We start from the raw sequence: 163,940 nt of genomic DNA, 5'->3' as shown, positions 1-163,940 counted from the left end.
CGCCGGGTGCTGGTCGGGTTCGACCGGGGCGGCTGGTCACCGACCCTGTTCGCCGACCTGCACGCGGCCGGGTTCGACACCTTGACCTGGCGCAAAGGCAGCATCGCCGACATCGACGAGCACCAGTTCACCGAGCACACCCACACCGACGAACACGGCCGCACCCACACCTGGGCACTGGCCGACACCCCCGTCGAGTTGCCCCTAACCGACGGGTCCCGCGCCGGTGAGGTGTTCGCGATGCGACAGATCAGCCTGCACGATCGCGCCCGAACCCGCCAGATGCACATCCTGACCACCCGCCGTGATCTGCCGGCCGCGCAGATCCGCTACCGGATGGGATCGCGCTGGCGTCAGGAGAACCACTACCGCTACGCCCGCATGCATTTCGGCCTCGACTCCCACGACAGCTACCGCGCCGCCCAGGACGACCCGGACCGGATGGTGCCCAACCCGGCCAAGAAGCTCGCCTACCAACAGGTCGAAAAAGCCAGGCGGGCACTGCATTTGGCCGAAACCACCCGGGATCGTGAACTGTTGACCGCGTCGACGCCGCCGCCGGGAACCACCACCGTGCTCACCAACGCGATGATCAACACCATCAACACCGACGCCCACACCGCCCACACCGCGCTCGACGCGGCACTGACCGCCCACCAGGGGATCCCCGCCCGGCTACCGCTCGCCCACATCCACCCCGGCCAACAGGTCCTCGACACCGAAACCAAACTGATCCACCACGCCATCCGCATCGCCGCGTTCAACACCGCACAATCGCTGGCCCGGGCGATCCTCACCGACACCGGCTACACCCGCGGCGACGACGAAGCCCACACCCTGATCCGCACCGCCCTGGCCGGCTCAGGCGACATCATCCCCGACCACGACACCAACACCCTGCACATCCGCCTCGACCCGCTACCCGCGCCCCGCCACACCGCCGCCATCGACGAACTCTGCCAAGCCCTCAACGACACCAACACGTCTACACCGTTCAACTTACAGACCCGCCATGCCATGTCCGGAGTCCTGGAGTCAGCAACAAGTCACTATTAGTCGGTTAAGAGGGGTTTGTGTGGTGGTCCCGCCACTTCTGGCGACGATGTCGGGTCCGTCCTCAGCGACGGTTCCCTCGGCATGTCTGCATGCTCGGCCCCAAGGCCCCTCTGGGGCTCTTCCGGGAAGTTTGTGGGTCATGGCTCTTCCGGGAAGTTTGTGGGTCATGGGATTCCTAAGGAGTCTCAGTCTTTTCCGGTGTGTCGGGAGTCGATTCACGTTCCGATTTCTTACTCTCCCCGTAGTGCCTATAGCTATAGCTGTAGTTATAGCTATAGGCACCACCGCCACGTGTTGGCATCATCGTGACCACGGCACCGAGCAGAGACGCGCCGACGCCTGCCAAATTACGTACCGCGTGCTCAACCTGTTCCCGCTTGGTTTGACCGAAGCGTGTCATGATGAGCGCGCCGTCGGCGTTCGCGGCGAGAAGGGCGCTGTCGGTCACCGCGAGCAGGGGCGCCGAGTCGACGATGACATAGTCATACTTTTCGCGTAATTCGCTCAACACGTTCTTGGCGGCCATCGACCCTAGGAGTTCACTGGGATTCGGCGGTGTCGCGCCCGAGGTAAGCACGGTCAATCTGGGAAAGTTCGTTTCTTGCAGCACCTCGGAGAGAGATGCCGCGCCGCTGAGTACCGTGCTGAATCCGGCTTGCCCCACAAGATTGAGATATTTGTCCAGGGAGGGGCGTCGCATATCCCCGTCGACGAGTACAACGTCGTGCTCGGCTTCGGCCAGCGCGAGCGCGATGTTTATCGCAGTGGTGGATTTGCCTTCATTCGGCACCGAGCTGGTGACGACGATTACCCGGGGCGGATTGTCTACCGATAAGAATTGCAGGTTGGTCCGAAGTTTGCGGAATGCTTCGGCGATTGCCGAGGTGTCGTTATCGAACGAGATAGCCGGCTGGTTTCGCCGCACTTTGTCGATTGGTACTGTGCCGACGATGCCGACGCCAGTGATCTCTTCGAGTGTCTCCCGGCTCTTGACGGTGTTGTCGAGGACCTCGCGAATTACGGCGAGACCGACGCCCAGCGACATACCCAGAGCTAGGCCTATCGCGATATTTCGAGCCGTCTTTGGAACCACCGGTTTGCTCGGAACCGAGGCGCGTTGTTCCACGACCACCCGGGCGTCGGGCGCCGCCCCAGGCTTGGGTGTCTCGAGTTCACCCACCATAACCACAAACTCATCGGACAACGCGTTGGCGATGTCGCGGGCGCGGACGGGTGACTCGTCCAAGACCGATACATCGATCAGAACGGTATCGAGTTTCGCCGTCGCCTTGACCCGCTTCTGCAGCGTGGCCGCATCCATGCTGACCCCCAGCTTATCGATAGTTCGTTGGGCCAAAGTCTGACCGGTGAGCAGCTGGGTGAAGGAAGCGACGCGTTCCTGAGACAGCCGATTACCCTGGTAGAGCTCTACCGCGGACGAGCCGGCTGACGTGGAGACGTACAGCCTCGTGGAGGCCTCATACAGCGGAGTTGTGAGAAGTGAGTACGCAATCGCCGCCAAAACCGCCACCAATGCCGTTACGGCGATGGTGATCCATCTCGCTCGCAGCAGCTTTGTAAAGTCCTGAAGATTCACCTCTACCCCTCCCTCGCCGACCGACCAACGGCCTGACACATCATCGTCGACTGTCGCCGAACGCCGGAGCTGCTACACGCCCCCCAGCCCGTCAATACAGCCCCCGGGTGTGGCTGCTTCCGCCCAACACGCATCCTCTCACTCCCAGCGCCGAGACGTTGACGCTACGGGGGCACAAAGAGCTGGCACGGCTGACGTGACCAGGGTGGCATCGGCGCCCGGGACTACGTTCATTCGCCGCGCGGCGCGTTCTCGTCCACGGGCGCTGGGCTGGCGGCGAAGCAGCAATCGATCCGATGCATCGCTTCTGCTTCGTAGCCAGCCAGTGAGGTCGCTCGATTTCACCTCGAGCACACTGGCACCGAGACTTTGGGAGTGAGTTCATCCGCCAACGGCTGAACTGGAACCCGCGCTTTGCCCGGAGCCGTGGGCTCGGAGAGCCGGAAAGTCACTTCAGCAGTCTTTCCGGGCGATATAGCCACTTGAGCTTCAAAGCTCGGATGGCTGCGCTCCGTCGCTCCAAAAACATGGATCTTTTTACCATTGACGACGGCACTGATTATTTGCGCGTCCTTGGTAGCGAGAAGACGGACGGATGTGAGCATGGCGCCCCTTGGGACATTCTCCGAGAGACCAGGAAAGAACCCCAATTTCCCTGCAACATATTCCGGCAGCGGCGACGGATCCGAGAGTGTGTTGGTCAACCGAACGGTGACGGTCGACATTCGTCTATCGCCGTCACAACCGTCGGCGACATACTCGATCTGCCGGTCCAAGTAGTAGTCCATCTTGTTGCCGCCGAGATTGTTGATGACGACTTCAGCGTATGGGGCCGGATCGTCGGGAATCACGTGGGCCAGCGGAGTTTCCTCCAGAAGTTCCTGGTCGGCGGGCGACGAACTCCAGACCGAGATTCGGCGCTCGCTGACCGCTCGACCCAATGCGTCGAACAACTTGCGCGGCGACTCCACCGGCCCGGTGACCTTCTTGACCACTTCAGTGGCTATACCCTGCAGATACTCTTTCCGCGCGGATTGGTCGGTGGGGAATCGGGTGTAGACGGTCGACTCGGTCAGCTCGACGACATTGTCCTTGGTCACCGTCTCGCCGTCCGGCATCGTCACGGGCCCGGTAGCGCCGAGGATGTAGCTCAGAGCGATAGGGTCGAGGGCGATAGCACCGTCGACATTCATTCCCGTCTGTTGTTCCCACATCGACTTCCAAATCTGTGCCGCATACGGGAAGTGGGAACTCTGATTGCTGTTACGGAAATCAGTCGTCGGTTCGGTGAACCCAAACTCTTCGTCGAATTCTGGGCCAAGAGACATCGGTGTGAATGCCTTGTTGAGTTCGGTGTTCGGTCCCAAACTGTCCACACTGGGCCTGCCGTTGTCGAACCGCAGGATCCCAAACCCCCCGAGCAGGCCACCGGTGCCTCGGGCTTCGGCGTTGGTTTGGAAACCCATGAAATAGGTGCGTGGGCCGTCGGCGCCCATCATCGACGGCGCCAGCCGCGCGGCCAAGGCGGTGTTGCCCAGCATTTGTGCGATATTGGCCGTCTGCACTTGTAGTTGTGATCGGGCTTCGCCGAGCGCGGCCAGATAGCGTGGATCCGAAATCGCTTGTGCCTCCGCGTTGAGGCGAGCCGCGCTAGCCGCGATCTTGCTGAGCGCAGGTTCTTCGTTGCGCAATGCCGCCACGTTCAGCCGGCCATTGGCGAGCAACTGATTTGGCGCGACGGTGGTGCCGGCATCCGCGGTGGGTTTCAAGACATCGGCGGTCAGGCCCAGCACCACGTCTGATATCTGTTGACCGGTTTTGAATGGGCGGCCCAACCATGGCACCAAGGAAGCGATGTTCCACGGCAGGGAGTGGGTTGCATCCCGAGCTGCCTGCGCATGCGATTGCGCATCAGCTGCAAATCCTGAAGCACCTGCTGTGTTTCCCTTCAGCAATGCATCTTTGGTCTGCTGTGCGCTGTTGCGTGCCTGTTCGAGGGCGGTCTTCGCTGCGTGCGCTTGGAATCCGAGCCAACAGCCGAACGCGATAACGATGACGAGGACCGCAAGCCCCGCCCAAGCAACATACCGGTGCCTGAGCCAGTGCCGCTCGTCGTTGTCGTTGTCGCCGGTCGAGGTCGTAGCGTCGTCGTTCGACTCGTCGCCGGACGGACGCCGTGAAAAGAGGCCCACTCAGTAATTTCCTCGTGCTCCGGTGCGGTCTGCGCTAGACGCTCGCAGACCGCAGCCACGATAGCTGGCCAATACGGAACAACTCGCCAGCTGCCCGGTTGGCATCTGGCGAGTTGTTCCGTGAATTGCGTTATACGCCGTGGAAGTATGGGCCGACCTGGAACGTCACGGCGATGTTATGGGAAACGGAGAGGATTCCGTCACCCAAGTCCGTAAAGCCGATGGCCTTGACAAATTGACCGGTACCCTCGACGACGACATAAAGGGCCGTGCCGACGAAGATGCCCGTGCCCCTGACCCAGGCCTGGGTTCCGCCGACTAGGCCTTCGACCAGATAGCACCCGACAGCACCCGGGTCGCAAGTGGTCGTCGTCGCGGACGCGGCAGCCTTGGGAACGACGACCGAATCGACGGTGCTCGAGACCGAGTTGCCGAGCCCTTCGGCGAAGACTGAGAGATTCGGCGCTGCGTGAGCGATCGCCGGCGTGATCGTGGCTGCGGTGGCGATCGCCAAAGCCGCAGTTCCCACCTGGAACTTGGTGGACATGGCCGAGAACTTGGCTCCGAGTGCTGTAGTCATCGAGACCCCCCTGAGGATATTTTTTTGCTGTTGAACCTGCGGTTCTTCGGTTCTTCCTGGGCATAGCCTGAGAATTGATAACAGACTCGCATACCACCCCGGCCTTGTCAATCCGAGAAACGGCGTGTTGCCAGGCATTTTGTTGCATGTGTGCCGAAGTCGAGGCTCCGCTACTCAGCTGACACTCTGCTGTAACCTGCTGGAATCAAAGAGCCGGTCAGCTCCCCGCCATGTCAGACGGCCGCAACCGAGAGTCGACCGCCCCTTCCGGGACCGAAAGCGCGCTAGCTGACCTCGGCAAATGTGGTCTTCAGCTCACCGACGATGTCGTCCCACAGCGCTTCAGGCAGATCGTGGGCCATACCGTCGAACAGGACGAGGCGCGCATTCGGGATTGCCGACGCGATCGAGCGGCCGCCCGACGGGCGCATCAGCTTGTCCGCTCGGCCATGGATCACGACAGTGGGCGCGCTGATCTGCTTGTCGTAGCGTTTCAGGCTGCCGCTGCCGAGAACCGCACCGAAATGCCGCGCAATGCCCTGGGGGTAGTGCGCCCGCTCGTAGGCCTCGATCGCCTCGGCGCGGAGCTTCTCTTCGGTTGCCGGATAGCCAGGGGAGCCGATGATCCTGCTGACCCGGATCGAGTTCTCGACGATGACCTCGCGCGGGGAGTTCGGCGGCGGGCCGGTGATCAACGACAGCAATGCCTTCGGCGCCGGCGGCGGCAGCAACGCGGAGTTGTTGGACGAGGAGATGATTCCCAGTGCGTTCGTGCGGTGGGCGTGCTGTGCGGCGAAGATCTGCGCGATCATCCCGCCCATCGATGCGCCGACGACGTGCGCGCGGTCGAGCCCGAGATGGTCGAGCAATGCCGCGGCGTCGTCTGCCATGTGTTCCAGGGTGTACACCGACTTGCTCGGCAGCCCGAAAAACGAACGCGCCAGGCTGGGCACCAGCGCACCGTCAGCGCGGCGGCCGTGCAGCTTCGACGACAACCCCACGTCGCGGTTGTCGTAGCGGATCACCCGATGGCCCTGATCGACCAGGCGTTCGACGAAACCGTTGCGCCACAACAGAAGTTGCGCGCCCAGGCCCATCACCAGCAGCACCGGCGGGTCGCCGGGGTTGCCGATGTCCTCGTAGTAGATCTCCAGGTCCTGGTCTCGTCCGTCCCCCGAGTCGCTGCGCTCCTGCCCCCGAGGAACCTTGGCGGTGCCGGTGCGGATCTCCAAGGTCCTAGACCTCGACGTCGCTCTGATGCTCGCGGCTGACCTCGACCATGAAGTTGGCGAAGTAGCCGGAAAACTGCGGGTCGCTCATCATCTGCCACTTGGGTGCCAGCAGCTTCATGTACCGCTCGACGTAGAGGAACTGCTTGCCGATCAGCACCAGCTCACGCGGCAGCTTGACGTCATAGGCATCGGCCAGTGTCGAGAGCTGCTTGCCGATCTCGGCATACGACATGTCGCCGAGCGTCTTGAGCGTCAAGGGCTCGGCGAACGCCTGGAGGTCCTTGGCGGCCTGTGCCTCCGGCTTGATGGTGCCCACCGCGCCGAGCAGCACCACGATCTTGCCTGCGGTCGCATGGTCCTTCTTGATCAGCAGCGCGTAGATCAGCTCGCGCAGCAGCCAGCGGGTGCGCGGGTCGATGCGGCCCATGATGCCGAAATCGAGGAACACGATGCGGCCGTCGTCGTCGACCAGCAGGTTGCCGGCATGCAGGTCGCCGTGGAACAGGCCGTGCCGCAGCCCGCCCTCGAAGGTGGAGAACAGCAGGGCCTTGACCAGCTCGGTGCCGTCGAAGCCCTGCTTGCGGATCTCCTTGACGTCGTCGATGCGCACGCCGCGCACCTGCTCCATCGTCAGCACCCGCTCGCTGGTGAACTCCCAGTGCACGAGCGGCACCCGGATGTTGCGGCCCAGCGGCGAACCATGCAGGCCCGACACCCAGGCCTCCATCGACCGCGCCTCGATGCGGAAGTCCAACTCCTCGGCCAGGTTGTCGGAGAAGTCAGCCACCACGTCCTGCGCGGAGAGCCGACGGCCTAGCTTGGCCAACTCGACGAGCAGGGCGAAACGTTTGAGGATCTGCAGGTCGGCCGCCACCCGGCGGCGGATGCCCGGTCGCTGGATCTTGACCACGACGTCCTCACCGCTGTGCAGGGTGGCGAAATGCACCTGAGCGATCGAGGCCGACGCGAACGGCTGCTCCTCGAACTCGGCGAACAGCTCGGTGGGCTCGGCGCCCAGCTCCTTCTTGAACAGCTCGTGGACCTCGGCGGTGTCGGCCGGCGGCACCGCGTCGAGCAGGCTGCGGAACTCCCGGGACAGCGGTTCGCCGAACGCCCCGGGGCTGGAGGCGATGATCTGGCCGAACTTGACGTAGGTGGGGCCCAGATCGGCGAAGGTCTGCGGGATCTCCCTGATGACCTTGTCCTGAAAACGGCCACGGCCGGTCAGCTTGGTCAGAACCCGGGCGCCGGTGCGGGTGAGCTGCCAGCCCGTCACGCCGATGCGGGCCGCTTCGACCGGCAACGGAACCCGGTCGAGCTTGGCCACCTCACGGTGTTTGGTGGAACTCATTCTTGCCAGTGTGCCAAACCGGCCCTCATTACCACCAATTTCGCAGTGCCGCAGCGACGCCGGTCACACCGGGGTGTAGACCCGACAGTTCTTGTCCTCGAGAAGCCCGGGTGTGTGTTCCGGGCGCGGATACGCAACGATGAGCGGTGTGGACGGGGCCGCGACGGTGTCTGCCAACCCATCGCTGCGCGCGGCCTCCGATGTCGCCGCGGCGCAGGGCGTCGACCCGCTCGTGGGGTTGTCCGCTGGGGAAGCCGAACGCCGGCTCGCCGCACATGGACCCAACGAACTGCGGGCCGCCCCGCCCGTTCCCCGATGGCGCAAGCTGCTCGAGCAGTTCCGCGACCCGCTGGTCTACCTGCTGATCGTGGCCGTCGTCATCTCACTGGCCGCCTGGATCGCCGAGGGCGCAACCGGGGTTCCGGTCGACGCCGTGGTGATCGCCGCGGTGCTGCTGGTCAACGCGGTGCTCGGCTATCTGCAGCAGGCCCGGGCCGAGAGCGCGGTCGCGGCCCTGCAGTCGATGACCGAGGCCACCTCGACGGTGTTGCGCGACGGGGCGCCGACGGTGGTGCCGTCGCGTGAGCTGGTCGTCGGCGATGTCCTGATGCTTGCCGAAGGAGACGCGGTGGGCGCCGACGGGCGGCTGCTGATGGCCACCGCGTTGAGGGTCGCCGAGGCCGCACTCACCGGTGAGAGTGAACCCGTCGGCAAGTCGGCGGAACCGCTGGACGAGGCCAAACCCTTGGCCGACCGCCGCAACATGGTCTTCCGCGGCACGGCCGTCACACAGGGCACCGGCCTGGCGGTGGTCACCGCCACCGGGATGGCCACCGAGATGGGCGCCATCGCCGAACTGCTGGAGGCCACCGAGACTGAACCCAGCCCGCTGCAGCGCGAACTGGCACAGGTCGGCCGCTACCTGGGGCTCGCGGTCGTCGCGATCGCGGTCGTCGTCATCGCCGTCACCCTCGCGCTCAGCGAGATCCGCACCCTCCACGACCTGGTGACGGTGCTGCTGCTCGGCGTCTCGCTGGCGGTGGCCGCCGTCCCCGAGGGCCTGCCCGCCATCGTCTCGGTGGTGCTCGCCATCGGCGTACAGCGCATGGCGTCGCGCAATGCGATCGTCAAGAGCCTGCACTCGGTGGAGACCCTCGGGTGCGCGACCGTGATCGCCTCCGACAAGACCGGGACGCTGACGCAGAACCAGATGACGATCACCCGGATCCGCACGGCTTCAGGGGAGGTCCAACTCGGCGGGGTCGGCTACCGGCCCGAAGGTGAGGCCCGCGCCGGCGACGCCGAACTCACCGACTCGCCGTTGGCCCGTGAAGCCAGTCTGGCGCTCGCGGTCGGGACGCTGGCCAACAACGCCCGCCTCGAGTTCACCGACGGTCACTGGGACATCCACGGCGACCCCACCGAGGCGGCCTTCCTGGTGGCCGCCCGCAAAGTGGCCGGAACCGTCGAGCGGACACGGCGCTTCAGCCGCTACGCCGAAGTGCCGTTCACCTCCGAACGCAAGATGATGAGCGCGCTCGTCGCCGACGAGGATGGGGACGGCGGCCTGCTGGTGGCCAAGGGCGCCCCAGACGTCCTGCTGCAGCGCTGTCGCGAGGTCCAGGTGGGTGACGAGATTGTGCCCCTTGACTCCGACCGTCGGGCGGCGGCCGTGGCCGACGTCGAGGAGTTGTCCGGTCAGGGGTTCCGAACCCTGGCGGTGGCGTACCGCCACATGGAGGCCGAGGGCCGGTCGCCGAGCCTCGGCGAGGCCGACGAGTGCGACCTCGTCTATGCCGGGATCGTCGGAATCATCGACCCGCCGCGGACAGGTGTGGTCGAGGCGGTCGCCGACGCACAGCGCGCCGGCGTCCGAGTGCTGATGATCACCGGCGATCATCCGGGCACCGCTCGCCGGATCGCCGAAGACCTCACCATCGTCGAGCCGGGCGCACCGGTGATGACGGGTCGCGAACTCGACACAGTGCCGCAGAGCGATCTCGCCGAGACCGTGGGCGCCGTGTCGGTGTACGCGCGGGTGGCGCCCCGCCACAAGCTGCAGATCGTCGAAGCTCTGCAGGCTCGCGGTGAAGTGGTCGCCATGACCGGCGACGGGGTCAACGACGCCCCTGCGCTCAAAGCTGCCGACATCGGAATCGCGATGGGCCGCAACGGAACTGCGGTGGCGCGGCAGGCCGCGAAGATGATCCTCGCCGATGACGACTTCACCACGATCGTCGCCGCGGTGCGACAGGGCCGGGTGATTTTCGACAACATCCGCAAGTTCATGCGGTACCTGTTGTCGTCCAACCTCGGTGAGGTTTTCACCGTCTTCTTCGGCGTTCTGCTGGCCGAGTCGATCGGCATGACCGGCGAGGGGCGGCCGGGGGTGGTGCTGCCGTTGCTGGCGACGCAGATCCTGTGGATCAACCTGGTCACCGATTCCGCGCCGGCACTGGCCATGGGCGTCGACCCGGAAATCGACGACGTCACCGCCCGGCCGCCGAGGCGGGTGACCGACCGACTCGTCGACGCCGGCATGTGGCGGGGCATCGTGTTCGTCGGGCTCGTCATGGCCGCCGTCACCCTGCTGTCGATGGACATGGTCCGCCCCGGCGGGCTGGTCGGCGGGGTCGGCACGCTCGAACAGGCGCGCACGGTGGGCTTCTGCACCCTGGTGTTCGCCCAGCTGTTCAACACACTGAACGCTCGATCGGCGGTCGCCAGCGCGTTTTCGCACATGTTCACCAACCGGTGGCTGTGGGCGTCGTTGCTCTTGGGTGTGGTGCTGCAGGTCGCCGTGGTCGAATTGCCGGCCCTGCAGAAGGCCTTCGGGACGGTGCCGCTGACGCCGGCGCAGTGGGCGATCGCTGCCGCGATGGCTTCGGTGGTCCTCGTCTGCGAGGAGGGGCGCAAGCTGGTGGTTCGCCTGGCTGGACGAAGAAGCGGGCCGTAGATGGGCCGCGTGCGTGTGACCTTCGCGGAGTCGACGGAGCTGTTCGTCGGCCCGCCCGACGTGCCGCTTCAGCTGGTTCGCGTCGGTTATGCCGACTCCTCCGGTGGTGTGATCCGGGTGGAGGGCGAGGGGCTCTCCGGTGAGGCGTCGGTCTCCGTTGGCGACGGTGTGGTGGAGGTCCCGGTTGCCGTGCAGCGCGCCGTGGTGGGGGAGCGCCGCGCCGCGCGGGCGGAGGGGTTCGCGTTCGAGTTCGCCGTGGCCGAGCCCGGCTGGACGATGTACATGATCAGCCACTTCCACTACGACCCGGTGTGGTGGAACACCCAGGGCGCCTACACCAGCGTGTGGCACGAGGAACCACCCGGCCGGGCCCGGCAGAACAACGGCTTCGCGCTGGTGGCCGCCCACCTCGAAATGGCGCGCCGCGACCCCGATTACAAGTTCGTGCTGGCCGAGGTCGACTACCTCAAGCCGTACTTCGATACCCACCCCGAAGACCGCGCCGACCTTCGGCGGTTCATCGCGCAGGGCCGCGTGGAGGTGATGGGCGGCACCTACAACGAGCCCAACACCAACCTGGTGGGCCCCGAGACGGTGATCCGGAACTTCGTGCACGGCATCGGGTTTCAGCGCGACGTCCTCGGTGCACACCCGGCGACCGCGTGGCAGCTCGACGTGTTCGGCCACGACCCGCAGTTCCCCGGCATGGCCGCCGACGCCGGGCTGACGTCGAGCTCGTGGGCGCGCGGCCCGCACCACCAGTGGGGGCCGATGGCCAGCCGGAATGGACAAGCCGGCGACCCGCGGCGCATGCAGTTCCACAGCGAGTTCGAGTGGATCGCACCGTCGGGGCTGGGGTTGTTGACCCACTACATGCCCGCCCACTACTCGGCCGGCTGGTGGATGGACTCCTCGGCGTCGTTGGAGGAGGCCGAGGCGGCCACGTTCGAATTGTTCACCGGGCTGAAATCGGTGGCGCTGACCCGCAATGTGCTGCTGCCGGTCGGCACCGACTACACCCCGCCGAACGCGTGGGTGACCGAGATCCACCGGGACTGGAACTCCCGCTACACCTGGCCGCGGTTCGTCTGCGCGCTGCCGAGTGAGTTCTTCGCCGCCGTGCGCGCCGAAGGTGTTGCGCCCTCGCCGCAGACCCGCGACATGAACCCGATCTACACCGGCAAGGACGTCTCCTACATCGACGCCAAGCAGGCCAACCACGCCGCGGAGGATGTGGTGCTGGGCGCCGAACGCTTCGCCGTGTTCGCCGCGCTGCTGACCGGGGCCCGCTATCCGGAAGCCGCGCTGGCCAAGGCGTGGGTGCAACTGGCCTTCGGCGCCCACCACGACGGCATCACCGGCTCGGAATCCGACCAGGTCTACCTCGACCTGCTCACCGGGTGGCGCGACGCCTGGGAACTGGGCGGTGGCGCGCGGGCCGCCGCCCTGGGCCTGCTGTCGAAGGCGGTGGCCCGGGCCGCCGGCGAGCTGGTGGTGTGGAACCCGTTGGCGCACAAGCGAACCGGCATCGTCACCGCGCGTCTGGACGCGCCGGTGGCCGGGGGAGTGGCGGTGGTCGACGCCGACGGTGCCGAACTGCCCGCCGTGGTGTCCGAGGACGGCCACCTGGTGAGCTGGCGGGCGGCCGACGTGCGGTCGCTGGGCTGGCGCACCTACCGGATGGTGCAAACCGCTGCTGATTCGGGCTGGAAGCCGTTGCACTGCAACGAGATTGCCAACGATTATCACCGGCTGCGGGTCGACCCGGCCCGCGGGGGCGGGGTGGTGTCGCTGGTCGACCTCGACGACGACGTCGAACTCATCGCGACCGGCGGGGTCGGCAACGAACTGGCGATCTACGAGGAATACCCCGCCCACCCGCAAGCCGGGGAAGGCCCGTGGCATCTGCTGCCCCAGGGGGCCGTCGAATGCTCCTCGGCGACCGCCGCCGACTCCGTGCAGGCTTACCGCAGCGCCCTGGGTGAGCGGATCGTCGTACGCGGCCACATCGGCGACATCCTGCGCTACACCCAAACCCTGACGCTGTGGCACGGCATCGACCGGGCGGACATCAGCATCACGATCGACGAGTTCACCGGGGCCGACCGGTTGGTGCGGCTGCGCTGGCCGTCCCCGGTGCCCGGCGCGCTGCCGGTCAGCGGGGTGGGCGACGCGGTCGTCGGCCGCGGATTCGGCCTGCTCCACGACCACAGCACCGGCGAGGACCGCGCGGTCGACTCCGCCGAACATCCCTGGACCCTGGACAACCCGGCGCACGGCTGGTTCGGCCTGTCCTCGGCGGTACGGATCCGGATCGGGTCGGATGTTCGGGCGGTCTCGGTGGCCGAAGTGGTGGTGCCCGCCGAGGGCACCCCCAGCGCCCGTGAGTTGATGGTGGCGTTGGTGCGCGCCGGCGTCACCGCCACCTGCAGCAGCGCGGTGCACCCGCGCTACGGGCATCTCGACGTCGACTCCAACCTGCCGGACGCGCGGTTTGCGCTGGGCGGGCCGGACGAAAACGCTTTCACCGCTGAGGTTCTCGAGGCCGCCGACCACACCTACACCGCGGAGCTGCACCGCCAGCTCGCCGCCACCGGGCAGGCCCGGGTCTGGGTTCCCGCTGCCCAGCCGCTGGCCGCTGTATGGCGACCCGACGCCGACCTGCGCGACCCGCTGGCCCTGCCGGTGTTGATCGTCGCCGGGCACTGGGCCGGCGGACTGACCGCTGCCGTCGCCGCCGTCGTCGACGACCTCGACGACGCCCAGATCGAGGTCACCCAGACCGCCCCCGCGGACTGCGGTGACTTCGAGCCGCGCACCGTCGCCCTGATCAACCGCGGCGTACCGGGATTCGCCGTCGAGCCCGACCACACCCTGCACAGCTCGCTGATGCGCTCGTGCACCGGCTGGCCCTCCGGGGTGTGGATCGACCCGCCGCAACGCAAGGCCCCCGACGGCTCCAACTTGCAGCTGCAGCACTGGACGCACACCTTCGACTTCGCGCTGGTGTCCGGCGACGGCGACTGGCGAGATTGCGAAATACCTTCGCGCAGCGCCGAATTCAACCACCCGATGGTGTGCGTGGTGGCTGACGGGGGAGTTGGCGCACTGCCGGCCGACGGCTCCCTGCTGACCGTCGACCCCGCAGGCGCGGTGGCACTCGGTGCCCTCAAAGTCGGCGGCAACCCGACCGCGATCGGCAGCTCCGCAGCCGTCGACCCCGAGGACGTCACCATCCGTCTCGTCGAAACCCGTGGCAGCACAACCGAGGTCACGCTGTGCTCCGAGGTGGGCACGGTGACCTCGGTGGTGTCCGCCGACCTGCTGGAGCGGGCCCGCGGCGACGAGCACGCACTGAGCCTGCGCGGCTACCAGATCGCCACCGTGCTGGCGCGCATGGACGTGCCAAGGGTGTTCGACGCCCACGGCGCCGCGCTGGCGCCCGACGCCGAGGACGCCCAACCGCTGTACGCGCGGTACTGGCTGCACCACCGCGGTCCCGCCCCGCTCGGTGGGCTGCCCGCCGTGGCGCACCTGCACCCCGAGACGGTCCTGGCCCAGCCGGGAGAACGGCTGACGCTGCGGCTCACCGCGGCCAGCGACTGCAGCGACGCCACGCTGAACGGCTCGGTGCGGCTGCGCTGCCCGCGCGGCTGGGCGGCCGAACCCGGCGAGCTGGCCTTCGAGCTGCCCGCGCGAGACCACCGCGAGGCCGACATCGAGCTGAGCGTGCCGGCCGACGCCGAACCCGGCGACTACCCGGTGCGCGCCCAGCTCAAGCTCGGCGGCGACGTGCCCCAGGCGTGGCGGCAGACCGTCGAGGACGTCTGCGTGGTGACCGTCGGCGCCGAGGCGCGCGGGGAACTGGTGCGGCTGGTGACCGAACCGGACGACGTCGTCGTCGCACCCGGGGACACCGCCCGGCTGACCGTCACCGTCGCCGGCGACGCCCGCGCCGACCTCGCCCTCGAAGCCCACCTGATCAGCCCGTGGGGCACCTGGGAGTGGATGGGCCCGGCCGCCGTCGGCGAAGTGCTGCGAGCCGGCGCCGCCGTCGAGGTGGGCTTCGACATCGCGCCGCCGCCGTGGCTGGCGCCCGGGCGGTGGTGGGCGTTGATCCGGATCGGCTGCGCGGGCCGGCTGCTGTACACCCCGGCCGTGACGGTGACGGTCCGATGAGCGTGGCGGCCACCGTAGCCGGAACGCCGGTCATGGCCACGCTCGTTGTGGACATCGGCGGCACCAAGATCGCCGCCGGACTCGTCGACCCCGACGGACAGCTGCTCTACGAAACCCGCCGGCCCACGCCGCACAGCGATGACGCCGAAAAGGTTTGGGCTGCAGCCGAATCCACCATCGTTGACGCGCTGGCCGCGGCGGGCGGGCGGGTCGACGGCGTCGGGATATCGTCAGCCGGCCCGATCCACCCGGCCGACGGAACCATCAGCCCGCTCAACATCTCGGCCTGGCGCGGCTTCCCGATCCGCGAGCGGGTCAGCGCTGCGGTCCCCGGGGTGCCGGTGCGCCTGGGTGGGGACGGCCTGTGCATGGCGCTCGGCGAGCACTGGCGCGGCGCCGGACAGGGCGCCGCATTCATGCTCGGCATGGTGGTCTCCACCGGCATCGGCGGCGGGCTGGTGCTCGACGGGACTGCGTACGGCGGCCGCACCGGGAACGCGGGGCACGTCGGGCACGTCATCGTCGACCCCAACGGCCCGCCGTGCTTTTGCGGTGCCCGCGGCTGCGTGGAGGCGATTGCCAGCGGTCCGCACCTGGCGGCCTGGGCCAGGGAGCAGGGCTGGGCGGGCGCGGACGCCAAGGAACTCGCCGACGCCGCATCGGGTGGAGACGAGATCGCGTTGCGGGCGTTTCGCCGGGGCGCGACGGCGATCGCCGCGATGATCGCCTCGGTGGCCGCGGTGTGCGACCTCGACCTGGTGGTCATCGGCGGGGGAGTCGCCAAGGCCGGCCCGGTGCTGTTCGACCCGCTGCGCGAGGCGCTGGGGACTTACGCCCGGCTGGACTTCATCGCCGGGCTGCAGGTGGTGCCCGCCGCGCTCGGCGAGGCCGGCCTGGTGGGCGCGGCCGCCCTGCTGCGCGAGCCCGGCGAGCAGACACAAACGCACCCGACACGCCGCGGATAACGGCACTTTTGCGTCTGCTCGCGGGAGAGCAATTAGGAGTTGCGCGGGGCGTCACGCTATTCTGGGCGGGTTCCACCGAAGACCGTCGGTCACCGAGCAATCGGTTGAAGGTCCGGACCTGTCCGGACGGCCCACGCAGGAGGACGAGGTCAGCCCGCAGTAGCACTGCGGTTTCTGTGCGCCCCGGCCCATCTGCGCCGGGGCGTTCGTGCGTTCTGGGTCTTCCGGCGGTGTAAACCACCACAAGGAGGCATGTATGGCCAAGGCTGACAAGGCCACCGCGGTTGCCGACATCGCCGAACAGTTCAAAGAGGCCACGGCCACCGTCGTCACCGAGTATCGCGGCCTGACCGTGGCCAACCTGGCCGAGCTGCGTCGCTCGCTGGGCGGCAGCGCCACCTACACCGTCGCCAAGAACACGCTCGTCAAGCGTGCCGCGGCGGAGGCCGGGATCGAAGGTCTCGACGAGCTGTTCGCCGGTCCGACCGCCATCGCGTTCGTCCAGGGTGAGCCCGTCGACGCCGCCAAGGCGATCAAGAAGTTCGCCAAGGACAACAAGGCCCTGATCATCAAGGGCGGCTACATGGACGGCCGCGCGCTGTCCCTGTCCGAAGTCGAGCGCATCGCCGACCTCGAGTCGCGCGAGGTGCTGCTGGCCAAGCTGGCCGGCGCGATGAAGGGCAACATGGCCAAGGCCGCTGGCCTGTTCAACGCTCCGGCGTCGCAGGTCGCCCGACTGGTCGCCGCTCTGCACGAGAAGAAGTCCGGCGAAGAATCCGCCGCCTGAGACACCACGCAAACACTGAAAGGAAACAACCATGGCAAAGCTCAGCACTGACGAACTGCTCGACGCCTTCAAGGAGATGACCCTCCTGGAGCTGTCGGATTTCGTGAAGAAGTTCGAAGAGGTCTTCGAGGTCACCGCGGCCGCTCCGGTTGCCGTTGCCGCCGCCGGCCCCGCCGGTGGTGCCCCCGCCGAGGCCGCCGAGGAGCAGTCGGAGTTCGACGTCATCCTCGAGGGTGCCGGTGAGAAGAAGATCGGCGTCATCAAGGTCGTCCGCGAGATCGTCTCCGGCCTGGGCCTCAAGGAGGCCAAGGACCTCGTCGACGGCGCTCCCAAGGCGCTGCTCGAGAAGGTCACCAAGGAGGCCGCCGAGGACGCCAAGGCCAAGCTCGAGGCCGCCGGCGCTTCGGTCACCGTCAAGTAGTTCTCGAACCACGAAATCCCCCGCGGGCCGGCACTGGCCGCGGGGGATTTTCGTATCTCAAACTCAATGCCCACAAATCGCCGTGCGCTAGAGTGACTCGAACCACAGGCCATCGAGTCAGTGGGCGCCGGTGTGGGCGAAAGGATTTCGCGTGGGCATTGCTATTCAGGTTGAGGGGCTCACGAAGTCGTTCGGATCCCAGCGAATCTGGGAGGACGTAACGCTGGACATCCCCGCCGGCGAAGTCAGCGTGCTGCTCGGCCCGTCCGGAACCGGTAAGTCGGTGTTCCTCAAGTCGCTGATCGGTCTGCTGCGCCCCGAGCGCGGCAAGATCATTGTCGACGGAACGGACATCATTCAGTGCTCGGCCAAGGAGCTCTACGAGATCCGCACGCTGTTCGGCGTCATGTTCCAGGACGGCGCGCTGTTCGGCTCGATGAGCCTGTTCGACAACACCGCCTTCCCGCTTCGTGAGCACACGAAGAAGAAGGAGAGCGAGATCCGCCAGATCGTCATGGAGAAGCTCGACCTGGTCGGCCTCGCCGGTGACGAGAACAAGTTCCCGGGCGAGATCTCCGGCGGTATGAAGAAGCGCGCCGGTCTGGCCCGCTCGCTGGTGCTCGACCCGCAGATCATCCTCTGCGACGAGCCCGACTCGGGTCTGGACCCCGTCCGCACCGCCTACCTGAGCCAGCTGCTCATCGACATCAACGCTCAGATCGACGCCACGATCCTGATCGTGACCCACAACATCAACATCGCCCGTACCGTGCCGGACAACATGGGCATGCTCTTCCGCAAGCGCCTGGTCATGTTCGGTCCCCGCGAGGTCCTGCTGACCAGCGACGAGCCGGCGGTCAAGCAGTTCCTCAACGGCCGCCGCATCGGCCCGATCGGCATGTCGGAGGAGAAGGACGAGTCGACGATGGCCGTAGAGCAGGCCCTGCTCGACGCCGGCCACCACGACGGTGGTGTGGAGGACATCGTGGGCGTGCCGCCGCAGATCGTCGCCACCCCCGGCATGCCGGACCGTCAGGCGGTCCACCGCCGTCAGGCCCGGGTGCGCCAGATCCTCAACACGCTGCCGCCCAAGGCGCAGCAGGCCATCCTCGACGACCTGGAAGGCACCCACAAGCTGCCGACCCCCACCTTCGTCGGCGAGCCGGCCCGCGCCGCCCACGCCGACGACGCCACCAGCTGAGTCCGTGGCGTAGAACCTCGGGATGACCGGCATTCAGCACCCGCCGATATGCACTTATCCACACCAAACACCGCGTTGACCCTTGACGGAAAGGCCCAAACCGGTCAGTCTGTTGTCCAGCATGTGTGCGTGGGGAGCTAGACCGCCAGCCAGCGCCAGCCTGCCCAGCATGCGGTTGTTGAGGAATGCGCCGTTCTGCGCTATTGTTGGACGTTGCGCTGGCTGCCTCCTGCCCACCTCAACCCGCACCTGACACCGTGGTCCACGTCTGAGCCAAGACACTCCAGCTCAGAGACCTATTCGTGTGCCGTGTGATCCGGGGAAAAGGCTGGGGCCTCGAGAAGGCCAGCCGAACCGACGCAGGATATCAGCGGCCAACGGACCCGGCAGCCTTTGCCATCCAGACCGTCGCATTAGGTGCTGGAAGGATGCATCTTGGCAGTCTCTAGCCAAAGCAAATCGACTACTACTTCTAACTCCGTTCCCGGAGCCCCGGCGCGGGTTTCCTTCGCCAAGCTGCGTGAACCTTTGGAGGTTCCCGGCCTGCTCGATGTGCAAACCGATTCCTTCAAGTGGTTGATCGGTGCCGACGAGTGGCGTCAGAAGGCCACCGCCCTGGGCGACCCCAGCCCGGTGGGCGGCCTCGAAGAGGTCCTTGCCGAGCTGTCGCCCGTCGAGGACTTCTCCGGCTCGATGTCGCTGAGTTTGTCCGACCCGCGTTTCGACGAGGTCAAGGCCCCGGTCGACGAGTGTAAAGACAAGGACATGACGTACGCGGCCCCGCTGTTCGTCACGGCCGAGTTCATCAACAACAACACCGGCGAGATCAAGAGCCAGACGGTGTTCATGGGTGACTTCCCGATGATGACCGAGAAGGGCACCTTCATCATCAACGGCACCGAGCGTGTCGTGGTCAGCCAGCTGGTCCGCTCGCCGGGTGTGTACTTCGACGAGGCCATCGACAAGTCCACCGAGAAGACGCTGCACAGCGTCAAGGTGATCCCCGGCCGCGGTGCGTGGCTGGAGTTCGACGTCGACAAGCGCGACACCGTCGGCGTCCGCATCGACCGCAAGCGCCGCCAGCCGGTCACCGTGCTGCTCAAGGCGCTCGGCTGGACCAACGAGCAGATCCGCGAGCGCTTCGGCTTCTCCGAGATCATGATGTCGACGCTGGAGAAGGACAACACCGCCGGCACCGACGAGGCGCTGCTGGACATCTACCGCAAGCTGCGTCCGGGTGAGCCCCCGACCAAGGAGTCCGCGCAGACCCTGCTGGAGAACCTGTTCTTCAAGGACAAGCGCTACGACCTGGCCCGCGTGGGCCGCTACAAGGTCAACAAGAAGCTGGGCCTCAACGCCGGCCAGCCGATCACCAGCTCGACGCTGACCGAAGAGGACATCGTCGCCACCATCGAGTACCTGGTGCGCCTGCACGAGGGTCAGGCCACGATGACCGCCCCCGGCGGCGTGGAGGTTCCCGTCGAGGTCGACGACATCGACCACTTCGGCAACCGTCGTCTGCGCACTGTGGGCGAGCTGATCCAGAACCAGATCCGGGTGGGCCTGTCCCGCATGGAGCGCGTCGTCCGTGAGCGGATGACCACCCAGGACGTCGAGGCGATCACGCCGCAGACCCTGATCAACATCCGTCCCGTCGTGGCGGCGATCAAGGAGTTCTTCGGCACCAGCCAGCTCTCGCAGTTCATGGACCAGAACAACCCGCTGTCGGGTCTGACCCACAAGCGCCGCCTGTCGGCGCTGGGCCCGGGTGGTCTGTCCCGTGAGCGCGCCGGCCTGGAGGTCCGCGACGTGCACCCCAGCCACTACGGCCGGATGTGCCCGATCGAGACCCCCGAGGGTCCGAACATCGGTCTGATCGGCTCGCTGTCGGTGTACGCGCGGGTCAACCCGTTCGGCTTCATCGAGACGCCGTACCGCAAGGTCGTCGACGGTGCCGTCACCGACGAGATCCACTACCTGACCGCCGACGAGGAGGACCGCCACGTTGTGGCGCAGGCCAACTCGCCGACCGACGCCGACGGCCGCTTCACCGAGGACAAGGTGCTGGTCCGCCGCAAGGGTGGCGAGGTCGAGTACGTCAGCGCCGTCGAGGTCGACTTCATGGACGTCTCGCCGCGCCAGATGGTGTCGGTCGCGACGGCGATGATCCCGTTCCTCGAGCACGACGACGCCAACCGTGCCCTGATGGGTGCCAACATGCAGCGCCAGGCGGTTCCGCTGGTGCGCAGCGAGGCACCGCTGGTGGGTACCGGCATGGAGCTGCGCGCCGCGATCGACGCCGGCGACGTCGTCGTGACCGACAAGGCCGGTGTGGTCGAGGAGGTCTCCGCCGACTACATCACCGTGATGGCCGACGACGGCACCCGGCACACCTACCGGATGCGCAAGTTCGCCCGGTCCAACCACGGCACCTGCGCCAACCAGCGGCCGATCGTGGACGCCGGGCAGCGAGTCGAGTCGGGCCAGGTGCTCGCCGATGGGCCGTGCACCGAGAACGGTGAGATGGCGCTGGGCAAGAACCTGCTCGTGGCCGTCATGCCGTGGGAGGGGCACAACTACGAGGACGCGATCATCCTGTCCAACCGCCTGGTTGAGGAGGACGTGCTCACCTCGATCCACATCGAGGAACACGAGATCGATGCCCGCGACACCAAGCTGGGCGCCGAGGAGATCACCCGGGACATCCCGAACGTCTCCGACGAGGTGCTGGCCGATCTCGACGAGCGCGGCATCATCCGCATCGGCGCCGAGGTCCGCGACGGCGACATCCTGGTCGGCAAGGTCACGCCCAAGGGCGAGACCGAGCTGACCCCCGAGGAGCGCCTGCTGCGCGCCATCTTCGGTGAGAAGGCCCGCGAGGTTCGCGACACGTCGCTGAAGGTGCCGCACGGTGAGTCCGGCAAGGTCATCGGCATCCGGGTGTTCTCCCGCGAGGACGACGACGAGCTGCCCGCCGGTGTCAACGAGCTGGTCCGCGTCTACGTGGCCCAGAAGCGCAAGATCTCCGACGGCGACAAGCTCGCCGGACGCCACGGCAACAAGGGCGTCATCGGCAAGATCCTGCCCATCGAGGACATGCCGTTCCTGCCGGACGGGACCCCCGTGGACATCATCCTGAACACCCACGGTGTGCCCCGACGGATGAACATCGGCCAGATCCTGGAGACCCACCTCGGGTGGGTGGCCAAGGCCGGCTGGAAGGTCGAGGGCGAGCCCGAGTGGGCGGCGAAGCTACCCGAGGACATGCTGGAGGCCCAGCCGGACACCATCGTCTCGACGCCGGTGTTCGACGGTGCCCGCGAGGAGGAGCTGCAGGGTCTGCTGAGCTCGACGCTGCCCAACCGCGACGGCGAGGTTCTGGTCAACGGTGACGGCAAGGCCGTGCTGTACGACGGCCGCAGCGGCGAACCGTTCCCGTACCCGGTGACGGTCGGCTACATGTACATCCTCAAGCTGCACCACCTGGTGGACGACAAGATCCACGCCCGCTCGACCGGCCCGTACTCGATGATCACCCAGCAGCCGCTGGGCGGTAAGGCGCAGTTCGGTGGTCAGCGGTTCGGTGAGATGGAGTGCTGGGCCATGCAGGCCTACGGCGCGGCGTACACGCTGCAGGAGCTCTTGACCATCAAGTCCGACGACACCGTCGGCCGGGTCAAGGTCTACGAGGCGATCGTCAAGGGCGAGAACATCCCCGAGCCGGGCATTCCGGAGTCGTTCAAGGTGCTGCTCAAGGAGCTGCAGTCGCTGTGCTTGAACGTCGAGGTGCTGTCTTCGGACGGCGCGGCGATCGAGATGCGTGACGGTGACGACGAGGACCTGGAGCGCGCTGCGGCGAACCTCGGAATCAACCTGTCCCGCAACGAATCCGCGTCCGTCGAGGACCTGGCCTGAGCGCGGGCGTTGCCCGCGTTCTGTAGTTAGTTTTCTAGTCCCGAAAGGGGAAAGGGAGTTACGTGCTAGACGTCAACTTCTTCGATGAACTCCGGATCGGTCTCGCGACCGCGGACGACATCCGTACCTGGTCCTTTGGCGAGGTCAAGAAGCCGGAGACCATCAACTACCGCACGCTGAAGCCGGAGAAGGACGGGCTGTTCTGCGAGAAGATCTTCGGACCGACTCGCGACTGGGAGTGCTACTGCGGCAAGTACAAGCGCGTCCGCTTCAAGGGCATCATCTGCGAGCGCTGCGGCGTCGAGGTCACTCGCGCCAAGGTGCGCCGCGAGCGGATGGGCCACATCGAGCTGGCCGCTCCCGTCACGCACATCTGGTACTTCAAGGGCGTTCCGTCGCGCCTCGGCTACCTGCTCGACTTGGCCCCGAAGGATCTCGAGAAGATCATCTACTTCGCGGCCTACGTGATCACCGCGGTCGACAACGAGATGCGCCACAACGAGCTCTCCACTCTCGAAGCCGAGATGGTGGTCGAGAAGAAGGCCGTCGCCGATCAGCGTGACGCCGACCTGGAGGCCCGCGCCCAGAAGCTCGAGGCCGACCTGGCCGAGCTGGAGGCCGAGGGCGCCAAGTCCGACGTGCGCCGCAAGGTGCGCGACGGCGGCGAGCGCGAGATGCGTCAGATGCGCGACCGGGCCCAGCGTGAGCTGGACCGGCTCGACGAGGTCTGGAGCACCTTCACCAAGCTGGCTCCCAAGCAGCTCATCGTCGACGAGAATCTCTACCGCGAGCTCGTCGACCGCTACGGCGAGTACTTCCAGGGCTCGATGGGCGCGGAGTCGATCAAGAAGCTCATCGAGAACTTCGACATCGACGCCGAGGCCGAATCGCTGCGCGAGGTCATCCGAAGTGGCAAGGGGCAGAAGAAACTTCGTGCCCTCAAGCGCCTGAAAGTCGTCGCCGCGTTCCAGCAGTCGGGCAACTCGCCGATGGGCATGGTGCTCGACGCGGTGCCGGTGATCCCGCCGGAGCTGCGCCCGATGGTTCAGCTCGACGGTGGCCGCTTCGCCACCAGCGACCTCAACGACCTGTACCGCCGCGTGATCAACCGCAACAACCGGCTCAAGAGGCTGATTGACCTCGGCGCGCCCGAGATCATCGTCAACAACGAGAAGCGGATGCTTCAGGAGTCGGTGGACGCGCTGTTCGACAACGGCCGTCGTGGCCGTCCGGTCACCGGACCGGGCAACCGCCCGCTGAAGTCGCTGTCCGATCTGCTCAAGGGCAAGCAGGGCCGGTTCCGCCAGAACCTGCTGGGCAAGCGCGTCGACTACTCGGGCCGTTCGGTCATCGTGGTCGGCCCGCAGCTCAAGCTGCACCAGTGCGGTCTGCCCAAGCTGATGGCGCTGGAGCTGTTCAAGCCGTTCGTGATGAAGCGCCTGGTCGACCAGAACCACGCGCAGAACATCAAGAGCGCCAAGCGGATGGTCGAGCGTCAGCGTCCGCAGGTGTGGGACGTGCTCGAAGAGGTCATCGCCGAGCACCCGGTTCTGCTGAACCGCGCGCCCACGCTGCACCGCCTCGGTATCCAGGCCTTCGAGCCGATGCTGGTGGAGGGCAAGGCCATTCAGCTGCACCCGCTGGTGTGCGAGGCGTTCAACGCCGACTTCGACGGCGACCAGATGGCGGTTCACCTGCCGCTGAGCGCCGAGGCGCAGGCCGAGGCCCGCGTGCTGATGCTGTCGTCGAACAACATCCTGTCGCCGGCGTCGGGCAAGCCGCTGGCCATGCCCCGTCTGGACATGGTCACCGGGCTGTACTTCCTGACCACGCATGTCGCCGGCAGCGCCGGCCAGTACGCGCCGGCCGGCACGGACGCCCCGGAGAGCGGTGTGTACAGCTCGCCGGCCGAGGCCATCATGGCGATGGACCGCGGTGTGCTCAGTGTCCGTGCTCAGATCAAGGTGCGCCTGACGCAGCTGCGTCCGCCGCACGAGGTCGAGAACGAGCTGTTCGGCGAGAACGGCTGGCGCCCGGGCAATGCCTGGATCGCGGAGACCACGCTGGGCCGGGTGCTCTTCAATGAGCTTCTGCCGCAGGGGTATCCGTTCGTCAACGAGCAGATGCACAAGAAGGTCCAGGCCCGGATCATCAACGATCTGGCCGAGCGCTACCCGATGATCGTGGTCGCGCAGACCGTCGACAAGCTCAAGGACGCGGGCTTCTACTGGGCCACCCGTTCGGGTGTCACCGTGTCGATGGCCGACGTCATCGTGCCGCCGGAGAAGCAGGAGATCCTCGAGCGTTACGAGGCCGAAGCCGACAGCATCGAGAAGAAGTACCAGCGCGGTGCCCTCAACCACCAGGAGCGCAACGACGCTTTGGTGGAGCTGTGGAAGGAAGCCACCGAAGAGGTCGGTAAGGCGCTGCGGGCGCACTACCCGAATGACAACCCGATCATCACGATCGTGGACTCCGGGGCGACGGGTAACTTCACCCAGACCCGCACGCTGGCCGGCATGAAGGGTCTGGTGACCAACCCGAAGGGTGAGTTCATCCCGCGGCCGATCAAGTCCTCGTTCCGTGAGGGCCTGACGGTGCTGGAGTACTTCATCAACACCCACGGCGCCCGAAAAGGCTTGGCGGACACCGCTCTTCGTACCGCCGACTCGGGCTACCTGACCCGTCGTCTGGTGGACGTCAGCCAGGACGTGATCGTGCGCGAGCACGACTGCGGCACCGAGCGTGGCATCCTCGTCGATTTGGCGGAGCGCCAGGCCGACGGCACCCTGCTGCGTGACCCGCACGTCGAGACCTCGGCATACGCCCGCACGCTGGCCGCCGACGCGGTCGACGAGCAGGGCAACGTCGTGGTCGTGGCCGGCCACGACCTGGGCGACCCGGCGATCGACGCGCTGCTCGGGGCCGGCATCTCGCAGGTCAAGGTCCGCTCGGTGCTCACCTGCGCCAGCGCATCCGGTGTGTGCGCGATGTGCTACGGCCGTTCGATGGCCACCGGCAAGCTGGTGGACATCGGCGAGGCGGTCGGCATCGTGGCCGCGCAGTCCATCGGTGAGCCCGGCACGCAGCTGACCATGCGTACCTTCCACCAGGGTGGTGTCACCGGTGGCGCCGACATCGTCGGTGGTCTGCCCCGTGTGCAGGAGCTGTTCGAGGCGCGCGTTCCACGGAACCGCGCACCGATCGCCGATGTCGCCGGGCGGGTGCAGCTGGAGGAGACCGACAAGTTCTACAAGATCACCATCGTTCCCGACGACGGGAGCGAGGAGGTCGTGTACGACAAGCTGTCCAAGCGTCAGCGTCTGCGCGTGTTCAAGCACGAGGACGGGACCGAGCGGCTGCTTGTCGACGGCGACCACGTCGAGGTGGGCCAGCAGCTCATGGAGGGCTCGGCCGACCCGCACGAGGTGCTGCGTGTCGAGGGCCCGCGCAAGGTGCAGATCCACCTGGTCAAAGAGGTCCAGGAGGTGTACCGGGCGCAGGGTGTGTCGATCCACGACAAGCACATCGAGGTCATCGTCCGGCAGATGCTGCGGCGCGTGACGATCATCGACTCGGGCGCAACGGAATTCCTGCCCGGCTCGCTGACCGAGCGCGGCGAGTTCGAGGCCGAGAACCGTCGGGTGGTGGCCGAGGGCGCCGAGCCCGCGGCCGGCCGTCCGGTGCTGATGGGTATCACCAAGGCGTCGTTGGCCACCGATTCGTGGCTGTCGGCGGCGTCGTTCCAGGAGACCACTCGAGTGCTGACCGATGCGGCGATCAACTGCCGCAGCGACAAGCTCCAGGGTCTGAAGGAGAACGTGATCATCGGCAAGCTGATCCCGGCCGGTACCGGTATCAACCGCTACCGCGACATCCAGGTGCAGCCGACCGAAGAGGCGCGGGCCGCCGCGTACACGATCCCGTCGTATGAGGATCAGTACTACAGCCCGGACTTCGGCCAGGCCACCGGTGCCGCGGTGCCGCTGGACGACTACGGCTACAGCGACTACCGCTAGCGCGAGCAGACGCAAAAGTCCCCGCACGCACGGCGTGTCGGGGACTTTTGCGTCTGCTCACCGGGTGTCCACAGCGGTGAATTGGCGGCGAGCAGACGCGCGTGGAGCATCGCGGGATGTTCATCGACGACGTGTTCGCCGCCAACGGTGGGCTGGCGACGACTGCTCAACTGCTGGCCGTGATGTCACGCAAGTCGATTGCCGGCCACGTGCGGGCCGGCGCGATGGTTCGGGTGTGGCACGGCGTGTACGCGCTGGAACAGCCAAGCGTGATCGGCCGGCTGGCGGGGCTGGAGCTCATGACCGGCAGGCCGGCTGTCGCATGCATGAGCACCGCCGCGAAGCTCTACGGTTTCGACACCGAAAACGACGACCGCATTCACGTGTTGGACCCCGGCATTCGCTTGCGCCCGACAGCGGGGCTGAGGGTGCATCAACGCACGGGTGCGCCGCTGCGCCGGATCGCCGGCCGCCTTGCGACCGCGCCGGCGTGGACCGCTGTGGAGACCGCGCGAGCGCTGCGACGTCCTCGAGCTGTCGCCACCCTGGACGCGGCACTGCGATGTGGCGCCTGCACCAAGGTTGAGTTGGAAGCCGCAGCGCGCGAGCAGAAGGGACGGCGCGGGATCGTCAACGTCCGAAACCTCCTGCCGCACGCGGATGGTCGGTCCGAGTCGGCGATGGAAAGCGAAGCGCGACTGGTGTTCATCGACGGTGGGCTGCCTCCGACCGAGATTCAGTACCAGATCGTTGATCACTATGGCGACCTCTGGCGGGCCGATTTCGCGTGGCCGGAGGCGATGGTCGCAGCCGAGTACGACAGCATGGAGTGGCACGCCAATCCGACGGCGTGGAAGCGCGATCACATCAAGACCAGCCGACTGCAGGAATGCGGATGGGAGTTGGTTCGCTTTGTCGTCGACGATGTGCGCCGACAGCCGGTCGAGCTTGTGCATCGGGTCGCGAGCCGGATCAACGCCGCACGACTTGTCAGCTGAGCAGACGCAAAAGTCCCCGCACGCACGGCGTGTCGGGGACTTTTGCGTCTGCTCGCCCGAGGACATGGCCACGCCTAAACTGGGGCGCGTGCTCATCGGTTCCCATGTCCGCTCCGACGACCCGCTATTGGGCGCGGCGGCCGACGACGCCGACGCGGTGCAGTTCTTCCTCGGCGACCCGCAGAGCTGGAAGAAGCCCACGCCGCGCGAGGACGCCGACGTGCTGCGCCGCTCGCCGATCCCGCTGTACGTGCATGCGCCGTATCTGATCAACGTGGCCTCGGCCAACAACCGGGTGCGCATCCCGAGCCGCAAGATCCTGCAGGACACCTGCGACGCCGCCGCCGAGATCGGCGCGACGGCGGTGATCGTGCACGGCGGGCACGCCGACGACAACGACATGGAGGCCGGCTTCGAGCGCTGGGTCAAGGCGCTGGCGCAGCTGGAGACCGACGTCCCGGTATACCTGGAGAACACCGCCGGCGGTGACCATGCGATGGCCCGCCTCTTCGACACCATCGCCCGGCTGTGGGAGCGCATCGGCGACACCGGCATCGGGTTCTGCCTGGACACCTGCCACGCCTGGGCCGCCGGCGAGGAGCTGCTCGACGCCGTCGAGCGCATCAAGGCCATCACCGGCCGTATCGACCTGGTGCACTGCAACGACTCCCGCGACGCCCAGGGCTCCGGCGCCGACCGGCACGCCAATTTCGGTGCGGGACAGATTGATCCGCAGCTTCTGGTCGCCGTGGTCACCGCAGCCGGCGCCCCGGTGATCTGTGAGACGGCCGACGAGGGCCGCAAGGACGACATCGCCTTCCTCCGCGACAACGTCCCCGGCTGACCGTGCGGGCCCGAGTCGTGACCGGCCACAAATGGTTCACCTCGGCGGCGATGAGCGACATCTTCCTGGTGCTGGCCCAGGCGCCGGGCGGCCTGAGCTGTTTCATGCTGCCAAGGGTCCTGCCCGACGGCACCCGCACACCGCTGGCCGCGGCTGCGCGCCGGAGCCCGGCGGCACCGACATCGCCCCGCATGCCGACCAGGCCTTCCCTTACTGCCGTCGTGGGGTTCACAGCGGCGGAAGCGGAGATGTGCTCACGCCACTAGCGCGGATTTCCACGCAGGAGATTCGACGCAACTTTTCAGCTGAATTCGAAGCGTAGGGTTCGGTTGTCCCACCAGGGGACTGGGGTGTCTTGGGGGAGGTCGGCTTTGCGGAGGACGGGGCTGTAGGCGCGGCGGTCGAGGCGGACGGTGATGGTGTCGGCGCTGGTGGTGATGGTGCCGGGGGTTTCGAGGAAGCGGCGTTGCAGCACGTCGGGGGTGACGGTGGCGTAGCCGGGTAGGCGGGCGCGGAGCGCGGCGATGAGGGCTTGGGCGAGCACGCAGAGCATGATGTCGAGGTCGACGTTGAGGTTGACCGCCGAGGACAGCGCGTCGGCGTGGAAGGCCTGGATGATCTCGGCGAGGCGTTGTTCGATGGTCATGCGCCGCGCGTAGTGAGTGATCAGGGTCTTGGCCGTGTGTTCGGCGGCCAGCCGGGCGGAGATCTCGTAGGTGGACAACCCTTCCCGGCGCAGCTCGATCACCCGCCCGCGCACGCGGTCCTTGGCCGGCGCCGACCCCGGCACCCGGCCCGGTTTGCGGGGCGGGGTGAACAGCGTCAGCTTCCCGTTGCGGTAGTCGCGCACCAGGTTGATCATCGCCCACCGGGTGTAACCGAACCGGTCCCCGGCCTCGGCGTGGGACAGCCCGTCGACGAAGAACGCGCGCAGCGCCTCATAGCGGCGGTGGTTCACCTGCTCCGGCGCGGTGAACGCCGACGCCTCATCGTGTTGTGCTGATTTCGCTGGCACAACCCTGTTCTACCAGTTCCACCTATTGGCGAAGCGAGCACGGCGGGGATCATCGAAAGTGTTGTGCTGCAGCAATTCTCGTGATAGATGGGTGGATCGCTTGACAGGAAATCCGAAGATCACGACACGATAACGATCTGATCAAATCGCAGTGCAGCAGCTATATCGGAGCAACATAACCGAGCGGAGACATGCCCGGATCACACAAATCCCCAGGTCAGCTGCCTGCACCCGCCGCGAGAGATTGCCCCGAATCAGCTACGCGGAAATCCGCGCTAGTGGTCCAGGTGTCGGCGGTGGCGATTACGCGCGGTCGCGCGGCCGGGAAACTGGTCCGCTTCTGAAGTCCTCGCGCCGAGGCGCGCGCTGGGAGGCGCGCGCTGGGCGATTCGCCCGTGTCTGTCGGCAACGTCCGTGTTCGAGGCGAGAATGGTCGCACGCGGGCGCGGGGTGCGGATACCGGCAGCCCGCGGTGGTGGCGTCGGCGGAGGCAAGGCCGGCTGATTACACTGCCAAAGCGCAGCGCGAAATCCGCTGCGTGCGGGAATTGAGGTGAGGTCATGATCGGCAGGACCGAGGTTGACGTCCGCGGCGCCCACGCCGGCGAGTATCCGCTGGGCCATACGACCCTACCGACGAAAGACATTGGTCGCCTGTTGCTGCGTTGCGCCGACCGGCCGGGGCTCGTCGCCGCGGTCAGCACGTTCCTGGCCGCCGCCGGGGCCAACATCGTCTCGCTGGATCAGCACTCGACGCGGCAAAGCGGCGGAACGTTCATGCAGCGCACCATTTTTCATCTTCCCGGGCTGAGCGCCGCGCGTGACACAATGGAGCGCGACTTCGCCGACCAGGTCGCGACACCGTTCGGCATGGACTTCCGCCTCAGCGAGGCCGCCAAGCCCAAACGAGTCGCCGTCATGGCATCCAAGGAAGACCACTGCCTGCTTGATTTGCTGTGGCGCAACCGGCGTGGGGAGTTGGACATGTCGGTGGCGATGGTGATCGCGAACCATCCCGACCTCGCCGACGACGTTCGCCCGTTCGGGGTGCCATTCCTCTATGTGCCGGCGCACAAGGACATTCGCGACGAAGCCGAGCGACGCCAGCTCGACCTGCTGCGGGGAAACGTCGACCTGGTGGTGTTGGCGCGCTACATGCAGATCTTGACTCCGGGTTTCATCGACCAGGTCGGCTGCCCGCTGATCAACATCCACCACTCCTTTCTGCCCGCGTTCATCGGTGCCGCACCGTATCGCCGGGCCAAGGAGCGCGGGGTCAAGCTGGTGGGTGCCACCGCACACTATGTGACCGAGAATCTCGACGAGGGCCCGATCATCGAGCAGGACGTGGTGCGAGTCGATCACCGCCACAGCGTGGACGATCTCGTCCGGCTGGGCGCCGATGTGGAGCGCGCGGTGCTGTCGCGGGCGGTGCTCTGGCATTGCGAAGATCGCGTGATCCGATACGGCAACCAGACCATCTGTTTCTGAATCCACCAGCGATCTGGCCTCGTGGGACGGGATCGCTGAGGCCGCTGAGTTGATGTCTCGGCTGTTCACTCGAGAATCTGTGCCCCGGTTGATCTTTCGGCTACGTCCTGTGCATTCAGGGCAAATTCGCGGGGGGATCGGCCGAGTACTATTCGGGCCCATGACGAATACACCAGAGGAACCACGCGGTCGCTTCCCAGCTTCGGCCGAAACGCCGATGCCGCGACAGGTGTTCCCCGAAGCGGTGCCGGTATCGCGCAATGTGTCCGGATGGGTGGCGGCAGCGGCGCTGCTGCTCGCGTTGGCCGCCACTGGTCTGGCCGTTTGGGCGCTGGTGAAACCGCCGTCCGAAGCTGCCGAGATGGTCGTCCAGCAGCCCGGCGATCCCAAGACGCGCGTGTGCGACGCTTTCGACACGGTGGCAAGCGCGGTGAAGCTGCAAACCCACGCAGACGCGGGTCGCGATCAGGCCGCCGTGCAGGCGGTGGCCGCCAACGCTCGGCTGGCGCTGCTGGGTGGCGGCATGTACTTGCAGGGCCGGCTCAGTCCGGACACGCCGCCGGAATTGGCCGATCCCGTTCGCTTATTTGCCAAGAACCTGCAGGAAATCGGGATCAATGCGCTGGCCGGGGCGCCGAACTCCGATCCGGTCCAGGCCGGCCGGCTGCGCGACGGTGAGGACCTCAGCGCAAAAATCGTGGGCTTGTGTCAGTAGTGGGCTGCACAGCGATCTGACGACGCGGCAGCCCGGCCACCCGTTCCAGGCAAACCCTGTTACGCATCTTGTGCGGGTCGTCAAAAAACTGTAACAGTGAAGAATGTCGGATACCCATATCGTCACCAACCAGGTCCCGCCCCTGGAGAACCACAACCCCGCGACCGCACCGGTCCTCGTTGAGGCCCTCATCCGGGAGGGCGGCCGGTGGGGCCTCGAGGAGGTCACCGACCTCGGCGCCCTTTCAGGCAGCGCCCAGGCCCAGCGCTGGGGAGAGCTGGCCGACCGCAACGTCCCGATCCTGCACACCCACGACCGCTACGGCCACCGCGTCGACGAGATCGAGTACGACCCCGCCTACCACGAGCTGATGCGCACTGCGATCGCCCACGGCCTGCACGCCGCCCCATGGGCTGACGACCGGCCCGGCGCCCACGTGGTCCGCGCGGCCAAGATGTCGGTCTGGACCTGCGAGCCCGGCCACGTCTGCCCGATCTCGATGACCTACGCCGTCGTCCCCGCCCTGCGGCACAACGCCGACCTCGCCAAGGTCTACGAGCCCCTGCTGACCAGCCGCGACTACGACCCCGAGCTGAAACCGGCCACCGCCAAGGCCGGCATCACCGCGGGGATGTCTATGACCGAGAAGCAGGGCGGGTCCGACGTCCGGGCCGGCACCACACAGGCCGTCCCCGCCGGCGACGGCAGCTACCGCCTGACCGGCCACAAGTGGTTCACCTCCGCGGCCATGAGCGACATCTTCCTGGTGCTCGCGCAGGCGCCGGGCGGGCTGTCGTGTTTCCTGCTCCCGCGCGTGCTTCCCGACGGCAGCCGCAACCGGATGTTCATCCAACGGCTCAAGGACAAGCTGGGCAACCACGCCAATGCCTCCAGCGAGATCGAGTACGACGGCGCTGTGGCGTGGCTGGTCGGCGAGGAGGGACGCGGCGTGCCCACCATCATCGAGATGGTCAACCTCACCCGCCTGGACTGCACACTGGGCAGCGCCACCAGCATGCGCAGCGGGCTGACCCGGGCCGTGCACCACGCCCAGCACCGAAAGGCGTTCGGCGCCTACCTGATCGACCAGCCGCTGATGCGCAACGTGCTCGCCGACCTCGCCGTCGAGGCCGAGGCGGCCACCATCGTCGCGATGCGGATGGCCGGCGCCACCGACGCCGCTGTCCGCGGCGACGAACGCGAGACGTTGCTGCGCCGCATCGGCCTGGCTGCCGCCAAGTACTGGGTGTGCAAACGCGCCACCCCGCATGCCGGCGAAGCCATGGAGTGTCTGGGCGGTAACGGCTATGCCGAGGAGTCCGGCATGCCGCGCCTCTACCGGGAGGCGCCGCTGATGGGTATCTGGGAGGGCTCGGGCAACGTCAGCGCATTGGATGCGTTGCGCGCCATGGCAACCCGGCCGGAGTGCGTCGGTGTGCTCTTCGACGAACTGGCCACCACCGCCGGCCAGGATGCACGCCTCGACTCGCACGTGGCCGAGTTGCGGGCGGAGCTGGAGAACCTCGACGCCATCGAGTACCGCGCGCGCAAGATCGCCGAGGACATCACCCTGGCCCTGCAGGGTTCGCTGCTGGTGCGCCACGGGCATCCCGCCGTCGCCGAGGCGTTCCTGGCCACCCGGCTGGGCGGCAACTGGGGCGGTGCGTTCGGAACCCTGCCGGCCGGGCTGGACCTCGCGCCGATCATCGAACGCTGCCTGGTGAAGGGATGACGGCCACCCAGTTCATCGCCGAGCAGACGCAAACGTCCCCGACACGCCGGTATTTTGGGGACGTTTGCGTCTGCTCGCGAGGGGAGATTTGGTGCGCTGACTCAGCCCTTGTTGAGGGTGTTGCCCGAGCCGAGGTTGTTGACCTTCGGCTCACCACTCTTATAGGTGACGGTGTTGTTAAGGCCGACGACGGAGAGTTCCTTGTCGATCTTGTCGAAGGTGATCTTGTTGTCCGCGCCGCCGATGTTCACCGACGCGCAGGACCCCGTGACCGTGAGGGTGTTGTTCGAGCCGCCGACGTTGAGCGACTTGCCGTCGGCGCAGTCGATCTCGGCCGTGGTGCCGAACGAGCCGTAGTTGATGGTGTTGCCCACTTCCACCTGGGCGCCGGACTTGCCGGCTGTGGCGGTCGGGGAGGTGGTGTCGCTGCTGTTGGATCCGCAGCCCGCCAGGGCGAGAGCGGCGAGCAGGCCGATGCCGGCGATCAACGTGGGGGAGTGCATCCGTATCCGTCCTTCGGTGTCAACCCGGAACCCGGTCCCAGCCGTAGACCGTGATGTCGTTGACGACGTTATCGGCGATCGCCGTGTTTGACGACCCCTGGGTGGTCACGGCCCGTACCGGTGATCCCCGCCGTCGGTGCGGCCACGTGGCGGACGGTTGGGGAACCGGCGCCGGCATTGGCGCGTTGACCTGCGGTAAGGCCCCGTGCACCGAGTTTGGAGGGGCGTGCCGAGCCTGGTATTGTGGAGGCTCGTGCCTGGCCGACAGGGGCGCAAGCGGGGACGCACGCGCGCACGCCGGGCCAATTCGCATGTCCAGTATGCATCGGATTCAACGGATGCGCGGTGTGTGCGACACGCCCGGTCGCGGGGTACGCGCCGGGGCGAAAACTGCAGTACAGAGACTTGGAAACGCCGAAAGACGACGAGAGACAGAAAGCCGGTACATGCCAACCATTCAGCAGCTGGTCCGCAAGGGTCGCCGCGACAAGATCGCCAAGGTGAAAACCGCGGCCCTCAAGGGCAGCCCGCAGCGCCGCGGCGTGTGCACCCGCGTGTACACCACCACCCCGAAGAAGCCGAACTCGGCGCTTCGCAAGGTCGCGCGCGTCAAGCTGACCAGCCAGGTCGAGGTCACCGCCTACATCCCGGGTGAGGGCCACAACCTGCAGGAGCACTCCATGGTGCTGGTGCGTGGTGGTCGTGTGAAGGACCTCCCCGGCGTTCGCTACAAGATCATCCGCGGCTCGCTCGACACCCAGGGCGTCAAGAACCGCAAGCAAGCGCGCAGCCGTTACGGCGCGAAGAAGGAGAAGAGCTGATGCCGCGCAAGGGCCCCGCTCCCAAGCGTCCTCTCGTCAACGACCCGGTCTACGGGTCCCAGCTGGTCACCCAGCTGGTCAACAAAGTCCTGCTCGACGGGAAGAAGTCGCTGGCTGAGCGCATTGTTTACGGTGCGCTCGAACAGGCCCGCGACAAGACCGGAACCGATCCGGTCGTCACCCTGAAGCGCGCACTGGACAACGTCAAGCCGGCCCTGGAGGTCCGCAGCCGTCGCGTCGGCGGCGCCACCTACCAGGTTCCGGTCGAGGTTCGTCCGGAGCGCTCGACCACGCTGGCCCTGCGCTGGCTGGTCAGCTTCTCCAAGGCACGCCGCGAAAAGACGATGGTCGAGCGGTTGGCGAACGAGATCCTCGACGCCAGCAACGGCCTGGGTGCCGCCGTCAAGCGACGCGAGGACACCCACAAGATGGCCGAGGCGAACCGGGCCTTCGCGCACTACCGCTGGTGACACCGGGCGCCCGGCCCTAGGGCTCGGACGTCTCGGTGCGCCGGGCGCACCTGACAGCATTCACGCAAGCGAAAGAGTGGGAAGACTTCTGTGGCACAGGACGTGCTGACCGACCTGAACAAGGTCCGCAACATCGGCATCATGGCTCACATCGACGCCGGTAAGACCACGACGACCGAGCGCATCCTCTACTACACCGGGATCAGCTACAAGATCGGCGAGGTCCACGACGGCGCCGCCACGATGGACTGGATGGAGCAGGAGCAGGAGCGGGGTATCACCATCACCTCGGCTGCGACCACCTGCTTCTGGAACGACAACCAGATCAACATCATCGACACCCCCGGCCACGTCGACTTCACCGTCGAGGTGGAGCGCAGCCTGCGCGTGCTCGACGGTGCCGTTGCCGTGTTCGACGGCAAAGAGGGTGTCGAGCCGCAGTCCGAGCAGGTCTGGCGGCAGGCCGACAAGTACGACGTCCCGCGCATCTGCTTCGTCAACAAGATGGACAAGATCGGCGCCGACTTCTACTTCTCGGTCAAGACGATGGAGGACCGCCTCGGCGCCCGCGTCATCCCGATCCAACTGCCGATCGGCTCCGAGGGTGACTTCGAGGGCGTCGTCGACCTGGTCGAGATGAAGGCCAAGGTGTGGCGCGGCGAGACCAAGCTCGGCGAGAAGTACGACGTCGTCGACATCCCGGACGACCTCAAGGAGAAGGCCGAGGAGTATCGCACCAAGCTGCTCGAGGCCGTCGCCGAGACCGACGAGGCCCTGCTGGAGAAGTATTTCGGCGGCGAGGCACTCACCATCGACGAGGTCAAGGGTGCGCTGCGCGAGCTGACCATCACCTCGCAGGCCTACCCGGTGTTGTGCGGCAGCGCGTTCAAGAACAAGGGCGTGCAGCCCATGCTGGACGCGGTCATCGACTACCTGCCCTCGCCGCTGGACGTGCCGCCGGCCGTCGGCCACGCGCCGGGCAAGGAGGACGTCGAGGTCATCCGCAAGCCGTCGGTCGACGAGCCGTTCTCGGCGCTGGCCTTCAAGGTGGCCACCCACCCGTTCTTCGGCAAGCTCACCTACGTCCGGGTGTACTCCGGCAAGGTCGACTCCGGCGCCCAGGTCGTCAACTCCACCAAGGGCAAGAAGGAGCGGCTGGGCAAGCTGTTCCAGATGCACTCCAACAAGGAGAACCCGGTCGAGACCGCGGCCGCCGGACACATCTACGCCGTGATCGGCCTGAAGGACACCACCACCGGCGACACGCTGTGCGACCCGAACAGCCAGGTCGTGCTGGAGTCGATGACCTTCCCGGATCCGGTCATCGAGGTGGCCATCGAGCCCAAGACCAAGAGCGACCAGGAGAAGCTGAGCCTGGCCATCCAGAAGCTCGCCGAGGAGGATCCGACCTTCAAGGTGCATCAGGACAACGAAACCGGCCAGACCGTGATCGGCGGCATGGGCGAGTTGCACCTGGACATCCTGGTGGACCGCATGCGCCGCGAATTCAAGGTCGAGGCCAACGTCGGCAAGCCGCAGGTGGCCTACAAGGAGACCATCAAGCGGGCGGTCGACAAGGTCGAGTTCACCCACAAGAAGCAGACGGGTGGCTCCGGCCAGTTCGCGAAGGTTCTCATCGCCCTCGAGCCCTTCACGGGCGAGGACGGCGCGACCTACGAGTTCGAGAACAAGGTCACCGGTGGCCGCATCCCGCGCGAGTACATCCCATCGGTGGACGCCGGTGCGCAGGACGCCATGCAGTACGGCGTGCTGGCCGGCTACCCGCTGGTGAACATGAAGGTGATCCTGCTCGACGGCGCGTACCACGACGTCGACTCCTCGGAGATGGCCTTCAAGATCGCCGGTTCGCAGGTGCTGAAAAAGGCTGCCGCACAGGCGCAACCGGTCATCCTCGAGCCCATCATGGCCGTCGAGGTCACCACGCCCGAGGACTATATGGGCGACGTGATCGGCGATTTGAACTCCCGCCGTGGTCAGATCCAGGCCATGGAGGAGCGGGGCGGTGCACGGGTCGTCAAGGCGCAGGTGCCGCTGTCGGAGATGTTCGGCTATGTCGGCGACCTTCGGTCGAAGACCCAGGGCCGGGCGAACTACTCCATGGTGTTCGACTCGTACGCCGAAGTTCCGGCGAACGTGTCGAAGGAGATCATCGCCAAGGCGACCGGGCAATAACCCCGGACGCGTTGGCGGACCACACAACTGAAATACAACAACCTGCTTCACAAGCACCAACACAGTCCAGGAGGACACACAAGTGGCGAAGGCGAAGTTCGAGCGGACGAAGCCGCACGTCAACATCGGGACCATCGGTCACGTTGACCACGGCAAGACCACGCTGACCGCAGCGATCACCAAGGTTCTGCACGACAAGTTCCCCGAGTTGAACGAGTCGCGTGCATTCGACCAGATCGACAACGCGCCCGAGGAGCGTCAGCGCGGTATCACCATCAACATCTCCCACGTGGAGTACCAGACCGAGAAGCGTCACTACGCGCACGTCGACGCCCCTGGTCACGCCGACTACATCAAGAACATGATCACCGGTGCCGCCCAGATGGACGGCGCGATCCTGGTGGTCGCCGCCACCGATGGCCCGATGCCGCAGACCCGTGAGCATGTGCTGCTGGCCCGTCAGGTTGGTGTGCCCTACATCCTGGTGGCGCTGAACAAGTCCGACATGGTCGACGACGAGGAACTCCTGGAGCTCGTCGAGATGGAGGTCCGCGAACTGCTGGCCGCCCAGGAGTTCGACGAGGACGCCCCGGTGATCCGGGTGTCGGCGCTGAAGGCCCTCGAGGGTGATCCGAAGTGGGTCAAGAGTGTCGAGGACCTGATGGACGCTGTCGACGAGTCGATCCCGGACCCGGTCCGCGATACCGAGAAGCCGTTCCTCATGCCCGTCGAGGACGTCTTCACCATCACCGGCCGCGGCACCGTGGTGACCGGTCGCGTCGAGCGTGGCGTGATCAACGTCAACGAAGAGGTCGAGATCGTCGGCATCCGCCCGGGCATCACCAAGACCACGGTCACCGGTGTGGAGATGTTCCGCAAGCTGCTCGACCAGGGTCAGGCCGGCGACAACGTCGGTCTGCTGGTGCGCGGTGTCAAGCGTGAGGACGTCGAGCGCGGCCAGGTCATCGTGAAGCCCGGCACCACCACCCCGCACACCGAGTTCGAGGGCAGCGTCTACATCCTGTCCAAGGACGAGGGCGGTCGGCACACGCCGTTCTTCAACAACTACCGCCCGCAGTTCTACTTCCGCACCACCGACGTGACCGGCGTTGTCACGCTTCCGGAGGGTACGGAGATGGTCATGCCCGGCGACAACACCGACATCTCGGTGAAGCTGATCCAGCCCGTCGCCATGGACGAGGGTCTGCGCTTCGCGATCCGCGAGGGCGGCCGCACCGTCGGCGCCGGCCGGGTTACCAAGATCGTCAAGTGATCTAGTCGGACGGTTAGACACGAGAGCGGCGTTCACCTTCGGGTGGGCGCCGCTCTCGTTTACTGCGATCCGACCGACTATGAGCCGGCCTCGGCCAGGACCCCCGCGAACTGATCAACAGCCCAGTCGATCTCTTCGGCGGTGATGACCAGCGGCGGGGCGAATCGCAGTGTCGAACCGTGGGTGTCCTTGACCAGGACACCGCGTGCGGCCAGCGCCAGGCTTATTTGCTTACCGCTGCCCAGCCGGGCGTCGATGTCCACCCCGGCCCACAGTCCCATGCCGCGCACGGCGATGACGCCGTGGCCGATCAGGGCGCGCAGCCGCGCATGCAGGTGAACGCCGAGTTCTGCTGAGCGGGACTGGAATTCGCCACGCTCGAGGATCTCGACCACCGTGGTGCCGATGGCGGTGGCCAGCGGGTTGCCGCCGAACGTCGAGCCGTGCTCGCCGGGGTTGAGCACACCGAGCACATCACGGTCGGCCACCACCGCCGATAGCGGCACCACGCCGCCGCCCAGGGCCTTGCCGAGCAGGTAGATGTCGGGCACCACGCCCCAGTGGTCGCAGGCGAAGGTATGCCCGGTGCGGGCCAGCCCGGATTGGATCTCGTCGGCGATCAGCAGCACGTTGTTCTGGGTGCACAGCTGGCGCAGCCGAGGCAGGTAGTCGTCGGGTGGCACGATGATGCCGGCCTCGCCCTGGATGGGCTCGACGAGTACCGCGACCGTGTGGTCGTCGATGGCGGCGGCGACAGCGTCGGCGTCCCCGAAGGGCACCGAACTGAATCCTGGTGTGAAGGGGCCGAATCCGCCGCGCGCGGTCTTGTCGGAGGAGAAGCTCACGATGCTGATCGTGCGGCCGTGGAAGTTGTTGTCCGCCACGATGATGTTGGCCATGCCCTCCGGAACGCCCTTGACGTCGGCGCCCCACTTGCGGGCCACCTTCAGACCGCTTTCGACCGCCTCGGCGCCGCTGTTCATCGGCAGCACCATGTCCTTGCCGCACAACCGGGCCAGCGCGGCGCAGAACGGCCCGAGCCGATCGGAGTGGAACGCCCGGCTGATCAGGGTCACCGCGTCGAGCTGACGGTGAGCGGTGGCGATGATCTCGTCGTTGTGGTGGCCGAAGTTGACCGCCGAATAGGCGGCCAGGCAGTCCAGGTAGCGGCGACCCTCGATATCGGTGATCCACGCGCCGCGCGCGCTGGTGGCGACGATCGGCAGCGGTGAGTAGTTGCGCGCCGCATAGGTGTCGTCGAGGGCGATCGCGGCCGCCGTCGCGGGTGGTAGCGCGCTTCGCGCTGTGTCGGCCATGGTCATGAAAACACCTCCAGTGTGCAGCATTTCACCGAGCCGCCACCCTTGAGCAGCTCGGACAGATCGACACCGATCGGATGGAAACCGGCGTGGTAGAGCTGTTCGGCGAAGCCGGTGGCCTGCGCCGGGTGCACCACGTGCTTGCCGTCGGACACCGCGTTGAGCCCCAGCACGTAGGCGTCGGTGCTCGACACCTCGATCGCGTCGGGGAACAGCTGCTGCAGCTGGGCCCGGGCGCGATCGGTGAATGCCGGCGGGTAGTAGGCGATGGTGGTGTCGTCGAGGACGGCGAGCGCGGTGTCGAGGTGGTAGAAGCGGGGGTCGACGAGTTCCAGCGAGATCACCGGCATCCCGGTGAGTGCAGCCACTTCGGCGTGCGCCCGCGGGTCGGTGCGAAATCCGGTGCCCGCCAAAATCATCGAACCGACGACCAGAAGATCGCCCTGCCCTTCGTTGACATGGAAGGTGCTGACGGGCGCATGGCCGCGGCGGTCCATCCAGGTGGCGTAGGCGACGGACTCCCCGTCGCGTTCGGCATGCTTGAATCGCGCGACGATGGCGGTCCCGTTGATGATGAGGCCGGCGTTGGCGGCATAGACCATGTCCGGCAGGCCGGGAACCGGGTCGACCAGATCGACGGTGTGTCCGAGGGTGCTGTAGGTAGCGCGCAGGGTCTCCCACTGGGCGACCGCGCGCTCGACGTCCACCGGGGTGGTGGTGTCCATCCACGGATTGATGGCGTACGCCACGGTGAAGAACGTCGGACGGGTCATCACGTAGTGGCGCGCACGCTGGCTGCGCGACGTCGAGACGGCAGCGACATCGGGGGATATCGTCATGAAATCAACGATATGGGGCGGCCGAGGCGCAATCAACCGACACTCGTTGCTTATTGACGCTCACTTTGTTGCGTCACAGCTAGTATGGCGATGATCTGTTGCGTGAACGGCTGGAAAGGCTTCTGGTGGACCGTCTGGACGACACCGACGAGCGCATTCTGGCCGAGCTGGCCGAGCATGCCCGCGCCACGTTCGCCGAGATCGGCGCCCGGGTGAACCTGTCGGCCCCGGCGGTCAAGCGCCGGGTGGACCGGATGCTCGACAACGGCGTCATCCGCGGCTTCACCACCGTCATCGACCGCAGCGCCCTGGGCTGGAACACCGAGGCCTACGTCCAGGTTTACTGCCACGGCACCATTGCGCCGGATCAGTTGCGGGCGGCCTGGATCGACATCCCGGAGGTGATCAGTGCCGCCACCGTCACCGGAACCGCCGATGCGATCCTGCACGTGCTGGCGCGCGACATGCGCCACCTGGAGGCCGCCCTGGAGCGCATCCGATCGGTCGCCGACATCGAACGAAGCGAGAGCATCGTCGTGCTGTCCAACCTGATCGACCGCTCGCCCTCCTGATCCCTGCGTCGACAGAGCCGCCGAGCGAGGGGCGTCAAGGTCGTCGAGTGTGCATCCAGGGCGACGATTCGGGCCGGATCCCGCCGCTGACGCACACTCAACGGCGTCGCTGCGGGGTGCGTCGGGTCAGCGAGCGTCCAAGCGGTCGAGGCCGTGGGCGACGGCGTCGAAAGCTTCACCGAGGGCCTCCGGCAGCGCCACCGACTCGTCACCGAGCCAGTACTCGTAGGCCGACAGCGCCACACCGAGCATGAGCCAGGCCACCGACCGGGGTACCAGGTCGGCCGGCTTGGCGCGGATGCGTCCGGCCACGAAGCCGGCGACCACGCCGCGCCAGCCCGCGTACATGGTCATCGAGTGCGCCTGCAGCTCGGCGGTCTGCAGGATCACCCGCATCCGCTGGCGGTGCCGCTCGGCCTCGGAGGGGTCAAAGGTGTTGAACGCCAGCAGTGCTGAGCGCAGTGCCGCGCTGATGGGAACGCTGGGATCCACCTGATCGAGCAGGTCGCGGAAGTTCTGCAGGTGCGAGTCGAAGTCGCCCCAGGTGATGGCGTTCTTCGACGGGTAGTAGCGGAACAGCGTGCGCCGCGCGATGCCGGATGCCTGCGCGACGTCGTCGACGCTGACTTCGCCGAAGCCACGGGTGGCGAAGAGGTCGAGTGCGACTTCGGTGATGTGGTCCTGGGTGGTGGAGCGCCGACGACCGGCCCGGGCCCTCGACTCACCCGCCATCGACCCGCCCCTTTCTTTTCGGCACCCGATGCCATATTCTTGCGATCTCGTTCGCAATTGTCGATAACCCAGGCAAGAGAAAAGGGGTGCTTTTCATGGAGTCGAGCCAGAACACCGAGGTGGAGACCGAGCTGGTGACCGAGACGCTCGTCGAAGAGGTCTCGATCGACGGGATGTGCGGGGTCTACTGACCGTGCCCGCCCACGCTGTGGGCGATCCGGCTGTGGCCGGGTCGCAGTTCGACCCGGCCCGCAGCTGGCGTCTGCACCCACAGGTAGCGGTGCGCCCGGAGCCGTTCGGCGCGCTGCTCTACCACTTCGGCACCCGCAAGCTGTCGTTCCTGAAGAACCGGACCGTCCTGGCCGTCGTCGAGTCGCTGTCCGATCACCCGGACGTGCGTTCGGCGCTGCGGGCCGCCGGTGTCGAGGCCCACGCCGAGCCGCCCTATCTGCAAGCGTTAGGCGTGCTGGTGGCCTCGAACATGTTGATTGACAAGGATTCCCAATGACTTCGGTGGCACCGGTACCCCGGTTGATCGAGCAGTTCGAACGTGGCCTGGACGCCCCGATCTGCCTGACCTGGGAGCTGACCTACGCCTGCAACCTGGCCTGCGTGCACTGCCTGTCCTCGTCGGGCAAGCGTGACCCGCGCGAGCTGTCGACCGACCAGTGCAAGGCCATCATCGACGAACTCGAGCGCATGCAGGTGTTCTACGTGAACATCGGCGGCGGGGAACCAACTGTGCGACCGGACTTCTGGGAGCTGGTGGACTACGCCACCGAACACCACGTCGGGGTCAAGTTCTCCACCAACGGCGTCCGCATCACCCCCGAGGTGGCGGCCCGGCTGGCCGCGAGTGACTACATCGACGTGCAGATCTCCCTCGACGGCGCCACGGCGGAGGTCAACGACGCCGTCCGCGGCGAGGGCTCGTTCGCCATGGCGGTGCGGGCGTTGGAGAACCTCGCGGCCGCCGGCTTCTCCGACGCCAAGATCTCCGTGGTGGTCACCCGCCACAACGTCGACCAGCTCGACGACTTCAAGGCACTGGCCGACCGCTACGGCGCCACGCTGCGCATCACCCGGCTGCGTCCCTCCGGCCGCGGCGCCGACGTCTGGGACGAACTTCATCCCACCGCCGAGCAGCAGGTGCAGCTGTACAACTGGCTGGTGGCCAACGGCGAGCGGGTGCTCACCGGCGACTCGTTCTTCCACCTCGCCGGCCTCGGCGCGCCCGGTGCGCTGGCCGGTCTGAACCTGTGCGGTGCCGGACGGGTGGTGTGCCTGATCGACCCGGTCGGTGACGTCTATGCCTGCCCGTTCGCCATCCACGACCGGTTCCTGGCCGGAAACATCGCATCGGACAATGGTTTTGACAACGTCTGGAAGAACGCCCCGCTGTTCCGTGAGTTGCGCGAGCCGCAGTCGGCCGGAGCGTGCGGCAGCTGCGGGCACTACGACAGCTGCCGCGGCGGCTGCATGGCGGCGAAGTTCTTCACCGGCCTTCCACTCGACGGCCCTGACCCGGAGTGCGTAGAAGGCTACGGAGCACCGGCGCTGGCCACCGATCGCGACAAGCCGCGTCCGAGTGCCGACCACTCGCGCGGCAAGCCCATCATGCTCACCCTTTCGGCGCGGCCTCCGGCCAAGCCCTGCAACGAAAGTCCGATTTAGTCATGGCACGTGACACCTGGTTCGAAACAGTCTCAATCGCACAGCAGCGCGCCAAGAAGCGCCTGCCCAAGTCCGCATATTCTGCGCTGCTGGCGGGCAGCGAGAAGGGGCTGACCGTCTCCGACAACGTCGAGGCGTTCGGCGAGTTGGGCTTCGCCCCGCACGTCGTCGGTGCCTGCGAGAAACGTGACCTCGCGACAACCGTGATGGGCCAAGAGGTTGCGATGCCCGTGCTGATCTCGCCGACCGGCGTGCAGGCCATCCACCCGGACGGCGAGGTGGCCGTGGCCCGCGCCGCCGCCGCCCGCGGCACCGCGATGGGGCTGTCCTCGTTCGCCAGCAAGCCGATCGAGGAAGTGATCGCCGCCAACCCGAAGACCTTCTTCCAGATCTACTGGCTGGGTGGCCGCGACGCCATCGCGGCGCGGGCCGAACGGGCCCGGGCGGCCGGCGCGGTCGGGTTGATCGTCACCACCGACTGGAGCTTCTCGCACGGCCGCGACTGGGGCAGTCCGAAGATCCCCGAGAAGATGGACCTGCGCACCATCGTGGAGATGATGCCGGAGGGCTTGACGCGGCCCAGCTGGCTCCTGGAGTGGGCCAAGACCCTGCGCCCGCCGGCGCTCCGAGCGCCCAACCAGGGCGCCAAGGGCGAGCCCGGCCCGGCGTTCTTCAACGTCTACGGCGAGTGGATGGGCACGCCGCCCCCCACCTGGGAGGACATCGCCTGGCTGCGGGAGCTGTGGGGCGGACCGTTCATGCTCAAGGGCGTGATGCGCATCGACGACGCCAAACGTGCTGTGGATGCCGGTGTTTCAGCGATCTCGGTGTCCAATCACGGCGGCAACAACCTGGACAGCACCCCGGCCTCGATTCGCGCATTGCCCGCGGTGGCCGAGGCGGTCGGCGACCAGGTCGAGGTGCTGCTCGACGGCGGTATCCGGCGCGGCAGCGACGTGGCCAAGGCGCTGGCCCTCGGGGCGCGTGCGGTGATGATCGGGCGGGCCTACCTGTGGGGCCTGGGAGCGGCGGGCCAGGCCGGTGTGGAGAACGTGCTCGACATCCTCTACGGCGGGCTGGACTCGGCGCTGCGCGGACTGGGCAAGGCCTCGGTCCACGACTTGACTCCAGAGGACGTCATCATGCCGCCGAACTTCGTGCGGGCGCTGGGCGTGCCGCCCGCCGGGGCCTGACTGCCTCTCGCCGAACGATCGGCGCACACCAGATGAATTCGGCCTACCATCGGCGGGTGGCTTGGCGCGGGTTGGGCGACTCGACATCGGGACAGCTCCGCGACACCTTGCCGACGATCCTGGTTCCGCTGGGTTCCACCGAGCAGCACGGGCCGCACCTGCCGCTGGACACCGACACCCGCATCGCCGGGGCGGTCGCCGCGGCAGCGGCCGGTGAACTGCAACGCGGGGGCGAGTATCTGGTGGCACCCCCCATCGCCTACGGCGCCTCCGGTGAGCACGAGGGCTTCCCAGGAACGGTCTCGATCGGGACCGAGGCGCTGAGGACCCTGCTGGTCGAGTACGGTCGCTCGGCGTGTCACTGGGCCCGCCGTCTCGTCTTCGTCAACGGCCACGGCGGCAACCTCGAGGCTCTGCGTGCTGCGGTGAGCCTGTTGCGTGTGGAAGGACGTGACGCCGCCTGGTGCCCCTGTGTGGCCGAGGACGCCGATGCCCACGCCGGCCACACCGAAACCTCGGTATTGCTACATCTTTCACCGGATGACGTCCGCACCGAGGCCTGGTGCAGCGGGAACCGCGAGCCACTGGCTAACCTGTTGCTCCAGATGCGGCACGGGGGAGTGGCCGCAGTGAGTGCGGTGGGTGTGCTGGGTGACCCGACGACGGCGACCGCGGCCGACGGCGCGCGAATCTTCGGCCGGATGGTCGACGCGTGTCACCGGCGCATCGATCGGTGGAGCCCGGACCGCGACGGGATGCTGAGATGACCTACCGGCTGGTGATGTCACTGCGTGGCATGCGCGCGGTGGTGGTCGAGTCGGGGAGCGGGCCTCATCTCCCACAGTGACGTTCTGATCGTCGGCGCGGGCAGCGCCGGATCCGTGCTGGCCGAACGGCTCTCGGCCGACCCTGCCTGCCGCGTGACGGTGGTGGAGGCGGGTCCGGGCCCGGCCGATCCCGGAGTGCGGACCCTGACCGCCGATGGCCTGCAACTGCCGATCGGGATCGCCAGCCCGCTGGTGCGCCGCTACCGCACCTTGCTGACCGGCGATGCCGTCCAGTCGACCGACATCGTTCGCGGCACCACCGTGGGCGGCTCCGGTGCGGTAAACGGGGGATACTTCTGCCGCGCGCTGCCCGCCGACTTCGACGGGCCCGGTCTGCCGGGCTGGTCGTGGTCGGAGGTCACCGGGCACTACCGCGCGATCGAGACCGATCTGGACTTTCCGCACCAGCACGATGGCGGTCCCATCCGGATTAGACGCACCAGCGAGTTCGCGGGCAGCACAGCCGCATTCGTCGACGCCGCCCGCGCGGCCGGATTCCGCTGGCTGCCCGACCTCAACGCTGAGCCGGTCGGGGACAACGCGCCACCAGGTGTGGGTGCGGTGCCGCTGAACATCGTCGACGGGATACGCAGCGGACCCGGGGCGGCCTTCCTGGAGCCCGCCATGAACCGCCCGAACCTCACGGTGCTCACCGCGACGAGGGTCGCCCGGGTTCGGATGAGCGGCACCCGGGCCGTCGGCGTCGAGGTCAGCGGACCCACCGGATCGGGCGAGTTGACGGCCGATCGGATCGTGCTCAGCGCCGGGGCCGTCGAATCGGCACACCTGCTGATGCTCTCCGGCATCGGGCCGGCGCCGGAGCTGCGCGCGTCGGGAATCGAGCCTGTCGTCGATCTGCCGGTGGGGCAACGCACCTGGGACCACCCCGAGTGGGTGATTCCGACCACCTGGACGGTTGCCTCCGGGCGGCCGGTGTTGGAGGCGCTGTTGGTGGACGGCACCATCGAGATCCGGCCTTACACAGGGGGATTCATCTCCATGGTGAGAGACGGAACGGCCGGCCGGCCGGATTGGGCGCACCTCGGCGTCGCGCTCATGCAGCCTCGGGGGCACGGCCGGGTATCGGTGGTGTCCGCCGACCCGACAGTGCCGCCGCGGATCGAACACCGCTACGACAGCGAGCCCGAGGATGTGGCCGCCCTGCGGCGGGGTTGCGATTTGGCGGCTGAGATCGTCGGGGCGACAACACAACTGGGTGAGCCGTCGTGGTCGACATCCCAGCACCTGTGCGCTACCGCCCCGATGGGTGCCGACCGCGACGAGCACGCGGTGGTCGATCCGCGGTGCCGGGTTCGTGGCGTCGAGCGGCTGTGGGTGGTGGACGGCTCGATCCTGCCGCGCATCACCAGCCGCGGTCCGCACGCGACCATCGCGATGATCGGGCATCGTGCCGCGGAGTTCGTGGTCTGAGGGCGCCGCCCCGCCGCGTAGGCTCGATTTCTGTGCCGCACCGACCGACTCGCCGTTTCGTCCGGGTGGCGACGGCGTTGCTGGCAAGCCTGCTGATCGCCGGCTGCGCCAGCGGTGACGGCCAGTCCCCGGTGCCGCCCCCCGCCCCAGCGGAGCGGTCCGCGGTGGTGCAGACGGCATCGGGTGCGGTCCGCGGTGTCCTCGCCCCGGGATACCGGGTCTTCGACGGCATTCCGTACGCGGCTGCGCCGGTGGGCCCGCTGCGCTGGCAGCCGCCCGCTTCACCGGTGCCGTGGCAGGGCGTGCGTGATGCCACCAGACCCGCCCTGCGCTGCCCGCAGGACACCAAGGTCGATCCCGACTACGGCCGCCCCACCGGAGAGGACTGCCTGAGCCTCAACGTCTGGACTCCTGACGGCGCCACCAAGGACAAACCCCGCGCGGTGATGGTCTGGATCCACGGCGGCGGGTTCCTCAACGGCAGCGCCGACATTTACGACGCGCGGTGGCTGGCCACCCAGGGCGACATCGTCGTCGTCACGGTGAACTACCGCCTCGGAACGCTGGGGTTCCTGGCGCACCCGGCACTGAGCCCCGACGGCGATGCCGGCAACTACGGACTGGCCGATCAGCAGGCGGCCCTGCGGTGGGTGCGCGACAACATCGCCGAGTTCGGCGGCGACCCGGACAAGGTGACCGTCGCCGGAGAGTCCGCCGGTGCGATGTCGGTGTGCGACCACCTCGTCGCGCCCGGCTCTTCGGGACTGTTCCGCGCCGCCATCCTGCAGAGCGGCCCGTGCCAGACACAGGCTGACCGCCCGACCGCGCAGCGCGTCAGCCTCGACTACGCCGCGAGCGTCGGCTGCGGCGACCCCGCCACGGCCGCGCAATGCCTGCGGGCGCTACCGGCCGACCGGCTGCTGCGTCCGCCGTTGTACGTCGGGTTCGACGCCGACATGCTCACCGGCCCGGTCAGCGGCACCGACCGGCTGCCCGAGGATCCGATGGCCGCGATCGGGCTCGACCGGGTCCCTCGCGTGCCCGTGCTGATCGGCACCAACGCCGACGAGTTCACCTTGTTCACCGCCATCAAGTTCCTGCAGAACCGCGGCCTGCCGCCCTACCCGAAGCTGCTCGCCGACACCTTCGGCGCCGACGCGGCTGCCGTCGAAGCGAACTACCCGCTGCAGCGCTACGGAGGCAGCACCGGCCTGGCCTACTCGGCGGCGGTGACCGACGGCGAATTCGCCTGTCCGGCAGATCGAATCGCCGCCGGCCTGGCCCACGGCGCGCCGGTGTACGCCTATGAGTTCAACGACCGGACCGCACCGGCACCCGATCCGTTCCGCGAGGTGCCGTTCCCGGTCGGCGCCGGCCACGGTCTCGAACTGCGCTACCTGTTCGACATCGGCGGGGCGCCGCCGCTCGATCCGGCCCAGCGCCAGCTGTCCGACCAGATGGTCGAGTACTGGAGCCAATTCGTGAAGAGCGGCGCGCCCGACGTCACCGCCGAGCCGCAGTGGCCACAGCTGGGGGCCGACGCGTCAACCGGCCCGCGCCTGTCATTGCAGACCGGCAAGCTGACCATCACCACCGACTTCGCCGCCCGCCACCAGTGCCCCTTCTGGGCCACCCGCTAGCCGTTGCAACCGCGGCGGCCGAGAACAACCGGGTGCTGAGCAGGCAGTGCACGGATTTGGATCGAGCTCCGGACTGATTTGGCTGGTGCCGCGATGTAGGGCATACTGTTCGGGTTGCCTTGAGCCGGGTTCGCACCCATAGGGAGCGCGCCGCCCAGGGCATACGACCGGCGCCCAAACGGGCGCGTCCGGTCCCAACCTCGGAGCACGACGGTTTTCACCGCGCCTGCGAGGCTGCGTGAGGGCGACACGCCCGACCGCGGGGGCCGGTGCACCAGGACAGGTAAAGAGCGGCGGCGACAGCCAGCGTGACGCCTTCGGGCGGCAGCGCTTGACCACCGTGTCCCCCTGCGGGGGGACCAAGCAGGAGTGAAGGTAGGAGAAGCGTGGCGGGACAAAAGATCCGCATCAGGCTCAAGGCCTACGACCATGAGGCCATCGATGCCTCTGCGCGCAAGATCGTGGAGACGGTCACCCGTACCGGCGCCAGCGTGGTCGGACCTGTGCCGCTGCCGACGGAAAAGAACGTGTACTGCGTCATCCGCTCCCCGCACAAGTACAAGGACTCGCGGGAGCACTTCGAGATGCGTACCCACAAGCGGCTCATCGACATCCTCGACCCGACGCCGAAGACGGTCGACGCGCTGATGCGCATCGACCTGCCGGCCAGCGTCGACGTGAACATCCAGTAGGAGTCGGCGAACAAAATGGCACGCAAAGGAATCTTGGGCACCAAACTGGGCATGACCCAGGTGTTCGACGAGAACAACCGCGTCGTTCCGGTCACGGTCGTCAAGGCCGGCCCGAACGTCGTGACCCGCATCCGCACGCCCGAGCGTGACGGCTACAGCGCGGTGCAGTTGGCCTACGGCGAGATCAGCCCGCGCAAGGTGAACAAGCCGGTGACCGGTCAGTACAACGCCGCCGGGGTCAACCCCCGCCGGCACCTGGCCGAGCTGCGTCTCGACGACGAGGCGGCGGCCGCCGAGTACGAGGTCGGCCAGGAGCTGACGGCGGACATCTTCGCCGACGGCACCTACGTCGACGTCACGGGCACCAGCAAGGGCAAGGGTTTCGCGGGCACCATGAAGCGTCACGGCTTCCGCGGCCAGGGCGCCAGCCACGGCGCCCAGGCGGTGCACCGCCGGCCCGGTTCGATCGGTGGCTGTTCCACCCCGGGCCGCGTCTTCAAGGGCACTCGCATGTCGGGCCGGATGGGCAACGACCGCATCACCACGCAGAACCTGTTGGTGCACAAGGTCGATGCCGAAAACGGCGTGCTGTTGATCAAGGGTGCGGTCCCCGGCCGCACCGGCGGCCTGGTGATGGTTCGCACCGCGGTCAAACGAGGTGAGAAGTAATGACTTTGAAGATCGACGTCCATACCCCGGACGGCAAGAAGGACGGCAGCGTCGAGCTGCCCGCCGCCCTGTTCGATGTGGAACCCAACATCGCGCTGATGCACCAGGTGGTCACCGCGCAGCTGGCCGCCAAGCGTCAGGGCACACACGCCACCAAGACCCGCGCGATGGTCTCCGGCGGCGGCAAGAAGCCGTACCGGCAGAAGGGCACCGGTCGCGCCCGTCAGGGTTCGACCCGCGCCCCGCAGTTCAGCGGCGGTGGCGTCGTCCACGGCCCGCAGCCGCGTGACTACAGCCAGCGCACCCCGAAGAAGATGATCGCCGCCGCGCTGCGCGGGGCATTGTCCGACCGGGCCCGCAACCAGCGGATCCACGCGGTGACCGAGTTGGTCGGCGGGCAGACCCCATCGACCAAGAGCGCCAAGGCGTTCCTGGGCTCACTGACCGACCGCCGCAAGGTGCTGATCGTGATCGGCCGCAGCGACGAGGTCGGCGCGAAGAGCGTGCGCAACCTGCCTGGTGTGCATGTGATCTCGCCCGACCAGCTCAACACCTACGACGTGCTCAACGCCGACGACGTGGTGTTCAGCGTGGAAGCGCTGGATGCCTACATCGGCTCGAACACCCAGACCGCCGAGGAGGTTTCGGCCTGATGGCGACAGTGACTGATCCCCGCGACATCATCTTGGCCCCGGTCATCTCCGAGAAGTCCTACGGGTTGATCGAGGACAACGTGTACACGTTCGTGGTGCACCCGAATTCGAACAAGACGCAGATCAAGATCGCCATCGAGAAGATCTTCAAGGTCAAGGTCGACTCGGTGAACACCGCCAACCGGCAGGGCAAGCGCAAGCGCACCCGCACCGGGCTCGGCAAGCGTAAGAGCACCAAGCGCGCGATCGTGACCCTGGCCCCCGGCAGCAAGCCGATCGACCTCTTCGGAGCACCGGCCTAGCCGGCACGAAAGAAACTCAGGAACGAGAACATGGGAATTCGCAAGTACAAGCCGACGACCCCCGGTCGCCGCGGTGCCAGCGTCTCCGATTTCGCCGAGATCACTCGCTCGACTCCGGAGAAGTCGCTGATCCGTCCGCTGCACGGCACCGGTGGCCGCAACGCGCACGGCCGGATCACCACCCGGCACAAGGGCGGTGGGCACAAGCGCGCCTACCGGGTGATCGACTTCCGGCGTAACGACAAGGACGGCGTCAACGCCAAGGTCGCCCACATCGAGTACGACCCGAACCGCACCGCGAACATCGCGCTGCTGCACTACCTGGACGGCGAGAAGCGTTACATCGTTGCGCCGCAGGGTCTTTCGCAGGGCGACATCGTGGAGTCGGGCGCCAACGCCGACATCAAGCCCGGTAACAACCTGCCGCTGCGCAACATCCCGGCCGGTACGGTCATCCACGCCGTCGAGCTGCGTCCCGGCGGCGGTGCCAAGCTGGCCCGCTCGGCCGGCTCGAGCATCCAGCTGCTGGGCAAGGAAGGCGCCCACGCCTCCCTGCGTATGCCGTCGGGTGAGATCCGCCGCGTCGACGTGCGCTGCCGCGCCACCGTGGGCGAGGTCGGCAACGCCGAGCAGGCCAACATCAACTGGGGCAAGGCCGGCCGCATGCGGTGGAAGGGCAAGCGTCCCACCGTTCGTGGTGTTGTGATGAACCCGGTCGACCACCCGCATGGTGGTGGTGAAGGCAAGACCTCCGGTGGTCGCCACCCGGTCAGCCCGTGGGGCAAGCCCGAGGGCCGCACCCGCAAGCCCAACAAGCCGAGCGACAAGCTCATCGTCCGCCGCCGGCGCACCGGCAAGAAGCGCTAGGCAGGGGAGTAGACAATGCCACGCAGCCTGAAGAAGGGTCCGTTCGTCGACGACCATCTGCTCAAGAAGGTCGACGTTCAGAACGAGAAGAACACCAAGCAGGTCATCAAGACCTGGTCGCGTCGTTCGACCATCATTCCTGACTTCATCGGTCATACCTTCGCCGTCCACGACGGTCGCAAGCACGTGCCGGTGTTCGTCACCGAAGCCATGGTCGGCCACAAGCTGGGCGAGTTCGCCCCGACGCGGACGTTCAAGGGTCACATCAAGGACGACCGGAAGAGCAAGAGGCGGTAATGACTACGACGACTGAGTATCCGTCGGCGACCGCCAAGGCGCGCTTCGTGCACGTCTCGGCCAGCAAGGCGCGCCGGGTCATCGACCTGGTGCGCGGCAAGTCGGTCGAAGAGGCCCTCGACATCCTGCGCTGGGCTCCCCAGGCGGCCAGCGAGCCGGTCGCCAAGGTGATCGCCAGCGCTGCGGCCAACGCGCAGAACAACGACGGGCTGGACCCGGCGACCCTGGTGGTCGCCACCGTCTACGCCGACGAGGGCCCGACCGCCAAGCGTATTCGCGCCCGCGCGCAGGGCCGTGCGTACCGGATCCGCAAGCGCACCAGCCACATCACCGTGATCGTCGAGAGTCGTCCCGAGCGCAAGGAGCGCTCGGCCGACTCGGCACGGTCGCGCCGCGCCGCGGGCAGCAAGGCTGCTGGAGCCGCCCGGGCGGCGACATCGGGTAGCGCGACGGCTCCGGCCAAGAAGGCCGCAACCAAGGCCCCGGCTGCCAAGGCCGACGAGACGAAGGAGGGCTCGGAGTAGTGGGCCAGAAAATCAATCCCCACGGCTTCCGGCTCGGTATCACCACCGACTGGAAGTCCCGGTGGTACGCCGACAAGCAGTACGCCGAGTACGTCAAGGAAGACGTGGCGATCCGGCGCTTGCTGGCCACCGGTCTGGAGCGCGCCGGCATCGCCGACGTGGAGATCGAGCGCACCCGTGACCGGGTTCGCGTTGATATCCACACCGCGCGGCCCGGCATCGTCATCGGCCGCCGCGGCACCGAGGCCGACCGCATCCGCGCCGACCTGGAGAAGCTGACCGGCAAGCAGGTGCAGCTGAACATCCTCGAGGTCAAAAACCCCGAGTCGCGGGCGCAGCTGGTCGCCCAGGGGGTGGCCGAGCAGCTGAGCAACCGCGTGGCGTTCCGTCGCGCGATGCGCAAGGCGATCCAGTCGGCCATGCGGCAGCCCAACGTCAAGGGCATCCGGGTGCAGTGCTCGGGCCGCCTCGGCGGCGCCGAGATGAGCCGCTCGGAGTTCTATCGCGAAGGCCGCGTGCCGCTGCACACCCTGCGCGCCGACATCGACTACGGGCTGTACGAGGCCAAGACCACGTTCGGCCGCATCGGCGTGAAGGTGTGGATCTACAAGGGCGACATCGTCGGTGGCAAGCGTGAGCTGACCGCCGCCGCACCGGCCGCCGACCGTCCGCGCCGTGAACGTCCGTCGGGTGCTGCCCGTCCGCGTCGTAGCGGTGCGTCGGGTACCACCGCGACGAGCACCGAAGCCGGCCGCGCGGCCAGCGAAGGCACCGCGGAGACCGCTGAATCCGCCGTCCCGGTGACGGCAGAGGCGCCGGCTGTCCAGCCGGCCGCCGAGAGTACGGAGAGCTGAATCATGTTGATTCCCCGTAAAGTCAAGCACCGCAAGCAACACCACCCCAAGCAGCGTGGTATTGCCAGCGGCGGCACCTCGGTGACGTTTGGTGACTACGGCATCCAGGCGCTGGAGCACGCCTATGTCACCAACCGGCAGATCGAGTCCGCTCGTATCGCCATCAACCGGCACATCAAGCGGGGCGGCAAGGTGTGGATCAACATCTTCCCGGACCGTCCGCTGACCAAGAAGCCCGCGGAAACCCGCATGGGTTCGGGCAAGGGCTCACCGGAGTGGTGGGTGTCCAACGTCAAGCCCGGCCGCGTGCTGTTCGAGCTGAGCTACCCCGACGAGAAGATCGCCAGGGAAGCCCTGACCCGCGCGATCCACAAGTTGCCGATCAAGGCACGCATCGTGACCCGAGAGGAGCAGTTCTGATGGCAGTGGGCGTCAGCGCCGGCGAACTGCGCGAACTGACCGACGACGAGTTGACCGAGAAGCTGCGGGAGTCGAAGGAAGAGCTGTTCAATCTGCGCTTCCAGATGGCCACCGGGCAGCTGGCCAACAATCGCCGGCTTCGCACGGTCCGGCAGGAGATCGCACGCATCTACACGGTGCTGCGCGAACGTGAACTGGGTCTGGCTTCCGGACCCGATGGTGAGGAATCGTGATGGCAGAGAACGCTTCAAAACCGGCCGGCCCCGCGCGCACCCCGGCCACCGAGAAGCCCCGCGGTCGGCGCAAGACCGTGATCGGCTACGTGGTCAGTGACAAGATGCAGAAGACCATCGTGGTCGAGCTCGAGTCGCGCGTGCAGCACCCCAAGTACGGCAAGATCATCCGCACGACCAAGAAGGTCAAGGCCCACGACGAGAACGGCGTCGCCGGTATCGGCGACCGGGTCTCGCTGATGGAGACCCGTCCGCTGTCGGCCACCAAGCGTTGGCGCCTCGTGGACATCCTCGAGAAGGCCAAGTAGCCGCGCGTTCGAAGAGCCCATCGCCCTGCCGGGGCGGTGGGCTTTTCCGTGTAAAAAGCGAATTCGACAATTCGGCGGTTCGTCGCTGCCTGAAGCGCTGCACTGCCTACGATTCAGGCGATGAACAGCAGAGTTTTTCACCGGTTGGGTGCGCTGGTCGGGGTCGTGGCGCTGCTGAGATGATGGCCACTGAGCTCGTCGAGTTGCCCGGCGGATCGTTCCGGATGGGATCGGTCGACTTCTACCCCGAGGAAGCGCCGGTGCATGCCGCGACGGTGCACGCGTTCGCGATCGAGCGCCATCCGGTGACCAACGCCCAGTTCGCCGAGTTCGTCGCCGCCACCGGCTACCTCACCGTCGCCGAGAAGCCGCTGGACCCGGCGCTGTACCCCGGCGTCGCCGAGGAGGATCTGCTGCCCGGCGCCCTGGTGTTCAAGCCCACGCCGGGCCCGGTCGATTTGCGCGACTGGCGGCAGTGGTGGGACTGGGCTCCTGGCGCCTGCTGGCGTCAGCCGTTCGGGGCCGGCAGCGACGTCACCGGCCGGGCGGACCACCCGGTGGTGCAGGTGGCCTATCCCGACGCCGCGGCCTACGCGGCCTGGGCCGGGCGGCGGCTGCCCACCGAGGCGGAGTTCGAGTACGCGGCGCGGGGCGGAAGCGACAGCACCTACTCCTGGGGAGACGAGCCGACCGTCGATGGCGCCCTGATGGCCAACATCTGGCAGGGCCACTTCCCCTATCGCAACGAGGGCGCGCTGGGCTGGGTGGGCACCTCGCCGGTGGGCACCTTCCCGGCCAACGGGTTCGGCCTGTTCGACATGATCGGCAACGTGTGGGAGTGGACCACCACGCGGTTCTCGGCCTACCACCTGCCGCAGCAGCAGAACTCCTGCTGCCCGCCGCCGGCGGACCCCGACCCTGCCGTCAGCCAGACCCTCAAGGGCGGCTCGTACCTGTGCGCGCCGGAGTACTGCCACCGCTACCGGCCCGCCGCGCGCTCGCCGCAGTCGCAGGACAGCTCCACCACGCACATCGGGTTCCGGTGCGTGGCCGACCTGGACTGAGTCCCGTCCGGGGCCCGCAGAGTGCCGCTGAGCACGGATTTGGAGCTTTTCGGCCCGTCGCCTAGTATTTAGGGGTTGCCTAGGGCAGACCTCGGCTGGCCGGACTCGAATCTTCACTCGAATTCAGGTTGGCCCTGCGTGCCCTTCGGTGACAAAGACCGCGCACGTCAAGTTCCTTTTGGCTTGTCCAGAGGGATTTTGCCGTGCACAGACTGACAGATCCGAGGAGATCTAGTGATTCAGCAGGAATCGCGGCTCAAGGTCGCCGACAACACGGGCGCCAAGGAGATCTTGTGCATCCGTGTGCTGGGTGGCTCGTCGCGGCGCTACGCCGGCATCGGCGACGTCATCGTGGCGACCGTGAAGGACGCCATCCCCGGCGGCAACGTGAAGCGCGGTGATGTGGTCAAGGCCGTCGTCGTGCGCACCGTCAAGGAGCGTCGTCGCGCCGACGGCAGCTACATCAAGTTCGACGAGAACGCCGCGGTCATCATCAAGGCCGACAACGACCCGCGCGGCACCCGCATCTTCGGCCCGGTCGGGCGCGAGCTGCGCGAGAAGCGCTTCATGAAGATCGTCTCCCTGGCTCCGGAGGTTTTGTAAATGAAGGTTCACAAAGGCGACACCGTGCTGGTCACCGCCGGTAAGGACAAGGGCGCCAAGGGCAAGGTCCTGCGGGCCTTCCCGGATCGCAACCGCGTCCTGGTCGAGGGTGTCAACCGCATCAAGAAGCACACCGCGCAGTCGGCCAACGAGCGCGGCGCCTCCTCGGGCGGCATCGTCACGCAGGAAGCGCCGATCCACGTCTCCAACGTGATGGTCGTGGACTCCGACGGCAAGCCGACCCGCATCGGTTACCGCGTCGACGAGGAGACCGGCAAGCGGGTCCGCATTTCGAAGCGCAACGGCAAGGATATTTGAGGGCGATGACGACTGTAGAAGACACTGCGAAGGTTCAGCCCCGGCTGAAGGCGCGGTACCGCGAGGAGATCAAGGACGCGCTGAACAAAGAGTTCAACTACGCCAACGTGATGCAGATCCCCGGCGTGGTCAAGGTCGTCGTCAACATGGGTGTCGGTGACGCCGCCCGCGACGCCAAGCTGATCAACGGCGCGGTCAACGACCTGGCGCTGATCACCGGCCAGAAGCCGGAGATCCGCAAGGCCCGCAAGTCCATCGCGCAGTTCAAGCTCCGCGAGGGCATGCCGATCGGCGCGCGGGTGACCCTGCGCGGTGACCGGATGTGGGAGTTCCTGGACCGCCTGGTCTCGATCGCGCTGCCGCGTATCCGCGACTTTCGCGGTCTGAGCCCCAAGCAGTTCGACGGCCACGGCAACTACACCTTCGGACTCGCCGAGCAGTCGGTGTTCCACGAGATCGACGTGGACTCCATCGACCGGCCCCGGGGCATGGACATCACCGTCGTCACTTCGGCGACCAACGACGACGAGGGTCGGGCGCTGTTGCGGGCGCTGGGCTTCCCGTTCAAGGAGAACTGAGCAATGGCAAAGAAGGCGCTGGTCATCAAGGCCAACAGGAAGCCGAAGTTCGCCGTGCGGGCCTACACCCGCTGCAATCGCTGCGGCCGTCCGCACGCCGTGTACCGCAAGTTCGGCCTGTGCCGGATCTGCCTGCGCGAGATGGCGCACGCCGGCGAACTGCCCGGTGTGCAGAAGTCCAGCTGGTAATCGGCTCTTCGACCCCGAAGACCCACAGACCCTTACAGAACAGGTGCGCAGCAGGCCCAGCAGGGAACCGCTGCGAGGAAGGTAGACAGGCCCAGTCATGACTATGACGGACCCGATCGCAGACTTCTTGACACGTCTGCGCAACGCCAATTCGGCGTATCACGACGAGGTGACCCTGCCGCACTCGAAGATCAAGGCCAACATCGCCGAGATCCTCAAGAGCGAGGGATACATCAGCGACTTCCGCACCGAGGATGCCCGGGTCGGTAAGGCGTTGGTCGTCAAGCTCAAGTACGGCCCCAACCGTGAGCGCAGCCTCGCCGGTCTGCGCCGGGTGTCCAAGCCCGGTCTGCGGGTCTACGCGAAATCCACCAATCTGCCGCGGGTGCTCGGCGGGCTGGGCGTGGCCATCATCTCCACGTCCTCGGGCCTGCTGACCGACCGCCAAGCAGCCCGACAGGGCGTGGGCGGCGAAGTCCTCGCGTACGTGTGGTGAGAGGTAACTAGACATGTCACGTATTGGAAAGCAGCCGGTACCGGTTCCCGCCGGTGTCGACATCACGATCGACGGGCAGAACCTGTCGGTCAAGGGCCCCAAGGGCGCGCTGGCGCTGGAGATCGCCGAGCCGATCACGGTGTCGCGCAACGACGATGGCGCGATCGTGGTGACCCGGCCGGACGACGAGCGGCGTAGCCGCTCGCTGCACGGTCTGTCCCGGACGCTGGTGTCCAACCTGGTGACCGGAGTGACCGAGGGTTACACCACCAAGATGGAGATCTTCGGCGTCGGCTACCGCGTGCAGCTCAAGGGCAACAACCTCGAGTTCGCGCTCGGGTACAGCCATCCGGTGGTCATCGAGGCCCCCGAGGGAATCACCTTCGCGGTGGAGACCCCCACCAAGTTCTCGATCTCCGGTATCGACAAGCAGAAGGTCGGCCAGATCTCGGCGAACATCCGTCGGCTGCGCCGCCCGGACCCGTACAAGGGCAAGGGCGTGCGCTACGAAGGTGAGCAGATCCGCCGCAAGGTCGGAAAGACAGGTAAGTAACCCATGGCTCAAGCACAGACCGCCACCGGCCACACGCCGGTTGGCACCAGCGTCTCGGCCGCCCGCCGGGTCTCCCGGCTGCGCCGGCACACCCGGTTGCGCAAGAAGGTCGTCGGCACCGCCGAGCGGCCCCGCCTCGTGGTCAACCGCTCCTCGCGGCACATCCACGTGCAGCTGGTCAACGACGACAACGGCACCACGCTGGCGGCGGCTTCGTCCATCGAGGCCGACGTCCGCGCCGTCGAGGGCGACAAGAAGGCCCGCAGCGTGCGGGTCGGCCAGCTGATCGCCGAGCGCGCCAAGGCTGCCGGCATCGAGGCCGTCGTGTTCGACCGCGGTGGCAACACCTACGGCGGGCGCGTCGCGGCGCTGGCCGACGCTGCCCGCGAGAACGGACTCAAATTCTGATGAAGACGGACAACGGAAGGACCGCATGATGGCGGACCAGACTTCGGAGGCCCCGGTGGTCGCCAACACCGGCGGCCCCAGCGCTGGCACCCGCACCGACGAGCAGCGCGGAGGGCGTGACGACCGGGGCGATCGCGGTGGCCGTGGTCGCCGTGACGACCGTGGTGGCCGTGGCGGTCGCGACAACGCCGAGAAGAGCAACTACCTGGAGCGGGTTGTCACGATCAACCGCGTGTCCAAGGTCGTCAAGGGTGGTCGCCGGTTCAGCTTCACCGCACTGGTCATCGTCGGTGACGGCCACGGCCTGGTCGGCGTCGGCTATGGCAAGGCCAAGGAGGTGCCCGCCGCGATTGCCAAGGGTGTCGAGGAAGCCCGCAAGAACTTCTTCCGCGTCCCGCTGATCGGCGGCACCATCACCCATCCGGTTCAGGGCGAGGCCGCCGCCGGTGTGGTCATGCTGCGTCCGGCCAGCCCAGGTACCGGTGTGATCGCCGGCGGCGCCTGCCGTGCCGTGCTCGAATGCGCTGGCGTGCATGACGTCCTGGCCAAGTCGCTGGGCAGCGACAACGCGATCAACGTGGTGCACGCCACCGTGACCGCGCTCAAGCTGCTGCAGCGTCCCGAAGAGGTGGCCGCCCGCCGCGGGCTGCCGATCGAAGACGTCGCGCCGGCCGGCATGCTGCGCGCACGTCGGGAAAGCGAAGCGCTCGCCGCTGCGGCAGCGCGTGAGGGAAGCGCATAACCATGGCAGAGCTGAAGATCACCCAGGTGCGAGGCACCGTCGGCACGCGCTGGAACCAGCGTGAGAGCCTGCGGTCGCTGGGCCTGAAGAAGATCCGTCAGTCGGTGGTCCGCGAGGACAACCCGCAGACCCGTGGACTGATCAAGGTCGTCCACCACCTCGTCGAGGTTGAGGAAGTCAAATGAGCGTCATCAAACTGCACGACCTGAAGCCGGCCCCCGGCTCCAAGACCGCCAAGACCCGCGTGGGTCGCGGCGAGGGCTCGAAGGGCAAGACCGCCGGCCGCGGCACCAAGGGCACCGGTGCCCGCAAGAACGTGCCGGTGGGCTTCGAGGGTGGCCAAATGCCGATCCACATGCGGCTGCCGAAGCTCAAGGGCTTCAAGAATCGGTTCCGCACCGAGTACGCCGTCGTGAACGTCGGCGACATCAGCCGGGCCTTCCCCGAGGGGGGCACCATCGGCATCGATGAGCTGGTCGCCCGCGGCCTGGTTCGCAAGAACGTGCTCGTCAAGGTCCTCGGCGACGGCAAGCTGACCGCTAAGGCTGACGTGACCGCGCACAAGTTCAGCGGCAGCGCCCGCGAGGCGATCACCGCCGCAGGCGGTTCGGTCACCGAACTCTAGATCGGACGCCGTGAAACGCCCTCGCCGGACGGCGGGGGCGTTTTCGTATGCCTGGTCGCTGGAAAGGGGACGATGTTGGCCCACGGTAGCCTCGAAGGCATGTTCGCCTTTCTGCCCGGAATTCCGGGTCCCGACGACGTTCGCGATGCGTTGCGCCGCCTCGACACTGCCCGCCACCACGGGGTGCCCGCCGGCGTCGTCCTCGAGTTCGACGTGCAGTCCGTTCCTCCGGAGACGGCGGGGTTCGACCCGCTGACCTTCATCACCGGGGGCGGGCGGCCACTGCTGCTTCGCGATGCCGTCGCCGCCATCCACCGCGCCACCGAGGACGATCGTGTCGCGGGATTGATTGCCAGGGTGCAGGTTTCGGCCGCGCCGGCCGCCCCAGTGCAGGAACTTCGCGAAGCGATCGCGGCATTCACCGAACGGAAGCCGTCGCTGGTGTGGGCCGAGACCTACCCGGGCACGCTGTCGTACTACCTGGCCTCGGCGTTCGGCGAGGTGTGGATGCAGCCGTCGGGAACCGTCGGGCTGGTCGGCTTCGCCACCAACGCGCTGTTCCTGCGCGACGCGCTGGACAAGGCCGGGATCCAAGCGCAGTTCGTCGCCCGCGGCGAGTACAAATCGGCGGCGAACCTGTTCACCCAGGACCACTACACCGAGGCGCACCGGGAAGCTGACTCACGGCTCATCGAAAGCCTGCACGCCCAGGTGTGGCAGGCCATCGCCGAGTCGCGCGGCATCGAGGTGTCCGCTGTCGACGAGTTGGCCAACCGCGCACCGCTGCTGCGCGACGACGCGGTGACCGGACACCTGGTCGATCGCATCGGCTTTCGCGACGAAGCCTACAGCCGCATCGCCGAACTCGTTGGTGTGGAAGGTGTTTCACCGGAGAACGGTGATGCCGACTCCGGCGACAACGCCCCGCCGCGGCTGTATCTGTCCCGCTACGCCCAGATCCGTAAGAGCGGGCCGCCGGTGCCGATGCCGTCGCTCCCGGGCCGCAAGAAGCCGGCGATCGCGGTGGTCACCGTCGCCGGCCCGATCGTGAGCGGCCGCGGTGGGCCCCAGCTTTCGCCGTTCGGGCGGTCCAGCGCGGGCGGGGACACCATCGCCGCCGCGCTGCGCCGGGCCGGCGCGGCCGACGACATCGCGGCGGTGGTGCTGCGCGTCGACAGTCCGGGCGGCTCGGTGACGGGCTCGGAGACGATCTGGCGCGAAGTGGCCCGGCTCCGGCACAAGGGCAAACCGGTGGTGGCGTCGATGGGTGCGGTGGCCGCCTCGGGCGGCTACTACGTGTCGATGGGGGCCGACGCCATCGTCGCCAACCCGGCAACCATCACCGGCTCCATCGGGGTGGTGACCGGCAAGCTGATCGCGCGCGAACTCAAGGAGCGCCTCGGGGTCGGCTCGGATTCGGTGCGCACCAACGACAATGCGGATGCATGGTCGGCCAACGCGCCGTTCACCGAAGAGCAGCAGGCCATGGTGGAAGCCGAGGCCGACCTGTTCTACACCGATTTCGTGCACCGGGTCGCCGAAGCGCGCTCGATGTCCGTCGAGGCGGTCGACGCGGTGGCGCGCGGGCGGGTGTGGACCGGTGCCGACGCGCACGCGCACGGTCTGGTCGACGAGCTCGGCGGCTTTCGCGCGGCCGTGGACCGCGCGAAGGCCCTTGCCGGCCTGGATCCGGATGCCGAGGTCGAACTGGTCAGCCTGCCCGGCTCGTCGCTGCGGGACTTCCTGCGTCCCAGGGCGTCATCGCAGCCCGCTGCGGCGTCACTACCCGAAGCGGTGGCATTGCTCGTCGGCCAGTCGATCAGGGGAGCGATCGACCACGGTGAGCGTGCGATCACCGGAACCAGCGTCCTGTGGTGGGGCGACAGCCGCTTCTGAGGCCGCGTGTGGGCACCGGGTCCGGTGAGGTCAGGAGTCCAACGCGGCGCTGACGTAGACGATCTCACCCAGCGGGTCGTAGCCCTGCCGATCAGGCACGGGAAGGCCGTTGCGCCGGAACAACTCTGGGCCCAGGACTCCTGACATAGGGCCTGTGTTCCGGTCGGTAATTTAGTGCTCTGATCTGCGGATTTCTCGGTGTGTCGGCGCACGACTTTGGCTTCTATGATTAATAATAGAAATAGCTATTTCGCGCGATTACGGGGGGTGGTGGACGATGACCGTGATGACCGTGCAGCCGCCCCTGCCGCTGGTGCCCGAGGATGCGCGCCCGGTCGGCACGGCCGCGGCGATCGTCGAGGACGATGACGGTGGCCGGGTGTTCGTGCACGGCAATCTGGTCTACGCGTGGGACGCCGGTGACGCCGCGGGGCGCCGGTTCGCGGCGGTGTCGCTGATGCGGATCAAGGCGGCCACCCAGCTGCAGGTCGCCGAGGCGTTCGCGGTGACACCGGCCACGGTGCGGCGCTGGGAGGCCCGGCTCACCGACGGCGGTATGGCCGGGCTGCTCGGCGAACGCAAGGGCCCCAAACGCAAGTCGAAACTGACCGCCGACACCGTCGCCGCGATCCGCCGGTTACGCGACGGTGGGGCGTCCTACCGCGCCATCGCCGCGGCGACCGGGGTGTCGGCGGGTAGCGTCCGCAACGCGCTCACCGACACCGACACCGACACCGACACCGACACCGACACCGACACCGACACCGACACCGACACCGAAGAGCCTGGCGCCTCAACGGGTTCGGATGCTCACCTGCTGTCGGAACCGCAGATCGCGGTCGAACCCGAGGTCGAGATCGAGGTGGAAGCCGAGGTCGAGATCGAGGTGGAAGCCGAGCAGGATTGCCCGGCAATGATGTCCGATGTGCCGGTCACCGACACTGGCGCTGCTGCTGCCAACACCGAGGTGCCGGTGTTGGCTGATCCGGTCGACCGCTGCGGGGAGCGCGCGTTGGCGCGGTTCGGGTTGATCCCGTACGCGCCACCGGTGTTCACGCCGTGCGGGCGGGCCCCGCTGGCCGGGGTGTTACTCGCGCTGCCCGCGCTGGCCGCGACGGGGCTGCTCGAGTGCGCGCACACCGTCTACGGCGGGTTGCCCAACGGGTTCTATTCGCTGGATGCGATGTTGTGCGAGGGGGTGTTCCGCGCCCTGTTGGGCGAGGCTCGCGCCGAGGGCGCCGCCCGGATCGACCCGCCCGCGTTGGGGCGGGTGTTGGGTTTGGACCGGGCCCCGGAGGTCAAGACGATCCGCCGCAAGATCGGGCTGCTCGCCGAAGCGGGTCGGGCCGGCGACTGGATCGCCGCGATGGCCGCCCGTCATGTCGAGGACCGGCCCGAGCAGGCGGCGGTGCTGTATGTCGACGGGCATGTCCGCGCCTATCAGGGCACCCGCAAGATCGCCAAAACCCATGTGCCGCGGTTGAAGTTCCCCGCCCCGGCGACGGTGGAAACCTGGGTGGCCGACGCCGCGGGGGATCCGCTGCTGGTGGTGATGGCCGAACCGGGCGCCTCGCTGGCCGCCGAGCTGCGCCGGTTGATCCCCGAGTTGCGCGCCATGGTCGGCGATGAGCGCCGGGTGCTGGTCGGGTTCGACCGCGGCGGCTGGTCACCGGCGTTGTTCGCCGACCTGCACGCGGCCGGGTTCGACACCTTGACCTGGCGCAAAGGCCCGATCGCCGACCTCGACGAGCACCAGTTCGCCGAGCACTCCCATATCGACGAACTCGGCCGCACCCACACCTGGGCGCTGGCCGACACCCCCGTCGAGTTGCCCATCACCGACGGGTCCCGCGCCGGTGAGGTGTTCGCGATGCGCCAGATCAGCCTGCACGATCGCGCCCGAACCCGCCAGATGCACATCCTGACCACCCGGCGCGACCTGCCGGCCGCGCAGATCCGCTACCGGATGGGATCGCGCTGGCGTCAGGAGAACCACTACCGCTACGCCCGCATGCATTTCGACCTCGACTCCCACGACAGCTACCGCGCCGGCCAGGACGACCCGGGCCGGATGGTGCCCAACCCGGCCAAGAAGCTCGCCTACCAGCAGGTCGAAAAGGCTAGGCGGGCATTGCATTTGGCCGAAACCACCCGGGATCGTGAACTGTTGACCGCGTCGACGCCGCCGCCGGGAACCACTACCGTGCTCACCAACGCGATGATCAACACCATCAACACCGACGCCCACACCGCCCACACCGCGCTCCAGGCGGCACAGGCCGCCCACCAGGCGATCCCCGCCCGGTTGCCGCTCGCCTACATCCACCCCGGCCAGCAGGTCCTCGACACCGAAACCAAGCTGATCCACCATGCCATCCGCATCGCCGCGTTCAACACCGCACAATCGCTGGCCCGGGCGATCCTCACCGACACCGGCTACACCCGCGGTGACGACGAAGCGCACACCCTGATCCGCACCGCACTGGCCGGCTCCGGCGACATCATCCCCGACCACGACACCAACACCCTGCACATCCGCCTCGACCCGCTACCCGCGCCCCGCCACACCGCCGCCATCGACGAACTCTGCCAAGCCCTCAACGACACCAACACCGTCTACCCCGGCACCGACCTGACCCTGCGCTACAGCATCAAATCCCACCGACGACCGCACACCAATTCTTGAGCCATGTCCGGAGTCCTGGGGCCGGGCACACCGGAGACCACCCAGCCCTTTGCGGTCAGGTAGTCCATGACGTGGCTGCGCGGCCCGGCGTAGACCAGGGACGGCATGTCCAGGTCCAGTCCGCGGTCGCGCAGGTTGGACGCCATCTCCCTGGCCTTGGCCGCGTCGAAATCCACGATGCCGGGCACGTATTCGGTGGCCACGGCGCTGCCCGGCGCAGACAGCGCGGTGATGGTGTCGAACAGTCGGTCCTGCGCATGGGGCGGCAAGTAGATCAGCAGACCCTCGGCCAGCCATGCGGTCGGGGCGGTCGGGTCGAAGCCCGTGGCTTTCAGCGCGGACGGCCAGTCCTCGCGCAGGTCGATGCCGACGGTGCGTCGTTGCGCGGTCGGCTGGGCGCCGAGATCGGCCAGTACCGCGGTCTTGAACTCGATGACCTTCGGCTGGTCGATTTCGTAGACCACGGTGCCCGACGGCCACGGCAACCGGTAGGCGCGCGAATCCAGGCCGGACGCCAGGATCACCGCCTGCCGGATTCCGCCTTCGGTGACGCGCACGAAGTACTCGTCGAAGAACTTGGTGCGCAAGGCCATTCCGTTGATCATGGCCTCCACCCGCTCGGGTGCGTCGTCACCGAACGGGGAGGCGTCGACCTTGCTGTCGATCATCGCGACGAAGAAATCGATGCCGACCGCTCGCACCAGCGGCTCGGCGAACGGATCGTCGATGAGGTGCCGCGGATCCTTGGTCGCCATCGCGCGACCGGTCGCCACCATGGTCGCGGTCGCCCCCACGCTGGACGCGAGGTCCCAGGTGTCGTTGTCGGTACGCGTCATTCGTCAGGCCCTCCGAAAGCCACCCCACCGATTATTAGCCAATATAACGAGCTATCGGCGATTGTACGCCGCCGATGCGACGGGGCGGCTATGGTCTCGCGTGGATTCCCGACCTGCCAGGGCCAACTGTTACTCTCGTAGACTGTTTGAGCGAGCGATGCTGCCGGCTGACGGCTGGTGGCGATCGGCGCGAGGCAGGATTACCCAAACGCTGGCCAGGCCAGCCCCAATGGCACGCTGTGACACCTTCGTCCGGCTGCCCAGGAGGAAGAGTGCTCTCGGCTTTCATCTCTTCACTCAGGACGGTCGACCTGAGGCGAAAGATTCTGTTCACGCTGGGCATCGTCATCCTCTATCGGGTCGGCGCCACACTGCCGTCCCCAGGGGTCAACTACAAGAACGTCCACCAGTGCATCGAGCAGGTGAGCGGTGGTAGCGCCGCACAGGTCTACTCGCTGATCAACCTATTCTCCGGCGGTGCGCTGCTGCAGCTGACGGTGTTCGCGGTGGGCGTCATGCCCTACATCACCGCGAGCATCATCGTTCAGCTGCTCGGCGTGGTGATTCCCCGCTTCGAGGAACTGCGCAAGGAGGGGCAGGCCGGTCAGGCCAAGATGACGCAGTACACGCGTTACCTGGCGATCGCGCTGGCCATCCTGCAGGCCACCAGCATCGTGGCGCTGGCCGCCAACGGCGGACTGCTGCAGGGCTGCACCCTGGACATCATCGCCGACCAGAGCATTTTCGCCCTGGTGATCATCGTGCTGGTGATGACCGCAGGCGCGGCCCTGGTCATGTGGATGGGCGAACTGGTCACCGAACGCGGCATCGGCAACGGCATGTCGCTGCTGATCTTCGCCGGCATCGCCGCGCGCATCCCGGCTGAGGGCAAGAGCATCCTGGACAGCCGCGGCGGCCTGGTCTTCGCCGCCGTCTGCGCCGCTGCGCTGCTCATCATCGTTGGCGTCGTGTTCGTCGAGCAGGGCCAACGCCGGATCCCCGTGCAGTACGCCAAGCGGATGGTGGGCCGCAAGATGTACGGCGGCACGTCGACCTACCTGCCGCTGAAGGTCAACCAGGCCGGCGTCATCCCGGTGATCTTCGCGTCGTCACTGATCTACGTCCCGCAACTGGTCACCCAGCTGATCCAGAGCGGCCGCAAGACGCCGAGCAACAACTGGTGGGACCGCTTCGTCGCGAACTACCTGACCAACCCGGCGGATCCGGTCTACATCGGCCTCTACTTCGCCCTGATCATCTTCTTCACCTACTTCTATGTCTCGATCACGTTCAACCCAGATGAACGCGCCGACGAGATGAAGAAGTTCGGTGGCTTCATCCCAGGCATCCGGCCGGGTAAGCCCACCGCGGACTACCTGCGCTACGTGCTGAGCAGGATCACCCTTCCGGGCTCGATCTACCTGGGTGTGATCGCCGTTCTGCCGAACATGTTCCTGCAGATCGGCAACAGCGGCGGCGTCCAGAACCTGCCCTTCGGCGGTACGGCGGTTCTGATCATGATCGGCGTCGGCTTGGATACCGTCAAACAGATTGAGAGCCAGCTGATGCAGCGCAACTACGAAGGGTTCCTCAAGTGAGAATCGTTTTGCTTGGACCGCCCGGCGCGGGCAAGGGAACACAGGCAGTCAAGCTGGCGGACAAGCTGGGAATCCCGCAGATCTCCACCGGCGATCTGTTCCGACACAACATCAGCACCGGCACCGAGCTCGGCCGGGAGGCCCAGAAGTACCTCGACGCCGGCGACCTGGTTCCGGCCACCCTGACCAACGCCCTGGTCGACGACCGGCTGGGCGACGCCGACGTCGCGGGCGGGTTCATCCTCGACGGCTTCCCTCGCTCGGTCGAGCAGGCCGAAGCGCTCGAGCAGATGCTGGCCCGCCGGGACCTCAAGCTCGACGCTGTCCTGGAGTTCCGGGTGCCCGAGGACGAGCTGGTCGAGCGGCTCAAGGGCCGCGGCCGCGCCGACGACACCGAAGAGGTCATCCGCAACCGGATGAAGGTCTACCGCGACGAGACCGCCCCGCTGCTGGACTACTACAGCGGCGAACTCAAGACGGTCGACGCCGTCGGCAGTCTTGACGAGGTGTTCGCCCGGGCGTTGCGCGCACTCGGCCGCTGAGCGCCCGTGGTCTCGCTGCCCCGTCTTCGCAGCCGCAAAACCGTGCCCGCCCGCACCCCGGGTGAGCTCGATGCGATGGCCGCTGCCGGTGCAGTGGTGGCCGCAGCGCTGCGAACGGTCCGCGCGGCCGCCGTTGCGGGGGTGTCCACCAAGGACTTCGACGACGCCGCCGAGACCGTCATCCGCGAGGCGGGTGGAGTCCCGTCCTTCCTCGGCTACCACGGCTATCCGGCCAGCATCTGCTCGTCGGTCAACGACCGTGTGGTGCACGGCATTCCCTCGGCCGACGAGAAGCTGGCGCCCGGGGACCTGGTGTCCGTCGACTGCGGAGCGATCATCGACGGCTGGCACGGCGATGCCGCGGTCACCTTCGGCATCGGCTCGCTGATCCCGATGGACGAGGCACTCTCGGCGGCCACCAAGCAGTCGATGGAGGCCGGTATCGCCGCGATGATCCCCGGCAACCGCCTCACCGACGTCTCGCACGCGATCGAACAAGGCGTCCGCGCCGCCGAGCGCACCCATGGCCGCCGCTTCGGCATCGTCGCCGGGTACGGCGGACACGGCATCGGCAGGCAGATGCACATGGACCCGTTCCTGCCCAACGAGGGCCAGCCCGGCCGCGGCCCCTTCCTGGTGGCCGGTTCGGTGCTGGCCATCGAGCCCATGCTGACGCTTGGCACCACCAAGACCCGGATCCTCGCCGACGAGTGGACCGTCGTGACCTCCGACGGCTCGCGGGCCGCGCACTGGGAGCACACGGTCGCGGTCACCGAGGACGGCCCGCGCATTCTCACGCTCTGACCTCGTCCGCGCGCGCTCTTGAACCAGACCGTCGCCGGTTACGTGTCTTCGCCGGAGGTGGGAGATGGACGATCCGGAGGCCGCGTTGATGCGGGTGCTCTACCGCGACCACGCGGCTGCGCTGTGGCGCTACGCCGTGCGCCTCACCGGTGACCCGGCTCGCGCCGAGGACGTGGTGCAGGAAACGCTGCTGCGGGCCTGGCAGCACCCCGAGGTCACCGACGACGCCGAACGCTCGGCGCGGGCGTGGCTGTTCACCGTGGCCCGCAACATGATCATCGACGAACGCCGCAGCGCGCGGTTCCGCAAGGAGAGCGACTCGCTGGACGCCCCCGGCGCGCCGGACCGCCCGGGTCCGGACGAGGTCAACGTCGCCCTGGACCGGCTGCTGCTCGGCGACGCGCTGGCCCAGCTGTCCGCCGACCACCGTGCGGTGATCCGTCGCTCCTACTATCTGGGCTGGACCACCACCCAGATCGCCGCCGATCTGCAGATCGCCGAGGGCACGGTGAAGTCCCGGCTGCACTACGCGGTGCGCGCCTTGCGGCTGACACTGCAGGAGATGGGGGTGACTCGATGACCGAGACCGACACCTATGCGCCCTGGGACGCTGCCTACGTCCTGGGATCGCTGTCCAGCAACGACCGCCGGGAGTACGAGGCCCACCTGAACGTCTGCCCATCGTGCCGCTCGGCGGTCGGCGAGCTCAGCGGGATGCCTGCGATGCTGGCGATGCTGTCGCCCGACGAGGTGGCCTCCATTGACGACCGCGGGCTCGAACCGCCGCCGATGCGCCCGGAGCTGCTCGACGAGATCCTGCACACCGTGCAGCGGCAGCGGCGGCGCTCCCGGTGGATCACCTGGACGGTATCGGCGGCAGCCGCGGCGGTCCTGGCGGTCGCGGCCCTGCTGGCGACCAACCCGGCGCAGTTCGGACTCACGCCGCTGCAGCTGCCCGGTACGTCGGCCTCGGCTCCGCTGTCCATGACGCCGGTGACTCCGTCGTCCTTCGAGGCGACGGTGGTGGTGACCGGCCAGGGCTGGGGGACGCAGGTCGAGATGACGTGCACCTACGGGGAGGAGCCGGGCTGGGGCGAGGGCGAGGAGAGCGGGGACGAGCTGGCGATGTACGCCGTCGGCCGCGACGGCGGCCGGGTTCTGCTGGCGACGTGGACGGCCCGCGCGGGGGCGACGGCTTCGCCGTCGGGCAGTACGTCGATGCCGCTCGACGAGATCGCCGCGGTGCAGGTGGTGTCCGTCGACACCGGGGATGTCCTGCTTCAGCGCCGCCTGTAAGCCGGCCGCGGTAGGGCAATATGGGCGGATGCCGCCCGACTCGGTCTCACCGGACAAACCGGATCCCATCGCGGCGGCGCGTACCAACTGGGAGCGCGCCGGGTGGGGTGACGTCGCCGAGGGCATGGTCGCGGTCACCTCGGTGATGCGGGCCCATCAGATCCTGCTGGCCCGGGTGGAGAACGCGCTACGCCCCTACGACCTGAGCTTTTCCCGCTTCGAGCTGCTGCGGCTGCTGGCGTTCAGCCGGACCGGTGCACTGCCGATCACCAAGGCCTCCGACCGGCTGCAGGTGCACGTCACCAGCGTCACCCACGCGATCCGCCGGCTGGAGGCCGACGGGCTGGTGCACCGGGTGCCACATCCGACCGATGGCCGCACCACGCTGGTGCAGATCACCGAGCTGGGCCGCTCGACGGTGGAGGACGCCACGGCGACGCTCAACGAGCAGGTGTTCGCCGACGTCGGGATGTCGGCGGCCGAAGCGAGCGCGCTGGTGTCCTCCATCGAGACCCTGCGCCACCACGCTGGCGACTTCTGACCGCGAGCAGACGCAAAAGCCCGCAAATCCTCGGCGTGTCGGGGTCTTTTGTGTCTGCTCGCGGGAGGAACTCAGCGCTCAGCGCAGGGTTTCGATGACCGCGCTGAAGTCCAGGTCGCCGTGGTTGGCGGCGAACTTGGCGTAGATCTCGGCGGCGTGCGTGCCCAGTGGCGCCGAGGCTCCGGTGGACGACACCGCGTCCATCGCCAGGCCGAGGTCCTTGTTCATCAGCGCGGCGGCGAAACCGGGCTTGAAGTCGTTGTTGGCCGGCGAGGTCGGAACCGGGCCGGGGACAGGGCAATTGGTGTGCACGGCCCAGCAGTTGCCGGTGGCTCCGGTGATCACGTCGAACAGTGACTGCGCCGACAGGCCGAGTTTCTCGGCCAGCACGAAGGCCTCACCGACGGCGATCTGCTGCACTGCGAGCACCATGTTATTGCACAGCTTGGCGGCCTGGCCCGCCCCGGAGGCTCCGCAGTGAATGACCTTGCTGGCCATGGGTTCCAGCACCGGACGGGCCCGGTCCAGGGCCTCGCTCTCACCGCCGACCATGAAGGCCAGCGTGCCCGCGGTCGCGCCCTTGATGCCGCCGGAGACCGGGGCGTCGAGCTGGGCCATCCCGGCAGTCGACGCTTGGGCGTGGACCTCGCGGGCGTCGTCGACAGAGATCGTGGACGTGTCGATGAACAGGGCGCCCGCCTTGGCGGCCGGAAGTGCCTCGGCGTAGCAGGCTTTCACGATCGCCCCGTTGGGCAGCGAGGTGATGACGACGTCCGCCTCGGCTACCGCGGCGGCGCCGGCATCGAACACCGACGCACCCTTCTCCTCGGCGGCCGCGCGCAATGCGGGCACCGGGTCGAAGCCGCGAACGGTGTAGCCGGCGGTGACCAGGTTGGCCGCCATCGGCCCGCCCATGTGGCCCAGGCCCAGAAACGCGATCGTCGTCATGCGTAGGCTCCTTTGCCTCATGCCGTTGCGCGTACCCGGGCGGCCTCGGCCGGATTGCGAGCACCGCTCGCGACGGCCCGCCCGATGACTACGCGCATGATTTCGTTGGTGCCCTCCAGGATTCGGTGCACCCGAAGGTCGCGGACGATTTTCTCCAGGCCGTACTCCCGCAGATATCCGTAGCCACCGTGCAGCTGCAACGCCTGGTCGGCTACGCCGTAACAGGCGTCGGTGACGTGCAGCTTTGCCATCGCGCACAACGCCACCTTGTCGGGTTCGTCGTTGTCCAGCGCGCTGGCCCCACGCCACAGCATCAGCCGGGAGGTCTCCAGCGCGGTGGCCATGTCGGCGAGGGTGAACCTGATGGTGGGCTCGTCGAGTAGTGCGCCGCCGAAGGCCTGCCGGTCGGCCAGGTAGCGTCCCGCCTTGTCGAAGGCGGCCTGCGCGCCGCCCAGTGAGCAGGCGGCGATGTTGAGCCGGCCGCCGTTGAGGCCGTTCATCGCGATGCCGAAACCGCCGCCTTCTCCTTCCGGACCGCCGAGCATCGCGTCGGCCGGCACCCGCATACCTTCCATGATGACCTGGGCGGTGGGCTGGGCGTTCCAGCCCATCTTCTCCTCGTTGGGGCCGAAACTCAGCCCCGGTGTGCCCTTTTCGACGATGAACGCCGAAATGCCGCGCGGTCCCTCGCCGCCGGTGCGCGCCATCACCACGTAGACGTCGGAGCTGCCCGCCCCGGAGATGAACTGCTTGACGCCGTCGAGCACGTAGTGCTCACCGTCCCGAACGGCCTTGGTGCGCAGCGCCGCCGCATCCGAGCCCGCACCCGGCTCGGTGAGGCAGTAACTGGCGATCGCCTCCATCGACGCCAGCCGCGGCACCCACGACTTGCGTTGGTCGGCGGTGCCGTAGGTGTCGATCATCCACGCGCACATGTTGTGGATCGAGATGAACGCCGCGATCGCTGGATCGGCGGTGGCCAGTTGCTCGAAGATCCGGACGGCGTCCAGCCGACGCAGGCCACTGCCGCCGACGTCCTCACCGCAGTAGACCGCGCCTATCCCCAGCTCGGCGGCCTCGCGCAGTGCATCGACGGGGAAGTGCTTGGAGTGGTCCCACTCCAAGGCATGCGGCGCAAGACGTTTGGCGGCGAACGCGGCCGCTGTCTCGACGATCACGCGTTCGTCGTCGTCCATACCCAGTAAGTTCATTTCATCGTCGGGATGACGAACTCGGCGCCGTCCTTGATACCCGACGGCCACCGCTCGGTGATCGTCTTGACCTTGGTGTAGAACTGGATCGCGGCCGGCCCGTGCTGGTTGAGGTCGCCGAAACCGGACCGCTTCCAGCCGCCGAAGGTGTGATACGCCACCGGAACCGGGATCGGCACGTTGACGCCGACCATGCCGACCTGCACGCGCGAGACGAAGTCGCGGGCGGTGTCGCCGTCGCGGGTGAATATCGCCACGCCGTTGCCGTACTCGTGCTCGTTGGGCAGCCGCAGGGCTTCCTCGTAATCCTTGACGCGCACGATGCATACCACCGGCCCGAAGATCTCGTCCTTGTAGATGGACATGTCGGTGGTGACGTGATCGAACAGGGTCGGGCCGATGAAGAAGCCGCCCTCGATGCTGTCGTCGCCGAATGTCAGTTCGTCGCTGCCCTTGTCGCGTCCGTCGACGACGATGTCGGCACCGGCGGCGACACCGGCGTCGATGTAGCCGCGCACCCGGTCGAGGGCGGCCTCATTGACCAGCGGCCCGTAGTCGGCCTTGGGGTCCAGGCTGTGGCCGACCCGGAGGTGTTCGACCCGTTCGGCGAGCCGGGCGCGAAGGCGGTTCGCGGTCTCGTCGCCCACAGCGACCGCGACGCTGATGGCCATGCAGCGCTCGCCGGCGCTGCCGTAACCGGCGCCGACGAGGGCGTCGATGGCCTGGTCCAGGTCGGCGTCGGGCATGACGATCATGTGGTTCTTGGCGCCGCCGAAGCACTGTGCGCGCTTGCCGTTGGCCGCGGCGGTGGCATAGATGTACTGCGCGATGTCGGAGCTGCCGACGAAGCCGTAGGCCTTGATGTCGGGATGGGCGAGCAGTGCGTCGACCGCTTCCTTGTCGCCCTGTACGACCTGGAATACGCCCGGCGGTAGGCCGGCTTCGAGGAACAGCTCGGCCAGCCGGAGCGGTACCGACGGGTCGCGCTCGGAGGGCTTGAGGATGAATGCGTTACCGCAGGCCAGTGCGGGGCCGGCCTTCCATAGCGGGATCATCGCCGGGAAGTTGAACGGGGTGATGCCGCAGACCACGCCGAGCGGCTGGCGGATCGAGTACACGTCGATGCCCGGGCCGGCGCCCTCGGTGAACTCGCCCTTCATCAGGTGCGGGATTCCGGTGGCGAACTCGATGACCTCGATGCCGCGCTGGATGTCACCGAGGGCGTCGGGGACGGTCTTGCCGTGCTCGATCGAGAGCAACTCGGCCAGCTCGTTGGCGTTGGCGTTGACCAACTCGATGAACTTCGTCAGGACGCGGGCCCGGCGCTGCGGGTTCCACGCGCCCCACTCCTTCTGGGCCACCACCGCCGAGGCCACCGCGGTGTCGACGTCGGCGGCCGAGGCCAGCAGCACCTTGGCCTGCACTTCCCCGGTGCTGGGGTTGAAGACGTCCGCGGTGCGCGTGCTGCTGAGGTTGCTGCGCTTGCCGTCGATGAAGTGCTGGATGGTTGTGCTCATGGACTGTCCCTTGGCTGACCCTGCGGCTGAATACTAGGACATCCTAGTAACCGATCGCGGCGGTGCGCAAGGGGTCACGGGCTGGGACTATCGCCGGGGCAATCCGTCGACGAACGCGCGGCAGTCGGCCCAGCTGGGCAGCAGGTCGGCGGCCGCCACCTCGGCCAGCGGTGCGGCGGCGGCGTCGCGCCCGGAGAGCACCAGCTGATCGGCCGGCAGCGGCCACTGGATGCCGATCGCCGGGTCGGTGGCGGCGATGGTGTGCTCGCGCCGCGGTGCGTACGGTGCCGAGCACAGGTACATCACGGTCGAATCATCTTGCAGCGCAAGGAAACCGTGCGCCAGTCCTTCGGAGAGGTAGACCGAACGGTGGTCGACATCGTCGAGCAGCACCGAATCCCACCGGCCGTAGGTGGGGGAGCCGACCCGGACGTCGACGACGACGTCGAACACCGATCCCTTCACACACGTCACGTACTTGGCCTGGCTGGGCGGCAGCTGGGCGAAGTGCAGGCCGCGCAGCACCCCGGCCGCCGACACCGAGCAGTTGGCCTGCCGCATGTCGAACGCGTGGCCGGTCATCTCGGCGAACGCGCCCTCGGTGAACCATTCGAAGAACATCCCGCGGTCGTCGCCATGCTGCGACGGAGTGATCTCCCAGGCGCCCGGCACCGACAGCTCACGAAAGCTCATGTCACTGACCGCGTTTCGCGTAACCCGCTTCGACCCGCTCCTTCAGCGGGGCCCACCACCACTCGTTGTCGCGATACCAGGCGATGGTGCTGCCCAGCCCGTCGGCGAAGTCGGTGTGCTTAGGTGCCCAGCCGAGTTCGTCACGCAGCGCGCCCGAGTCGATGGCGTACCGCAGGTCGTGGCCGGCCCGGTCGGTGACGTGGTCGAAGTCGTCGGGGTCGCGGTCCATCAGCTGCAGGATCATTCGCAGCACCGAGAGGTTGTCGCGCTCGCCGTCGGCACCGATCAGGTAGGTGCGGCCGATCTCGCCGCCGTCCAGGATTCGCCACACCGCGCTGTTGTGGTCTTCCACGTGGATCCAGTCGCGCACGTTGGCCCCGGCGCCGTAGAGCTTGGGCCGCCGCCCGGTGAGGATGTTGGTGATCTGTCGCGGGATGAACTTCTCGATGTGCTGGTAGGGCCCGTAGTTGTTGGAGCAGTTGGAGATCGTCGCGCGCACGCCGTAGGACCGCACCCAGGCCCGTACCAGCAGGTCGGCCGAGGCCTTGGTCGCCGAATACGGGCTCGAGGGGTTGTACGGGGTGGACTCGGTGAACCGCACGTCCTCGCCGAGCGGCAGGTCGCCGTACACCTCGTCGGTGGAGACGTGGTGCAGCCGAACCCCGTGCCGGCGAACCGCTTCCAGCACCGAGAAGGTGCCGATGACGTTGCTGCGCAGAAACGGTGCCGGGTCGGCCAGTGCGTTGTCGACGTGGGTTTCGGCCGCGAAGTGCGCCACCGCGTCGGACTCGGCGACCAGCCGTTCCACCAACTGTTCGTCGGCCAGGTCGCCCTCGACGAGCCGGATGTCGTCGGCCACCGGGGCCAGCGACTCGCGGCTACCGGCGTAGGTCAGCGCGTCGAGAACGGTGACCGAGACGTCAGGACGCTCACGGACCGTGCTGTGAACGAAGTTGGCACCGATGAATCCGGCGCCCCCCGTGACCAACAGCCGCATGCTGCCACCCTAACGGTAACGGGCGGCCGCCGCGCTCACTCGGTCGCGGTGAGCCCCAGCGGCCCGGCCAGTTCGGTGAGCGTGGGGATCAGCTTGTCCCAGCCGCCCAGCACCTGAATCGTCACGTGGTCGGCGCCGGAGTCGAGGTGCTCGGTCAGCCGCGCGGCGACCGCCTCGGGTGTTCCGTGCGCCACCACCGCGTCGATCAGCTTGTCGCTGCCGGGCTTGGCGACATCGGCGTCGGTGAAACCCAGCCGCTTCCAGTTGTTGACGTAGTTGCTCAGGTCCAGATAGAAGCCGACGCTCTGGCGGCCCAGCTCGCGGGCGGCATCGGCGTCCGTCGACAGCACCACTTTGTGTTCGGGCGCCAGGAACACCGACGCCCCCACCAGGTCGCGGGCCTGCGCGGTGTGCTCGGGTGTGGTCAGGTAGGGATGGGCGCCGGCGCTGCGCCGCGCCGACAGTTGCAGCACCTTGGGTCCCAGCGCGGCGATCACCCGGCGGCTGGTCGGCACGGTGTGGCGGTCCAGCTCGTCGAGATAACTCACCAGGGCCTCGTACGGCTTCTGGTACTGCTGGGTGTGCTCGGGATGGCCCACGCCGACGCCGAGCAGGAACCGGCCTGGATAGGCGTTCTCGATGCGGTGGTAGGACTCGGCCACCTCGTCGGCCGGGGCGCTCCAGATATTGACGATCCCGGTCGCGACGGACAGGTTCTCGGTGCGCTCCAGGATCGGCTCGACGAACTCCAGTGCGGCCGCGGGGGATCCGCCGACCCACACCGCGCCGTAGCCCAGCCGCTCGATCTCGACCGCCTGCTCGGGGGTCACCGCGCCGCCGGTCCACACCCCGAACCGGCCGAGGTCGGGCTTGAGCAGTGAAGGGTCGGTCATCTGATCCTTACCTTTCTTGACGGGCGTCTGGGGCCGTCGGCCTTAGGCTTCGAATCCCCAGGGGACGTCGGGTATGGCTTTCAACTGGTCGCTGCTGTTCGTGGCCGAAGGAGATTGGCCGCCTGTCCTTCAACCTCGGTCCGGTCGTGAACTATTCCGACGACAGCTCGGCGGGCGTGGGCGCCTCCGGTGCCGGTGCCACGAGTGGCGGATGCCGCGTTTTGGAGTAGCGCGGCGAAACGGGTATCGTAGACCAACGGTGCGGTTCCCGCGCCGACTCTTGCGTGCCCAGTCCTGGAGTTTCCTGTCACCGGCTCACGTTTTTGCAGTCGGGGCGAATGCTGCCCGACTGTGAGTGCCTGTCGCCGCAAGCGGCTGGTGCCCGCAGGACCAACAAAAGCAGGATGTGAGAGGTTATGGCCAAGAAAGACGGTGCCATCGAGGTCGAGGGCCGCGTGGTCGAGCCCCTGCCCAATGCGATGTTTCGCATTGAGCTGGAGAACGGTCACAAGGTGCTCGCTCACATCAGCGGCAAGATGCGGCAGCACTACATCCGCATCCTTCCCGAGGACCGGGTGGTGGTGGAGTTGTCTCCCTACGACCTGACCCGGGGTCGCATTGTGTACCGGTACAAGTAGGCCCGGCTCCGAGCCAGCATGACATCAAGACAACCGACGAGAACTAGAAGGATCAACGAGCCGTGAAGGTGAACCCGAGCGTCAAGGCGATCTGCGACAAGTGCAGGGTGATCCGCCGGCATGGGCGGGTCATGGTGATCTGCTCTGATCCGCGCCACAAGCAGCGGCAGGGCTAAGCCCACTGCCGCCCCTCAGCGGCGTCGCAGTAACCACAACTGAATGCAGACCTCCCAGTACCACTGAGCAGATTGGCTGCTCACCCACGCCCGGAACGGAGGCCGGGCCCCGACGCAGTCGGGAACGGACTGGGAACAGACCTCCGCTTAGAAGAAGGAACACAGCCCTGTGGCACGTCTAGTGGGCGTCGATCTTCCGCGCGACAAGCGCATGGAGATCGCGCTGACCTACATCTACGGCATCGGCCGTACCCGCTCCCAGGAAATCCTTGCCGCGACCGGTATCGACCGGGATCTGCGCACCAAGGACCTGACCGACGATCAGCTCACGCAGCTGCGTGACTACATCGAAGCCACCCTCAAGGTGGAGGGTGACCTGCGCCGCGAGGTGCAGGCCGACATCCGCCGCAAGATCGAGATCGGTTGCTACCAGGGCCTGCGGCATCGCCGCGGCCTGCCGGTGCGCGGCCAGCGGACCAAGACCAATGCGCGTACCCGCAAGGGCCCGAAGCGCACCATCGCCGGCAAGAAGAAGGCCAGGTAACCCCGGATGGCACAAGCAAAGAAGGGCGGCGCTGCCCCCAAGAAGGGGCAGAAGACCCGTCGTCGGGAAAAGAAGAACGTCCCGCACGGCGCCGCGCACATCAAGAGCACGTTCAACAACACGATCGTCTCGATCACCGATCCGCAGGGCAACGTCATCGCCTGGGCGTCGTCGGGTCACGTCGGCTTCAAGGGCTCGCGTAAGTCGACCCCGTTCGCCGCGCAGCTGGCCGCCGAGAACGCCGCCCGCAAGGCGCAGGAGCACGGCGTGAAGAAGGTCGACGTGTTCGTGAAGGGCCCGGGTTCGGGTCGCGAGACCGCCATCCGCTCGCTGCAGGCCGCAGGCCTCGAGGTGGGCGCGATTTCCGATGTCACCCCGCAGCCGCACAACGGCTGCCGTCCGCCCAAGCGGCGCCGGGTCTAGGGAGGAACTGACTCATGGCTCGTTACACCGGACCCGCCACCCGCAAGTCGCGCCGCCTCGGCGTCGACCTCGTTGGCGGTGATCAGTCGTTCGAGAAGCGCCCCTACCCGCCGGGCCAGCATGGCCGCGCGCGGATCAAGGAGAGCGAGTACCGCCAGCAGCTGCAGGAGAAGCAGAAGGCCCGCTTCACCTATGGCGTCATGGAGAAGCAGTTCCGCCGCTACTACGAAGAGGCGAACCGTTCGGCCGGCAAGACCGGTGAGAACCTGCTGCAGATCCTGGAGACCCGCCTGGACAACGTCGTCTACCGCGCCGGTCTGGCGCGTACCCGACGGATGGCGCGCCAGCTGGTCAGCCACGGCCACTTCACCGTCAACGGTGTCAAGGTGAACATCCCGAGTTACCGGGTGTCGCAGTACGACATCATCGACATCAGGGGCAAGTCGCTGAACACGCTGCCGTTCGAGCTGTCGCGTCAGACCGCCGGTGAGCGTCCGATCCCGGGCTGGCTGCAGGTCATCGGCGAGCGTCAGCGAATCCTCGTGCACCAGCTGCCCACCCGTGAGCAGATCCAGGTGCCGCTCGCCGAGCAGCTGATCGTCGAGTACTACTCGAAGTAAGAAGACGTCTGCCGCGGAATTCCCTGCGGCAGGACACCTAACGGCATCAAATAGCGGGTGCCGAGAAGGAGAAACGAAACACCATGCTGATTTCTCAGCGACCCACACTGGGCGAAGAGGCCATCGCCGAGAACCGGTCCCAGTTCGTCATCGAGCCGCTGGAGCCCGGTTTCGGCTACACCCTTGGCAATTCGCTGCGGCGTACGCTGCTGTCGTCGATTCCCGGCGCGGCCGTGACGAGCATCCGCATCGACGGTGTGCTGCACGAGTTCACCACCGTTCCCGGGGTGAAGGAAGACGTCACCGACATCATCCTGAACCTCAAGGGTCTGGTCGTGTCATCCGAGGAGGACGAGCCGGTCACCATGTACCTGCGCAAGCAGGGCCCGGGTGACGTCACCGCCGGTGACATCGTCCCGCCGGCCGGTGTGACGGTGCACAACCCCGACATGCACATCGCGACCCTGAACGACAAGGGCAAGCTCGAGGTCGAGCTGGTCGTCGAGCGTGGCCGCGGTTACGTGCCGGCCGTGCAGAACAAGGCCTCCGGTGCCGAGATCGGCCGTATCCCGGTCGATTCCATCTACTCGCCGGTGCTCAAGGTCACCTACAAGGTGGAGGCCACCCGCGTCGAGCAGCGCACGGACTTCGACAAGCTGATCCTCGACGTCGAGACCAAGAACTCGATCAGCCCGCGCGACGCCTTGGCGTCGGCCGGCAAGACCCTGGTCGAACTGTTCGGTCTGGCACGCGAACTCAACGTCGAGGCCGAGGGCATCGAGATCGGCCCCTCGCCCGCCGAGGCCGACCACATCGCGGCGTTCGGGCTGCCGATCGACGATCTGGATCTCACCGTCCGGTCGTACAACTGCCTCAAGCGCGAGGGTGTGCACACCGTCGGCGAGCTGGTCGCCCGCACGGAGTCCGATCTGCTGGACATCCGTAACTTCGGCCAGAAGTCGATCGACGAGGTGAAGATCAAGCTGCACCAGCTGGGACTGTCGCTCAAGGACAGCCCGGCCAGCTTCGATCCGTCCGAGGTCGCCGGCTACGACGTGGCCACCGGCACCTGGACCAGTGACTCCGGCTATGACCTGGATGCCGACCAGGACCAGGACTACGCCGAGACCGAACAGCTCTAAATCCCTTCCCGGTCTTACCTGATACGGAGATCGGCTCACCTAGGAGATTGCAATGCCCAAGCCCACCAAGGGCCCTCGCCTCGGCGGGTCGTCCTCGCACCAGAAGGCGATTCTGGCCAACCTGGCCACGTCGCTCTTCGAGCACGGCCGGATCAAGACGACCGAGCCCAAGGCCAGGGCGCTGCGGCCGTACGCCGAGAAGCTCATCACCCACGCCAAGAAGGGCGCGCTGCACAACCGGCGTGAGGTGATGAAGAAGATCCGCGACAAGGACGTGGTGCACACCTTGTTCGCCGAGATCGGCCCGTTCTTCGCCGACCGTAACGGCGGCTACACCCGAATCATCAAGGTGGAGGCACGCAAGGGCGACAACGCCCCGATGGCCGTCATCGAGCTGGTGCGGGAGAAGACGGTGACCTCGGAGGCAGACCGGGCCAGGCGTGCAGCCAAGAAGGTGTCGGTGGCGGCTGCTGCCGCGCCGCAGGCTGCGGTCGAGCCCGAGGCTGCGGTCGAGCCCGAGGTCGCGGCCGGTCCGGAGGCGGAGGACAGCGCCGAGGAGATCAAGGCCGAGGACGTCGCAGAGGAGCAGGCCGAGGGTTCGGACACTGACGAGTCCTGAGACTGTGACGACGAACGTGCCCGCCGCCGACTCCGGTGGCGGGCACGTTCGTCTGCGGCTCGACATCGCTTACGACGGAACCGATTTCACCGGCTGGGCGGTGCAGGACGGACATCGGACCGTCGCCGGTGTTCTGGACGAGGCCTTCTCGACCGTCTTCCGGGTGCCGGTCCGGTTGTTCGCCGCCGGCCGCACCGACAGCGGTGTCCACGCCAGCGGCCAGGTGGCCCACGTCGACGTCCCCGCCGAGGCGCTGGTCCAGGCCTATCCCCGTCACACCCGGCCGGGTGAAGCCGAATTTCTGCCGCTGGTGCGCCGGCTGGGCCGGTTCCTGCCCGCCGATGTCCGGGTGCGTGAGATCACCAGGGCGCCAGCCGGATTCGACGCCAGGTTCTCGGCCCTTCGCCGGCACTACGTCTATCGGTTGTCGTCGGCACCCTACGGGGTCGACCCCGATCTGGCGCGCTACGTGACAGCATGGCCGCGGCCGCTGGACATCGCGGCGATGACCGAGGCGTCACGAAATCTGCTGGGACTGCATGACTTCGCCGCGTTCTGCCGGCACCGGGCCGGGGCGACGACGATCCGCGACCTGCAGCGCCTGGAGTGGGTTCGTGACGGCGACATGATCACCGCCGTCGTCACCGCCGACGCGTTCTGCTGGTCGATGGTTCGCTCACTGGTCGGTGCGCTGCTGGCGGTGGGGGAGGGCCGACGCGAACCGGCTTGGTGCGCAACGCTGTTGGAGGCAGATCACCGCTCGAGCGCGTTCGCCGCGGCGCCGGCGCGCGGCCTCACGCTGGCGGGTGTCGACTATCCGCCCGACGGCCAGCTGGCCGCCCGGGTCGCGGTCACCCGCGACCTGCGCAGCATCTGATCAGAGCTTGCCCGCCACGAATCCGGCGGCCTGGTCGACCAACCCGGAGTCGATGTAGGCGGCCTGCAGATGGGCGTTCCAGTTGTCGCCCCAACTCTCCGGATCCATATTGTTGTTGCAGACCGGGTCGTCAGGGGTGCACAGGTCGATCGTCTTGTCGCCGTAGAGCGGGCTGACGTCGGACACCGGCCCGAACACCTTCCGCGTCCCGTTGCCGAACAGGGCGACCGCGGCTACGTGTTGGTCCATGCCCAGCGGCAGTGGGTTGTTGTAACCGAACACCGGTGAGGGCACGGCCAGCACCACGTCGGTGACGGCGGCGCCCAGTGAGTAGCCGCCGAGGACCAGCCGCGTGTTGGGGCAACTGGACGCCATGTACTGGATGTGCTTGCTCATGTCGTTGGCGCCGAGGTCGACCTGGTAGTCGGCGGGGTAGTTCACCGCGTAGAAGCCGACCTTCTTGGAGGTCTTGGCGCGCAACGCGTTGACGAACGCCTCGCCGAGGCGGCCCGTACCGGGGGGCTCCAGCCGGCCGCGGGCGAAGATCACTTCGACGTCCGGGCACGCGGCGGCCTGCGCCGCAGCAAGAATTCGAGACGATTCGTGCGGCGACATCGCCGGGGCGAGCAACATGGCGGCGGCAGCGGACATCACCCCTACCGCGCTGGTCACGAGCCGACCGATACGCATCCTGCCATGGTAGACGACCCGCGAGGGCGCTGCCGCCAGCAAATAAGTTAAGTGATCTACAAGAGTCCGGCGATGAAGCCGGCTGCCTGCCCCGGCAGCGGGGAGCTCTCGTAGTCGGTGTGCGCGAACGGGTTGCGGCCCGGCGAGCAGATCGGGTCACCGTAATTGCACAGGTCGATCCCCTTGCCCGCGAAGGGAGCACCCGCCACCGAGATCGGGTTGCCGAACTTGGTGGCGGGGTTGCCGAACACCGCCGCAGCGGCGACCTTGCTGGCGACGCTGGACGGCAGCGGAGGCGCCGAACCGATGTCGCCGACCTTGTTGCCCAGGGGCGGAATGCCGAGCAGCATGTCAACCACCGCCGCACCTTGGGAGTAGCCGCCGAGGACGAAGCGGGTCGACGGGCACGCCACGGCGGTGGCCAGAATGTGGTTGGTCGCGTCGGTGGCGCCGACGGCGGCCGCGCGGAAGTCGTAGGTGGCCGGATAGTTCACCCCGTAGGTCGCGATGTTGCGACCGCCCAACTGCGACTGCAGCGTGTCGGTCAGCGCCTGGCCGACACGTCCGATCCCGGGCGGCTCGCTGGTGCCACGGGCGAACACCACGTCGACGTCGGGACAGGGGGCGGCCGCGGCGCTCGGGACGGGGCAGCCGGCCAGTGGCGCGATCGCGGCGAACATCGCCGCGCCAGCAACGCCCAGTCTGCGGGCTGGTGTCATGGTCGGGTCGGACACGCTGAATGGACCCCCTCGGTGGTGAACGGTCGGCTAATAGTCACACACCGCGGCGGTGGCCGCCAAACATTTAGAGCAGGCTGGCGACGAACGCGGCGGCCTGGCCGGCCGTTCCGTCCGGTCCGTAGCTGCGGTGCGCGGGGACGTCATTGCCGTCCGAGCACACCGGGTCGCCGGGGTTGCACAGGTCGATGGCCTTGCCGCCGTAGACCGGGCTGGACGTCAGGGGCAGCCCCACCTTCGTGGTCGGGTTCCCGAAGACGGCGAGGCCGGCGACCCGGTCGGGCACGTTGGGCGGAAGCGGGTTGTTGAACCCGACCGCCGGGAACGGCACCGAAGTGATGACGTCGATGATCGCCGCACCTTGGGAGTAGCCGCCGAGCACCAGTTTGGTGTCCGGGCAGCTGTTGACCACGTCCTGGATGAACGCGCTGGCGTCGTTGGCGCCGTCGGCGGCGGCCAGGAAGTCGTAAGTAGCCGGATAGTTGACGGCATACACGCCGACCGAGCGGTTGCCGAGCCTGCCGCGCAGCGAATCGACGAAGGCCTGACCCACCCGTCCGAGGCCCGGCGGTTCGCCGGTTCCGCGGGCGAACACCACCTGGATGTCTTTGCAGGCGGCGGCGTTGGCGATCGGGAGCATCGCCGGGGTGAACAGCGCGGAACCGGCTACCACGACGGCGGCGAAGGCGGCCCGGAGGGAACGATTCGACACGGCGTTAGACGTCACATCGTGATGTTACAGATAGGAAGCGGGTTTCATTCCCGACGTTTGCTTGCGTGCCGCGCTCAGGTGCGGGCGCCCGCGGCGAGCTCTTCGATCGGTCCGGCATCAGGCCAGGTGGCAGCGGTCACCTCGGCGCTGCGGTCAGCTTGGCGGGCCAGTGTCAGCCCGGCCAGCACCACCACACCGCCGACCGCCTGGGTCACGGTGACGGCCTCGCCGAGCAGCACCCACGCCGAGAGCACCGCGAACAGCACCTCACCGAGGCCCACCAGCGACGCGAAGCTCGGTCGCAGCCGTGCCACGCCACTGATGCCCAGCGTGTAGGCGACCGCGGTGGCAACCACGGCCAGCATGATCACCGGCACCCACCACGGCACCGTCATCCCGGCCAGCACGGCGTCATTGGCGGTGAAGGTCAGCGGCATCACACCGGAAAGACCCAGCAGGGCCACGGCGACGGCGCCGACCACCAGGCCCCCGGCCGACAGTGTGATCGAGCTGAGCCCGCTGCCGTCGGCGCTGACCTCGTCGGACATCATGAAGTAGCAGACCGCGCAGATCGCGGCGGCCAGCCCCCATGCCACTCCGGCGGCGTCGACGCGGGCGGTGCCGCTGGAGATGTTGAGCACCAGCATGATGCCCGCGACCGCCAGGCCGACCCCGGCCAAGGTGGCGCCGCGCGGCCGGCGGCGGGTGGTGGCCCAGATCCAGCCGACCACCAGGATCGGCGCGGTGTACTCCAGCAGCAGCGCGACACCGACGGACAGGTGAGAGACGGCGTTGTAGTAGCAGAGCTGCGCGGCGGCGATGGGGACCAGGCCGTACGCGACGACGATGCGGGCGTGCTCGCGAGCCTCCCGAATCCAGTCGGGTTTGACTACGGTGGCGAAGATCGCCATGACCAGCGCGCCGCCGGCGAGGCGGGCGGTGACTGCGGCGGTCGGGGACCAACCGGCCCCCATCAGCGACTTGGCGAAGGGGCCGGACATGCCGAACGTGAACGCCGACCCGATCGCGAACAGCAGACCGAGCCGGAAGTGGTTCTCGCCACGAACCGTCGTCGACATGAGGCACCCCCGGCCTGTAATGAGTAAAATGACTATTGGTCATGACACTACGTTCCGAGGGGGTCATGAGTCAAATGCTTTTCAGTCATGACACCGAAGTCACGTTGCGTGCCGCGTGTGCGCTGGTCAACAGTGACCGAGCCGACGGCGAACAGATGGGCGACCAACCTGCCCTGGACGCCTACCTGAACAGCTGGGGCTGGACGGGGCGGCGTGACCACGACGAGGCCGAACTGGAGTCGGTCCACAAGCTGCGCAGGCGATTGGGGCGGATCTGGGCGGCCGCCGACGACGAGGTGCGCGCGGTCGGCCAGATCAACGCGCTGCTCGCCGACACCAAGGCCGCCCCGTGGCTGACCCGGCACCCCGAGATGCCGGAGTGGCATCTGCACCTGGCTTCGATCCACGATCCGCTGGCCCAGCGGATGGGTGCAGAGATGGCGATGTCGCTGGCCGATCTGGTGCGCTCCGGAGAGCTTCGCCGGCTGAAGATCTGCGCGGCACCGGACTGTGACGCGGTGCTGGTCGACCTGTCGCGCAACCGTTCCCGAATGTTCTGCGACGCCGGCAACTGCGGCAACCGCCAGCATGTCGCCGCATACCGCGAGCGGCGCTCCAAAGAGACCGGCGAGGCTGTTGATCGCTGAATTCGGCTATGCCGCAACTATTCTAACGTTGGGACATGGTGCGTCCCGGATCACCGCGACGTCAGTTCGGCGCGCATCGCTTCCTGATGCGCAGGATGGACTACGCGATCCTCGGGCGGGCGATGCCGGCTGGCGCCGACACCCTTCACGCGCATCGGCTCGCACTGCTGGCCGGGTGTGCCGGTGCGGTCGCGGTCGCGGTGGTGACGGTCGGTCTGGCCGTGCTGCGTCCGGTGGCCGGCGACGCCCCGCTGGTCATGTCACGCCAGTCCGGAGAGTTGTTCGTCCGGTCCGGTGACCGACTTCATCCGGTGGCCAACCTGGCCTCGGCCTACCTGATCCTGGGCCGTCCCGCCACGCCGCGACTCGTCGACGACGCCGGGCTCACCGGGATTCCACGCGGCCCCGTTCTCGGCATTCCGGGCGCGCCCCCGTCGGCCGGGGCAGCCATGTCGTCGACGGATCTGCGGTGGACCGTGTGCGACGACCGTGACGGTTCGACCACCATCACCGCCGCGACCGCCGATGATGTACCGGAACTTCCTGCGCGCCAGGGGGTTTTGGTGACAGCGGTCGACGGGTCGGTGTACCTGCTCTACGACGGCCGGCGGGCATCGGTCGATCCCGACGATCCAGCGGTCGCGCGGACGCTGCGTCTCGACATGGTGACACCGCGGCCGGTGTCCTCGACGTTGCTCAACGCCGTTCCCGAGGTGCCCGCGATCGCACCGCCACAGATCGCAGGCAACGCCGTAGCCGACAGTCTGCCGGTGGCCACGATGCCCGACGATTCGCCGACGCTTCTCGACCCGTCCGGCGAGGTGTGTGCGACGTGGCGGGCGGGACGCGTCACCATCGCGGTCGGTGAGGCCCGGCCGGCTGCCGTGAGGCTGGCGATCGGCGACGGGGGCGGGCCCAACGTCGACGCGATCCGGCTACCCGCGGGGCGCTGGGTCGACGTGACCGCCGGCGCACTGACCACGGACGGCGGAACATCCGGCCGGTATCTGATAACCGAGGCCGGAGTGCGTTTCCCCGTGCGGGATTCGGCCGCTGCCGCAGCGCTCGGGCTGGGACCGGCGCCGAGCCGGGTGCCCTGGGTGATTCTCGCCGCGTTGCCCTCAGGCCCCGAACTCAGCCGGGAGGCCGCCTCAGTTGCCGGGGACGTCGTCGCGGCCGCGTCGCCGTAGTCGTGCCGAGCCCGCCGCGACCAGACCCGCCAGACACAGTCCGGCTCCGGCCGCGACGACACCGGAGGCCGGGGCGGGCCGGCGTGGGGCCCCGGACACCGGAGGCGGTGTAGCCGGTCGGGGCGACGGTGGCTCGGCGGGTTGGTCGCTCAACGCGGCACGACCGTCGACGACACCGCTGCCGACCGCCGAGTCGCGACCGCGAGGCGGTCGGTGGGCGGTGGCCTCGATTCGCGCCATGACCTGACGGGCCGGCATCCGCGGGTAGCGTGCGCGCACCAGCGCCACCACACCGCTGACGACCGGCGCGGCGTAACTGGTGCCGGAGATCGGCATCGGACCGGAGGTCCCCGGCATGGTGGTGATGGTGTCGGCACCGTCACGGTCAAGGGACACAACGTCTTCCCCGTGGGCTGCGACGTCGACCCACGGCCCGTTGAGGCTGAACGGTGACGGGGTGCCGTCGGCGGCCACCGACGCGACGGTCAACACGTAGTCGTCGTACCAGGCGGGGCTGGCGATCACCGTCGGCTGCGCGGTGGTGTTCTGTGCCGGGCACTGTCCGCTTCCGCCCAGATTCCCCGCGGCCGCAACCACGACCGCATCCTTGACGTCCACCGCGTAGGACAGCGCGGCACCCAGGATCCGGTCGTCGAGCATCCCTTCGGTGCAGGCGACCGACGAGATGTTGATCACCGAGGCACCCATGTCGGCAGCGGTGCGCACGGCCATCGCCAGTGTCGTCACGTCACCGAAGCCCCGGCTAGACGGCTCCGACAGTGGCCCGAACGTGTTGCTGGACTGACGAATCGCGATGATCGTGGCCTCCGGGGCCACCCCGCTGAACCCGGTGCGGTCCGCCGGGTCGGGAGTCGCCGCGATGATGCCCGCGACGATGGTCCCGTGCCCGTCGCAATCCTGTCTGCCGTCACCTGTCGACACGTAGTCGCCGCCGGCGACCACACCGGGCAGCCGCCGATGTGGCTGCACCCCGGTGTCGATCACGGCGACCCGCTGGCCTGCGCCCCGGGTCAGACGCCACATCGCCGGAAGGTCAACGCCATTCAACTGACCCGAGCGGGGCTGGTTTCCGCCCGCGGGCAACCCTATGGTGCAGGGCTCCCGTTGTTCGGTGGGTTCGGGCGGGGCCGGCGGCGCTGGGGCGGGCAGCATCGTGTTGTCGACGGCGGGCGGTCCGACGGCGAACGCGGATGGTGCGCAGTGCGGTGCGACCAGAAGGACGGCGGCGGTCGCCGCGAGAATGCGGGGTGGCCGAACGTTCACAGCAGCGCCCGAATGGTCGAGAAGAGACCGGCCGCCGCGCATCCCAGCGGAACGACGGCAGCGCCGCTGGCGAACTCGACCGCCGCGACCACTCGATCGGCGGCGGGGGAGGTGCCGAGGTCGGTCGAGCCGAGCAGGATTGCCGCTGCTGCAGCGGCCATCAGCGGCCCGCACAGCCAGGGGGTGGTCCACGGTGCGGCGCGGACCACGGTGGCGAGCAGCGCCGACACCGCGACTGCTGATGAAAGCAGCAGTGCTGCAGCAGGATAACGGTCTGTGTACGTTCGTGCGCGCAGCAGTAGTGTCGCGGCCACCGCGGCGATGAAGCAGGCCGCTTCGGTTGGCCGCGCAGTGAGAACGGCGGTGACCGACGCGCCCAGCGCGGCGGCGGCGGCCGATGCCGCGACGAGCAGGGCCAGCATTCGGTGTGCGCTCCTCGCGCGGTCCTCGACGTCGTCGGGCCATGCCGAGGAGGACAGCCCGGCCAGTCGCGCGGCCAGCCGCGGTGAGATCGTCAGGACTGCCAGGGACGTCGTCGTCAGCATCGGACCGACACTGGTCGCGGGCAGCCACCCCAGTGCCGCGGCCAGAAAGGCCGCGGCCGCTGCCATCGTCGTGGCGGCCACCGGCAGCACGATCTCGGTCGCACACCCGGTACAGCGCCAGACGATGAGGGAGGTCGCCGAGACTGCCGACATCGCGAGCAGAACGCCCGGCAGGCCGGGCGCGGCGAGCAGCGCGGTAAGCCCTGCTAGCGCGGCGCCCGCCAGGCCGAGGGCCGCCGACATGGCGGGCTGCGTTTGCAACAGGATCGCCGCCATCAGCGCCGCGGCCGTCGCAGTGCCGGCCGCACCGAGATCGCCGGCCCGATAGTCGAAGAGCCCGTGCCCGAGCAGTACCGCCACCGCGGCAGCCGACCACAGCACCCCCACCATCGTCACGACCGAAAGTGCTGGTTTCGTGGGGGTGACCGCGTCGGCGACCGACGCGCCCAGGTCGAACCTCGGCGGGGGTGCCTCGTGGGTCCTCGCTGTCAGGATCAGCACCTCGCCGTCGTGTACGGCGCAGGCAGCCAGTGATCGGTCCGGCTCGAGGACCGTGCCGTCCACCCGGGCCAGACGGACGTCGCGCCCGCCGAGGTCGTCACCGACGACGTCGAGCACCGACGGCAGCACCTCGCAGAGCGGAAGCTGAGTTGGCACCGCAAGGTCGGTGTCGCGGTGTGCGGATCGGATCGTCACCCGGCAGGTGTCGGAACTGGCAACCATGAGCGGACCGTAGCCAGCGGGGCCGGATGGTGAACTCCGTTGTCCACAGGTGAATTGCCGTCGGCGGGCTCGGTGCCTACCGTCCGCTCATGGTCACGACTTCGGTGGACTTCGCGCGGGGTGAGCGGTTGCCCCCGCCGCCGTTTCCCACCGACGACGTCGCCGTCGACGCCCCGCCCGTCCCACCGCAGGGCGGCGGCGGGTCGTCGCGACTGGTGCCGCTTGTGGCGCTCGTGGCGATTGCGGGCACCGGTGCGCTGTTGTGGTTCTCGAGGTCGGGAAGCGGGCTGAGCCCGATGATGCTGACGTTGCCTGCGGTGACGATGATCTCGACGTTCGGCATGCTGCTGCAGGGCCGGAGCCGACGCGACACCGGCCGGCTGGACGAGCAGCGCCGGCGCTACCTCGACCACCTCGACTCGCTGAGCCGGGATCTGTTGGATGCCGCCGAGCGGCAACGGCTTTCAATGACGTGGGTTCATCCGGCGCCCACCGCGCTGTGGACGCTGGCAGGTGGGCCGCGGATGTGGGAACGATCGGTCGCCGACTCGGACTTCGGTCATGTGCGGGTGGGTCTGGCAACGCAACGGCTGTGCCGCGCCATCACCGTGCCGCCGGTCGCCCCGGTGGCCGACCTCGACCCCGTCACCGCCGACGCGCTGCGCCGCTTCGTGCACAGTCACGCCACCCTCGACGATGTCCCGACCGCGTTGGCGTTATGTGCGCTCCCCGCCGTCTCGGTCACCGGCCCGCTACTGGAGGTGCGCGCGCTGGTGCGGTCGATGCTCTGTCAGTTGGCGGTGTTGCACGACCCGGGTTCGATCCTGATCGCCGCAGTGGTCGGGCCCGGTCGTCGCGAGGACTGGGACTGGCTGAAGTGGCTGCCACACAACCGACATCCGTCGCGGGGCGCCCCGATGGTGTACGACGACGGGTCCGCGCTCGGTGACGTGACCGCCGAGGTGAGCCGGCGGCATGTCGTCCTCGTCATCGACGGTGCACCGCCGGAACCGCCCGCCGGCCCAGCGCCGGTCACCACCGTCGTCGTTGGAGAGGCGTTCGGGGACAGCGGTCTTCGGCTGCATCTCGAGGATGGACAGCTGGTCTGCGAAGGCGAGCGGTTCGCCCGCGCCGACAGCATGTCCCTGCCCGAAGCGCGGGTCTGCGCCCGCCGGCTGGCCCGCTACCGGGCCAGTCAGCCGGCCTCCGACGACATCGCCCGATGGTGCGCCCAAGCAGGTTTGGACGACGCCTGGACTCGGCGGTCCCCGCGCGACCGGCTGCGCGTCCCGCTGGGGTTCGCCGCCGACGGGGCCACGGTCGACCTCGACATCAAGGAAGCGGCCGACGGCGGCCATGGCCCGCATGGGCTGTGCGTCGGTGCGACCGGCTCGGGCAAGTCCGAACTGCTGAGAACCATCGTGCTGGGGATGGTCGCGCGGCATTCGCCGGAGGACCTCAACCTGGTGCTGATCGACTTCAAGGGCGGCGCGACCTTCCTCGGGCTGGCCGGCCTGCACCACATCGCGGCCATCATCACCAATCTGTCCGACGAGGCCCAGTTGGTGGCACGCGCCGGTGCTGCGCTCGCCGGCGAGATCCACCGCCGCCAGCAGTTGCTGCGCCGCGCCGGCAACGTCGTGAACCTCGGCGCCTACCGTCTGCTGCGCGGTGGCGACCACAACCTGCCCGCACTGCCGTCGTTGTTCGTCGTCGTCGACGAGTTCGCCGAACTGCTGCACCATCATCCGGATTTCGCCGAGGTGTTCGCGATGATCGGCAGGGTGGGCCGGTCGCTGGGAGTGCACCTACTGCTCGCCAGCCAACGACTCGACGAAGGGCGGCTGCGGGGCCTGGAGTCGCACCTGTCCTACCGCATCTGCCTGAAGACCTCGACGGCCGCGGAGTCGCGGGCGGTCCTGGGGGTGCCCGACGCCGCAGAGTTGCCCACCACCCCGGGCGCGGCGTATCTGTGCGGCGCCGACGGCCGTCTGCTCCGGTTTAGGGCCGCCTACCTCGGAGCCCCCGCGCCTGCCGCAGCCGCAGATCGTCCCGAGGAACGTCCCGCCGTGCGGTTGTTCACCTCGCTGCCCGCCACGATCGCCGTACCTCGTGGCGGCCACCAGAGCGTCGCGGACACCCTGGTCGACCGGTTCACCGGTCGGGGGCCGCGGGCTCACCAGGTCTGGCTGCCGCCGTTGCCGAGATCACCGCGGCTGTCCGAGTTGCCTGATACCGACCACGGCGAACTGCGCGCCCGGATCGGTCTCGTCGACCGCCCGTTCGACCAGAAGCGGGTGCCGTTGGTGGTCGAGACCGGCGGTGCCGGTGGCAACGTGGCGGTGGTCGGGTCACCGCAGAGCGGCAAGTCGCAGACGGTCCGCACCCTGATCACCGCACTGGCCTTCGGGCACGACGCGCGTCGAATCCAGTTCTACTGTCTGGATTTCGGCGGCGGAACCCTCGATGACGTGCGCGCACTGCCGCATGTCGGATCGGTGGCCACCCGCGCCGAGCGGGAACTCGTGCGCCGGATCGTCGGCCATGTCGACGCCGTCATGCGGTCTCGCGAGGCGGGCGTCACCGACGGGTACGGCGATGTCTTCCTGGTGGTCGACGGCTGGGCGGTGCTGCGAGAGGAGTTCGCCGATCTGGATCCGACGATCACCGGGCTGGCCTCGCAGGGTTTGTCGTTCGGCATCCACGTGATCCTCACCGCGGGCAGGTGGGCCGATCTGCGGCCGAGCCTGAAGGACCAGATCGGCACGCGGATCGAGTTGCGGCTCGGTGACCCAATCGATTCCGAGATGGACCGCAAGCAGGCGGCGCTCGTCCCGGTCGGCGCTCCGGGCCGGGGAGTCACCCGCGACGGTCACCACTTCACCATCGCCACCTCGAGCGCCTCCGACGTGGCGTGCCGGGGATCGTGGCGGGCGCCGGCGGTGCGGCTTCTCCCGGACATGGTCGACCACGCCTCGGTCCGCGATCAGGCGGACGGCGATCCCGGCGTTGTGCTCGGCATCGGCGAACCAGACCTGATGCCACTGGCCGTGGACTTCGGGCGTCAACCGCACCTGCTGGTCGTGGGTGATCCCGGATGTGGGAAGACCGCGACGCTGCGAACGCTGTGCCGCGAAATCGTCCGCCGCACAACACCGCAGAGCGGCCAGCTGTTCGTCGTCGACTATCGGCGCACGCTGCTGGGGATCGTCGATCCGGGGCATCTGCACGGTTACGCGTTCTCCCCGGCCGCTGTCACCGAGCACCTGTCTGCGCTGCACGATGCGCTGCGAAACCGGTTGCCCACCCCGGATGTCACCGTCGAGCAGTTTCGCGCCCGGTCGTGGTGGAGCGGGCCCGAGGTGTACATCGTGGTCGACGACTACGATCTTCTCGCATCCGGCTCCGGTGATGCCCTGGCCGCGCTGCTCGACGTACTGCCCCACGCGACGGACATCGGGCTGCACCTCATCGTCGCCCGCCGCTGCGCGGGATTGGCCCGCGCGATGTACGACCCGGTGCTGGCACACCTGCGCGACATCGGCTGCATGACCCTGGTGATGAGCGGGTCGGCCGAGGAGGGCGCGGTGATCGGAACACACCGCGCCACACCGCAACCGCCCGGGCGTGGGCTGCTGGTGACCCGGGACGCCGCGCGTCGAATCCAGGTCGGCTGGTGTCCGCCATGACGGTGCTCGAAGTCGGCCCGTCGACCGTGCGACGGCTTCCACCCACCGGGGGTGTCACCCCGGGAAGCGGGATGATCACGCAGGCGCTCGCCGGTATCGACGACACCACCGTGCTCCTCGACGAGCGGCCGGTCGCCGTCGATTCCCTCTGGCGGCACATAATCGCTTCGAGCACGATCTCTTCGAGCGCGGAAGGGCGGGCCGGGTCGCTGACCCTCCTGCACCCCTCGTGGTGGCCACCAGGGCGGGTCGCCCGCATCGTCGATGCCGCATCCGGCGTGGCCGCGGATGTTCAGGCCATCCCGAGGGCGGCCCTGCTGACCGCCCGGAATGATTCTGCGGCAACGGTTGTCGAGATCAACGACGACGCCGTCGCAATCTGTCCGGAATCCGGGACGCCCACGCTGCTTGCCCGGTCGGTCGGCGCCGACGCGATCGCCGCCAAGGTGGCCGCCCTCGGCGGCCCGGCCTCAGTCCTGATCGATGCGCCGCACGGGGTGCGCAATGCCCGGGAGTTCAGCGGCGCTATCCGAACGGCGTTGCGCCACCTCGGGGTGACGGCGTCCCCCGCGCACGTCGGGGACGAGGTGGCGTACTCGGCCACCGAACCGTCGTTGTCGGCGCGCCGTTCCTGGCTGCCCGCCCAGGTCGGCGCCGCGGCCGCCGTGGCGATCGTGATGTGCGGAGTCGGCGTGGCCACCACCCGGCCGTCCGCGGCGGTGTCGCCGGTCACCACGGCTGCGGTCAGCCTGGTGGAGGGTCGCGTCAGCATGCGTATCCCGGCCGGCTGGACGGTCACCCGGGTCACCGCCGGACCGGGTTCCCGACGCGTCGAAATCGGTTCTCCGGTGGATCATTCCACGGCACTACACCTGACCCAGTCCTATGCGCCACAGGAGACGCTGGGGGCCGCGGCAGAAGCGCTGCGCAGGGCGATTGCCAAGGAGGAGCCGGGCACCTTCGTGGACTTCGAACCCGCCGACCAACGGGCCGGCCGCGACGCGGTCACCTACCGCGAGATTCGCGCGGGCCGGGACATCCGGTGGTCGGTGGTTCTTGCGGGATCCACACGCATCAGCATCGGCTGCCAGAGCACCCCTGGCCGCCAGGACACCGTCGACGACGCGTGCGAGGAAGCAATCAGGTCCGCCCGCGAACTCGGGGGAACCGAAAGGAAGCCGTGAACGTCGAATCCATTGTAAGCGTGCCCAACTCAGCCGACAGGACAGTGCCGTGACGACTCTGAACACCGACTTCGACCTCATGCGCTCGGTCGCGGCGAGCGCCGACGCGCGCAATGACGAAATCCGGGCCCTCCTGGGAGGATTCATCGGGCGAATGCAATCGGTACCACCCAGTGTGTGGGGCGGCCAGGCGGCAGCGCGTTTCAAAGATGTTGTCGCGCAATGGAACGCCGAGTCGGTCCGGCTGTCGCAGGCGCTCACCGGCATCGCTGAAACGATCAGGAACAACGAACACACGCTTCGCGAGGCCGCTCACCAGCACGCCCAGCGCATCGCCGGCGTCACCACCGAACTGTAGAAAGGCACCACCGTGGACCCCATCCTGTCCTACGACTTCGCCGAGATCGACGCCGCCGTGCTTGCCGACATCCAGGCCACGTCGACGCGGCTCGGCGCGGCGCTCGACGATCTGGCTCGCCAGATTGCGCCACTGCACCAGGTATGGACCCGCGAGGCGGCCTCGGCCTTCCACGCCGAGCAGGCCCGCTGGCGGCAGGCGGCCACCGCCCTGCACGACATCCTCGTCCGGCTGGGCACTGCGGTCCGCGACGGCGCGGTCGACGTCGCCGAGGCCGACCGGCACGCGGCACGCTTGTGGGGCTGATCCGCGGCCCGCGTTGAACGGCCCGCGTTGAACGGCCCGCGTTGAACGGCCCGCGTTGAACGGCCCGCGTTGAACCCTGTGCGACCCCGGCGGAGGAGAGCCGCCGGGGTCGCACAGTCGACCGGGCACGCGCGTTTTGACCGGCATCTATCGCCGCAGGTAAGCTGCCTCGTTGGCGTGCGGTACGCCGCGGCGTTGTCCGCGGGGTAAGCCGGGATCTCGGGTCAGTGTTGGTCGCCGAGAGACAAAACCCCACCGTCTCGCCCCGACCGGCACCCGGGTCATACCGGGACTCACCCGAGAAGAGAAGAAGGTAGCGCTGTGCCTACGTACACGCCGAAGGCGGGTGACACCACACGTTCGTGGTACGTCATCGACGCCACCGACGTGGTGCTCGGCCGGCTCGCCGTTGCGGCAGCAACCCTGCTGCGCGGCAAGCACAAGCCGACATTCGCGCCGAATGTCGACGGTGGCGACTTCGTCATCGTCATCAACGCCGACAAGATCGCCGTCAGCGGCGACAAACTGAAGAGCAAGATGGCCTACCGCCACTCGGGTTACCCCGGCGGCCTGCGGTCCCGCTCGCTCGGCGACGAACTGCAGAAGCACGCCGATCGTGTGGTCGAGAAGGCGATCGTCGGCATGCTGCCGCACAACAAGCTGAGCCGCCAGATCCAGAAGAAGCTCAAGGTCTACGCTGGGCCGGATCATCCGCATGCCGCCCAGCAGCCGATTCCGTTCGAGATCAAGCAGGTGGACCAGTGAGCGAGACGACAGACGTGACGACTGAGGTCACCGAGGTCACCGAGGTGACCGAGGTTGTCGAGACCCCCGAGGTTCCCGAGACCCCTGAGGTTCCCGAGGTCACCGAGCAGGCCGCCCCGCGCGAGCCGGTGATCTTCGACCGTCCGATTCAGACCGTCGGCCGCCGCAAGGAGGCCGTCGTGCGCGTGCGGCTGGTTCCCGGCACCGGCAAGTTCCACCTCGACGGCCGCACCCTCGAGGGCTACTTCCCTAACAAGGTCCACCAGCAGCTGATCAAGGCCCCGCTGGTGACCGTCGACCGGGCGGACAGCTTCGACATCTACGCCCACCTCGACGGCGGCGGCCCCTCGGGCCAAGCCGGTGCGCTTCGCCTGGCGATCGCCCGTGCGCTGATCCTGGTGCAGCCGGAGGACCGGCCGGCGCTGAAGAAGGCCGGATTCCTCACGCGTGACCCGCGTGCCATCGAACGCAAGAAGTACGGCCTGAAGAAGGCCCGCAAGGCGCCGCAGTACAGCAAGCGCTGATCCGACGCATCGCGCTCTTTGTGTGCTGGATTTGCTGGCGGGCGTGTCTCGACAGAATGTCGGTTTAGCGTCGACATGGCCGATAACCTCGTCGGTTGGGGATTGCGCCGGTGTTTGTGAGAGGTTTGTCCGCATGGGTCGACTGTTCGGGACCGATGGCGTCCGTGGTGTCGCCAACCTTGAACTGACAGCCGAGCTGGCGCTGGCGCTCGGGGCCGCGGCGGCGCGGCGGCTCGCCTCCACGACACGGTCGGCCCGCCCCGTGGCGGTTATCGGCCGAGACCCGCGGGCCAGCGGCGAGATGCTCGAGGCCGCCGTGATCGCCGGTGTGACCAGTGAAGGCGTGGACGCCCTGCGCGTCGGCGTCCTACCCACCCCGGCGGTGGCCTACCTGACCGGCGCCTATGACGCCGGCTTCGGCGTGATGATCTCCGCGTCGCACAACCCGATGCCGGACAACGGCATCAAGATCTTCGGACCCGGCGGTCACAAGCTGGACGACGCCACCGAAGACCGCATCGAAGACCTCGTCGCCCAGGGTCCCGGCCTTCGCCCCGTCGGGGCCGAGATCGGCCGGACGCTGGATGCGCCCGACGCCATCGAGCGCTACCTCCAGCACGTCCGTGCCGCGGCCCCGGTGCGGCTCGACGGCCTGACCGTCGTCGTCGACTGCGCCAACGGAGCCGCCTCGGCCGCCGCACCGCGCGCCTACCGCGCCGCCGGCGCCCATGTCATCGCCATCAACGCCGAACCCAACGGGCTCAACATCAACGACGGCTGCGGCTCGACGCACCTCGAGCAGGTACAGGCCGCCGTCATCGCCCACGGAGCCGATCTGGGTCTGGCCCACGACGGTGACTCAGACCGTTGCCTGGCCGTGGACGCCTCGGGTCAGATCGTCGACGGCGACGCCATCATGGTGGTGCTGGCGCTGGCCATGCAAGAGTCCGGCGAGCTGGCGTCCAACACCCTGGTCGCCACCGTCATGAGCAACCTGGGTCTGCACCTGGCCATGCGCGAGGCCGGAATCACGGTGCGCACCACAGGCGTCGGTGACCGTTACGTTCTCGAGGAACTGCGCGCCGGTGAGTACTCCCTGGGTGGGGAGCAATCCGGACACATCGTCATGCCCTCGCTGGCCACAACCGGCGACGGCATCGTCACCGGGCTCCGGTTGATGTCGCGGATGGCGCAGGCCCGCTCCTCGCTGGCCGCGCTGGCGGCGCCGATGCAATCGCTGCCCCAGGTCCTGATCAACGTCGAGGTGGCGGACAAGGCCACCGTCGCAGAAGCGCCCGCGGTGCAGAGCGCGGTGCGCCAGGCCGAGGCTGAGCTCGGTGACACCGGCCGTATTCTGTTGCGGCCCTCGGGGACTGAGCAGATGGTGCGGGTCATGGTCGAGGCCGCGGACGAGGACACCGCTCGGCAACTGGCCGTCCGGGTGGCAGAGTCGGTCAGCGCCGAAGGCTGATTCCAGCCGGTTCGGAACCGGCGAGCCCCGCCCCGCGTCATATAGGGCATGGGCAATACCCGCGTGGACACCGCCGCTGTGCGGGCCGCAGCGCAGCGTTTCGACGCCGTCGCACAGATCCTCGACAGCGCACTGCGAAATCACCTGGGCGAACCGGCTTTCGGTGGGTCCAAGGCCGGTCGGGCGCACACCGCTCGGGGTGAGGCGGTGGGCATGGCTCTGCGTCGGATCGGCGCCGAGCTGGCCCAGTGGTCCCGCGCCGCTGAGGAGATCGGCGCCGCACTGCGGGCCGGCGCCGACCGATACGCCGACGCCGAATGGCGCGCGGCCGCGGTGCTGGGATGACGTTCGACGTCACGGGGCGTCTCGATCAGGGCCGGCCGTCGGTGTCGCATACCCAGATCTATGTGGCGGCCTGTCACACACTCGGCTATCAACACCAGGACCTGACCGCACACGCTGCGCAGGTCATCGAGTGGTACGGCGCCGAAGACGGGATGGACTTGGCCGCGTTGGACGCCGACTGCGCCAGACTGCGTGCCGCGGCCTCCGCCGCGGAGGAGGCGCTGCGGCTCACGCGGGAAGCCGGGGCGGCCCTCGCGGACGGGTGGGCGGGTGAGTCCGCCTCGGACGCAGTAGCTTTCGTGCAACGACATGGTGCGTCCGGCGCGGCGTTGGTGAACATGCTGCGTACCGCGGCTGATGGCTGCGCAGCGCTTCGTGACACGCTGTGGCGGCTGGTCGGAGACAAGGCGCACACCGCGGTGGTGATCGACGACCGGCGCGCCGAGGTCCGGGCGGCCTGGCTGACCGCGGCGCAGACGGTGATGAGCGGCGCCGCGGACCGCACCGAGGCCGTCGACGTCGTGGCCCATCAGATCACGCCGTACGTGGACGCCGACATCCGTAGCGACTGGGTTGGTGCGATGCGGGCCGCGACGACGTCGGTGGCGAACGCCTACGACGACGCGGTGCGCCGGCTGACCGGCGTTGCGACGGCATCGTTCGAGATCCCGGGACAACTCGGCCCACCGGCGCCACAGCCGGCACGGACCGCAGCGCCGGCGGTGCCGGTCCCGGCGGTGGTACCACCCGCTGTCACGGTGCCCGCGGCGGCGGCCGTCGAACCATCCGCTGCGCCACCGCCACCGCCGCCGCCGCTCGCAGCGGCAGATCCGGCGAATATGGCTGTGCCTCCGCCTGTTCCGCAGACCACACTGCCCGAGCCGGCGGGCATCGGGGGAGCGGCGCCAGCCGGCCTCCCCGCGGCAGGGGACCTCGGCGGCGGCTTGTCCGGCCTGGCCGGCCAGATCTCCGACGCGCTCGGCGGCCTGCTGAGTGGCCAGCCCGACCCAGTCGACGCACCGCCGACAGCCGATCAGGTCGACCAGGTCACGGATCCCCAGCCCGACGACGCCCAGCCCGCCACCGATGACCCGAAAGACGCGCAACCAGAGCCGGATTCGCCAGAACCCGAGGAAGCTGAACCGGCGACACCCGTCGAGGATGCCCCGGCCGACGACGCTCCCGCGCCGGAACCGCCACCGCCACCACCGCCGCCGGCAGACCCGCCGGCAGCGCCGCCGCCACCGTCAGCAGAGCCGGTCGTTGAACCGACGCCCTGTGAGATCGCCGCCGACGAGCTACCGCAGGTCGGACAGTGAACGATCAACGGATGCCGGTACCGGCATCACAGCGCCGCGTGCTGCGCCCGGCCGATCAGCAGCGAGCCGCCACGCCACCGGTGATCAGGGCAGCAGCTGCTGCAATTCCTCGACGTAGCTGACGTATTCGGCGCCGTCGGCGGTGACCGGGGTGGCCAGCAGGGTGGTGACGCCGGCCTCCGCGAACGCGGCAATGCGCTCCCTGACGTAGCCACGCGGGCCGATCAGCGAGACCTGGCGAACCAGTTCGTCGGGCACTGCGGCGACGGCCTCGGCCTTGCGCCCGGACAGGAACAGGTCCTGGATGTGGTCGGCCACCTCGCCGTACCCGTAACGGGTGGCCAGCCTGTGGTAGAAGTTCTGTCCCTTGGCGCCCATTCCGCCGATGTACAGGGCCAGATGGGGTTTGGTCCAGTTCAGCCGGTCCGCCACGTCGTCACCGACCGCCAAGGACACGCCCACCATGACGTCGAGTTCACCGAGCATCTTGTCGCGCTTGGCCTTTCCGGCCCGTAGCGCATCGCCCCAAACGTCGTCGGCCTTTTCCGGGTGGAAGAACACCGGCTGCCAGCCCTCGGCGATCTCGGCAGTCAGCTCGACGTTCTTGGGGCCCAGTGCAGCGATGTGGATCGGAATCCGTTCCCGCACCGGATGATTGATGAGCTGCAGCGGCTTTCCCAGGCCAGTGCCGCGGTCGGCGGGCAGCGGGATCTGGTAGCCCTTGCCCTGGTGCTGCACGCGCTCCCGGCGCCACACCTGGCGGCAGATGTCGACCACCTCGCGGGTGCGGCCCAGCGGGGCGTCGAAGGGCACGCCGTGAAAGCCCTCGACGACCTGTGGCCCCGAGGTGCCGATACCCAGGTTGAAGCGGCCGTCGGAGACGTAGTCCAGGCCCGCAGCGGTCATGGCGAGCAGGCTGGGGGTGCGGGTGTAGATCGGCACGACACCCGTGCCCAGTTCGATGGTCGAGGTCTTGGCTGCCAGGTAGCCGAGTTGGCTGACGGCGTCGAAGGAGTAGGCCTCGGCCACCAGGGCGATGTCCACGCCCACCTTCTCCAACACCACGATGTGCTCGACGGCCTCGCGGAAGCCAGCCGAATAATCCAGAAACACGCCGGTACGCATCACCGAGTTATATCACCAACCGGTTGGTTGGGGACGCGTGGGTGGTCGGCTACTTGAGGAGGGCGACGATCCGGTCCTCGGGCGTCACCGGTTCGGCCGCCGGATCGGGCTTCTCGGTGTTGGGCAGCACCACTTCGGGGTCGGCGAACTCCTGGTAGGCCTTGTCGCCGGTGAGGTGGAACAGCAGGAAGCCGGTGAGCAGCGCCCGCACCGTCTTCTGGGTGCGCCGGTCCGAACCGGGCACGCCCAGGACCCGGGTGAAGTGCCGCTTCTCGGCCAGCCCGGCCGACTTGCCCTTGCGGACGATGTGCAGGACGGCCCCGGGCCACGCCTCGGCGAGGTCCTGGGCGTCGGTCCGCAGCGACTGCGGGTCATCCGGCGAGCTGAGCACCAGGCCAGGAATCTTCAGGGCCGCTGCGGGCTGCTGAGCAGCAGGTTTGGTCACTGACGGGAACAATGCCGCGACCGCCTTGGGGGCCGTCTTCCCGGCCCCGGACATCCCGGCCGCGGCGAATACCGCCGCCGATCCGCCGAAACCGTGCCCGGCCACCCCCAGTTTGGTCGGGTGGACGCTGATCTTGCCCGGGCCCAGCCGCACCCCGGTGATGATGTCCAGCGTCGTGCCCAGGTCGAATGCCAGGTTCAGCACCGAGGGGGCGGGTCCGCGCTCGGTGTTGGGGGCCGCCGCGACGATGCCCCACGACGCCAGGTGCTGCAGGGTCTTCTCGTAACGATCGACCGATGTGAGCCAATCGTGCCCGAAGGCCACGCCGGGCAGATTGAAGCCGGAGGCAGGGGTGTAGACGGTGCCGGGAAGGCCGGCAAATGCCAGGTCACCGCGCAACACCTGATGCGGGCCGCGGCGGGTGAGCGCCGCGAAGAGCTTCCGGGTCCGGGCCACCCCATGACCGTAGCGGACGCCCCGGCCACCGGTGCTGCACTACCCTGGGTACACATGTGCGGAATCGTGGCCTACGTCGGGCATCGTCCTGCCCGAGACGTGGTGGTCGACGCACTGCGCCGGATGGAGTACCGCGGCTACGACTCCTCCGGCCTGGCTCTGCTCGACGGTGCGGGCGGTCTGATCGTGCGCCGGCGCGCGGGCCGGCTGACCAATCTCGAGGAGGCGCTGGCCGAGACCGACGCCGCCGCACTCGCCGGAACCGCAGGCCTGGGCCACACCCGGTGGGCCACCCACGGCCGGCCCACCGACCGCAACGCCCACCCGCATCGCGACGCCGCCGGCAAGTTCGCCGTCGTCCACAACGGGATCATCGAGAACTTCGCGACTCTGCGCCACGAGCTGGAAGCCGTCGGTGTGGAGTTCGCCAGCGACACCGACACCGAGGTGGCCGTCCACCTGGTCGCCCACGCGTACCACGAGGGGCCCACCGCAGGTGATTTCGTCGCGTCGGTGCTGTCGGTACTGCGCCGGCTGGAGGGCCACTTCACCCTGGTCTTCGGCAATGCCGACAACCCGGGCACGATCGTGGCTGCGCGCCGGTCCACCCCGCTGGTGGTCGGCATCGGCCAGGACGAGATGTTCGTCGGCTCCGATGTCGCGGCCTTCATCGAATACACCCGCGACGCCGTGGAGCTCGGCCAGGATCAGGCCGTCGTCATCACCGCCGACGGCTACCGGATCACCGACTTCGACGGCAACGACGACGCCGCCAACGCCCGGGTGTTCCACATCGACTGGGACCTGTCGGCCGCCGAGAAGGGCGGCTACGACTACTTCATGTTCAAGGAGATCGCCGAGCAGCCGGCGGCGGTCGCCGACACGCTGCTGGGCCATTTCGTTGACGGCCGCATCGTTCTCGACGAGCAGCGGCTGAGTGATCAGGAGCTGCGCGAGGTCGACAAGGTCTTCATCGTGGCCTGCGGCACCGCCTTCCACTCCGGGCTGCTGGCCAAATACGCCATCGAGCACTGGACCCGGCTGCCCGTCGAGGTCGAGCTGGCCAGCGAGTTCCGCTACCGCGACCCGGTGCTCGACCGCGGCACGCTGGTGATTGCGATCTCGCAGTCCGGCGAGACCGCCGACACCCTGGAAGCCGTCCGGCACGCCAAGGCCCAGAAGGCCAAGGTGCTGGCCATCTGCAACACCAACGGCAGCCAGATCCCGCGCGAGGCCGACGCCGTCCTGTACACCCGCGCCGGCCCCGAGATCGGGGTGGCGGCCACCAAGACGTTCCTGGCCCAGATCGCCGCCAACTACCTCGTCGGCCTGGCGCTGGCACAGGCCCGCGGCACCAAGTACCCCGACGAGGTCGAGCGTGAGTACGGCGAGCTGGAGTCGATGCCCGACCTGGTGGCCCGGGTACTCGAGCATCTCGACCCGATCATCAAACTGGGCCAGCAGTTCGCCCAGTCGACGACGGTGCTGTTCCTGGGCCGCCACGTCGGCTACCCGGTGGCCCTGGAGGGTGCGCTCAAGCTCAAGGAACTGGCCTACATGCACGCCGAGGGCTTCGCCGCCGGCGAGCTCAAGCACGGGCCGATCGCGCTCATCGACGAAGGTCTGCCGGTCATCGTGGTGATGCCCTCGCCCAAGAACGCCGCCACGCTGCACGCCAAGCTGCTGAGCAACATCCGCGAGATCCAGGCCCGCGGCGCGATCACCATCGTGATCGCCGAGGAGGGCGACGACACCGTGCGCCCCTACGCCGACCACATCTTCGAAATTCCCGCGGTGTCAACGCTTTTCCAGCCGCTGCTGTCCACGGTCCCGCTGCAGGTGTTCGCTGCCGCGGTGGCCCGGGCCCGCGGCTACGACGTCGACAAGCCGCGCAACCTGGCCAAGTCCGTCACCGTCGAATAGGCGACGGTCAGCCCAGTCGGCCGACGGCGGCCAGAATCTGTGCAACCTCGGTGCGGGTGGTGTAGTCGGGGTGGATGTCGCTCCATGCGATGACGCCCTCACGGTCGACCACCAAGACAGTCGGCATCGGCAGCTCGTAGCCGCCGTCGGCGTTGGCCTCCCGCAGATCGATACCGAGCTGCTGGGTCAGCGACCGCGACGCCTCCGACGGTGTGATGACGATGCCGAGCACGGAGGCGATCTGATTGCCGGGGTCGGATACCACGTCGAAGGTCAGTGCGTTGGCTTCCGCGGTCGACAACGAGCCGTCGGGCTTTTGCGGACTGATGGCGATCAGCGGGATACCCTGCTCGGCGAGTACCGGGACCAGCTGGTCCTGGTAGGCCTTCAGTGCCAGATTGCAGTACGGGCACCACGCGCCACGGTAGAAGACCACGACCGCCGGGCGGTTTACGCGCAGAGTGCCGATCCTGGTCGGATTCCCTCGTGCATCAAGCAGTTCAGGGTCGGGTAGCAGGGTTCCGGGCCGGGCTGCACCGGGCGCTACGCCCGCGTCGACCATTCGCTTCTGGTCGGCGGTGAACACCTCGATGGCCTCGGCGGGCAAATGGCCCGCCATACCCTCCTGCAGTTGGGCGACCTGGGTGGCGATCGTGTCGGGTTCGGTGGTGGACACGCTGACTCCCCTCGTTGGTTCATGGCCGATGGTGGCGAGTAAAAAATGGAGTGTCAATACCAAAAATTTAGCGTCGCCGAACGGCCTTGTCAGCCGCCTCGGTTAAGTGCGCACTGATCTGGGCGATCACGGTGTCCATCGCCGCCGTCAACGCAGCGGTGTCCCGGTTGACCTGACTGAGCAACAGCCCGCCCTGGGTGGCGGCGAGTAACGCCAGCGCCAGACGATCTGTGTCGGTGCCCGCGGTGAACTGACCGGCGGCAGCCATCGACGCCAGACCGTCGCGCAACATGCGGTCCCACGCGGCGAACCAGCGCGCCAGCTGGGCTCGGGCCAGGGCGTCTGTTTCCGACAGATCCGCGGCGAGCGAGCCCAGCGGGCATCCGCCGACACAGTTCTGAGCTGTGCGGATGCCAACCACGAGATCGCGCCAGCGCCACAGGTCATCGACGCATGTCAGCCGGTCCAGGCCCAAATGTTGGACGTCGAGCACCCGCTGGCCCTGCAGTTCGATGACGGCGGCCACCAGGGCGCCCTTGTCGGCGAAGTAGTGGTACAGCTGCGACGAGCTGATTCCGGCCGCGGCCTGAATGTCTTCGATCGTGGTCCGCGCCACGCCGCGTTCCTGCATCAGGTTGGCGGCCACCGCGACGATCCGATCGCGGGTCTGGATGCCCTTGGGAGTCAGCCTATGGCCGTTGACCGCCGCAGCCGTGGGGGTCAGATCTGGTTCAGTCACTCCAAAATGGTAGCGGGGTCATCCAGTTACGGCGGTCTGCTGATACAACACCAGCCGCCACGTGCCATCGACGCGCTGATACACCGACGACATCGCTCCGACGAACGGTTCTTCGGCACCGTCGCGTTCGGCGGTGCCGACATACACCAGCGCCGCGGTGTCGGGGCCGGCCGGGATGACTCGCGGGTCGGACAGGCCGAAGCGCTGCCACGGCGGTGCCTGACCGAGCGCGGCGGTGACCGCGGCCCGGTCCATCACCGTACCGTTGGCCAGCACCATCACCGCGTCGTCGGTCATCAACTCGCCGTAGAAGCGGTCGCCGGTGGACTCACACAACGCCCACCAGCCCGCGCGTTCGATGGCGAGAAGTTCAACGAGTAACTGCTGATCGGTCATGCGGGTGAATACCCGCGCCGAGTCGGCTGCTATCACCGCTGCAGCACGTAACCTTGGTGCCGATGCGGCACTACTACACCGCCGACGCGATCCGCGCCGCCGAGGCGCCCTTGTTGGCCAGCCTGCCCGATGGCGTGCTGATGCGTCGTGCCGCCTACGGTTTGGCCGCCGCGATCGCGCGGGAGTTGCGCAGCCGCACCGGTGCCATCGCGGGCCGTCAGGTCTGCGCCGTCGTCGGCTCCGGTGACAACGGCGGTGACGCGCTGTGGGCGGCGACCTTCCTGCGCCGCCGCGGCGCAACGGCCACCGCCGTGCTGCTCAACCCCGAGCACACCCACGCCAAGGCCCTCGCCGCATTCCGCGCCGCGGGCGGCCGGGTGGTGCAGGCGGTGCCGCCGGGTACCAATCTGGTGATCGACGGGGTTGTCGGCATCTCCGGCACCGGCCCGCTGCGCCCCGCGGCCGCCGACGTGTTCGCCGCGGTCGAGGCGAGCGGGATTCCGGTGGTGGCCGTCGACGTCCCCAGCGGCATCGACGTGCACACCGGTGCCGTCACCGGCCCGGCCGTGCGCGCCGCGCTGACCGTCACCTTCGGCGGGCTGAAACCCGTACACGCACTGGCCGACTGCGGCCGAGTCGAACTCGTCGACATCGGGCTGGACCTGCCCGCCACCGATGTGGTCGGCTTCCAGGCCGCCGACGTCAAGGCCCGCTGGCCGGTGCCGCGTGCGCATGACGACAAATTCACCCAGGGCGTCACCGGAATCCTGGCCGGTTCCTCGACCTATCCCGGCGCCGCGATCCTGTGCACCGGGGCCGCGGTGGCGGCAACCTCGGGGATGAAGCGCTACGCCGGATCCGCGGCGGCCGAGGTGGTGTCGCACTGGCCGGAGGTGGTTGCCGCACCCAGCGCGTCGGCCGCCGGGCGGGTGCAGGCCTGGGTGGTCGGGCCCGGCCTGGGCTCCGACGAAAACGCAGTGACCGCATTGACATTCGCGCTCAACACCGACCTGCCGGTGATCGTCGACGCCGACGCCCTGACGATCCTGGCGGCCCATCCACACCTGGTGTCCGGGCGTGACGCGCCGACCGTCGTGACGCCGCACGCCGGCGAGTTCGCCCGGCTGGCCGGCGCGCCGCCCGGACCGGACCGGATCGCCGCGACCCGGCGGCTGGCCGACGGGCTGGGCGCCACCGTCCTTCTCAAAGGCAACGTCACCGTCATCGCCGATCCGGACGGACCCGTCTACCTCAACCCTGCGGGAGGATCCTGGGCCGCCACCGCCGGGTCCGGGGATGTGCTGTCCGGCATGATCGGCGCACTGCTGGCCGCCGGGCTGCCGCCGATCGAGGCCGCGGCCGCCGCGGCCTTCGTGCACGCCCGCGCCGCCAACGCCTCGGCGGCCGATCCCGGCCCCGCATCCGTACCCACCTCGGCGTCGCGCATCCTGGCCCACATCCGTTCAGCCGTTGCAGCACTCTAGAGAGAGAAGGAAGCATGCCGCACGTCAAGTACCGCTCCCCGTCGATCGCGCCTGCCTACACGGGGCGGTTGTCCACCGACCCGATCCCGTCGTTGCGGTTACCCGACGAGTCGATGGAACCGGCTGCGGCCTACCGGTTCGTCCACGACGAGCTGATGCTCGACGGCAGTTCCCGGCTCAACCTCGCGACGTTCGTGACGACGTGGATGGACCCGGAGGCCGAGAAGCTGATGGCCGAGACGTTCGACAAGAACATGATCGACAAGGACGAGTATCCGGCGACTGCGGCGATCGAATCACGTTGTGTATCAATGGTTGCCGACCTTTTTCATGCCGAGAACCTGCGCGACGACGACTCCTCCAGCGCGGTCGGGGTGTCGACCATCGGCTCCTCGGAGGCGGTGATGCTCGGCGGCCTGGCGCTGAAGTGGAGATGGAAGCAGCGCGTCGGGGACGAGTGGAAGACCCGCACCCCCAACCTGGTGATGGGCGCCAACGTGCAGGTGGTGTGGGAGAAGTTCTGCCGCTACTTCGAGGTCGAGCCGCGCTACCTCCCGATGGCCGAGGACCGCTACGTCATCACCCCCGAGCAGGTGCTGGAGCACGTCGACGAAGACACCATCGGTGTGGTGGCCATCCTGGGCACGACCTACACCGGTGAACTCGAGCCCATCGCCGAGATCTGCGCCGCCCTGGACACTCTGGCGGCGGAGCAGGATCTCGACATCCCGGTGCACGTCGATGCGGCCAGCGGAGGGTTCGTGGTGCCGTTCCTGCACCCGGGCCTGGTGTGGGATTTCCGGTTACCGCGGGTGGCCTCGATCAACGTCAGCGGCCACAAGTACGGCCTGACCTACCCCGGCATCGGGTTCGTGGTGTGGCGCAACGCCGATCACCTGCCCGAGGAGCTGGTCTTCCGGGTCAACTACCTTGGCGGTGACATGCCGACGTTCACGCTGAACTTCTCCCGGCCGGGCAATCAGGTGGTGGGGCAGTACTACAACTTCCTTCGCCTTGGCCGCGCGGGCTATACCTATGTGATGCAATGCCTTTCGGGCACCGCGCGGTGGCTGTCCGATCGGCTGGCCAACTGCCAGCACTTCACGGTGATCTCCGACGGGTCGGCGATCCCGGTGGTGGCGTTCAAGCTGTCCGGCGACTTCGGCTACACCGAGTTCGACGTGTCCAACGCGCTGCGCTCCTACGGCTGGCAGGTGCCCGCCTACACCATGCCCGACGGGGCCGAGGACGTGTCGGTGCTACGAGTGGTGGTGCGCGAAGGCTTCTCCGCCGACCTGGCCCGCTCGCTGTGGGAAGACCTCAACGCGGTGCTGGGCCACCTGGATGCGATCAAGCCCGGCGGCCACTTCGACGAGCAGCACTTCGCGCACTAGTGTCCTGCGCCTGAAGTTCGTTACATAATTGTAATGGATATGGACCGGAGGGGTTCCGCGGCCTAGATCTCGCCGCCGACCCCAGATGGTCGATACCGGCATGAGCCATATCGGCTTTCGCTGCGTGAAACGCTAGGGGACCTGCCACCTCAGCGGGCAGCTTGTCGCCAGGTGTGCGAGCCGGGCCGCGACGATGAGTTTCTCCAAGCCAGGCGGCGATGCGGGCATGGGCGGCCCGGTTGGGTGGTTATCGGCCCGGTTCTGGGACAATTGGCGGCGGTGACATGGACATGCACACAACTTCGCTGACCCCATCGACGCGATCTCAGGTTTCCGGCGCAGGTGCGGAGGCACTCGTCGATCTCGGGGCGATCGTCGACAACGTGCGGGTTCTGCGCGAGCGCGCGGGATCCGCACAGGTGATGGCCGTCGTAAAAGCCGACGCCTACGGGCACGGCGCCCCGCAGGTGGCGCGCGCCGCGGTGGCGGCAGGCGCCGCCGAACTCGGCGTCGCCACCATCGACGAGGCGCTGGCGCTGCGGCGTTCGGGCATCACCGCCCCGGTGCTGTCCTGGCTGCACCCGCCGGGCACCGACTTCGCGCCCGCGCTGACCGCCGATGTGCAGATCGGGGTGTCGTCGGCTCGCCAGGTCGTCGACCTCCTCGACGCCGTCGAGCGCACCGGGCGCACCGCCGAGGTCACCGTCAAGGTGGACACCGGGCTCAACCGCAGCGGAGTGAGCCCGGCGGACTATCCCGCGGTGCTCACCGCGCTGCGGCGCGCCGCGGCCGCCGACGCTATCCGGATCCGCGGCATCATGTCGCACCTGGCCAGTGGTGACGTTCCGGACGATCCGCTCAACGACCTTCAGGCCCAGCGGTTCACCGACATGATCGCAGAGGCCCGCAGCCGCGGCATCGGGTTCGAGGTGGCCCACCTGTCGAACTCTCCATCGGCACTGACGCGTCCCGACCTGGGCTTCGACATGGTCCGCCCCGGTATCGCCGTCTACGGTCTCAGCCCGATCCCCGAGCAGGGTGACATGGGGCTGCGTCCGGCGATGACGCTGAAATGCACTGTGGCGATGGTGAAGCCGGTCAAGGCGGGCGAAGGAGTGTCCTACGGGCACACCTGGGTCGCCGAGGAGGACACCAACCTGGCGCTGCTGCCGATCGGTTACGCCGACGGCGTCTACCGCACCCTCGGCGGCCGCATCGACGTGCTGATCAACGGCCGGCTGCGCCGCAACGTGGGCCGCATCTGCATGGACCAGCTCGTGGTCAACCTGGGCCCGGGAACCCCCGACGTCGCCGAGGGTGACGAAGCGATCCTGTTCGGCCCCGGCACATCCGGTGAGTCCACCGCCCAGGACTGGGCCGACCTGCTCGGCACCATCCACTACGAGGTCCTCACCAGTCCGCGCGGCCGGGTCGTGCGGACCTACCGGGGGGTCGACGCCGGTGGCCGGTGACTCAGGAGCGGCGCCGAAACCCGAGCGCGCCAATGGGATCGACGAACGGCTCGCCCGCAGTGCCGAGAAGAGCGCCGCACGGCTGGCTCGCAAGGCCGACCACCCGGGCCTCGGCGTCGGCAAGAAGGCCGGACTGCTTGCCGGGGTGGCCGGCCTCAGTGCTGTCGGGACCGCCGCCGGAGTGTCGGCCGCCCGGGCGCTCCGGCACCGGAGCTTCATCCGGGACGCCTACGCCGGCGAGGATTTCGCGCTGCTGGAAGCCGACCGCGGATGTGTGGTGACCACCGCTGACGGCGTGCCCCTGGTTGTTCGCGAGGTCGGCCCCGTCACAGCGCCGCTGACCGTCGTCTTCGCCCACGGCTTCTGCCTGCGGATGGGATCGTTTCACTTCCAGCGCGCGGCGCTCGCCGAGAGGTGGGGCGATCAGGTACGGATGGTGTTCTACGACCAGCGCGGCCACGGCCAGTCCGGTGCGGCCCCGGTCGACACCTATACCGTCACGCAGCTGGGTCAGGATCTGGAAATCATTCTGCAGGTGATGGTTCCACGCGGACCGGTGGTTCTCATCGGCCATTCGATGGGCGGCATGACGGTGCTCTCGCATGCTCGCCAGTTCCCGCAGCACTACGGTCGTCGCATCGTCGGTGCGGCGCTGATCTCTTCGGCCGCGGAGGGTCTGTCGCGCTCACCGCTCGGTGAGATCCTGCAGAACCCGGCGCTGGAGGCGGTGCGCTTTGCCGCGCGGTACGCGCCCAGGATGGTGCACCGCACCCGCGGGGCCGCCCGCGCGGTGCTGCGGCCCATCCTGCGGACCGCCTCCTTCGGCGACGACAACGTGAGTCCCAGCGTTGTGGCGTTCTCCGAAGCCATGATTCACGACACACCCATCGCCACTCTGGTGGAGTTCCTGCATGCGCTGGAGGTGCACGACGAAAGCGCCGCCCTGCCGGTGCTGGCCCCTGTCCCCACGATGATCGCCTGCGGCGACCACGACGTGCTCACCCCGGTTAAGCACTCCGAGGAGATGGCCGCGGTCCTGCCCGACACCGAGCTGGTGATCGTTTCCGGTGCCGGCCATCTGGTGCAGCTCGAACGGCCCGACATCATCAACGACGCGCTGGTGCGTCTGGTCGAACGGGCGACACCGTCGAAGCTGGTCGCCTTCGCCCGCCGCCTGAAGGACCGGGCAGGTGGCTAGTACCCGGGCGAAGAGCGGCACCGTCGAGTTGCCGACACTCGACGACACCATTGCGTGGGGCGCGCGGCTGGGTGAGCAGTTGCGCGCCGGCGACGTCGTGGTGCTCTCCGGCCCACTCGGTGCCGGAAAGACCGCTCTGGCAAAGGGAATCGCGGTCGGCCTGGACGTCGAGGGCCCGATCAACTCACCGACTTTCGTGCTCGCCCGGGTACACCGTGCGCGCCGGCCCGGCCACCCGGCGATGGTCCACGCGGACTTCTACCGACTGCTCGACACCGACGGCGCTGACCTGCTGGGCGAACTGGACTCCCTGGACCTCGATGCCGATCTCGACGACGCGGTGGTGGTGGTCGAGTGGGGCGAGGGTCTTGCCGAGCGCCTCTCGCAGAACCACCTCGACATCGCACTGCACCGCAGCGCCGACAGCGACGTGCGCACAGCGACATGGCGGTGGCACCGCGGATGAAGCGCACCGTCCTGGCGATCGACACGGCCACCGCGGCGGTCACCGCGGCGGTGGTGGCCCATGACAGCCGGGCGCGCAATCATGTTCTAGCGCAACGGATCACCATCAACGGCCGCGCCCACGCCGAAATGCTCACGCCCAACGTGGTGGCCTCGATCGCCGGGGCGGGCCTGACCATGGGTGATCTGGATGCGGTCGTCGTGGGATGCGGTCCGGGACCGTTCACCGGCCTGCGGGTCGGGATGGCATCCGCCGCCGCCTACGGACATGCGCTGGGTGTGCCGGTGTACGGGGTGTGCACTCTGGACGCGATCGGCGTCGGGAGTCGCGGCGAGGTGCTGGTGGTGACCGACGCCCGGCGCCGCGAGGTGTACTGGGCGCGCTACCGCGACGGCGTGCGCATCGAGGGACCCGAGGTGAATGCGCCGGCCGACGTGCCGGTCGGCACGGCCGAGGCGGTGGCCGGATCACCGGATCATGCGGCCTGGTTCGACCTGCCACGCATCGATGTGGCGTACCCCACCCCGGTGGGTTTGGTTGCCGCCGTGGCCGATTGGCCCGCCGAGCCGGGCCCGCTGGTGCCGCTGTATCTGCGGCGCCCCGACGCCAGGACGCTGGCCGAGCGCGGGATAACGGTGCCGCGATGAACGTCGGCTACGGGCCGCTGCGCAAGACTGACGCCGCTCGCTGTGCGGAGTTGGAGATGATGCTGTTCGAGGGTGACGACCCCTGGCCGGAGTTTTCCTTCGTCCGTGAGCTGGCCGCCCCGCACAACCGCTACGTCGCGGCCCGGGTGGATGACAAACTCGTCGGTTATGCCGGCATCTCACGGCTGGGCCGGGTGCCGCCGTTCGAGTACGAGATCCACACCATCGGCGTCGATCCCGCCTATCAGGGCAAGGGGATCGGCCGGCGCATGATGACCGAACTGCTCGGCGAAGTTGGTCCGGGTTCGGTGGTCTACCTGGAGGTGCGCACCGACAACGAGCCGGCGATCGCGCTCTACACCAGCCTCGGTTTCGACAAGATCGGCGTGCGCAAGCGCTACTACCAGGTCAGCGGCGCCGATGCCTACACGATGCGGCGGGATGCGCAATGAAGGTTCTGGCCATCGAAAGTTCCTGTGATGAAACCGGAGTCGGTATCGCCAGTCTCGGTGCCGACGGGACGGTGACGCTGCTGGCCGACGAGGTCGCCTCCAGCGTCGACGAACACGCCCGCTACGGCGGGGTGGTCCCCGAGATCGCCTCGCGGGCCCACCTCGAAGCACTCGGCCCGACCATGCGGCGCGCGCTGGCCACGGCCGGCATCGACAAACCCGATGTCGTCGCCGCCACCATCGGACCGGGACTGGCCGGGGCGTTGCTCGTCGGTGTCGCCGCCGCAAAGGCCTACGCCGCGGCCTGGGATGTGCCGTTCTATGCCGTCAACCACCTCGGGGGGCACCTGGCCGCCGACGTCTACGACCACGGTCCGCTGCCCGAGAGTGTCGGCCTGCTGGTCTCAGGCGGGCACACCCACCTGCTGTACGTGCGTTCGCTGGGCGAGCCCATCGAGGAACTCGGCAGCACCGTCGACGACGCGGCGGGGGAGGCCTACGACAAGGTGGCCCGACTGCTGGGCCTCGGCTACCCCGGCGGCAAGGCCCTCGACGACCTGGCGCGCACCGGTGACCCGGCGGCCGTCGTGTTCCCGCGCGGCATGACCGGCCCGCGCGACGAGCGGTTCGCGTTCAGCTTCTCCGGGCTCAAGACGGCGGTCGCACGATACGTCGAGAGCCATCCGGACTACCACGCGGCAGATGTGGCGGCCGGATTCCAGGAGGCTGTCGCCGACGTGCTGACCGCCAAGGCGGTGCGGGCGGCCGTCGAGATGGAGGTGAGCACCCTGCTCATCGCCGGCGGCGTGGCGGCCAACACGCGCCTGCGCGAGTTGGCCGAAGAGCGTTGCGCCGCCGCCGGATTGACGCTACGAATCCCGCGGCCGCGGCTGTGCACCGACAATGGGGCGATGATGGCCTCCTTCGCCGCGCATCTGATCGCCGCCGGGGCGGCCCCCTCGCCGCTGGACGTGCCAACCGACCCGGGTCTGCCCGTCATCGCCGGGCAGGTGGCATGAGCGACTGATCGATGCCGGCGACTTCGACGGCGCGGGACGGCTGCTGGTGCGTGCCTCCTTCGGCGGCGCCCTTGAGTGTTAGCACTCTCACGTATAGAGTGCTAGGTGGCACGCGGACGATCCCCTGCGCCGGCACCCGCGACGACGGTGCAAAGGCTCGAATGTATGCCGAACACCTGGTTGAACGACAGGTCCGGGGAAAAGCCCCGGACCCGCACCCCTAACAGTGGAGGGCTCCATCGTGGCGAGCGTGAACATCAAGCCACTCGAGGACAAGATCCTCGTACAGGCCAACGAGGCCGAGACGACCACCGCGTCGGGTCTGGTCATCCCGGACACCGCCAAGGAGAAGCCGCAGGAAGGCACCGTCGTCGCCGTCGGCCCCGGCCGGTGGGACGAGGATGGCGAGAAGCGGATCCCGCTGGATGTCCACGAAGGCGACACCGTCATCTACAGCAAGTACGGCGGCACCGAGATCAAGTACGACGGCGAGGAGTACCTGATCCTGTCGGCCCGCGACGTGCTGGCGGTCGTCAACAAGTAGCACCCGTGAACCGCCCCGGAAATCCCGCGCTCGTCGCGGACGGTTTCCGGGGCGGACCGCGCTGAAGCGAGAGTCAGGCAATACATATGAGCAAACTGATTGAATTCGACGAAACCGCCCGCCGCGCAATGGAAGCCGGCGTGGACAAGCTCGCCGGTGCCGTCCGGGTCACACTGGGTCCGCGCGGCCGCCACGTGGTCCTCGCGAAAGCCTTCGGCGGTCCGACCGTCACCAACGACGGCGTGACCATCGCCCGTGAGATCGACCTCGAGGATCCGTTCGAGAACCTCGGCGCCCAATTGGTCAAGTCGGTGGCGACCAAGACCAACGACGTCGCCGGCGACGGCACCACCACCGCCACCGTGCTGGCGCAGGCGCTGATCAAGCACGGCCTGCGCAACGTCGCCGCAGGCGCCAACCCCATCGCGCTGGGATCAGGCATCGCCCGAGCGGCCGACGCCGTCTCCGAGGCGCTGCTGGCTGCGGCCACCCCGGTGTCGGGCAAGACCGGCATCGGCCAGGTCGCCACCGTTTCCTCGCGTGACGAGGAAGTCGGCGAGATGGTCGGCGAGGCCATGACCCGAGTCGGCGCCGACGGTGTGGTCACCGTCGAGGAGTCCTCGACGATGAACACCGAACTGGAGGTCACCGAGGGCATCGGCTTCGACAAGGGCTTCATCTCGGCCTACTTCGTCACCGACTTCGACTCGCAGGAAGCCATCCTGGAGGACGCGCTGGTGCTGTTGCACCGGGACAAGATCAGCTCGCTGCCCGACCTGCTGCCGCTGCTGGAGAAGGTGGCCCAGGCCGGCAAGCCGCTGCTGATCGTAGCCGAGGACGTCGAGGGCGAACCGCTGTCGACCCTGGTGGTCAACGCCATCCGCAAGACGCTGAAGGCCGTTGCGGTCAAGGCGCCGTTCTTCGGTGACCGCCGCAAGGCGTTCCTCGACGATCTGGCGGTCGTGACCGGCGGTCAGGTGGTCAACCCCGATGTCGGCCTGGCGCTGCGCGAGGTCGGCTTGGAGGTGCTGGGCACGGCGCGTCGCGTGGTGGTCAGCAAGGACGACACCGTCATCGTCGACGGCGGCGGCACGCACGAGGACATCGCCAACCGGGTCAAGCAGCTCAAGGGCGAGATCGAGGCCTCCGACTCCGACTGGGACCGCGAGAAGCTGCAGGAACGGCTGGCCAAGCTGGCCGGCGGCGTCGCCGTCATCAAGGTCGGTGCGGCCACCGAGACTGCGCTCAAGACGCGTAAGGCCTCGGTTGAGGACGCCGTGCACGCGGCCAAGGCGGCCGTCGAGGAGGGCATTGTCGCCGGCGGCGGCAGCGCCTTGGTGCAGGCGCGCAAGGCCCTCGAGCCGCTGCGCGCGTCGGTGTCGGGAGACGAGGCCCTCGGGGTCGACGTGTTCTCCTCGGCGCTGTCGGCCCCGCTGTTCTGGATCGCCACCAACGCCGGTCTCGATGGGGCTGTCGTGGTCAACAAGGTCAGTGGACTCCCGGCGGGGCACGGCTTCAACGCCGCGACGCTGACCTATGGTGACCTGATCGCCGACGGTGTCATCGACCCGGTCAAGGTGACCCGCTCGGCGGTGGTCAACGCCGCGTCGGTGGCACGGATGATCCTCACCACCGAGACCGCGATCGTCGAGAAGCCGGTCGATTTCGACGAGCACGCCGGCCACGGCCACGGCCATGGCCACGGGCACGCCCACTAGGTAGCAGTTGCGGCCTCGAATGTGGGGCTTATGCAGGTGATTTCGTCGAGTCTCCTGCATAAGCCCCACGTTCGGCATTCAGTGCTCGGGTGAGGTGCAGCTCAAGAAGGGACCATCGGCCCTATGGGGGCGCGACGTCGGAGCGCATCCTGATGGCGAGTCGCTCGAGGCTCGTTTCTGCACTCAATCCTTCAGGAGTGATCATGGCGGAGGGGACCGAGAAGAATTCGCCTGCCGAGCGTGCGTCCGACCTGGCGCAACGGGCAGCAGGCTTGTCTGACGAAGTGCTCAAATCGGTTGAATCCGGACAACGGAGCGCGATCGATGCCGTACGCAAATTCGTTGGCGCCGTGGAAGAGTCGTTGCCGGGGCATGACGACGATCACCCGTCGAGACGCGAGACCATCGTTGAGGCCGCGCTCGATATGGCCGACAAACTCGTCAAGACCCAGTTCGACTTCATCCGAAGCGTCGTCAGCAGCGCGAGTGAGACGCTGAAAAAGCAGGGTGGCGAGAAATCAGGTGCTGATGAGCCGTCGTGACAGCGGGCTCACCGAGCGTACCTGAGGCCTACACGGTCGCGACGAGGAGGTATGCCTCCAACACGTCTGCGTTACGCGGCGGCGGGGCTCGTTGCCTCGTTGGCCGCCTTCGTGTTTGCGTCCCCCGCCGGCGCCGACCCGGTGAACCCAATTCCCGGAGAAGGCTTCTTTCTCGTCGGGTCAGACATCTCGCCGGGCCTGTACAACACGGGCGGCACGGCCTCGACCTTCGGGGTCTGGATCAATTCGACGGTCAAGGCGTTCGAGTCGCACAACTGTCAACCGTGGACCCGGGTCACCTGAGCGTCGAGGCGGCTAGTTGACGATGCTGCGCTGGCGAACGCCAAACGCTGGGGAGTGCTGCACGTGATCTGGCGCCACGGATTCCGTGATGCTGGCGATCCAGCGCCTGCCGGTGCCGGTGACCGCGGTCATGCGCCCGCTCGACTGGGCAGGGCAATAAAAGTGGCCCATCCGAGTCCGGACGGGCCACTTTCAACGTTAGCTGACGGTCAGGCGGTGCGGCGGATCCCGCGCTTGAGCAACAGCTCGCGCTCGGACTCGGACAGCCCGCCCCAGATTCCGTAGGGCTCACCGACGGTCAGTGCGTGCGAACGGCACTGGGCGATCACCGGACAGCTCCGGCACATCTCCTTGGCGCGCATCTCCCGCTGTGCCCGGGCGCGGCCGCGTTCACCGTCGGGGTGGAAGAACATCGACGAGTCGACACCTCGGCAAAGGCCTTGGATTTGCCAATCCCAGACGTCTGCGTTTGGTCCGGGCAGCTGCTGCGGCTGTGGCATTGGAAAACCCCTCTCCCCGCGCATCTTTCGAACGCGTGAGTTGTGGAACCGGTCCGAGCACTGTCGCCGATGACTACTCGTGCCCACAAAATTAGGGGTGGCCTGTGAAGCGCGTCAATAGCCGCGCCCTGTGCGCAATCGCATAACTGCAGCTTGAGAATTTACGTCACGTTCATCATTGCGCCCCCCCGCCGCCGGCTGAGGTGCTATGCGATCCGGCGCCGACGTGAAACTTCCGTGATTTACCCAGGATGGCCTGGGCGTCGTCAGCGCTCGATTGCCTAGCGCGCAATAGGTCGTTGACACGGCCGTAACGTGACGACCACTAACTGTTAACTGACGAATTTGTTCGGCGGTGTTGATAGCGTCGCCGGACATATGGCGACCACCACGCTAACCGCTGCCGCGTTCGGCGGCGACCCGGGCCGCTGGCCGCTGCCCGCCGCACACACGCCCGAACAGCTGTGGCTGCGGGCGGTGGCCGCCGGCGGTCAGGGGCGCTACAGCAGCGCCCGCGTCGACCTCGCGGCGATGCGGCGGCTGCAGCCGTCCGGTGCGCGGGCGTCGTTAGCTCTGAGCACTGCGGCGTCCTTTCTGCGGCAACTGGGCGGTCACCGGCTGGCACGCGGCTGGGACGGGCGCGCATTGGCGTTGGCTCCGGCTCCCGGTGAGGCGATGGTCGACGCGCTCGTCGGTCTGGCGGCCGACGCACTGGGCATCGGCCGGCTGGCGGCCGCGGCCCGGTTGCTCGGTCTCGCCGCCGACGTCCTCGGCGACACCGACGCGCCGGCGCCCCGGCTGGCGATCCGGCAGGCGTGGGTCAGCGCCGAGCTGGCGATGGCCGGCGGCCAGGGGGAGAGCGCGCTGAACCATGCCCGGCGCGGGGTGGAACTCGCCGAGGCGGCGCTGCCGGAGCTGCGACGGCACCGGGTCAAAAGTGACGTGGTGCTAGCGGCCGCGCTGTGCAGCGCGGGGTCGCCGGGGCGCTCGCGGGAGGTTGCCGACGCCGCCCTGGCCGACACCCAGACCTACGGTCTTGTGCCCCTGCGGTGGGCGCTGGCATGTCTACTGTTCGATATCGGAAGTGCAACGCTTACATCACCGCAAGTCTCGGCGATCCGGGACGAATGCGCCGCGGCCATTACACGGCGCGGCGGGCAGTGGTGCCGCGGCTAGCGCCCGGTCGCCCGGATGGGCCGATATTGTCTAGCTGAATGGCTGCCAGGTAGCGCCCAGTTCGTAACGTTGGAGATATCGCCGTCGATGACAATTCCAGGAGAACGTCTCGACGCCGCCGTTGCGGAAGCTGTGGCCGGCAGTCGCGATGCGCTCCGGGAAGTGGTGGAGACCATCCGCCCCATCGTGGTCCGTTACATCCGGGCCCGCCTGGGGGCCACGGAGCGGGTAGGCCTCTCAGCCGATGACGTCGCACAGGAGGTTTGCTTGGCCGCCATTCAGGCGCTGCCGCGCTACCAGGATCAGGGTCGCCCCTTCCTGGCCTTCGTGTACGGCATCGCTGCGCACAAGGTCGCAGACGCTCACCGCGCCGCGGCCCGTAACCGATCCGATCCCACCGATGTGGTGCCGGAGCGGTACTCGCTGGACGCGGGTCCTGAACAGATGGCCATGCAGGCCGACACCTCGGCGCGGATGAACAAGCTGCTATCCGTGCTGCCCGACAAACAGCGCGACATCCTGATCCTGCGCATTGTCGTGGGCCTGTCCGCTGAGGAGACCGCCGACGCCGTCGGCAGCACACCGGGCGCGGTCCGGGTCGCGCAGCACCGCGCCCTGGCCAAACTCAAGTCCGAGATCACCGCGGCAGGTGGGCAGGACTATGCCTGACTTCGGACGCAACTCCCGTAACGACGAATCGTCGTTGGACGCCATCGTCCGCAGCGACCAGTTGATCGACGCGCTGGCCACCGGCGCTCCGGTGGCCCCGCAGGATCGCGCCGACGCCATGCTGGCTTCCATGCTCGGCGGGTGGCGCGACGAGATGCGCTGGCCGCCGGCCACCGGCTTGATCACCGAGCGGGACGCGGTCACCGCGCTGCGCGCGGGCGTGGCCGAGAAGCAGAAGCACACCACCGTGCGCGGCCGTCGCGGCCTGAGTCTCGTCGGCGCGGCCGCCGCAGGTGTGCTGGCGATCGGCGGGTTCGGCGCGGTCGTGGCCGGGGCGGGTCCCGGTGACGCGCTCTACGGCCTGCGCACGATGCTCTTCGGTGCACCCAAGCAGGTCCGCGATGACCAGATCGCGCTCGCCGCGCAGACCCAGCTGACCCAGGTGCAGGACCTCATCGCCAAGGGGGACTGGCAGCAGGCGCAGGACAAGCTGGTCGCGGTGAGCACCCAGGTGGACGGCCTCGCCGACCCACAGCAGAAGCAGCAGCTGCTCGATCAGTGGAATCAGTTGTCCGCCAAGGTCGTTCAGAAGGATCCGGAAGCGACGGTGCCGCCCGGCATCACCTACACGGTGCCGCCGTCGGCCACCGAGCTGGTTCCTGCCGTCGTCACCCCGAGCGAAGGTCCCGGCGTCCCACCAACGAGCGTGCCCGGTCTGCCGCCCATCACGATCTCCACGACTCCGTCGGACGGTTCGACGACGGTGCCAACCTCGCCCACTGAGCAGACGCAGCCGCCGACCACCACCACGGCGGCCCCGACCACGACGCAGGCCCCGTCGAGCACGTCTTCGGCGCCCACGACATCGTCGACGCCGACGCCCACCTCGACAACGGCGGCCACGACCACTACCGGCACTACGCCGACGAGCACCACTACGCCGACGAGCACCACTACGCCGACGAGCACCACTACGCCGACGAGCACCACTACGCCGACGAGCACCACTACGCCGACGAGCACCACTACGCCGACGAGCACCACTACGCCGACGAGCACCACTACGCCGACGAGCACCACCACGACCACCACGGCCGCGCCGGCCACCACCACCTCCAGTGCAGCGGCCTCGGCACCGCCGTCGGCGCCTGCGGTCGCATTCGTTCCGGCTCCCGCGCCCGCCACTGCGCCCACTGCCGTCGCGACCGTGCCGTCACCAGCGGAGGCGCCAACGGCGCCTCCGCAAATCGTGATCACCACCACAGCGATGCCGCTGCTACCGCGGCTCGGCGGAAACTGAGGTCAGCGATGCCCCTCGTAATCGGACGTCGCCTCGTTGAGTGAGGCGTCGGCGTATCCGCGGCAGTAGTCCCACGTCACGTAGGCATCCGGCTCCGGATCGTAGGCCGGCTCGTGCGGGCGCACGGTGCCGTCGACCAGAAGTTGAAGAAGGTTGGCGCGCAACATATCCCAGTCGTGGTAATGATCCTGCTGGCATTCGTCGCAGCACACCACCAGGCCACGCACCCCGCGGTGCGCCAGCAGCGCCTCGTAGACCGCGAGGTCGGCGAGATCGGCTTCGACCGCGGCGCGCTCCTGGGGGTCCAGCGGCTGACCAGGCTCCAGAGCATCAAGGGCAGCCGACGGATCGTAGGGGTCGTCGGCGAACGGGTCTGGCGGCAGGCCTGGTGGAAAGTGGTCGCGCACGCCTCCACACTAGCCAGCGACGCGGGTATCGCGCCAGGGAAGGCTACCTCGAACCGATAGGATGGTGTCCTCGTTCCGCCAGCTGATGGGGGCCTCACCGATGTCCACTGCCGAAGGCAGCACCGGCCGCATCGACGGTCTTTCCGCGGGTCTGGATGGCCTGATCGCCGACCCGGTATTCACCGGCGGTGACGACCCCAACAAGGTCGCCATGCTGGGTCTGACGTTCGACGATGTGCTGCTGTTGCCCGCGGCCTCGGATGTGGTGCCCGCGGCGGTCGACACCTCCAGTCAGCTGACCAGGAAGATCCGCCTGAAGGTGCCGCTGGTCAGCTCGGCGATGGACACCGTGACCGAGGCGCGGATGGCGATCGCCATGGCGCGCCAGGGCGGCATGGGCGTGCTGCACCGCAACCTGTCGATCGCCGAGCAGGCCGGGCAGGTCGAGATGGTCAAGCGCTCCGAGGCCGGGATGGTCACCGACCCGGTGACCTGCTCGCCGGAGAACACCCTGGCCGAGGTCGACGCCATGTGCGCCCGGTTCCGCATCTCCGGCCTGCCGGTCGTCGACGACTACGGCACGCTGGTCGGCATCATCACCAACCGCGACATGCGCTTCGAAGTCGACATGGGCAAGCCGGTCTCCGAGGTCATGACCAAGTCGCCGCTGATCACCGCTCAGGAGGGCGTCACCGCCGACGCCGCGCTGGGGCTGTTGCGACGCAACAAGATCGAGAAGCTTCCCATCGTCGACGGGCACGGCCGGCTCACCGGGCTGATCACCGTCAAGGACTTCGTCAAGACCGAGCAGCATCCCCTGGCCACCAAGGACAGCGACGGCCGGCTGCTGGTCGGTGCGGCCGTCGGTGTCGGCGACGACGCCTGGGACCGTGCCATGGCGCTGGCCGATGCGGGCGTCGACGTGCTGGTGGTCGACACCGCCCACGCCCACAACCGCCTGGTGCTCGAGATGGTCGGCAAGGTCAAGGCCGAGGTCGGCGATCGCGTCGAGGTGATCGGCGGCAACGTCGCCACCCGCAGCGCGGCCGCTGCGCTGGTCGAGGCCGGGGCCGACGCCGTCAAGGTCGGTGTCGGCCCCGGCTCGATCTGCACCACCCGCGTGGTCGCCGGGGTGGGCGCCCCTCAGATCACCGCGATTCTGGAGGCGACGGCGGCGTGCGCGCCGCACGGCGTGCCGGTGATCGCCGACGGCGGGCTGCAGTATTCCGGTGACATCGCCAAGGCGCTGGCGGCGGGCGCGTCCACGACGATGCTGGGGTCGCTGCTGGCCGGAACCGCCGAGGCCCCCGGCGAGCTGATCTTCGTCAGCGGCAAGCAGTTCAAGAGCTACCGCGGCATGGGGTCGCTGGGCGCCATGCAGGGCCGCGGCACCGCCAAGTCCTACTCGAAGGACCGATACTTCCAGGACGACGTCCTTTCCGAGGACAAGCTGGTGCCAGAAGGTATCGAAGGCCGGGTGCCGTTCCGCGGCCCGCTGGCCACCGTGATCCACCAGCTCACCGGCGGTCTGCGCGCCGCGATGGGCTACACGGGCGCGCACACCATCGAGGCCTTGCAGCGGGCGCAGTTCGTCCGGATCACCGCCTCGGGTCTGAAGGAAAGCCACCCGCACGACATCACCATGACTGTCGAAGCTCCCAACTACTACGCCCGCTAGGTGCCGATCAGTGCGTGACATGGTTGAAATCGGCATGGGCAGAACCGCCCGCCGTACCTATGAACTCGACGACATCAACATCGTGCCGTCCCGGCGCACCCGCTCGTCACAGGACGTCTCGACGGGCTGGCAGCTCGACGCCTACCGCTTCGAGATCCCCGTAGTGGCACATCCGACCGACGCGCTGGTGTCGCCGGAGTTCGCCATCGAGCTGGGTCGCCTCGGCGGGCTCGGTGTGCTCAACGGCGAGGGGCTGATCGGCCGGCACGCCGATGTCGGGGAGAAGATCGCCCAGGTCATCGAGGCGGCCGAGAAGGAGCAAGGACCCGCCCCCGGGTCGCTCCGCTCCTGCCCGCGGGCGCCCACCGCCGCGATCCGGCTGCTCCAACAGCTGCATGCCGCGCCGCTGGATCCCGAGCTGCTCGGTACGGCCGTCGCCCAGATCCGCGACGCCGGGGTCACCACGGCGGTGCGGGTCAGCCCGCAGAACGCCCAGCTGTTGACGCCGACGCTGGTGGCTGCGGGCATCGATCTGCTGGTCATCCAGGGCACGATCATCTCCGCCGAGCGGGTGGCCAGCGACGGTGAGCCGCTGAACCTCAAGACGTTCATCTCCGAGCTCGACGTACCGGTGGTCGCCGGCGGCGTTCTCGACCACCGCACCGCGCTGCATCTGATGCGCACCGGCGCCGCAGGCGTCATCGTCGGATACGGCTCCACCTCCGGGGTGACCACCAGCGACGAGGTGCTGGGCATCAGCGTGCCGATGGCCACCGCGATCGCCGACGCGGCCGCCGCCCGCCGCGAGTACCTCGACGAGACCGGCGGTCGCTACGTCCACGTGCTGGCCGACGGCGACATCCACACCTCCGGTGACCTGGCCAAGGCGATCGCCTGCGGCGCGGACGCGGTGGTGCTCGGCACGCCGCTGGCCTCGGCGGCGGAGTCGCTCGGCGACGGCTGGTTCTGGCCGTCGGCCGCCGCGCACCCGTCCCTGCCGCGTGGCGCGCTGTTGCAGGTGGCGGTGGGGGAGCGGCCGTCGCTGGACCGGGTGCTCAACGGCCCGTCCGACGACCCGTTCGGCTCGCTGAACCTCGTCGGCGGCCTGCGCCGGTCGATGGCCAAGGCCGGGTACTGCGACCTCAAGGAATTCCAGAAGGTCGGCCTGATCGTCGGCGCCTGAGTTCGGCCGCGATGAATGAGGCCTCCCTACTCGTGGGTAGGCTGGCCGAATGGAACCGGATTTCGATGTTCTCGTCATCGGTTCGGGCTTCGGCGGCAGCGTCAGCGCCCTGCGACTCACCGAGAAGGGCTACCAGGTCGGCGTGCTGGAGGCAGGCCGCCGGTTCGCCGACCACGAATTCGCCAAGACCTCCTGGCGGCTGCGGGAGTTCCTGTGGGCGCCGCGGCTGGGCTGCTACGGCATCCAGCGAATTCACCTGCTGCGCAACGTGATGATCCTGGCCGGCGCCGGCGTCGGCGGCGGATCGCTGAACTACGCCAACACCCTCTACGTTCCGCCGGACCCGTTCTTCAACGACCCGCAGTGGAAGAACATCACCGACTGGCGCGCCGAACTGATGCCGCACTACGACCAAGCCCAGCGGATGCTCGGCGTGGTCAAGAACCCGACCTTCACCGACGCCGACCGCATCATGAAGGAGGTGGCCGACGAGATGGGTGTCGGTGACACCTTCAGGCCTACTCCGGTCGGGGTGTTCTTCGGACCCGACGGCGAGACGACGCCGGGCAAGACGGTGCCCGATCCCTACTTCGGGGGTGTGGGCCCGGCCCGCACCGGCTGCATCGAATGCGGCGAATGCATGACCGGCTGCCGGCACGGCGCGAAGAACACTCTGGTCAAGAACTATCTTGGTCTCGCGGAAAAGGCTGGGGCGCAAGTCTTTCCGATGGCGACGGTGACTGGCTTCGAGCAGCGTCCCGACGGGACCTGGGAGATCCACAGCATGCGCACCGGGCGGTGGGCCCGCAAGAACACCCGGACGTTCACCGCGCGCCAGCTGATCTTGGCCGCAGGCACGTGGGGCACCCAGAACCTGCTGTTCAAGATGCGCGACACCGGCAAGCTGCCCAAGCTGTCCGACAAGCTCGGTGTGCTCACCCGCACCAACTCGGAGTCCATCGTCGGCGCCGCCCGGCGGGAGGCCCGTCCCGACCTGGACCTCACCCACGGTGTGGCGATCACGTCGTCGATCCATCCCACCCCCGACACCCACGTCGAGCCCTGCCGCTACGGCAAGGGCTCCAACGCGATGGGCCTGCTGCAGACGCTGATGACCGACGGGCCCGGCCCGGAAGGCAGCGACGTGCCGCGCTGGAAGCAGCTGTTCATCAACGCCGGCGGGGATCCGCGTGCCATGCTGCGCATGCTGTCCCCGCGGCGCTGGAGTGAGCGCACCATGATCTCGCTGGTGATGCAGCAGTTGGACAACTCGATCACCACCTACACCAAGAGGGGTGTGCTGGGGCTGCGCCGGATCACCAGCAAGCAGGGTCACGGCGAGCCGAATCCGACGTGGATCCCGGTCGGCAACGAGGTCACCCGCCGCATCGCCGAGAAGATCGACGGTGTGGCCGGTGGGACATGGGGCGAGCTGTTCAACATCCCGCTCACCGCGCACTTCCTCGGTGGCGCGGCGATCGGCGACAGCCCCGAGCACGGTGTCATCGACCCGTATCAGCGGGTGTACAACTATCCGACGCTGCATGTGATGGACGGCGCGGCGATCTCGGCCAACCTCGGTGTGAACCCGTCACTGTCGATCACCGCACAGGCCGAGCGCGCAACGTCGTTGTGGCCCAACCGGGGTGAGGACGACCAGCGGCCCGTGCAGGGCCAGGCCTACCAGCGGCTGGCACCGATCGCGCCGAAGAACCCGGTCGTCCCGGTCGACGCCCCCGGTGGGCTGCGCCATCTTCCGATCACGCCGGTCAACACGGCGGGTTAGCCGCCTACCGCCTCGCCACTAGACTGAGCCGGTGACATCGGAATCTCCTCGTCCCGTCTTGGTGGTCGACTTCGGCGCGCAGTACGCCCAGCTGATCGCCCGCCGCGTCCGGGAGGCCCGGGTGTTCTCCGAGGTTGTCCCGCACACCGCGACCGTCGAGGAGATCAAGGCCAAGGACCCGCAGGCGATCGTGCTCTCTGGCGGTCCGGCCAGCGTGTACGCCGACGGCGCTCCGCAACTCGATCCCGCCCTGTTCGACCTCGGTGTCCCGGTGTTCGGCATCTGCTACGGATTTCAGGCCATGGCCCAGGCGCTGGGCGGCTCCGTTGCTCGCACCGGCACCAGTGAGTACGGCCGCACCGAGATGGAAGTCCTTGGCGGGGAACTGCATTCGGGGCTTCCCGGCAAGCAGCCGGTGTGGATGAGCCACGGCGACGCGGTGACGTCCGCGCCGGCGGGCTTCGAGGTCGTCGCGACCAGTTCCGGTGCGCCCGTCGCAGCGTTCGAGGACCGCGCCCGCCGACTGGCCGGGGTGCAGTACCACCCCGAGGTGATGCACACCCCGCACGGCCAGCAGGTGCTCAGCCGGTTCCTGCACGACTTCGCGGGGATCGGCGCGGCCTGGACCCCGGCCAACATCGCCGAAACCCTGATCGAGCAGGTGCGCGAGCAGATCGGCGACGGTACGGCCATGTGCGGTCTGTCCGGCGGCGTGGACTCCGCGGTGGCCGCCGCTCTGGTGCAGCGCGCCATCGGTGACCGGTTGACCTGTGTGTTCGTCGACCACGGCCTGTTGCGTGCCGGCGAACGGGCCCAGGTGCAGCGCGATTTCGTGGCGGCCACCGGCGCCCGGCTGGTCACCGTGGATGCCGAAGGCCGTTTCCTGCAAGCACTTTCAGGCGTGCACGACCCGGAGGGCAAGCGCAAGATCATCGGCCGGGAGTTCATCCGCGCATTCGAAGGTGCGGTGCGCGACCTATTGGCCGAGGGCGACTCCGACGGCCACCCCATCGAGTTCCTGGTGCAGGGCACCCTGTATCCCGACGTCGTCGAGTCCGGCGGCGGTACCGGAACGGCGAACATCAAGAGTCACCACAACGTCGGCGGCCTGCCCGCCGACCTGAAGTTCAAGCTCGTCGAACCGCTGCGGCTGCTGTTCAAGGACGAGGTGCGTGCGGTCGGTCGCGAACTGGGCCTGCCCGAGGAAATCGTTGCGCGCCAACCCTTCCCGGGGCCAGGCTTGGGCATCCGGATCGTCGGTGAGGTGACGGCGGGCCGGCTGGACACGCTGCGGCGCGCCGACCTGATCGCCCGTGAGGAGCTGACCTCGGCCGGCCTGGACGGCCAGATCTGGCAGTGCCCGGTGGTGCTGCTGGCCGACATCCGCTCGGTGGGTGTGCAGGGCGACGGGCGCACCTACGGCCACCCGATCGTGCTGCGCCCGGTCTCCAGTGAGGACGCGATGACCGCGGACTGGACGCGGGTGCCCTACGAGGTGCTCGAGCGAATCTCGACGCGCATCACCAACGAGGTGCCCGAGGTGAACCGGGTGGTGCTCGATGTCACGAGCAAGCCACCCGGCACCATCGAGTGGGAATAGGCTCGTTACGTCCTTGAGGCAGCGGCGATTTCGGCGATCGCCTCGTCCAGCGCCTTGTCGAACTCCTCGTCGCTCTGCTGGGCGGTCAACCCCTCGGTCAACGCCCGCGAGAAGCTGGCGATGACACCGTGGTTGCGGGCCAGCCGCTCGCAGGCCTCCGCGCGGGTGTAGCCACCGGACAGTGCGAGCACCCGCATCACCTTCGGGTGGTCCACCAGATCGCGATAGAGGTCGTCGGTGTCGGGCAGCGTCAACTTGAGCATCACCTGCTGGTCGTCGCCGAGCGCGCCGAGGTGGTCGATGATCGCGGCTTTGAGCTGGTCTTCGGCCTCGCCCTTCTTGGGGCTGTGGATGTCGACCTCGGGTTCGATGATCGGCACCAGACCGGCGGCCAGGATCTGGCGGGCCACCTCGAACTGCTGGTCCACCACCGCATCGAGGCCGCCGCCGGGCAGCTTGATGACCGAGCGCATCTTGGTGCCGAAGATGCCCTTGTCCACGGCGCGGGCCAGCAGGTCGTCCAGGCCGGCGATGGGCTTCATCACCTGCCCGCCGTCCTCCTCGGCGGCAAGACCCTTGTCGACCTTGAGGATCGGCACGACCTTCTTGACGTTCCAGAGGTAGTCGGCGGTGGGGCGGCCCTCGATGTCGCGGTCCATGGTCATCTCGAACAGGATCGCGGCCAGGATCCGGTCGCCGTCGAAGCTCGGGCTGGTGATGATCCGGGTCCGCATCTGGTGAACCAGGTCGAACATCTGCTCGTCACCGGAGTACGCGTCCTCGGCGATGCCGTAGAGTTTCAGCGCCTTCGGTGTGCTGCCCCCGCTCTGGTCGAGCGCGGCGACGAAGCCAGCTCCGTTGGCGATCTTGTCGGCCTGCTCGGTATTCATGTGTTCCCCTTTCCCTGCGGTTCCGTCATTGGGTTTGCCGCTTGAATGCATGGTGCCAGCACGCCGATCGTCGGCTGGGTGGGGGCTGGCTGATCGCTTGACGCTGTCGGGGGGTTGGTGTTTACTCATAGAGTCGAACATACATTCGAACACAGTGGATGTCGATCGCAGCTGGAGGTGGGCGATGACGGCGGCGATTGCCCTGGAAAAGCGGCAGCTTGACCGTGCTGAGCAGCTACAACAGCTCCGTCGCCAGATGGCGGCGGTGTCCGGGAAGGTGGGTGGCACCCGCCCTGTCACCGAGCGGGACGACGAGCTTCTTCCGGCCTCGGAAACTTTGCTGCCGGTGCCAGAATCGCTGGCTGACGTGCTCCCGGCAGGGTTGCCCCGCGGCGCGGTGGCGGTGGCTTCCGGAGCCCTCTCGCTGCCGGTGAGCATGGCCGCCGCGGTGACGGCCGGCGGTGGCCATGTGGCCGTCGTCGGACTGCCGGATTTCGGTCTGCTGGCCGCCGCGGAGATGGGTGCCGACCTGAGCCGGCTCGCGGTGATCCCGGATCCGGGAACCGACCCCGTCGAGGTGGCCGCGGTGCTGATGGACGGGATGGACCTGGTGGTGGTCGGCTTGGCCGGCCGAACCGTGACCGCCACCCGGGCGCGGGCAGTGGTGGCCCGGGCCCGGCAGAAGGGCTGCACCGTGGTGGTCACTCGGGGGGAGTGGCAGGACGCCTCGATCCGGCTCGATGCCCGGGTGCGCGGCTACGAGATGACCGCTGGTCGCGCAGGTGTTCCGGTACCGGGTTGTGGCCGGATCAGCCGGGTGCAGTTGTCCGTGCGTGCGCGGGGGCGCGCCGTCCGGTCGAGGGTGGGCTGATGTGACCGCCCGGGTGCTGGCGATCTGGTGCATGGACTGGCCGGCCGTCGCCGCGGCCGTGGCGGCGGGGCTGCCGGCGACAGCCCCCGTCGCGGTCACCTTGGCCAACCGGGTGATCGCCTGTTCGGCGGCGGCACGCGCGACCGGTGTGCGTCGCGGGCTGCGCCGGCGCGAGTCGCAGGCGCGCTGTCCGCAGCTGCATGTGGTCACCGCCGACCCGGCCCGTGATGCCCGGTTCTTCGAAGGGGTGACGGCGGCGGTCGACGAGGTGGTGCCCCGTGCGGAGGTGCTGCGGCCGGGCCTGCTGGTGCTTTCGGTTCGCGGGGCCGCCCGCTACTTCGGCTCCGAGCAGGTGGCCGCCGAGCGGCTGGTGGACGCCGTCGCCGCGGCCGGCGCCGAATGCCAGGTGGGAGTCGCCGATCAGATGGCGACGGCCGTGTTCGCCGCCCGGGCCGGACGTGTGCTCGAGCCCGGTGCGGATGCGGCGTTCCTGTCGGGGCTGTCGATCCGGCAGCTGGCCACCGAACCGAGCCTGTCCGGTCCCGGTCGCGAAGAGCTGGCCGATCTGTTGTGGCGCATGGGTATTCGCACTCTGGGTCAGTTCGCCGAGCTGTCCCGTAGCGACGTCGCCTCCCGGTTCGGGGCCGACGCGGTGGCCGCCCATCGGTTCGCCCGCGCTGAGCCGGTGCGCGGACCGTCGGGCCGCGAGCCGCCGCCGGAACTCGACGCCGTGCTCACCTGCGATCCGCCGATCGACCGGGTCGACGCGGCGGCATTCGCGGGGCGGACGCTGGCCGCGAGCCTGCACTCCAGGCTGGGGTCGGCCGGGGTCGGCTGCACCCGGCTGGCCATCCACGCCGTCACCGCCAACGGCGGCGAGCTGACCCGGGTGTGGCGGTGCGCCGAGCCGTTGACCGAGGACGCCACCGCCGACCGGGTGCGCTGGCAGCTCGACGGCTGGCTCACTCGAGCCAGGCCCACCGACCGGCCGAGTGCCCCGGTGACGATGCTGCGGCTGCAGCCGGTGGAAGTTGTTTCCGCAGAGGCGCTTCAGCTGCCGCTGTGGGGCGGCGTCGGGGAGGAGGACCGGTTGCGGGCCCGGCGGGCACTGGTGCGGGTGCAGGGCCTGCTGGGGCAGGAGGCCGTGCAGCTGCCGGTCCTGTCCGGCGGTCGCGGGCCCGCCGAGCGCATCACCTTGACCCCGCTCGGCGACGAGTTGGTGCCCAGGGCCGACCCCGACCGGCCGTGGCCGGGGCGGCTGCCCGAGCCGGCGCCGACCGTGCTTCTCGACGATCCGGTGGAACTGCTTGACGCCCAGGGCAATCCGGTCCGGGTGACCTCGCGCGGGATCTTCAGCGCCGAGCCGGCCCGGCTGGACGGCCAGTACCGGGGTGAGCTGAGTTGGTGGGCCGGGCCGTGGCCGGTCGACGAACGGTGGTGGGACCAGGCCGAGCAATCCCGGGCAGGCCGCACGGCGCGCGTTCAGGTGTTGGTGGGCAACCGGTCCGATGAAGAACCGGGGACCGCGCTGCTGCTGTGTTATCGCCAGCGGCGGTGGTACCTCGAAGGGGTCTACGAATGAACCAGACGCCGCGCGAACGGGCCGACCCGCTCGATGAACCGGTCGAAGAAGGCTGCCGGGTCGACGTCGACCCCGATGTGCGCGTTGGGTTCCCGACCCCACCGCCGGCTCCAGTCGGCGATCGTCATACCGCGTGTCAGTGTCCCGGTCAGTTCGACGTCGACGGTGGTCGCCCGGGTCGCGACGATGCCGGGATCCAGTGCCACCGCCGCCGCCAGGGGGTCGTGCAGATGGGCCAGATAGCCCTCGCCCTGGTCGAAGTGGAACTCGAAGTAGAACCGCATCGCGTCCTCGAGTGCGCGGATCAGCGGGTTGTCGGCCACCGAACGGGTTCCCCTGGCGTCGAGCACACTCATCGCCACCGACGACGCCTCGGCTGCATTGGCCAGCCGGCTCAATATCGCCGGCGTCAGCGCGATGTTCTCGGTCAGGTTCAGCCCGCACACTGTCGGAAGCTGATGCGGTTCAATCGCTTTCGATTCCGCGGCCCGCCCCCACACGGCGAATACCTCGGCGGCGGCCTCAGGGTCGACGCTGATGTTCCACTCGGACACCGGCGTGGTGTTGCCGCGGTAATCGAACGATCCGCCCATGATGGCCAGCCGCCGCAACAGCGACGGCAGCTCAGGTTCGGCGCGGGCGGCCAGCGCGAGGTTGGTCAGCGGACCGGTCACCAGGCCGATCAGCTCACCGGGGTGGGCGTGCGCGGCGCGGACCCAGGCCTCGGCGGAGTCGTAGGACGTGAGTTTGCGGTCGTGGGCGGGTAGCTCGGCGTAACCCAGACCCGCAGGGCCATGGGTATCTTCGGCGGTTCGCATCGTGTCAGCCAGCGGCTGTTCGGCTCCCCGCGAGACCGGGATGTCACCGGCCCGGCATAGTTCGAGCAGCCCGAGGTTGTTGCGGCAGACCTGGTCGACGTCGACGTTGCCGCCCGTGGAGGCGACGCCCACCAACTCGGCGTCGGAACTGGCGATCAGATAGACCAGTGCCATCGCATCGTCGACGCCGGTGTCGACATCGGCGAAGACGGGCAGCGCCTCGTGATGGGCCATGTCAGCTCAGAACGAGCCGATGCCGTCCCAGTCTGCGAGCGTCCAGCCGATCACCGGATTGCCGGTGATCACCACCCGGCCGGTGTTGGGCAGCGGGTGGTCGGTCATCAGGCTGTCCTTGCCGTTGCGCACGTTCATCAGTGTCCACAGCATGATCGACGCGGCGCTGGAGAAGGCGACGGGCTTGGTGTCCCCGCTTTCGTAGATGCGCTGCACCGCGGAGGTGAACTTGCCATTGAACTCCCGCCCGCTGACCGATCCCGGGATGCTGAAGTTGGTGTCGCCTCGCATCCAGTCCATCGGCGCCACCATGTACGTCGCGCCGGCGCGGTCCATCTGCTCGCCGTTGAACCAGCCCGCGGATATCTCGTTGAGTCCTGGCAGCACGTTGACGGGTTCACCCAGCGCCATGGACATCGGTGCGGCAGTCTGCTGGGTGCGGACCATCTCCGAGGCGTAGATGCCGTCGTAGCCGTTGCCCTTCAGCCGGTTGGCCACCGCTGCCGCCTGCTGCTCCCCGGCAGCGGTCAGCGACGGTCCCGGGACCTCGGTGTTGATCACCCCGTCGGCATTGGACTGCGACTCCGCGTGCCGGATGAACGTCAGCGTGATAGTGCGTTCCTTGGGTGCGGGAGTACTGCACGAGGCGACGAGGAAGACCGCGAAGAGAGCGGCGATCACCGCGAGGATGGATCGGGTTCGCGACAGGTGCATGGGAATAGCGTGCCTTGTCGACGGCCTCGGCGGGTGAGATTTTCAGCAGTGCGACGAATGGACCGAGCGAGACACGATCTCTACGCTCTCGGTGCCGTAGCGCCGACGGTCAGCCGACCGCGCCGCCCACCAGGTGGCCGATGCCGAAGGTGATCAGCATGGCCAGCGCCCCGCCGATGACCACCCGCTGAATCGCGCGGGCGACGTTGGCTCCGCCCAGGCGGGCGCTGGCCCAGCCGGTGAACGCCAGGGCGGTGAGCACGGCGACGAACGTGATGGGTATGCGAACCGGTGGCGGCGGCAGCAGGATTGCCAGCAGCGGCAGGATCGCGCCCACGGTGAAGGCGATGGCCGAGGAGAACGCGGCCTGCCACGGATTGGTCAGCTCCTCGGGGTCGATGCCCAGCTCGGCGTCGATGTGCGCGGCGAACGCGTCGTGATCGGTCAGCTCCTGGGCCACGGTGCGGGCGGTGGCCGCCGACAGCCCCTTGGCCTCGTAGAGCGCGGTGAGCTCCTCGAACTCGGCGTCCGGCTGGGTGGTCAGTTCACCGCGTTCCTTCTTGAGCAGGGCCTTCTCGGTGTCGCGCTGGGTGCTCACCGAGACGTACTCGCCGACCGCCATCGACAGCGCACCGGCCGCCAGTCCGGCGATGCCCGCGGTGAAGATGGGGCCGCGGTCCATGGTGGCGGCTGCGACGCCGACGACGATTCCGGCGGTCGACACGATGCCGTCGTTGGCGCCGAGCACCCCGGCGCGAAGCCAGTTCAGCCGGCTACCGATGCCGCTGTGGTGTGGCTCGGCGGGATGCAGCTGCGGATCAGACGAATCGGGTGTCGCGGTCACGAGTGAATCGTAGGCCTTAGCCCGGCCAGCGCCGGAGGCAGCGGGCCCTGATGTACCACGCCGAGGCGCTGGGTGGCCCGGGTGAGGGCGACGTAGAGGTCGGCCGCGCCACGCGGTCCGTCGGCCAGGATCCGGTCCGGCTCCGCCACCAGGACAGCGTCGAACTCCAGGCCCTTGGTCTCCGACGGTGCCACCGCGCCGGGCACGTCCGGTGGCCCGATCACGATGCTGGTGCCGTCGCGGGCAGCCTCCTGCGCCACGAAGTCGTCGACGGCGGCGGACAGCTGGTCGGCGGTGACGCGCCGCGACCAGGGCCGAATGCCGCACGCGCGCACCGACTCCGGTGGCCGGACGCCGGGTGCGAACTCGGCGAGCAGCGACGCGGCGACCGCCATGATCTCGGCGGGGGTGCGGTAGTTCACCGACAGCGACCGATAGACCCAGCGGTCGGGCACGTACGGTTCCAGCATCGCGGCCCACGACGTCGCCCCGGCCGGCGAACGCCGTTGCGCCAGATCGCCGACCACAGTGAACGACCGGCTCGGGCAGCGGCGCATCAACACCCGCCAGTCCATCTCGGACAGTTCCTGTGCCTCGTCGACAACGACGTGGCGATACGTCCAGTCGCGGTCGGCGGCCGCGCGTTCGGCGAGTTCGCGGGTGTCACGCTCGAGGAATCGCTCCGCTAAGTCCTCGGCGCCGATCAAGTCCTGGGCAAGCAGATGGTCCTCGTCGTCCATCAGGTCCTCGCGGGCGATCATGTTCTCCAACACCCCTGCGGCATAACGGGTCTCGGCCCTGCGTACCCGTTCGCCGGCATCATCGTCGGGCTTGTCGCGGCCCAGCAGATCGACCAGTTCGTCGAGCAGCGGCACGTCCGACACCGTCCAGGCATCCCCGACTTCCCGCTGTAGCGCCGGGTCGGCACCGGCCGCATGCAGCCGCTCCGCCGAGGTGCACAACGTGGCCAGCAGCTCCTGCGGGGTCAGGATGGGCCAGAGCTGGTCGAGCGCGGCGACGAACCGGGGGTTGTCGTCGAGCTCGCTGAGCAGATCGGCCCGCACCTTCTCCCAGGCCTCGCGGTTGTCGCGGGTCAGCCAGCCGCGCCCGATCCGGGCGATGGCCCGCTCGGTCAGCACATAGGTGACGATCTCGCGGAACACCGCGCGGGCCGCGTTGTGCGGTAGCCCGCTGGAGCGGGCCTCATCGACGGCCCACTGGGCGGTGTCGGCCTCGATCCGCATCGTGACGTCGGCCAACGGGATCTCCAGCGGATGCTCGGGCAGGCGTTGACGGTCGGCGACCGCCGCCGCGAGCACATCGAGCATGGCCAGGGAGCCTTTGATCCGGGCGACGTCCGCGGTGTCCTCGGCGGTGACGTGCAGTCCGGGAACCAGGTCGCCGACTGTCATGAACACGACCTCCGACTCACCCAGCGACGGAAGCACGCGTCCGATGTGGTTCATGAACGCCTCGTTGGGGCCGACGACCAGCACACCGTGGCGTTCGATCCGGGCCCGCTGGGTGTAGAGCAGATAGGCGACGCGGTGCAGGGCCACCACGGTCTTGCCGGTACCCGGGCCGCCCTCGATCACCAGGACACCGGGGTGATCGAGCCGGATGATCTCGTCCTGTTCGGCCTGGATCGTCGCGACGATGTCGCGCATGCCGTCACCGCGGGACGCGTTGACCGCGGCGAGCAGAGCCGCGTCACTGCTGAACGGGTTGTCATCGACGGCGTCGGGGTCTGGGCGGCCGAAGACCTCGTCGGTGAAATCGACCAGGCGGCGTCCTCGGGAATGGAACTGACGGCGCCGGCGCATGCCCTCCGGGCTGGCCGCTGTGGCGATGTAGAACGCGCGTGCGGCCGGTGCCCGCCAGTCGAGCAGCAGCGGTTCGTGGTCGTTGTGCTCGTCGAAGATCCCGATGCGGCCGACGTAGAGCCGTTCCCCCGAGATGGCGTCCAACCGTCCGAAACACAGGCCATGGTCGGCCACGTCCAGCCGCGTCATCGACCGGGCCAGCGCCTGGACCTCGGCGTCCCTGGCCACCAGGGTCCCTCCGTCCTGGACGTCGATCGGCCCCCCGAGCGCGGCGCGGTACTGGGCCATGACCCGCATGCGCTTGGTGTCGAGCCGGTCGTAGAGCCCGGCCAGGTAGCCGCGCTCAGACTCCAGTTCGTGGTCGTGCGCGTGAGTCGACATGGCTCACTTCCCCCCTCGATTTCGTAGTTCGACCAGTGAGTTTGCGCCGACGGCCCGGTCTTGCCGCAAGCCCGCGGGTGCGTTGATGGTTTGACGGGGCAGAAGCTCTCAAGATACCCACCACCCTGTCTCTAGAACGTATGTTCGATTATGCTGCTGGCATGGACTGGCGTAACGGGCCTCTGAGCTGGGGCGAGATGGAGCGGGTGCTCAACAGCAAGCCGCGCCGGTCAGGCATGTCGCTGGGGGAGCCGCATGCCGACGGCGGCGACAGCCCGGCCTGGTCCCGCAGGCGTGAACCCTACGAGCCGACCGGCGAACGTCCACTGCGCTCGACCGTTCCCTACGCCGAACTGCACGCCCATTCGGCTTACAGCTTCCTCGACGGGGCAAGCACCCCGGAGGAACTTGTCGAGGAGGCCGTCCGGCTGGACCTGCGGGCCATCGCGCTCACCGACCACGACGGGCTCTACGGCGTGGTGCGGTTCGCTGAGGCCGCCAAGGAACTCGACATGCGCACCGTCTTCGGCGCCGAGCTGTCGCTGGGTAATACCGCGCGCACCGAGGTTCCCGACCCACCCGGGCCGCACCTGCTGGTGTTGGCCCGCGGGCCCGAGGGATACCGCCGGTTGTCCCGCCAGATCGCCCGGGCGCATCTGGCCGGCGGTGAGAAGGGCAAGCCGCGCTACGACTACGACAGCCTCACCGAGGCCGCCGGAGGGCACTGGCACATCCTGACGGGATGTCGCAAAGGACATGTACGCCAAGCACTTTCGAACGGAGGTCCGGAGGCCGCGGTCAAAGCGCTAGCCGATCTGGTCGATCGGTTCGGAAGTGACCGGGTCAGCATCGAACTCACTCACCATGGTGATCCGCTCGACGGCGAACGCAACGCCGCGCTGGCCGCGCTGGCCCCGAGGTTCGGGCTGACGGTCCTGGCCACCACCGCCGCGCATGTCGCCGAGCCTGAACGCGGCAGACTGGCCATGGCGATGGGCGCGATCCGCGCCCGTCAGTCACTGGAGGAGGCCGCCGGGTGGCTGGCGCCGCTGGGTGGCGCGCACCTGCGGTCGGGGGACGAGATGGCCCGGCTGTTCTTCCAGTATCCCGAAGTGCTCACCGCGGCAGCCGATCTCGGTGAGCAGTGTGCCTTCGAGCTTGCCCTGATCGCCCCGCAGCTGCCACCGTTCGACACACCCGACGGGCACACCGAGGGCAGCTGGCTGCGCGAGCTGACCATGCTCGGCGCGGCTGCGCGCTACGGCCCGCGCGCCTCCGCGCCGGAGGCGTACACCCAGATCGAGCGGGAACTCGACGTCATCGGCAAGCTGAAGTTCCCGGGCTACTTCCTGGTGGTGCACGACATCACCCAGTTCTGCCGGCGCAACGACATCCTGTGCCAGGGCCGGGGATCGGCGGCCAACTCGGCGGTCTGCTACGCGCTGGGGGTCACCGCCGTCGACCCGGTCGCCAACGGTCTGCTCTTCGAACGGTTCCTGTCCCTGGCCCGCGACGGACCACCCGACATCGACATCGACATCGAATCCGACCTGCGCGAGAAGGCCATCCAGTACGTCTACGACCGCTACGGCCGCGACTACGCCGCGCAGGTCGCCAACGTCATCACCTATCGCGGGCGCAGTGCGGTGCGCGACATGGCCCGCGCCCTCGGCTTTTCCCAGGGTCAGCAGGATGCCTGGAGCAAGCAGATCAGCCGCTGGAACACGCTGCGAGAGCAGCAATTGGACGGCGCGGCCGACTCACCGGACGTCGAGGACATTCCCGAGCCGGTGATCGACCTGGCGACGCAGATCAGGAACCTGCCCCGGCACATGGGCATCCACTCCGGGGGCATGGTGATCTGCGACCGTCCGATCGCCGACGTGTGCCCGGTGGAGTGGGCGCGCATGGAGAACCGCAGCGTGCTGCAGTGGGACAAAGACGATTGCGCGGCAATCGGTTTGGTGAAGTTCGACCTGCTCGGTCTCGGCATGCTCTCGGCGCTGCACTACGCCATCGACCTGCTCGCCGAGCACAAGGGCATCGAAGTCGACCTGGCCCGTCTCGACCTCTCCGAGCCCGCGGTCTACGAGATGCTGCAGAAGGCCGACTCCGTCGGAGTGTTCCAGGTGGAGTCCCGCGCACAGATGGCCACCCTGCCGCGGCTGAAGCCGCGGGTGTTCTACGACCTGGTGGTGGAGGTGGCGCTGATCCGGCCCGGGCCCATCCAGGGCGGTTCGGTACATCCCTACATCAAGCGACGCAACGGCCTGGAACCCGTCACCTACGACCATTCGTCGATGGAGCCGGCGCTGCGAAAGACGTTGGGGGTGCCGCTGTTCCAGGAACAACTCATGCAACTGGCGGTGGACTGTGCCGGCTTCTCGGCTGCCGAGGCCGACCAGCTGCGCCGGGCCATGGGGTCCAAGCGCTCCACCGAGAAGATGCGACGACTGCGTGACCGGTTCTATGCCGGCATGGCCCAGCGGCACGGCATCACCGGCGAGGTCGCCGACCGGATCTACGAGAAGCTGGAGGCATTCGCCAATTTCGGTTTCCCGGAGAGTCATTCGCTGAGCTTCGCCTCGCTGGTGTTCTACTCGTCCTGGTTCAAGCTGCACCATCCGGCGGCGTTCTGCGCGGCGCTGCTGCGCGCCCAGCCGATGGGGTTCTACTCGCCGCAGTCGCTGGTCGCCGACGCCCGTCGGCACGGTGTCACCGTGCACGGCCCCGACGTCAACGCCAGCCTGGCCCACGCCACGCTGGAGAACCACGGGCTCGAGGTGCGGCTGGGCTTGGGCGCGGTGCGCCACATCGGTGACGAGCTTGCCCAGCGGATCGTTGACGAGCGAACGGCAGACGGTCCGTATGCCTCACTGCTGGATCTGACTGGGCGCGTGCAGCTTTCGGTGCCACAGACCGAAGCACTGGCCACCGCCGGGGCGCTGGGCTGCTTCTCGATCACCCGACGCGAGGGCCTGTGGGCGGCCGGAGCGGCGGCCACCCAGCGGCCCGGCCGGCTGCCCGGGGTGGGGTCGTCGTCGCACGTTCCGGCGCTGCCCGGAATGACCGAGGTGGAACTGGCCGCCGCCGACGTCTGGGCCACCGGGGTCTCCCCGGACAGTTACCCGACGCAGTTCCTGCGCGAAGACCTCGATGCGATGGGCGTCGTCCCGGCCGACCAACTTCTCGACGTTCCCGACGGCAGCCGGGTGCTGATCGCCGGTGCGGTGACCCACCGGCAACGGCCGGCAACCGCACAGGGGGTGACGTTCATGAACATCGAGGACGAGACCGGAATGGTCAACGTGCTGTGCACACCGGGGGTGTGGAACCGGCACCGCAAGCTGGCGCAGACGGCGTCGGCCCTGCTGATCCGCGGCCAGGTGCAGAACGCCACCGGGGCGGTCACCGTGATCGCCGAGCGGATGGGCAGGCTCGGCATGCGGGCGGCCTCCCGAAGCCGCGACTTCCGCTAGGCCATCGCCTCGGTGAGGCCGAATTGTGCTGCGATGTCGGAGCCGAGCAGCTGACCCACTGGGACACCTGGCAACTCTCAGCGGCCACCGCTGAACCCGTGCTGCCGCCACGCCTCGTAGGCGGCCACGGCTGCGGCGTTGGACAGGTTCAGGGAACGTCGGCCGGGCAGCATCGGGATGCGCACCCGCCCGGTGATGTGCGGGTCGGCCAGCGTGGCGTCGTCCAGCCCGGTGGGTTCCGGGCCGAACATCAGCACGTCGCCGGGCCGGTATTCCACGTCGGCGAACGAACGCTGCGCGTGGGCGGTGAACGCGAAGACCCGGGCGCCCTCGAGCGCCGCCCAGGCCGCCGCCAGCGACGGGTGCACGGTCACCGAGGCGAGGTCGTGGTAGTCCAGACCGGCGCGGCGCAGTTTGGGCTCGGAGAGGTCGAAGCCCAGCGGCTCGACCAGGTGCAGCTCACATCCCGTGGCCGCCACCATGCGGATCGCGTTCCCCGTATTGGGCGCGATGCGCGGCGAATGGAACATCACCCTGAACACAACGCCCCATCCTCGATGACTTGCGGGTCGGGGATAATTCCACCATGGCCGAGACGAGTCTCTGGATGAAGAAGGTGTACCGGTGGCGCAGTGGACCGACCGTGAGTTCACCGGCTGTGACTTGCGCGACGAGGACCTGTCCGGACTGCAGACCGAGCGGGTGGTGTTCACCGAATGCGACTTCGGCGGCGCGAACCTGACCGAGTCGGTACACCTCGGAACCGCCTTCCGCAACTGTCGGTTCCTGCGGACGACGCTGTGGCACAGCACGTTCCGAAACTGCAGCATGCTGGGATCCAGCTTCGAGGACTGCCGGCTGCGACCGGCGGTGTTCGACGAGGTGGACTTCACCCTCGCCGTCCTCGGTGCTGCCGATCTGCGCGGGGTCGACCTGTCCGGCTGCCGGTTGCGCGAAGCCGGCCTGGTGCAGGCCGACCTGCGCAAGGCGGTGCTGCGCGGGGCGGACCTCACCGGCGCCCGCACCGACGGGCTGCGACTGGAACAGGCCGACCTGCGGGGTGCCCGGATCGATCCGACGTTGTGGACCACCGCGGCGTGCCGGGGCGCGAAGATCGACGTCGCCCAGGCGCTGGCCTACGCCGCGGCCCACGGTCTGGACGTCAGCGGGCAGTGATCTTTGCCCAAATCGACGTGGGCGTGCGAAAGTTCGAGAAGGCCGCATGCCCCGCGTTCCTCGCCGTCGTCACGCCCCCTTCAGCCGGATCTTCCACCGCACAAAGCTCAGGTAGCCCAGACTCAACAGCGAGAGTATTCCGATGTCGAACCACCAGATCGAACCGCGGTGCTCCCACCAATGGTCCTTCGGCGTCAGCGGACCGGGCACCAGCTTGATCAAATCCACCGTCGAGGCCGACGCGGCGAAACCCCAACGCGCCGGGGTGAACCAGGACAACTGGTCGAGCACGAGGCGATCCGTCACCGGGATCATGCCGCCGGAGAACACCAGCTGGCTCATGATCGCCACCACCAGCAGCGGCATGATCTGCTCGTTGGACCGGGCCGCCGCGGACAGCAGCAGGCCCAGCATCGCCGAGGCGACGGTGGTCGCGGCCATCCCGACGAAGAGTTCCAGGGTGGGGCTACCCAGCGCGGTCGCGCCCTGGGTCGGCGCGCCCTTGCCGGCGACGGTGATGGCCGTGGCGATCGACGACTGGGCGATCGCGAACACCGAGTACACGAAGACCTTGGCAAGCAGATAGGCCGTCGTGGACAGCCCCACCGCCTGCTCGCGGCGGAAGATCGCGCGCTCACCGATCAGGTCGCGGATGGTCAATGCGGTGCCCATGAAGATCGCGCCCACGTTGAGCAGCACCAGGATCTGGCCCGGCTCGTTGGGCGCGGACCCCATCGGGTCGGGGACACCGAGGCCGACGGTCCCGGGGACTGCCAGGGACAGCACGCCCATGATGAAAGGCAGCAGCGCCAGGAATGCGAAGTAGCCGCGGTCGGAGACGATCAGCCGGGTCTGGCGTCGCACAATCGTCGAGAACTGCCGCAACAGGCTGGTGTGAGTCGGCTCGCCGATGTCGGACGGTTTCTCCAGCGGCGGCGGCGGGGGCGTGGGCCCGGTCAGCGCCTGATAGCGCCGATATGCGCCGTCGGGGTCACTGGCGACATTGCTGAAGATGTCCGCCCAGTTTGTGGTCCCCATCGTGGGACCGATCTGGCTGGGCGGCCCGCGGAACGCGGTCCTGCCGCCGGGAGCCAGTAACAGTACCTGGTCGGACACGTCGAGGTAGGTCAGCGAGTGCGTGACCACCAGCACCACGCGGCCGGCGTCGGCCAGCTGGCGCAGCATCGTCATCACCTGACGGTCCAGGGCGGGGTCCAGACCCGAGGTGGGCTCGTCGAGGATCAGCAGCGACGGGCCGGTCAGCAGCTCGAGTGCCACCGAGGCGCGCTTGCGCTGGCCGCCGGACAGTTTGTCCACCCGGGTGTCGGCGTGCTGGGTCATCTCCAACTCGGCCAGCACCTGGGCGACCACCTGCTGGCGGTCCTCCTTGGTGGTGTCCGGCGGCAGCCGCAGCTCGGCGGCGTACATCAGCGCCTGGTCGACCGTCAGCTGGCCGTGCACCACGTCATCCTGCGGCACCATCCCGATCCGGGAGCGCAGCGAGGCGTACTCGGCGTGGATGTTGTGACCCTCGAACGCCACCGTGCCGCTGGTCGGGTGGGTGTAGCCGGCGATCAGCCGAGCCAGGGTGGACTTACCGGCCCCCGACGGGCCGATCACCGCGGTCAGCGTGCCCGGACGGGCCGAGAACGAGATGTTGTCCAGCAGCGTCTTGTCGTGCTCGATGGTCCACGTCACCGCCCGCACCTCGAGCCCGCCGGTCGCGGTGGCGGCCTCGGTCTCGGTGCGGCGCACCAGCGTGCCGCCGGCGAAGACGAGGTCGACGTTGCCAATGGTGACCACGTCACCTTCGTTCAGCAGGGCGGTGTCCACCCGGGTGCCGTTGACGAAGGTGCCGTTGATGCTGCGGTTGTCGGCGATCTCCGTCCCGCCGGGGGTGGGGATCAACGTGGCGTGATGGCGTGAGGCGAGGACGTCGGGGATGACGATGTCGTTGTCGGTGGCGCGGCCGATCGTCACGCCACCGGGCGGGGTCTCCGCCGGCGGACCCGGCCGCAGGATCTTCAGCATCGAGGTCGCGATGTTCGACGAACCGCCGGACCTGCTCTCGATCGGGCGCATCTGAGTCGGCGCGGCCGCGGGCGGCTGGTAGCTCGGTTGCGGTTGCGGTGGCGGCTGGTAGCTCGGCCACGACGGGCTCGACGGCGGCGCCGAGATGCGCACCGAGGACGTCTGCGGCGGACGACCCACCGAACCCTGGTGCCGGCCGACTCCGAAGTTGATGGTGGGCCCGTCGGGGTTGCCGACGTTGACCGTCGTCCCGTCGGTGATGTCGACCGACGTCATCCGGCGGCCGTTGACGAACATGCCGTTGAGCGACCCGTTGTCGATCGCCATCCACCGGCCGTGGTCGAAGCGCAACACCAAATGGGCACGCGAGATCAGCGGGTGCGCGATGCGCACGTCAGCACGAAGGTCGCGGCCAACCACGACGTCGTGCCCTGCGGCGAAGGTGCGCTCCGAGCCGTCGGACCGAACGGTCAGCGCGGGCGCGGCTGGTCGACTCATCGCCACAACTGTATCGGTCGCGACCCGGCTCGCCCGTCAGGCGGCAGCGCCGGCGGCGTCCGGTCTGTCAACGGAGGTGTCGCGGTCAATGGAAGAATGGTCAGCCGTGGTCGCTGACACCCTGGACGGCAAGCTCACCCGCGACGAGATCTTCGTCGATCTCGCCGAGCGCGTCGCGGCGCTGACCGCCGCCGGCCGCACCCCGGGGCTGGGCACCGTGCTGGTGGGCGACGACCCCGGGTCGCACGCGTACGTCCGCGGCAAGCACTCCGACTGCGCCAAGGTCGGCATCACCTCGATCCGCCGCGACCTGCCCGCCGACGTCAGCCAGGCCGAGCTCGACGAGACGCTCGACGAGCTCAACGCCAACCCGGAGTGCACGGGCTACATCGTGCAACTGCCGCTGCCTCATCACCTCGACGAGAACGCCGCGCTGGAGCGGGTGGACCCGGCCAAGGACGCCGACGGGCTGCACCCGACCAACCTCGGCCGCCTGGTGCTGGGCAAGGACGCCCCGCTGCCGTGCACGCCGCGCGGCATCGTGCATCTGCTGCGCCGCTATGACGTACCGATCGCCGGCGCGCACGTGGTGGTGATCGGCCGCGGTGTCACCGTGGGTCGCCCGCTGGGCCTGCTGCTTACCCGCCGCAGTGAGAATGCCACAGTTACGTTGTGCCACACCGGAACTCGCGATCTGCCCTCGCTGACCCGGCAGGCCGACATCATCGTCGCCGCCGTGGGTGTGCCGCACATGCTGACCGCCGACATGGTCCGTCCGGGCGCGGCGGTGGTCGACGTCGGTGTGAGCCGGGTGGACGGCAAGCTCACCGGCGACGTGCACCCCGACGTGTGGGAAGTGGCCGGGCACATCTCGCCCAACCCGGGTGGGGTGGGTCCGCTGACCCGGGCGTTCCTGCTCACCAACGTCGTCGAACTGGCCGAAGGGGCGCTGTGACCGCTCGGGCGCGGCGCCGGCTGCCGACCCGCGAAGAGGCGGTCGACTTCGTCCGCCGCGTGGTGCGCGCGCAGTGGCCGATCCTGAGCGTCTTCCTGATCTTCCTGCTGGCGTGTGTGCTGGTGGCCGTTGGCTTCTGGCGCCGGGGTTCGCTGCTGATCGGCATCGGGGTCGGGGTGGCCGCCGCCTACCGGCTGCTGCTGTCCGATGAGCGGGCCGGCCTGTTGGTGGTGCGCTCCCGGGGAGTCGACTTCGCCACGATGACCACCGTGTGTGTGGTGATGGTCTACATCGCCTCGACCATCGACCCGCTGGGCACCGGTTAGCCTAGCCGTCGAGGGTCGCGCGGATGCACACGGTGATGTAGGGCAACGCCAGTCCGCTGGAGTTGGCCAGCGCGGGATGGGTGGCCAGCAGCTCACGCACCTGATCGAGCGTACGGGTGCGGACCTCCGCCGGGGAGGTGATGCAGTAGCTCCGCGAGGCCACCAGGTCGATAAGTGCTTGCGGGGTAAGGTAATTCGTCCACTCGACGCGACGGCGTGCGAGATCGGCGAACGGCGCAGGCAGGCTCACCTGTTCGCTGAAGCGGTCGTTCTCGTGGCCGATGATGTTGCCCAAATCCTTGACCCAGCCCAGTCGTTCGTCGCGGGTGTTCCACACCAGCCCGAGTCGACCGCCGGGCCGCAGCACCCGCGCCACCTCGGCGACCGCGCGCTCCGGGTCGAACCAGTGCCAGGCTTGCGCCACCAGCACAGTGTCAACACTGTTGTCGGGCAACGGGATCTGCTCGGCGGTGCCCAGCAGCGCCGGCGTGTCCGGCAGTGCCGAGCTCAACAGTTCGAGCATCTCGGCGATCGGGTCGACGGCAACGACGTCGAGGCCGCGCTCCACGAGGCGGGTGGTCAGCTTGCCGGTCCCGGCACCCAGGTCGAGGACGTCACGCGTACCCGGCGGCAGCAGCCAGTCGATCGCCTCCGGCGGATACGACGGCCGGCCCCGCTCGTAGGCGGCGGCCTCTGACCCGAAGGACAGCGACCGATCCGGGCGTGACTCGGTCACAGCCGGCGCGCCCCGTCCCCGTCGGCCAGGTCGAGGGTCTGCTTGATCAGCTGGCCCACCGCCTCGGTTTCGACCAGGAAGCCGTCGTGGCCGTAGATCGACTCGACCACGGTGAGCCCGTTGCAGCCGGGCAGCAGATCAGCCAGCTCCTGCTGCAGCCGCAGCGGGTAGAGCCGGTCGGAGGTGATCCCGCCGACCACGGTCGGCACCGGGCAGGAGCGCAACGCGGCACTCACCCCGCCGCGTCCGCGGCCCACGTCGTGGTTGGACAGCGTCTCGGTCAGCGCCACGTAGCTGCCCGCGTCGAATCGCTTGACCAGCTTGGCGCCCTGGTACTCCAGGTAGTTCTGCACCGCGTAGCGGCCACCGGTCAGCGGGTCCTCATCGCCCTGGGTGCCGTTGCCGAAGCGGGTGTCCAGCTCGACCTCGCCGCGGTAGGTCAGATGCGCGAAGCGACGGGCCAGCTCCAGTCCCGTCTGCGGGCTGCGACCGGTGCCGTGGTAATCACCGCCCTGCCAATCGGGGTCGGACTTGATCGCCGCGATCTGGGTGCTCTGCGTCCCGATCTGGTCGGCCGTGGCGCGCGCGCCGACGGCAAGCACCAGCGCGGCACGCACCCGCTCGGGGTAGCCGATCATCCACTCCAGCGCGCGGGCGCCGCCCATCGAACCACCGATGACCGCGGCGACCTCGGTGATGCCCAGCGCGGCCAGCGCCGCGACGTCGGCGGCCATCTGGTCGCGCACCGTGATCAGCGGGAAGCGCGAGCCCCACGGCCTGCCGTCGCGGGCCAGCGAGCTGGGCCCGGTGGAGCCACGACAGCCGCCCAGCACGTTGGTGGCGACCGCGCACCAGCGGTTGGTGTCGATCGGGGCGCCCGGGCCGGCCACCCCGTCCCACCAGCCCGGCGTCGGATGTCCGGGCCCGGCGGGACCGGTGACATGTGAGTCGCCGGTGAGCGCGTGCAGGACGACGACCACGTTGTCGCGGTTGGGGGACAGCTCGCCCCACCGCTGCACCGCGATCGAGACGTCCTCGATCACCGCGCCGTTCTCCAGCGTCAGCGGGCCGATGTCGACGACGCCGACCTCACCTTCGGCCGGCAGCGTCACGGCGCGCTCATCTGTGGCAGTCACGTTCGGCTCCCTCAAAAGGCCGCCACGGCCCGAGGGTCCGAGGCGTCCGCGCCGGCCAGCGACTTGGCGGCGGCGAAACCGCGCTCCAGGTCGGCCAGGATGTCGTCGATTCCCTCGATCCCAACGGCCAGCCGGACCAGGCCCGGTGTCACGCCGGTGGCCAACTGCTCCTCGGCGGACAACTGCTGGTGGGTGGTCGACGCTGGGTGGATCACCAGCGAGCGCACGTCACCGATGTTGGCTACGTGGCTGTGCAGCTTCAAGGCGTTGACGAACGCCTTGCCCGCCTCGATGCCGCCAGCCAGCTCGAAGGCCAGCACCGCACCGGTTCCCTTGGGCGCCAGCTTCTTGGCCCGCTCGTGCCACGGCGAGCTGGGCAGGCCCGCGTAGTTCACCTTCACCACGTCCTCGCGGCCTTCGAGGTACTCGGCCACCTTCTGGGCGTTGGCGACGTGGCGTTCGATCCGCAGGCTCAGCGTCTCCAGACCCTGTGACACCAGGAAGGCGTTGAACGGCGAGGCCGCCGAACCGAGGTCGCGCAGCAGCTGGACTCGGGCCTTGAGCGCATAGGCCGGCGCGCCGAGGTCGGCGAACACGACGCCGTGGTAGCTGGGGTCCGGGGTGGTGAAGCCAGGGAAGCGGCCCGATGTCCAGTCGAAGTTGCCGCTGTCGACGATCACACCTGCGATCGCGGTGCCGTGGCCGCCGAGGTACTTGGTGGCCGAGTGCACGACGATGTCCGCCCCGTGGGCGATCGGCTGGATCAGGTACGGCGTCGCGATGGTGTTGTCGACGATCAGGGGCACCCCGTTGTCGTGGGCGACCTTGGCGACGCCGGGGATGTCCAGGATGTCGATCTGCGGGTTGGAGATGGTCTCGGCGAAGAACGCCTTGGTGTTCGGCCGGACGGCCTTCTGCCACGAGTCCAGATCGTCGGGGTCCTCGACGAACGTGGTCTCGATGCCCAGCTTGGGCAGGCTGTAGTGCAGCAGGTTGTAGGTGCCGCCGTAGAGCCGGGGGGAGGCCACGAGGTGATCGCCCGCGCTGGCCAGGTTGAGGATCGCGAAGGTTTCCGCGGCCTGACCGGAGGCCAGGAACAGCGCTGCGACACCGCCCTCCAGGGCGGCGACGCGCTGCTCGACCGTGTCCTGGGTGGGGTTCATGATCCGGGTGTAGATGTTGCCCGGCTCGGCCAGTCCGAACAGCGCGGCGGCGTGCTCGGTGTTGTCGAAGGTGTACGACGTGGTCTGGTAGATCGGCAGGGCCCGGGCGTGGGTGGTGCCGTCCGGGGTCTGCCCGGCGTGGATCTGCTTGGTCTCGAACGACCAGTTGGCGGTGAAATCCTCAGTGTCAGGGGTGCTCATGGGGAAATTGCTCCTCGGGGAGGGACGGTCGGGTCAGGACGGTGCGGCACAGCTCCGCCACGGAAACGACGAATGCCGGCGGCGATGGGTTCAGCGACAGTGGCTCATAACGGACCCATAGGTGTGCATCAGGTTTCCCTGTCTACTCCGGGGCCCGTTTTTGCGGACCCGCGCTTGCCGTGCAGCCGGTCGCGGCTGCTCAACCTGGTCATCACCCGGGGCACCCCACCGCGGTTGGAGGGTTGCCGGCCAGCAAGCCGGGGCTTGACGCTGGCGCTCATGACCGAACCAAAGACTATCGCACCCGGTTGACCGCTGGCCAGCCGGTTATCCGGGCCACAGGTGTGACGCAGACCTCTGCGCCGATGCGATGACCCCCTCACGTAGCGTCGGAAGCAACGCAATACTGATAGCCGTCTTGCCACAAGGACCGAACACGACGCCGGGAGAGCAGCACATGAGCGACGAGAATCAGACCATCATCTACACGCTCACCGACGAGGCGCCGCTGCTCGCGACGTACGCCTTCCTGCCGATCGTCCGGGCGTTCCTCGAGCCGGCCGGCGTCAACGTCAAGACCAGTGACATCTCGGTGGCCGCCCGCATCCTCGCGGAGTTCGCCGACTACCTCACCGAGGAGCAGCGGGTTCCGGACGACCTGGCCGAGCTTGGACAGCTCACGCAGCTGCCCGACACCAACATCATCAAGCTGCCCAACGTCAGCGCCTCGGTGCCCCAGCTGCTGGCCGCGATCAAGGAGTTGCAGGGCAAGGGCTTCAAGGTCCCCGACTATCCCGGCGACCCGAAGACCGATGCCGAGAAGGCCATCAAGGAGCGCTACGCCAAGATCCTCGGCAGCGCGGTGAATCCTGTTCTGCGCGAAGGCAATTCGGACCGTCGCGCGCCCAAGGCGGTCAAGGAGTACGCCCGCAAGCACCCGCACAGCATGGGCGAGTGGTCGATGGCGTCGCGCACCCACGTGGCGACGATGCGCGGCGGCGACTTCTACCACGGCGAGAAGTCGACGACCCTGGACAAAGCCCACGACGTGAAGATGGAGCTGGAGACCGCCGGCGGCAAGACTTTGGTGCTCAAGGAGAAGGTGTCGCTGGACGCCGGTGACGTCATCGACAGCATGTTCATGAGCAAGAAGGCGCTCTGCGACTTCTACGAAGCGCAGATGGAGGACGCCTACAAGACCGGCGTCATGTTCTCCCTGCACGTCAAGGCCACCATGATGAAGGTCAGCCACCCCATCGTGTTCGGGCATGCGGTCAAGATCTTCTACAAGGACGCCTTCGCCAAGCAGCAGAAGCTGTTCGACGAACTCGGGGTCAACGTCAACAACGGCCTGTCCGACCTCTACGGCAAGATCGAGTCTTTGCCGGCCTCGCAGCGCGACGAGATCATCGAAGACCTGCACAAGTGCCATGAGCACCGCCCCGAGCTGGCCATGGTGGACTCGGCCCGCGGCATCTCCAACTTCCACTCGCCGTCCGACGTCATCGTCGACGCGTCGATGCCGGCGATGATCCGGGCCGGCGGCAAGATGTACGGCGCCGACGGCAAGCTCAAGGACACCAAGGCGGTCAACCCGGAGTCGACGTTCTCCCGGATGTACCAGGAGATCATCAACTTCTGTAAGACCAACGGCCAGTTCGACCCGACCACCATGGGCACCGTGCCCAACGTCGGCCTGATGGCGCAGAAGGCCGAGGAGTACGGCAGCCACGACAAGACCTTCGAGATTCCCGAGGGCGGGGTCGCCAACATCGTCGACATCGAGACCGGTGAGGTGCTGCTGACGCAGAACGTCGACGCCGGCGACATCTGGCGGCTGTGCATCGCCAAGGACGCGCCGATCCAGGACTGGGTCAAGCTGGCCGTCACGCGGGCGCGCAACTCCGGTATGCCGGTGGTCTTCTGGCTCGACGACGAACGCCCGCACGAGAACGAGCTGCGCAAGCTGGTCGGGAAGTACCTGAAGGATCACGACACCGAGGGCCTGGACATCCAGATCATGCCGCAGGTGTGGGCGATGCGGTACACGCTGGAGCGCGTAGTCCGCGGGCGGGACACCATTGCCGCGACGGGCAACATCCTGCGCGACTACCTCACCGACCTGTTCCCGATCCTCGAGCTGGGCACCAGCGCCAAGATGTTGTCCATCGTTCCGCTTATGGCGGGCGGCGGTATGTACGAAACGGGTGCCGGCGGCTCGGCGCCCAAGCATGTCCATCAGCTGCTCGAGGAGAACCACCTGCGCTGGGATTCGCTCGGTGAGTTCCTGGCGCTCGGCGCCAGCCTGGAGGACCTGGGCAACAAGACCGGCACGCAACGCCCGAAGATCCTGGCCGACACCCTCGACTCGGCGATCGGCAAGCTGCTGGACAACAACAAGAGCCCGTCCCGCAAGACCGGGGAGCTCGACAACCGCGGCAGCCAGTTCTACCTGGCGCTGTACTGGGCGCAGGAGCTTGCCGCCCAGACCCAGGACCAGGAGTTGGCAGCGCATTTCGCGCCGCTGGCCAAGACCCTGGCCGAGAACGAGGACGCCATCGTCGCCGAGTTCAACGAGGTGCAGGGCGCCCATGCCGACATCGGCGGCTACTACTACCCGGACCCGAAGAAGACCACCGCGGTGATGCGGCCGAGCCAGACGTTCAACGCCACGCTGGAGGCCGCGCAGGGCTGAATACCGGCGGATGCGCTTCGGTGGTCCGACCACGCGCCGGTGACCGTCGAGTTCGGTCCCTAGGCGGGGCAGCCTTCCCGGTTGGGGCTCTCCAGCGCCTTGGGTGCGTCCTCGATCGCCTTGTGCACGACGTCGAACACCTGCGGATCCCACGTCAGCGCGGTCTTCCAGTCCAGCCCGGCCAGGTTGGCGACGTAGATGCTGTGCACGTCGTCGAAGGTGTAGCAGCGCCGCTGCGGCAGCACCGGATCGCTGATGCTCTTGGCCAGCGCGCTCTGCAGCGCCACGAATCCGTCATTGGGCCACACCGCCGGATTCACCTGTCCATCCTTGGTGAACTTCTTGCCGGCGATCAGCACCACCGGGATCTTGTCGAGCACCCCGGACTGGAATTCGTTCCAGCCGTCCTTGCCCATCAGGAACGCCTGGTTGACCTCGCGGCCCGAGCCGGCCATCAGCTGCCTCACCTCGTCGGCGAAGCCCTTCATCCCCGTCTCGCAGAACTTGTCGCCCAGGCAGTCGGTCAGCGGCATCAGCCCGTTGCCGTAATCCGACAGATAGGAGCCCTGCCACGGCGTGCCGATGGTGGTCAGCGAGCGGACCTTCACCGGCGAGTTCGTCGATGTCAACACCCGGACCGCCGCGCGCGAGTACAGCCCGCCCATCGAGTGCGCCACGAAGTCGACCTCGTTGACGCCCTTGTCGGTGTGCAGCCAGTCCAGGAATCGGGCCAGATGCTCGCCGGCGGTGTCGATACTGCCCGTCGAGTTCACCGTCATGTTCTCCGGCAGCGTCACCGGGCACATCCCGAACGGACCGAAGCCGGTCTGGTCGGTCACCTGCCCGCGTCCCGCCGTCGCCGGAGAGGTGTAGACGGCGTAGCCCTGCTTGAGCAGATATTCGCGCAGCGCGGTATCGCTGTTGCCCGCGGCCAGCCCCGTGGCGCACGCCTGATCGGGGGTGGTGAACGGACTCGTCGCATCCCCGCCGGAGACGATCACCACCGCCGTGGACGCCGCCCGCTTCTGCGGCTCACCCCCGCTTCCGCAGGCCCGTCAGGAGCAACGTCAATGACGACAGGAGGACCGCGAGGGTGCGCACGAGCAGGATGCTAGCCCGCCAAGGCGTCGTGACAGGATTGATCCATCATGAGCACCTCATCTCGTCGTGTCGTCTTCTCCGGGGTCCAGCCGACCTCCGACTCCCTGCACTTGGGCAACGCGCTGGGCGCGATCAAGCAGTGGGTCGATCTCCAGGACGACTACGACGCGTACTTCTGCGTGGTCGACCTGCATGCCATCACCGTGCCGCAGGATCCCGAGACGCTGCGTCAGCGCACCCTGGTCACCGCCGCGCAGTACCTCGCGCTGGGCATCGACCCGTCCCGGGCGACGATCTTCGTGCAGAGCCAGGTGCCTGCCCACGCCGAGTTGGCGTGGGTGCTCGGCTGCTTCACCGGCTTCGGGCAGGCCTCCCGGATGACGCAGTTCAAGGACAAGTCGCAGAAGCAGGGTGCTGAGGCCACCACGGTCGGGCTGTTCACCTACCCGGTGCTGATGGCCGCCGACGTGCTGCTCTACGACACCGACCTGGTGCCGGTCGGGGAGGATCAGCGCCAGCACCTCGAGCTGGCGCGCGACGTCGCACAGCGGTTCAACGTGCGCTTCCCGGACACGTTCGTCGTCCCCGAGCCGATGATCCCGAAGGTGACGGCCAAGATCTACGACCTGCAGGACCCTACCGCCAAGATGAGCAAGTCGGCGACCACCGACGCCGGCCTCATCGCGCTGCTCGACGACCCGAAGGTGTCGGCCAAGAAGATCCGCTCGGCGGTCACCGACAGCGAGCGCGAGATCCGCTACGACGTCGAGGCCAAGCCCGGGGTGTCCAACCTGCTGTCCATCCAGTCCGCGGTGACCGGCGTGGACATCGACACCCTGGTGGCCGGGTACGACGGTCGGGGTTACGGCGACCTGAAGAAGGACACCGCCGAGGCCGTGGTGGAGTACGTCACCCCGATCCAGCAGCGGGTGGACGAACTGATGTCCGACCCCGCCGAACTGCAGGCCGTTCTCGCAAAGGGCGCCCAGCGCGCCCGCGAGGTGTCTGCTAAGACCGTCGGACGCGTTTACGAGCGGTTAGGGTTTTTGCCGACGAGTCCGTGACCCTGCGGGAGGCTGGGATGACAGAACCGGCCAAACCGGGGATCCTGGACCGATTTCGGGCGCGCTACCACTGGTTCGACCACGTGATGCGCGCCGCAGGCCGCTACCAGAATTCCAAGGGCGACTTCTACGCCGCGGGCATCACCTACTACACGATCTTCGCGCTGTTCCCGCTGCTGATGGTCGGCTTCGCCGCGGCCGGCTTCGTCCTGGCAAGTCAGCCGCACCTGCTGGCCGACATCGAAAGCCGGATCAAGGCAACGTTTTCGGGGAGCCTCGGTCAGCAGCTGATCGGTCTGATGGACTCGGCGATCAACTCACGCACGTCGGTGGGCGTGATCGGTCTGGCGGCGGCGGCCTGGGCCGGGCTGGGCTGGATCGCGAACCTGCGCGAGGCGCTGAGCCAGATGTGGGACCAGCGCACCGATCCGAAGAACTTCGTGCGCACCAAGATCGCCGACCTGCTGGTCCTGTTGTCGACCTTTGTCGCGATCACGGTGACGCTGGTGTTGGGCGCGCTGGCCGATCCGTCGCTGATGGAGCGGATCCTGGAATGGGGCGGCGTGCCCCACGCCACCGGGTTGGGCGGGGTGCTTCGGGCGGCGTCGTTGTTGATGTCGTGGCTGGTGTCCTGGCTGCTGTTCACCTGGATGATCGCGCGGCTGCCGCGCGAGGCCATCAGTTTCCGCAGCAGTGTGCGCGCGGGGCTGCTGGCAGCGGTGGGCTTCGTGATCTTCAAACAGGTGGCGGGGATCTACCTGCGCTCGGTGGTGCACGGTCCGGCCGGGGCGACGTTCGGCCCGGTGCTGGGCTTGATGGTGTTCGCCTACATCACCGCACGGCTGCTGTTGTTCGCGACGGCATGGGCGGCGACGTCGGCCGAAAACCAGCGGCCCGAGCCGGTTCCCGCACCGGCTCCCGCGGTGATCAACCCGCGGGTGGGACCCGACGAGGGCCTGCGCACCCGTCAGTGGGTGGCCGCGATGGTGGTGGGAGCCTTTGGCGCCCTGGGTGTTTCGCGGCTGTGGCGCAGTAGCCGCTGAGCGGCGCTACCGGTTACGCACTGGCTTGCGGTTGATCGACCGCGCGCCCATGATCAACACGAACACGATGATCGTGCCGATCACCGCCACGCCGATCCGGACCGGCAGCGCGTCGGCGGCCGGAATCAGCGGCGAGGCATTCGCCTTGACGGCGTCCGCGTCGGGCTTGGGCGGCATCAGCGACGGGTCGGGGTCGATCAGATTGCCGATCTTGGTACCCGGCGGAGTGGCGAAACCGTAGTCCAGCAGATGCGCGGCCTGCTCCCACGGCGCGATCGGCTGACGCGTGCCCCGCATCAGCACCGCCACCAGCCGGCGGCCGTCCCGGTTGGCCGCGCCGACGAAGGTCTGCCCGGCATCGTCGGTGTAGCCCGTCTTGCCGCCCAGCGCGCCCGGGTAGTTGTACAGCAGCTGGTTGTCGTTCTCCAGCTGGTAGCCCGGATGGTCGCCGTCCTCACCCGGCTTGGCCGGATGCCCCGGGAAGTCATACTTCTGCGTGGCCACGATGCCGGCGAAAGTCGGGTTCTCCCAGGCATATCGGTAGAACAACCCGATGTCGTAGGCCGACGTGCTCATGCCCGGGCCGTCCAGGCCGGACGGGGTGGCCGCGCGGGTGTCGGCGCCACCGAGCTTGCGGGCTAGCACGTTGATCTTCTGCAGGGCGGTGTCCATGCCGCCCAGCTGCATCGCCAGGGCGTGCGCGGCGTCGTTGCCCGAGTGCATCAGGAGGCCGTGCAGCAGATCGTTGACGGTGTAGTGGCCGCCGACGTCGACCCCCACCCGCGTGCCTTCGGAGTTGGCGTCGTCCTGGGTGCCCTCGACCATCTTGTTCAGCGGCAGCTCGTTGATCGCCTGCATCGCGGTCAGCACCTTGATGATGCTGGCCGGGCGGTGGCGGGCGTGCGGGTCGCGCGCGGCGATGATGTCGCCGGTGTCCAGGTCCGCGACCACCCACGACTCGGCCGAGACGTCGTCAGGGACCGGGGGCGTGTTCGGCGCGACGATGACCCCGCAGCCCGACAGGGCGTCGCCGCCGACCGGCTTGGCCGGAACCGGAAGCGGCAGCGGCGGGTCCCCGGCCTGGGGTACCTCGGAGGAGTCGACGGCAGGCGGCGTCGACACCTTGTACGGGCAGGCGTTCGGGTCGGGTGCCGCGTTGGGCTCGGCCCACGCGATCGCGGGCGTGCCGACAACGCACATGGTCGCGGCCAGCGCGGCGGCACACCGCAGCAAGGTTCTTGAGGTCGCCATCGACTCGCAGAGTAGGGGATTTCCGGCCCGAAACCGCGGAGCCGCGCTGTGACTGGTGTGGTTGTTGATGCAATTGTTAGCTTGGTAGCCTTAAGTGATCCCACGCCTGTGTGAAGACCCGGCGCAGGATCTGCTCGATGTCGTCGAACAGGGCCTGGTCGCTGATCAGCGGCGGGGCCAGCTGCACTACCGAGTCGCCACGGTCATCGGCGCGGCAGTACAGGCCCGCCTCGAACAACTCGGTGGACAGGAAGCTGCGCAGCAGCCACTCGGACAGCTCGTCGTCGAGGATCTCCTTGGTGGCCTTGTCCTTGACCAGCTCGATGCCGTAGAAGAAGCCCTCGCCGCGGACATCGCCGACGATCGGCAGGTCGAGCAGCTTCTCCAGGGTGGCCCGGAACGCCGGTGCGGTCTTCTTGACGTGGTCGTTGAGGCCCTCACGCTCGAAGACGTCGAGGTTGGCCAGCGCGACCGCGGCGGAGACGGGATGCCCGCCCCAGGTGTAGCCGTGGGCGAAGGTGGTCAGGCCGTCGTTAAACGGCTCGAACAGCCGGTCGGAGGCGATCATCGCGCCGAGCGGGGCGTAACCCGACGTCAGACCCTTGGCGCAGGTGATGATGTCGGGCACGTAGCCGAAGTCGTTGCAGGCGAACATCGAACCGATCCGGCCGAACGCGCAGATCGTCTCGTCGGAGACCAGCAGCACGTCGTACTCGTCGCAGATCTCGCGGACCCGCTCGAAGTATCCCGGCGGCGGCGGGAAGCAACCGCCGGCGTTCTGCACCGGCTCGAGGAACACCGCGGCGACGGAGTCGGGGCCTTCCATCTCGATAGCCTCGGCGATCCGGTTGGCCGCCCACTGACCGAACTCCTTGATGTCGGTGTTGTGGCCTTCCGGCGCCCGGTACCAGTTGGTGTTGGGCACCCGGAAGCCGCCGGGGGTGATCGGCTCGAACGGCGCCTTGAACGTGGGCAGACCGGTGATGGCCAGCGCGCCGTGGGGTGTGCCGTGGTAGGCGATGCTGCGCGAGATCACCTTGTACTTGCCGGGCCTGCCGGTCAGCTTGTAGTACTGCTTGGCCAGCTTCCACGCCGACTCGACGGCGTCGCCGCCGCCGGTGGTGAAGAACACCCGGTTCAGGTCGCCCGGCGCGTACCCGGCCAGCCGCTCGGCCAACTCGATGGCCGGCGGGGTCGCGTACGACCACAGCGGGAAGAACTCCAGCGTCTCGGCCTGCTTCTTGGCGGCCTCCGCAATCTCCTCGCGGCCGTGGCCGACCTGGACGACGAACAGTCCAGACAGGCCGTCGATGTAGCGCTTGCCGTTGCTGTCGTAGATGTAGACGCCGTCACCGCGGGTGATGATCGGGGGAGTGTTGGCGGTGCCGCCGTGGCGGGCGAAATGACCCCACAGATGCCGATCGGCCTTGGCGCCGAGTTCGGCGGTGCGGTTCAGGCTGGCGGGCGTTGTCATCGGGTTCCCCAATTATATTGTTGTTTAACGAGTTTCAGGTAGACCAGCGTCTCGGTCGCAGTCACGCCGGGTACCGCGCGGATCTCGGTGTTGAGCAGCTCGAGCAACTCGGCGTCGTCCTCACACACAACTTCGACGATGGCGTCGAAGGTGCCCGCGGTGAGCACGACGTAGTCCACGGCATCGATCTGCGCCAGCTTCTCGGCGACCTTGGTGGTATCACCGGTGCAGCGGATGCCGATCATCGCCTGGCGGGCGAAACCGAGTTGCATCGGATCGGTCACCGCGACGATCTGCATCACCCCGGAGTCGACGAGTCGCTGTACACGCTGTCGCACCGCTGCCTCGGACAGGCCGACGGCCTTGCCGATTCCGGCGTACGATCGCCGACCATCCTGCTGAAGCTTCTCGATGATGGCCTTGGACATCTCGTCGAGTTGGAACGGGGCTGACGCTCCCGACCCGACGGCGCGGACGAGAAACCGACTGGCTGGTACTCCCGAATCGCGCATGCCCATGATTGTGCACGGAATCCGTTGTTATAAGCAACGGGATCGATGAAATTGGTCGTGTAGAGCCGCTCAGACTGCGGGAATGCGTAGTAATTGCGCCGGCCAGTCGCTAGGCCTGCGGCCCCTTGGTGAACTCCTCACCGGTTTCCGGGTTGACGGCCGTCTCACCCGGCGGCAGGTTCGAGAGGTCCGGCGCGATGACTGTCGGCATGTCACCGGAGTCGGGCAGACCGAACATCGGCTCGACGTTGGCCGGCGGCGCGAGCACCAGATCCGCGCTGGAGCGCCGGGACAGGGTGCCGCCGCGGAAATAGTCCGGAGACATCAGCCACCAGATGATCATCACCACGACGCCGAGAACCAGCGCGCCGATCCCGACGACCGCCACGGCGCCGTAACCGACGATCGTGACGTTGTTGCCGTTGTCGTCGGTGAGCCAGTCCGGCTTGGCGTACTGGATCAGCCCGTAGGCGAAGACCACGAGCAGAATCAGACCGCCCAGCAGGGGGACCAGGCCGCGCATCGTGAAGTCGCGGACGTTGTTGGTGAGGTCCTTGCGGTAGAACCACACGCACGCGAATCCGGTCAGGCCGTAGTAGAACGCGATCATCAGGCCGACCGAGCCGATCAATGCCGACAGCAGGTTGGGGCTGACCAGTGTGAACAACACGTAGAACCCGATCGACACCGCACCCATCGCGATCGTCGAGGTGGTGGGGGTGAGGTAGGTGCGGTGAATCTTGGCGAACGGCGTCGGCAGCGCCTTGTACACGCCCATCGACAGCGTGGTCCGCGCCGTGGGCAGGATGGTGGTCTGCGTGGACGCCGACGCCGAGGTCAGAATCGACGCGGCCAGCAGCATGATCCCGATCTTGCCGATCACGCTGTCCCCGAACAGGTCCGGGCCGATGGCGGCGAAGGCGTCGGCGGCGTTCTCCGGATTGCCCAGGCCGATGCCCTCGGTACCCGTGCCGGCGAAGGCGATGGCGGCGACGCTGACCAGTGCGTAGGTGGCCAGCAGCAGGAAGGTCGACATGACGGCCGCGCGGCCCGGAGTGGTGCCGGGGTCGTCGGCCTCCTCGTTGCAGGCGACCGCGGTGTCCCAGCCCCAGTAGATGAAGATCGCGGTGAGGATCGCCGGCGCGATGACGGTGCCGAAGTCCAGCCCGGCGGGCCAGAACCAGGACAGCGACGGGTGCACGGAGTACGTCTCGGCCTTGCCCGCGTAAACTTTGATCAGGGCGACGACCGAGAACGCGATCAGAATCACCAGCTCGATGCCGAGCAGGCCGTACTGGATGCGCGCCGACACCTCGATGCCGCGGTAACAGATGTAGGTCATCAGGATGATCCAGATGACGCCCGCCACCGTCGACCACAAGGTGCTGCTGGCGAGATCGGCCACCGACGTCCAGCCCAGGCCACCGACGAAGGTGAACGAGTAGGCGCCGGCGATCTGAGCCAGGTTGGCCATGACGATGACGTCGGCGGCGATGATGCCCCAGCCGCCCATCCAGCCCACCAGCGGACCGAAGGCGCGCGATGCCCAGGTGAACGTGGTGCCGCAGTCCGGCTCGGCCTCGTTCAGCTCCTGGTAGGCCACCGCGATCAGGTACATCGGGATGAAGGCCAGCAGCACGATGGCAGGCGCCTTGACGCCGGCCAGCAGCGAGCCGCCGCTGGCGACGATCAGGCCGAGGGTCGCAGCCAGCGAGTAGGCCGGGGCGGTGGAGGCCATCCCGACGACAACGCTGGACAACAGGCCCAGCGCGCCTCCCTTGAGTCCCTTGCTCTCGACGGTGTTGGACCCGGGGGCGGCGGGCTCGAGCTGCAGCTCACCTTTGGCCATGGCATCTCCTGCTTGAAGCCGGATGGACGGCCGGGGGCCGACCGCGTTAGACCGAGACGAGACTACGGTTTCAGTGGCAGATGCGCGCGGAAACTACGGAATTGTTTCCCTGTCGCTAGTTTAGCGATGGAATCAGTGGACTCTGGGGGCTTCTCTTCACGGATTCGTGTGTGAACGGGTCTGCTGGCTTCCGGTTGCGTCAGTCGGCCTCGGTCGGATCGGTCATCCAGGGGACCCGGCAGTTCTCACCCGAACCGAAGCCCTGCTCGGTGATGCCCAGCGCCGAGTTCATCCGGGCCCGCATGTTCTCCACGCCGATCTGATAGGTCAACTCCACCACGCCGTCCGCGCCAAAGCGGCGGCGCAGATCGTCGATCTGCTCGGTGGTGATGGTGTGCGGGTCGGTGGTCATGGCGTTGGCGTAGGCGATGGCGGCACGCTCGTCGTCGGTGTACAGCGGCGAGGTCGCGTAGTCGTCGATGTGCTCGAGCCGGCCGATGTCGAGGCCGTCGAGTCGCATCAGCATCGCGCCGAAGTCGACGCACCAGGAGCAGCCGACCGTACGGGCGGTCCAGAACACCGCCAGTTCGCGGACTCCCGCGGGCAGGATCGTCGAAGCCCGCTGGAGCATGGCCTCGTGGACGGCATTCGCGCGCAGCAGGCGTGGGTGATGGGCGTAGACGGCGATCGGTTCGGGGACTTCGCCGAAGCGACGCTTCGCGTAGCGGTACATCAGCCGGGTCAACAGTGGTGCACGCCGGGGATCGAGGGGTTCCAAGTGAGTGTTCATACCCTCCAGACTCCGCCGGTCCGGCTAATGTGACACGGCGAGCTCGAGAAAAAGGCCGAGAACGTCGCTGACCCGCTGGCCGAGATCGCCGAACACAAATCCTGGACAATCCGGTGTGGATAACGGCTTCGGCGAGCACATCGCCCGCGTCAGCGCGTGAACATCAACGCGCGCTTGACTTCCTGGATCGCCTTGGTCACCTCGATACCGCGCGGACAGGCGTCGGTGCAGTTGAACGTGGTACGGCAGCGCCACACGCCGTCGACGTCATTGAGGATCTCCAGCCGCTCGGCGGCACCCTCGTCACGGCTGTCGAAGATGAACCGGTGCGCGTTGACGATCGCGGCCGGCCCGAAATACGAACCCTCGTTCCAGAACACCGGGCAGCTGGTCGTGCAGCAGGCGCACAGGATGCACTTGGTGGTGTCGTCGTAGCGAGCCCGGTCGGTGGGGCTCTGAATGCGTTCGCGGGTGGGCGCGTTGCCGGTGGTGATCAGGTACGGCTTGACCGCGCGATAGGCGTCGAAGAACGGCTCCATATTCACCACGAGGTCCTTCTCCACGGGCAGCCCGCGGATCGGCTCGATGGTGATGGTCAGTGCTTTTTGCGGCCTTCCCGGCCTTCTTTTCGGCAACAGGTCGCGCATCAGCACCTTGCACGCCAGCCGGTTCACCCCGTTGATCCGCATCGCGTCCGAGCCGCAGACACCGTGCGCACACGACCGCCGGAACGTCAGCGTGCCGTCGAGGTAGCTCTTGACGTAGATGAGCAGGTTCAGCAGCCGGTCAGACGCCAGGCAGGGCACCCGGAAGCTCTGGAAACCGGCGGCATCCGGGTCGTCGGGGTTGAACCGGGCGATCTTCAGCGTCACCATCACCGCCCCGTCGGGGATCGGCGGCAGCGCGGACTCGCGGGTGTCGACTTCTGGCGTGATCGTCATCAGTACTTGCGCTCCATCGGCTCGTAGCGGGTCTGCACCACCGGCTTGTAGTCCAGCCGCACGTCGCTCAGCAGCTCCGAACCTTCCTTGTAGGCCATGGTGTGCCGCATGAAGTTCGTGTCGTCGCGGTTGGGGTAGTCCTCGCGGGCATGCCCGCCGCGGGACTCCTTGCGGTTGAGCGCGCTGCGCACGGTGACCTCCGCCAGCTCCAGCAGGAAGCCCAGCTCGATGGCCTCGAGCAGGTCGCTGTTGTAGCGCTTGCCCTTGTCGTGCACCGTGATTCGCGAGTAACGCTCCTTGAGCGCGTGAATGTCGGTGAGCGCCTGCTTGAGGGTCTCCTCGGTGCGGAACACCGCGGCGTTGTTGTCCATCGACTGCTGCAACTCGCTGCGGATGTCGGCGACCCGTTCGTTGCCGTGCTCGTTGAAGATGGTGGCCACCCAGTCGACGACCATGCCGGCCGGATTCGGCGGTAGGTCGACATGGTCATGGCCCAGCGCATAATTCGCGGCTGCGGTGCCCGCCCGGCGCCCGAACACGTTGATGTCCAGCAGCGAATTGGTGCCCAGGCGGTTGGCTCCGTGCACCGACACACACGCGCACTCACCGGCCGCGTACAGCCCTGGCACGACGTTGGTGTTGTCCCGCAGCACCTGTCCGATCACCGTGGTCGGGATACCGCCCATGAGGTAGTGACAGGTCGGGTAGACCGGGACCAGTTCGGTGACCGGGTCGACACCGAGGTAGGTGCGGGCGAACTCGGTGATGTCGGGCAGTTTCGCCTCGAGCACGTCCTCGCCGAGGTGGCGCACGTCGATGTAGACGTAGTCCTTGTGTGGACCGGCCCCGCGGCCTTTCAGCACCTCGAGCACCATGGACCGGGCGACGATGTCGCGCGGGGCGAGGTCCACGATCGTCGGGGCGTAGCGCTCCATGAACCGCTCGCCCTCGCCGTTGAGCAACCGGCCGCCCTCGCCGCGCACCGCCTCGGAGATCAGGATTCCCAGACCGGCCAGACCCGTCGGGTGGAACTGGTGAAACTCCATGTCCTCCAAGGGAAGTCCCTTGCGGAAGATGATGCCCAGGCCGTCACCGGTCAACGTGTGGGCGTTGGAGGTGGTCTTGTACATCCGGCCCGAGCCGCCGGTGGCCAGCACGATGGCCTTTGCGCGGACGACGTGGATGTCACCGGTGGCCAGTTCGTAGGCGACCACGCCGGTGGCGATCGGCCCACTCGGCGTCTCGGTCAGCACCAGGTCGAGCGCGTAGAACTCGTTGAAGAACTCCACGTCGTGCTTGACGCAGTTCTGGTACAGCGTCTGCAGGATCATGTGGCCGGTGCGGTCGGCGGCATAGCAGGCCCGGCGCACCGGGGCCTTGCCGTGATCGCGGGTGTGCCCGCCGAACCGGCGCTGGTCGATGCGGCCCTCCGGGGTGCGGTTGAACGGCATGCCCATCTTCTCCAGGTCGAGGACCGCGTCGATGGCTTCCTTGCACATGATCTCGACGGCGTCCTGGTCGGCGAGGTAGTCGCCGCCCTTGACCGTGTCGAAGGTGTGCCACTCCCAGTTGTCCTCTTCGACGTTGGCCAGCGCCGCGCACATGCCGCCCTGCGCCGCGCCGGTGTGGCTGCGGGTCGGGTACAGCTTGGTCAGTACCGCGGTGCGCGCCCGCGGGCCGGCCTCGACGGCGGCGCGCATGCCCGCGCCGCCGGCACCGACGATGAGGACGTCGTACTTGTGCTCGCGAATCATCGTTTTGCCTCTAACTGATGTTCGGGTCGAAGGTCAGCAGCACGTAGGTGCCCACCACCAGCACGATGAGCATCGAAACCACCAGCAGCGAGTTCAGCCAGAATCTCGTGGAGTCCTTGCGTGCGTAGTCGGAGATGATCGTGCGCATACCGTTGCCGCCGTGAAGCTGGGCCAGCCATAGCAGCAGCAGGTCCCAGGTCTGCCAGAACGGCGAGGCCCAGCGCTGCGCCACGTAGGTGAAGTCGATGCGGTACACCCCGCCGTCCCACATCAGCCCGATGAACAGGTGCCCCAGCGCCAGGAAGATCAGGACCACGCCGGAGAACCGCATGAACAGCCATGCGTACTTCTCGAAGTTGGGCATTCCGGCGCGGTGGCGAGGGGCGCGCGGGTTGTCCAGACTGGCGGGCCGGTCGTGGTTGCGTTCCAGGATCGGGGCCGGCGGGCCGAGCCGGCTCTCGGGCGCGGTCACAGGAACCGCTCCGCCATGTGCATGCCGATGATGACCAGCGATGGCACCATCACCAGCAGCCAGACCGCGGCCACGGCCCACAGCATCTGGCGCTGGTAGCGCGGGCCCTTCCACCAGAAGTCGATCAGGGTGATCCGTACGCCGTTGAGTGCGTGATAGAGCAGTGCGGCCACCAGGCCGATCTCCATCAGGCCGACGATCGGGGTCTTGTAGGTTTCGACGACCTCGTTGTAGGCCTGCGGGCTGACCCGGACCAGGGCGGTGTCGAGGACGTGGACGAAGAGGAAAAAGAAGATGGTCGCACCGGTGACGCGGTGCAGAACCCACGACCACATGCCCGGGTCGCCGCGGTAGAGGGTCCGTCGTCTGCGGGACGACTTGTCGCGCGGCGCCGGTACGACCGGTGCGGCTGTACTCATCAGGCCTCCAACGCCTTCGTTTGAGGTTTTGGGTGGACTCTAATGCCGTTTGTATTGTCTAAAGAATTACGTTGCAGTGACACGGGGTGGCGACGCAGCCGATCCGGCCCGCCCGAACCTCCCCGCCGAGCGTTCCGAGGTGGCAGGGTGAATGCATTCGGTAGCGGTGCGGTGACTGGCGCATGGTGATCTCGGTCGATTGGAATGACCTGCGCGACAAGGCAACCGAGGTATATACCCGCGCCTATGCGCCGTATTCGAAGTTCCCGGTGGGGGCGGCCGCCCTGGCCGACGACGGCCGGATCGTGGTGGGCTGCAATGTGGAGAATGTCTCATACGGCCTAGGCCTCTGTGCCGAGTGCGCGGTGGTGTGCGATTTGGTCTCCGGCGGGGGCGGGCGGCTGCTGGCCCTGGCGGTGGTGGATGCGACGGGGGCCGCGCTGATGCCCTGCGGCCGGTGCCGGCAGGTGCTTCTCGAGCACGGCGGCCCGGAGTTGTTGATCGATCACGCCGGGGGTCCGGTCAGGTTGGCCGAGCTGCTGCCCGAGGCGTTCGGGCCCGCCGATCTTGCCCGGGTGCATCGGGAAAAGCCGTGACCCAGTTCACATTCGACGCTCCGACGGTTATTCGGGCCAAGCGCGACGGGGGGCGGTTGTCCGACGAGGCGATCGACTGGGTGATCGACGCCTACACCCACGGCCGGGTCGCCGACGAGCAGATGTCGGCGCTGTTGATGGCGATCTTCCTGCGGGGCATGGACCGTGCCGAGATCTCGCGGTGGACCACCGCGATGGTGGCCTCCGGTGTGCACCTGGATTTCAGCGATCTGCGCCGTGACGGACACCGGCTGCCCACGGTGGACAAGCACTCGACAGGCGGGGTGGGCGACAAGATCACCATCCCGCTGGTTCCGGTGATCGCCGCTTGCGGCGCGGCAGTGCCGCAGGCGGCCGGTCGCGGTCTCGGGCACACCGGCGGCACCCTGGACAAGCTGGAGTCGATTCCCGGTTTCACCGCAGAACTCTCCAACGCCCAAGTGCGCCAACAGCTCTCGGAGATCGGTGCGGCCATCTTCGCAGCAGGCGAGCTGGCTCCCGCCGACCGCAAGATCTATGCACTACGCGACGTCACCGCGACGGTGGAGTCGCTGCCGCTGATCGCCAGCTCGGTGATGAGCAAGAAGCTCGCCGAAGGCGCCGATTCTCTGGTGCTCGACGTCAAGGTCGGCCGCGGGGCGTTCCTCAAGACCGAGGCCGAATCGCGCGAGCTGGCAGCCACCATGGTGGAGCTGGGCAAGGCGCACGGGGTGCCGACGCTGGCAGTGTTGACCGACATGAACGTGCCGCTCGGACGGACGGTCGGAAACGCCCTCGAGGTGGCCGAGTCACTGGAGGTGCTGGCCGGCGGCGGTCCGTCGGACGTGGTGGAGCTGACGGTGCGACTGGCGCAGGAGATGGTCGAGCTGGCCGGTCTGGACGGCGTCGATCCCGCGCAGACGCTGCAGGACGGGACGGCGATGGATCGGTTCCGGGCGCTGGTCGCCGCACAGGGCGGTGACCTGGCCGCACCGCTGCCGATCGGTGCTCATTCCGAGACCGTGACGGCACCCCGGAGCGGCACAATGGGGGACATTGACGCGATGGCGGTGGGGCTGACGGTGTGGCGGCTCGGCGCGGGCCGGGCCCGCCCGGGGCAGCGCGTGCAGTTCGGAGCTGGTGTGCGCATCCACCGCCGTCCCGGTGAACCGGTCGCCGCCGGGGAGCCGTTGTTCACCCTGTACACCGACACCCCGGAGCGGATCGCCGCCGCGATGGCCGAACTCGACGGCGGCTGGAGCATCGTCGACGGCGCCGAACCCATCCGCCCGCTGATCATCGATCGGATCGCCTGATGACCACACCGCTGACGCTAGAGATGATCGGCCGGGCGCCGAAGGCCCTGCTGCACGACCACCTCGACGGCGGGCTGCGGCCGTCGACCGTGCTCGACATCGCCGGGCAGATCGGCTACGACGATCTGCCTACCACCGACGAGGCCACCCTGGCGACCTGGTTTCGCACCGCCGCGCACAGCGGTTCGCTGGTGCGCTACCTCGAACCGTTCGCGCACACCGTCGCGGTGATGCAGACCCCGGAGGCGCTGCACCGGGTGGCCTTCGAATGCGTGGAGGACCTGGCCGCCGACAGCGTGGTGTACGCCGAGGTGCGGTTCGCCCCGGAGCTGCACA

The 163,940-nt window shown here is 68.1% G+C and carries 158 protein-coding genes, 1 pseudogene and 1 riboswitch (1 of these 160 cut by a window edge); of the genes and pseudogenes, 109 read left to right on the top strand and 50 right to left on the bottom strand.

The genetic code is table 11. From position 1 onward, the window contains the following. On the top strand, positions 1–1,056 hold a 1,056-nt coding region (locus K9U37_RS19800; RefSeq protein WP_243073151.1), incomplete at its 5' end, for a putative transposase. A gap of 175 nt (positions 1,057–1,231) precedes the next feature. Here the strand turns inward: K9U37_RS19800 and K9U37_RS19795 are convergent. From K9U37_RS19795 to K9U37_RS19775, 5 genes are all read right to left on the bottom strand, one after another. After that, positions 1,232–2,653 (bottom strand): tyrosine-protein kinase domain-containing protein, encoded by a 1,422-nt coding sequence (locus K9U37_RS19795; RefSeq protein ID WP_243073150.1) that lies wholly within the window; start codon positions 2,651–2,653, stop codon positions 1,232–1,234. A gap of 341 nt (positions 2,654–2,994) precedes the next feature. Continuing rightward, entirely contained in the window at positions 2,995–4,845 is a 1,851-nt protein-coding gene (locus K9U37_RS19790) for a DUF4012 domain-containing protein (RefSeq protein WP_243073149.1), read from the bottom strand. Between the two features lie 130 nt (positions 4,846–4,975). Further along, the gene (locus tag K9U37_RS19785; protein ID WP_243073148.1) at positions 4,976–5,392 is read right to left on the bottom strand and encodes a hypothetical protein; all 417 of its coding nucleotides are present in this window, start codon (positions 5,390–5,392) and stop codon (positions 4,976–4,978) included. A gap of 317 nt (positions 5,393–5,709) precedes the next feature. After that, entirely contained in the window at positions 5,710–6,657 is a 948-nt protein-coding gene (locus tag K9U37_RS19780) for an alpha/beta fold hydrolase (protein WP_372489546.1), read from the bottom strand. Positions 6,658–6,661: 4 nt separating this feature from the next. Next, entirely contained in the window at positions 6,662–8,008 is a 1,347-nt protein-coding gene (locus K9U37_RS19775) for an ABC1 kinase family protein (protein WP_243073147.1), read from the bottom strand. 139 nt (positions 8,009–8,147) lie between these two features. On the opposite strand from K9U37_RS19775, the gene K9U37_RS19770 reads away from it, so the two are divergent. The 11 genes from K9U37_RS19770 (at position 8,148) to K9U37_RS19720 (ending at position 28,559) form a co-directional block, all read left to right on the top strand. Further along, positions 8,148–10,964 carry a cation-translocating P-type ATPase gene (locus tag K9U37_RS19770; RefSeq protein WP_243073146.1) on the top strand — a complete coding sequence of 939 codons (2,817 nt, stop codon included), beginning with the start codon at positions 8,148–8,150 and terminating at the stop codon, positions 10,962–10,964. A 9-nt stretch (positions 10,965–10,973) separates the two neighbouring features. Beyond that, positions 10,974–15,143 (top strand): glycoside hydrolase family 38 N-terminal domain-containing protein, encoded by a 4,170-nt coding sequence (locus K9U37_RS19765; protein WP_243073145.1) that lies wholly within the window; start codon positions 10,974–10,976, stop codon positions 15,141–15,143. A 32-nt stretch (positions 15,144–15,175) separates the two neighbouring features. Then, complete coding sequence (locus K9U37_RS19760) at positions 15,176–16,108, top strand: ROK family protein (RefSeq protein WP_243073481.1); 933 nt, start codon at positions 15,176–15,178, stop codon at positions 16,106–16,108. A 256-nt stretch (positions 16,109–16,364) separates the two neighbouring features. After that, entirely contained in the window at positions 16,365–16,895 is a 531-nt protein-coding gene (rplJ, locus tag K9U37_RS19755) for a 50S ribosomal protein L10 (protein WP_243073144.1), read from the top strand. A 31-nt stretch (positions 16,896–16,926) separates the two neighbouring features. Next, positions 16,927–17,316, top strand: a complete 390-nt coding sequence (gene rplL / locus K9U37_RS19750) for a 50S ribosomal protein L7/L12 (RefSeq protein ID WP_243073143.1) — start codon at positions 16,927–16,929, stop codon at positions 17,314–17,316. Between the two features lie 151 nt (positions 17,317–17,467). Then, positions 17,468–18,517 (top strand): ABC transporter ATP-binding protein, encoded by a 1,050-nt coding sequence (locus K9U37_RS19745; RefSeq protein WP_243073142.1) that lies wholly within the window; start codon positions 17,468–17,470, stop codon positions 18,515–18,517. A 417-nt stretch (positions 18,518–18,934) separates the two neighbouring features. Further along, complete coding sequence (gene rpoB, locus K9U37_RS19740; RefSeq protein WP_243073141.1) at positions 18,935–22,432, top strand: DNA-directed RNA polymerase subunit beta; 3,498 nt, start codon at positions 18,935–18,937, stop codon at positions 22,430–22,432. A gap of 62 nt (positions 22,433–22,494) precedes the next feature. After that, a complete protein-coding gene (locus K9U37_RS19735) occupies positions 22,495–26,451 on the top strand; it encodes a DNA-directed RNA polymerase subunit beta' (protein WP_243073140.1) in 3,957 nt (1,318 codons plus the stop codon). Positions 26,452–26,567: 116 nt separating this feature from the next. Continuing rightward, on the top strand, positions 26,568–27,449 hold the full coding sequence (locus K9U37_RS19730; protein ID WP_243073480.1) for a type IV toxin-antitoxin system AbiEi family antitoxin domain-containing protein: 882 nt from the start codon (positions 26,568–26,570) through the stop codon (positions 27,447–27,449). Positions 27,450–27,537: 88 nt separating this feature from the next. Next, on the top strand, positions 27,538–28,293 hold the full coding sequence (locus K9U37_RS19725) for a deoxyribonuclease IV (RefSeq protein ID WP_243073139.1): 756 nt from the start codon (positions 27,538–27,540) through the stop codon (positions 28,291–28,293). A 17-nt stretch (positions 28,294–28,310) separates the two neighbouring features. Then, positions 28,311–28,559, top strand: a complete 249-nt coding sequence (locus tag K9U37_RS19720) for a hypothetical protein (protein ID WP_243073503.1) — start codon at positions 28,311–28,313, stop codon at positions 28,557–28,559. A gap of 35 nt (positions 28,560–28,594) precedes the next feature. Here K9U37_RS19720 and K9U37_RS19715 read toward each other — a convergent pair whose 3' ends face one another. After that, a complete protein-coding gene (locus K9U37_RS19715) occupies positions 28,595–29,308 on the bottom strand; it encodes a hypothetical protein (RefSeq protein WP_243073138.1) in 714 nt (237 codons plus the stop codon). Between the two features lie 560 nt (positions 29,309–29,868). Here K9U37_RS19715 and purU point away from each other — a divergent pair. The 3 genes from purU (at position 29,869) to K9U37_RS19700 (ending at position 33,245) form a co-directional block, all read left to right on the top strand. After that, positions 29,869–30,798 (top strand): formyltetrahydrofolate deformylase, encoded by a 930-nt coding sequence (gene purU, locus K9U37_RS19710; protein ID WP_243073137.1) that lies wholly within the window; start codon positions 29,869–29,871, stop codon positions 30,796–30,798. A 229-nt stretch (positions 30,799–31,027) separates the two neighbouring features. Then, positions 31,028–31,513 (top strand): hypothetical protein, encoded by a 486-nt coding sequence (locus tag K9U37_RS19705; RefSeq protein ID WP_243073136.1) that lies wholly within the window; start codon positions 31,028–31,030, stop codon positions 31,511–31,513. A gap of 103 nt (positions 31,514–31,616) precedes the next feature. Then, positions 31,617–33,245, top strand: coding sequence for an acyl-CoA dehydrogenase family protein (locus K9U37_RS19700; protein ID WP_243073135.1), 1,629 nt, complete (start codon positions 31,617–31,619; stop codon positions 33,243–33,245). A gap of 101 nt (positions 33,246–33,346) precedes the next feature. Here the strand turns inward: K9U37_RS19700 and K9U37_RS19695 are convergent, their stop codons facing one another. Next, positions 33,347–33,748, bottom strand: coding sequence for a DUF3060 domain-containing protein (locus K9U37_RS19695; protein WP_243073134.1), 402 nt, complete (start codon positions 33,746–33,748; stop codon positions 33,347–33,349). Positions 33,749–34,194: 446 nt separating this feature from the next. On the opposite strand from K9U37_RS19695, the gene rpsL reads away from it, so the two are divergent. From rpsL to tuf, 4 genes are all read left to right on the top strand, one after another. Further along, positions 34,195–34,569 carry a 30S ribosomal protein S12 gene (gene rpsL / locus K9U37_RS19690; protein ID WP_007167812.1) on the top strand — a complete coding sequence of 125 codons (375 nt, stop codon included), beginning with the start codon at positions 34,195–34,197 and terminating at the stop codon, positions 34,567–34,569. Further along, a complete protein-coding gene (gene rpsG, locus K9U37_RS19685) occupies positions 34,569–35,039 on the top strand; it encodes a 30S ribosomal protein S7 (RefSeq protein WP_057166992.1) in 471 nt (156 codons plus the stop codon). The genes rpsL and rpsG overlap by 1 nt, the downstream gene beginning before the upstream one ends. Positions 35,040–35,129: 90 nt before the next feature. Next, positions 35,130–37,232 (top strand): elongation factor G, encoded by a 2,103-nt coding sequence (gene fusA, locus K9U37_RS19680; RefSeq protein WP_243073133.1) that lies wholly within the window; start codon positions 35,130–35,132, stop codon positions 37,230–37,232. An 82-nt stretch (positions 37,233–37,314) separates the two neighbouring features. After that, positions 37,315–38,505, top strand: a complete 1,191-nt coding sequence (gene tuf, locus K9U37_RS19675) for an elongation factor Tu (RefSeq protein ID WP_243073132.1) — start codon at positions 37,315–37,317, stop codon at positions 38,503–38,505. Positions 38,506–38,582: 77 nt separating this feature from the next. Here the strand turns inward: tuf and rocD are convergent, their stop codons facing one another. Further along, on the bottom strand, positions 38,583–39,827 hold the full coding sequence (gene rocD / locus K9U37_RS19670; RefSeq protein WP_243073131.1) for an ornithine--oxo-acid transaminase: 1,245 nt from the start codon (positions 39,825–39,827) through the stop codon (positions 38,583–38,585). Beyond that, entirely contained in the window at positions 39,824–40,663 is an 840-nt protein-coding gene (gene ddaH, locus K9U37_RS19665; protein WP_243073130.1) for a dimethylargininase, read from the bottom strand. The genes rocD and ddaH overlap by 4 nt, the downstream gene beginning before the upstream one ends. 125 nt (positions 40,664–40,788) lie before the next feature. On the opposite strand from ddaH, the gene K9U37_RS19660 reads away from it, so the two are divergent. Beyond that, a complete protein-coding gene (locus K9U37_RS19660) occupies positions 40,789–41,235 on the top strand; it encodes an Rv2324 family transcriptional regulator (protein WP_243073129.1) in 447 nt (148 codons plus the stop codon). A gap of 126 nt (positions 41,236–41,361) precedes the next feature. On the opposite strand, the gene mftR is transcribed toward K9U37_RS19660, so the two are convergent. Further along, positions 41,362–41,967 (bottom strand): mycofactocin system transcriptional regulator MftR, encoded by a 606-nt coding sequence (gene mftR, locus K9U37_RS19655; RefSeq protein ID WP_243073128.1) that lies wholly within the window; start codon positions 41,965–41,967, stop codon positions 41,362–41,364. Positions 41,968–42,062: 95 nt separating this feature from the next. Here mftR and mftA point away from each other — a divergent pair, with 95 nt between their 5' ends. From mftA to K9U37_RS19495, 31 genes are all read left to right on the top strand, one after another. Further along, positions 42,063–42,158: a mycofactocin precursor MftA gene (mftA, locus tag K9U37_RS19650; RefSeq protein ID WP_243073127.1), complete on the top strand. Its 96-nt coding sequence runs from the start codon at positions 42,063–42,065 to the stop codon at positions 42,156–42,158. A 2-nt stretch (positions 42,159–42,160) separates the two neighbouring features. Next, positions 42,161–42,475 carry a mycofactocin biosynthesis chaperone MftB gene (mftB, locus tag K9U37_RS19645; RefSeq protein ID WP_372489544.1) on the top strand — a complete coding sequence of 105 codons (315 nt, stop codon included), beginning with the start codon at positions 42,161–42,163 and terminating at the stop codon, positions 42,473–42,475. Further along, positions 42,472–43,641 carry a mycofactocin radical SAM maturase gene (gene mftC, locus K9U37_RS19640; protein WP_243073125.1) on the top strand — a complete coding sequence of 390 codons (1,170 nt, stop codon included), beginning with the start codon at positions 42,472–42,474 and terminating at the stop codon, positions 43,639–43,641. Before mftB ends, mftC begins: the two co-directional genes overlap by 4 nt. 2 nt (positions 43,642–43,643) lie before the next feature. Continuing rightward, positions 43,644–44,834: a pre-mycofactocin synthase MftD gene (gene mftD, locus K9U37_RS19635; protein WP_243073124.1), complete on the top strand. Its 1,191-nt coding sequence runs from the start codon at positions 43,644–43,646 to the stop codon at positions 44,832–44,834. 32 nt (positions 44,835–44,866) lie between these two features. Further along, a complete protein-coding gene (mftE, locus tag K9U37_RS19630) occupies positions 44,867–45,601 on the top strand; it encodes a mycofactocin biosynthesis peptidyl-dipeptidase MftE (protein WP_243073123.1) in 735 nt (244 codons plus the stop codon). Between the two features lie 66 nt (positions 45,602–45,667). Beyond that, complete coding sequence (gene mftG / locus K9U37_RS19625) at positions 45,668–47,092, top strand: mycofactocin dehydrogenase MftG (RefSeq protein WP_443627161.1); 1,425 nt, start codon at positions 45,668–45,670, stop codon at positions 47,090–47,092. A 32-nt stretch (positions 47,093–47,124) separates the two neighbouring features. Further along, positions 47,125–48,732: a carboxylesterase/lipase family protein gene (locus tag K9U37_RS19620; protein WP_243073121.1), complete on the top strand. Its 1,608-nt coding sequence runs from the start codon at positions 47,125–47,127 to the stop codon at positions 48,730–48,732. A gap of 386 nt (positions 48,733–49,118) precedes the next feature. Beyond that, positions 49,119–49,424, top strand: a complete 306-nt coding sequence (rpsJ, locus tag K9U37_RS19615; protein WP_003883485.1) for a 30S ribosomal protein S10 — start codon at positions 49,119–49,121, stop codon at positions 49,422–49,424. Between the two features lie 15 nt (positions 49,425–49,439). Continuing rightward, positions 49,440–50,093 carry a 50S ribosomal protein L3 gene (gene rplC / locus K9U37_RS19610; RefSeq protein ID WP_243073120.1) on the top strand — a complete coding sequence of 218 codons (654 nt, stop codon included), beginning with the start codon at positions 49,440–49,442 and terminating at the stop codon, positions 50,091–50,093. Further along, positions 50,093–50,746: a 50S ribosomal protein L4 gene (gene rplD, locus K9U37_RS19605; RefSeq protein ID WP_243073119.1), complete on the top strand. Its 654-nt coding sequence runs from the start codon at positions 50,093–50,095 to the stop codon at positions 50,744–50,746. Before rplC ends, rplD begins: the two co-directional genes overlap by 1 nt. Then, positions 50,746–51,048: a 50S ribosomal protein L23 gene (gene rplW, locus K9U37_RS19600; protein ID WP_243073118.1), complete on the top strand. Its 303-nt coding sequence runs from the start codon at positions 50,746–50,748 to the stop codon at positions 51,046–51,048. The genes rplD and rplW overlap by 1 nt, the downstream gene beginning before the upstream one ends. 30 nt (positions 51,049–51,078) lie before the next feature. After that, on the top strand, positions 51,079–51,915 hold the full coding sequence (gene rplB, locus K9U37_RS19595; protein WP_243073117.1) for a 50S ribosomal protein L2: 837 nt from the start codon (positions 51,079–51,081) through the stop codon (positions 51,913–51,915). A 15-nt stretch (positions 51,916–51,930) separates the two neighbouring features. Beyond that, positions 51,931–52,212 (top strand): 30S ribosomal protein S19, encoded by a 282-nt coding sequence (rpsS, locus tag K9U37_RS19590; RefSeq protein WP_003892827.1) that lies wholly within the window; start codon positions 51,931–51,933, stop codon positions 52,210–52,212. Beyond that, complete coding sequence (gene rplV, locus K9U37_RS19585; RefSeq protein ID WP_243073116.1) at positions 52,212–52,736, top strand: 50S ribosomal protein L22; 525 nt, start codon at positions 52,212–52,214, stop codon at positions 52,734–52,736. Before rpsS ends, rplV begins: the two co-directional genes overlap by 1 nt. Further along, entirely contained in the window at positions 52,736–53,590 is an 855-nt protein-coding gene (gene rpsC / locus K9U37_RS19580) for a 30S ribosomal protein S3 (protein ID WP_243073115.1), read from the top strand. Before rplV ends, rpsC begins: the two co-directional genes overlap by 1 nt. 3 nt (positions 53,591–53,593) lie before the next feature. Beyond that, a complete protein-coding gene (rplP, locus tag K9U37_RS19575) occupies positions 53,594–54,010 on the top strand; it encodes a 50S ribosomal protein L16 (protein ID WP_078018035.1) in 417 nt (138 codons plus the stop codon). Next, positions 54,010–54,243 carry a 50S ribosomal protein L29 gene (rpmC, locus tag K9U37_RS19570; RefSeq protein WP_243073114.1) on the top strand — a complete coding sequence of 78 codons (234 nt, stop codon included), beginning with the start codon at positions 54,010–54,012 and terminating at the stop codon, positions 54,241–54,243. The genes rplP and rpmC overlap by 1 nt, the downstream gene beginning before the upstream one ends. After that, complete coding sequence (gene rpsQ, locus K9U37_RS19565; RefSeq protein WP_243073113.1) at positions 54,243–54,551, top strand: 30S ribosomal protein S17; 309 nt, start codon at positions 54,243–54,245, stop codon at positions 54,549–54,551. The genes rpmC and rpsQ overlap by 1 nt, the downstream gene beginning before the upstream one ends. A 182-nt stretch (positions 54,552–54,733) precedes the next feature. Beyond that, positions 54,734–55,615, top strand: a complete 882-nt coding sequence (locus tag K9U37_RS19560) for a formylglycine-generating enzyme family protein (RefSeq protein WP_243073112.1) — start codon at positions 54,734–54,736, stop codon at positions 55,613–55,615. Positions 55,616–55,849: 234 nt separating this feature from the next. Then, positions 55,850–56,218 carry a 50S ribosomal protein L14 gene (gene rplN, locus K9U37_RS19555; RefSeq protein WP_003883432.1) on the top strand — a complete coding sequence of 123 codons (369 nt, stop codon included), beginning with the start codon at positions 55,850–55,852 and terminating at the stop codon, positions 56,216–56,218. After that, complete coding sequence (rplX, locus tag K9U37_RS19550; protein WP_243073111.1) at positions 56,219–56,536, top strand: 50S ribosomal protein L24; 318 nt, start codon at positions 56,219–56,221, stop codon at positions 56,534–56,536. A 5-nt stretch (positions 56,537–56,541) separates the two neighbouring features. Continuing rightward, a complete protein-coding gene (gene rplE, locus K9U37_RS19545) occupies positions 56,542–57,114 on the top strand; it encodes a 50S ribosomal protein L5 (protein ID WP_243073110.1) in 573 nt (190 codons plus the stop codon). 3 nt (positions 57,115–57,117) lie between these two features. Continuing rightward, the gene (locus K9U37_RS19540; RefSeq protein WP_243073109.1) at positions 57,118–57,303 is read left to right on the top strand and encodes a type Z 30S ribosomal protein S14; all 186 of its coding nucleotides are present in this window, start codon (positions 57,118–57,120) and stop codon (positions 57,301–57,303) included. 97 nt (positions 57,304–57,400) lie between these two features. Beyond that, entirely contained in the window at positions 57,401–57,799 is a 399-nt protein-coding gene (rpsH, locus tag K9U37_RS19535; RefSeq protein WP_243073108.1) for a 30S ribosomal protein S8, read from the top strand. A 13-nt stretch (positions 57,800–57,812) separates the two neighbouring features. Then, entirely contained in the window at positions 57,813–58,352 is a 540-nt protein-coding gene (rplF, locus tag K9U37_RS19530; RefSeq protein ID WP_243073107.1) for a 50S ribosomal protein L6, read from the top strand. Positions 58,353–58,355: 3 nt separating this feature from the next. Continuing rightward, on the top strand, positions 58,356–58,760 hold the full coding sequence (rplR, locus tag K9U37_RS19525) for a 50S ribosomal protein L18 (protein WP_243073106.1): 405 nt from the start codon (positions 58,356–58,358) through the stop codon (positions 58,758–58,760). A gap of 25 nt (positions 58,761–58,785) precedes the next feature. Beyond that, entirely contained in the window at positions 58,786–59,502 is a 717-nt protein-coding gene (gene rpsE / locus K9U37_RS19520) for a 30S ribosomal protein S5 (RefSeq protein WP_372489543.1), read from the top strand. Between the two features lie 2 nt (positions 59,503–59,504). Further along, positions 59,505–59,687: a 50S ribosomal protein L30 gene (gene rpmD, locus K9U37_RS19515; protein WP_243073104.1), complete on the top strand. Its 183-nt coding sequence runs from the start codon at positions 59,505–59,507 to the stop codon at positions 59,685–59,687. Next, positions 59,684–60,127: a 50S ribosomal protein L15 gene (rplO, locus tag K9U37_RS19510; protein WP_243073103.1), complete on the top strand. Its 444-nt coding sequence runs from the start codon at positions 59,684–59,686 to the stop codon at positions 60,125–60,127. The genes rpmD and rplO overlap by 4 nt, the downstream gene beginning before the upstream one ends. Before the next feature lie 99 nt (positions 60,128–60,226). Continuing rightward, a complete protein-coding gene (sppA, locus tag K9U37_RS19505; protein ID WP_243073102.1) occupies positions 60,227–62,023 on the top strand; it encodes a signal peptide peptidase SppA in 1,797 nt (598 codons plus the stop codon). 277 nt (positions 62,024–62,300) lie between these two features. Further along, positions 62,301–64,709 carry a putative transposase gene (locus K9U37_RS19495; RefSeq protein ID WP_243070580.1) on the top strand — a complete coding sequence of 803 codons (2,409 nt, stop codon included), beginning with the start codon at positions 62,301–62,303 and terminating at the stop codon, positions 64,707–64,709. Here the strand turns inward: K9U37_RS19495 and K9U37_RS19490 are convergent. Continuing rightward, on the bottom strand, positions 64,667–65,545 hold the full coding sequence (locus K9U37_RS19490; RefSeq protein ID WP_308197416.1) for a class I SAM-dependent methyltransferase: 879 nt from the start codon (positions 65,543–65,545) through the stop codon (positions 64,667–64,669). The genes K9U37_RS19495 and K9U37_RS19490 overlap by 43 nt on opposite strands. Before the next feature lie 272 nt (positions 65,546–65,817). On the opposite strand from K9U37_RS19490, the gene secY reads away from it, so the two are divergent. From secY to K9U37_RS19460, 6 genes are all read left to right on the top strand, one after another. Then, positions 65,818–67,143, top strand: coding sequence for a preprotein translocase subunit SecY (secY, locus tag K9U37_RS19485; protein WP_243073101.1), 1,326 nt, complete (start codon positions 65,818–65,820; stop codon positions 67,141–67,143). Further along, positions 67,140–67,685 (top strand): adenylate kinase, encoded by a 546-nt coding sequence (locus K9U37_RS19480; protein WP_243073100.1) that lies wholly within the window; start codon positions 67,140–67,142, stop codon positions 67,683–67,685. The genes secY and K9U37_RS19480 overlap by 4 nt, the downstream gene beginning before the upstream one ends. Before the next feature lie 6 nt (positions 67,686–67,691). Next, positions 67,692–68,489, top strand: a complete 798-nt coding sequence (gene map, locus K9U37_RS19475) for a type I methionyl aminopeptidase (RefSeq protein ID WP_243073099.1) — start codon at positions 67,692–67,694, stop codon at positions 68,487–68,489. A 64-nt stretch (positions 68,490–68,553) separates the two neighbouring features. Next, positions 68,554–69,069 (top strand): sigma-70 family RNA polymerase sigma factor, encoded by a 516-nt coding sequence (locus K9U37_RS19470; RefSeq protein ID WP_243073098.1) that lies wholly within the window; start codon positions 68,554–68,556, stop codon positions 69,067–69,069. Then, the gene (locus tag K9U37_RS19465) at positions 69,066–69,785 is read left to right on the top strand and encodes an anti-sigma factor family protein (protein ID WP_243073097.1); all 720 of its coding nucleotides are present in this window, start codon (positions 69,066–69,068) and stop codon (positions 69,783–69,785) included. The genes K9U37_RS19470 and K9U37_RS19465 overlap by 4 nt, the downstream gene beginning before the upstream one ends. Before the next feature lie 28 nt (positions 69,786–69,813). Continuing rightward, on the top strand, positions 69,814–70,326 hold the full coding sequence (locus K9U37_RS19460) for a MarR family transcriptional regulator (protein WP_243073096.1): 513 nt from the start codon (positions 69,814–69,816) through the stop codon (positions 70,324–70,326). A gap of 78 nt (positions 70,327–70,404) precedes the next feature. Here K9U37_RS19460 and mmsB read toward each other — a convergent pair whose 3' ends face one another. The 6 genes from mmsB to K9U37_RS19430 form a co-directional block, all read right to left on the bottom strand. Further along, positions 70,405–71,274, bottom strand: a complete 870-nt coding sequence (gene mmsB / locus K9U37_RS19455) for a 3-hydroxyisobutyrate dehydrogenase (RefSeq protein ID WP_243073095.1) — start codon at positions 71,272–71,274, stop codon at positions 70,405–70,407. 17 nt (positions 71,275–71,291) lie between these two features. Further along, entirely contained in the window at positions 71,292–72,485 is a 1,194-nt protein-coding gene (locus K9U37_RS19450) for an acyl-CoA dehydrogenase family protein (protein ID WP_243073094.1), read from the bottom strand. Then, positions 72,482–74,002 (bottom strand): CoA-acylating methylmalonate-semialdehyde dehydrogenase, encoded by a 1,521-nt coding sequence (locus K9U37_RS19445; RefSeq protein ID WP_243073093.1) that lies wholly within the window; start codon positions 74,000–74,002, stop codon positions 72,482–72,484. The genes K9U37_RS19450 and K9U37_RS19445 overlap by 4 nt, the downstream gene beginning before the upstream one ends. A gap of 87 nt (positions 74,003–74,089) precedes the next feature. After that, positions 74,090–74,695 carry a dTDP-4-dehydrorhamnose 3,5-epimerase gene (gene rfbC, locus K9U37_RS19440; RefSeq protein WP_243073092.1) on the bottom strand — a complete coding sequence of 202 codons (606 nt, stop codon included), beginning with the start codon at positions 74,693–74,695 and terminating at the stop codon, positions 74,090–74,092. Between the two features lies 1 nt (position 74,696). Next, positions 74,697–75,692: a dTDP-glucose 4,6-dehydratase gene (gene rfbB / locus K9U37_RS19435; RefSeq protein WP_243073091.1), complete on the bottom strand. Its 996-nt coding sequence runs from the start codon at positions 75,690–75,692 to the stop codon at positions 74,697–74,699. Positions 75,693–75,727: 35 nt separating this feature from the next. Then, the gene (locus tag K9U37_RS19430) at positions 75,728–76,585 is read right to left on the bottom strand and encodes an LLM class F420-dependent oxidoreductase (RefSeq protein ID WP_243073090.1); all 858 of its coding nucleotides are present in this window, start codon (positions 76,583–76,585) and stop codon (positions 75,728–75,730) included. A gap of 416 nt (positions 76,586–77,001) precedes the next feature. Here K9U37_RS19430 and infA point away from each other — a divergent pair, with 416 nt between their 5' ends. The 8 genes from infA to truA all read left to right on the top strand — a co-directional run bounded on the left by infA (position 77,002) and on the right by truA (position 81,624). Then, positions 77,002–77,223 (top strand): translation initiation factor IF-1, encoded by a 222-nt coding sequence (gene infA / locus K9U37_RS19425; protein ID WP_005140011.1) that lies wholly within the window; start codon positions 77,002–77,004, stop codon positions 77,221–77,223. A gap of 62 nt (positions 77,224–77,285) precedes the next feature. Further along, positions 77,286–77,399, top strand: coding sequence for a 50S ribosomal protein L36 (gene rpmJ, locus K9U37_RS19420; protein ID WP_243073089.1), 114 nt, complete (start codon positions 77,286–77,288; stop codon positions 77,397–77,399). Between the two features lie 169 nt (positions 77,400–77,568). Then, entirely contained in the window at positions 77,569–77,943 is a 375-nt protein-coding gene (gene rpsM / locus K9U37_RS19415) for a 30S ribosomal protein S13 (RefSeq protein ID WP_243073088.1), read from the top strand. A 6-nt stretch (positions 77,944–77,949) separates the two neighbouring features. After that, on the top strand, positions 77,950–78,366 hold the full coding sequence (gene rpsK / locus K9U37_RS19410) for a 30S ribosomal protein S11 (RefSeq protein ID WP_005140014.1): 417 nt from the start codon (positions 77,950–77,952) through the stop codon (positions 78,364–78,366). Positions 78,367–78,380: 14 nt separating this feature from the next. Continuing rightward, the gene (gene rpsD / locus K9U37_RS19405) at positions 78,381–78,986 is read left to right on the top strand and encodes a 30S ribosomal protein S4 (protein ID WP_243073087.1); all 606 of its coding nucleotides are present in this window, start codon (positions 78,381–78,383) and stop codon (positions 78,984–78,986) included. An 83-nt stretch (positions 78,987–79,069) separates the two neighbouring features. Continuing rightward, a complete protein-coding gene (locus tag K9U37_RS19400) occupies positions 79,070–80,128 on the top strand; it encodes a DNA-directed RNA polymerase subunit alpha (RefSeq protein WP_243073086.1) in 1,059 nt (352 codons plus the stop codon). 52 nt (positions 80,129–80,180) lie between these two features. Then, entirely contained in the window at positions 80,181–80,747 is a 567-nt protein-coding gene (gene rplQ / locus K9U37_RS19395) for a 50S ribosomal protein L17 (RefSeq protein ID WP_243073085.1), read from the top strand. 4 nt (positions 80,748–80,751) lie between these two features. Continuing rightward, positions 80,752–81,624, top strand: a complete 873-nt coding sequence (gene truA / locus K9U37_RS19390; RefSeq protein ID WP_243073084.1) for a tRNA pseudouridine(38-40) synthase TruA — start codon at positions 80,752–80,754, stop codon at positions 81,622–81,624. On the opposite strand, the gene K9U37_RS19385 is transcribed toward truA, so the two are convergent. The 4 genes from K9U37_RS19385 to K9U37_RS19370 all read right to left on the bottom strand — a co-directional run bounded on the left by K9U37_RS19385 (position 81,625) and on the right by K9U37_RS19370 (position 84,842). Then, positions 81,625–82,314: a cutinase family protein gene (locus tag K9U37_RS19385; RefSeq protein WP_243073083.1), complete on the bottom strand. Its 690-nt coding sequence runs from the start codon at positions 82,312–82,314 to the stop codon at positions 81,625–81,627. It lies immediately after the preceding gene. Between the two features lie 56 nt (positions 82,315–82,370). Then, entirely contained in the window at positions 82,371–82,994 is a 624-nt protein-coding gene (locus K9U37_RS19380) for a cutinase family protein (protein WP_243073479.1), read from the bottom strand. 124 nt (positions 82,995–83,118) lie between these two features. After that, the gene (locus K9U37_RS19375; RefSeq protein WP_243073082.1) at positions 83,119–83,778 is read right to left on the bottom strand and encodes a cutinase family protein; all 660 of its coding nucleotides are present in this window, start codon (positions 83,776–83,778) and stop codon (positions 83,119–83,121) included. A 59-nt stretch (positions 83,779–83,837) separates the two neighbouring features. Beyond that, positions 83,838–84,842: an EamA family transporter gene (locus tag K9U37_RS19370; protein WP_243073081.1), complete on the bottom strand. Its 1,005-nt coding sequence runs from the start codon at positions 84,840–84,842 to the stop codon at positions 83,838–83,840. A gap of 74 nt (positions 84,843–84,916) precedes the next feature. Here K9U37_RS19370 and K9U37_RS19365 point away from each other — a divergent pair, with 74 nt between their 5' ends. Continuing rightward, positions 84,917–85,489, top strand: a complete 573-nt coding sequence (locus K9U37_RS19365; protein ID WP_243073080.1) for a CGNR zinc finger domain-containing protein — start codon at positions 84,917–84,919, stop codon at positions 85,487–85,489. Between the two features lie 35 nt (positions 85,490–85,524). After that, positions 85,525–86,679 carry a type VII secretion protein EccB gene (gene eccB / locus K9U37_RS19360; RefSeq protein WP_243073079.1) on the top strand — a complete coding sequence of 385 codons (1,155 nt, stop codon included), beginning with the start codon at positions 85,525–85,527 and terminating at the stop codon, positions 86,677–86,679. Here the strand turns inward: eccB and mycP are convergent. Together mycP and eccD are read right to left on the bottom strand one after the other, a co-directional pair. After that, positions 86,641–87,963, bottom strand: coding sequence for a type VII secretion-associated serine protease mycosin (gene mycP / locus K9U37_RS19355; protein WP_372489542.1), 1,323 nt, complete (start codon positions 87,961–87,963; stop codon positions 86,641–86,643). The two genes, eccB and mycP, sit on opposite strands and share 39 nt — an antisense overlap. Further along, positions 87,960–89,231: a type VII secretion integral membrane protein EccD gene (gene eccD, locus K9U37_RS19350; protein WP_243073077.1), complete on the bottom strand. Its 1,272-nt coding sequence runs from the start codon at positions 89,229–89,231 to the stop codon at positions 87,960–87,962. Before eccD ends, mycP begins: the two co-directional genes overlap by 4 nt. 89 nt (positions 89,232–89,320) lie before the next feature. Here eccD and eccCa point away from each other — a divergent pair, with 89 nt between their 5' ends. The 9 genes from eccCa to K9U37_RS19305 all read left to right on the top strand — a co-directional run bounded on the left by eccCa (position 89,321) and on the right by K9U37_RS19305 (position 99,192). Beyond that, positions 89,321–92,920 carry a type VII secretion protein EccCa gene (gene eccCa, locus K9U37_RS19345; protein WP_243073076.1) on the top strand — a complete coding sequence of 1,200 codons (3,600 nt, stop codon included), beginning with the start codon at positions 89,321–89,323 and terminating at the stop codon, positions 92,918–92,920. Continuing rightward, on the top strand, positions 92,917–94,104 hold the full coding sequence (locus K9U37_RS19340) for a type VII secretion-associated protein (protein WP_243073478.1): 1,188 nt from the start codon (positions 92,917–92,919) through the stop codon (positions 94,102–94,104). Before eccCa ends, K9U37_RS19340 begins: the two co-directional genes overlap by 4 nt. A 58-nt stretch (positions 94,105–94,162) precedes the next feature. Beyond that, positions 94,163–94,462: a WXG100 family type VII secretion target gene (locus K9U37_RS19335; protein WP_272888160.1), complete on the top strand. Its 300-nt coding sequence runs from the start codon at positions 94,163–94,165 to the stop codon at positions 94,460–94,462. Between the two features lie 12 nt (positions 94,463–94,474). Next, positions 94,475–94,768 carry a WXG100 family type VII secretion target gene (locus tag K9U37_RS19330; RefSeq protein WP_243073075.1) on the top strand — a complete coding sequence of 98 codons (294 nt, stop codon included), beginning with the start codon at positions 94,475–94,477 and terminating at the stop codon, positions 94,766–94,768. A gap of 321 nt (positions 94,769–95,089) precedes the next feature. Next, complete coding sequence (gene rplM / locus K9U37_RS19325) at positions 95,090–95,533, top strand: 50S ribosomal protein L13 (RefSeq protein ID WP_243073074.1); 444 nt, start codon at positions 95,090–95,092, stop codon at positions 95,531–95,533. Between the two features lie 44 nt (positions 95,534–95,577). Then, positions 95,578–96,057, top strand: coding sequence for a 30S ribosomal protein S9 (gene rpsI / locus K9U37_RS19915; protein WP_443627160.1), 480 nt, complete (start codon positions 95,578–95,580; stop codon positions 96,055–96,057). Between the two features lie 133 nt (positions 96,058–96,190). Further along, complete coding sequence (gene glmM, locus K9U37_RS19315; RefSeq protein WP_243073072.1) at positions 96,191–97,528, top strand: phosphoglucosamine mutase; 1,338 nt, start codon at positions 96,191–96,193, stop codon at positions 97,526–97,528. Positions 97,529–97,576: 48 nt separating this feature from the next. Then, positions 97,577–97,873 carry a type VII secretion target gene (locus K9U37_RS19310; RefSeq protein WP_243073071.1) on the top strand — a complete coding sequence of 99 codons (297 nt, stop codon included), beginning with the start codon at positions 97,577–97,579 and terminating at the stop codon, positions 97,871–97,873. Continuing rightward, the gene (locus tag K9U37_RS19305; RefSeq protein WP_243073070.1) at positions 97,870–99,192 is read left to right on the top strand and encodes a hypothetical protein; all 1,323 of its coding nucleotides are present in this window, start codon (positions 97,870–97,872) and stop codon (positions 99,190–99,192) included. Before K9U37_RS19310 ends, K9U37_RS19305 begins: the two co-directional genes overlap by 4 nt. Before the next feature lie 84 nt (positions 99,193–99,276). Here the strand turns inward: K9U37_RS19305 and K9U37_RS19300 are convergent, their stop codons facing one another. Together K9U37_RS19300 and K9U37_RS19295 are read right to left on the bottom strand one after the other, a co-directional pair. Next, positions 99,277–100,317: an LLM class F420-dependent oxidoreductase gene (locus K9U37_RS19300; protein WP_243073069.1), complete on the bottom strand. Its 1,041-nt coding sequence runs from the start codon at positions 100,315–100,317 to the stop codon at positions 99,277–99,279. Between the two features lie 49 nt (positions 100,318–100,366). After that, a complete protein-coding gene (locus K9U37_RS19295) occupies positions 100,367–101,218 on the bottom strand; it encodes a dienelactone hydrolase family protein (RefSeq protein ID WP_243073068.1) in 852 nt (283 codons plus the stop codon). 54 nt (positions 101,219–101,272) lie between these two features. Between K9U37_RS19295 and glmS the strand changes: the two genes are divergently transcribed. Next, positions 101,273–103,141 (top strand): glutamine--fructose-6-phosphate transaminase (isomerizing), encoded by a 1,869-nt coding sequence (glmS, locus tag K9U37_RS19290; RefSeq protein WP_243073067.1) that lies wholly within the window; start codon positions 101,273–101,275, stop codon positions 103,139–103,141. Positions 103,142–103,148: 7 nt separating this feature from the next. Here glmS and K9U37_RS19285 read toward each other — a convergent pair whose 3' ends face one another. From K9U37_RS19285 to K9U37_RS19275, 3 genes are all read right to left on the bottom strand, one after another. Next, on the bottom strand, positions 103,149–103,817 hold the full coding sequence (locus tag K9U37_RS19285; protein ID WP_243073066.1) for a peroxiredoxin-like family protein: 669 nt from the start codon (positions 103,815–103,817) through the stop codon (positions 103,149–103,151). Between the two features lie 67 nt (positions 103,818–103,884). Next, positions 103,885–104,556: a TetR/AcrR family transcriptional regulator gene (locus K9U37_RS19280; RefSeq protein ID WP_243073065.1), complete on the bottom strand. Its 672-nt coding sequence runs from the start codon at positions 104,554–104,556 to the stop codon at positions 103,885–103,887. 18 nt (positions 104,557–104,574) lie between these two features. After that, positions 104,575–104,952 carry a nuclear transport factor 2 family protein gene (locus K9U37_RS19275; protein ID WP_243073064.1) on the bottom strand — a complete coding sequence of 126 codons (378 nt, stop codon included), beginning with the start codon at positions 104,950–104,952 and terminating at the stop codon, positions 104,575–104,577. Between the two features lie 62 nt (positions 104,953–105,014). On the opposite strand from K9U37_RS19275, the gene K9U37_RS19270 reads away from it, so the two are divergent. The 13 genes and pseudogenes from K9U37_RS19270 to K9U37_RS20635 all read left to right on the top strand — a co-directional run. After that, positions 105,015–106,436, top strand: a complete 1,422-nt coding sequence (locus tag K9U37_RS19270; RefSeq protein ID WP_243073063.1) for an NAD(P)H-hydrate dehydratase — start codon at positions 105,015–105,017, stop codon at positions 106,434–106,436. 14 nt (positions 106,437–106,450) lie between these two features. Next, the gene (gad, locus tag K9U37_RS19265) at positions 106,451–107,830 is read left to right on the top strand and encodes a glutamate decarboxylase (protein ID WP_243073062.1); all 1,380 of its coding nucleotides are present in this window, start codon (positions 106,451–106,453) and stop codon (positions 107,828–107,830) included. Positions 107,831–108,114: 284 nt separating this feature from the next. Beyond that, on the top strand, positions 108,115–109,302 hold the full coding sequence (alr, locus tag K9U37_RS19260) for an alanine racemase (protein WP_243073061.1): 1,188 nt from the start codon (positions 108,115–108,117) through the stop codon (positions 109,300–109,302). A gap of 133 nt (positions 109,303–109,435) precedes the next feature. Continuing rightward, positions 109,436–110,500, top strand: a complete 1,065-nt coding sequence (locus K9U37_RS19255; RefSeq protein ID WP_243073476.1) for an alpha/beta fold hydrolase — start codon at positions 109,436–109,438, stop codon at positions 110,498–110,500. Next, positions 110,493–110,966, top strand: a complete 474-nt coding sequence (tsaE, locus tag K9U37_RS19250) for a tRNA (adenosine(37)-N6)-threonylcarbamoyltransferase complex ATPase subunit type 1 TsaE (RefSeq protein ID WP_243073060.1) — start codon at positions 110,493–110,495, stop codon at positions 110,964–110,966. Before K9U37_RS19255 ends, tsaE begins: the two co-directional genes overlap by 8 nt. After that, a complete protein-coding gene (gene tsaB / locus K9U37_RS19245) occupies positions 110,963–111,613 on the top strand; it encodes a tRNA (adenosine(37)-N6)-threonylcarbamoyltransferase complex dimerization subunit type 1 TsaB (protein ID WP_243073059.1) in 651 nt (216 codons plus the stop codon). Before tsaE ends, tsaB begins: the two co-directional genes overlap by 4 nt. Beyond that, a complete protein-coding gene (gene rimI, locus K9U37_RS19240; protein ID WP_243073058.1) occupies positions 111,610–112,065 on the top strand; it encodes a ribosomal protein S18-alanine N-acetyltransferase in 456 nt (151 codons plus the stop codon). The genes tsaB and rimI overlap by 4 nt, the downstream gene beginning before the upstream one ends. After that, complete coding sequence (gene tsaD / locus K9U37_RS19235; RefSeq protein ID WP_243073057.1) at positions 112,062–113,084, top strand: tRNA (adenosine(37)-N6)-threonylcarbamoyltransferase complex transferase subunit TsaD; 1,023 nt, start codon at positions 112,062–112,064, stop codon at positions 113,082–113,084. Before rimI ends, tsaD begins: the two co-directional genes overlap by 4 nt. 241 nt (positions 113,085–113,325) lie before the next feature. After that, positions 113,326–113,628 (top strand): co-chaperone GroES, encoded by a 303-nt coding sequence (gene groES / locus K9U37_RS19230; protein ID WP_243073056.1) that lies wholly within the window; start codon positions 113,326–113,328, stop codon positions 113,626–113,628. 86 nt (positions 113,629–113,714) lie between these two features. After that, a complete protein-coding gene (groL, locus tag K9U37_RS19225; RefSeq protein WP_243073055.1) occupies positions 113,715–115,346 on the top strand; it encodes a chaperonin GroEL in 1,632 nt (543 codons plus the stop codon). Positions 115,347–115,549: 203 nt separating this feature from the next. Further along, positions 115,550–115,888 (top strand): hypothetical protein, encoded by a 339-nt coding sequence (locus K9U37_RS19220; RefSeq protein WP_243073054.1) that lies wholly within the window; start codon positions 115,550–115,552, stop codon positions 115,886–115,888. Between the two features lie 51 nt (positions 115,889–115,939). Then, the gene (locus tag K9U37_RS19215; protein ID WP_243073053.1) at positions 115,940–116,191 is read left to right on the top strand and encodes a hypothetical protein; all 252 of its coding nucleotides are present in this window, start codon (positions 115,940–115,942) and stop codon (positions 116,189–116,191) included. Positions 116,192–116,218: 27 nt separating this feature from the next. Further along, positions 116,219–116,320 (top strand): annotated as a pseudogene (locus K9U37_RS20635) (glycoside hydrolase); the annotation flags it as partial. Between the two features lie 80 nt (positions 116,321–116,400). On the opposite strand, the gene K9U37_RS19210 reads toward K9U37_RS20635, so the two are convergent. Beyond that, positions 116,401–116,691: a WhiB family transcriptional regulator gene (locus K9U37_RS19210; protein ID WP_243073052.1), complete on the bottom strand. Its 291-nt coding sequence runs from the start codon at positions 116,689–116,691 to the stop codon at positions 116,401–116,403. A 378-nt stretch (positions 116,692–117,069) separates the two neighbouring features. Here K9U37_RS19210 and K9U37_RS19205 point away from each other — a divergent pair, with 378 nt between their 5' ends. The 3 genes from K9U37_RS19205 to K9U37_RS19195 all read left to right on the top strand — a co-directional run bounded on the left by K9U37_RS19205 (position 117,070) and on the right by K9U37_RS19195 (position 119,836). Then, positions 117,070–117,867: a hypothetical protein gene (locus K9U37_RS19205; protein WP_243073051.1), complete on the top strand. Its 798-nt coding sequence runs from the start codon at positions 117,070–117,072 to the stop codon at positions 117,865–117,867. Between the two features lie 87 nt (positions 117,868–117,954). Then, a complete protein-coding gene (locus tag K9U37_RS19200) occupies positions 117,955–118,536 on the top strand; it encodes a sigma-70 family RNA polymerase sigma factor (protein WP_243073050.1) in 582 nt (193 codons plus the stop codon). Then, positions 118,529–119,836 carry an anti-sigma-D factor RsdA gene (locus tag K9U37_RS19195; protein ID WP_243073049.1) on the top strand — a complete coding sequence of 436 codons (1,308 nt, stop codon included), beginning with the start codon at positions 118,529–118,531 and terminating at the stop codon, positions 119,834–119,836. The genes K9U37_RS19200 and K9U37_RS19195 overlap by 8 nt, the downstream gene beginning before the upstream one ends. A 2-nt stretch (positions 119,837–119,838) precedes the next feature. On the opposite strand, the gene K9U37_RS19190 is transcribed toward K9U37_RS19195, so the two are convergent. Beyond that, a complete protein-coding gene (locus K9U37_RS19190) occupies positions 119,839–120,243 on the bottom strand; it encodes a DUF5319 domain-containing protein (RefSeq protein WP_243073048.1) in 405 nt (134 codons plus the stop codon). A 100-nt stretch (positions 120,244–120,343) separates the two neighbouring features. Between K9U37_RS19190 and guaB the strand changes: the two genes are divergently transcribed. The 4 genes from guaB to guaA are packed head-to-tail and all read left to right on the top strand — an operon-like array spanning position 120,344 to position 126,490. After that, positions 120,344–121,921, top strand: a complete 1,578-nt coding sequence (gene guaB, locus K9U37_RS19185; protein ID WP_272888062.1) for an IMP dehydrogenase — start codon at positions 120,344–120,346, stop codon at positions 121,919–121,921. Positions 121,922–121,940: 19 nt separating this feature from the next. Beyond that, on the top strand, positions 121,941–123,104 hold the full coding sequence (locus K9U37_RS19180) for a GuaB3 family IMP dehydrogenase-related protein (protein WP_243073474.1): 1,164 nt from the start codon (positions 121,941–121,943) through the stop codon (positions 123,102–123,104). Positions 123,105–123,153: 49 nt separating this feature from the next. Beyond that, the gene (locus tag K9U37_RS19175; protein WP_243073047.1) at positions 123,154–124,890 is read left to right on the top strand and encodes a GMC family oxidoreductase; all 1,737 of its coding nucleotides are present in this window, start codon (positions 123,154–123,156) and stop codon (positions 124,888–124,890) included. Between the two features lie 31 nt (positions 124,891–124,921). Beyond that, on the top strand, positions 124,922–126,490 hold the full coding sequence (gene guaA, locus K9U37_RS19170) for a glutamine-hydrolyzing GMP synthase (RefSeq protein ID WP_243073046.1): 1,569 nt from the start codon (positions 124,922–124,924) through the stop codon (positions 126,488–126,490). A 5-nt stretch (positions 126,491–126,495) separates the two neighbouring features. Here guaA and K9U37_RS19165 read toward each other — a convergent pair whose 3' ends face one another. Then, positions 126,496–127,380 (bottom strand): fructose bisphosphate aldolase, encoded by an 885-nt coding sequence (locus tag K9U37_RS19165; protein WP_243073045.1) that lies wholly within the window; start codon positions 127,378–127,380, stop codon positions 126,496–126,498. Positions 127,381–127,564: 184 nt separating this feature from the next. Here K9U37_RS19165 and imuA' point away from each other — a divergent pair, with 184 nt between their 5' ends. Beyond that, positions 127,565–128,251, top strand: coding sequence for a DnaE2-dependent mutagenesis accessory factor ImuA' (gene imuA', locus K9U37_RS19160; RefSeq protein ID WP_243073044.1), 687 nt, complete (start codon positions 127,565–127,567; stop codon positions 128,249–128,251). A gap of 31 nt (positions 128,252–128,282) precedes the next feature. Beyond that, positions 128,283–129,833, top strand: coding sequence for a DNA polymerase Y family protein (locus tag K9U37_RS19155; protein WP_243073473.1), 1,551 nt, complete (start codon positions 128,283–128,285; stop codon positions 129,831–129,833). Here K9U37_RS19155 and K9U37_RS19150 read toward each other — a convergent pair. From K9U37_RS19150 to helR, 4 genes are all read right to left on the bottom strand, one after another. After that, the gene (locus tag K9U37_RS19150) at positions 129,824–130,885 is read right to left on the bottom strand and encodes a nucleoside hydrolase (protein ID WP_243073043.1); all 1,062 of its coding nucleotides are present in this window, start codon (positions 130,883–130,885) and stop codon (positions 129,824–129,826) included. The genes K9U37_RS19155 and K9U37_RS19150 overlap by 10 nt on opposite strands. Before the next feature lie 6 nt (positions 130,886–130,891). Then, entirely contained in the window at positions 130,892–131,599 is a 708-nt protein-coding gene (locus K9U37_RS19145; RefSeq protein WP_243073042.1) for a histidine phosphatase family protein, read from the bottom strand. 109 nt (positions 131,600–131,708) lie between these two features. After that, a complete protein-coding gene (locus tag K9U37_RS19140) occupies positions 131,709–132,443 on the bottom strand; it encodes a VIT1/CCC1 transporter family protein (RefSeq protein WP_243073041.1) in 735 nt (244 codons plus the stop codon). After that, positions 132,440–134,647, bottom strand: a complete 2,208-nt coding sequence (helR, locus tag K9U37_RS19135) for an RNA polymerase recycling motor ATPase HelR (RefSeq protein WP_243073040.1) — start codon at positions 134,645–134,647, stop codon at positions 132,440–132,442. The genes K9U37_RS19140 and helR overlap by 4 nt, the downstream gene beginning before the upstream one ends. Before the next feature lie 161 nt (positions 134,648–134,808). Here helR and K9U37_RS19130 point away from each other — a divergent pair, with 161 nt between their 5' ends. Continuing rightward, complete coding sequence (locus K9U37_RS19130; RefSeq protein WP_243073039.1) at positions 134,809–138,126, top strand: error-prone DNA polymerase; 3,318 nt, start codon at positions 134,809–134,811, stop codon at positions 138,124–138,126. Between the two features lie 77 nt (positions 138,127–138,203). On the opposite strand, the gene K9U37_RS19125 is transcribed toward K9U37_RS19130, so the two are convergent. Continuing rightward, on the bottom strand, positions 138,204–138,668 hold the full coding sequence (locus K9U37_RS19125; protein ID WP_243073038.1) for a tRNA (cytidine(34)-2'-O)-methyltransferase: 465 nt from the start codon (positions 138,666–138,668) through the stop codon (positions 138,204–138,206). 82 nt (positions 138,669–138,750) lie between these two features. On the opposite strand from K9U37_RS19125, the gene K9U37_RS19120 reads away from it, so the two are divergent. Beyond that, positions 138,751–139,302 (top strand): pentapeptide repeat-containing protein, encoded by a 552-nt coding sequence (locus K9U37_RS19120; RefSeq protein ID WP_243073037.1) that lies wholly within the window; start codon positions 138,751–138,753, stop codon positions 139,300–139,302. Between the two features lie 69 nt (positions 139,303–139,371). Here K9U37_RS19120 and K9U37_RS19115 read toward each other — a convergent pair whose 3' ends face one another. After that, complete coding sequence (locus K9U37_RS19115; protein ID WP_243073036.1) at positions 139,372–141,837, bottom strand: ATP-binding cassette domain-containing protein; 2,466 nt, start codon at positions 141,835–141,837, stop codon at positions 139,372–139,374. A gap of 100 nt (positions 141,838–141,937) precedes the next feature. On the opposite strand from K9U37_RS19115, the gene K9U37_RS19110 reads away from it, so the two are divergent. Both K9U37_RS19110 and K9U37_RS19105 read left to right on the top strand, forming a co-directional pair. Next, entirely contained in the window at positions 141,938–142,786 is an 849-nt protein-coding gene (locus K9U37_RS19110) for a bifunctional methylenetetrahydrofolate dehydrogenase/methenyltetrahydrofolate cyclohydrolase (protein ID WP_243073035.1), read from the top strand. Then, positions 142,783–143,112 (top strand): DUF3017 domain-containing protein, encoded by a 330-nt coding sequence (locus K9U37_RS19105; protein WP_243073034.1) that lies wholly within the window; start codon positions 142,783–142,785, stop codon positions 143,110–143,112. Before K9U37_RS19110 ends, K9U37_RS19105 begins: the two co-directional genes overlap by 4 nt. 1 nt (position 143,113) lies before the next feature. Here K9U37_RS19105 and K9U37_RS19100 read toward each other — a convergent pair whose 3' ends face one another. The 3 genes from K9U37_RS19100 to K9U37_RS19090 are packed head-to-tail and all read right to left on the bottom strand — an operon-like array spanning position 143,114 to position 146,348. Beyond that, positions 143,114–143,848 carry a class I SAM-dependent methyltransferase gene (locus K9U37_RS19100; RefSeq protein WP_243073033.1) on the bottom strand — a complete coding sequence of 245 codons (735 nt, stop codon included), beginning with the start codon at positions 143,846–143,848 and terminating at the stop codon, positions 143,114–143,116. After that, positions 143,845–144,984, bottom strand: coding sequence for a homoserine O-acetyltransferase MetX (gene metX / locus K9U37_RS19095; protein WP_243073032.1), 1,140 nt, complete (start codon positions 144,982–144,984; stop codon positions 143,845–143,847). The genes K9U37_RS19100 and metX overlap by 4 nt, the downstream gene beginning before the upstream one ends. An 11-nt stretch (positions 144,985–144,995) precedes the next feature. Further along, positions 144,996–146,348 carry a bifunctional o-acetylhomoserine/o-acetylserine sulfhydrylase gene (locus K9U37_RS19090; protein ID WP_243073031.1) on the bottom strand — a complete coding sequence of 451 codons (1,353 nt, stop codon included), beginning with the start codon at positions 146,346–146,348 and terminating at the stop codon, positions 144,996–144,998. Between the two features lie 165 nt (positions 146,349–146,513). Further along, positions 146,514–146,633: riboswitch (SAM riboswitch) on the bottom strand. A 172-nt stretch (positions 146,634–146,805) separates the two neighbouring features. On the opposite strand from K9U37_RS19090, the gene K9U37_RS19085 reads away from it, so the two are divergent. Further along, entirely contained in the window at positions 146,806–149,043 is a 2,238-nt protein-coding gene (locus K9U37_RS19085) for an NADP-dependent isocitrate dehydrogenase (protein WP_243073030.1), read from the top strand. Positions 149,044–149,102: 59 nt separating this feature from the next. Here K9U37_RS19085 and K9U37_RS19080 read toward each other — a convergent pair whose 3' ends face one another. Then, entirely contained in the window at positions 149,103–150,047 is a 945-nt protein-coding gene (locus tag K9U37_RS19080) for an esterase/lipase family protein (RefSeq protein ID WP_243073029.1), read from the bottom strand. Between the two features lie 144 nt (positions 150,048–150,191). On the opposite strand from K9U37_RS19080, the gene trpS reads away from it, so the two are divergent. Continuing rightward, on the top strand, positions 150,192–151,208 hold the full coding sequence (gene trpS, locus K9U37_RS19075) for a tryptophan--tRNA ligase (RefSeq protein ID WP_243073028.1): 1,017 nt from the start codon (positions 150,192–150,194) through the stop codon (positions 151,206–151,208). 17 nt (positions 151,209–151,225) lie between these two features. Continuing rightward, positions 151,226–152,251: an inner membrane protein YhjD gene (gene yhjD / locus K9U37_RS19070; RefSeq protein WP_243073027.1), complete on the top strand. Its 1,026-nt coding sequence runs from the start codon at positions 151,226–151,228 to the stop codon at positions 152,249–152,251. Positions 152,252–152,257: 6 nt separating this feature from the next. On the opposite strand, the gene K9U37_RS19065 is transcribed toward yhjD, so the two are convergent. The 9 genes from K9U37_RS19065 to sdhC all read right to left on the bottom strand — a co-directional run bounded on the left by K9U37_RS19065 (position 152,258) and on the right by sdhC (position 161,713). Further along, complete coding sequence (locus K9U37_RS19065) at positions 152,258–153,502, bottom strand: D-alanyl-D-alanine carboxypeptidase family protein (RefSeq protein ID WP_243073026.1); 1,245 nt, start codon at positions 153,500–153,502, stop codon at positions 152,258–152,260. A 76-nt stretch (positions 153,503–153,578) separates the two neighbouring features. Further along, complete coding sequence (locus tag K9U37_RS19060; protein ID WP_243073025.1) at positions 153,579–154,976, bottom strand: aspartate aminotransferase family protein; 1,398 nt, start codon at positions 154,974–154,976, stop codon at positions 153,579–153,581. Further along, on the bottom strand, positions 154,973–155,488 hold the full coding sequence (locus K9U37_RS19055) for an Lrp/AsnC family transcriptional regulator (RefSeq protein WP_372489541.1): 516 nt from the start codon (positions 155,486–155,488) through the stop codon (positions 154,973–154,975). The genes K9U37_RS19060 and K9U37_RS19055 overlap by 4 nt, the downstream gene beginning before the upstream one ends. A gap of 109 nt (positions 155,489–155,597) precedes the next feature. After that, positions 155,598–157,337, bottom strand: coding sequence for an APC family permease (locus tag K9U37_RS19050; protein WP_243073024.1), 1,740 nt, complete (start codon positions 157,335–157,337; stop codon positions 155,598–155,600). Positions 157,338–157,536: 199 nt separating this feature from the next. Further along, a complete protein-coding gene (locus K9U37_RS19045; RefSeq protein ID WP_243073023.1) occupies positions 157,537–158,127 on the bottom strand; it encodes a carboxymuconolactone decarboxylase family protein in 591 nt (196 codons plus the stop codon). 149 nt (positions 158,128–158,276) lie between these two features. After that, positions 158,277–159,068 carry a succinate dehydrogenase iron-sulfur subunit gene (locus tag K9U37_RS19040; RefSeq protein WP_243073022.1) on the bottom strand — a complete coding sequence of 264 codons (792 nt, stop codon included), beginning with the start codon at positions 159,066–159,068 and terminating at the stop codon, positions 158,277–158,279. Further along, complete coding sequence (gene sdhA, locus K9U37_RS19035; protein ID WP_243073021.1) at positions 159,068–160,822, bottom strand: succinate dehydrogenase flavoprotein subunit; 1,755 nt, start codon at positions 160,820–160,822, stop codon at positions 159,068–159,070. Before sdhA ends, K9U37_RS19040 begins: the two co-directional genes overlap by 1 nt. A 10-nt stretch (positions 160,823–160,832) precedes the next feature. Then, positions 160,833–161,294: a succinate dehydrogenase hydrophobic membrane anchor subunit gene (locus K9U37_RS19030; protein ID WP_243073020.1), complete on the bottom strand. Its 462-nt coding sequence runs from the start codon at positions 161,292–161,294 to the stop codon at positions 160,833–160,835. Continuing rightward, the gene (gene sdhC / locus K9U37_RS19025; RefSeq protein WP_243073019.1) at positions 161,291–161,713 is read right to left on the bottom strand and encodes a succinate dehydrogenase, cytochrome b556 subunit; all 423 of its coding nucleotides are present in this window, start codon (positions 161,711–161,713) and stop codon (positions 161,291–161,293) included. The genes K9U37_RS19030 and sdhC overlap by 4 nt, the downstream gene beginning before the upstream one ends. A 182-nt stretch (positions 161,714–161,895) precedes the next feature. On the opposite strand from sdhC, the gene K9U37_RS19020 reads away from it, so the two are divergent. The 3 genes in view from K9U37_RS19020 to K9U37_RS19010 are tightly spaced (each overlapping or abutting the next) and all read left to right on the top strand, a layout consistent with a single transcriptional unit that may run on beyond the window. Further along, entirely contained in the window at positions 161,896–162,309 is a 414-nt protein-coding gene (locus K9U37_RS19020) for a cytidine deaminase (RefSeq protein ID WP_252394032.1), read from the top strand. Then, entirely contained in the window at positions 162,306–163,604 is a 1,299-nt protein-coding gene (locus tag K9U37_RS19015; protein WP_243073018.1) for a thymidine phosphorylase, read from the top strand. Before K9U37_RS19020 ends, K9U37_RS19015 begins: the two co-directional genes overlap by 4 nt. Beyond that, positions 163,604–163,940: the 5' end (the start) of an adenosine deaminase gene (locus K9U37_RS19010; protein ID WP_243073017.1), read on the top strand. Its footprint extends 752 nt past the window's final position; only the first 337 of its 1,089 coding nucleotides appear in the window; it begins with the start codon at positions 163,604–163,606; its stop codon lies off the right edge, out of view. Before K9U37_RS19015 ends, K9U37_RS19010 begins: the two co-directional genes overlap by 1 nt.

It is taken from the genome of Candidatus Mycolicibacterium alkanivorans, from assembly GCF_022760805.1.
Taxonomy (GTDB): domain Bacteria; phylum Actinomycetota; class Actinomycetes; order Mycobacteriales; family Mycobacteriaceae; genus Mycobacterium; species Mycobacterium alkanivorans.
Note: the sequence above shows the minus strand (reverse complement) of the source record. Positions and strands in the feature narration are given on the sequence as shown.

Bases quoted from the DNA above. Each gene is read 5' to 3' on its own strand.
- K9U37_RS19785 (WP_243073148.1), bottom strand. From the start codon at position 5,392: ATGTCCACCAAGTTCCAGGTGGGAACTGCGGCTTTGGCGATCGCCACC.
- K9U37_RS19775 (WP_243073147.1), bottom strand. From the start codon at position 8,008: ATGAGTTCCACCAAACACCGTGAGGTGGCCAAGCTCGACCGGGTTCCG.
- K9U37_RS19770 (WP_243073146.1), top strand. From the start codon at position 8,148: ATGAGCGGTGTGGACGGGGCCGCGACGGTGTCTGCCAACCCATCGCTG.
- K9U37_RS19760 (WP_243073481.1), top strand. From the start codon at position 15,176: ATGGCCACGCTCGTTGTGGACATCGGCGGCACCAAGATCGCCGCCGGA.
- rplJ (WP_243073144.1), top strand. From the start codon at position 16,365: ATGGCCAAGGCTGACAAGGCCACCGCGGTTGCCGACATCGCCGAACAG.
- rplL (WP_243073143.1), top strand. From the start codon at position 16,927: ATGGCAAAGCTCAGCACTGACGAACTGCTCGACGCCTTCAAGGAGATG.
- K9U37_RS19730 (WP_243073480.1), top strand. From the start codon at position 26,568: ATGTTCATCGACGACGTGTTCGCCGCCAACGGTGGGCTGGCGACGACT.
- purU (WP_243073137.1), top strand. From the start codon at position 29,869: ATGATCGGCAGGACCGAGGTTGACGTCCGCGGCGCCCACGCCGGCGAG.
- K9U37_RS19700 (WP_243073135.1), top strand. From the start codon at position 31,617: ATGTCGGATACCCATATCGTCACCAACCAGGTCCCGCCCCTGGAGAAC.
- K9U37_RS19695 (WP_243073134.1), bottom strand. From the start codon at position 33,748: ATGCACTCCCCCACGTTGATCGCCGGCATCGGCCTGCTCGCCGCTCTC.
- rpsL (WP_007167812.1), top strand. From the start codon at position 34,195: ATGCCAACCATTCAGCAGCTGGTCCGCAAGGGTCGCCGCGACAAGATC.
- rpsG (WP_057166992.1), top strand. From the start codon at position 34,569: ATGCCGCGCAAGGGCCCCGCTCCCAAGCGTCCTCTCGTCAACGACCCG.
- rocD (WP_243073131.1), bottom strand. From the start codon at position 39,827: ATGACCATGGCCGACACAGCGCGAAGCGCGCTACCACCCGCGACGGCG.
- ddaH (WP_243073130.1), bottom strand. From the start codon at position 40,663: ATGACGATATCCCCCGATGTCGCTGCCGTCTCGACGTCGCGCAGCCAG.
- mftR (WP_243073128.1), bottom strand. From the start codon at position 41,967: ATGGCGGGTGAGTCGAGGGCCCGGGCCGGTCGTCGGCGCTCCACCACC.
- mftA (WP_243073127.1), top strand. From the start codon at position 42,063: ATGGAGTCGAGCCAGAACACCGAGGTGGAGACCGAGCTGGTGACCGAG.
- mftC (WP_243073125.1), top strand. From the start codon at position 42,472: ATGACTTCGGTGGCACCGGTACCCCGGTTGATCGAGCAGTTCGAACGT.
- mftD (WP_243073124.1), top strand. From the start codon at position 43,644: ATGGCACGTGACACCTGGTTCGAAACAGTCTCAATCGCACAGCAGCGC.
- mftE (WP_243073123.1), top strand. From the start codon at position 44,867: ATGAATTCGGCCTACCATCGGCGGGTGGCTTGGCGCGGGTTGGGCGAC.
- rplC (WP_243073120.1), top strand. From the start codon at position 49,440: ATGGCACGCAAAGGAATCTTGGGCACCAAACTGGGCATGACCCAGGTG.
- rplD (WP_243073119.1), top strand. From the start codon at position 50,093: ATGACTTTGAAGATCGACGTCCATACCCCGGACGGCAAGAAGGACGGC.
- rplW (WP_243073118.1), top strand. From the start codon at position 50,746: ATGGCGACAGTGACTGATCCCCGCGACATCATCTTGGCCCCGGTCATC.
- rplB (WP_243073117.1), top strand. From the start codon at position 51,079: ATGGGAATTCGCAAGTACAAGCCGACGACCCCCGGTCGCCGCGGTGCC.
- rpsS (WP_003892827.1), top strand. From the start codon at position 51,931: ATGCCACGCAGCCTGAAGAAGGGTCCGTTCGTCGACGACCATCTGCTC.
- rplV (WP_243073116.1), top strand. From the start codon at position 52,212: ATGACTACGACGACTGAGTATCCGTCGGCGACCGCCAAGGCGCGCTTC.
- rplP (WP_078018035.1), top strand. From the start codon at position 53,594: ATGTTGATTCCCCGTAAAGTCAAGCACCGCAAGCAACACCACCCCAAG.
- rpmC (WP_243073114.1), top strand. From the start codon at position 54,010: ATGGCAGTGGGCGTCAGCGCCGGCGAACTGCGCGAACTGACCGACGAC.
- rpsQ (WP_243073113.1), top strand. From the start codon at position 54,243: ATGGCAGAGAACGCTTCAAAACCGGCCGGCCCCGCGCGCACCCCGGCC.
- K9U37_RS19560 (WP_243073112.1), top strand. From the start codon at position 54,734: ATGGCCACTGAGCTCGTCGAGTTGCCCGGCGGATCGTTCCGGATGGGA.
- rplX (WP_243073111.1), top strand. From the start codon at position 56,219: ATGAAGGTTCACAAAGGCGACACCGTGCTGGTCACCGCCGGTAAGGAC.
- rplE (WP_243073110.1), top strand. From the start codon at position 56,542: ATGACGACTGTAGAAGACACTGCGAAGGTTCAGCCCCGGCTGAAGGCG.
- K9U37_RS19540 (WP_243073109.1), top strand. From the start codon at position 57,118: ATGGCAAAGAAGGCGCTGGTCATCAAGGCCAACAGGAAGCCGAAGTTC.
- rpsH (WP_243073108.1), top strand. From the start codon at position 57,401: ATGACTATGACGGACCCGATCGCAGACTTCTTGACACGTCTGCGCAAC.
- rplF (WP_243073107.1), top strand. From the start codon at position 57,813: ATGTCACGTATTGGAAAGCAGCCGGTACCGGTTCCCGCCGGTGTCGAC.
- rplR (WP_243073106.1), top strand. From the start codon at position 58,356: ATGGCTCAAGCACAGACCGCCACCGGCCACACGCCGGTTGGCACCAGC.
- rpsE (WP_372489543.1), top strand. From the start codon at position 58,786: ATGATGGCGGACCAGACTTCGGAGGCCCCGGTGGTCGCCAACACCGGC.
- rpmD (WP_243073104.1), top strand. From the start codon at position 59,505: ATGGCAGAGCTGAAGATCACCCAGGTGCGAGGCACCGTCGGCACGCGC.
- rplO (WP_243073103.1), top strand. From the start codon at position 59,684: ATGAGCGTCATCAAACTGCACGACCTGAAGCCGGCCCCCGGCTCCAAG.
- sppA (WP_243073102.1), top strand. From the start codon at position 60,227: ATGTTCGCCTTTCTGCCCGGAATTCCGGGTCCCGACGACGTTCGCGAT.
- K9U37_RS19495 (WP_243070580.1), top strand. From the start codon at position 62,301: ATGACCGTGATGACCGTGCAGCCGCCCCTGCCGCTGGTGCCCGAGGAT.
- K9U37_RS19490 (WP_308197416.1), bottom strand. From the start codon at position 65,545: ATGACGCGTACCGACAACGACACCTGGGACCTCGCGTCCAGCGTGGGG.
- K9U37_RS19470 (WP_243073098.1), top strand. From the start codon at position 68,554: ATGGACGATCCGGAGGCCGCGTTGATGCGGGTGCTCTACCGCGACCAC.
- K9U37_RS19465 (WP_243073097.1), top strand. From the start codon at position 69,066: ATGACCGAGACCGACACCTATGCGCCCTGGGACGCTGCCTACGTCCTG.
- K9U37_RS19460 (WP_243073096.1), top strand. From the start codon at position 69,814: ATGCCGCCCGACTCGGTCTCACCGGACAAACCGGATCCCATCGCGGCG.
- mmsB (WP_243073095.1), bottom strand. From the start codon at position 71,274: ATGACGACGATCGCGTTTCTGGGCCTGGGCCACATGGGCGGGCCGATG.
- K9U37_RS19450 (WP_243073094.1), bottom strand. From the start codon at position 72,485: ATGAACTTACTGGGTATGGACGACGACGAACGCGTGATCGTCGAGACA.
- K9U37_RS19445 (WP_243073093.1), bottom strand. From the start codon at position 74,002: ATGAGCACAACCATCCAGCACTTCATCGACGGCAAGCGCAGCAACCTC.
- rfbC (WP_243073092.1), bottom strand. From the start codon at position 74,695: ATGAGCTTTCGTGAGCTGTCGGTGCCGGGCGCCTGGGAGATCACTCCG.
- rfbB (WP_243073091.1), bottom strand. From the start codon at position 75,692: ATGCGGCTGTTGGTCACGGGGGGCGCCGGATTCATCGGTGCCAACTTC.
- K9U37_RS19430 (WP_243073090.1), bottom strand. From the start codon at position 76,585: ATGACCGACCCTTCACTGCTCAAGCCCGACCTCGGCCGGTTCGGGGTG.
- infA (WP_005140011.1), top strand. From the start codon at position 77,002: ATGGCCAAGAAAGACGGTGCCATCGAGGTCGAGGGCCGCGTGGTCGAG.
- rpsK (WP_005140014.1), top strand. From the start codon at position 77,950: ATGGCACAAGCAAAGAAGGGCGGCGCTGCCCCCAAGAAGGGGCAGAAG.
- rpsD (WP_243073087.1), top strand. From the start codon at position 78,381: ATGGCTCGTTACACCGGACCCGCCACCCGCAAGTCGCGCCGCCTCGGC.
- K9U37_RS19400 (WP_243073086.1), top strand. From the start codon at position 79,070: ATGCTGATTTCTCAGCGACCCACACTGGGCGAAGAGGCCATCGCCGAG.
- rplQ (WP_243073085.1), top strand. From the start codon at position 80,181: ATGCCCAAGCCCACCAAGGGCCCTCGCCTCGGCGGGTCGTCCTCGCAC.
- K9U37_RS19385 (WP_243073083.1), bottom strand. From the start codon at position 82,314: ATGCGTATCGGTCGGCTCGTGACCAGCGCGGTAGGGGTGATGTCCGCT.
- K9U37_RS19380 (WP_243073479.1), bottom strand. From the start codon at position 82,994: ATGTTCGCCGCGATCGCGCCACTGGCCGGCTGCCCCGTCCCGAGCGCC.
- K9U37_RS19370 (WP_243073081.1), bottom strand. From the start codon at position 84,842: ATGTCGACGACGGTTCGTGGCGAGAACCACTTCCGGCTCGGTCTGCTG.
- K9U37_RS19365 (WP_243073080.1), top strand. From the start codon at position 84,917: ATGCTTTTCAGTCATGACACCGAAGTCACGTTGCGTGCCGCGTGTGCG.
- eccB (WP_243073079.1), top strand. From the start codon at position 85,525: ATGGTGCGTCCCGGATCACCGCGACGTCAGTTCGGCGCGCATCGCTTC.
- eccD (WP_243073077.1), bottom strand. From the start codon at position 89,231: ATGGTTGCCAGTTCCGACACCTGCCGGGTGACGATCCGATCCGCACAC.
- eccCa (WP_243073076.1), top strand. From the start codon at position 89,321: ATGGTCACGACTTCGGTGGACTTCGCGCGGGGTGAGCGGTTGCCCCCG.
- K9U37_RS19340 (WP_243073478.1), top strand. From the start codon at position 92,917: ATGACGGTGCTCGAAGTCGGCCCGTCGACCGTGCGACGGCTTCCACCC.
- glmM (WP_243073072.1), top strand. From the start codon at position 96,191: ATGGGTCGACTGTTCGGGACCGATGGCGTCCGTGGTGTCGCCAACCTT.
- K9U37_RS19310 (WP_243073071.1), top strand. From the start codon at position 97,577: ATGGGCAATACCCGCGTGGACACCGCCGCTGTGCGGGCCGCAGCGCAG.
- K9U37_RS19305 (WP_243073070.1), top strand. From the start codon at position 97,870: ATGACGTTCGACGTCACGGGGCGTCTCGATCAGGGCCGGCCGTCGGTG.
- K9U37_RS19300 (WP_243073069.1), bottom strand. From the start codon at position 100,317: ATGCGTACCGGCGTGTTTCTGGATTATTCGGCTGGCTTCCGCGAGGCC.
- glmS (WP_243073067.1), top strand. From the start codon at position 101,273: ATGTGCGGAATCGTGGCCTACGTCGGGCATCGTCCTGCCCGAGACGTG.
- K9U37_RS19275 (WP_243073064.1), bottom strand. From the start codon at position 104,952: ATGACCGATCAGCAGTTACTCGTTGAACTTCTCGCCATCGAACGCGCG.
- K9U37_RS19270 (WP_243073063.1), top strand. From the start codon at position 105,015: ATGCGGCACTACTACACCGCCGACGCGATCCGCGCCGCCGAGGCGCCC.
- gad (WP_243073062.1), top strand. From the start codon at position 106,451: ATGCCGCACGTCAAGTACCGCTCCCCGTCGATCGCGCCTGCCTACACG.
- alr (WP_243073061.1), top strand. From the start codon at position 108,115: ATGGACATGCACACAACTTCGCTGACCCCATCGACGCGATCTCAGGTT.
- tsaB (WP_243073059.1), top strand. From the start codon at position 110,963: ATGAAGCGCACCGTCCTGGCGATCGACACGGCCACCGCGGCGGTCACC.
- rimI (WP_243073058.1), top strand. From the start codon at position 111,610: ATGAACGTCGGCTACGGGCCGCTGCGCAAGACTGACGCCGCTCGCTGT.
- tsaD (WP_243073057.1), top strand. From the start codon at position 112,062: ATGAAGGTTCTGGCCATCGAAAGTTCCTGTGATGAAACCGGAGTCGGT.
- groL (WP_243073055.1), top strand. From the start codon at position 113,715: ATGAGCAAACTGATTGAATTCGACGAAACCGCCCGCCGCGCAATGGAA.
- K9U37_RS19220 (WP_243073054.1), top strand. From the start codon at position 115,550: ATGGCGGAGGGGACCGAGAAGAATTCGCCTGCCGAGCGTGCGTCCGAC.
- K9U37_RS19215 (WP_243073053.1), top strand. From the start codon at position 115,940: ATGCCTCCAACACGTCTGCGTTACGCGGCGGCGGGGCTCGTTGCCTCG.
- K9U37_RS19210 (WP_243073052.1), bottom strand. From the start codon at position 116,691: ATGCCACAGCCGCAGCAGCTGCCCGGACCAAACGCAGACGTCTGGGAT.
- K9U37_RS19205 (WP_243073051.1), top strand. From the start codon at position 117,070: ATGGCGACCACCACGCTAACCGCTGCCGCGTTCGGCGGCGACCCGGGC.
- K9U37_RS19200 (WP_243073050.1), top strand. From the start codon at position 117,955: ATGACAATTCCAGGAGAACGTCTCGACGCCGCCGTTGCGGAAGCTGTG.
- K9U37_RS19195 (WP_243073049.1), top strand. From the start codon at position 118,529: ATGCCTGACTTCGGACGCAACTCCCGTAACGACGAATCGTCGTTGGAC.
- guaB (WP_272888062.1), top strand. From the start codon at position 120,344: ATGTCCACTGCCGAAGGCAGCACCGGCCGCATCGACGGTCTTTCCGCG.
- K9U37_RS19180 (WP_243073474.1), top strand. From the start codon at position 121,941: ATGGTTGAAATCGGCATGGGCAGAACCGCCCGCCGTACCTATGAACTC.
- K9U37_RS19175 (WP_243073047.1), top strand. From the start codon at position 123,154: ATGGAACCGGATTTCGATGTTCTCGTCATCGGTTCGGGCTTCGGCGGC.
- K9U37_RS19165 (WP_243073045.1), bottom strand. From the start codon at position 127,380: ATGAATACCGAGCAGGCCGACAAGATCGCCAACGGAGCTGGCTTCGTC.
- imuA' (WP_243073044.1), top strand. From the start codon at position 127,565: ATGACGGCGGCGATTGCCCTGGAAAAGCGGCAGCTTGACCGTGCTGAG.
- K9U37_RS19155 (WP_243073473.1), top strand. From the start codon at position 128,283: ATGGACTGGCCGGCCGTCGCCGCGGCCGTGGCGGCGGGGCTGCCGGCG.
- K9U37_RS19150 (WP_243073043.1), bottom strand. From the start codon at position 130,885: ATGGCCCATCACGAGGCGCTGCCCGTCTTCGCCGATGTCGACACCGGC.
- K9U37_RS19145 (WP_243073042.1), bottom strand. From the start codon at position 131,599: ATGCACCTGTCGCGAACCCGATCCATCCTCGCGGTGATCGCCGCTCTC.
- helR (WP_243073040.1), bottom strand. From the start codon at position 134,647: ATGTCGACTCACGCGCACGACCACGAACTGGAGTCTGAGCGCGGCTAC.
- K9U37_RS19130 (WP_243073039.1), top strand. From the start codon at position 134,809: ATGGACTGGCGTAACGGGCCTCTGAGCTGGGGCGAGATGGAGCGGGTG.
- K9U37_RS19090 (WP_243073031.1), bottom strand. From the start codon at position 146,348: ATGAGCACCCCTGACACTGAGGATTTCACCGCCAACTGGTCGTTCGAG.
- K9U37_RS19085 (WP_243073030.1), top strand. From the start codon at position 146,806: ATGAGCGACGAGAATCAGACCATCATCTACACGCTCACCGACGAGGCG.
- trpS (WP_243073028.1), top strand. From the start codon at position 150,192: ATGAGCACCTCATCTCGTCGTGTCGTCTTCTCCGGGGTCCAGCCGACC.
- yhjD (WP_243073027.1), top strand. From the start codon at position 151,226: ATGACAGAACCGGCCAAACCGGGGATCCTGGACCGATTTCGGGCGCGC.
- K9U37_RS19065 (WP_243073026.1), bottom strand. From the start codon at position 153,502: ATGGCGACCTCAAGAACCTTGCTGCGGTGTGCCGCCGCGCTGGCCGCG.
- K9U37_RS19060 (WP_243073025.1), bottom strand. From the start codon at position 154,976: ATGACAACGCCCGCCAGCCTGAACCGCACCGCCGAACTCGGCGCCAAG.
- K9U37_RS19055 (WP_372489541.1), bottom strand. From the start codon at position 155,488: ATGCGCGATTCGGGAGTACCAGCCAGTCGGTTTCTCGTCCGCGCCGTC.
- K9U37_RS19050 (WP_243073024.1), bottom strand. From the start codon at position 157,337: ATGGCCAAAGGTGAGCTGCAGCTCGAGCCCGCCGCCCCCGGGTCCAAC.
- K9U37_RS19045 (WP_243073023.1), bottom strand. From the start codon at position 158,127: ATGAACACTCACTTGGAACCCCTCGATCCCCGGCGTGCACCACTGTTG.
- K9U37_RS19040 (WP_243073022.1), bottom strand. From the start codon at position 159,068: ATGACGATCACGCCAGAAGTCGACACCCGCGAGTCCGCGCTGCCGCCG.
- sdhA (WP_243073021.1), bottom strand. From the start codon at position 160,822: ATGATTCGCGAGCACAAGTACGACGTCCTCATCGTCGGTGCCGGCGGC.
- sdhC (WP_243073019.1), bottom strand. From the start codon at position 161,713: ATGAGTACAGCCGCACCGGTCGTACCGGCGCCGCGCGACAAGTCGTCC.
- K9U37_RS19020 (WP_252394032.1), top strand. From the start codon at position 161,896: ATGGTGATCTCGGTCGATTGGAATGACCTGCGCGACAAGGCAACCGAG.